We start from the raw sequence: 230686 nt of genomic DNA on the forward strand, positions 1-230686 counted from the left end.
CTCCGAGACGCCGGCGTCCTGCGGATCGTGGCGCTGGTGCATCCGCTCAGCCTGGGTCGGCGGGTGGTGGCGATGCTCGCCATCGACGTCGACGGGCGGAGCCGTGAGGTCGCGCAGCACCTCGGCAGGCTGGCCCCGGTCGAGTACATCGTCATCACCGCGGGCTCGCACGACATCCTCGCCGAGGTGATCGCGGCCGACATGCCGCAACTGCTGATGCTGATCGACGAGCATGTGCGCACCATTCCGGGTGTGCGCGGCGTCGAGGTCTTCGTCTGCTTCAGCATCGAGAAACTCGTCTTCAACTGGGGCAGGCGAGGACCGCAGCCGAGCGCGGCGCCCGACCCGTCCGCACGGGTGGAGCTGGAGCCGAAGAGCGAGTTGGGCGGTGCGGGTTCGCCCGGTGAAGGCGTCGCCAGATGACGGTGAGGTGAGCGAAGCGCGCTGACCCGGGGAGGTGCTGGCGCGTTGGAGGTCGGCGGGCTCAGTGGCGAGGCGTCGATGTCGCCTTCAGACCACCACCTGACCATAAGTGACGAACTAATTACAGTGTGCGCGATAAGAGAGGCGTCCTTTCGGAGTCATATAGGGCAGAGCACCGACACGGAGGGACGATCGTGGACGAACGCGCGCAGACCCAGACCGTCGCCCGCGCCAAGGCGGGCGACGAGAGGGCGTTCGCCGAACTGGTCGAACGCCACCAGCGGGAACTGCACGTTCACTGCTACCGAATGCTGGGCTCCTTCGATGAAGCCCAGGACCTGGTTCAGGAGACGTTCCTCCGCGCATGGCGGAGCCGTGAAGGATTCCGAGGCGGAAGCCAATTCCGTGCCTGGCTCTACAGAATCGCGACCAACGCCTGCCTTGATTTCCTGTCACGGCATCCACGGCCGCGCTTGGCGGCGTCGTCCCAGAACCAGACGTCGAAGAATCAGGAGAGCGCGCCTTTGCCGCCTGCAGCTGTGCCGTGGTTGCAGCCGTATCCGGACCAACTGCTGGAAGAGATCCCGTCAGGCCAGGCCGAGCCGGACGCGGTGTTCCTTGCCAAGGAGACCATCGAGCTGGCGTTCCTCGCAGCCGTCCAGTACCTGACGCCCCGCCAGCGGGCGATGCTGATCCTGCGGGACGTCCTGGGCTGGTCGGCGAAGGAAACCGCAGCACTGCTGGGAGCGAGCGTCGCATCCGTCAACAGCGGGCTCCAGCGCGCCCGCCTGACCATGCGGACGCACCTGCCGCCGCGCCGGCTGGACTGGACACCGTCACCCGACACCGGAGACCAGGAGCGGGCCGTCGCCCGGCGGTACATGGACGCTCTGCAACGGGCCGACGACGCTGCCGTCGCGCTGGTGTTGCGCGAAGACGCCAAGGTCGGCCACCAGGGCGGATCCGGCGGGCACAGGGGCACCGAACCGGTCTGGTACGAGGGGCGCGAGGCGATCGTCCAGGCGTGGGCGCCCATCCTGCACGGTCCCGACGCCCAGGACCTGCGCCTCGTTCCCACCCGAGCGAACCTGCAGCCGGCCGTCGCCACCTACGTCAGCGCGCCTGGTATGTCCGACTTCCGCGCCTTTGCCCTGGCCGTCCTGGACGTCGAGGACGGCCTCGTCGCCGAGGTCACGGTCTTCGACTCCCAAGTCTTCGCGGCCTTCGGGCTGCCCGACGCCCTGTGACCGTTCGCACCAACCCACCCATCAGGAGGATCCAATGCTGCTCAACGGCAAGAACGCCATCGTCTACGGCGGCGGCGGAGCGATCGGCGGAGCCGTCGCCCGCGCGTTCGCCCACCACGGCGCGACGGTCCATCTGGCCGGACGCACCCAGGCCAAACTGGACGCGGTCGCCGCGCAGATCGCCGCCGAGGGCTCGACCGCCCACACCGAGCAGGTCGACGCGCTCGACGAGCAGGCGGTCGAGCGGCACATCGCCCGGGCGGCCGACCGCACCGGCCCCGTCGACATTTGCGTCAACACCGTCGGGATCGACGTCGGCGACCAGGGCATGCCGCTGGTGAGCATGTCGGTGCCGGAGTTCCTCGACCCGGTCACGGCCTACCTGCGGACCAACTTCGTGACCGCCGGGGCCGCGGCTCGCCACATGCTCGACGCGCGGGAGGGGGTGATCCTGTCGGTGTCGCCGCCAATGGCCCGCGTGCCGGTCGCGCTGTCCGGCCCGTTCGGGATGGCGGGCGCGGCGAGCGAGGCCATGTGCAGGCAGTTGGCGATGGAGCTCGGGCCGTCCGGTATCCGCGTCGTGGGCCTGCGGCTCAACGGCATTCCGGAGACCGCAGAGCGCCTCGGCTCCCACACTCGGGGCATGTGGGAACGCGCCGCCGAGCGGCTCGGCGTGCCGTTCCAACAGCTCCTGGACGAAGTCGGAGCGGGCGGCCCACTGCCCGGTCCGCTGACGGTGCGGCAGGTGGCCGACGCCGCCGCCTTCCTGGCGTCCGACCTGGCCAAGGGCCTGACCGGCACCATCGCCAATCTGACCGCGGGCGCCGTCGTCGACTAGGGCCGCCCGTCCGCCCGGGGTATCCGACCGGTCGAATACCAAAAAACGCGCGCGTGCGCGAGGCCGGCGAAGCCCTGTTCCCGGCCGAACCCGGGGCCTTTCCTGGCCGGATTGCGTCACCACACCTCAACCCGCCCGGCAGAGGGGTATGCACGCCAGGATCGGCCCCTTCGCCCGCGCCGCGATGCCCGCCCCGCTGCTGGGATACCTCGGCCACCAAGACGGCAGCACGGTCATCGTCCTCAGCCAGGACCTGACACGCCGCCATCTCACCCGCGCAGCCCGGCTCCTGCGGGCACTGACGTCAGACGCCCCCGGCGAAGACGACCACCTCGTCTGCAGCGGCGACACAGCAACCCCGGACACAGGGATCCGGACACAGGGACATGAGAACCCGCCCCCACCGCCGGTCCGGACCTCCCTCGCCCCGGGCCGGGGTTATCGTCCGGTAGGGGGCGGGCCCAGTAAGCCCCGCAAGGGGCAACGGCAGGTCTGTATGACGGTGGGGGCGTGGGCGGTCTTCGGCGGCCGGGTCGGGCGGCGCCCCGTCATCGGTGACGACAAGCCTGCCGCTCCTGGCACGCCGCCAGCGTGGGGAGTCCATCCGCACCATCGCGGCCGGAGCCAAGGGCGCGGCCGGTGGCGTGCACAGGCCCCTGACCGGAGCCGAGCGCGAACGGGAACAGCGGTGACGGCCCGCGAGACTGGCTGAGGGCGGGAATCAGCGGTAGGAGCCGATCTTCGTTTCGGTTCGGTGACAGGGCGGGTTTGGCCTGGTGACGAGTTGGCGGATACGAGTTGGCGAGTGCGGCGGCATCGGGATATGCGCGCAGTCTTCGGGGCCCGTAATGTTGGAGAAGAATGTCGGGCGACCAGTTCGACTCGCCACTGTGCAGGAGCCTCTATGGGCGCGGATAAACCCGTCATCGACACATCGGTGCCGCATTCGGCGCGCATCTGGAACTACTGGCTGGGAGGCAAGGACAACTACCCCGTTGACCGCCAGGTCGGCGACCAGATGATCGGCGTGTTCCCCGACATCGTCGCCTCTGCCCGCGCTGATCGGGTGTTCCTGGGCCGGGCAGTCCGTCTTCTGGCCGGTGAACGAGGGGTGGACCAGTTCCTGGACATCGGCACGGGCCTGCCGACCGTGGACAACACCCACGAGGTCGCCCAGCGCGCCAACCCCGCGAGCAGGATCGTCTACGTCGACAACGACCCCCTCGTGCTCGCCCACGCCCGCGCTCTACTCACCAGCGCTCCCGAAGGCGAAACCGCCTACCTCGACGGTGATATCCATGACCCGGCCACGATCCTGCGCGAGGCGAGCCGGACGCTGGACTTCTCCCGGCCCGTCGGGCTGACGCTGCTGGCGATCGTGCAGTTCATCCTGGACGACCAGGAGGCCTACGCCGCCGTGCGCACTTTGATGGAGGCGCTGCCGCCGGGCAGTTACCTGGTACTCAGCCACGGCACCAACGAAATCAACACCCAGGCGTCCAATGCCGCCGTGGACTACTGGAATGAGCACGGCACCCCGCCCATGGTCCTGCGCACCGCCGCCCAGATCGCCCCCTTCTTCGACGGCCTGGAAATACTGGACCCCGGCATCGTGGCGTGTTCCCAATGGCGCCCCGAAGCCAACGTCTTCGGGGACCCGGTACCGGTCCCCCACTACTGCTGCGTCGGCCTCAAACCCTGAACACGCCCGACCAGCCAGGTCGGTTCTGCCGGGTCTTGAGCCGCAGCACGCGGTTGGGCCGGGTGCCTGCTTCGGCGAGTGGCCGGTCGGGAGAGAACAAGTGCCAGCCCAACTCCTCCGCCGGCTCCTGGGGTGTGCGACGGCGCCCCAGGAGCCGGCGGCGCGCTGCAGGGTGCTGGGCACCCAGTGGAAGAGTTCGCCGCGACTCTGCCGCCGTGGGCTCAGTCCTGGCCTTCGGCGATGTGCGCGAGAGCCGTCAGCACCTCGGTCCGGGCCTCGCCGATGTGCGCGGCCATCGCCTCGGCGGCGGCGTCCGGGGCCTGCCGTTCGATCGCCTCGATGATGGCCTCGTGGCCGCGGATCGACGAGTCGTGGAAGACCTCGAAGTTCCGGAGGTCGAGCCAGGCGAAGGCCGCCGCCCGGGCCTCCTCCACGGCCCGCCGGAGCATCGAGTTCCGGCTCATCCGGGCGATCGCGAGGTGGAACGCGGAGTCGACCCGGCGGAACTCGTCCACACCGCTGCTGACCCGTAGCGCGTCCTGGCAGGCGAGCAGGTCGGCGATCTCGGCCGGGGTGCCGCGCTCGGCGGCGAGGCGGGCTGCCATGCCCTCGACCGCGAGCCGGAACTCGAAGGCCTCCCGCACCTGTACCTGGTAGTCGCCGTCCGCGCAGATCGCCTCGGGACTCGTGGCGGCCGACGCGACGACGGTTCCGCCGCTGCCGCGCTTGGTGACGAGCAGGCGCTCGCCCTGCATGATCCGCAGCGCCTCGCGAACGGTCACCCGGGACACCCCGAGACTCTCGGCCAGGGTTCGTTCCGACGGCAGTCGTTCCCCGGGCAGCACGACGCCCAGCGCGATGGCGCGGCGCAGCCGGTCCACCACGGCCACGTACGCCGGCGGCGTCTCCAACGGGGCGAGCAGGATGTCGTCGTTCACCGTCATGTCTTGCATTCTAGCCGCCTCTGGTCCTAGGGTCCGCTGGTATGCAAAACAGACCACTGATCCATGTGGTGCCATGAGGCCGGTCATCGGGGTGTGCGGCGTGCCGAGCATCGCGTCCTGGGGTTTCTGGACGCAGCCGGCGGTGCTGGTCGCCGAGACGTACCTGACGGCGGTCCGCGACGCCGGCGGACTCGCGATCATCGTTCCGCCGACGGCGACCGCCGAGGCCGACGCGCGGCGCCTCCTTCCGATGGTCGACGGCGTGCTGCTGGTCGGCGGCTCCGACGTCAGTCCACGGCTCTACGGGCGGCCCGCGAGCGAGCGGACGGAGGAGACCGACCACCGTCGCGACGAGTTCGAACTGCACGTCGCCTCGCTCGCGCTGCGATCGGACCTGCCCGTACTGGGCATCTGCCGGGGGCTGCAGATCCTCAACGTCGCCACCGGCGGCACCCTGCACCAGCACCTGCTCGACGAGAAGTTCGCCGAGCACCGGCCGGTGCCGGGACGCCTCGACGCCTCGACGACCCACGGGATCGAGGTCGAGAGCCGCAGCCTGCTCGGGGACCTGGGGCTGGCCGGGCTGCGCGAGGTCAACTCCCACCATCACCAGGGCGTCGCGGAGCTGGGACGCGGCGGGCGGGTCATCGCCCGCTCGGTCCCGGACGGCGTGGTCGAGGCCGTGGAGTGGACCGGCTCGCGGTTCGCGCTCGGCGTGCAGTGGCACCCCGAGGATCCGGTGACGAGCGAGCTGTTCACAGGCCTGATACGAGCCGCGGCCGGATCCGTGCCCGGCCATTCGAACATCCACCGGAGGAACCGTTGATCCACACCGTTGTCGAACCGGCGACCGGGCAGCCCATGGCCGAGATCGAGCGGTCGAGCCTCTCCGACGTCGACGAGGCGGTCGCGCGGGCCGGCCGGGCTCAGCGCGACTGGTGCGCGGCGCCCCCGGCCGAACGGGCCCGCGTCCTGCTGGCCATCGCCGCCGGGGTCGAGGCCGAGAGCGAGACGCTGGCCCGGCTGGAGGCCCGCAACGTCGGCATGCCGATCGGCGACGCCCGGGGAGCGGTCGCCGGTGTCGCCGCGACCTTCCGCTACTACGCGGCCGCGCCGGAACGCCTGCTGGGATCGACGATCCCGGTCGCCGGCGGGATCGACATGACCTTTCACGAGCCGATCGGCGTCGTCGGGCTGATCACACCGTGGAACTTCCCGCTCTCGATCGCCTCCTGGAAGATCGCCCCCGCACTGGCCGGCGGCAACGGGGTGGTGCTCAAACCGGCCGAGCTCACCCCGCTGACCGCGCTGGAGCTGCGCCGTCTCTGCGTGGCGGCGGGCCTGCCGGACGGGCTGTTCGGCGTCGTGGTCGGCTCCGGCTCGGAACTCGGTGCCCACCTCGTCGAGCACCCGTCCGTGGGGAAGATCGCGTTCACCGGGTCGACCGCCGTGGGACGGGAGATCGGCCGCCGGGCCGCGGATACGATCAAGCGGGTCACACTCGAACTGGGCGGCAAGTCCCCCTCCGTGATCTTCGACGACGCCGATCTGGAGGCCGCGGTGGACGGCCTGGCCGGCGGCGTGTTCGGCAACGCGGGCCAGGACTGCTGCGCGCGGTCGCGCGTCTTCGTCCAGCGCCCGGTGCTCGGCGAGTTCCTGGCCCGGCTGGAGGTCCTGACCCGTGGGATGCGCGTCGGCGACCCGCTCGATGAGACCACGCAGATGGGTCCGTTGATCTCCGAGCGGCACCGACGGCAGGTGGCCGGGCACGTCGAGGGGGCACCGGTCGCGTTCCGGGGCGATGCCCCCGAGGGGCCGGGGTTCTGGTTCCCGCCGACCGTGCTGTGCCCGATCGACGACGCCCACCCGGCGGCCCGTGAAGAGATCTTCGGACCGGTCGTCTCCGTCCTGGTCTTCGACGACGAGGCCGAGGTGATCCGGCGCGTCAACGACTCGCCCTACGGGCTCTCGGGGTCGATCTGGACCCGCGACGTGGGCCGTGCGCTGCGGCTCTCCCGCGCCATCGAGTCGGGTACTTTGGCGGTCAACTCCTACACATCGGTGCGGATCAACACTCCCTTCGGCGGGTTCAAGCAGTCCGGGCTGGGCCGTGAGCTCGGTCCCGACGCGGTCCAGGCCTACACCGAACTCAAGAACGTCTTCGTCGCAACCACCTGAATCAGCGCCGTTCGGCGTGTTCTCGCATCAACGGAGTTCTCACGTGTCGCAGACCATCCCCGCGTTCAACAACCACCTTCCGGTGCGCGTCCACTTCGGTGAGGCCGGCGCACTGCGGCTGGCCGAGATCATCCGCGATCTCGGCGCCACCCGCGTGCTCGTGCTCCTGGACGAGGGCATCGAGGACCACAACCCCGCGGTGGTCGACGCGCTGTCCGCCCTGGAGCGATCCGGACTCGACGTGACCCGCGTCGCCAAGCCGGCCGGAGAGCCGACCATCGCGATGGTCGATGCCGCGACCGACCGGATGCGGGAGGCGCGGGCGGACGTCTTCGTCGCGATCGGCGGCGGGTCCGTCATCGACACGGCGAAGGCGGCGCGGCTGTGCGGTCAGCTCGGCTGCACCTTCGGGGAGTTCCTGGACTCCGAACGGCGGTACCCCGAGGCCGTGGTCCCGCTGATCGCCGTCCCCACCACCGCCGGCACCGGGTCCGAGGTCTCGGGCGGCGCCGTCGTCTCGGACCCCGGTAACGACCGCAAGGCCGGCATCGCCCACCCGCACCTGCGCGCGCAGTACGCGGTGATCGATCCCCGGCTGACCTGGAGCATGCCGGGCACCATGACGGCCAACACCGGGATCGACGCCCTCGCCCAGGCGATCGCCGCGATCGTCGCGAAGGTCCGCACTCCGATCGGCGACGCGATCGCGCTGGAGGCGGTGCGCCTCATGGGCGAGTCGCTCGCCGCGGCCCACCGCGACGGCGACGACCACGTCGCACGGTCGAAGACGGCCTGCGCCAGCATGATGGCCGGCCTGGCCATGAACATCTCGGACTGCACCGCCGAGCACTCCCTCGGGCAGGCGATCGGCGGCCTGACCGGCGCCGCGCACGGCCTGACGATCGGGCTCGTGCTCGCCGAGACGCTCGACCGGGAGCGGCGGTTCGTGCCCGAGCGGCTCGAACGGGTCGCCGACGCGCTGGGGGTCCCCGAGGACGGCACAGGGGACGGCTCGCGCGCCGTCATGGCGATCCGGGACCTCCTCGTGGAGCTGGATTTCCCCGTACTGAGCGATCTCGGCATCACCGAGGACGACCTGGACCGGCTGACCGACCTCGCGCTGGAGGACCACTTCCTCACCATGTCCCCGAGCCCGTGGAGCCGCGAGGAGGTCCGGGGGGTCTTCGAACGAGCACTGGAACTCCGGTCGCGGCAGCCCGTGCCGGCCACCTGAGGAGCACTGACATGAGCGACGCACGACAGCCCGCCCCCGCCCCCGCCCCCGGCCCCGGCCCCGGCCCCGGCCCCGGCTCCGGCTCCGGCTCCGCCGAACGATTCGACGTCGTGGTCGTCGGCGCGGGCTTCGCCGGCCTGTACATGCTGCACCGCCTGCGCGGACTCGGCATGACCGTACGGGTCATCGAACGCGCCGACGACGTCGGCGGGACGTGGTACTGGAACCGGTACCCCGGTGCCCGGTGCGACATCGAGAGCATCGACTACTGCTACTCCTTCGACGACGCCCTGCTGCACGAGTGGCGCTGGAGCGAGCGCTACGCGGCCCAGCCGGAGATCCTCCGCTACCTCGAACACGTCGCCGACCGCTTCGACCTGCGCCGCGACATCGCCTTCGGCACCAGCGTGCTCGGTGCGGAGTGGGACGAGGCCGGCCACGTGTGGCGGCTGCGGTGCGACGACGGCGAGATCGTCACCGCGACGTACTGCGTGATGGCCACCGGCTGCCTGTCCACGGTCAAGACCCCCGACTTCCCCGGGCTCGGCTCCTTCCAGGGACGGTGGTTCCACACCGGGCAGTGGCCGCACGAGCCGGTCGACTTCACCGGCGGGAAGGTGGCCGTCATCGGGACCGGGTCGTCCGGCATCCAGGCGATCCCCCTCATCGCGCGGCACGCGGAACGCCTCTACGTGCTGCAGCGCACCCCCAACTACAGCATGCCGGCGCACAACCGGCCGCTCACCGAGGCGGAGCTGCACGACGCGCTCCGTGACCATGCCGAACGGCGCCGTCGCTGCCGGGAGTCCGAGAGCGGCATCCCGCTGCCGCCCCCGACCGACGCGACGCTCGACGTCACGCCCGAGCAGCGGCGGGCCCGGTACGAGGAGGGCTGGCGGCGCGGCGGGATCAGCGCCCTGTCCGCGGCCTTCACCGACTTCTTCACCGACGAGAAGGCCAACCGGCTCGCCCAGGACTTCGCCCGCGCGAAGATCCGCGAGATCGTGCGTGATCCGGAGGTGGCCGAGCTGCTGTGCCCGACCCACCACATCGGCACCAAGCGGACCTGCACCGACACCGGGTACTTCGAGACCTACAACCGGGACGGCGTCGAACTCGTCGACGTCCGGTCCGACCCCATCGAGGAGATCACGCCCACCGGCGTCCGTACCCGGGACCGGCACATCGACGTCGACGTGATCGTCTTCGCGATCGGGTTCGACGCGATCACCGGGGCGCTGACCGAGATCGACATCCGCGGCACCGGCGGGCGGGCGCTGACCGACACGTGGGCGCACGGCCCGCGGACCCTGCTCGGCCTGCAGACCGCGGGCTTCCCGAACCTGTTCATGGTCACCGGGCCGGGCAGCCCCTCGGTGCTGAGCAACATGGTGGTCTCCATCGAACAGCACGTCGACTGGATCGCGGACTGCCTGGCCCACCTGCGCGAACGAGGCGTGGACCGGATCGAGGCGACGCCTGCCGCACAGGAGCGGTGGATGGCGCACGTCGCCGACCTCGCCGCGCACACCCTCTACCCGAAGGCGAACTCCTGGTACGTCGGGGTGAACATCCCCGGCAAGCCGCGCACCTTCATGCCCTACGTCGCCGGGTGCGGGCAATACCGCCGCGAGTGCGACGAGATCGTCGCCGCGGGCTACGCGGGATTCACGCTGGGGCAGGACGCCAACACGCGGCAGGACCGCGACACGCAGCAGGAAGGCGCACGCACATGACCGACATCCACGCCGACCTCCGCTCCGCCACCGACCTGCCCGCGGCCCTCGAACGGCAGGGGATCGAGACGGTCGTCCTGGGCGGCTCCGACACGCACGGGGTGATGCGCGGGAAGCGGCTGCCCACCCGTCAGCTCGCGCGCGTCCTCGAACACGGGCTCGCCCTGTGCGACGTGTTCTGGGTCATGCACGTCGACGAGTCCGGCCTCGTGGCCAGGCCGGACGGGCACACCGGGTACTTCCCCACCGAACGGCAGGGGTTCCCCGACATCCTGGCCCGGCCCGACGTCGACACCCTCCGCGTCGTGCCGTGGCTGCCGGACACCGCGCTGATCCTGTGCGACTGGCACCTGCCGCACGGCGCGGGACCGGTGCCGATCTCGCCGCGCGCAGTGCTGCGCCGCGCCGTGGACCGCGCCCGCGACCTGGGCTTCGATCCGCTCAGCGCACTGGAGCTGGAGTTCTATCTGCTGCACGAGCCACCGGGGACGCACCACCGCAAGCGCGCCGCCGAACTCGTTCCGCTACAGGAACGGCCGAGCACCTACGGGGTCGTCCTCGGTTCCCTGCAGGAGGACGTCGGCGCGCTGATCCGGAACCGGATGCTGCGGTACGACCTGCCGATCGAGGCGTGCAACCCGGAGACCGGCCCGGGGCAGTTCGAGATCAACCTCCGGTACGCCCCCAGCCTGCGGGCCGCCGACCACGCGTTCCTGTTCAAGTCCGCGGTCAAGGAGGTCGCCGCCCAGCAGGACCTGCTCGCGACCTTCATGGCCAAGCCGAACGGCGACTGGGCCGGCAACAGCTGCCACATCCACGTCAGCCTCCGCGACGAGCGGGACGGCGGCGCGTTCTTCGACGCCGCCGCGCCCGACGGGATCTCGACCACCATGCGGCACTTCGCCGGGGGCGTGCTGGCGACCATGCGCGAGTTCACCGCTCTCATGGCCCCCACGCCGAACTCCTACCGGCGCTTCGTCCCGTACTCATGGGCCGGGACGACCGCCACCTGGGGGATCGACAACCGCTCGGTCGGGCTGCGGGTCATCACCGAGGGCGACCGGGGCACCCGCCTGGAGCACCGCCAGCCGGGCGGCGACGTCAACCCCTACATCGCCACCGCGGCGCTGCTCGCCGGCGGCCTGCACGGCATCACCAACAAGATCGAACCGCCGCCGCTCACCGACGTCGACGTGTACGGCCGGCCGGCGGAGGAGGCCGAGTGGCTGCCGACCGCGCCGGCCGAGGCGGTCGACCTGCTGGCCGGCAGCCGGACCGCCCGCGAGTGGCTGGGCGACGACTTCGTCGACCACTACGTACTGATGAAGCGCGCGGAACTCCACGCCCAGTCGCTGGCGGTCACCGACTGGGAAGTCGCGCGCTACCTCGAGGCCATGTGATGACCGGCCGGCTGCACCCGGAAGCCGTCGCGGCGCTTCGGGCCGCCGCCGCGCGGTCCCGGCCCGGCGTCCACCTCCTGCCGGTGGCCGAGGCCCGCGCGCACTTCGAGGCGGAGTCGGCGGAGACCGCGCCGGGCCCGCGCCTGGCGGCCGTCACGGACCTGCGAATCCGCCCGGACCTGCCCGCCCGGCTGTACCGGCCGACGGTGGCCCGCACCGGGGTGGTGGTCTACTTCCACGGTGGCGGGTGGGTGCTCGGCAGCGTCGACTCCCACGACGCCCTGTGCCGTACGCTCGCCGCCCGCAGCGGCTGCGCGGTACTCGGCGTGGACTACCGGAGGGCGCCGGAACACCCCTACCCGGCGGCCGTCGACGACGCCGCGGCCGCCCTCGGATGGGTGGCCGCGCACGGCGAGGAGCACGGCCTCGACCCGGCCGCGACGGCCGTGGCGGGAGACAGCGCCGGCGGCAACATCGCCACCGCCGTCGCCGTCCGCTGCCGCGCCGCGTGTGGGATCCGGCCGCGCCTGCAGGTGCTGTTCTACCCGGTGACCACGACCGACCTCGACCTCGGCGTCGACCCCGGGCACGACGGCCTCGTGCTGAGCCGGGAGGAGCTGGCCTGGCACCAGGACCTCTACCTGCCGCGTCGGCACGAGCGCCGGCACCCGGAGACCTCTCCGCTGGACCACGCCGACCTCACCGGCCTGCCCGAGGCCGTCATCCTGGCCGCCGAGTGCGACCCGATCGTGCCCCAGAGCCGGCTGTACGCCGACGCCCTGCGGGCGGCGGGAGTCGGCGTCGAGCTGCACGTCCACCCCGGCATGATCCACGGCTTCGCGCAGTATCCGGACAGGTTCGCGGCCGCCCGCGACGCCCTCGACCGGGCCGGCCGAGCCGTCCACCGGGCACTGTCCGAGGCGCCGGACCGCCTGCCGTCTCGTCGCTAGCCGCCGACCGTCATGGGGCCAGGAGCGGGCCAGGGTCCCCGAACAGCAGGAATCCAGGACGTGACGCCCAACCCCCTGGGGCGCCACCAGCGAGAGGGAACACGCATGACAGAGTCACACCCCCGCCGGGTCCACGGTGACCTCGCGGCCTCCCCGCACGGCGAGATCACCCCGGCCCAGGTGGCCGAGGACGCCGGGCTCCGCCAGGCGGCCATCGACTGGAAGCAGGTGGCCATCCTCTCCGTGGCCGGCTGCGGCCCCGCGTCGGTGATCGCGCTGAATCTCCAGTTCATGGGCCAGTTCGCCGGATCGGCGCTGGTCCTCGCCTTCGTGCTGGTCTGGCCGGGCATCCTGCTGCTGGTCAACACCTTCGCGGAGTTCTCCAAACGCCTCCCGACCTCCGGGGGCCTGTACACGTGGAACTCCAAGGCGTGGGGACCGAACGTCGGCTTCGTCTACGGCTGGACGTTCATCGGCGCCTACCTGGTCTTCTCCGCGGCCGGATTCGCGGTGTTCGGCGGCTGGGTGGAGCAGTGGCTGCAATCCCAGTTCGGCCTCCACGTCCCGTGGTGGATCTTCACGTTCCTCGCCCTGGCGTACGTGTGCGTCCTTGCCTACCTGGGCATCGCACAGTCCCTGCACGCGGCGCTGACCCTGCTCGGCTTCGAGATGGTCGTGCTCATCGCGCTCGCCGTCTGGGTGATCATCGACGGGCCGAAGTCGGGCGGCGGCTTCGACCTGACCCCCTTCCACGTCTCCTCCGCCGGCGCGCTCGGCTGGGGCGGCGTCGGCCTGGCGATGACCTACGCGGTGCTCTCCCACGTCGGGATCGAGGAAGGCGCCACCCTCGGTCTCGAGGTGCGGGACCCCAAGCGAGGCATCCCGCGGGGCCTGTGGGTCGCCGCGATCGTCGTGCCGGTCTTCTACGTGCTGATCTCCTACGCGATGGTCTACGGCTACGGGATCGGCAAGATGAAGGCGTTCGGGGAGGACTCCGCGCCGCTGCAGACCATCGCCCAGACGTACTGGGGCAAGTTCGGGCTCTTCATCGTGGTCCTCGCGACCGTCAGCAGCATCCTGGCGTTCAGCCAGACCGCGTTCATCGCCGGTGCCCGCGTGCTCTACACGCTCGGCCGGGAGCACGTCCTGCCGTCCGCCCTGGCCAGGGTGTCGCGCCGCCGGACCCCGGTGGCGGCCATCGCGGTGATGGGCGTGATCTCGATCGCGCTGGGCGTGCCGCTGGCGTTCATCACCGGCCCCTTCAATGTCTGGGGGTACTTCGGCTTCCTGATCTCCATCGCGTTCCTGGTGTCGTACATCTTCACGAACCTCGGGCTGATCCGGTACACCCGCCGGGCCGGGTATTTCCACTGGTTCCGGCACGGCGTGCTGGGCCTGCTCGGGTCGGTCGTCTTCCTGTACCCGCTGTACAAGACGGTCTGGCCGCTGCAGGACGGCATCTACGGCATCCTGCCGTTCGTCTACCTCGGCTGGATCGTCATCGGCGTCGGCCTGATGCTGTACACCCGCAGTAGGCGTCCGGAGGTCATCGCACGCATCGGCACGTCGCTGGCCGAGGGCGACGACTCGATCCCCGAGCCGCACGCTCCGCACGCCGGGCGGGAGGAACGTCCGCGGTCGCCGAAAGAGAGCTGACCGCCGGGCGCGCGGTAAGCGCCGGCGACGGCTCATGCCCGCCGTGGCCGTGGCCGGGCAGGTCCCGGCCACGGCCGCACGGTATGAGCACGCCCCCCGGGCGACGGCGCCGGCCGCTGGAAACTGCAAGCAGACCGGCAGCAAGGGCCGAGCCCTCCCGGCGGGCATGCAGACGCTGATGCCCCCGGCCCACTTGAAGAACGGGAAACCTTCTCGCAGCTCGACGCCGGGTTCGGAGTCGGCACCGCCCCCGCCCGACGCTACGTCAACGAAACGGTGACACTGCTGTCGGCCCGATCACCCGAACTCACCCAAGCGCTGGCCAAGGCCAAGAGAGACGGCCTGCTCTATCTGCTCCTGGACGGCACGCTCATCCCGATCGACCGAGTGAGGGACGACCGGCCCTTCTACTCCGCAAGACACAAGAACACGGCATGAACCTGCAGGTCATCGCTACCCCGGACGGAACCATCGTGTGGGTGTTGGGACCGCTGCCCAGCTCCGCCCACGACCTCGAGGCCGCCTGGGTCTGGGGCCTGGTCCGCGAACTGGCCGCCTCCGCCGCGCTCCTCACCAACCGTCCACCCCAGGCGTCGACATCCGACATCGGAACCCGGAGCCATAAGAGAGCGGCCCCATTAACTCAGCAGATAAATCTCCCAAGGCAGAGGCACCTGAACGACTGCCAGCGGTGAGCACTCAACCAGCCACGAGACCCTGACATGGCGATGAGCCTCGATGAGGGCCGCAGCCAAAGAGTGCCTGTGAACCACAAGGAAGCGGCCTCCCCCGCCAGCCGAGGCCATGATGTGTGCCCTGCTCCCCCAGTACGCGATCCTCGCATTCAACTGCCGCCCGCAACATCGGCCGCCGAGCACGCCGCGGCGGCCTAGCTGGGGCGGCACGTCGTCCCCGGAGACGATGAAGCCGCTGATGAATCGGCTGAGGTGTTGGCCGGCCTGTCCACATACCACGTTCCTAACCTCAAGCGGATGGAGACCACCATCAACCCGACCACCGATCCCGCTGAGCTGCGCGAAGCCATGGTGAGCACGCTCACCGACGCGGACTACCTGCGCACCCCCGCGATCATCGGCGCCTTCCGCCATATTGAGCGCCACCGGTTCATCCCCGGCACTGACCCGCAGGACGCCTACATCGACGATGCGGTGTCGATCAAACACGACGCCGTCGGTGAGATAATCTCCTCCATCTTCGCGCCCTCCATCGTCGCCACCCAACTGGAACAACTCGGCGCGCAGCCCGGCCACAAGATCCTGGAAGCCGGGGCTGCGACCGGCTACGACCCGGCACTGCTCGCGCACCTGGCCCCCCGGTTGGCCAGGTGCATGTCGAACATCACCGGAGCCTCACCGACCCGGACGTCGGCGGGTCAGCCCGCGTGGCCGGTCAGTGCCCGGGCAGTGAGTGCGCCCGGCCGTGACCACGCCGGCCACGGCCGGGGCGAGAGCAGCCCGCACGGCGTTCATCGGTGACCTCCGCGCAGCAGCCGCAGGCTGTTGACGGCGACGAGCACCGAACTGAATGACATAGCCGCGGCAGCAAGCATCGGGCTGAGCCGGCCGAGCACAGCAAGCGGGATGGTGACCAGGTTGCAGGCGAATGCCCGCGCCAGATTCGCGTGGATCGTCCGGGCCGCGCGGCGGCCGCGCGGCGCACCGACCGGATGCTGGGACGCCGCCTCCACGGCCGCCACGCCCGCGCCGGTCGGGCGCAGTGTCGAGGTCCTCCGCCGGAATGGGGCCGTGGTCAGCGGTGGCCGCTTCGAACAGTCGGCGGTGCTGACCGGGTTCCTGCTAATCCTCGGCCCGGCGCTCCCGCTCACGGGCCGGGAACGGACCATGGCCTCGTCAGGCGGCGACCTGGTGGTCCGCAGATACGGCAGCTGTAGATCGTGAATTTGGGGATGTCGCTGCTGGTCAGCGGGGCAGCTTGAGATGATCACGATCGGGTGGAGTCCCGGACATGCGGGACGGCCGCCGTGATCTTTGCTTTGTGTGACGAAAACCAAAACCCCGACGACCGTCGGGGGCACGATAGCGCATGCCGAACAGCAGCGGCGGGCCCGGTTTCTGGACGCGGTGATGACCCGGATCGCGGGGTGTTTCCGCAGGTGTGAGCCGCGACGGCTGGCCCGGGAGTTCGTGCTGGGCCTGCTGATGGAGCTGGAGGACCACAACTGCTGGACCTTGGGCGAGGCGCTCGGGCACACAGGCCCGCACCGGCTGCAGCACCTGCTGTCGAGGGCGAAATGGGACGAGCGGCAGGTCCTGGACGAGGTCGCGGCCTGGGCCGTTGAACACTTGACCGGCGGCGACGGTGGCGCCGACGGTGACCAGGACGCGGTGTTCATCGTGGACGAGACCGGCGACGCCAAATCCTCCACCGATTGTGTCGGGGCGGCGCGCCAGTATTCGGGGAGCCTGGGCGGGGTCGCGTTGTGCCAGGTGACGGTGAATCTCACCTACGCCACCGGCCATGGCCACACCATCATCGACCGCCGCCTGTACCTGCCCAGAGACTGGGCGGCCGATGAGGAACGCCGCGAGCTGGCCGGTGTCCCCGAACAGGTCGAGTTCGCCACCAAACCGCAGTTGGCCGCCGCGATGCTCGCCCGCGCCCGCGGCCGCGGGATAGGCGCCGGGTTCGTGGCCGGGGACGAGGTCTACGGCGGCCGAGACCTGCGCACCTGCGTCCGGAGCCTGGGCATGGGCTATGTGATGGCCGTCAAGCACGACCACACCGTGGCCCTCGGCCCGCACACCACCACCGCCCGCAGGGCCGTCCGGCTGATCAGTGACGGCGGGTGGCAGCGCATGCGCACCGGCACCGGGACCAAAGGCGTCCGCTCCTACGACTGGGCCATGCTCGCCATCACACCCGACGACACCCCCGACAGCCACCAGGCCGGTGACCAGGCCGGATGCACGGTCCTGCTGGTGCGCCGGCACCGCTACACCCGCAAACTGTCCTACTACCGCTGCTACAGCCCGACCCCGGTGCCGCTGGCCCGGCTGGTGGCCATCGCCACCGTCCGCTGGAAGATCGAAGAAGACCACCAGCTCGCCAAACAGGCCTGCGGCCTGGACAAAGGCCAGACCACCCGCTGGGTCTCCTGGCACCGCTGGACCTGCCTGGCCCTGCTCGCCTACACCTACCTCGCCGTCACCACCGCCACCGAACGCCACCCCGGCGACCCCGAATTGATCCCCATCACCGTCCCCGAACTGCTACGGCTCATCCGGGGGACCGTCGTACCCCCGCCCCGCACCGACCCCCAGCACCGACACGCATGGTCACTATGGCGCCGACGCCACCAGCAACGAGCCCGAGCCTGCCACCACGCCTGGCACACCTACGCCGAAACCACCCCATGATCACAGCAGGTCAGAGCCGAAATTACAGCTGCCGTAGCAGACCTGCCCGAAATGGTTCGGAGGACGTTCAATTCATCCTGCATTCGGGAATACTGACCATTGTCACATCTTCTCCTGTTTCAGATAGATAGGAGGCAGGAAACCAACCCCAGCCGCGGTTCTCAAAGATCTCGTCAGCTTGAGTGTAAAGCCAGGTTTCACCAGGAGCCCTATCACCTTTCCGTAAGCAGACGAACCAGTTGGGGCCGGCGCCGAGGCGACCTATGACCTGCGACACCCCCGGCTCAGCGTAGACGTTGCCTGGACGGTTCTTTATCGGGCATTTCCACGCGGTGAACGTCCGGCGCAGGTGATCGGTAACAGTGGGGCCGGGTTCGCAGGTGGTCCTCCTGGGTGATGCCGTGGCGAGCCCGGTCGCGGGCACGGCGGGCTTCGGTGCCGTGCCCCGGGGCGAGGCGGCCGCTACGAGCGGTCCTCCGCGGGCGAAATGAGCGCCAGCCCAAAGCGCGGCTGCGATGACCACGGCAGTAGGTAATGCCACACAACCCACGAATGCCGTCCATCTGCGAATTCCGTAGACGGTTCGGGCCTGTTCGCCTCCGGCGCCTTCCTGTTCTCTCTCGGGGCGGAATCGAAAGTATCCCCAAAAGAGAAAGGAAATAGCACCGAAGACTAGGAAAAGCGCGAACCCGGTGGGCACGTCCTTCCAGTATGCAGCGTTCCGATTCCCCTCCTGAGCACCTTCCTTGTCATGGTTGAAGACGAGGACATAGAAGAACATTGCAACCGACGGCCCGTACACTGCCGCCCAAATTCGCTTGGACCAGGAGTACAACTTGACTCCGTCCATGAACCGCAGGGGCATTAGTCCAAAGACGACGACCTGCACCCCGGTCACGAAGACCGTGGCGAGTATCGAGTCCCACAGCCGGAGCGGCACGGGTGCGCCACTTTCCAGGGCACGCACATGAATCTGACTGAGAAGTACGTAGGCCAGCAGGCTCACCGCCAGGACCGCAACCGCACCTGCCAGGACGGTCCCGCCATCGCGCTCCACCGTAAGTTCGCGTACGCTCGGCTCCTCGTCACGCTCGGATTCGCCCTCGGTATCATATGGAGAACGCCGCCGATCGGCCCCGCCTGGATCTGTTTCGAGTACCGCGAATCCGGCTACCAGCCCGTAGACGTAGCCTGGTTTGAAATGAGCGAAACGCGAGACAAGCATGCATATCAGCGCTACTCCAAGCGCCCAACCGACCGTGAAGATGGTGCCGCGCACTCCAGAGAAGAGCCGGGCATAGATCTCAACGGTTCCGGAGTACGCTAGCGTCGTCAGCGGAATCGCGATCAGGAAGCCAATCCATAGCACGAGAGCATCCGTGCTGGCCCAACCGATGCCAGGGTCAAGGAACACCAACAGCAGGGCCGCCACCGCGCAGAAGACAGCGAAGCGCGGCCAAGTCCACCGGCCCGATGATCCCGACCGGTATCCGCCTCGGCCGGGCCGGGTACGCGCCCAGCGTAATGGGGCCGCCAGTCTGCTCAGGCCACGAGCCAGTTCGTCGCGATGCTCCTCCAGAGTCTTGTTAAAAATGCCCGAGGGGAATCCGATGAGCAGGACCAGCGCAAGGGCGACGGAGGCAGCGATGCCGACTCCAACCGGATCGATCGGCAGTTGAGACAGCGCCGGGATCGATTTTGAGAACGTCGGCCCGGAAGGCTGTTTCGGCGGAGGTGAGGCCGGTGCCATCGGCGCGAATCCGTTGCTGATCGGCACGATGCGAGTCCGGCCTCCCGCGGTCAGTCTGACCAGCCGGATTCCGGGACCAACGCCCGGCGGCATCCGTACCGACATGATGCCCGCCTGGTCACCTGCCACCACCTGGGCCGCACGGCCGTCGACCATGGCCGTCACCTGCTCGGCCGTCACCCGTGGTGTCTGCTGGTAGAGCGTGTTCACATCGGAGAACTCGACCGTGCCGCCGGATGGCGTTCCGGTCTGCATCAGCGGGAGCAGGTTCTCGAAGGAGGGGTACGACACCATCTGTTCGATCACTTTGGACCATGTCCCGAGCGACGGACTCCGGCACTCGACGAGTACCGTGAACGGTTCGCCCTCGGGTGTTTGACCGACCGGCATGAACAGCAACAGTTCCTCCGCGCCCGCCCGCGCGACCTGGACACCGCTCGACTCGGTAAGGTCGGCGGACGGCCACAACACCGTGCCGTTCACCAACACCCGTACCCCGTCGCCGCCGCGTTCCGGAGCCGGTGGTGGGCTGCCCGCGGGCCACCGGCAGGCCGTGGCCCCGGTCACGGACATTTCGATGACGTCCGCGCCGGGGTCGCCGGAGCCAGCTGTGGCGCCGAGCACCGCGTACGCCCGCAGGCGCGGCTCCGCAGCCGTTCCCGCCGTACCGTGCGCGGCGAAAGCACTCCCATGGGCGGACAGCAACAGCATCGCGGCACAGGCTGCGAGCAGCAGAGCCGCCCGGAGCGGCCACCGTGGGCGGCTCCCGGCTTCAATGGGCCGGGTCGGTCGCACCCGGGCCGGCCCGAATCGCTCAGCGGCAGGTCGGACGGTAGGGAACGAGCGGAACCTCGGCATGCCACTCCTTGCGGGTCAGTCCCCGGCCCGCCCCGCCGCAGCCGGACCGTACGGGATCGTCGGCGACCTCCGTGATCCACTTGAGGTCGAGGAACTCGGTTTTGTCATAGGACGTGGAGACCACGCGACCGCCGGGAACGTATACGGCCCAGGGTGGTCCGGATTGGATGGAGTCGGCGACTCCGAAGGGGTTGAGGCCATTGCCCAGGTACCAGATCGTGGTATCCCGATGGTTGCGGGTACTCGCCCACCCGCCGTGCTGGCCGTAGGCCAGCACGTTCGTGCTCTCTTCCGGCAGGGCCAGCGGGTCCAGGGGGTGTGGACGTTCGGGATCATGGATGTCCCAGCGTCTGTGGCCAGTGATCAGGACATCACCGCCGGAAGCGAAGACCGGTACGGCACCGGTCCCGTCCGCAGGGACGTCCGCCACCCGGTGCGGACGGTGGGGGTCAACGACATTCCAAAGAGAGACGTTCGCGCCGATTCCTCCGACGGCCAAGAGCGGCTTGTCGTCGGCGAAGGCGATCACCGGATCGCAGTCTTCCGGGGGGAGCCCCTCTGTCGCGTGGGACCGGCAGGTCTCCGGTCCGATCAGCGCCTGCGGGCCCTCGGCGCTCCATAACTGGGCGGCATCCCACAGGAACACGCCCTGGTTCTGGGCGGCGGCCACGACGGCACGCCCCCCGGGAGCGGTGGCGGCGTCGAGGAGGACGCCGTCGCTAAAGAGATAGCTGCCCTCCTGAGCCACCTTCAGCCGACGTGGACGCGAGACGTCCAAGCGGACGATGGCGCCGCCCGCCTGGGCCGCGAGCAGGGTTCTACCATCCGGGCTGAATGACAGGGGACGGGCATCCGCGGGCAGGCGCGCCAGCCGTTCGTACCGCCCGGGCGCGGAGATGTCGTAGAGCAGCGACGTGCCATTGGACGTCCTCCCTGCGAGAAGCGTGCCACGAGGGTTCACCACGGGCCGGTCGCCGAAGCCGGGCATCCCCTTGGCGGGCGTGAACCCGCCAAGGCCGCCGGTTTCCCAAAGGCTGATCCGCGCGCCCCGCCCGCGTATGGCGATCATCCGGTCGTCCGGGCTGAAGGCCATAATCGTTTCGCCGACGGGCATCGGAGGCGCGCTGGAGGCCGACACACTCGCCTTGCCGTCCGGATAGAGGTAGGTCCCGCCGATGACGATCGAACCGTCATGATCGATGGCGGCGAGAGCTCCGCTCGGTGAGGTCTCGATCTCTCCCTGACCCCGATGGACGCCGAGCAGTATCGGTCGCCCCGGGCCATTGATCGACCATTCGGAGACGAAGTCGTTTCCCATTCCGGCCCCGGCCGCGCTGGGTCGCGTGTTAGCAATGTAAAGGTCGTCGAAGTCCGGACCGAAAGCAACGTCGGTGGCTGGATTGATCTGTTGGGGGGTTATCGTGGCACGGTGGATCGGCCGGGATGCTCGGCTGAGGTCATAGACCGCCGCGCCAACGCCCTCGGTCACCGCGATCCTGTGACCGGCTTCGTCGAAGGCGAGCCCCTGACGCGGGTTCTGCGTCACCTTCGCAAGCCTGTGCGGCCGGGCTGGGACGGTCGTGTCCCACAGCGTAACGCCGGACGGGTGCTCATCGAACTCGCCGCCACAACTGGCCAGCACTCTCCCGTCTGGACGGAACTTCAGGAGCCGAGCGCCGGAGGGGATCGGGATCCATGCGGTCCTCGTCGGACGCGCGGGGGTCGCGATGTTCCAGAGCCCCACTCCGTTGCCACCACTGATCGCGAGCAAGGAGACGCGATCCGCGACCGCGATGACGGCACCGGCATCACCCGTGCCTTCCAGCGCCCCGGGCTCGATGGGAATCCGGGAAAGGCTCACACCTGACCGAACATCCCAGAGTGTGACCTCCTTGCGGTCCGCGCTCACCAGCGTCCGTCCACCACTGGCGAAGGCGAGCGAGGATGGACGGGACTCTGTTTCCGGCAGTGTCCCTCTATAGCGGGTTTGTAGGAGGGTCTCCACAAGGTGCGCCCGTGTGGCGCTGCCGGGCCTGATCTGGTGAGCGGCGAGCCCGAGTCGGAGGGCTCGAGCAGGGTCGTTGTCGCGGACGGTCCGAGAGGTGCGGATCAGCTGCTCGACCTGCTTGTCCTGCCGTTCGAGAGCGGCTTCCCGCATTGAGGAACGGGCTTTCAAACCGGCCGCCAGCGCGGTCACAAGAGCGGGGACCAGCAAGGCGGCGGCCAGCCGGACCACGGCCCTCCGGTTGCGGCGGCGCGCGCATGAGGCGGCCTTTCTCCAGGTGGGTACCGCGATGATCTGCGTGTCGGAACCTTTGGCCGCCATCGCCGTGGCCAGGTCAGCGGCAGGAACGATCACTCGCGCGCCGTCTCCGGCGGACTCCAGTTTGCGGGGATAGCCTCCGACGCTGAGCATCGCGCCGCGCCGGTCGATCCGACCCGTGACCACGTTCGAGGGGACCAGGAGGCGGACGCGCAGCAGCCGGGTAAAGACCGCGGCCCCCGCTGCCAGCGGGTGGCGGCGGGCGGCGGGCCGCTGCTGCCTCCTGACCTCGTCGAGGAGGACCGCGAAAGCGGCCCCCAGGGAGCCGTCGGTGATGTGCCCGAGCGGCCCCAGCGTCCCTTCGACCGACCACAATACGGAGCCTTTAATCCAGTCGGCTCCGGCTTGCGACCAAGCCCGGTCGATCGACTCCTGGAACGCCTCGTCACCGCAGAACAGGGCCATGCTCGCGGGATCCGGCACCAGGGCCGCGGGCAGGTCGCGGACCAGGGTGCCGCGTAGTTCGGCACGTTCCCCCGCTGCACCGCGCTCGAAGAGAACCACGAGCCGCCATGAACCGAACCGGGCTCGTCGCCCCGGGATCATAAACTGCGCGAGTCGGCCGGCAAGCCCACCTCGGGTGTGCCGTCCCGCCCGGGCCTCGTCACCGGCGCGGACCGATCGGGCCGATTCCTCCGCGAGAAAGCGCAGGGTGACCGCCGTCGTGTAGACCGCGCCGGTGTCACGGTCCTCACCTGCGAACGAGGCGAGACGCTCCAGTCGGCCACGTAGACGGCCATCGGGTGACGATACGGCGTCCGCGAGCGCGTTCGGTTCCCACTCCACGAGCCGGGTCACAGGTGATGAGCACGCCTGCCGGAACCAGGACAGCGCGAAACTCAGGTGACCTGCCTCCGGCTCGTCCTCCACCAGGTACAGCCCGAGGCCCGCCAGGACGCGCAGGGCGCGAGTTCCCAGTGTCTCGTCAGCATCGGGGGCGGCGGAAGGTCCCCATTCCCCTCCCGCTACCTCGCCTAGTTCCGCAGGTGTGCGAAAGTCCGCCACGTCGTCGAGCACCTGGTGGATGACGGTCCGTTCGTATCGGAGACGGCACAGTTCGTTGACGGCACGCCGACCCACCAACCCGGCGATCCAACGCGGCAGCGGGTGATTCGGACCGACCAGTTCCTCCTGGATGTCTGCGAAGTCGTCTTCCAAGAGGTCGATCTCGTCGGTATCGAGCGCGTCGGACAACCATGACCACGGGTCGGTCCGCCCGACACGACCGCCGGGCTGGGCGCCGCTCTGTTCATGTGTTCCGTCACCGACCGCCGTCATCGTGTCTCTCCCTCGACGACGATCCGCAGCGGGTGCGTGTCCGGCAGATCCGCCACGAAGGCGCGCCAAGCAGCGCGGCCGCTTCTTGTCCCGACGGCCCGGATGGACGCAACCACCTCGTCCGGCCCCAGGCCGGGAAGGTCGAGCCCGCCGAGAGGCGGGCCGGCGAGGTCGGCCTCGATCGCTGCCCCCGGTCTCACCGGAAGGCTGATCCTGCCGACCAGCCCGCCTGCCCGGCGCAGCAGCAGTACGAGAAAGCGATCGCCTCCCCGTACGCCGAGCAGCCGGACTGGGACCAGCAGCGCATCCGGCGGTTCCGGGGCCAGCGCCGCACCGCCCGACCCGGACTCTGGTACCTGCGCGTGTACGGTCAGCTCGGCCTGTCCGGTAGAGGTGACAGCCAGTTGCAGCGTGAACGGATCGCGGACGATCCGCTGAGCCCGGCGCCTGATCCGCGAACCGGCGTCCGCCGCTGCGGGAAGGCGCGCATCGACCCGAACGCCCGCCGAGGAAGCACCGGTGCCGATGAGATGCGCGGCGGCCTGGTTCGCGACCGGCCGCAGGAACGGGTTACGGCTCTCAAGGGCCCGGACCAGCTCGGCCAGCGCGTGCCGGGTTCGTTCAGGTACGCGGTCCGGATCGAGCAGTGGTAGCCGTGTCATCAGGTCGGTGGCGCCCTTCCACGCGATGGCCCGATTGACGCCACGCACCCCGGAGTCAAGTTGCTCGAGTGCGGCGGTGAAGCGGGATCCGGCCGGGCTGAAGAAGAAGCGCAGCCGGGTGCTCGCGGGCGCGCCTTCGCCGCGCATCACGGTCAGCACACCGGCGACCATCTGGTCGACCCACTCCCAGGGGAGCAGGTGGAAACACTGGGCTGAGGGTGTTCCCTCCGCCGCCCAGCGGCTCAGGAGTAGATGCACGACGGCGGGGTCCTCGGCCTTCAGCGTGTCCCGCTCCGCGGGATCGAGTTCGCCATGGGGCCAGGGCTCACTCTCGATCCGGGCGAGGATCTCCACAGCGCGACTACCGACGGCGACGGGCTCCGCTGTCCCACCAAGTTCCACGACGGTACGACCCGACGCGGCGTGCGTGAGGCCGAGAACGCTGCCGTACGGTTCCATCGCGAGCGGGCGGCGCCACCAGCCATCGGCGAACTCCGGCATGTGCCGGGCGTCGGCACGTTCATCACCATCGTTGACCTGACCGGTGATCCGCCATAGCCCCGTTCCCGCGATCTCCGCCGCCCGCGCGACCCAGTTGCTGAGCGGCCGGTTTCCGGTCATGTGCTCCGCCGCTTCAGCACGTCCATAAGGCCGGCCACCGCCGGACCGAGGAGCGTGCCCTCCTCGAACGCCCGAGATCGATGATCCCGTGGAACGCAGCGCCGCCAGAGTCCGTGGAGTTGTGGCCATGCCTCCTCAGGAATCCTGGCCGCCATGTCTTCGGGCAGTTCCCGCGCCCATCGCTCGAACTCGGAGGCGTCAGATACCTCCAACCGCATGCGGAATTTGAGAAAGCGCATGACGATCGCGGCCTGCCTGGCCGGATCAGCGGTTCGGAATGGCGTGGCCAGGCGGCACGGTCTGGCCCGAGCGTGGTCGATCCCCGACCCGCTGGGATCAATGATGATACGGTGCCGGTGGTCGTAGTAGAGGCTATTGATGGTGAGGTCCCGGCACACGACGTCGTCGAGCAGGTCACCGCCGTAGGCCGGGAAACCGAGGCCGTCCACCTGGACGGTCTTATATTCCAGCAACCGGGGCTTGTCCAAGGCCGGCGCAACGGAGTAGACGAAGTTCTTGCTGGTCATTGTGTAAAGGTCACCGAGACCAATATCGACCAACGTTCTGTCGGCTTCGGCCTTCAGCTCATCGGACATCATCGTGCCCGTCATGTCCAGATCTTTCGGCCTGGCCCGCGCACCGTGCATCACCACGTCGCGCACCCAGCCACCGACCAGCCAGACGTGATGACCGGCCTGCTCGATCCGTTCCATCACGAAACGGGCAAGCGGGGGGTCTTTGGCCAGCTCGTCATCGACGGACCTGGGCAGATCCTCGACGAGATCGGCTGCCGCGTGTACCTGGTGCGGGGCGAGGTGCTCCGTGGGGTGCGGACCTGACCTGACAATCGAGGCGGTCGCACCACATTCCTCCTTCGGCACCGGCTTGCTGGTGTGCCGACCGGCGGAGTCGGCCTCGAGGTACATCACCTTTCCCGGGCCGAGTCCGGCGACGGTGCGCCCCTCGACCTGGTCTCCGCGGACGATGAAAGCATCCGGCGGCCTATGGTAAAGCCTCCGAAAATCATTCGGGTCGGCTGCTTTGTCCCTCGAAACGGACGGCACCGACTCCCGGTCCCCGTGCGGATGCGAACTCGTCTCGGTCATCCCTCGTCCCGTAACTTGATACGTCGGCCGCAAGGACAATGGTCGGCCATGCTCCGACAGGTCTTCTCTCCCACACGCATACCGCTACGGACCACTCCGCAACCACCAGCCGGGTAGCGCCGGCTCCGCATGCGCCTGCGACCGACCTCAGCAGGCGCGTGTCGCGCTCGTGTCGCAAACCGGCCTTGATCACATTGTCCTCTTCCTGTGGGAGACCTGCGCCTTCCCTGCAAAAGGGATATGCTGCGCACACACCGATCACTGACAAGAAAGACCCACTGACCGGTAAGCAACACCGCCAAATACTGCATTCGTACCTGTTCGGGCGGGGGCGTACGATGGTAAACGATCTCAAGCTACAAGATCGGGCAAGAGGGACGGGCGAACTCCTGCGATCATTGCTTCTCAAACGGGCCCGCTACCGCAGCCAATGGGAGCGACATCTTCGTCGCGCGCCCGGCGCCGAGATTGGCCAGTCCGCCGTCGCCAAGGTCATAGCCCTCTACCTGTGGGATACCGGCGAGCGGCCAGATACCCAAACGGCCCTTCCCCGGACATTGAAGGACCGGGTACACCGCGCTCTGGCCGGTGAAATCATCAGTCCCGAGACCCTTAACTGGTTCGTCGACGCCTTCGACATGAGCCCCGCAGACGGCGAACAGCTGCGGGCGCGACTCCTCGCGGGCGAGCAGGCCCCGGCACCCGGCCATGACGGCGGCGAGCGGGCCGGCCACTCCAGGCGGAACGACGCTCAGGCAGTGGCAGGAACGTTACGGCATCCGCCGTTCCTGCCACTGCCCCAGCGTCACCGTACCTTAGCCGTTTTCGAGCACCGGACGATTGGGTCGGACCGCCGTCCGATCGTCCATCGGACTACTCGGGCCATCATGGCGTGTGAAGACGGCGTCGACAGCTTCCCCCTACGTCTGTTCACCGGTGCCTCGGACATCACCGTCCGCCGCGGCGGCAGCCCTTCTCCCCAGCGTGAGTTCAGTGGGAGCACCCCCGTCGTTCAGATCTTCTTGGCAAGCCCCCTGCGTTCAGGACAAGTCGCCTCCCTCGAATACGAGGTGCGGTTCGATCGGGCGATGAACCAGACCTACGAGTATCGGCGAGTCGCGCATGCACGCACGGATAATGTCGACATCTCCCTGGAGTTTCCCCGGAAATGCCCACCAGTCCGAGTCTGGTGGGCGCTCTGGGACGACCACCGGGGCGGAGCAGTACTACACCAGGAACCGGCCAGCGTCGATGAATCAGGGACCGTCCACCGCTTCGTTCCCTACATTGAGAACGCTGCCGCCGGATTTCGTTGGCAATGGTGATGGAAGTGTGAAGAACAGGGATCGAAACCGAGCGGGTCGGGTCTGTATCGCCCCCTTGACGTCCAGGCCGCGGCGGTGCACCGACCACACCGGAAGGCAGGCAGATTCCGTGCCCTCCGGGCGCGGGCGAGGCTGTCGGGCAGGCCCCTGGTGTGGCCAAACTGTGTGGGAGCGCTTTGGATCTTGGTGAGCTCCTATTGAGGGGTCACCGGGGTCGGGTTCCATCCGTCGGAACTCCAGAGGGCCAGCAGGACGTCTTCCGCCGGGCGGCCGGAGAGGGCGGCGACCTCGGGCCACAACCGTTGCGGCAGGCCGTGCTGGACGATCAGGCGGTAGGCGGCCGGGCCGCCGCCCACTTGGAGGAGGTCGCCGAGGAGCATGGCGTCCTTGGGGTGCGGGTCGGCCTGGTCGACGAGGTCCAGCAGTGCACGGCCGTGGCGGCCCAGTTCGGTGAGGCCGTCCTGCCCGGCGGCGCGGAGCCAGGCGCTGACGGCGGGGCTCGGGCAGGGGAACCGTGCCAGCAGCGCGGCGATCGGGGCGCCGGACGGGCCGGCGAGCAGCGGCAGCCATCGGTCGCCCCAGGAGCGCACGGCGGCAGCGGCCCCGGGGCGGGTCTGCTGGAGGATCGCGACGTCGCGAGCCATCGCGGCGCCGTAGCGGGACGCCACGGCGAACAGGTCGTCGTCCGGGGCGAGCGGGCCGAGGGTGCGGAGCAGGGCGCGGCCGGAGTCGTCGAGGTCGCGGTCCAGGGCGACGCGGGCCTGGGCGAAGGTGAGGTCCTCGCCGAGCATCAGGGCCAGGATCCGTTCCGGGGCCGGGTGGTCCAGGAGGCCGGGCAGCGCGTCGCGGACGGTCTGGCGGGCGAGGTTCCAGTCCGGGTGATCCGCCGCCAGGCGCAGGAGGCGCAGGCGCTGGCTCGGGAAGACCAGGTCGCGGACGAGCGGCAGCAGCGCGGGCCGGGCCTCCAGCAGCGCCACCAGCGCGACGCCTTCGGTCCGGCCGACGCCGAGGCTGCGCGGTTGGGCGCCGAGGACGCCCGACAGCACCTCGCGCGGAAGGTTCTCGCCCTCCACCAGCCAGGCGCGCAGCCGCCCCGGGTCCTCGATGAGCGTTGCCAGCACGTCGTCGAGGCCGACGCCCGCCGCCAGTTCCGCGGCCGCCCAAGCGGCGGCCGCCTCGGCGGCGAACACCGGGGCGTCGTCGGCCATGGCACCGACGTTCAGGAAGGCGGCGACGACGTCGCCGGCCGCCACCCCGGCACCGGCGGCGAACCGTTCCAGGGTCTCCAGCAGGTCGGTCCGCAGGCCGGCCGACGCCGCGGCGCGGAGCACCTGCGCGGAGAAGCGCGGCAGGAGGTCGGCGACATCGGGGAAGGCGTCCAGGACGGGCGCGAGGTCGAGCCGGCCGAACGCCCGCAGCCACCCGGCGGACGCCGCCGGGGACGCCAGCAGGCGCGGCCACTGCGCGGTCGGCGTCTCCAGCAGCGCGCGGACGGCGTAGCGGGCCTCCACCCCGGCCTGGCGGGCGATCTCCAGCAGCGCGCGAGCGTCCACCGTGCCGCCCGGGTCGCGCTCCACCACGAGCGCCCAGCCGAGACCGAGCGCCGTCAGGTGCTCGGGCTGCCGCAGCCCTTCGAGCAGCAGCCGCCACGCCGTCGGTGTGTACTGGCCGAGGAGGTCGAGGTCGGGGCCGTCGATGAACGGCCTCAGGACCTCGAACAGCCGGTCCGAGCCGAGCCGGCCCACGAGAAACTGGAGGCTGGGCGCGGGGACGTCCAGCAGCGCGTCCACCAGGGGCTGCTCCAGCGGTTCGACGGCGTCGAGCAGGGACGCGACCGGGTACCCGGGCAGCGCCGTGGCGATCCTGCCCAGCAGACCGAGCCGGCGGACGCCCTCCCGCGTGTAGAGGAGTTCCTGCAAGGGCAAGTCGCCGAGCCGCAGCTCGGGCTCGTAGATCTGGGCGAGGCGGGGCGCCACCGGGAGCAGCCGCAGGGTCACATCGCCGTGCAGGTTGTCGGTGGTGCGGGTGAGCAGCGCGTGCATCAGGTCCTTGCGCAGGGCCCCGGACGGCGGCATTCCGAGCAGGACGGACGCGGCGTCGCGCAGCCGCACCCGCATCTGGTGCCAGTTCTCGCTCCGCAGCCCGGGCCGGGCGCGCATGTCCGCGATCCGCAGCAGGAGTTCGGTGTCGGCGCCGTAGAGCGCGGTGATCTCGTCCAGCTCGGTGCGGAGCTGCCTGCCCTGGTCCTTGCCGGCCCGGCCCTGCCGGTACTTGAACGTGTCCTCGTTCAGGGCGAGGGCCCAGCCGGGGGCGAACGTCCGGCGCCTGAACGCGGCGCCGCCCTGGCCGTTCAGCACCTCGGCCGTGTAGGCGTTCAGGTCCGGGTCGTTCAGGTAGGGGAGCGCGTCGGCGCTGCGGCCCGCGATCCTCGGCCCCCGCGCCCGGCCGGGCAGGATCTCGTCGTAGTCGGACGGGAGCGCGGCGGCGAGCCGGGGCCCGGCCCGGCCCGCGACCACGATCCGGGCGGACGGGGCCAGCCGGCGCACGGTCGCCAGCACGTCCCCGAACCGGTCCGGTTCGAGCATCAGCCAGCCGGCACCGGACAGCAGCGCCGCCATCGCCGACGCCTGCCGGTGGGCGGGCAGCGCCGCCACCGCGAGCACGTCCGGGCCGTGCTCCTCCAGCAGCCCGAGCCGCACCGACTCCGGGTTCACCTGCACCTGCGGCACCGACCGGCGCGCCCGCGCGCGGACACCGGTGCCGGCGACGACCTTCGCCGACATCGGGCGGATCGAAGAGACGACGACCGTGACCGTCGAACCGACGCTGTAGGACGCGGTGAGGTCGACGAACCGGGAGCCCTTACGGTCCCCCTCGGGCGTGTTCTGCCAGTAGACGTTGAACGGCCACCTCTCCGCGCCGCCGGCGGCCACCTCGACCCTGATCTTGTCCTTGGCCACCTCGATGACGGAGGCGGACAGGCGCTCCCCCACCAGGGACTGCTTCCACTCGTCCCGTGTCTCGTGGGACGACTTGCACGCGGCCTCGTCGAACAGCACGACGCAGGACGCGCCGCGGACGCGCCGCTCCGCCTCGGCGGTGCGCTCCACGGCCGCGGCGGACGCCAGCGTCTCCGCCAGCCGCCCCGCCGCCAGGGACGGCACGCTCGCGAAGCCCGACGCGCGCAGGTACTCGTCCTGGCCGGTGCCGTCGATGACGCCCCACGAGCCGGGGGCCAGCCCGCCGCACATCCAGCCGGCGAGCCGCAGCAGCATCCCCACCTGCGCCTCGCGCCAGTCGGCCCGCCCGGAGCCGGGGCCCGGCATGGCGCCGCACAGCATCTGCGTGGTGGGCAGCGACATGCCCGCCGCGTCGGGCAGCCGGCCCTCCATCGGCCGGTACAGGTGCCGGCCGAGCCCGACCAGCCGGATCCCGCCGCCGTTCTCCACCAGATGGTCGGGTGACAGCTCCAGCGGGACGAACCCCCGCTCGGCGAACCGGTCGAGCGCGTCCCCGAGCGGCACCAGCAGCCGCAGCGCCGCGGCGGGCTTCCAGCGCCGTCCCGCATGGAGCTGGGCCAGCAGGTCGTCCGGCTCGATCAGCTGGTCCAGCGGGACCTTCGACCGGCCCGGCGCCCACGCGGTGATGACGGCGGGCGGCGACTCGGCGGCGTCCACCAGATCCAGCAGCGCCGGGACGGCGGGCCCGCCGATGCCGAGCAGCGCCAGCGCGTCCGCCCGCTCCCGGCGGTCGGCGAAGCGGCGCAGCGCGCCGAAGGTGTTGCCGCTCTCGTCGTTCACCAGGTCCACCTGGTGCGGGCGGGTGCCGTCGTGCGGGCGCAGATGCCCCGGCCGCCATTGGCCGGCCCGGATCGTCCACTCCCGGCCGGACCGCCCGATCATCGGGCCCCCAGCAGCACCGAGGACAGCGCGGCTCCGTCGCGCGCCCGCGCCAGGTCCGCCTGGATCGACTGGACGTTGCGAGTCCGGTAGGCGGGCTCCGCCAGGCAGCTCGCGATGAGCGTGGTGAGGATCGGGCTGCCGCCCAGCGCCGCCAGCCGCTGCTTGGCCACCCCGTGCTCGTGTGCTGTGCCGTACAGCTGCCGTTTCATGTCCTCGTCCAGCCGGGACAGGCCGAGCGCCTCGGCGAGCGTGGCGCCCAGCATGTAGATGTCGAACCGTTCCGCCGCCTTGTCCAGCTCCGGGTTGCGGGTCGCGCCGTGCGGCACCGGCGGACTGTAGGCCGGGGTGGTGGTGCTGATCGGCTGACCGTCGACGACCGCCGCGTCGTAGTCGATCAGGATGTACTGCTCAGGCGGCCCCAGCACCAGCACGTTCTCCGGTTTCAGGTCGGCGTGGATCCAGTACTCCTCCCTGTGGCCCGGCGTGCGGCGCTTGGCCGGCCGCCGGGCGTGCAAGGCGCCGAGCGCGCCGCACAGCTGTTCGGCGAGGTCGATCAGCTCGTCCTCGGTGAACGGGCGCTTCTCCCGGCGGCGCGCCTTGATGTCGTCCTCCAGGGTGCGGACGGGGCGGCCGGGGATCCCGACGAACTCGGTGACGACGAAGTACTCGTGCTCGTCGGCGGCGACCCCGGACGCCTCCAGGGTGGGGGACGGCTCGGGCAGGACATCGATCACGGGCGGGGCCTGCTGGGTCACCTGCATCGCCTGGTAGACGGCCTTGAGGCCCTGCTGCTGCTGCGCCTTGTTGCGGTCGAGGCGGGGCCGCCAGCCCTCGTCCCGCAGATGGCCCTGGTCCCACCACAGGCCCTTCAGCACCGTCATGCCACCGCACCAGGTGTCCTCGGTGAGCAGCGCGTAGCCCTGTCCGGCGCCCGCCAGGAGCCGCACCACCCTGAACCGGCCGCCGCCGTAGCTCTCCCGGCGGTAGGCGACCTTCCCGACCTGGTCGGAGTCGATCTCCAGCACGCTCATTCGGCCTCCACGCTCACTCGTCGTCGCGGTTGGAGACGATCAGCCGGACCCGGCCCTCGCCGAGCCACAGCTCGTCGCCCTCGATGAGCGGGTAGCGCTCGCCGTGGGCGAGCCTGTTGTCCAGCGGCAGCCCGTCGGCGCCGGCCCTCGGGTTGAGGAAGGTGTCGCCGCCGGAGCCGCGGTGGACGACGACCGGCCAGCCTTCGTCGTCCGGTTCGATCTGGAGGTGCCGGCGGCTGATCGCGTGCGCGGACCTGCGGTCCAGCCCGGCGGTGAGGTCGGTGACGTCCGGGCGGGACGGGCCGCCGCGGCCCAGTACCAGCCCGTCCGGCGGCAGCGGGAAGCGGCCGTGCTCCCGGCCGTTCACCAGCAGCGTGAGCAGGGGCGCGACCGCCTTCGGGACGGGCGTGTAGACCTGCTCCACGGCCGGGTAGCTGCAGAACTTGCACAGCCGGTCCCCGCCGCGCCGGAGCACCGGGACGGCCTGCCCCGCGTAGTTGCACTTGTCGGGCGGGCCGGTGCACGTCCACACCTCGTCCTCGCCCAGGGTGACGATGCCGGCCTTGCGCGCCTTCTTGCGGCGGGCCTCGGCGACCTGCTCGTCGGTCGCCGGCAGCAGCCGGCGGGGGCGCAGCACGACACTGCGGTCCTTCTGGATGCTGAACGACCAGACCCGCTCCGCCTCCCGCTCCAGCCAGGGATGGTCGCGACGCGCGTCCATGAAGTTGTCGCGGCTGACGACCGCGGCGCCGAGCTGGGCCGCGATGTTCAGCGCCAGGTCGTCGGCGTCGCCCGGGGCGGTCTGCAGCCAGCCCTCCTGGTGAGCGGTGTCGGACCGGCCCCGGTCGGCGAGCCGCTGCTCGGCCGATGCGTCGATCACGGCGCGGACGAGCGCGCCCGGCCAGGTGTCCAGGCAGGCCCGCTTCACCCGCTCCACCCGGGTGAAGCGCCACTCCGGCGGTGCCCCGCCGCGGCGGTTCTTGCAGGCGATGTTGGCCGCGTCCAGCACGACGGCGTTGACGTTCATCACCAGTCCTCGGTTTCGCTGCCGTGCGGGCGCCGTACGGAACCGGAGCGGGCGCCTTCCTCGCGCTGCACGGTGCGGCGATCGGCGTGGCGCTGGCCGAGCACCGTCGGGTCGAGCTTCGGACGAGCGCGGAGCATCTCGTTGGGGCTGGTGCGGCTGGTGCTCGACCTCGACCGCTGCTCGTTGCGGACGTCGTTGGGGTCGAGGCCCTCCTGGAGCCCGCGGAGCGCGATGTCGTAGTCGCCCGCCAGATCACCCAAGCCCTCCTGCAGGGCCCGGTGCTTCGCCTCCGCGTAGATGTCGGCGTGCACGGACGGGTTCGCGTGCCTGATCTTCTGGGCGATCTCGGTCTCCAGGTCGATGGTCTTGACCTGGTCCATGAGCTTCTCCAGGTTGAGCACCGGGACATCGGCGATCCCGCTGATCGCACCGTTCGCCTCGTCCAGGGCGAGCGTCCCGGTGCCGGTGCGCACCGTGCCGGTCGCCTTCACGATCGGCAGATGGCGTTTGATGATCTTGTTGGGGGCGCGCAGCCGGAGCACGTACATCGGCCGGTCGTCTCCGGTGCCGACCGCGCCGAGCGGGATCGTCACCCGCTGCGCGCCGTCGGTCCCGGCCGTGACCGGCGCGTTGAGGCGCATCCGCGCCGGGTTCACCCGGTAGACGCCGGTGATCGGGAACAGCGGATGGACGTCGACGACCAGCTCACCGCCGGCCGCGGCGAGGTTCTGGCCCTGCCGGGCGAGCCGCCCGACGATCTCCTTGATGACGACCTCGGAGCCGTCCCGGGAGGCGACGTGGCCGTTGCCGCCCAGGGCACTGATCGCCTGCAGGAGTTCGAAGTTCGCGTCCTTGCCCATGCCGACGGCGTCGGTGTAGACGTCGCGGTCCGCGGCCTTCGCCGCGATGGCGGCCAGCGCCTGCGGAGCGGTCGCCCCGCGGTTCGGTTCACCGTCGCTGAACAGGATGGCCCGGCGGGAGGCCGCCCGGGACCGGCCCAGCCGGTCGTAGGCCAGCAGCAGCCCGGCCTCGATGTTGGTGACCCCGTACTCGGGCGCGCTCTGGCGCTCCAGCCGGCCGGAGTCGCGCAGCTCGGCCACCGTGGTCGTGTCGGCGATCAGCCAGGTCCGGTCGCTGAACGCCACGACCTGGATTTCGTCCCGGTCGGGGAGGTTGCGCAGCAGTTCCCCGATGGCCTTCAGCGCCAGCGTCCAGCGGCTGGTGTCGCCCGACTTCTCGGCGGGCCAGCCCATCGACTGGCTGGCGTCCAGCACGATCGCGTACGAGGCGCCGGGGCCGCGCTCCGCCCGCCGGACGGGTGCGACCGGCGAGGTGTGGATGGCGACGGCGAACTCCTCACCGGCACCGACCGGATCGCGGTCGATGGAGATCTCGGCGGCGGGCATCGGGCTCCCTCTCAGTCGAGTGCGCGGATCTCGGCGATCACGGCGGTGGCGTTGTCCCGGCCGCCGAGCCGCTCGGCACGGGCGACGAGCGCGGCGGCGAGCGCGGCGGGGCGGGGATGGTCGGTGGCGAGCGCGGCCAGGTCGGCGCCGAACCACGCGGTGCCGTCGGCGACCGCGGCGCCGTCGCTGAGCAGAGCGACCCGGTCGCCCGCGACGGCGCGGACGGTGCCGAGGTAGGGCTGGTCGGCCTCGCCCCCGAGATGCTGGGTGAGGCGCGACCCGTCGGAGTCGGCGCCGGGGTCGGTCAGCAGCTTCTCGGCCAGCGCCGTTTGCGCCGGGGTCAGCCGCATGGCCAGGTGGCCGCCCTTTCTCAGCGGGCGGACGAGCCACGCCGAGCTGTCGCCCAGGGAGGTGAGTTCGAGGCGTCCGTCCGGGAAGGCCCGCACGATCAGCACCGTGGAGGCGCCGGTCGGCGCGTCCCGCAGGACGGCGCGTTCCGCGATGCCGAGCGCTATCTGGGGGTCGGGCTCCTCGGCCAGGCCGTCCTCCAGTGCCTTCTTGGCCGCCCGCGCGGCGCGGGCGCCCGAGCCGTCGCCCGCGCCGGTGACGCCGTCGCAGACCACCATGGCGAGGCCGCCCTTGGGCATGCGGACGACGGTGAAGGCGTCCTCGTTGTCCCAGAGGGGGTCGCCCTTGGCCTTGCGGGAGCCCACCGCGGTCTCCGCCGCCGCGCGCACGGCCACCGGACCGCCCGGCCTCGGCTTCAGCGCCCCGTGCACCCGGGCGGGTTCGCCGCGCCGCAGGATGGCGTGCACGACCGCGTCCAAGCCGTGCGGGAAGATCCCGGCGTGCAGATCCAGCAGGGCTTCGGCGTCCGCCGCGTCACGTGGCGGGCGGCCCGCCGCGACCGTCAGCAGATCGGAGGCGACGGCCCAGGCGTCCCGTTCCCGCGCGCCGGGCGTCTCGGGGACGGGCTGGGTGCTCGCGCCGTACGGCGGGATGCTGAGAATCTGCCAGCCGCACGCCTCGTCCCAGCGCAGCGAGCCCGGCCACAGGCAGCCGTGGCCGGTGCGCCGGACGTGCGGGCCGAGCAGCGGCCACAGCCCGCCCAGCTCGTCCATCAGCCGGTCGGCCGGCAACCCTTCGGGGGAGCCCAGCTCGGGCAGGGTCTCCTCCGGCCAGGTGACCGTTACCTCGGGTTCCACATCGACTCCTGATCGGGAGGGGGCATCGGCCCGCGGGATCGGGACGGGCGCCATCAGCTCGCGAACGCGATGACCAGCAGGATGAGCGCGATGCCCCACCCGGCCGCGGCCGCGGCCAGGCCCAGCCCGCGCTCGCCGCGGATCTTGTCCAGCTCGGCGGTGGCGTCCCGCAGCCGCTGCTCGGCGCCGCGCCGCAGGTCGTGGTTCTGCGCGGCGACCTGCTGGGCGTGTCGCACCTGCTGCTCGGCCTCCTGCCGGAGCCGCCGCACCGCCTCGTGGTAGCGGGCCTCCGCGCGCTGCTCGGCCGCGTGCACCTCGCGGTCGTGCTCCTCGCGTAGTCGCCGTTCGAGCTGGTCGCCGCGGCGGCGGTAGTCCTCGCGGGCGGCCGCGGCGGCGTTGCGGTGGTCCTGCTCGGCGCGCCGCACCCGGGCCTCGAAGGCCGCCGTCAGGTCGCCGCCCTCACCGGCCGGGAAGCCCGGCGGGCGCCGCGGCGGGGACGGCGCCCGCTCGGCCGCGAACAGCACCACCGGCTCGTCGGCGACGCCTGCCGCCGGCTGCTCGACGGGGAAGACGAGCACCTCCGCGCGGAGGGTGGCGGCGTCGAGGATGCGGACCCGGCGCCAGCCGCTGACGCCGTCCGGGACACCGGCCGGGACGTGCAGGGGCTGCCCGGACCCGAGCGTGACCGACTGGCCGTCCGCGCGGGCCCAGAGCACCTCCCCGTCGCTGAGCACGGAGGCGGTGAGCTCCGGGGCGGGCGGGGGCGCGGCCGGTTCCGCCTCGTCATCGTCGAGGGACTGCCAGGTGGAACGGGTGGGCGGCGGTTCGTCGAACTGCTGCGGCTCGTCCTCGTCAAGGGACGCCCAGATGGACGCGGAGGCCTTCTTCGGAGGTTCGGGTACCGGTTCCGGGCCGTCGTCAAGCAGATCCCATGCCGTCACAGAAATCCCCCGCGGATATACGTGCCTTGCCCAGCAGCGTGGACTGTACATTGTGAGCCACGAATGCGGCGCCATACAAGGTTTCGGGATATGTCTGCTTTCTTGACGTCTGACCTAAATGAGGCGGATGCACTGCTGGATTTGTCCAACATCGTCCGCGATGACCGCCTGGGCGGGCGAGGCCCGGCCGACCTGATCCGCGTCGAGCGTGTCGGGGAGGCCCTCGCATCCCTCTACGGCGCCGCGCGGGCCGCCATGCTCGCGGTGGCCGACAACAGCCTGCTCGCGCGAAACGATCTTTTTCTACTGCCCCGGCAGCGGCGGACGGTCCGCAGCTGGGCCGAGAGCGGGCTGATACTCACCGCCGACAAGGCCGACTTTCCATTGTTGCGGATCGCCGAAGAAACGGGCCTGCCCGTCATCACCCGCGACCGTTTCACCGGCCACCGGCGGGAGTTCACCTGGCTCAACGGAAGCGACGACGCCGTCCTGGAGCCGCGGACCGACCGGCACGGCGAGGTGTCCCTTCATCACGTCACCCTGCACACCAAAGATGAATGGCAGATATCGGTCAGCGAGGAGAACGACCTCCTCGTCCAGCAGGGCCTGACGAAAAGGGTCGAGGCACTGGACCGGTTCTGGAGCTGCCCCGAACCGCGCTGCCCCCGGCACGATCCGGCCAAGGGATCCTTCGTCCTGCTGCCGCGCGTCCGGGGCGGCCGCCTGGTATGCGACCAGCACGGGCTGGAGATGGCCGATCTCGGCCCGCGGCCGCGGATCGCCCAACTCAAGATCATGCGGGACGGCCGGGAGGTGCACCGCTTCCCGGTGGCCGAAGGCACCCCCGTCACGGCCGGCCGCTCCCCCGGCCCCGCGGACCTGACCCCCTTCCTGGACGACACCACCCGGCGCGGCGTGAGCCGCGCCCACCTGCGCTTCGACCTCGACGGCCCGCAGTTGACGATCACGGACCTGAGCCGCAACGGCACCACCCTGATCCGCCGCGACGGCACCCGGCACGACCTGCGCGGCGGCACCCGTCCGTTCTCGGTCGGCGACCGCGCCCGCATCCACCCCACCCTGGAGATCATCCGCAGCGGGCGCCGCTACCCCGCGGAACTCGCCATCGAACGCGTCCCGCCCCGCCCCGAGGAGCCACCACCCCCCACAGTCGCCTTCTGACCCGGCATCTCAGAGACCATCCCCGCATGCGCGAGGAGCACCCGCCGCGGATGCGGTCCTCTGCGCGGACGTCGGGACCATCCCCGCGTGCGCGGGGAGCACCCACTGACCCCCGAGAACAGCAGTTCTCGCAAGGGACCATCCCCGCGTGCGCGGGGAGCACTCGCTCGCGGGCATCCGGTGGCCCCTCGCCCGAGGACCATCCCCGCGTGGCGGGGAGCACTCCTACTCGGGCTGGAAGAAGGCCGTGCACAAGGGACCATCCCCGCGTGCGCGGGGAGCACGCCTGCATGACCTTCGCACCGTCAGAGGAATCGGGACCATCCCCGCGTGCGCGGGGAGCACTTAAGGCGTGGGTTTTTCCCATCATGGCTGGGGGGACCATCCCCGCGTGCGCGGGGAGCACCGCCCAGCTCTACACACTGGCAGATGCCGCCCGGGACCATCCCCGCGTGCGCGGGGAGCACACGTCGAGCTGGACAAGGCCCCAGTTCCGGTCGGGACCATCCCCGCGTGCGCGGGGAGCACTACAGCGCAGCGAAACGCTCCATCGTGGTCGGGGGACCATCCCCGCGTGCGCGGGGAGCACGTCGTGCCCGACGACACGAAGTGGCTGCAGGTGGGACCATCCCCGCGTGCGCGGGGAGCACTCTGGCTGACCTGCGGGTTTGTTCGGGGAGAGCCCCGTTTTCGAGCACTTCTGAGAATTCGGACATTTTCGGACTCGGCGATCGGTTGGTTCTGGTCGGAAGATTACCTCTGCGACACGACTCCAGTACTGCATGTTCTGGAATCGCGGGACAAGACTCTTGTGCCGTCTGTAGGTCCTAACGCATTGAGGGGTTCGAGCTGAAGTGATGAAAGGAGGTGGGACTGGTGGACACCCCTCAGTCCTCCCTTGATCTGTACACGCTCCTCATCTTGCTCATCGCGGCGGTCGCCGCCGCAGCTACGGTGGCTCTGACGTACTGGGCGCAGACGAATCCGCCTCAGTCGTTGTTGGCCGGAGGCGCCGCTGGCGGTGCTTCGATGCTCTGAGCCATGTCGGTGTTCGAGCGCCCTTCGCCGGCGAAGGGGGCGGAGAATCAGGAGGATGACTCGGCCGCGAGGTGACGGTGCTTGGTCCCTCGGGGTGGCGATACCCTCCCTCCGGCGGTGGCCGCTGCTCCCCGCGCATGCGGGGATAGGGCGGTCACCGTCGTTCTTAGTGCGGTTGGACGTGCCCGGTAGCGGGTTGTCCGGTTCTGGTCTGATCCGTCGATAAGGCTCGTGATCTTGGGGTGGGCGGATTGGATACCGGTGTGCTGGAAGCTGCGGCGGGGTTGGCGCGGCTCGGGGGTGGGTTGTCTCCGGCTGCGCGTCAGGTATGGGCGAAGCACGATCGCGATAGTGACGATTGGCTTCCGTTATGGCGCCACCTCTCGGATAGCGGCGCGGTCGCGGGACTGCTGTGGGACGAGTGGCTTCCGGCTCGGGTGCGGAATGTGATCGGTGCGGCCCTGCCCGGGGGTGCGGACGACGCGCGGCGGCTGGTGGTGTGGTCGGCGGCCACGCATGACATCGGGAAGGCGACGCCGGCGTTCGCGTGCCAGGTCGAAGGGCTTGCCGCCAGGATGCGGCGTGAGGGCCTGGAAATGCCGTTGCAGCGCCAGATGGATGATCGTCGGCTCGCTCCTCACGGGCTTGCGGGGATGCTTCTGCTTCACGAGTGGCTTGTGGAGCGGTATGGCTGGTCGAAGCGGCCGGCGTGGCAGTGGGCGGTGGTGGCGGGCGGTCATCACGGGGTTCCGCCGACGATGAACGACATTCAGGCGCTGGTTGCGCGCCCGCGGCTGCTGCGTTCTCCGGGGAGTGCGGAGGCGTGGCGCGGCGTGCAGTGGGAGTTATTGGACGCGTGCGCCGAGGTCTGCGACGTGGCGGGCCGGCTGTCGGAGTGGCGCCAGGTGAAGCTTCCCCAGCCCGCGCAGGCGGTGTTGACGGGTGTGGTGATCGTCGCCGACTGGATCGCCAGCAACGCCGACTTGTTCCCCTACTCGCTGGACGCGCGGGAGAGAAGTGATCGCGAACGGGTCGAAGCGGCGTGGCGGGGGCTGGCGCTTCCGCCGCCCTGGCGGGCCGTCGACCCGGGATCCGATGTCGCGAGCCTGTTCGCGTCCCGCTTCGATCTGCCTCCCGGCGCACGGGTCCGGCCGTTGCAGGAGCGTGCGGTGCTGGCCGCCCGTGACATGCCGCCCGGTCTGATGATCATCGAGGGGCCGATGGGCGAGGGGAAGACCGAGGCCGGGCTCGCGGTCGCTGAGATCTACGCGAGCCGGTCGGGGGCCGGCGGGGTGTTCGTCGCGTTGCCGACGATGGCGACGAGCAATGCGATGTTCTCCCGGGTGCTGCGCTGGCTGAAGCGTCTGCCGGACATGCGGTCGGACGCGGGTGCCCGATCGGTTCAGCTTGCTCATTCCAAAGCGGCGTTGAACGAGGATTTCCGGGCGCTCACCTGGGCCGATCCTCGGTCGGTGCGCGGTGTCCAGCCGGACGAGGAGGCCCCGGACGCCGCGGTGGCCGAGCTGGTCGCCCACCAGTGGCTGCGTGGCCGCAAGAAGGGGATGCTGGCGTCGTTCGGTGTCGGCACCATCGACCAGCTGCTGTTCATGGGCCTCAAGAGCCGGCACCTGGCGTTGCGGCATCTGGCGCTGGCAGGGAAGGTCGTGGTCATCGACGAGGCCCATGCCTACGACGCCTACATGAGCTCCTATCTGGATCTGGTGTTGTCCTGGCTCGGTGCGTACGGGGTGCCGGTGGTGGTCTTGTCGGCGACCCTTCCCGCGGGCCGTCGCCGCGAACTGGTGGAGGCGTACACCGCCGCCGAGGGCGCGGAAGCCGTCGAGCGGGCGGCCGGCTATCCGCTGATCACGGTCGCCGGGCGGGACGGGACGAGGGCCGTGCACGAGGTCGCCGCGTCCGGTCGGCGCACCGATGTGGAGGTGGAGCGGCTCGACGATGACCTGGAGGTCCTGGCCGACCGCCTGGCCCAGGAACTGGCCGCGGGCGGATGCGCGCTGGTGGTGCGCAACATGGTGGACCGCGTCCTGGCCACCGCGGACTTCCTGCGCGGTCGGCTCGGGGACGGCAACGTCACCGTCGCGCACGCCCAGTTCCTCGACCTGGACCGGATGCGCAAGGACGCCGAACTGGTGAAGGACTTCGGCCCACCCGGTGAAGGAAACGCCCGTCCCGCCGGCCCCCGCGTGGTGGTGGCCAGTCAGGTGGCCGAGCAGTCCTTGGACATCGACTTCGATCTGCTGGTGTCGGACCTGTGCCCGATCGACCTGCTTTTGCAGCGGATGGGGCGGCTGCACCGCCACGAGCGCGGCGAGGGGCAGAGCGACCGCCCCGAGCGGTTGCGGCGGGCCCGGTGCCTGGTGACCGGCGCGGACTGGAGCGCCACCCCGGTGGAACCGGTGAAGGGCTCCCAGCGGGTGTACCGGCGGCACGCGTTGCTGCGGTCGGCCGCGGTGCTGTGGCCGCATCTCACCGGGACGACGCCGGCGGAGCGGACGGTGCGTCTGCCCGAGGACATCAGTCCGCTGGTCCAGAGCGCCTACGGGACGGCACCGGTAGGCCCCCGGTCGTGGCAGCAGGAGTTGGACGCCGCCCACGGCAAGCACCGGGTGCACATAGAGAAGCAGCGCAAGAAGGCCGAGGGTTTCCAGCTGGCGGCCGTCGGCAGGGACGGGAACGCGCTGATCGGCTGGATCGATGCGGGAGTGGGCGACACCGACGACGCCCCGGCCGGACGCGCGCAGGTCCGCGACGGCGAAGAGTCGCTGGAAGTGCTGGTCGTGCAGCGCCTGGCCGATGGCACGGTCCGCACGGTTCCGTGGCTGGACCGGGGCCAGGGAGGGCTCACCCTGCCCACCGAGGCCGTCCCCGAACCGCGGCTGGGCCGCATCGTGGCGGCCTGCGGATTGCGGCTTCCCTTCCAGTTCTCCCTCCCCCAGACCGCCGAGCAAACCATTACAGAACTGGAAAAAGAGGTCATTTCCGACTGGCAGTCCCGGGACAGTTCCTGGCTCGCCGGAGAATTGATCTTGTTTCTGGACGAGAACTGTCGTACCCGGCTGGCAGGTTACGACCTGAGTTACAGCAAGGACGACGGTCTGGAGGTCACCCGTGTCGAATGAGCCCTCATCTTTCGACCTGACGGACCAACCCTGGCTGCCGGTGCTGCGCACCGACGGGACCAGCGATGTCCTATCGCTGCGTGAAGTCTTCGCCCAGGCCCGCACGCTGCGCCGTATTGTCGGTGACCTGCCCACGCAGGAGTTCGCGCTGATACGGCTGCTGCTGGCGATCCTGCACGACGCGATCGACGGCCCCCAGGACCTGGACGCCTGGGAAGAACTGTGGAACAGCGGCCTTCCCCTCGAACAGATCACCGAATACCTGGACGAATACCGCGAGCGTTTCGACCTGCTCCATCCGCGGACACCGTTCCTGCAAACGCCGTCGCTGCACACGGCGAAGCACGAAGTCTCCCCCCTCGACAAGATCGTCGCCGACGTCCCCAACGGGGCCCCGTACTTCACGATGCGCGCACGCGGCGTGGAGCGGCTCGGCTTCGCCGAGGCCGCGCGGTGGCTGGTGCACGCGCAGACCTTCGACACCTCGGGCATCAAGACGGGGGCCGTCGGAGACCCCCGGGCCAAGGGCGGCAGAGGGTACCCGCAGGGCGTGGCGTGGGCGGGCAATCTCGGCGGCGTGCTCGCCGCCGCCGACGACCTGCACGAAACGCTCCTGCTCAACCTCATCGCCTTCGACACCGAAACATTGCGGGCCGACCCGAAGAACGACCGGCCCGCCTGGACGCGTGAGGTTCCCACGGCCCGGCCGATGGACGAGGTGGAGGCCGCCCGCCGCCCCTACGGGCCGCGGGACCTGTACACCTGGCCGTCCCGGCGGGTCCGACTGCACTTCGACGGCGAGGGCGTGTTCGGCGTCGTCCTGGCCTACGGCGACCCCCTCGCACCGCGCAACCTGCACGCCTACGAGCCCATGACGGCCTGGCGGCGCAGCCCCGCCCAGGAGAAGAAACTGAAGGAGGCGCAGGTCTACCTGCCGCGCGTGCACGATCCGGCCCGCAGCGCCTGGCGCGGGCTGGGCGCGCTGATCGCCGGGAAGGCCGAGGGGGCCGAGCAGCGCCAGGAGGCGGCCGCGATCGTGCGGCCCCGGATCCTGGACTGGCTGGCCCGCCTGACCATCGAAGGCCCACTGCCGCAGAGCCGCCTGCTGCGTGCCCGGCTGATCGGCGCGGTGTACGGGACACAGCAGTCGATCATCGACGAGGTGATCGACGACGAGGTGGCGATGCCGGTCGCGCTCCTGCACGAACAGGACTCCGAACTCGGGGTCGAGGTGATCGACGCCGTCTCCGACGCCGAGAACGCCGTCGGCATCCTCGGCGACCTCGCCGCCGACCTCGCCAGGGCGGCCGGCGACGCGGCCGACCCGCGCAAGGATGCCGCCCGCGACCTCGGATTCGGCACCCTCGACGGCCCCTTCCGCGACTGGCTCGCCGCACTGAAACCGGAAGATGACCCCCGCCTCGCCCGAGCCGCCTGGCAGAGGACCGCCCGCGACAAGATCCGCAACCTCGGGGAGGAACTGGTGAACGCCGCCGGTGAGACCGCCTGGCAAGGCCGGGTGGTGACGACCAAGGGCGGGCGTGAGGTCTGGCTCAGCTCCACACGCGCCGACCAGATCTTCGCCGCGCGGCTCGCCAAGGCCCTGCCCGGCGCACGCCGACCCGACGATCCGACAACGGAGGCCCAGGCATGACCTCGGCGACCCCTGCCCTCAACCGGCCCGCCGACCTTGTGGAGAGCGCGGCCGGCCGCTTCATCACCGAATTGCAGCGGGGCTTCCTCGCCGACCGCCCCGCCGCCGTCGGGGCACTCGCCCAGCTCCGCCGGGGGGCGGGCAAGCTGCCCGAGGACGTCCCCGAACTGTGGGGCTCCACGGGCGTCGAGCGGCTGTTCGCCGAGGAGAACCTGTTCGCCGGCGAGACTCAGGCGACCCGCGCCGAGGCGGCCTATTTCCTGGCCGTCACCCTGTACGCCCTCCACCAGCAGTCACAGGGCGGCCCGATGCACAAGACGGGCGTGGACCTGGGCCAGGCCGTCCGGCAGCTGATGGCCAAGCAGGACAGGGTCGACGAGACGATCCGCCGGCGGTTCGTCCGGGTCGGCACCGCCGCGACCCCCGAAATCCTGGCCTACCGGCTCCGCGAGGTCATCTCGCTGCTGCGCGGAAAGGGCATCCCGCTCGACTACGGCCGCCTCGCCCGCCAGCTCTACAAGGCCCAGACCCCCGACGGACTGAACCAGATCCGCCGTGACTGGGGACGCAGCTTCCACACCTACAAGGCCGACGCCGGCGACGGCGCCCCCACCGACAAGGACACCGCATGACGACTCGGACCATCGTCGAACTGCACATCCTGCAGACCGTCCCGCCGAGCAACCTCAACCGGGACGACACCGGCACCCCCAAGTCCGCCGTCTACGGCGGTGTCCGCCGGGCCCGGGTGTCCAGCCAGGCGTGGAAACGCGCCACGCGCCGGACGTTCCAGAACATCCTGGACCCCAGGGACCTGGGCGTCCGCACCCGCCGTCTGGCCGAACTGCTCGGCAAGCGGATCCGCGAACTGGACGTCTCCATCTCCGAAACCGACGCCTGGGCGCTGGCCGCCGAGACGGTCACGGCGGCGACCGGCGCCAAGATGGAGCCGCCCAAGCGCAACACCAAGGACGAGTGCCCCGAGCCGGCGCCCGAGGGCAAGTACCTGATCTTCCTCAGCACCCGCCAGCTGGACGCCCTGGCCGAACTGGCGGTCCAGGGACGCGACGACATCAAGACGTTCTTCAAGAACAAGGAGAACAAGGCCGCGGCCAAACAGCACGCCAACAGCCGCCACTCGATCGACATCGCCCTGTTCGGCCGGATGGTCGCCGACGCCTCCGACATCAACGTCGACGCCGCCGCGCAGGTCGCCCACGCCATCAGCGTCCACCGCGCCGACGTCGAGTCCGACTACTACACCGCCGTCGACGACCACAAGGAACGCGAGGACGACGACGCGGGCGCGGGCATGATCGGGACCGTGGAGTTCAACTCCGCGACCCTCTACCGCTACGCCGCCCTCGACGTCGACCTGCTCCGCAAGAACCTGGGGAAGGGCCTGCGCGAGGACGAGTCCGCCGACGCGCCCGTCCGCCGGGCGGTGGAGGCGTTCGTGCACGGGTTCGCCGAGTCCCTGCCCACCGGGAAGATCAACACCTTCGGGCACCACACCCTGCCCGACGCGGTGGTGGTGAAGGTGCGCTCGTCGCGCCCGGTCAACTTCGTCGGCGCGTTCGAGCGGCCCTGCAGGGCCGACCAGGACGCCGGCGGATACGTCCGGGAAGCCAGCGAGCGCCTCGCCAAGCAGATCCCCGCGATCGAGACGGCCTTCGGCGCGGACGACGACACGCTCACGTGGGTGACGCGCGCCGGCGACGACACCGAGCCGCTGGCCTCGCTCGGCACCGAACTGCCGCTGCGGGAACTGGTGTCGGCGGTCGGCGCGGAGGTCGAGCGGCGGCAGAAAGGCGCGGCATGAGCGTCCTGCTCCTGCGGCTCGCGGGCCCGCTCCAGTCATGGGGGTCGGCGGCGCGTTTCGCCAGGCGGACCACCGAGGCGGCCCCCACCAAGAGCGGCGTGATCGGACTGCTCGCCGCGGCGCTCGGCCGCCCCCGCACGGCCGACCCGTCCGACCTGGCCGCGCTGCGCTTCGGTGTCCGCGTCGACCAGCGCGGCACGCCTCTGCGGGACTTCCAGACCGCGCACGACATGGACACCGGCGGCGCCCTGCCGGTGTCCGAGCGGTTCTACCTGGCCGACGCCGTCTTCGTGGCGGCCGTCGAGGGACCTCACGACCAGCTGTCCGAACTGCACCAGGCCCTGAAAAGGCCCGGCTTCCTGCCCTACCTGGGACGCCGGTCATGCCCCCCCCTCGCAGCCGATCGACCTGCGACAGCGCGACGGCCTCGACCTCGAAACGGCGTTGACGACCGAACAGTGGCAGGCCTCGGACTGGCACCAGTGGCGCCGCCGCCACGAAAAGCAGGTGGAACTCCAAGTCCTCGTCGAGGCGAACGGCCAGAACATGCGCGTGGACACGCTGCGCGACCAGCCGCTCAGCTTCGACCCCGCACACCGCCGGTACGCGCTCCGCGGCGTCCGCAGCTTCCCCGCCACAGTCCCGAACCCGCGTGCGGCCGCGCACGACCCGACGATCGTCCTGAGGAGCGAGTGACATGTACCTGACGCGCTTCCGCATCAACACAGGACGCGTCGGCGCCCGCAAGTTGCTCGCCTCGCCCCAGACCATGCACGCGGCCGTCATGACCTCGTTCGCCGAGGCCCCCTCCCCCGGCGACGGCCCCCGCGTCCTGTGGCGGCTCGACCGGGACGGCGCCGCCGACACCCATCTGTGCATCGTCAGCCCGATGCGGCCCGACCTCACCCACCTGGTCGAGCAGGCCGGCTGGCCCACCACGGCCCGCTGGGAGACCTTCGACTACGCGCCCTTCCTCAAGCGCCTGACCAAGGGGGACACCTGGGGCTTCAGGCTCACCGCCAACCCCGTCCACAGCATCCGCCGCCGGGACAGTGAGCCCACCAAGGTAACCGCGCACCTCACTCCCTCCCGCCAGCTGAACTGGCTGCTGAAACAAGAGGAAAAGGCGGGATTCAAAGTGGCCGAAAAATCCACCGAGAAGCAACTGGTCCCCGGCCATGACACCCACGACCTGCTGATCCACGGCCGCCGCCAATTCCGTTTCGCCAAGAGAGGCAACGGCGGGCAGGTCACGCTGGTCGCCGTGACGTTCGACGGACGGCTGGAGATCACCGACCCCGACGCGTTCCGCCTCACCCTGACCCAGGGGCTCGGGCGCGCCAAAGCCTACGGCTGCGGCCTGATGACCCTCGCCCCGGCGTGACCCCATGTCCACCGTCAGCAAGCGCGGCGCGTCCTCACCCCACCAGCTCACCCGGATGGGCGACCGGCTCTCGTTCATCTACCTCGAACGCTGCACCCTGCACCGCGAGGACAACGCCATCACCGCCGAAGACGCCGACGGCGTCACCCACATCCCGTCGGCCACCATCGGCACCCTCCTGCTCGGGCCCGGCACCCGCGTCACCCACCAGGCCATGAGCGTTCTGGGCGACAGCGGCGCCGGAGTCGTCTGGGTCGGCGAACAGGGCGTCCGCTTCTACTCCGGGGGCCGGTCCCTCAACCGCTCCTCCGCCCTGGTCGAAGCCCAGGCCACCGCGTGGGCCAACCGCCGCACCCGCCTGGACGTCGCACGCGCCATGTACCGGATGCGGTTCCCTGGCGAAGACCCCTCCGGCCTCACCCGCCACGAACTCCTCGGCCGCGAAGGACGGCGCGTCAAAGAGCGCTACAAGTACGAGGCCGCCCGCGTCGGCCTGACCTGGAACGGCCGCCGGTACGTCCCCGGCGACTTCGACTCCGGCGACACCGCCAACCAGGCCGTCACCGCCGCCGCCCAGTGCATGTACGGCATCGCCCAGACCACCGTCGCCGCACTCGGCTGCTCCCCCGGCCTCGGATTCATCCACTCCGGCCACGAACTGGCCTTCGTCCTGGACATCGCCGACCTGTACAAGACCGAGATCGCCATTCCCGTCGCCTTCGAGGTCGCAGCCGAAAGCCCCGACGACGTCGGCTCCCGCACCCGCCGAGCCATCCGCGACCGCGTCAACCAAGTCGGCCTGCTCCGGCGCTGCGTCCACGACATCAAGCGCCTCCTCCTGCCCGACGACACCCCCGACGACCCCACCGGCGACGACACCGACCACGTCACCCTGCAAAGCGACCACGGCATGAACATCGCATCCGGCCGCAACTACGCCGAAGACGTGTACTGGTGACCATCATCATCCTCACCAACTGCCCCGCCGGCCTGCGAGGCTTCCTCACCCGCTGGCTGATGGAGATCTCCCCCGGCGTCTTCATCGGTGGCCCATCAGCCCGCATCAGGCAGGCCCTGTGGGACGAAGTCCACCAGTACGCCGACACCGGCCGCGCGCTACTCGCGTACAGCACCAACAACGAGCAGGGTTTCACCTTCGAAACCCACGACCACAAATGGCATCCCATCGACCACGAAGGCCTCACACTGATCCGCCGCCCCAAGGCCAGGCCGGCCGTCTCCTCCAAACCCCCACCAACCGGCTGGAGCAAAGCCTCCAAACGCCGCCGCTACGGCAAACGCTAACCTAATGCCCGAAATGTCGGAATCTCACAAAGTACTCAAAAACAGGGACCCCCGCCGATAAACCTGCAGGTCAGTCAGAGTGCTCCCCGCGCACGCGGGGATGGTCCCGCGGTGATCCTCCCGCCCCCCGCCATCGATCTGTGCTCCCCGCGCACGCGGGGATGGTCCCGGTCGACTCCTGGTGACCCGGGACGAAGCGCTGTGCTCCCCGCGCACGCGGGGATGGTCCCGCGTGGAAAATGCTCACCCCGGAGATCTGGCCGTGCTCCCCGCGCACGCGGGGATGGTCCCAGCAGCGGGAACAGCCACGCGACCTCGAAACCGTGCTCCCCGCGCACGCGGGGATGGTCCCCTCGGCTGCCAGCGCCCCTACCCGCAGGGCGGTGCTCCCCGCGCACGCGGGGATGGTCCCGTCCCCTCGGGTGGGATCACGTGGGTATCGCTGTGCTCCCCGCGCACGCGGGGATGGTCCCGGATACGCGACCGGATATGTCGACTGGACCGAGTGCTCCCCGCGCACGCGGGGATGGTCCCTGCGTCACGAACGACGCCGCGGACGGGTCCACGTGCTCCCCGCGCACGCGGGGATGGTCCCTCGGTCGCGCCGCAGAGGCCGAAGCGGTCGCGGTGCTCCCCGCGCACGCGGGGATGGTCCGCGTCCCTGCCCGCCCAGCGGGCGCTCAAGGCGTGCTCCCCGCGCACGCGGGGATGGTCCCAACCTCACGGCGCGCGGTGAACTCGACGTCGGGTGCTCCCCGCGCACGCGGGGATGGTCCCGTCACCAAGCCCTGGCAGTGCGGCGAGGGTGGGTGCTCCCCGCGCACGCGGGGATGGTCCCTGCGTGAGCCGCTCATCGGCCCGTACGTCCTGGTGCTCCCCCGGATCGCGGCGCCGGTCGATCCACGAGGCCGGATCCTCCATCACCGGCCCGATCACCGCGACGTCCGGAATGAACCTCTCCCGCGGAACCTGCGGCAGCAACTCCCGCCAGGCCGTGGCCTGTGATTCTTCGCCGCTCATGGATGCCTCTGCCAATGGAATCGCGCTAAGGGGAATCGTCAGCGTGCCGTCTTGAGGGGCAGCTGTTCGGCAGGGTCACGCAGTGCCGGCGCCGCCCGCGGGACTTGGTCGAGCAGGGCGGCGGCGATGTCGGATAGCCGCCGCAGACCCGCTGGGGCAGGCACTGAGGTCAGCCGTGCCATCAGATCGGCCAGGATCTGGATGGCCCTGGTGTCGTCGGCGATCGCGGACAGGGGCCGGGCCGCATCCAGCCGCTCCAGCAACTGCGTGGCGCTGTTCTCGTCATGGTCGAGCAGGCGCACGATCCCGTTGCCGTTCCACGCCCGCAGGCCGGCCGCGGCGCCGACCGTCTCCTCCCACAACTGCTGAAGCTTCAGCACGGCGGGAGTTCCGTCGGACCGAAGCACGGGCAAGACCAGCGACGCCATGCCATATGCGGGCGGGCCATCAAGCCGCAGCCCCCAGCGGTCCAGGAACTCACCACCCAGCCGGGGCAGCTCGGCGATCCACGCCCGCGCCTCGGCGCCGTGCGCGCCATAAGACGCGGCGAACACATCCGGAACGTCGATATAGATCGACCTGGTCACGGAAAGAATCTCCTTCGTCAGCTCGAAATCAGGTGCGATGAACGAAGGAGATCGCGGAGGCGCCCGAGTACCGGGCAGGCGTCAAAGCATGCCCCGACCCTACCCGGAAACGATCACGACTGGTCCAGGGCTCGGCCGGCGGCGGGGCGATGCGATACCGCTACTTCTGGGATGTCCTGGAGCACGATCGTCCCGCTCCTGGGCTCGGGTTTGGAGGATCGTCGAACACGACCGCTACCTTCCGGCCGCGGCTCTTCTAATACCTGCTGTCAACGGCCCTTACCTTGATCGCGGGTGAGATCTGGCCATCGTAGGGTCGGAGCTTCCCAGGGTGCCGGGTGTGGCTTTCAACGGCCTGCCCCGTAGGTGACTCTTAGTACGACAACGACAGGTTGTAACACTCGTGCCTGATTGATCGTTGGCCTTGGTGTGATGATGGATGTGGCGCTGGGGTGGTCGGCCGGGTTCGAGGCGTTCGTGGGCCGGTTGGCCGGCCGGTTCCCGCGGGTGGAGTCGCGCCGCCGCATGGTCTCCTACGTGCGTGGACTGTTGGGTGAGGTCGGGCGGAAGAATGGGTGGACGCTTGCGGAGGCGGCGGGAGATGCCGGTCCGGAGGGCATGCAGCGGCTGCTGGACTTCTACCCGTGGGACACCGATGGTCTGCGCGACGATGTCCGTGACGTGGTGGTCGAATGCCTGGGTGATGTACGCCAAGGTGTGCTGGTCGTGGACGAGGCCGGTTTCCTGAAGAAGGGGACGAAGTCGGCGGGTGTCGCCCGTCGGTACTCCGGTACCGCAGGACGGATCGAGAATTCCCGGATTGGAGTGTTCCTGGCTTACGCCTCGCCGGTTGGGCGTGCGTTGATCGATCGTGAACTGTATCTGCCCGGGGGGTGGACCGGTGACCGGGAACGTTGCCGGGCGGCCGGGATGGGCGATGAGGTGGTGTTCGCGGCCAAGCCTGCGCTGGCACAGCAGATGATCGAGCGTGCTGTCGGTGCTGGTGTCGTGTGTGGCCAGGTGACTGCCGATGAGGCGTATGCGCAGGACACCAAGTTCCGGCTGTGGCTGGAGGCCCGCGATATCCCGCACGTCGTGGCGGTGCCGAAATCAGCGGCGGTGGTGGCGATGGATCTGACCGGGCCGCGCGTCCACCGGGTTATCGCTGACCTGCCCGCGGCGGCGTGGCGGCGCCTGAGCTGTGGTGATGGGGCGCGGGGGCCTCGCGTGTCGGACTGGGCGGCGACCGAGATCCGGCCGCTGCGGCGCCCGGGGTGGGGGCGTTGGCTGCCGGCCCGGCGCGGCATCGCTGACCCCTCCGATCTGGCCTACTGCATTTGCTTCGGCCCAGCCGACACCCCGGCTGAGGAATTGGTGCGGGTGGCGGGTGGCAGATGGGCGATCGAGGAGTGCTTTCAAGTCACCAAGAACGAGACCGTTCTGGATCGCTGCCAGGTCCGTGGATACCGGGTCTGGTATCGGCACATCACCCTGTCCGTGGCCGCTGCCGCCTTCCTCGTCATCGTCCGTGACACTGCACATAAAAGGGGACAGACGAAGTGGAACAGTCCAATTTGATTCCATTGAGCCTCAACGAGACACGTCGTCTGTTCAACCGCGTCACCGCACCGATCAGCCATGCCGTTGAACACATCCTGCACTGGTCGAGATGGCGGCGCCATGGCCAGATGCGCGCCCAGATCAGCCACTGACGTTTTCCCAACGGGTTTGATTCGGGCGCCAGGGATTAACAGGCCGTAACAGGCGGGATCGGGCAGACTCGCGGACGCAGCGACATGCCCCGAAACAAGCGTGGCGCCCCCGGTGGAAGAGGTCTCACCACAAGTTCTCGCCTGCCACCGAAAGGCGCCACGTTGGTCACCTATCCTGCCATGTTCGACGTCCCACGCGAACTGATCCGCTTCGTCGCCGGCCTGCTGCGCACCGAACGCCGGGCACGCGGGACCAGGAAGGGCACACGGACCCTGACCTGCTGGAAGCAGGCCCTGTTCACGATCGCGTGGTTCCGGGACAAGCCGAACATCACCCGGCACGGCACCGCCTTCGGGCTGTCGCAATCGACCGCCTACCGGTACCTGCACGAGGCCGTCGACGTCCTGGCCGACCGCGCCCCCAACCTGCACCAAGTACTGGAGAAGGCGGTCGCCGACGGGCCGGCGCACCTGGAGATGGACGGCAAGATCTTCGCGACCGACCGATGCCGCCACAAGACTTGTGAGCGTGAAGGGCGAAACGATCGACGCCTGATTCTCTGGAAAGACCGCCGGCTTCGGCGGCCAGGTCCAGATGCCGTCCGAACCCGACGGCTTCCCCATCTGGTTCAGCGGCGTCCTGCCCGGAGGAGCCGTCGACATCGAAGTGGCCCGCGCACTGGTCCTGCCGACCCTGTACCCCTACGCCAAGACGATGCCCGTCCTGGCCGACCCCGGCTACCAAGGCGCAGGTCACGGCATCATCGTCCCCTTCAAGAACCCCACCCGCGGCAACGTCCTGTCCATCGACAACCGCTGCCACAACCGCCTGCAGCGCTTCCTGCGATGCCGCGTCGAACGCGGCTTCGCCCTACTCACCGAACGCTGGACCGCACTCAAACACACCACCCTCAGCCCCAGCAGAATCAGCGACCTCGTCCGCGCCGCGCATGTCCTCACACTCTTCGAGTACCGCCGGATCAACTGAAAGTCACTGGCAAAACCTCACTGAAGAGCCGGAGACAGCGGACCCGCACTTACGGCGAACCCGTCGTTCATCGAATTGGCCAGGCTTACGCCGAACTAGGGTCACCCGAGAACCGACCCGCGAGCGGAGACGCGCGATGACCGCCGAAGACCATACCCCCGCGGCCCTAACGCCCTCTGCCGTCCCCGCAACCGAGTGGCGCTGGGCCGAGCTCCCGCCTGCTGACGTGGTCGAGGCGTGGGAGCGTCTCGCGCCGGGAACCTTCGCACGCATCATGGCCTCGATCGAGCAGCAAGAGCATGACAGGCGGCTCCAGAACCGGCATGAGCGCATCTTGGACTGGATCGACGTCGTGTTCAGGGCTGTTGGGCTTCTCTGCGCCATCAGCGCTGTCGTTGCCTTCGTCTTCCTAGCCCGCTACTTCGTGGACCACGGCGCGGCTACCCAGGCCGTAGGCGTGCTCGGTGGTGCTGCGGGGATCGTCGGCGTGTTCGTTGCCCGATACCACAAGTCGTCCCAGCAATAAGAGTCCTGTAAGAGGGGCAACCACCTTGTGCAGGAGCTGTTCACCACGGCGCGGCACGAGAAGATCTGTCGATCAAGCTCGCAGCCTGTGGCCTTCCCACGGTTTCTTCCGGTCTCCCAGTACGTGTGGCTAAGCCTTCAGCCAGATGAGGAATTCGCGACACATCGATTCGCGATGCCGTCAGTACAGATCGTCATCGGGCATCGGCAGGCCTGCGCCGGTCAGGTCTGGCGAGTGGGGATACGGGCGAGGATCGCGTTCATGCGGGATGCCACGTCCTCCCAGAACGCCAGGGCGTCGTCGAGCGCCGCGTCCCACGATCCAACGAGCGGCGCCGAGTCATAGCCGACGACGGGGTAGGAGTCGGAGGACACCGCGTCCTGAGGGGCCAGCATCCCGCTTCCGGTGACGAAGGTGCGACACCTCACTTGCCTCGAATGCCGTTCGCCGTCGGAACCGGTCAGCGTGACCCGCCACTCGTGCTCGCCGACGAACCAGCCGTATCCATGCCCGGCGGGATGATCGACGTCGACCGTGCGGAAGATGCCCTGGCGCTCCAGGAACCGGTCCAGGAGGTTGTTGCGCCTGCGCATGGCGTGGAAGTACTTCTCGTTCGGGGCGTCGAGCGCGTCCAGGTGGCGGGCGACATCGACGACCCTCTGCCTGGCCCGTGCGATCCGTTCCCGCCGGTCGCAGCGGCTCACCTCGAGGGCCTGCTTCTGGTCTTCCTGGCACTTCGAGCACAGGGCGAACGACGGCCCGTTCCTCTCGACGGCCTGATGCGATCGGCACATCGGACGCTCGCACGCACCGCACAGGCCCACCGCAGGCACGCCGCACGGGGCGCCGATCCGGCAGCCCGCGCCCGCGCCCACCGTGAGGTCGCCGTGCAGGCCGCCCACCTGGATCACATGTTGGGCCTCGCCGTCGAAGCGATTGCCGCCCTGGGGCGCCTCGCCGTCACCGCTCATGAGGCGATCCTACGATCCGGCTGGCCCATGCCCGCGCGGAACGACGATGCGGCGGGCGGCCTGGTGCGGACAGGCGAGCCGGCTCCCGAGCATCGGCGGCTTAGCCTCCCGCTTTCATGGCGGGTTGGTGCCGGTTGGTCGTTGACATGAGAAAAGTGCCCCTGAACTGGGAGGATAGGGCTTGCTGAAGGTCCTGTCCGCGCCGAGTTCTGGAGCACTTTCCAAGTGAAGACTACCGGCCGCAAGGCCAAGATCGTGGTGTCCGGGGACGGTGCGGGGATCGTCTCCCAGGCGGGTGGCCTGCTGCTGCTCGAGACGCTACGGGTGACGGGCCTGGACCAGGACTTGTCGCGGGCGCTGGCGCGGTGGCGGGCGGTGCACGATCCAGGCAAGATCGTGACGGATCTGGCGGTGACGCTGGCGCCGGGCGGAGACTGCCTGGCCGACATGGCCCTCCCGCGGTCCTCGCCGGAGTTGTTCGGGCCGGTGGCCTCAGACCCGACGGTGTCGCGGCTGGTGAAGACCTTGGCCGAGGCCGGGCCGGCCGCGTTGCGGGCGATCCGCACGGCGCGGGCGCAGGCACGCGAGCAGGCCTGGGCGCCGGCCGGACTCGAAGCTCCGGGCGCCGACGGCGGACTAATCCCGGTGGACCTGGACACGACCGTCGTGATCGCCCATTCGGACAAGGATCAGGCCGCCCCGACGTTCCTTCGAGTTGCTCGACAAGGAAAAGTTCGAGCAGATCGGGCAGGCCCGGGAACTCGCGCAGGGAGGACCACGCGACCAGTGGAACAGCGCCCTCGCCGTCCTCATCGATCTCATTGACTGCCTGGAGACGCAGGAGGAGAGCGGAACCCTGTCTCCCGAGCGTCTCGACACCTTCTTCAGCGGGTTCGAGCGGCTGGATCCCGTACATATCGACGAGATCCGGCGCCATCTCGACCTCATCCTCAATGGCGCCATCCAAGACAGGCTCACCGCGCACGACGCCGAGATGGTCCGTACGGGGCGTATGGACAAGGACAGGGAGGGACGGGTCTGGAAGTTCTTCGAGCCGGTTCCAGCCGAACCGCTGAAGGTCCCCGTAAAGTGGCCCGCCCTGAAACCGCCTCAGTGGACGATGGCGTTCTGGGGCGCGATCATGGTCGTCGCCGGGCTGGTCCTTTCGGCCGTGCTGGTGACCTCGGTGAGCTGGAGAACCGCGACCGTCTCGGGCATCCTCATCTTCGGTTTCGGATCCCTCGTCGGCTATGTCGGCCCCGAGATGCTCCCGGTTCGCTACACGCCGTCCCCCACACGCGACTCGAAGGAATCCCGCAGGCGAGGGCCGAGCCCGGAGCGCCGCTGGTTCGCCGAGCACGTCCATCGAACGGTGCAGCGCCAGTATGAAAAGCGCGCGCCGCGCGCAGCCCTTCAGCGGCCCCTTTGGATGGCCGCCACGCGGCGCTCCAGGACGACGCTCGCCAACGAGATCATCGAGGTGTACAGCGACACGGGGATCGCTCCCTCGCGGATCGACTGGCTGATCGCCTGGCATGCCGAGGACGATGAGCGCAAATGGGCGGCCGGCAAGATCAAGGACCCTCGGCGGCTATTGCGAATCGCGAGCCTTCTCACCGGTGTGCTTGGGGTGGTCGTCGGCTGGTACGTCACCTTGCCCAAGATGCTGTGGGCCCCCGTGATCGCCAGCATCGCGCTGGCATGGCTGATAGTGGGCATGGTGCTGCTCGTGGCCGGTCAGGCCGACGTCCATATCGTTCGCCGCTACACCCACCGAGCGTGGCAGGCCGCGTTCGACGAGCGATTCGCCAAGGAGAATGAGGCGTTCGAAAAGCGCTGCGAACTGCTGCGGAACCGCCCCGCCGACGCCGAGATGGCCCGCTGGCTGGACTTCGACAAGTTCTACCTGAAATCGCTGGCCATGAACCAGTACGGCCTGGGCAACCGGGAGGTCATCGCGCACGCGTTCCTGGCCGAAGCCGCCCCGAACTGCCGACGGGCCAGGGTCAGTCACGGTCCGTCCCGCTTCTCCGCGTACACCATCTGGATTTTCCTGCTCACCGGTTCCGGCGTCCGCCAGATGGCCGTCCACCTGGACTTCCCGACCGGAATCGTGAAGGACCCACAGCGCAGGGCCTTCCGCTACGACGCGCTGGCCTCCGCCCAGACCACCGAGCTCGGAATCCGGTTCGACGACGGCCGCCGGGAACGCCTACTGCCCCCAACTCCTGCCGACGGCAACGCTCAACGGCGTGACGAGCGGGAAGCCGAGCGTGGGAACGAGAGCCGATCGGAGAAGTCGTTCGTCTTCTTCCAGCAGTTCCAGCTCTCGCTCGTCAACGGGCAGAACATCCTAATCACGGTGGAGAACCTGGAGGAATGGCTGCTTCGACGGGTGAGCGAGGGCCGCAACGCGTCGCCGCTCAAGATGCCCGACACCTCCGACCTCACTGGCGCGCTCAGCATCCTCGAGGCAGTCGCCGCGGACGGCAGCGCATGGATCACGCGTGCGCGGGCACGGCGGCGCAACGCCGCATCCGCCCCCCTCGGCCGATGGTCCCCGGCCCGCCGCTACCACGGCAGGAGCCTTCCGGCGGCTTGCCCACCGATCCCCGCGCTCCCGGGCCCCCGCCACGGTTCGACGACGGCCGCCAGGGCGGTGCAAGTGGTGATCAGGGTGTGCGCTGACCTGCTGAAAGGAGCCCGATCATGACCTGCCGATGGTGCGGCAACGACAACGTGCTGGACCGTCCGTACTGTCCTCACTGCGGAGAGAGCACCAAAAGACTCGAAGAGGCGTTCGCTCCGGAGGCACAGCGGGACGACCCCGAAAAATCGTCGTCTGAGAACTGGCGCTACAGCGCCGCGATCCAGGTGAGCAAGAGCCTGGCCGTGTCGGCCATCGCCGCGATCCTACTGGTGGGTGGCGCGATGATCACCTATTCGCAGTGGCCGATGACGATGTGGCCGCGCTCGCTGCCGTCCTACCCACCCGAGACCGGGGAGACCGGGGGCGCCGCTGCGCCGCCAACGCGCGCCACCGCGCGCTGTACCAGCAAGGGCGAGCCCGTCACTGATCCGAGCGGCCGGGCCTATAACCGGTGGTACTGCACGATCGAACGCACCGGAAACGTTCACCGCAGCCCGGACGCGTCCATGACGGCCACTGGATACCTGCGCGAAGGCGAGAGCTGGTTCGCCTGCCAGGTCCAAGGGGCGCCTGATCCCGAAGGCGGCGGCACCACCTGGCTCTACACCCGGGGTGACGACCAGTACGCTGACGAGGGCTGGGGCTACTTCCCGGCCGGAGCGGTCAACCCCTCCTGGAACAGCGAGCCCGTCCCCGACCTCCCGCAGTGCTGACCGTGGAGTCCACCGGGTTCGATGAAGTCCTTCAAGCCAGCGTGATCTTGGCTGGCGGGGAGGAGAATCACTGCGATGGCAGCACCACGCAAATACCCCCGGGAACTTCGGGACCGGGCCGTGCGGCTGGCGCTGGAGTCCGATCGGCCGATCGCGCAGATCACAGCCGATCTTGGCCTCCACCGCGAAGCCCTGCGCACCTGGGTCCGCCAAGCCCAGGCCGACGCCGGCAAGCGCCCCGAGCAGCTGACCACCGCCGAGCGTGACGAGCTCAAGCGGCTGCGCCGCGAGAACAACGAGCTCAAGCGGGCCAACGAGATATTGAAGGCCGCCAGCGCGCTTTTCGCCGCCGAGCTCGGCCGGCCCCGGACGAAGTAGTCATGCTGGTCGACCAGCTGCGTGACCGCTTCGGGGCCCGTGCCCGTCTGCCGGGTCCTGGACCTGTGCCCGGGCACCTGCTACGGCCGCAAACGCCGCCCGCCCTCAGCCCGCGCCCAGCGCGATGCGGTGCTGACCGAGCAGATCGAGGCCGTTCATCAGGCCAGTTATGGCACCTACGGCGCCTACCGCGTGCACGGGCAACTGCGTCGCCAAGGCGTGCAGGTGGCGCGCTGCACGCTGGAACGGCTGATGCGCGCCCATGGCCTGCAGGGTGCGCACCGCCGCGACCGGCGGCGCACCACCACCCCCGGCGAGTCGGCGCCGCGACCGCCGGACCTGGTCAACCGGCAGTTCACCGCCGACCGACCCGACCGGTTGTGGCTGGCGGATATCACCTATGTGCGCACCTGGGAGGGGTGGGTGTACGTGGCGTTCGTGCTGGACGCCTTCTCCCGCCGGATCGTGGGCTGGCAACTGGCCGACCATCTACGCACCGACCTGCCATTGGACGCGCTGGAGATGGCGCTGTGGCCACGCGGCCGCGAGCGGCCGGGCACCTTGATTCATCACTCCGACCGGGGCTGCCAATACGTCGGTTTCCGCTACACCACCCGGCTGACCGACCTGGGCGTGACCGCCTCGGTCGGCTCGGTCGCCGATTCGTATGACAACGCGATGCCGAGTCACTGAACGCCACGTTCAAGACCGAACTCGTCCATCGCCGCACCTGGCGCACCCGTGACCAGGTCGAGTACGCCATCGTGAATGGGTCGGCTGGTACAACCACCGCCGGCTGCACACCGCGATCGGCGACATTCCACCGGTCGAATACGAGACCGCCCACTACCGTTCGATCAACACACCAGCGCCGACCGGCGCCAGGTAAAACGGACTTCACCAACCCCGGTGGACTCCAACTCCGCGCCGGTGCGCAGCGGTGCTCCGCTGGCGGGGCTGGGCCGGCCTCCTCGTCCGCACCCACCTGCCAATAGGTAACGCCAACTATTGAAGCTCTCTAGACACCGGCTGACTTCGAATAGTGCCGGACATGCGACGCCTCGTGGAGCCACCGTTCACGTCGGCCTTTGGCCTCAGCCTGGCGGTCGGTAACCCGCACTGGGGGCCGGTACGTCGCGGCGTCGGCTGACGTTTACGCCACCACCTCCAGATTCGGAAATCCGGTCAGGATGCCATTCTGCGGGATCTGCTGAGTGGCTTTAGAGCCGTCAAAGGGCTCCGTTAGGGGTTGTCGTTACGATGCTCCGAAGGAGTCTCTCTGCGCGGATGAGGAAATAATCATGTCGAATGAGGAGAAGTTTCGCGATTATCTGCGGCGCGCTGCCAACGACCTTTACCACGCCCGGGAGAGGGTGCGGGAACTGGAGCTGGAGAAGACCGAGCCCATCGCGATAGTCGGCATGTCCTGCAGGTATCCGGGCGGGGTCGGGTCGCCGGGGGAACTGTGGGAGCTGGTCGCCGCCGAGCGGGACGCGATCTCGGAATTCCCCGATGATCGAGGATGGCACGTCGATCGGCTGTACGACCCCGATCCTGATGTTCCGCATACGACATATTCGCGGCACGGCGGATTCCTGCATGATGCAGGGGATTTCGATGCCGAGTTCTTCGGCGTCAGCCCGCGCGAGGCGCTTTCCATGGACCCGCAGCAGCGGTTGCTGCTGGAGGCGTCGTGGGAGGCGATGGAGAGTGCCTCGATCAATCCGGAGGGGCTGCGCAACAGTTCGACCGGGGTGTTCGTCGGCGTGATGTATCACGACTACGGGTCGCGGATCAGCCGTCCGTCCGAGGAGATCGAAGGTTATCTCGGGCAGGGGAGCGCGGGGAGCGTCGCGTCCGGGCGGGTCGCGCACGCCTTCGGGTTCCAGGGGCCTGCGGTGACGGTGGACACGGCATGCTCGTCGTCGCTGGTCGCGATGCATCTGGCGGCGCAGGCGCTGCGGTCGGGTGAGTGCGAGCTGGCGCTCGCCGGGGGTGTCACCGTGATGGCCACGCCCTCGGTGTTTCTGGAGTTCAGCCGTCAGCGTGGGCTATCGCCGGACGGGCGCTGCAAGTCGTTCGCCGCGGCGGCCGACGGGACTGGGTGGGGCGAAGGCATCGGCTTGCTGCTGATGGAGCGGCTGTCGGACGCCGAACGTCTCGGCCATCGCGTCCTCGCGGTCGTGAAGGGCTCGGCGATCAACCAGGACGGGACCACGAGCCAGTTGTCGGCGCCGAATGGGCCGTCGCAGGAACGTGTGATCGAGCAGGCCCTTGCCAATGCCGGTCTCACCGCCGAGCAGGTGGACGCGGTCGAGGCGCATGGGACGGGGACCACGCTGGGTGATCCGATCGAGGCTCAGGCTCTGCTCAATACGTATGGGCGGCGCCATAGTGCTGAGTTGCCGCTGCATCTGGGGTCGATCAAGTCGAATATCGGGCACACGCAGGCCGCTGCCGGGGTCGCGGGTGTCATCAAGATGGTGCAGGCGATGCGGCATGGCGTCCTGCCGAAATCGCTTCACATCGACCAGCCCTCTTCCCACGTCGACTGGGGCACCGGGCATGTCGTCCTGCTAGATCAGGAACAGCCCTGGCCGGAGACGGGGCGGCCGCGCCGGGCTGCGGTTTCGTCGTTCGGGATCAGCGGCACCAATGCGCATTTGATTTTGGAGGCTGCGCCTGAGACGTCCATTGAGGACGTTGTCGAGGCGTCGGCCGGCCCCGTGGTCGCCGTTCCGTTGTCAGCCAAGAGTCCGCAGGCACTGCGCGATGCCGCCGGACGGCTGAAGGGCCACCTTGCGGAGCATTCCGGCCTTGCACCGGCCGAACTCGTCGAGCCCCTGAACAAGCGTGCCTTGTTCGAACACCGGGCCGTTATCGTCACCGGCCGCGATGACCGCGACGAGACCTCAGCAGCCCTTCAGGCGCTAGCGGACGATCAGCCGCATCCGTCCCTGGTCACCGGCACCGTCCAGGACAACGACGGCGGTGTGGTGTTGATGTTCAGCGGCCAAGGCAGCCAACACCTCGGCATGGGACACGACCTCTACACCACCTCACCCGTCTACGCCGAGACATTCGACACCGTATGCGAGGCGGTCGACCCACACCTGGACCGGCCCCTCAAGAGCGTGGTGTTCGGCGACGACGCCGAATTGCTGAACAACACCCGCTACGCCCAACCCGCCCTGTTCGCGCTGCAAACCGCGCTGTACCGGCTGCTGGAACACCACGGCATCACCCCCGACCACCTCATCGGACACTCCATCGGCGAACTCACCGCCGCCCACCTCGCCGGACTCTGGACACTCGCCGACACCGCAAAACTCATCACCGCACGCGCCCGCCTCATGGCCTCCCTCCCCGCAGGCGGCGCAATGCTCACCGCCCACACCACCAAGGAGACCCTCCGACCCGTAATCGAAAGTCGGCACGAAACGGTCGCGATCGCCGCAACAAACGCACCGAACTCCACCGTGCTATCGGGAGACCGCACCACTCTCGAACACATCACCAGCGACCTGAACGAGCAGGGCATCAAGTACCAGTGGCTGAAGGTCAGCCACGCCTTCCACTCCCCCTTGATGGACCCGATACTGGACCAATTCCAGGAGGTCGCAGCCAGCCTCACCTACCACCCCACCACCATCCCGATCACCTCCAACCGCACCGCGTCCACCACCACACCCGACCAACTCAACGACCCCGGCTACTGGGCCGGCCACATCCGCGACACCGTCCGCTTCCACGACGGACTGACCTACCTCCACCAGACCCACCATCCCGGCCTCTACCTCGAAATCGGACCCCGACCCACCCTCACCACACTCACCCACCAAACACTCCCGACAACGCCCACCATTCAGCCCACGCTCAACCCCAAACAGACCGACACCACCGCCTTCTACAGCACGCTCGCACGCATACACGCCACTACGAACATCCCCATCGCCTGGCACAACACCAATCACCAACCCAGCGACCCGCCGCCCACCTATCCCTTCCAGCGCACCCGCCTCTGGCTCAACGCCGACAACCAAGGCCCTGGAGACATCACTGAGTTGGGGCTGCAAGCAGCCGAACATCCGCTGCTCGCCGCCACCACCACGCTCCCCGACGGCACCTGGCAGGCCACCGCTCGCCTCTCCCTCGAAACCCAGCCCTGGCTCGCTGACCACGCCGTCCACGGAAACCCGCTTCTGCCCGGGACAGCGTTCCTCGACCTAGCGCTTCACGCGGGATTCGCCGCCGGCTGCCCGGCCGTGGAGGAGCTGACGCTGCAGTCTCCGCTGGTGTTCTCCGGTGACGAGTCATGGGATCTGCACGTCACCGTGAGCCCGGCCGACGACGAGGGGCGACGCGACTTCACTGTCCACTCACGGCCGCAGCGCGGACAGTCCGTCTGGACGACTCACGCGACCGGCGTTCTGGGCCCGGACGACGGCACCGTCCCGCCGCCCGTCGACAAGGAAGACCTTTCAGAGAAGGTCGATATCGCGAACTTGTACGAGCAGCTGGCCGAGCAGGGATACGGCTACGGCCCCTCGTTCCAGAATCTCCGCGAGCTGCACCGCGACGACGCCGTCCTGCAGGCGCGTGTCCAGGTCGCCGACGACACTCCCGTCACCGGCTACGGCATCCACCCCGCACTTCTGGACGCCGCACTCCACGCGCTGGCCGCCAACACCGAAAATGGCGACAGTACCTCCCCCAGCTTGCCCTTCTCCTGGAGCGGCGTCCGGCTGCACGCCACCAACGCCGACACCCTCAAGGTCCGCCTCACCCAGACACGACCCGACAGCGTCACCCTCCATGCCACCGACCCCACCGGTCAACCCGTCATCACCATCGAGGAACTCACCCTCCGCGCCCTGACAGGGGACATCGCTCCGCCGGCTCCCGTCGCGCCCACCGCATCCGATCTCTTCCATCTGGAATGGCAGCCGTTCCCATATTCCGAAGCGGATCCAGTCACGGACGCGGTATTCCTGGGCGACGCATTCGCCCATGACGAGACCGCCTACACGAGCCTGGATGAATTGGCCGCTGCAATCGATGAAGGGATGGACGCGCCCAGCGAAGTGATCGTCCTGCCGTCCCTGTTCAACAGCGAATGCTCGCATGGCATCGGCGACTGCCCCTGCCCGCAGGCCGTCACCGCCGCTACCGAAAAAGCCCTCGCCCTCGTCCAGGAATGGCTCGCCTCAGAGCACTTCGAGCAGAGCACCCTAACCCTGGTCACCCGTCAGGCCCACATCGTCGCAGAGGACGATCAGGTTCTTCGTCCTGCACAGGCAGCGGTCTGGGGCTTGGTCCGCACCGCGCAGAACGAGCACCCCGGACGGTTCCGCCTCCTCGACAGCACCGCGACCGATCTCGATGCGATCGGCCGTGCCGTGGCCTCCGCAGGTCTGCACGACGAAACGCAGGCGGCGCAGCGCGGCTCGGACATGTTCCACGCGCGGCTGGTGAACACTCGCGAGAAGTTGCTGGTCCCGCCGAGTGATGTCGGCTGGCAACTGGAGACGACGGCGCGGACGGGGACTCTGGAGGACATCGTCCTCGCCCCGATCGCCCGTCATCTCGAACCGCTTCATCCGGATCACGTGCGCATTCGCACCCATGCCGCCGGGCTGAACTTCCGTGACGTTCTGGTCGCCCTAGGGATGGTGAACACCAACTCCCCAATCGGCGGCGAGGAAGCGGGTGTGGTCATCGAGGTCGGGGAGAACGTCCGGTCGTTCAAGCCAGGCGACCGGGTGACCGGTCTGTTCACCCACGGCGGTATCAGCCCGACCGCGACCACCGATCACCGGCTGGTCATGCGGATCCCCGACCACTGGACCTGGCCGCAGGCCGCGACCATCCCGGTCGCCTTCCTCACCGCGTACCACGGCCTGATCACCCTGGCGAACCTGCAACCCGGACAGAAAGTCCTCATCCACACCGCCACCGGCGGCGTCGGCCTGGCCGCCCTGCAAATCGCCCGCCTGCACGGCGCCGAAATCTACGCCACCGCCAGCCCCCACAAATGGCCCACCCTCCACCAGCAGGGCCTGGACGACGACCACATCGCCAACAGCCGCACCACCGACTACGAGCACCACTTCCGCGCCACCGCGCCCGACGGCATCGACATCGTCCTCAACAGCCTCGCCCACGACCACACCGACGCCTCACTTCGCCTCCTCAACCCCCACGGCCATTTCATAGAAATGGGAAAGACCGACATACGAACCCCCGATCAACTCACCCACCACCCCGACATCCACTACCAAGCCTTCGACCTCCTCGACAACGGAACACCCCACCTCCAACAACTCATCACCACCCTCCAGCAGCACTTCACCAACAACACCCTGCACCCCCTCCCCGCCACCGATCACCCGATCACCCACACGCACCAAGCCATCCGCACCCTCTCCCATGCACGCCACATCGGAAAGATCACCCTCACCCTCCCCACGCCACCTGCCACCACCAAGACCACGACTCTCATCACCGGCGGCACCGGAACCCTCGGCGCGTTGGTCGCCCAACACCTCATCGCCCAACACGACGCCGCACGCCTGCTCCTCACCAGCAGGCAAGGACCCGATGCCCCCGGCGCCCAACAACTCAAGGAACACCTCGAAGGCTTGGGCGCCCAGGTCACCATCGCGGCCTGCGACGCCGCCGCCCCCGACGCGCTGGCCGAACTCCTCGCCGCCATTCCGGACGACCGTCCACTGAAGACCGTCATCCACGCCGCCGGGATCCTGGACGACGCGCCCCTGGAGAACCAGACACCCGAACGCCTCGCGGCAGTGCTCCGGCCCAAGGTCGACGCCGCGTGGAACCTGCACGAACAGACCAAGAACCTCGACCTGGACGCGTTCGTACTCTTCTCCTCCGCAGCCGGCACCCTCGGCAACCCCGGACAAGCCAACTACGCCGCCGCCAACACCTACCTCGACGCCCTGGCCACCCACCGCCACCACACCGGACTGCCCGCAACCTCCATCGCCTGGGGCCTGTGGGAACACACCAGCGCCATGACCAGCACACTCACCGCAACCGACCTCGCCCGCATGAAGCGCTCGGGAGTCCACCCGCTAAGCGACGAACACGGCCTCGCACTCCTCGACACCGCACTCCAGCTCAACGAGCCCCACCTCGTCGCCACGCCGATCACCGCAACCACCACTGCACACCACCCCTCACCCCTCCTCCGCGCCCTCGCCCCACAAACACGCCGCACAGCCGCGACCGGCACATCGGCGTCGAAGGCGCTCACCGGTCTCGCGCAGGAATTGGCCGAGCTGTCTTCCGAGCAGCAGTTGGAGCACCTGCTCGGTGTTGTTCAGACCCAGGCGTCCGTGGTACTCGGCCATTCGGCGACGGACGCGATCGTTCCCGACCGGCCGTTCAAGGAGCTCGGCTTCGACTCACTCACGGCCGTCGAGCTGCGCAATCGGCTGGCCAACACGACCAGTCTCCGCCTGCCGCCCACGCTGATCTTCGACCACCCCAGCCCCACCGCACTGGCCGGCTACCTCCAGTCGAAGATCGTCACGACCTCCGCCCCGACCGCCACGGTCAAGCGCAATACGGCGACGTCGGATGAGCCGATCGCGATCGTGGGCATGGCCTGCCGCTATCCCGGCGACGTCCACAACCCCCAAGACCTGTGGCAACTCGTCCACAACCAGAAAGACGCCATCGCGCCGTTCCCCACCGACCGAGGCTGGCACCCCCGCCTCTACAACCCCGACCCCACGACCCCCCACACCACCTACACCAACCACGGAGGCTTCCTCAACGCCGCCGACTTCGACCCCGCCTTCTTCAACATCAGCCCCCGCGAAGCCCTCGCCATGGACCCCCAACAACGACTCCTGCTCGAAACAACCTGGGAAACCCTCGAAAACGCCCACCTCAACCCCACCCACCTCACCAACCACACCATCGGCGTCTACACAGGGGTTCTGGCCAGCAATTACGGGGCGCATCTGCTTTACGAGGCCCCAGAGGAAGTCTCGGGCTACCTGTCGACGGGCATCAGCAACAGCGTCGCGTCCGGACGCATCTCCTACACCTTCGGGTTCGATGGACCGGCCGTCACGGTCGATACCGCGTGCTCGTCCTCACTCGTCGCCATGCACCTGGCCACCCAGGCACTCCGCTCCGGCGAATGCGACATGGCCTTTGCCGGAGGCGTGACGGTAATGGCGGCTCCGACACCATTTCTCGAATTCAGCCGACAGCGCGGGCTCGCGGCGGACGGACGCTGCAAGCCGTTCGCCGCGGCCGCCGACGGCACCGGCTTCTCCGAAGGCGTCGGACTCGTCCTCCTCGAACGACTCTCCGACGCCCAACGCAACGGCCACCACATCCTCGCCATCGTGAAGGGATCGGCGATCAACCAGGACGGCGCCAGCAACGGACTGTCCGCACCCAACGGGCCGTCCCAGGAGCGCGTCATCCAGCAGGCCCTCGCCAACGCCGGACTCACCGCCGACCAGATCGACGCGGTCGAAGCCCACGGAACCGGCACCACCCTGGGCGACCCCATCGAGGCCCAGGCCATCCTCAACACCTACGGGCAGCACCACACCGCCGAACAGCCCATCTACATCGGCTCCATCAAGTCCAACATCGGGCACACACAGGCGGCGGCCGGAGCCGCGGGCGTCATCAAGATGGTCCAGGCGATGCGACACGGGACGCTCCCAGCATCCCTGCACATCGACGAGCCCTCGCCCCACGTCGACTGGAGCAGGGGGCATGTGGTTCCGCTCGCCGAGAGCATTCCCTGGCCGGAAACCGACCAGGCCCGGCGGGCGGCGGTGTCGTCGTTCGGGATCAGCGGCACCAACGCACACCTCATCCTCGAAGCCGCACCCGAGGACGTCACCGAAGCCACTCCCGCTGAAGAGGACCCGGCACCGGCCGTCGCACTCCCGCTTTCGGCGAAGGACCCGGATGCGCTCCGCGACGCCGCCGAACGCCTCAACGACCACTTCGCCGAGAATCCTGGCCTCACCCCGGCCGACCTCGCCGAACCCCTTACCAAGCGCGCCCTTTTCGACCATCGCGCTGTTATGGTCACCGGACGAGACGACCGCGACGGGACCACGACAGCTCTTCAGGCACTAGCAGACGGGCGACCGCATCCGTCGCTGATCATCGGGCCCGACACCCTCCCGGCCAATGGCGGAATCGTGTTCGTCTTCCCGGGCCAGGGCTCGCAATGGGCCGGAATGGGCGTGCAACTCCTCGCCGAGTCGCCCGCTTTCGCCCGCGCCATTGATGAGTGCGCGCAGGCGTTGGAGCCGCACACCGACTGGAACCTGCTGAACATCTTGCGCGCCGACCGGCCACCGGTTGCGACCGAAGTCATCCAGCCGACCTTGTTCGCACTGATGGTGTCGCTGGCCCGGCTCTGGCAGCACCACGGCATCCACCCCGACGCCGTCATCGGCCACAGCCAGGGCGAAATCGCCGCAGCACACATCGCCGGCGCCCTCACCCTCGACGACGCCGCCAACATCGTCACCACCCGCGCCCAGGCCCTGACCACCCTCGCCGACACCGGCCGCATGATCTCCCTACCGGTAGCCCCCGACCGCGCCCAAGCATCGATCGAACACCTCGGCCTGGACGACCTGCACATCGCCGCACTCAACGGACCCGAACACACCATCATCGCCGGAGCCACCGCCCAAGCCGAAACACTGATCGCACACAGCAAGGACCAAGGAATCGACGCACGCACCATTCCGGTCGATTACGCATCCCACACCCCGCACATGCACGCGATACGCGACCAACTCATCGCCAGCCTGAACGGCATCGCCCCACAACAAGGCAGCATCCCGTACCACTCCACCCTCACCGGCCAACTCATCACCGACACCAGCACACTCGACGCCACCTACTGGCACGACAACCTGGCCAACCCCGTCCAGTTCCACCCCACCCTCACCCAACTGGCCGAAAACCATTCCACCTTCATCGAGACCAGCCCCCACCCAATCCTCACCCCGGCCATCCACACCGTCATCACCCCACCCGCAGCCGCACACCCCACCCTCCGCCGCGACCACGACGGATACCACCAATTCCTCACCTCACTCGCCGCACACCACACCCATACCGCCAAGCCGACCTGGCACGTCGAGCCGAAGCGGCCCGCCGTCCCGCTGCCCGCTTATCCGTTCCAGCGTGAGCGGTACTGGCTGAACCCGGCCCCAGCGGCGAAGGACGCGGCCGGGCTCGGGTTGAGTGCGGCCGAGCACCCGCTGCTCGCCACGACCACGGCGCTGCCCGACGGGAGCTGGCAGGCCACCGGGCTCCTCTCCCTGGACGCGCAGCCGTGGCTCGCCGACCATGCCGTCCACGGAACTCCGATCCTGCCCGGCACCGCGTTCCTCGACCTGGTGCTCCACGCCGCCCACGCCCTCAACACACCCACCCTCGAAGAACTCACCCTCCACACACCCCTCACCACCGACACACCCCGCGACCTGCACATCAACGTCACCGCACCGGACGACCAAGGCGTTCGCGAAATCAGCGTGCATTCGCGCCCGCACGACAGCGAAGGCGACTGGGTCCTGCACGCGAGTGGTGTCCTGTCCCCGGCGGAGCGGGACGTCCCGGACGACGACGCCGCCTGGCCGCCGGAGGGCACGGCACCCGCAGATCTCGCCGGGATTTACGAAGCGCTGTCCGAGCGCGGCTACGACTATGGCCCGGCGTTCCAGAACCTCCGCGAGATGCGGGAGCAGGCCGCGACGCTGCACGCCCGCGTCCAGCTCGACCCCGACACCCCCGTCACCGGCTACGACATCCACCCCGCGCTGCTGGACGCCACGCTCCACGCACTGCTCGCGGCGATCGTTCTGCGTGAGGACGGCCCGGTGAGCCTCCCATTCTCGTGGTCGGGTGTCCGGGTGCACGCCGTAGAGGCAGACACACTGCACGTCCGGCTAACGACAATGAGGCCCGGAACGATCGCGTTGCATGCCGCCGACCCGGCGGGACGGCCCGTCCTCACCGTCGAGGAGCTGACGCTCCGGCCGCTGAGCACCGACCTCGCGGCCGCCGCAGCGCCCACCCGCGCCGCCGGCGACGACCTGTTCCTCCTGGAATGGCAGCCCGCCGAGACGACGACCGCGGAGCCCGGAACGCCGGTCTTCATCGGCGACGCCGAGAACGGCTACGGAACGCTGGCAGAGCTGAGCGCCGCAGTCGCGGAAGGGACGCTCCCGGCCCCGGCCGACGTGGTGGCGCTGCCCAGCCTGTTCGCGACGTCCTGCGGCGACGACCTGGACAAAGACTGCACCTGCCCCGACGCCGTCGAGACGGCCTCGGCCGCGGCGCTCGCCCTCGTCCAGGAATGGCTGGACGCCCCGCACCTGCACACCGGCACCCTCACGGTCTGCACCCGCCACGCGCACGCGATGCCAGATGACGACCACGAGCTGAACCTGGCGCACGGCGCCGTGTGGGGCCTGGTCCGCACCGCGCAGAATGAGCACCCGGACCAGTTCCACCTCCTCGACGCCACGTCGTCCGGCACCACCGGGATCTCCGCCGCCGTCGCCGCCGCGCACGCGCTCAGCGAGGCGCAACTGGCGGTGCGCGGCGACCGCGTGTACCGGCCGAGGCTGGCCCGGGCGGGTTCGCGGGGGCCGCTCCCGGCCGCGCCGTCCGCGTGGCGGCTGGACACCTCCGCCCGGACGGGCAGCCTGGACGATCTCGTCGTCGTCCCGTCCGACGCGCGGGACGTCGCGCTCCTCCCGCACCAGGTGCGGGTCGCGGTGCGCGCAGCCGGGATCAACTTCCGGGACGTGTTCGTCACGCTCGCCATGCGCGAGGGCGAGACCGGCCTCGGCCTGGAAGGCGCGGGCGTCGTATTGGAGGTCGGCTCTGACGTCACCGGCCTCGCGCCCGGCGACCGGGTAACCGGCCTGTTCGAGCACGCCTTCGGGCCCGTCGCGGTCGCCGACCGGAGGCACCTGGCGAAGCTGCCGGACGGATGGACGTTCGAGCAGGGCGCGTCCGTCCCGATCGTGTTCCTCACCGCCTACCACGGCCTGGTGAACATCGCCGGGCTGCGTCCCGGGCAGTCGGTGCTCGTGCACGCGGCGGCCGGAGGCGTCGGGATGGCGGCGGTGCAGCTCGCCCGGCGCCTCGGGGCCGAGGTGTACGGGACGGCGAGCGCCGCGAAACGCGACGCTGTGCGGAAACTCGGCCTGGACGACGCGCACACGTCCGACTCGCGCAGCCTCGTCTTCGAGCAGGAGTTCCAGGAGGCGACAGGCGGCGCCGGGTTCGACATCGTGCTGAACTCGCTCGCCCACGAGTTCGCCGACGCCTCCCTGCGGCTGCTGCCGCGCGGCGGCCACTTCGTGGAGATCGGCAAGACCGACATCAGGGACGCAGGCGCCGTGGCCGCCGAACATCCCGGTGTCGTCTACGAGGCGTTCGATCTCCTGGCGGTGCCGCCGGAGCGCGTCCAGGAAATGCTCGACGAGCTGATGGCGCTGTTCGCCTCGGGCGCTTTGAAGCCGCTGCCAGTGCGGTGCTGGAACCTGCTCGACGCGCGTGCCGCCCTGCGCCATCTGCGCGAGGGCGCCAACATCGGCAAGATCGTGCTGACCCCGCCGCGGACGCTGGACCCGGACGGCACGGTCCTGATCACCGGCGGCACCGGCACGCTCGGCGGGCTCATGGCCCGGCACCTGGTCACCGAGCACGGCGCGCGGCGGCTGCTGCTCACGAGCCGCCGCGGCCCGGACAGCACGGGCGCCGCCGAACTGGCGGCCGAGCTGGAAGAACTCGGCGCGCACGTTACCGTCGCGGCCTGCGACGTCGCCGACCCAGACGCCCTGGACGCCCTTCTGTCGGACGTGCCCGACGCGCATCCCCTGACGGCCGTCGTGCACGCCGCCGGGGTGCTGCGGGACGCGCCCGTGACCGGGCTGACCGGCGAACACCTCACCGAGGTGCTGCGCCCCAAGGTGCACGCCGCTTGGAACCTGCACCAGCAGACCCGCGACCTGGACCTGGACGCGTTCGTGCTGTTCTCCTCCGCCGTCGGCGTCCTCGGTAACCCCGGCCAGGCCAACTACGCCGCCGCCAACAGCTACCTCGACGTCCTCGCCCACCAGCGGCACCGGCACGGGCTGGCCGCCGCGTCGGTGTCGTGGGGACTGTGGGAGCACAGCAGCGCCATGACCGGCGAGCTGACCGGCGCGGACCTCGCCAGGCTCCGGCGCGCCGGGCTCACCCCGATGAGCGACGAGCACGCGCTGGCGCTGCTGGACGCCGCCGTCCAGCTCGGCCGCCCGCACCTGGTCGCGACGCCGCTGCCGACGGCGACCACCGCGCACCACCCGTCGCCGCTGCTGCGCGACCTGGCCCCGGCCACCCGCCGCTGCACCGCCGCCTCCGGCGCCGCGGCGGCCGACGCGACCTGGGCCGAGACGCTCGCCGCGCTGCCCGCCGACGACCGGTACCCGTGGGTGCTGGACGAGGTCCGCGCGCAGGTCGGCGTCGTCCTCGGGCACGCCGACCCGAGCGGGCTCGACGACCGGCGCGCGTTCAAGGAGCTGGGCTTCGACTCGCTCACCGCCGTGGAGCTGCGCAACCGGCTGAACTCGCTCACCGGGATGCGGCTGCCGACGACGCTGGTCTTCGATCGTCCGACGATCCACGCCATCACCGGCTTCCTGATCGAGGAGGCCGCGGGCGGCGCCCCCGCCCCGCTCTCCGTCACCGCCCGCGTCGACGAGACCGATCCCGTCGTGATCGTCGCGATGGGCTGCCGCTACCCCGGCGGCGCGGACACGCCGGACGCGCTGTGGCGGCTCGTCCGCGACCAGGTCGACGCGATCGGCCCCTTCCCGGACGACCGCGGCTGGAGCAGTGGCCTGTACGACCCGGATCCTGATCGTCCGGGGACGTCCTATGTCCGGTCGGGCGGCTTCCTGTACACGGCGGGCGACTTCGACGCCGAGTTCTTCGGCATCAGCCCGCGCGAGGCCCTCGCCATGGACCCGCAGCAGCGGCTCCTGCTGGAGACGTCCTGGGAGACGATGGAGAACGCCGGGATCGACCCGACGACGCTGCGCGGCCGTCCCGTGGGCGTGTTCGTCGGCGCGGTCTCCCAGGACTACGGGCCCCGGATGCACCAGGGCCCGAAGGAGGTCGGCGGCTACCTGCTCACCGGCAACATCAGCAGCGCCATCTCCGGCCGGGTCTCCTACACCTACGGCTTCGAGGGCCCGGCGGTGACGGTGGACACGGCGTGCTCGTCGTCCCTGGTCGCGATCCACCTGGCGGCGCAGGCGCTCCGCTCGGGCGAGTGCGAGCTGGCGCTCGCCGGGGGCGTGGCGGTGATGAGCTCCCCCGGCATGTTCCTGGAGTTCAGCCGCCAGCGCGGTCTTTCGTCGGACGGACGCTGCAAGCCGTTCGCCGCGGCCGCCGACGGAACGGGCTTCGCCGAGGGCGCCGGCGTGCTGCTGCTGGAGCGGCTGTCGGACGCCGAACGTCTCGGTCACCGCGTGCTCGCCGTCGTGAAGGGCTCGGCGATCAACCAGGACGGTGCCAGTAATGGGTTGTCCGCGCCTAACGGGCCGTCGCAGGAGCGTGTGATTGAGCAGGCTCTCGCCAATGCCGGGCTGTCGGCCGGGCAGGTCGATGTGGTCGAAGCGCATGGGACGGGCACCAGCCTGGGTGATCCGATCGAGGCGCAGGCCCTGCTCAATACGTATGGGCAGCACCACACTGCTGAGCTGCCTTTGTATCTGGGGTCGATCAAGTCGAACATCGGGCACACGCAGGCTGCGGCCGGCGTCGCGGGTGTCATCAAGACGGTGCAGGCGATGCGGCACGGGATGCTACCGGCGTCGCTGCATCTGGACGAGCCGTCGCCTCATGTCGACTGGGACACCGGGCACGTGGCGCCGCTCGCTGACAGCACCCCGTGGCCGGAGACGGGGGAGCCGCGTCGGGCTGCGGTGTCGTCGTTCGGGATCAGCGGTACCAACGCGCATTTGATTCTGGAAGCCGCGCCTGAGACGTCGGACGAGGGCGTTGTTGAGGCGTCGGCTGGTCCTGTGGTCACCGTGCCTTTGTCGGCGAAGACGCCCGAGGCTTTGCGGGATGCCGCCGCTCGGCTGGGCGACCACCTTGCGGATCGTCCGGAGGCCACTCCGGCTGAGCTGGCGGGGGCGCTTTCACAACGGACGTTGTTCGACCACCGGGCCGTCATCGTGGCCCGGAATGACGACACGGCGACTCTCGTCCAGGCGCTCACCGCCCTGGCCTCCGATGAGGCGCATGCATCCCTGGTCACTGGCACGCCCCGAGACGGCGGCGGCGTGGTGTTCATGTTTAGTGGTCAGGGCAGCCAGCACCTGGGCATGGGGCAGGAGCTTCACAGCACGTCACCCGTCTACACCGAGGCGTTCGACGCTGTGTGCGAGGCGGTCGACCCACACCTGGACCGGCCGCTCGCCAGCGTGGTGTTCGGGGACGATGCGGAGCTGCTGAACAACACCCGCTACGCCCAACCCGCCCTGTTCGCGCTGCAAACCGCGCTGTACCGGCTGCTGGAACACCACGGCGTCACCCCCGACCACCTCATCGGACACTCCATCGGCGAACTCACCGCCGCCCACCTCGCCGGACTCTGGACACTCGCCGACACCGCAAAACTCATCACCGCCCGTGCCCGCCTCATGGCCTCACTTCCGGCTGGCGGCACAATGCTCACCGTTCACACGAGCGAGGAAGCCCTCCTGCCTCTTGTGGAAGGGCATGAGGACGTTGCGGTTGCCGCGACGAACGCGCCGGGCTCCACCGTGGTGTCGGGCGATCGCGCCGCCCTCGAACAGGTCGCCGGGGTCCTGGACGAGCAGGGAACCAGGTATCAGTGGCTGAAGGTCAGCCATGCCTTCCACTCGCCTCTAATGGATCCGATCCTGGACGAATTCCAAGAGGTGGCAGCCGGGCTCACCTACCACCCCACCACCATCCCGATCATCTCCAACCGCACCGCGTCCGCGGTCACCGACGAACAGCTCAGCAATCCCGGCTACTGGGCCCGGCATATCCGTGACACCGTCCGCTTCCACGATGGCATCTCCCATCTCGACCAGACCCAGCACCCCACCCTTTATCTCGAAATCGGGCCCCGGCCCACCCTCACCACGCTCGCCCACCAAACACTCCCCACCGGCCCGGCCATCCAGCCGACGCTTCACCACCAACAGCCCGACAGCATCGCCTTCCACACGGCGCTGGCCCATGTGGCCACCCGTGTCCAGGCGGTGCGTACGCTTGCCGGGCCGCCGCCGGAGACTCCGCCGCCGACGTATCCGTTCCAGCACCGGCGGTTCTGGCTCTCCAGCACGTCAGGGGAAGCCGCGGACGTCACGAACCTCGGTCTCGAGGAGGCGGAGCACCCGCTGCTGGCCACCACGACCGCGCTCCCCGACGGGGGCTGGCAGGCCACCGCCCGGCTCTCCCTCGAAACACAGCCGTGGCTCGCCGACCACGCCGTCCACGGGACCGCACTCCTGCCAGGCACCGCGTTCGTCGATCTGGCGCTTCACGCGGCACAGGCCGTCCAGTGCGCCTCGCTCGAAGAGCTCACGCTGCACGCGCCGCTGTTCCTCGCTCCCGGCCGTCCGCGCGACCTCCACATCAGCGTCACGTCTCCGGACGGGGCAGGCCGCCGCAGGATCAGCATGCACGCGCGTACGAGCGACGCGGACCAATGGACGGAGCACGCCACCGGTGTCCTCGCCCAGGCCGGGGAGCTTCCGGACGTGCCCGTGACCGAGCCGCCGTCCGGTGCCGAGCCCGTCGATCTCACCGGGATCTACGAGCAGTTGGCCGAGCACGGCTACGACTACGGGCCCGCGTTCCAGAACTTGCACGACCTGCACCGTGACGGTTCCACCTTCTACGGCCGAGTGCGGCTGTCGCCCGACCTGGCCACCTTTGGTTATGGCGTCCACCCCGCCCTCCTGGACGCCGCATTGCACCCGCTCGCGATCCAGGGCACGAGCGACGGAGAGACGCCGCTGCCCTTCTCCTGGCGCGATGTCCGGGTCTCCCCGTCTGAAGCCACGGAGTTGCTGGTCCGCATCGCGGTGAACGAGCCGGGGTCGGTGGAGGTGGACGTCACCGACCTCTTCGGGGAACCGGTGGCGTCCGTCAGCGGACTGGCGATGCGCACTGTTTCCGCGGAGGAATTCCGCCGCGCCTTCACCGAGCGGCACGACAACTCGCTGTTCCGCATCGAGTGGGTCCCGGTCATGGGCGACGCCGCAGATACGGTCACCGACCACGAAGTGCTGGACGTCCCGTCCGGTGAAGCGCCGCTCGCCATTTCCGAACTCGTCCTCGACTCCGTTCAGCGGTGGGTCGCGGAGGACCGTCCTGCAGATGCTCGCCTGGTGGTCGTCACCCACGGCGCGGCGGGGCCCGGAGCCGATGACCTCGCGCAGGCACCCGTTTGGGGGCTCGTCCGCGCGGCCCAGTCCGAGCACCCGGACCGGATCGTTCTGCTGGACGTCGGCGACGAGCAGGCGGCTGACGAGGTCGTCGCCGCCGCCCTCGCGCTCGGACTGCCCCAGCTCGCGCGCCGCGACGACGGTTTCGTAGCCCCGCGCCTGGTGGCGGCCTCGTCCACGCCCCGGGACCGCTCCGTCGAAGGAACCGTCCTGATCACCGGTGGCACCGGAACCCTCGGTGCCCTGGTCGCCGAACACTTCATCACCGAGCACGGCGCTGCTCATCTGCTCCTCACCAGCAGGCGCGGGCTGGACGCCCCAGGCGCAGCCGAACTTCAAGAGCGCCTGGAAGGTCTGGGCGCGCACGTCACGATCGCGGCCTGCGACGCCGCCGATCCCGACGCATTGGCCGAACTGCTGGCCGGTATCCCGGACGATCAGCCCCTCAAGACCGTCGTCCACGCGGCCGGCGTCCTGGGCGACGCGCCCCTGGAAAACCAGACACCCGAACGGCTGGCCACTGTGTTCCGGCCCAAGGTCGACGCCGCGTGGAACCTGCACCATCAGACCCGCGACCTGGACGCATTCATCCTGTTCTCCTCGGCCGTCGGCACCCTCGGCAATCCCGGCCAGGCCAACTACGCCGCCGCCAACACCTACCTCGACGCCCTGGCCACCCACCGGCAGCGCGAAGGCCAGCCCGCAACCTCCATCGCGTGGGGACTGTGGGAACACGCCAGCGCCATGACCAGCGCACTCGCCGCAACCGACCACGCACGGCTACGACGGTCCGGTATCACACCACTCACCGACGAGCAAGGTCTCGCGCTTCTCGACGCCGCGCTCGGCTCCGCTGAGCCCCACCTCGTCGCCGCACCGATCGACCTTGCCGCGCCTCTCGTCTCGCCCCTCACGGACGGGCCGCCACACCGGAAGGGCCGCCGGACGACCGGTCACGGCACGGGGCTCGCGCGCCGCATCGCAGGGCTGCCCGAGGCCGAGCAGAGGCGCCTGCTGGCCGAGCTCCTCCGCACCCATATCGTCGCGGTCCTCGGACTCGACGCGGACGCCGTCCCGGACCTCAACGTCCCCTTCCAGGAACTCGGCTTCGACTCCCTCGCCGCCGTGGAACTACGCAACCTGCTCGGCAAGTCCACGGGCCTGCGGCTCACGACGACGCTCGTCTTCGACTATCCGACCCCGAGCGCACTGATCACCCACCTGCGGGACGAACTGACCGGCACCGAGCGCACCGCCGCCGTCCCGCGCTCGACGCGGACCTCGTCCGACGAGCCGATCGCGATCGTCGGCATGGCCTGCCGCTACCCCGGCGGCGTCCGCTCCCCGCGCGACCTGTGGCGGCTCGTGGCCTCCGGGACGGACGCGGTCGGCGAGTTCCCGGCGGACCGGGGTTGGGGCGACGACCTGTTCGACCCGGACCCGGAGCGAACCGGGAAGTCCTACGTCCGGCACGGTGGCTTCCTGTACGACGCCGGCGACTTCGACCCCGCCTTCTTCGGCATCAGCCCGCGCGAGGCCCTCGCCATGGACCCGCAACACCGGCTGCTCCTGGAGGCCTCCTGGGAGACGATGGAAAGCGCCGCGATCGACCCGGCCGCCCTGCGCGGCCGCCAAATCGGCGTCTTCACAGGCGTCATGTACGACGACTACGGCTCCCGTGTCGCCCGTTCGTCCGGTGGCCTGGAGGGTTATCTGGTCAGCGGAAGCGCGGGGAGCATCGCGTCCGGACGGGTCGCCTACACCTTCGGCTTCCAGGGCCCCGCGGTGACGGTGGACACGGCGTGCTCGTCGTCGCTGGTCGCGATGCATCTGGCGGCACAGGCACTGCGTTCTGGTGAATGCGAGATGGCGCTCGCCGGAGGCGTCACCGTGATGGCCACGCCTTCGGTTTTCCTGGAATTCAGCCGCCAACGTGGCCTGTCCCCGGACGGACGCTGCAAGTCGTTCTCCGCCTCCGCCGACGGAACCGGCTGGGGGGAAGGCATCGGCGTCCTGCTGCTGGAACGGCTCTCCGACGCCCAGCGCAACGGCCACCTCGTCCTCGCCGTCGTCAAGGGATCGGCCATCAACCAGGACGGCGCCAGCAACGGACTCTCCGCCCCGAACGGCCCCTCGCAGGAGCGTGTGATCGAGCAGGCCCTCGCCAATGCGGGTCTCACCGCCGATCAGGTCGACGCGGTCGAAGCGCACGGCACCGGCACGACGCTGGGCGACCCGATCGAAGCCCAAGCCCTGCTCAACACCTACGGGCAGCACCACACCGCCGAGCGGCCTCTGCACCTGGGATCGATCAAGTCGAACATCGGGCACACGCAGGCCGCTGCCGGGGTCGCGGGCGTCATCAAGATGGTGCAGGCCATGCGGCACGGAACGCTTCCGGCGTCTCTGCACATCGACCAGCCTTCGACCCACGTCGACTGGGATTCCGGGCACGTCGCCCTCCTGGACGAGCCGCGGCCGTGGCCGGAGACGGATCGTCCGCGTCGGGCGGCGGTGTCGTCCTTCGGGATCAGCGGGACCAACGCGCATTTGATTCTGGAAGCCGCACCTGGCAGCGCGAGCGAGACGGCTGAACATCCCGAGTCCGTGCTCGCCGTCCCGTTGTCGGCCAAGACTTCCGAGGCACTGCGGGACGCCGCCACGCGACTGGGCGACCACCTCACCGAGCACCCCGACCTCACCCCGGCGGACGTGGCGGCATCACTCGCGGCCCGTGCTCAGTTCGACTATCGCGCGGTAATCATCGGCGGCGGTGCCGACCGGTCCGCTCTCTCCGATGCTCTCAGTGCATTGGCCGCCGAGCAGCCGCATCCGTCCCTGGTCACGAACACCGTCCAGGACAACGACGGCGGCGTGGTGTTGATGTTCAGCGGCCAAGGCAGCCAACACCTCGGCATGGGACACGACCTCTACACCACCTCACCCGTCTACGCCGAGACATTCGACACCGTATGCGAGGCGGTCGACCCACACCTGGACCGGCCCCTCAAGAGCGTGGTGTTCGGCGACGACGCCGAATTGCTGAACAACACCCGCTACGCCCAACCCGCCCTGTTCGCGCTGCAAACCGCGCTGTACCGGCTGCTGGAACACCACGGCATCACCCCCGACCACCTCATCGGACACTCCATCGGCGAACTCACCGCCGCCCACCTCGCCGGACTCTGGACACTCGCCGACACCGCAAAACTCATCACCGCACGCGCCCGCCTCATGGCCTCCCTCCCCGCAGGCGGCGCAATGCTCACCGCCCACACCACCAAGGAGACCCTCCGACCCGTAATCGAAAGTCGGCACGAAACGGTCGCGATCGCCGCAACAAACGCACCGAACTCCACCGTGCTATCGGGAGACCGCACCACTCTCGAACACATCACCAGCGACCTGAACGAGCAGGGCATCAAGTACCAGTGGCTGAAGGTCAGCCACGCCTTCCACTCCCCCTTGATGGACCCGATACTGGACCAATTCCAGGAGGTCGCAGCCAGCCTCACCTACCACCCCACCACCATCCCGATCACCTCCAACCGCACCGCGTCCACCACCACACCCGACCAACTCAACGACCCCGGCTACTGGGCCGGCCACATCCGCGACACCGTCCGCTTCCACGACGGACTGACCTACCTCCACCAGACCCACCATCCCGGCCTCTACCTCGAAATCGGACCCCGACCCACCCTCACCACACTCACCCACCAAACACTCCCGACAACGCCCACCATTCAGCCCACGCTCAACCCCAAACAGACCGACACCACCGCCTTCTACAGCGCACTGGCCCACGTCCCCGGCCCCGTCGACTGGAAGCCGTCCGGTAAGCACCTCGACGAGCCGCTGCCGACCTATCCCTTCCAGCACCGCCGGTTGTGGCTGACCGGTGAGGCGGAGACCGGGACCGCGTCCGGGCTGGGGCTGACGGCCGCCGAACATCCGCTTCTCGGCGCGGCCGTGGAGCTTCCCGATGACAGCGTCGTGTTCACGGCGCGGCTCTCACCCGGCACCCATCCGTGGCTGCTCGACCACGCCGTCCACGGAACGCCGCTCCTCCCCGCCTCGGCCTTGGTCGATCTGGCGCTGCACGCGGGACGTCTCACCGGGCATCCCGGCGTCACGGAGCTGACGTTCGAGGCACCCTTGGCGCTCTCCCCGGACGAGGCCCGCAACCTGCAAGTGACCGTGGACGCGCCCGGCGAGGACGGGGACCGGACGCTCACCGTCCGCTCCCGCCGCCACGGCGACCAGGAGGGATGGAAGCGACACGCGACCGGTGTCCTCACCGCCGCCGAATCCGAGACCGAGCCCGTCCCGCCGCTGCCTTCCGGCGCGACGCCCCTCGACGTCTCGGACGCCTACGCCACCCTGGCGGCCCGCGGCTACGACTACGGACCGGCCTTCCAGAACCTGCGCGAGCTGTGGGAGCACGGTGCCACGCGCTACGCCCGCGTCCGGCTCGACGCCGAGGCCGAGACGGCCGGCGCGGGGTTCGGGCTGCACCCAGCGCTGCTCGACGCCGTCCTCCACCCTCTGGCGCTGGACGACGCGGCAGAGCCGGAAAGCCTGCCTGTCCCGTACAGCATGTCGGGCGTGGAGCTGCACGCCACAGACGCGACCGACGTCCAGGCGGCGATCGAGCGGACAGCCGACGACACCTTCGCCATCACCCTGCGCGCTCTGGACGGTGCGCCTGTGGCGACGATCGCGGCGCTGACCATCCGCCCGCTGCCAGCCGAAGTGCTGGCCACCGCCGCGTCACGCAGCACCCCGAGCATCCTCTACGCGCAGGAATGGGTCGCGGCTCCAGCAGCCACCGCTCCCCACGCGAGAGGCCCCTGGACGATCGTGACGTCCGAGCCCGGAAACGGCATCGCCGCCGAGCTGGAGGAGGCAATCACCACGAAGGACCTGGCAGACGCGCCCCCATCAGGCACGGCCCTGCTGATCGTCCCGGAGACAACCCGCGAGACCCCGGACGCCGTGAGGGCGACGGCGACGCAAGTCCTCCAAGACCTGCGCGCATGGCTCACCGGCGACCACCACCCCGACGCCCGGCTCGTCATCGTGACCTCCGGGGCCGTCGCGACGGAGGCTCCCCGGCTCGGGCATGCGTCCCTGTGGGGGCTGGTCCGTTCCGCGCAGGCCGAGCATCCCGACCGGATCGTCCTGGTGGACATTGACCGCGATCCCGCCTCCGCACGGGCGCTCCGCGCAGCGCTCGCGACCGGGGAGCCGCAGCTCGCGCTTCGCGAGGGACGCGTCCTGATCCCCCGGCTCGCCCCCGTCCCCGCCACGGGCCAGGCGCGCCGCGCGGCGGCGTCCAACGGCACAGTCCTGATCACCGGTGGCACCGGAACCCTCGGCGCCCTGGTCGCCGAACACCTGATCACCAACCACGACGCCACCGACCTCCTGCTCACCAGCAGGCGAGGACTCGACGCCCCGGGCGCGACCGAGCTCAAGCAACACCTCGAAAGCCTGGGCGCACACGTCACCATCGCGGCGTGCGACACCGCCGACCCCGGCGCGCTCGCGGAAGTCCTCGCCGCCATCCCGGACGACCGTCCGCTCAAGACCGTCGTCCACTCCGCGGGCGTCCTGCGGGACGCGCTCCTGGAGAACCAGACGCCCGAGCACCTGGACGCGGTGTTCCGCCCCAAGGTCGACGCCGCCTGGAACCTGCACGAGCAGACCAAGAACCTGGACCTGGACGCGTTCGTCCTGTTCTCATCCGCCAGCGGCGTGCTCGGCACCCCCGGCCAGGCGAACTACGCCGCCGCCAACACCTATCTGGACGCTCTCGCCCGACACCGCCACCACACCGGCCTCCCGGCGACGTCCATCGCCTGGGGCCTCTGGGAGCAAGCAGGAATGGGCGAATCCCTCTCCGAGGCAGACCGGGCACGGCTCGCAAGGTCCGGCATCCACCCACTCACCACAGAACACGGGCTGGTGCTGTTCGACGCAGCGCTGACCATCGAACGGACGGAGCTAGTCGCCATCGCCTTCAACAATGCGGGCCCGGCCAGCGTCCCGGCTGTCCTGCGCGACCTGTTCCCGTCCCGCCGAACCGCCCCACGACGGGACGCGGCAAACGGCACCCGGTGGACCGAACGGCTCAGCGGACGCTCTCCCGAAGACCGGCCGAAGGTGCTCGCCGACCTCATCGCGGGAATGGTGGCCGAAGTCCTGGCACACGACAGCGCATCCGCCGTGGTGCCCGACCGCGGCCTGTTCGACCAGGGCCTGGACTCCCTGATGGCACTGGACCTGCACAAGCGGCTGTCGAAGGCCACCGGCCTGCGCCTCCCGAAGACGCTCCTGTTCGACTACCCGACCCCCCGCGCGCTGGGCGACTTCCTCCACGAGCGCCTGAACAGCCACACGACCGCGACCACGACGAACGGCGCGGGCGATCCGCTGGCAGCCCTCGCCGGGCTGGAGGCCGCGCTAGCAGCCGCCCCCGAGGACGGAGACATCCGGAACACCGCAGTAAGCCGCCTCCGCGACCTACTGGCAAGGATCGACAGCACATCAGCCGACACCCGGACAGACGAGCCCTTCACCGCCGCGAGCGACGAGGAGATGTTCGCCTTCCTCGACAACGACGGGCACTGAAAGAGATGAGCAAGGAAAAGGCCGTGGTCCCGGGGATCTTCCCGGGCCCACGGCCTACTCCCACAGAAAAGCGGTCAGCCCGCGACGCGGACCCTTCCGGCGTCGCGCGCCAGGATCGTCCGCTGGACCTCACGGAGTTTGCGCCCCGGTTCGAGGCCCAGCTCCCGGTCGAGGGTCTCCCAAGCCATGCGGTAGACGCGCAGCGCGTCGGCGCGGCGGTCCGAGCCGTACAGGGCGCGCATGAGCTGCTCGTAGAAGACCTCGTTGAGCGGATAGTCGTTGATCAGCCCGTACAGGGGGCTTACCACCTCGCGGTGGCGGCCGAGCATCAGCCTGGCCTCCACGTCCATCTCCAGGCACTCCACCCGGGTCTCCTCGACCCGGGCGACGAGGCTGCGGCCGATCGGGCCGAGCGTGAGGCCGCTCAGCATGGGCCCGTGCCAGAGGCCGAGGGCGCGCTCGAACACCGCCAGGGCGTCCTCGCAGCGCTCCCGCATCAGCAGCGTCCGGCCCGTCCTGACGTGCTCCTGGAACACCAGGTAGTCGACGTCGGCGGGGTCGACGCGCAGCAGGTAGCCGGGCGCCTGGGTGACGATCGGGCCGGCGGGCGCGCCGAACCGCGACAGCAGCTTGCGGAGCTGCGAGATGTAGACGTGCAGGGCCGGGACGGCCCGCAGCGGCGGCTCCTCGTCCCAGATCTCACTGATCAGCTGCTTGGTCGACACCACCTGGTTCGGGCAGACCAGCAGCGCGGCGAGGGCTGTCTCGATCTTCTGGGCCCGGACGATGTGCGAGGTGCCGCCGTCCACCAGCCGGACCGGCCCCAGAACCTGGTACTTCATGCGTCGTCTCCTCCACCGGATCCGGTCACTCGTGCGCCGGGTCCTGCTTGGCGAGCTCCGACCGCACGCGGGCGGCCAGAGCCAGGGGCGTCGGATGTTCGAAGATCTCGGCAAGCGGCAGTCCCACCGACGTCAGCTCCTCGACCCGCTGGCCGAGCAGCGCGCCCTGAAGCGAGTCGCCGCCGCTGAGGAAGAAGTTGGTGCCGGGCTCCGGGTCGGGCACGCCGAGCAGGTCGTGCCACAGCCGGAGCAGCTCCGTCACCAGCTCGTCGCCGCCCGTGTCTCCCGCGTCCGAACGCGCGGCGGCCGGACGGGCGGCTGCCTCCTCCTCCTGCCCCGCGAGCCGCGTGAGCGCCGGATAGTCGACCTTGTCGTTGGCGGTCGTCGGGAACGCCTCGACCACCGCGAACCGCGCCGGGACCATCGAGCGCGGCATCCGCTCGGCCGCCCACCGCCACAGTTCCTCGGGCTCCGGCGGCGTCCCGGCCGTGGTGACGTAGGCGATCAGCCTTCCGTCCGCGCTCGGGTCGCCGTGCAGGACGACGGCCGCCGCGCGCAAAGCGGGGTGCTCGGCGAGCGTCGCCTCGACCTCGCCCAGCTCGATCCGGTTGCCGCGCAGCTTGATCTGCCGGTCGCCGCGGCCGAGCAGGACGAGGCTGCCGTCCGCGTGCCAGAAGGCGGTGTCCCCCGTGCGGTAGACACGGCCGAGGCCGGGGACGTCCGGGAAGCGCTCGGCGGTCAGCTCGGGACGGCCGTGGTAGCCGTCGGCGAGCCCGGCGCCGGCGATGCACAGCTCGCCCCACACGCCGATCGGCAGCTCCCGGTCCCGGTCGTCCAGTACGTGGACGCGGGTGTCGCGGATGGGCCGGCCCACGTTCACCTGCCGGTCGACGGGGCCGAACAGCACCGCCGAGGTCGACCAGATCGTCGTCTCGGTCGGGCCGTAGACGTGGTGCAGCTCGCAGCCGGTGTCGAGGAGGCGGCGGGCCAGCTCGGGCGGCGGCGGTTCGCCGCCGCACAGCGCCTGCCGTCCGCCGAGGGCCTGGCCCGCGTCGTCCAGCACGGCCCGCCAGGTAGTGGGCGTCGCCTGGACGGCGTCGGCCTGGTGCCGGGTGAGGAGGTCGGCGAGGGCCCGGCCGTTCAGCCGCGCCTCGTCGGGCGCGACCACGACGTGACCTCCCGAGGCGAGCGGCACCAGCAGCTCGAGGCCGGAGATGTCGAAGGCGAACGTGGTCAGCCAGACCATCGCGTAACCGTCGCCCGCGCCGAGCTCGTCCGCGAAGTGCGCGACGAGGTTCGCCAGCGCGCGGCGGCCGACGAGGGTGCCCTTCGGGCGTCCCGTCGAACCCGAGGTGTACATCAGGTAGGCGAGCGCGTCCGGGTCCTCGTCCGGGACAGGGCCGGGCGTGCCCGTCGCTGGGACCGGCGGCACCTCCACCGCGCGCGGGACCTCGACGTCCGGCCGCTTCCCAGACCACAGCAGCGTCCCGGCGCCGGAGTCGTCGACCTGGTAGGCGAGCCGGGAGGCGGGGTGGTCGGGGTCGAGCGGCAGGTAGGCGGCGCCCGTCAGCCACACGCCCAGGACGGCCGCCGCCAGTTCGGGGCCGCGAGGGGCCGCGACCGCGACGATGTCGCCCGGCCCGGCACCGTCCAGCGCGTCGCGGACTGCGAGCGCGGCCGTCCAGAGCCCGCCCCTGGTGACCACACGGTCGCCGTCGACCAGGGCGGTCGCCGCCGGGTCGGCGGCGGCGCGGGCATGCACGGAGGTGAGCACGGCGGGGGCGTCGTCCGCGGCGGTGTCGTTGGCCGCGCCGATGACGGACCGGTCGCGCTCGCCCCACGCCCGCAGGGCGCCGACGGCGGCGTCCGGGTCGCTCTCCAGCGCGAGCAACAGGTGCTCGAAGCGCTCGTACATCAGCTCGACGTCGTCCCGATCGAACAGCTCCGAGCGGTAGACCACGCGGATTCGGATGCCGTCCGGGGCGGACATGACGAAGAACTCCAGGTCGAATTTCGCCGAGCCGTTCTCCAGGTGCAGCGGCTCGGCCTTGGTGCCGGCCAGCGCGAACGCCGGGACGCCGAAGCCCTCCACGTAGTTGAAGGCGTGCTGGAAAAGCATGTTCCGCCAGGTGTCGCCGGTGCGGCGGGTGCGGCGGGTCAGCTCGTCGACCGGGACGTCGGCGTGCGTCAGCGCGTCGAAGTACCCGTCGCGGGTGCGGCGCACGAAGTCCCGGACGCTCTCGCCCGGGTCGAGCCGCATCCGCAGGGGCAGCACGTTGATGTGGTAGCCGATGGCGCGAGGCGCGTCCTGCGGCCGGATGTTGGCCGGGACGCCGACGACGAGGTCGGGCCCGGCACCGTGCGCGTCGAGCATCAGCAGGTAGGCCGCCAGCAGCACGACCGTCTCCGGCGCGCGGACCGTGCGCTGGAGACGGCGGACGGCCGCGACCGCGGACTCCGGCAGCGCCCGGACCAGGTGGTCACCGGCCAGCGTCGGCGCCGGGACGTCGGCGCGCCCGCAGCGCAGCGCGGCGGGCGCGGCGGCGTGCCCGGCCAGCTGTTCCCGCCAGTACTCCTCGCTCTTCGCCCGGACCGGCGGGTCGGGCAGCGCGGGCGCCACGGCGGCCAGCGCCGGCGGGAGCGGCCGCCCGGCGGCCAGGCACTCGTAGGCGGCGGCGAACTCCTCGACGAACACCGGGATGGACGTGGCGTCGAAGACCAGATGGTGGACGACGAAGCACAGGGCGTCGCCGTCCGGCCCGACCAGCAGGCCCGCCCGCAGCAGCGGCGCGCCGGTCATCTCGAAGGGCCGCGCGACGAACGGCGCGAACTCGTCCTCCGGTTCGCCCCCTGCGGACGTCAGCCGAAGCACCTCGGGGGCGTCGGCCTCCTCCACCGGCAGGACCGTGCGGGTCAGCTTCGCGCCCTCGGCGCGGTAGCCGGTGCGCAGCGACTCGTGGCGGCGCAGCAACGCCGTGAGCGCGGCGCGGACGGCGGGCAGCGAAATCCGTCCCTCGGCGCGGAAGGCGAAAGCCAGGTTGTTGGGCACGCCCGGGACCATCCGGTCGAGGAGCCACAGTGCCTCTTCCCGGACGGTGGCGGGCCGTGCGGCGGGCGCGTTCTGGACGGGCGCGGTCACCGGTCCACCTCCCCGAGCAGGTCGCTGACGGCCGCCACGACGTTCGCGTCGCGCAGCAGTTCGGCGTGCGGCAGGTCGAAGACGATCTCCCGCGCGACGGTGCCGTCCCGCTGGCCGGGCGGCAGGGTGTTGAGGCCGTTGTGCTGGGTCGCCGAGGTGATGGCGGTCGCGGTGGCCCAGCCCTCGCGCGGGTCGAGCTCGGCGGCCGACACCAGGTAGGACAGGAAGGCGCGGAAGCCGCCGAGCAGCTCGGCGGTGCGGTCTGCGGCGAGCCCGACACCGGTGAGGGCCGGTTCGCCGTAGGCGACGACCAGATCGCTCAGCGCGACGGCCAGATCCGGCATGTTAGATATCTCATGCAAGGCCCGGTCGCCGTCGGCGCGGGCCGCGTCGGCCCGGCCCGGCCGCAAGAACCCGGCCAGCGCGCCGATCGCGTCGCAGTAGTGCCGGTGCAGCAGCTCCGGGTGCGGGCGCTCCGGGTCGAACACGATCAGCCGCGGAGCGTCCTGCCAGGTGGCGACGCGCGCCGCGAGGCCCGCCGCGAACACGCTGCCGACGCAGTAGCCCAGCACGGCGGTCACCCTGTGCCCCGACGCGCGGACGTCGGCGGTCCAGCGGTCCAGGTGGTCGCGCGCCGTATTGTCGGCGGGGTCGGGAGGCGCGGTCTCCCAGACGGCGCAGCCGGTCTCGACCTTGGGGATCAGGTCGCTGAAGGATCCCACGGTTCGGCCCGTGGTGGCGGAGAAGTCGGATGCGAGAATGAGGTTCCCCGTAGTGGAACCCCGAAGGACGTTGTACGCCGCAGGCTGTCCCATGTCCCCTCTTGATTTAATCCGATTGGCATGCGTGAATCGAGCTCAAGGCTCGCACCCGGTTCCGCGAACCGGAACCCCTATCCACGTCGGCTGCCTGCCGCGATTCCACCTCCTATCGCGCCGGTAGGGGCTGGTAGGGGCTTCTGCCACCTCCCCCGGCACACCTACGCTCCGTCCTGCCGGACTCAATTCAGTCCGCCTCGGACGAGCGTGAATTAAGGGGAGAGAATGGGCCTCGACGGCACCTGGCATCTGACTCTCGACAGCGCCATGGGAAAGCAGGAGTTCGATTTCGATATTAAGGCGGACGGCGACGGGCTGACCGGCACCGGGTCCGCCGAGGGCCGCGAGGTGGTCCCGGAGATCATCGGCGGGACGCTCGACGGCGACACCGCGTCCTGGAAGCTCAAGGTGCGCAAGCCGATGCGGATCACGCTGACGTTCACCGTCCAGGTGGCGGGCGACGAGATGACCGGCAAGACCAAGGCCGGGGTCTTCGGCAGCTTCCCCGTGACCGGCCGGCGGACATGACCGTCGCCGCTTTCGACCACGCCCCCCCGTTCACCGGGGCGACGGCGCTGGTGACCGGCGGCGGCTCGGGCATCGGCCTCGCCACCGCGCGCACGCTGGCCGCGCGCGGCGCCGAGGTCGCCTGCGTGGACCTCGACCCGTCCGCCGCCACCGACCCCCTTATAGGGGTGCGCGGCGACCTCGCCGACGACGGCGTCGCGGCGGCCGTTGGCACCGCGGCCGAGCGGCTCGGCGGCATCGACGTCCTGGTCAACCACGCCGGGACGCTCGCCAGGGGCTCGTTCGAGGACAACGATCTCGACGAGTGGCGGCGGGTCTTCGAGGTGAACGTGCTCGGGCTCGTCCGCGTCAGCCGGGCGGCCATGCCGTGGCTGCGCAAGTCGGCCAAGGCCGGGCGGAGCCCAGCGATCGTCAACACCTGCTCGATCACCGCGCTGGTGGGAATGCCGGGCGGGGCCGTCTACGGCGCGTCCAAGGGTGCGGTGTACTCGCTGACCCTGTCGATGGCCGCCGACCTGCTGGCCGAGGGGATCCGGGTGAACTGCGTGGCGCCCGGCCCGGTCGACACCCCTTGGGTGCGCCGCGAGCTCGCGGCCGCGCCCGACCCTGAGGCGGCCCTGGCGGCGGTGCACGCGCGGCAGCCCAACGGGCGGCTGATCACCGCCGAAGAGGTCGCCGAGGCGATCTGTCACCTGGCCGGGCCACTGTCGGCGGCCACCACCGGGACGGTGCACGTGATCGACGGCGGGCTGCGCGGCCTGCGGATCCCGGCCGCCGCCGGACGGCGATTGACAAAATGACATTCTGACGTCACAGTGTCAGCATGACAAGCAAGAAGCCGGCCGAGGACAGGCGCGTCGAGATCCTCACCGCGGCCATGACGGTCTTCGGCCGCTACGGCTACCGGCGCACGTCCATGGAAATGATCGCCAAGGCGGCGGGCATCTCGCGGCCCGCGCTGTATCAGCACTTCAGCGGGCGCGAGGACGTCTTCCGCGCGATGGGCGCCCACATGCTCGACGAGGTGTTGCGCAGCGCGCGGGAGGCCGCCGCGGCCGAGGGCGCGCTGGCCGACCAGCTGTACGCGGCCCTGGCGGTCAAGCTGCGGACGGTGCTCGGCTCGGTCGGCGCCGGGCACCGGGCCGAGCTGCTCACCGAGGCCGGGGTGATCGCCCCCGACCTGATGCTGTCGTTCAAGAACCGGTTCGCGGCCCTCGTCGCGGACCTGCTCGCCGCCGCGGTCGGCGGCCCGGACCGGCTCGCCCCCGGCATGACCGCCTACGAGTGCGCCGACCTGCTGCTGGACGCGGTCGTCGGGATCAGCCAGGCCGACGGCACGCCCGACCAGCTGCACCGGCGGCTGCGCCAGCTGGTGGAGCTGACCGTCCGCGGGCTCGGCACCCCCGAACCCGTGCCCGCGGGGAAGCCATGAACGACATGCATGACGTGCACGTCCGCACCACCGCGCGGCCGAACGACCCGCACGACCAAACGAATCCCGCACTAACGTCCGTCAGGAGATCCGCCAGTCATGGATGCCGCCACCGTTTACCGACGCCGATGGCTGACCCTGGCCGTCCTCAGCCTCTGCCTCGTGATCAGCGGGCTCGACGCCCTGGTGATCGCCATGGCGGTGCCGAAGATCCAGAGTGATCTCGGCGCCACCGTCGGGGAGATGCAATGGTCGGTCGACGCGTACACGCTGACCTTCGGCGGGCTGCTGCTGCTCGCCGGCACCCTCGGCGACCGTCTCGGGCACAAACCGATGCTGCTCGGCGGGCTGGTACTGATCCTCGGCTTCTCCGTCGCCGCCGCATTCGCCGGGACGCCCGCCACCCTGATCGGCTTCCGCGCCGGGATGGGGCTCGGCTCGGCGATGGTGATGCCCGCCACCCTGGCGATCATCAAGCACATCTTCCCGCCCGAGGAGCAGGCCAAGGCCATCGGCGTCTGGTCGGGCGCCGCCGGGATCGGCATCCCGCTCGGCCCGGTGATCGGCGGGCTGCTGCTGGACCACTTCTGGTGGGGCTCGATCTTCCTGATCAACGTGCCGGTCGTGGCGATCGCGCTGGCCGCCGGGATGCTGCTGATCCCCTACTGGCGCACGGAGCGGCCGAACCGGCTCGACCCGGTGGGCGCGGTGCTCGCCGTCGCGGGGCTCGTCCTGCTGGTCTACGGGCTGATCGAGGTCCCGGTGCACGGCTGGACGGGCGCGCAGACCCTGGTCGGGCTGATCGCCGGCGTGGTGCTGCTCGTCGCGTTCGTGGCCTGGGAGGCGCGTACCGGCACCCCGATGCTGCCGCTGTCGCTGTTCGCCAACCGTCGCTTCAGCGGCTCCGCCGCCGCCCTGACCTGCCAGGCGTTCGCGCTATTCGGCAGCCTGTTCGTGCTCACCCAGTACTTCCAGATCGCCCGGCACCACGACCCGCTGTCGTCCGGGCTGCGCATCCTCGCGATCTGCACGCTGATCATCTCCTCGCCGCTGGCGCCCTACGTGGTCAAGGCCATCGGCGACAAGCTGACCATCATCACCGGCCTGCTGATCATCGCGGCGGGCGCGTTCGCGCTGTCCACCGCCGACGTCACCGCCGAGACGACGGTGCTGGTCAGCCTGGCCGTCATGGGCTTCGGCATCGGCCTTTCCATCCCGCCGTCGGTGGACGGCATCCTCGCCAACGCGCCCTCGCACCAGGCCGGCACGGCGTCCGCCGTCAACGACACCGCCCTGCAGGTCGGCGGCGCCATCGGCGTCGCGGTGCTCGGCACCGCGATGACCTCGGCCTACCAAGGCGCGCTGCCGTCGCTCGCCGGGCTGTCGGCCGCCGACCGGTCGCAGGTGCGCGACTCGCTGGGCAGCGCGCTCGCCACGACCGCGCGGCTCGGCCAGAACGGCCAGCAGCTCGCCGCCCAGGCCACCGACGCGTTCGGCACGGGCATGGGGGCGGCCGCGATCACCAGCGGTTGTGTGGCGCTGCTGGGCGCGGCGATCACCATCCTGCTCATGCCCCGCGGCCAGAAGAGCCCGGCCGCGGCCCACACCAGAGCGGCCGCCGACGACCCCCAGGACGCGCGCCTCGGCACCGGCGTCGCGGACTGACCCCGACGGGTCCGCCGCTCCGGGGATCGGCCGGACCGCCCGCCCAGGCGGTCCGGCCGATTCGCCGCCGCCGGTGACCGAAACGTGAACGAGTGTGAACAGAAATCGGTCGAGCAGCACCACAACAATCGACCGGGCATTAATAGGGGGCGCCGCCGCCCCGGATAGGGGGCGGCATAGGGGTTCGCCGAGTCGATCGACGAGTTATCTTGCAGAGCGGCGAGTGAGAAGCGCTCGATTCGGCAGCCGATGATCACGGTCGGCCGGTCAGAAAATAGCGATCCACCTTTAAGGGGGCCATAGCCGTGGACTTCGGTCTGTTCTATTTCGCCGACACCGGAATCGCCGCAGACAACAGATATCAGCTCCTTGTGGAGGGGGCCAGGTTCGCCGACGCGAACGATTTCACGGCGATCTGGACGCCCGAGCGTCATTTCCATTCCTTCGGCGGGCTCTATCCGAACCCGGCGGTGACCTCGGCGGCCCTCGCCACCATCACCGAGCGCGTCGCGCTCCGCGCGGGCAGCGTCGTCGCGCCCCTGCACCACCCCGTGCGCATCGCCGAGGAATGGTCGGTCGTCGACAACCTGTCCGGGGGCAGAGTCGGCATCTCCTTCGCGTCCGGGTGGAACGCCGTCGACTTCGCGCTTCGGGCGGAGAACTTCCGCGACAGCAAGCAGGTGCTGATCGACACCGTGGACGCCGTGCGGCGGCTGTGGCGGCAGGAGGAGCTGGAGTTCACCGACGGCACCGGCGCCACCTCGGCGGTACGGATCTACCCGCCGCCGGTGCAGCCGGAGCTGCCCGTCTGGCTCACCAGCGCGGGCTCCGAGGAGACCTTCCGCAAGGCCGGTGAGCTGGGTATCGGCATCCTCACCCACCTGCTGGGGCAGGACCTGGACACGCTGGCCGGCAAGATCGGCGTCTACCGTGACGCGCACGCCGCGCACCACGGCGGCGACCGCGGCACCGTCGCGCTGATGCTGCACACCTACATCGGCACCGACCGAGACGAGGTCAGGGAGCTGGTGCGCGCCCCGTTCAGCGCGTACCTGCGCAGCTCCATCGGGCTGTTCGCGCGGGCGATCAGCGCCGACATGCCGGGCGTCGACCTGGACCGGCTGACCCCGGCCGATCTGGACTTCCTCGTCGCCCGCTCGTTCGACCGCTACTTCGACACCGGAGGATTGTTCGGCACCGTCCAGGACGCGGCGAAGATGGTCACCACCCTCGCCGACATCGGCGTGGACGACCTCGCGTGCCTCATCGACTTCGGGCTCGACACCGAAGTGGCGCTCGACGGGCTGGCACGGCTCGACGAGGTGCGGCGGCTGCACCGCTGATTCGCGCGGGCGGCAGATAATACCTGGACGCCCCGCCATCCGCCCGAGGATTCCTCCCGGTCCGAGGGCGGACGTCCTTGCCCGTCCCGCCGAGCCGATGAGAGACTCAGCGTCAATCCCCGCAAAGCGACAAGTCCAGTTGTTCTTTTGGCACCACGGGGGTGACTTGAACGTGGAACGTGAAGCGGAATTGGCCGTACTGTCCTCCCTTCTCTCCGCGAGCTTGAAGGGCAGGGGCCGGGTGGCGGTGATCACCGGACCCACCGGTTACGGCAAGACGACCCTGCTGCGGACGTTCGCCGACCATGCGGAAAAGCAGGGGGCGGTGTTCATCAGCGCCACCGCGGCGCGCACCGAGAACGGCGTTCCGGAACTGTTCGGGCAGTTAGCACGACACCCCCGGCTGCCCGCCGCGTCCGGCCCGCCGGTGCAGCTCCCCGCGGATGGCGACCCGGCCCTGTCCAGCTCCGCGCTGCACCGCATGTGGAAGCCGGTGCACGAACTCGCCGCCGAGGCGCCCGTGGTCATCGGCGTGGACGACGTCCACCACGCCGACGAGGCGGTGCTGCGCTCCCTCCTCCACCTCACCCGCCGGCTAGAGACGTCGCCGATCGTGGTCGTGCTGACCCTGTCGTCCTGCTCGCTGGACGAGCGTGCGTCCTTCACCGCCGAGCTGCGCAGCCAGCCGCACTGCCGGCACATCCGGCTGCGCCCGCTGGCCGCGCCCGCGGTGGCCGGGATCGTGACCCGCGGGCTCGGCTCCGCCGTCCCTGACGACTGCCTGGAGGCGTTCCACCGGCTGAGCGGCGGCAACCCGCTGCTGCTCGACGCCCTGGTCGCCGACACCCGCGCCGCCCGCCCGGCCCGGCCGCACGCGGTGGCGGGCAACGACTACGTCCAGGCCGTCTGGCAGTGCCTGCACCGCGCCCATCCCGCGGTCGTGGACTGCGCGCGGGCCGTCGCCGTGCTCGGCGGGGACGCCTCGCCCGCACCCGCCCTGCTCGGCCGGATACTCGACGCCGACCCGGCCGACATCGCGCTGGCGCTGCAGAGCCTGGAGACGATCGGCCTTTTGGAGGACGGCGGCTTCCGCGACGAGGCCGCCCGCGAGGCCCTGTACGCCAAGGTCCCCGCCCGCGAGCGCGCCGCGATGCACCTGCACGCGGCCTGCGCGCTGCGCGAGGACGGGGAGCCCGCTGCGCGGGTGGCCCGCCCGCTGGCCGAGGCGGGCACGGTCGGCGCCGGCTGGATGATCGACGTGCTCCGCCAGGCCGCCGACCACGAGCAGCACGACGGCGACTTCACCAGCGCCATCCGCTACCTGCGGCTGGCCCGCCAGGCCGCGAGCGCGCACGGCGGGGACGAGGCCCAGCTCACCGCGGAGCTGGCCAGCGCCGAATGGCAGGTCGACCCGCTCCAGGTCGTCCGGCTGCTGCCCGAGCTGCGGGCCGCCGCGGCGGCCGGGCGGCTGACCGACCGCCAGACCGAGGACCTGGTCACCTACCTGCTGTGGCACGGCCGGCGGGAGCAGGCGCGCGCGCTGCTCACCGGCGGCACCGACCGGCTGCCGGCGACCGGCTGGGCGTCCCGGTTCCGCTCCTGGCTGTATCCGACGCTGCTGGCCGACCTCGGCGGCGCGCCGCCCGACGACCGCTCCGTCGAGGTCGCGGTGATCACGGGCGGCGAGATGGACGACGACCTGCTCATCGCGGCCGAGCAGGTGCTGCTCAGCACCCGCCTGGACGACTCCGTCCTGGTGCCCGCCCTCACCGCGCTGGCCGTCCTCGTCTACACCGAGGGGCTGGACCGCGCCGCGGCGTGGATCGACATCCTGCTGAAGGCGGCCGAGCGGCGCGGCTCGCTGACCTGGCAGGCGCTGCTGTCCACCACCAGCTCGATCATCGACGTGCGGCGCGGCGACCTGCGGACCGCCGAGGGGCACGCGCAGCGCTCCCTGACCCTGCTGTCCAACCGGAGCTGGGGGATGGCGCTCGGCCTGCCGCTGTCCAGTTCAATCCAGATCGCCACCGCCTGCGGCCGCTACGACGAGGCGGCCAAGTTCCTGCGGGTCCCGCTGCCCGACGGCATGTTCGAGACGCTGCCGGGCCTCTACTACATGTTCGCGCGCGGCCACTACCACGCCGCGATCGGGCAGCATCTGACCGCGCTCGCCGACTTCGGCTCCTGCGGCGACCTAATGCGCGGCTGGGGCAACGACCAGCCCGCGCTCGTCCCCTGGCGCGGCGAGGCGGCCCGCGCCTGCCTGCGCCTCGGCCGCACCGACCGGGCCCGCGCGCTTGTGGAGGAGCAGATGGCGCGGACCATGTCCTGGGACGCCCGGACCCGCGGCGCCTCGCTGCGAGTGCTGGCCGAGCTCGCCGCCCCGGACGAACGGGCCGTCCTGCTCGCCGAGGCCGTCTCCGCCCTGGAGGGGACGACCGACCGCGTCGGGCTGGCCACCGCCCTCACGGAGCTGAGCCTGGCCCGGACGGCGCTCCGCGACGAGGACGGCGCCCGCGACGCCGCCCGGAGCGCCCGCCCGCTGATCAAGAAGTGCGGGCTGGAGCCGCTCGCCGCGGCGCTGCCCGGCGGCGGCCCGGACCGCGACGGCGGGGACAAGCCGCTGCGGATCGCCGGCCCCACCGCGGAGCTGAGCGACGCCGAGCAGCGCGTCGCCTCGCTGGCGGCGGCGGGCTTCTCCAACCGGCAGATCGCCAGCGAGCTGTTCATCACGGTCAGCACCGTCGAGCAGCACCTCACCCGCGTCTACCGCAAGCTCAACGTGTCCCGCCGCCCGAATCTCGCCAAGGCCCTCGGCACCCCCGCCTGACCCTGACCGTCCGCCCCTCGCCCCTCGCCCAACGGGTCAGCCCGTCCGCCGGACCTGCCAGCACGGGAGCGTCAGCACCCGCTCGACGTCCCCGTGCTGGGCGAGGCCCACCATCTCGTCCAGCAGTGCGCCGTCGAGCCGGTCGACGAGCCGGCCGCCGCCCTCGCTCAGGGTCCAGAACCGGCCACCTTGGAAGACCAGCGGCCGCTCCCACGGGACGGTGCTCGCCGCCCGCACCTCCAGCAGGACGATCACATGGTCGCCCGCGGGCACACCCGCGGCGACGGCGCACTCCAGCCACGCGACCGCGCCGCGCAGGAACACCGCGTCGCCGTCGCCCGCCGTCCAGTCGACGCCGTCGAACCGGCTATCCGCCGGGCTGGCGAGCGCCCTGCAGAGCGCCCCGTCACGCTCCCCGAGAACGCTCAGCCCGACGGTGCGGGCGCCGCGCACCCGCTGCCACGTCCGCGACGAGTCGGCCACGCAGACCGACACGAGCGGCGGGTCCAGCGACACCGAGGTGAACGAGCTGACCGCCATACCTGCGAGGGACCCGTCCGGGTCGAGCGCGCAGAGCCCGACCACCCCGCTGGGAAACTTCCCGAAGACGTCGCGCAGCGCCCGCTGCCCGGTCACCGGACGCAGCCTCGGAGGCCACGTCTCGCTCCCCACCTGCACCGTTCCCCCTCACTCAGTCGGGCCGTTGCGGGAATTCTCACGTGCGCGCCGCCGCCTGCAAACCCCTGTTCTGCGCTCTCCGCCGTACGCCCGCACCCCCTAAGGGGTGCGGCGCCCGTCGACTTGTGTAGGGGCCATGGAACGCGGGCGCCCGCCTGCGCGGTCATGCCGTGATGGCGGCCCGGTGCCAGTAGTGAGCCGCCGACATGCGGGAGGGCCCGTCCTCAGACGCCGGTGAGGTGCCGCTCGTCGAGGGGCTCACGCCGCACGGGCTGCGGCACAGCCACAAGACCTGGATGCTGGAGGACGCCATTCCGGAGGTGCTCCAGGCCGAACAGCTCGGTCACACCGTGCCCGGCGGGGCGTGTACTCCCACGTCTCGGACACCATGCGAGACGACCTGAAGACCAAGCTCCAGAAACGCTGGGAGATCTCGCTGCAGGAACGGCTCCGGCTCAGTGGGAGCTCGCCGGTCCCCGTGCTCAATGGGCTTTTAGCAAGTGCTCAGAGGCGGGTTCAGTCCCGGTCTCGATCTTGAGCGCCTAGCGACCCGTCATGCTGGTGGGGGTGGGATGAGGCCTCGTCCCACCCCTGCTGCATGACTACGCAGCGTGAGCAGAAGCAGGGCGTTCTTGTGGCCTCATTCGGGTGGGAGGGAGATGATCTCCCAAAATCCTCCCAGTTGATCACTCAGGCCCTGCCGCGGATGTGCGGGAGGGCCTGTGGAGTAGGGGTGGGCGATACTGGGTTCGAACCAGTGACCTCTTCGGTGTGAACGAAGCGCTCTCCCACTGAGCTAATCGCCCTGGTGGCCGCCGCTCGGCGGGGCCGACGTCGGAAACTCTAGCGCATCTTGGGGGGTCGCCGCGCATCGAGCGCGGGGGCGTCAGGTCCAGAAGGTGGGGTCGTCGATGTTCCAGGGGAGGGTGACGCCGTAGACGACCAGGTAGGCGGCCACGGCGGCGGCGACGAGGACGGCCGTGAGGGTGCCCAGGACGGTGTTGCGGCGGCGTTTGCGGGGGTCCAGGGCCTTTTCCTTGGCGCGGTCGGCGGCGGTCTTGGCGCGGTGGAGGGCGCGCTGGGCCCAGGCGAATTCCGTGGCGAGGATCGCCAGGCCGATGACGATGCCGAGCAGGCCGGGGCCGGGGGTGACCATCATGACCAGGCCGCCGGTGAGGACGGCCGCGCCGACGGTGAAGACGCCGAGGCGCCAGGCGGTGTTGAGGAGCGGGTTGCGTCGCACCAGCTCGCGGAAGCGGTGGAACGGTCCCGGTCTCTCCGGGGGCGGGGCGACCTTTTCGTGATTGATTGCCACAGATTTACCTTAGGCGAGAAGCCCAGCTCGCGGGACGTCGGAGAGCGCGCGGTTCGTCCTGCATTGGGGGCAGGCAGGGCGTCTCCAGGGTTCCGCAAGATCCGCTTTTGCGCAGGTCAGACGCTGGTTTTGCTACGGTGAGATGGATCACAAAGGCCGGGGACGCCGGAATGTTCCGCCGAGATCAGGCAGTTAGGCGTCATAGATCGCGGGGATGTCGGGAGGGGGAGAACCACCCACCGGAGCACCCGCGAGCCAGCGGGACCGACGTAAGAGGGAATGGCCATGAACAGCAGTACCACCGTCTCAGCGCAGCTGGGCCTTCGTCTCGTCGTCCCCGACCGCACGACCGTCCCTCTGCTCGCCGGGCTGGAGTACGCGGCCGACGACCCGTATGCGATCCGGATGGCCTTCTACGTGGGCGACGACGAGCCGGTGGAGTGGATCTTCGCCCGGGAGCTCCTCACGGTCGGCATCGTGCGCCGGGTCGGGGACGGGGACGTCGAGGTCTGGCCGGCCGACGACGACGGGGCGCTCAACCTCGCACTGTCGTCCCCGTTCGGGGACGCGCTGTTCGAGGTGCCGCTGTCGCCGCTCGCCGACTTCCTGCACCGCACCTACCAGGCCGTGCCCGCGGGGGAAGAGAGCGAGTTCATCGACATCGACGCCGAGCTGGAGAACCTGCTCTGGCCGTCCTAGCCGGACAGGCGGGCGACGTGGCGCATCTTGTTCATCGCGTCCAGGGCGGCGACCTTGTAGGACTCGGCCAGGGTCGGGTAGTTGAACACCGCGTTGACCAGGTAGTCGACGGTGCCGCCGCAGCCCATGACCGTCTGGCCGATGTGGACGAGCTCGGTGGCCCCGGTGCCGAACACGTGGACGCCGAGGAGACGGCGGTCCTCCGGTGAGACGAGGAGCTTCAGCATCCCGTAGGAGTCTCCGATGATCTGGCCGCGGGCGAGCTCGCGGTAGCGGGAGACGCCCACTTCGAAGGGGACCTTGGCCTCGGTGAGGGCGTCCTCGGTGCGGCCGACGAAGCTGATCTCGGGGATCGTGTAGATGCCGATGGGCTGGGTCTCGTGGATCTCCGAGACGGGCTCGCCGCAGGCGTGGTGGGCGGCGAGGCGGCCCTGCTCCATCGAGGTGGCGGCGAGGGCCGGGAAGCCGATCACGTCCCCGACCGCGTAGATGTGCGGGACGTCGGTGCGGTAGTCGTCGTCGACCTTGATGCGGCCGCGGTGGTCGGCGGTGAGCCCGGCGGCGTCCAGATCGAGGCCCCCGGTCATGCCCTGCCGTCCGGCCGAGTACATGACGGTGTCGGCGGGGATGCGCTTGCCGCTCTCCAGGACGGTGATCGTCCCGTCCGGCATCCGCTCGACGGACGCGACCGACTCGCCGAACCGGAACGTGACGGCCAGGTCGCGCAGGTGGTACTTGAGCGCCTCGACGATCTCCAGGTCGCAGAAGTCCAGCATCCGCTCGCGGCGTTCGACGACGGTGACCTTGGTGCCGAGGGCGGCGAACATGGAGGCGTACTCGATGCCGATGACGCCCGCGCCGACGACGACCATGGTCTCCGGGATGCGGTCCATGTGGATGATGCCGTCGGAGTCGATGATCGTCCGGTCGTCGAAGTCGACGGTGTCGGGCCGCGCCGGGCGGGTGCCGGTCGCGATCACGATGCGGTCGGCGGTGACCCTCCGCTCGCGGCCCCCGGCGCCGGTGATCCCGATGACGTTGGGCTCCAGGAAGCGTCCCGTGCCCGGCAGGACGGTGACGTGGTTGCGGGCGAGCTGGTTGCGGACGACGTCGGTCTCCCGGCCGATGACGTGCTGGGTCCGCATCCCGAGGTCGGCGACGGTGATCTCGTTTTTGACCCGGTAGCTCTGCCCGTAGAGCTCGCGCTGGTTGAGGCCGGTCAGGTACATCACGGCCTCGCGCATCGTCTTGGACGGGATCGTCCCCGTGTTGATGCAGACGCCGCCGATCATCTCGTGGCGGTCGACGATGCCGACCTTGCGGCCCAGCTTGGCGGCGGCGATGGCCGCGCGCTGCCCGCCGGGCCCGGACCCGAGCACGAGGAGATCAAAGTCGTTCACGTCCCCAGTGTGACGGTTCGCCCCCTTCCCGATATAGGTTTTGGACTGATTGGTCACGGTCCGTCCGGTTCAGGACGTGAGCAGGCCGTCGGCCAGCGCGTCCAGGCCGGCCTTGATGCGGTCGAGCGGCATCCCGCGGGTGCGCCGCTGATGGACGAACAGGTTGGCGGCGAGGGGCGCCAGGAGCGCGTCGGCGAGGTAGGCGGCATCGGCGCCGGGACGGATCCGGCCGAGCAGCATGGCCACATGCATGTGGTAGAGCTCGTATGAGCCGTCCCGGAAGCGGGCGCCGGGCGGGTCGGCCTCGGCCGTGACCAGCAGGTCGGCCTGCGCCTCGGTGCGGTCGGCGAGGGCGTGCAGGAACGCGCGCAGACGGTCGGGCGGGGACGCGCCGGGGCCGAGGGGCGGCGGGCCGTGCAGGAAGGCGGCCTGGAAGTCGCGCTCGCGGTCGTCGATCATCGCGTAGACGAGCCGGGCGCGGTCGCCGAAGCGCCGGTAGACGGTGCCGACGCCGACGCCGGCGGTCCGCGCGACCTCGTCCATGGACAGCGCGTCGACGCCGTGCTCGGCGATCAGCTCGGCGGCGGCGCGCAGGATCCGGCGGCGGTTGTGGGCGGCGTCGGCGCGTTCGGCGGGCGGGCGGCCCGCGACCGGCAGGTCCCGCATGTCGGCCTCCGTCCCGGGGATGTGCTCGGGCAGGCTACCGGAGCGCACTCCGGTTCACGGTTGTATCCGGAACATTCTCCGGTTAATCTCAAGCGGAGTTTTCTCCGGATAATGGGGGCATGGTATGGCCTGGGTCTTCCTGCTGATCGCATCGCTGATGGAGCTGGTCTGGGCGACGGCCCTGAAGGAGTCCGACGGCCTGACGAAGCTCTGGCCCACCGTCATCGGCCTCACGGTCGCGCTGTTCAGCGTCGTCATGCTGTCGCTGTCGCTGCGCACCCTGCCGGTCGGCACCGCCTACGCGGTCTTCGTCGGGGTGGGCGCGCTCGGCGTCGCGCTGGTCGGCATGATCGCGCTCAACGAGAGCGCATCGCCGATCCGCGTGGCGTTCCTCGCGCTCATCCTGATCGGTGTGGTCGGCCTGCAATTCGTCGAGGGCTCTTAGCGCACCCAAGATCGGGCAGAGTGTCGGCATGGCAAGGGAGATGCTGGGGATCGACATCGGCGGGTCGGGGATCAAGGGGGCGCCGGTCGACCTGTCCGACGGCTCGTTCACGCGGGACCGGTTCCGGATCGCCACGCCGCACCCGGCCAGGCCGAAGCCGGTCGCGAAGGTCCTCGCCCGGATCGTGGAGCATTTCGGGTGGGACGGGCCGGTCGGCGTCACCTATCCCGGCGTGGTGATCGACGGTGTGGCGATGTCGGCGGCGAACGTGTCCAGGCGCTGGCTCGGGGTGGACGCGGCGTCCCTGCTCGCGGACGTCACCGGCCGCGAGATCACGCTGCTCAACGACGCGGACGCGGCCGGGGTGGCGGAGCTGCGGTTCGGCGCGGGACGCGACCGGCGCGGCACGGTCGTCCTGCTCACGCTGGGGACGGGCATCGGCAGCGCGCTGTTCACCGACGGCGTCCTCGTCCCGAACACCGAGTTCGGGCACCTGCAGATCGACGGGAAGGACGCCGAGGTGCGCGCGTCCGCGAAGGCGCGCACGGAGGATAACCTCGGCTGGTCCACGTGGGCGAAGCGGCTGAGCGCGTACCTGGCCCACCTGGAAGCGCTGATCTCCCCCTCGCTGATCATCGTCGGCGGCGGGGTGAGCCGCAAGTCCGAGCATTTCCTGCCGCGGATCACGGGGGTGCGGGCCGAGATCGTCCCGGCGCAACTGGTGAACAACGCGGGCATCGTGGGCGCGGCGATGGCGGCGGCCGCGGCGCATCCGGCGCAGACCGCCGAGCCCGCGCCGTACGCGGTCCGGGCGGCCGGGGCGACCGGCGGGCCGCAGCGCGAGCGCGGCACCGCCGAGGCCGCCCGCCGGAACGCCCGTTAGGACGCCCGGAGCCGGACGGTCGCGATCTCCCAGGGCCGCAGCGCCAGCGTCGCCGTCCCGGCGTGCACGTCGAGCCGGGCGCCGGGGCGTCCGCGCAGGTCGACGCGGACGGCCTCGGTGAAGCCGCCGCGCAGGACGGCCGTGGTGGGCTCGGCGCATTCGGCGACCATCCGGGTCTCGATCCAGCCGTCGCGGGGGCGCAGCGAGGTCATGACCACGCCGTCCCCGGTGATCGCGACGCCCTCCCGGGACGCCGGGGCGGGCACGGAGGCGTGCCCGTATCCGGCGGCGGTGAGAAGGTCGTGGCGGTACGCCTCGGCCGCTCGGAGCACCTCGGTTCCGGGCCGTCCGCCGTCGTAGGGCATGATCGCCATCCCGACCGCCCGCTCGCCGCGGCACTGCGCGGCGGGGGTCGCGAGCTGCGGGCCGGCGGGCTGGTCACGGTAGGTGTTGCGGTCCCGGGACAGGTGGCCGACCGCGCGCAGCAGCGTGAGGGCCATCTCCTGCCCCGACCCGGAGATCTCGTACTCGGTGACGTGCTCCAGCAGGACGGCGAGGCCGCCCGCGGCGACGAACCCGGACGCGGGGTACGCCGGCACGGGACGCTCCCCGAAGCCGCCCTCGGCCCTCAGCCCCCGCTCGACGATCGCGAACTGGCCCTCGGCGAACGACGAGCCCGCCCGGCGCGGCAGCGACAGGTGCAGCCGGACACGGTGGTCGTCGCAGCGGTTGTCGAACGTGACGCGCAGCCGCAGGAACGGCTCACCGGCGCGCAGTTCGGCGCGGGTGGTGACGGTCACGTGCTCCTCGTCGTCCGAGCGCGTCCCGGTCTCCAGGTCACCGGAGGCCGGCCACCGGTACGTCCGGACGATGTCGAGCACGGCGACCAGCGGCCCGGCCCGCACGGGTCGCACGTCCACGGTCAGCGGATCGCCGACGATCCGGTCGTGGGCCGGCGGCGCGTAGTTGTAGGAGTCGCCCAGATCACCGTCGTCCACGATCCGCCCCACGCCCTCGACGACGCGGCCGGACGGGGTGCGCAGCCCGAGCGACCCGTCGGCGTGCACATCGGCGCGCAGCAGGCCGTTGTCGAGGGCGTTCCCGTCCACCGTCACCGGGACCGTCACTGGAGCGTTCCCGGCCCGCGCGGCGGGCACGGGCCGGACGGACGTCAGCCCCAGCGGCGGCACGTCGACGAGCGCGGCGACCGTGCGGCGGGGGTCGGCCAGGATGCGTACCCGCCACTCCCCCTCGGCGTCCCGCAGCGCCTCGCGCACCGCACCGATGTCGAACGGGACGTCGGCGCGGGACGTCACGTGGAAGGTGAGCGCGCGGTCCCGGTGCGACACCGCCCAGTCGCGGATCTCCTGCCCGAACAGCACCCGCCCGTACACGCGCTCCAGCAGGACCGGCAGCTCCGAGGCGGGGTGGACGGCGTCGTCCAGCACGGTCGGCGCGATCTCCAGCGTCTGCACGGGCACCGGCCGCCCGTCCCCCGTCACCAGCCCCGGCTCCCCTTCGCACGGAATGTCCAGGGTGACCAGGCCGGTGCGCGGGGCGGGGGTCGGGTTGAACACCAGGTGCGAGCCGAGCGGCGCGGAGGCGGCCAGTTCGGCGGTGACGAGGTCGCAGACGGCGCGTCCGAGCTGCTCGGCCTCGGCCATGTGCGCCGCGACCTGCTCGGCGGTCTCGTCGCAGCCGCAGCCGGTGACCGAGTCGTGGCAGCTCACCTCGATGAGGCGGCGCCAGGCCAGGTCGAGGAACGTGCGCGCGTCGCCCGCGTACCAGAGCGCGGTCAGCGGCTCGGCGTACCGTTCGACGAGCCGCTCGGCGCGTCCCATCAGCTGCTTGAGCCGGACGCGGGCGGAGATCACCCCGGGCAGGATGTTGGCGCGGGCGTGCGAGCGCAGCTCGCCGCGGACGCGCGGCAGGCCGTCCACGGACGGGTCCTCCCCCGCGAAGTAGCCGGCGAGGGTGTCCAGGCGCATGGCGGACCCGGCGGCGGCGATCCGGTCGGGGAGGTCCGCGGCGGGCGCGGTGTGGTCGGCCCCGTACATGGCCAGCAGCGGGCCGCCGTGCGGATACCAGCGGCCCATCGCGGCCGCGAACCCGGCGACGCGGCCGGGCGCGGGCGCGCCGCCCCCGGGCTCCCCCGGCTCCTCGAACATCGACGCGGCGTTGCCGTAGCCGCCCTCCGGCAGGTAGCGGGTGCGGATCGCCGTCCCGTCCGGTGCCTGCCAGGCGAACGCGCAGGTCCGGATGCGGCCGGGGACGCCGCGCCACACGCAGGCGTGCTCGATCCCGGCGAGCTTCAGGATCTGCGGCATCTGCGCGCAATGCCCGAACTGGTCGGGCAGGTAGCCGACCATCATCACGGCACCGAGTTCCGCCGCGTTCCGCATCCCGAGTTCCAGGTTGCGGATCATGTTCTCGCCCGAGGACAGGAACTCGTCGTGGAGGATCTGCCAGGGCCCGACGGCGAGCCGCCCCTCCCGGACGAGCGCGGCCACCCGGTCCCGCCGTTCGGGACGGACCTCCAGGTAGTCGTCGACCGCCGCCATCTGCCCGTCCAGCGTGAAGCGCCAGCGCGGATCGGCCTCCATCCGGTCGATGACGCCGTCGAGCAGGGACACCAGGCGGAGCCGGAAGCGCTGGAACGGCAGGTACCACTCGCGGTCCCAGTGCGTGTGCGGCACGACGACGATCTCGGAATCCGCTACCCGCACAGTGCGATCACCTCGCTCTCGTGGCTCTCCAGATGGTGCATTCCCGGACGATCAGCCGGTATCCGGTGGAGCCCGAGCCAGACGTGCCATGTGCTCGGTTCAAGCTCCCCTGGCAAGTACCCGGGCGTCGCCCGGACGGCGCTTATCACGTACTGGGAACGCGCCCCGCCGGACCAGCCGCGGAACCCGCCGGGGCCATGGCACCCCAGATCGATGACACCTTCCGCATAGGACAGCTCGACCGTGACCGAGGCCGTACCCGGCGGGACGTCGAAGGGCAGTTCGCGGAGCCCCCGCTCAAGGCGATCTTCCAGGCTCCAGCGCCCCCGGTGAACGGTCATCCCCGTCCCCCGTCCTTTTCGATCAGGGGTCCATGAGCTCGGCGGAGCGGGCGGCGAACACCTCCATGGCCTTCGCGGTGACCGGGCCCGGGGCGGCCGGGAGGACCGTGCCGTCCACCGCCCGGACCGGCTGGACGTCGCGGGTCGTGGAGACCAGGAACGCCTCGTCCGCGCGGTACAGGTCGTCCAGCGCGATGTCCTCCTCCTCGCCGCCGCACCACTCCAGCGTCAGCGCGCGCGTCACCCCGGCCAGGCAGCCCGACGACAGCGGCGGCGTGACGAGCCGCCCGCCGAGGACCACGAAGATGTTGCTGCCCGTCCCCTCGCACAGGTTCCCGGCCGTGTTGCCGAAGATCGCCTCGCCGCCGCCGCGCTCCTTGGCGTGGGCGAGCGCGAGGGCGTTCTCCGCGTAGGACGTCGTCTTGAGGCCGGCCAGCGCGCCGCGCTCGTTGCGCGGCCACGGCACGACCGTCACGTCCGCCGTCGCGGGGAACGGGTCCTGCGGGCCGGCGATGATCGACACCGTCGGGCCCGCGTCACCGCGCGCGGAACCGAGCGGGCCCGGACCGCTCGTGTAGGTGATGCGGATCCGGGCGAGCGGCCACTTCGGCGCGGCGGCCAGCACCTCCAGGGTGCCCTGGGCGAGGACGTCGTGGTCGGGCTCGGGCAGGCCGAGGCCGGCCGCCGAACGCGCCAGCCGGCGCAGATGCCGGGTCAGCGCGAACGGCACCCCGTTCGTCGCCTTCACCGTCTCGAAGACCCCGTCCCCGACGAGCATCCCGTGATCGAAGACCGACACCGTCGCCCGCTCAGGGTCGAGCAGTTCCCCGTTCAGCCAGATCTTGGCCTGCGCCGTCACCGGAAGCCACCTCCAAAAGCCGAGCCGCCTTCAGCTCGGTCTCGCGCCATTCACGATGTGGATCGGATCCCCACGTGATGCCCGCGCCGGTGCCGAACCGGAGCAGGCCCCCCTCCGCCCAGAAACTCCGGATGCCCACCGCGAGGGCACCACGGCGGGAGTCCGCGTCCACCCAGCCGATGGCCCCACAGTACGGGCCCCGGGGGACGGGTTCGAGTTCTTCCAGCAGCCTCAGCGCACTCGACTTCGGGGCACCGGTCACCGAACCGGGAGGAAACGTCGCGGCGAGCAGGCCGGGCCAGCCTCCGGTCACCCGCGCCCGGACGGTCGACACCAGGTGAACGAGCCCCGGATGCTCTTCGAGCACGCACAACTCCGGCACCGTCACCGAACCGACCCGCGCGACCCGTCCCAGGTCGTTCCGGACCAGGTCGACGATCATCACGTTCTCGGCATGGTCCTTGGGCAGCAGGTCACCGGGGGTCTCGCCGGTCCCCTTGATCGGACGGGACTCCACCACATCCCCGTCCCTCGACAGGTACAGCTCAGGCGAAGCGGACGCGACCTCCAGTCCCGGGATGCTGAGCGTCATCGCATACGGCGCAGGGTGGCGTTCGGCCAGCCTCGCGCCGAGCCCCGCGATCTCGGCGCCGGCCGGCAACCCCGCCTCCAGGACGCGGCAGAGGTTGGCCTGGTAGACGATGCCGTCCGCGATCGCCTCCCGGATGCGCTCGACTCCGGCGACGTACGCGGCCTCGTCCAGGGAACTCGTCCACTCCCCCGGCGCGACCCACACACCCCCCGGATGAGGCGCACGCCGGACGGTTTCGAACCGGGCGCACGTGACCTTCCCCTCGTAGGTCACCACGACGGCCCACCAGCCCCCGGAGTCGAGCGCGGCCGGATCGCTCGTCACCTCGGCGAGCCCCGTCGCCAGCAGACCCCCCGCGTACGCGAAGTTCACGGCAGCACACACCCGAACGAATCCGCGAGCCCCCCGTGCCCCGCGTCGGTGACGACCAGCGCCCGCCGTGTCGAGCCCCGCTCGAACCAGCCCAGCTCGATCATCCGGCCCGTCAGCGCCGCGCCCAGCGCCCCGCCCAGATGCGGGCTCCGCTCCGTCCAGTCAAAGCACCCCCAGGCGAACCGCCGCCGCGCCCTCCGCAACACCGCGACATCCAAGCCCAGCGCCCCCAGCCGCTCCTCACCCTTCTCCGTCACCTCGTAGGCGTCCCCGCCGTCCGCCTCGATCAGGCCGCCGCCCACCAGCGCCGCGAACAACGCCACACCCGCCACCCCCGCCAAATGGTCGTAGCACGTCCGCGCCTCGTGCAGCCGCCGCGCATCCCGCGACTGCCGCAGGCTCCGCGCCCGCACCGGCGGGCTGATCCGCGACAACGCCTCGATGACCAGCGCGACCTCACTCCCCCGCAGCCGGTAGTACCGGTGCCGGCCCTGCTTCACCACCGTCACCAGCCCGCCGTCCAGCAGCCGCCCCAGATGCGCGCTCGCCGTCTGCGCGCTGACCCCCGCCGTCCGCGCCAACTCCCCCGCCGCCAGCGGACGCCCATCCAGCAGCGCCGTCAGCATCGCGGCCCGCGCCCGATCCGCCAGCAACGCCGCCACCGGCGCAAAGTCCGCACTTAGGACATGTTCCGAGCCCATGCCCCCGACCCTAAGCGACCCATCCTTCGACACCCGCCGAAGCATCCCCGCACCCCCGCCGCGAAACCCGGTTTGGGGAACGGCCTCCAACGCGCTAAAGTTTTCCCCGTCGCCGCAAGGCGCACGCGGAAGTGGCTCAGGGGTAGAGCATCACCTTGCCAAGGTGAGGGTCGCGGGTTCAAATCCCGTCTTCCGCTCTGAGGGGCCTTTCAGGCTATGACCCAGAAGGTCTCATTCTGGTGGAGTGGCCGAGAGGCGAGGCAACGGCCTGCAAAGCCGTGTACACGGGTTCAAATCCCGTCTCCACCTCAACGCCGTACCTCCCTCGGAGGCCACGGAAACGGGCGATTAGCTCAGTGGGAGAGCGCTACCTTGACACGGTAGAGGCCACTGGTTCAATCCCAGTATCGCCCACTTCGGAGTTGGGAGTGGTGTGGTCGGAGCCTGGGGGCTCCTTCCCCGTCACTCCTTCGCCATGTTTGCCCGGGGGGCGACCCCCGGACCCCCGGTGTGGGGGCTCCGCCCCCACGCCCCCTCCCGGCTCAGGTCATCGGTTACCTGCGGGCTTCCACAGGGATGGGGCTTCGCCCCTACACCTGCTCCCGGCTCGGGTTGTCGGTTAGCTGCGGGCTTCCACGGGGTGGGGCTCCGCCCCCGCACTCCCTGCCGGTTCGGGTTGTCGGTTGGCTGCGGGCTTCCACAGAATTTAGGGGGTCGTCCCTCTCATTTCGGACTCGGCCATCGCTCACACGGCGGTGTGGCCTCAGAGGAAGCGTCGGTGTCCGATCGGTGTCCATTGCGAAATAGGGATTAGGTCGCCGTGGTGTCTGCCGGGATCCATTCATCGAATTCATCCATGCCGGCGTCTCAAGTCCGTCAGGCGGCCGACCGGCCGGAGCCCGTCACCCGATGTGGACAGTCCTCCCACGAGCAGGACCCAGGCGCGAACGCGGCTCCAACCGCTCTCGAGCGCCGCCGAGCAGGCTGCCCGTCACCGGCTTCTTCGTGGGAGAGCGATGACGGATCTGGGACTGGACGGGCGCGTCGCCCTGGTGACCGGCGGCACCCGCGGACTGGGACTGGCGATCGCCCGCAGGCTCTGCGCGGCGGGCTGCCACGTCCACCTGAACTACGCCGCTGACGACGCCGCCGCCGAGGCGGCCGTCAAGAGCCTGGCCGGGCTGCGGGGCACGGCGTCGGCCATGCGCGCGGACATCCGGTCGCCCGCCGCGCCGGCGGAGATGATCGGCCGGGTGGCGGAGCGGCACGGGCGCCTGGACGTGTTCGTGCACAACACCTCGGCCCTGCGCCCGATGACGGCCGCGGACGCCGACTGCCAGGGGCTCCGGGACGTCCAGTCGGTGGTGGTCGAACCGCTGGCGCGGGCGGTGCCCGCCTTGGCGGGCGCCATGCGCGCCGGCGGACGGGTCGTGGCGGTGTCGAGTGTCGGCGCCCGCCGGGTGGTGCCGCGGTACATGAGCCTGGGCATCGCCAAGGCGGCCCTTGAGTCGCTCGTCCGCTACCTGGCCGTGGAACTGGCCGGGGACGGGATCGCCGTCAACGCGGTGTCCACGTCCAAGCTCGACAAGGGCGCCCCCGACGAGGCGGCGCGCGCGCTGGCCCGCCGCACCCCGGCCGGACGGCTGACCCGGCCCGAGGACGTGGCGGACGTCGTCGCCCTGCTCTGCACGGCCGAGGCCGCATGGATCCGCGGGCAGGTCATCACCGCCGACGGCGGCCTGACCCTGCACGCCTGAGCCGGGCCGGAGACGGACATGACCGAGATCAAGACCGACGTCTGCATCGTGGGCGGCGGGCCCGGCGGGCTCGCGCTGGCGCTCGCGCTGGTGCGCTCCGGCGTGCGGGTCACGGTGCTCGAACGGTCCCGCTCGTTCGAGCGGGACTACCGCGGCGAGATCCTGCAGCCGGGCGGGCTCGCGGTGCTCGACGAACTGGGCGTGCTCGCGGGCGCCCGGGACCGCGGCTGCCATGTGCACGGCCGGTTCCAGCTCGTGGAACGCGGCTCGGTGCTCCTCGACATCAACTACGGGCGGCTGCCGGAGCCGTTCGGCTACCTGCTGAGCATTCCGCAGAAGCACGTCCTTGAGGAACTACTCGCGCACTGCCGCGCGTACGAGGGGTTCGAGTACATCGCGGGTGCGAAGGTGACGCGGCTCATCACGCACGAGGACACGGTGGTGGGCGCGTGCGCGGAGGACACGACCGTCCTCGCGCACTGTGTCGTGGGAGCCGACGGGCGGTTCTCGAAGGTGCGGCGGCTCGCGGGCATCGAGGCCGACCGGATCGACGCCTTCGGCTTCGACGTCCTCTGGTTCAAGCTGCCCGACCCGGGCTCCGGCGCGGACGTGCCGAACGTGCAGATCTTCCGGGACTCCGGCAGCCCGGTGATCGTCTACCGCTCGTGGCCGGGCAACCTCCAGATCGGCTGGACGCTCCCCCACCGCGGCTACCGCGACATCGCCGCACGCGGCATCGAGGCGGTCAGGGCCGAGATCGCGCGGGCCGTCCCCGCGTACGCGGCGCAGGTCGAGGCCGGGGTGCGGACGCCGCGCGACCTCACGCTGCTGGACGTGTTCGCGGGCGGGGCCCGCACCTGGGTGAAGAACGGCCTGGTGCTCATCGGGGACGCCGCCCACACGCACGGCCCGCTCGGCGCGCAGGGCATCAACCTGGCGCTGCAGGACGCGGCGCTGCTGCATCCGGTCCTGCTGGCGTCGCTGCGGGCGGGTGATCCGGGCGCGCCCTTCCTGCGCCGCTACGAGGACGAGCGCCGGCCCGACATCGAGACGGTGACGCGCATGCAGGTGATGCAGGCCAAGGGGATGATCTCGCAGGGCGGGCTCGCGGCCCGGCTGCGGCCGAGAATCGCCAAGGTGATCACCCGGACCCCGATCGGCGCGAAGATCACCCGCCGCATCGCCTTCGGCCCCCGTCCCGTGCGCGTCCGGCGGGACCTGTTCACGGCCCGGACGCAAACCACCGAGTGAGGAGCCGCGGAATGCGCCTGATCGATCTGTCGTCGCCGGTCGACGCGCGGGGCTGGGAGCCCGAGCCCGTGTCGCACGAGATCATGTCGCCGGCGCAGGGCGCCAGGCATATGAGCGAGGAGATGCGCGAGCACTTCGGCATCGAGTTCGACCCGTCGGTGCTGCCCGGCGGGGAGCTGCTGTCCATCGACACCCTGACGCTGACCTCGCACACGGGCACGCACGTCGACGCCCCGTCCCACTACGGGAGCAGGGGCGAGAACGGGCGCCCGCGCGACATCGACGAGATGCCGCTGGAGTGGTTCCATGCGCCCGCCGTCGTCCTCGACCTGAAGGGGACCGGACCGGGGGCCGTGGACGCCGCCCGCATCAAGGAGGAACTGGCCCGGGTCGCCTACGAGCCCGAGCCGCTCGACATCGTGCTGCTCAACACCGGCGCCGCCGCCTGGGCCGGGACGCCGCGCTTCTTCACCGACTTCACCGGGCTGGACGCCTCCGCCGTCGGGCTGCTGCTCGACTACGGCGTCCGGGTGATCGGCACCGACGCGTTCAGCCTGGACGCCCCGTTCACCGACATGATCGAGCGGTACCGGCGGACCGGGGACCGGTCGGTGCTGTGGCCCGCGCACTTCACCGGGCGCGACCGCGAGTTCTGCCAGATCGAACGGCTGGCGAACCTCGACGCGCTGCCCGCCGCGCACGGCTTCAGCGTGTCCTGCTTCCCCATCAAGATCACCGGCGCGGGCGCCGGCTGGACCCGCGCCGTCGCCATGGTCGACGACCCGGCCGAGCCCGGCGATCCCACGTGAGCCCCCAACGAGAAGGGAACGTCATGACCCGGCAGACCGAGGTCTCCCCCACCGTCCTGTACGCCGAGATCCAGCACTTCTACGCCCGGCACATGCAATTGCTGGACGACGGCAAGGCCGACGAGTGGGCCGCGACCTTCACCGCCGACGGGAGCTTCCTCGCCCCGAACCTGAACGAGCCCGTGCGCGGCCGGGACGCGCTCGCCGCCGCCGTCCGCAAGACGGCCGCACAGCTCGCCGAGATCGGCGAGATCCACCGGCACTGGCACGGCATGACGGCCGTCACGCCGCGCGAGGACGGCTCGGTGCTCGCCCGCTGCTACGCCCTGGTGTTCGCCACCCCGAAGGGCGGCGAGCCGCGGCTGCACCGGACGTGCGTCTGCGAGGACGTCCTGGTGCCCGACGGCACCGGCTGGCTGGTGCGGGACCGCAGGGTGACCCGGGACGACATGCCCTGACCTCCGTCCGTCCCGGGCCGCCGAGGCCCGCGGCCCGCTCCGGCGGGGCCGCGGGCCTTTCCGCGTCACGGGATCAGATCGCGCAGCTCACGGCGCACGATCTTGCCGGTGGCCGAGCGCGGCACGGCCTCCACCGCCGTGATCCGGTCGATCCGCTCGTAGTAGGGCACCTGCTCGTTGACGAACTCGGCGACCGCCTCGGCCGGCACGTCCGGGTCGTCCAGGACGACCACGGCGTTCGCCACCGCGCCGCTGAGCGGGTGCGGGCGGTCGAAGACGACGCATTCGCGCACCGCCGGGTGCCGCAGCGCGACCCGCTCGATCCCGGCCGGCGCGACCAGCCAGTTGTCGCACTTGAAGACGTCCTTGAGCCGGTCGATGAGGTGCAGCCGGCCCGCCTCGTCCACCCGGCCGAGATCGCCGGTGGAGAACCAGCCGCCCGCGTCGCGCCCGGACCCGCCGCCGAGGTAGCCCGCCATGAGCTGCGGCCCGCGCACCTGCACCTCGCCCTTCTCACCCGGCGGCAGGACGGCGCGGGACTCGACGTCCACGATCCGGCACTCGGTGAGCGGGACGGGCCGGCCGACCGACCCAGGCGCCGGGTCGGCGGGATCGTCTCCGTGGGTGAGCGGCGAGGTCTCCGCGAGCCCGTACCCCTGGACGACCGGCACGCCGAAGTGGCGGGACAGCCGTTCGGCGGCCGGGACGGGCAGCGCCGAGCCGCCGGAGAACACCCCGCGGACCGTGGCCAGCCTCAGCTCCGCGAGCCGCGTGTCCCGCGCCAGCCGCGCCAGCCGAACCGGCAGTCCGTAGAAATGGGTCGCGCCGTGCGCGTTGGCCGCCTCGACCGCCGCGCTGCCCTCCGGCTCGGCGCACAGCACCTGCGTCGCCGCCGCGTGCAGCGCCGAGTTCAAGTGCATCGGGTGGTAGTTGGGCAGATGGTTGAGCGTGACCGACTCCTCGTCCAGGCCGTGCGCCCAGGCGATCTGGGCGGCGTTGACGGTCAGGTTCCGGTGGGTGAGCCGGACGCCCTTGGCGGCGCCGGTCGTCCCGCTGGTGAACTGGAGGCAGACCACGTCGTCGAGGTCCGCGTCCTCCGGGACGGGGTCGATCCGTCCCGCCGCGGACAGGCGCCCGGCCCCGGCCGGTATCACCGTCTCCAGATCCGGCAGGTCGCCGCGCAGGCCGGCGATCCGCGCACCGGTCTCGGGCGTCGCGACCACGGCGCGGGCCCGCGAGAGCGCCAGGACATGCCGGAGCCCCTCCTCGCGGAGCAGCGGGTTGATGATCGCGACGATGTGGCCGGCCCGCGCGATGCCGTGGTAGGCGACGGCGAACGAGGGGTGCAGGGTGGACACCAGCCCGACCACGGCCCCCGGCGGACCCGCCAGGCCGCGCAGCGCCGCCGCGCACCGGGTGACGGCGGCGTCGAGCTCGCCGAAGGTCATCGCCTCGCCGCCGATCCGGATCGCGGTCCGTCCGGGACGGCGCCGTGCCGCCCGCGCGACGAGGGCGTCGAGCCGTGCCGCCTCCGCCTTGAACTCCATGTGATCGCTCCCTGGTAGGGGCCGTACGGGTCGGCGCCCTTTGTACGGCCCGCCCCACGAGAACGGCTCGCGCCCCGCTCAGGAGGCGCGCTTCGACCGGCGCTTGATCTGACCTTGAACACCCGGCCGAACACTGGGCGACGACCGGCCGCGAGCGCCCACCGGGAGTTCTCATGACACATCGACCGCGTCCCGCAGCCTCCGTCCTGATCGTGGGCGCGGGACCCGTCGGGCTCACCCTGGCCCACGAACTGGCCCGCCGGGGGGTGGCGGTCCGGCTGGTGGACAAGGCCGGCGGCCCGTCCGCCACGAGCCGCGCCGTCGCGACGCACGCCCGGACCCTGGAGATCTACGACCAGATGGGCGTCGTCGGGGAGATGCTGGCACGGGGCCGCCACATGCAGGCGTTCAGCATGCATCGCAAGGGGCGGCGGCTGGCCCGGATGGGCCCCGAGTACAGCGAGCTGCCCACCCGCTACCCGCACACCCTCCTGCTGGAGCAGGCGACGACCGAGGAGGTCCTGCGCGCCGCCTTGCGCGAACACGGGGTCGAGGTCGAGTGGGGCGTCGAACTGGAGTCGTTCGAGCAGGACGGCGCGCGCGTCACCGGCGTCCTGCGCACCGCAGACGGGGACGAGGCGTTCGAGGCGCCGTGGCTGGTGGGCTGCGACGGCGGGCACAGCACGGTCCGCAAGCGGCTCGGCCTGCGCCTGCTCGGCGACTCCACCGAGACCTGGCTGATCGCCGACGCGATGATCGACATGGACGTCCCGCAGGACAGCATCCACTGGCTGCACACCGAGGGCGGCACCGTGATGGCGGTCCCGTTCCCCAGGCCGGGCAAGTGGCGGCTCCTCGACACCGTCGACGTCGACTACCGGGGGAACGACGACGAGGTCGCCGAGCGGTTCACCCGCAAGCTCGCCAAGGGCTTCGGCGTCCCGGTGCGGGACCTGCGGCCGCTGTGGGTCTCGGTCTTCACCATCCAGCAGCGCATGATCGAGCGGATGCGGGTGGGCCGGTGCCTCGTCGCCGGGGACGCCGCGCACGTGCACAGCCCCGCGTCGGGGCAGGGCATGAACACCGGCATCCAGGACGCCGTCAACCTGGCGTGGAAGCTCGCCATGGTCGTCCAGGGCGACGCCGTCGACGCCCTCCTGGACACCTACGGGCTGGAGCGGGTGCCGGTCGGCGAGGTGCTGCTCGGCGCGACCCGGAAGGCGACCGCGCTGGTCGCGCTGAAGAGCGCGGTGTCCGCCGCGATGCTGCCGGTGGTGTTCGCCGTCGTCCGCAACGTCCCGGCGCTGCGGCACCGCATCGAACGCAAGATCATCGCCGGGATGTCCGCGCTCGCGCTGGCCTATCCGGACAGCCCGCTCACCCGCGGCGCCGGCCCGGACGCTCCCGCGCCGCGGCCCGGCGAGCGCGTCGCCCGCACGACCCGCGAGGCGGCCGGCGCCTCTCCCGGCTGGTCCGCGCTGGTGGAGGAGCTGCGCGACCCGCGCTGGACGCTGCTGATCTTCCCCGGCGCGGACGGCGGGGTGGACGCCGGGGCGCTGAAGGAGCACGGCTGGCTCTCCGTCCGGATCGCCGGCGCCGACCTGCCCGATCCGGACCGGCGGCTGCGCCGCGACCTCAACGTCGGCGCCGCCGGCTGGCTGCTGATCCGGCCGGACGGCTACCTGAGCGCCCAGAGCGCCGACGTGGCACCGGACGCCCTGGCCCGCGCGGTGTCGTTCACCTGGCTGCGCGCGCAGCCCGTCACCGAGACGGCCTGACCGTCCCCGCACACTCCCGAACACCCCGTTCGACCGACCGACAAGGAGAAGGAGAAGGAGTCCATGGCACTCCAGTTCACCGCCAAGGTCGCCGCGCCCGCCGAGGCCGTCTTCGACCTCATCGCGGACGCGCCCGCCTGGCCGCAGTTCTTCCGCCCCGAGGTCCACGCGGAGTACCTGTCCCGCGGCGACGGCTCGGACCTGCTCCGCCGCTGGTTCCTCACGCCGGAGCAGGACGCGGTCCGGGTCCGGACGTACCGGCGCGTCCTCGACCGCGGCGCGCTGCGCATCGCATTCGAAAACGACGAGGAGCGCACCACCGGCGCCTGGACGTTCACCCCGCTCTCCCCGGACGAGACCGGCGTCGAGCTGCGTTACGAGCCCGGCTCCGCCGGCGGTTCGGTCCCCGCCGAACTGGCGAGCGAGGCGGCCGCCTGGATCGACGGGATCACCCGGGCGGCGGAGCCGCCCGGCGGCGACCTCGGCGACCTGGTGCTGTCGTTCGAGGACACCCTGTTCATCGGCGGCGCGGCGGCCGACGCGTACGCGGTGCTCTACGAGGCCGACAAGTGGCCCGAGCGGATCGAGCATGTCGCCCGGCTCGACATGAGCGAGGACGTGCCCGGGATCCAGTTCTTCGACATGGACACGCGCACGCCCGACGGCGCCGAGCACACCACCCGCTCGGTGCGGGTCTGCCTACCGGAACGGCTGATCGTCTACAAGCAGATCAACCTGCCGAAGCTGCTGGCCGCGCACACCGGGCACTGGCGCTTCACCCCGACCCGGGAGGGCCTGATCGCGGGCGCCCGGCACACCGTCACCGTCAAGCCGTCCGCGCTGGGGATCCTGGGTCCGGACGCCACGGTCGAGGACGCGCGCCGCTACCTGCGCCGGGTGCTCGGCGCGAACAGCACCAAGAACCTGCAGCTCGCCAAGCGGTGGGCCGAGGACGGGGCAGCGCAGCGGGCGTCGGGCTGACCGGCGCCGGGCCGAGAGGAGGTCACGTGGAAACCACCGACCCCGGGGATCTCCTGGAGGTCCTGTGCGGGAGCGCGGCGGAGCTGATGGCCGCGGCCACCGGCCCGCTGCGCCGCCTGTCGCTGCGGATCGGCGAGGTCGCCGTCGAACTGGAATGGCCCGACGGCCCGGCCCCGGCCGGGCTCCCCGCCGACGCCCCGCCCGCCGCAAGCCCGTCCGCCGAGAGCCCGTCCGCCGAGGGCCGGGTCGACGACGGGCTGCACTACATCGAGGCCGAGATGGTCGGCACGTTCTACCACTCGCCGGAGCCCGGGGCGCCGCCGTTCGTATCCCCGGGAGACGAGATCAGGGAGGGGCAGCAGGTGGCGATCCTGGAGGCGATGAAGCTGATGACGCCCGTGGTCGCCGGCCGGTCCGGGCGGGTGGCGAAGGTGCTCGTGGCCGACGGCGAGTCCGTCGAGTACGGCACCCCGCTCATCGCCGTCGAGCCGTGACCGGGGAGGGGCACCGGTGTTCGACAAGATCCTGATCGCCAACCGCGGCGAGATCGCGCTGCGCGTGGTGCGCGCCTGCCGCGAGATGGGCGTGCGCAGCGTCGCGGTGTACTCCACCGAGGACGCGGACTCCGCGCCGGTCAGGCTCGCGGACGAGGCCGTGCGCATCGGCCCGGCCGCGGCCAAGCGGAGCTACCTGAACATCCCGGCGATCATCGAGGCGGCCGCCATGACCGGGGCGGACGCCGTCCACCCCGGCTACGGCTTCCTGTCCGAGGACCCCGACTTCGCGGAGATCTGCGAGCAGGAGGGGCTCACCTTCATCGGGCCGCCGGCCGGCGTGCTGGCGCGGCTGGGCGACAAGTCCACCGCGCGGTCGCTGATGTCGCGGGCGGGCCTGCCGCTGCTGCCGGGGACGGTGGAGCCGCTCGGGGACCTCGACGCGGCGCGGCGGGCGGCGGGCGCGGTCGGCTTCCCGGTCATCGTGAAGGCGGTCGCGGGCGGCGGCGGGCGCGGCATGCACGTCGCGGACGACGAGGCCGGGCTCGCCGCGGCCTACGCGCGGGCGCGCTCGGACGCCCAGGCGTTCTTCGGCGACGGCCGGGTCTACGCGGAGCGGTACCTGCGGACGGCCCGGCACGTCGAGGTGCAGGTGCTCGCCGACGCGCACGGCAACATGATCTGCCTGGGAGAGCGCGACTGCAGCGTGCAGCGGCGCAACCAGAAGCTCATCGAGGAGACCCCCGCCCCCGCGCTCGCGGCGGAGATGCTGGCGGAGATGAAGCGGGCCGCGCTGCGCGGCGCCGCCGAGGTCGGGTACCGGGGCGCCGGCACGTTCGAGTTCCTCGTGTCGCCGGACGGCGAGTTCTACTTCATGGAGGTCAACGGCCGCATCCAGGTGGAGCACCCGGTGACCGAGCTCGCGACCGGCATCGACCTCGTCCAGGAGCAGATCCGGGTGGCGGCCGGGCTGCCGCTCCGGTACGCGCAGGACGACGTCGTGCCGCGCGGGGCCGTGATCGAATGCCGGATCAACGCCGAGGATCCCGAGCGCGGTTTCGCGCCGGCCCCCGGCGTGCTGGCGGAGTTCACCGCGCCCGCCGGGCCGTTCGTCCGGGTGGACACCCACGGGTTCACCGGGGCGCGGATCTCCCCGTCCTACGATTCTCTGCTGGCCAAGGTCGTCGTGTGGGCCCCGGACCGCGGCACGGCCATCGCCCGCATGCGCCGGGCCCTGGCGGAGTTCGCCGTCTCCGGCCGCGGCGTGCGGACGACGCGGGAGTTCCTGCTGCGCGTCCTCGGCGATCGGCGCTTCGCCGAGGCCGCGCACGGAACCTCCCTCGTCGCCGACCTCCTCGCCGAGGAGGCGGCCGAGGCCGGAGGCGGCTAGCGGCGGGCGGCTAGGACGCCTTCGGCGGCCGGCCGGCCAGCGATGCGCCGGCGGCCGCCGGGGCGGCGGAGATGTTCCCGGTGAGCACGTCGCGGTGCGCCTGCCGCGCCTCCGGGGAGGGGTCGAGGCCCAGTTCGTCCGAGAGCAGCCGCCGCAGGTTCTCGTACGCGCGCAGCGCCTCCCCGCGGCGCCCGGCGCGGCCGAGGGCCGTGATGAGCCGGACGTGGAACCACTCGTTGAACGGATGGGCCGCGACCAGCCCGCGCAGGTCGGGGATGATCTCCCGGCCCCGGCCGAGCTCCATGTCGAGCTGGACGAGCAGCTCCAGCGCGCCGATCCGGCGCTCCTCCAGATGGACGGTGTAGCCCCGCAGCACGGGACCGGAATCGACGTTCGACAGCACCGGCCCCCGCCAGAGCCCCAGCGCCCGCCTGACCAGCTGGGCGGCGCGCGGCGACTCCCCCGCGGCGTGCAGCGCGCGGCCCTGCGCCACCTGGCGGGCGAACACCTGCGAGTCGAGCGCGTCCTCGTCGACCCGCAGGACGTAACCGGGCGCCACGGTCCCGATCAGCCGCTCGGCCGGCTCCTCGCCCAGCTCCTGCGCGAACGTCCGGCGCAGTTGGTAGATGTAGGTCTGCGTCGTGGTCACCGCGCTTCTCGGCGGCCGTTCGTCCCACAGGTCCTTGATGATCGACTCCAGCTCGACGATCTGCCCCGGCCGGGACAGCAGCAGCGCGAGCACCTGCCTGACCTTGGGAGCGGTGGGCGTACAGGTCCGGCCGTCGTGGACGACTTCGAGAGTGCCCAGCATTGTGAATTTCACGGATTCTCCTTCGAGGAATGCGACACCCCGTACTCGAGGAACTCCGTTTGCGATGCTAGGGATCCGCGACCGCGACACTCAAGGACGATGTCGACAAATTGGCCATAGGGTGCAGGGGGTCGCCCCTTTTCTGCAACCTTCGACACATTTTCAGTGAGGATCGGCGATACCGGACGGCCCCTCGCCACGGAAACGCCGGAAACGCGCGCGCCGCGCCGCGACGATGGCCGCGGCGTCCAGCGGGAGCAGCTCGCGCAGGGTCGCGGCGAGCGCCGCCCGCAGCCGCGCCGCCGTCTGCGCCGGGGCGCCCCGCGCGCCGCCGTCCGGCTCCTCGACGACCGCGTCGAGCACCCCGCAGCCGAGCAGCCGGCGGGCGTCCAGCCGCAGCGCGGCGGCGGCGCGCGGCGCGGCGGCCGCGTCCCGCCACAGGATCGACGCGCACCCCTCCGGGCTGATGACCGAGTAGACGGCGCCGGACAGCGCGAGCACGCGGTCCGCCACCGCGAGCGCCAGCGCGCCGCCGCTGCCGCCCTCCCCCGTCACCACCGCGACAACGGGGACCGGCAGCGCGGCCATGAGCCGCAGGTTCTCCGCGATCGCCACCGACTGGCCCTGCTCCTCCGCCACCGCGCCCGGATGCGCGCCCGGGGTGTCGACGAACGTGACGACGGGCAGCCCGAGCTTGGCGGCCAGCCGCATCAGCCGGGCGGCCTTGCGGTAGCCCGCCGGCATCGGCATGCCGAAGTCGCGGCGGGTCAGCTCGGCGACGTCGTGGCCCTTCTGGTGCCCGATCGCGACGACGCCGAGGCCGCCGAGCCGGGCGAGGCCCCCGACGATCGCCGGGCAGTCCGCGGCGAGCCGGTCACCGTGCAGCTCCAGGAACTCCTCGAAGACCTGCCCGGCGTAGTCCAGCGTCGTCGGCCGGCCGATGTCGCGCGCCGACCGCACCGTCTCCCACGCGTCCCGGTCCGGCAGCGCGGCCGGGTCGGTGACCAGGTGCGCGGCGTCCGGGCCGGGCTCCGGCGGGAGGCCGGCGGGCGGGCGGCGGGCCGCCGTCGCCAGCAGCCGGCCGAGCGTCCCGCGCAGCACCGAACGCGGCCGGACGAGGTCGATCACGCCGTGCTCCAGCAGGAACTCGGCGGTCTGGAAGTCGTCCGGCAGCGTCTGCCGGATGGTCTGCTCGATCACCCGGCGGCCGGCGAACCCGAGCCGCGCGCCGGGCTCGGCGATTATCACGTCGCAGAGGGTGGCGAATGAGGCGGCCACGCCGCCGAAGGTCGGGTCGGTGATCAGCGAGACCGTCAGGACGCCCGCCTCGTCCAGCTCGCCGAGCGCCTGGCTGGTCTTCGCCATCTGCATGAGCGCGATGGCGCCCTCCTGCATGCGCGCCCCGCCGGACGCGGTGACGATGAGCAGCGGGGTGCGCTCGGACAGCGCGACCCCGGCCGCCCCCGCGATCAGCTCGCCCGCGGCGGCCCCGAGGCTCCCGCCCAGGAAGCGGAAGTCCATCGCGGCCACGATGACGGCGTTCCCCTCGATGGCGCCCCGCGCGCAGACGACCGCCTCCTCCAGCCCGGTGCTCGCCCGCGCCTCGCGGAGCCGTTCCGGGTACGGCCTGGAATCGGTGAAGCCGAGCGGATCGCCGGTGGCGACCGGGATGTCCAGCGCCCGCCGGGAGCCCGCGTCCAGGAGCTGGTCCAGCCGCCCGGGCGCGGTGAGCCGCCCGTGCCACCCGCACTCGGGGCAGACGCCGAGGTTGCGGGCGAGCTTGCGCTCGTACAGGAACAGCCGGCAGCCGGGGCAGCGCGACCATTGCGCCCGGCCGGCCGGCGGACGGCTCAGGACCTCGCTCACCGGGCCGTCCCGGCCTCCGCGAGCCGGTCGTTGACCAGCGTCAGGAACGCCGCCGGGGTGGCGGCGTCGGCGACCTCCTCCTCGGGCAGCTCGACGCCCAGGTCGCGCTGGAGCCGGCTCGCCGCCTCCATCAGCGCGAGCGAGTCGTAGCCGAGCGCGGCGAAGTCCACGCCGAGGATGTCACCGTCCAGGTTGAGCGACTCGTCCTCGCCGGCGGCCGACCGCATCACGGCCTTGAGGTCTTCCAGGGTGAACGCACTCATGTTCTCCTCCTCCATTCGCGGCGCGGTTCAGGCGGCCGAGCGCACGACCAGCGCCGAGTTGAATCCGTGGTGTCCCCGGGCGATGACGAGCGCGGCGGACAGCGGCACCGGGCGGGCCTCCCTGACCAGGTCGAGCTCGCAGCCCGGGGCGAGGTCGCCGACGTTGACCGTCGGCGGGACGACGCCGTCGCGCAGGGCCAGCAGCGCGGCGGCCACGTCGACCGGCCCGCCGCCGGAGCTGAGCCGGCCGAACATCGTCTTGGGCGCGGTGACCGGGACCGGCGTGGACCGCTTCCCGAACACCCGCCGGATGGCCTCGGCCTCCACGAGGTCGAGGGACGGGACGCCGGACGCGTCCGCGAACACCGCGCCGATGCCGGACGGGTCCACGCCCGCGTCGTCCAGCGCACCGGTGATCGCCTCGGCGAGCCGGGTGCCGCCGGGCGGGTCGAAGGTGGCGCAGTACCCGGCGATCTCCCCGTAAACGTGCGGTGCGCCGCGTTCACGTGCCCTGCCGGCGTCCTCGACGATCAGCATGGCACCGCCCTCGCCGATGACGTGCCCGCCCGCGCCGGCGTCGAAGGGCAGGAAGGCGCGGTCCCTGTCGCGGCTGCGGCTGAGCCCGCCGTTGCGGACGTGCGCGGCCACGCCCCACGGGCACAGCGGCGCCTCCATCCCGCCGGAGACCACGAGTCCGGTGCCGGCGCGCACCCGCCGCCGCGCCTGCGCGAGCGCGTCCAGGCCGCCGGCCTGCTCGGTGACCAGCACCCCGGTCGGCCCGCGCATCCCGTGCCGGATCGAGATCTGCCCGGTGTTGACCGCGTAGAACCAGGCGAACGACTGGTACACGCTGACGTGCTCCGGCCCGTCCCGCCACAGCGCCTGCAGCTCGCGCTGGCCGAACTCGAACCCGCCGATCGACCCGGCCGTCACCACGCCCATGTCGAACTCGCCGAACCGCGCCGGGTCGACGTCCGCGTCGGCGAGCCCCCAGCCGGTGGCGGCGAGCGCCAGCTGCGTGACCCGGTCGGTCTGGGGCAGCAGCCGGCCGGGGATCTGCGCGGCGGCGTCGAACCCGGAGATCTCCCCGGCCAGCCCGACCGGGTACCCGGACGCGTCGAAACGGGTGATCGGGCCGATCGCGGACGCGCCCTTCAGCGTCCCGGCCCAGAACTCCTCGACGCCGAGCCCGGTGGGCGCGGCGACGCCGATGCCCGTCACCACGGCGGTCATCGCGCCCCCCGCCGGGTCAGGACCATCGCGCTCTGGAAGCCGCCGAAGCCGCTGCCGACGGTCAGCACCGCGTCGAGCCGCTTCTCCCGCGCGGTCAGCGGGACGTAGTCGAGGTCGAGTTCGGGGTCGGGGTCGTCGAGGTTCGCGGTCGGCGGCACGACGCCGTGCGTGAGCGCGAGCGCGCAGGCGGCGATCTCGATGGAGCCGATGCCGCCGAGCGAGTGCCCGGTGACCGCCTTGATGGAGCTCACCGGCACCCGGTGGGCGTGCTCGCCCAGCGCCCGCTTGAACGCCCTGGTCTCGTGCCGGTCGTTCTGCTTGGTCCCGGTGCCGTGGGCGTTGACGTAGTCGACCGCGTCCGGCGCCAGCCCGGCCCTGCCGAGCGCCGCCGTGATCGCGGCGGCCATCTCGCGCCCGTCCGGCCGCAGCGCGGTCATGTGGTAGGCGTTGCTGCGGCAGGCGAAGCCGTCGATGTGCGCGTAGATCTGCGCGCCGCGGCGGCGCGCGTGCCCGTACTCCTCCAGGATCATCACCGCGGCGCCCTCGCCCAGCACGAACCCGTTGCGGGTGCGGTGGAACGGCCGCAGCGCGCTCTCCGGGGTGTCGTTGCGGTTGGACGTGGCCTTGATCGCGTCGAAGCAGGCGAAGGTGATCGGCGACAGCGGGGCGTCGCCCGCGCCCGCGACCATGACGTCCGCGGAGCCCTCCTCGATGAGGTCGCACGCGTACCCGACCGCGTCGATGCCGGACGTGCAGCCGGCCGAGACGACGGTCGCCGGCCCCTCGGCGCCGGCCGCCCAGGCGACCTCGGCGGCCAGCGAGCTGGGCACGACGTAGTCGTACAGGTGCGGGACCGCGTACTCCGGGTCCACCACCCAGGTGCGGCCGCCGTCGCTGAGGACGTTGTACTCCTCGTCCAGCTTCATCGTGCAGCCGACGGCACTGCCGACGCTGACGCCGACGCGGCCGGGGTCGTGCGCGGCGTCGGGCAGCCCGCTGTCGGCGAGCGCCTCCCGCGCGCTCACGACGAGGAGCTGCGCGGCCCGGTCCATGCGCCGGGCCTCCTGCGGGGAGAGCCCCTCGCGGACCGGGTCGAAGTCGCACTCGGCCGCCACCCGCGAGCGGTACGGCGCCGGGTCGAAGGTGCTCACCGTCCGGGTGGCCGTCCGGCCCTCGACGATCCGCTGCCAGAACGCCTTCGTCCCGGGATCGCCGGGCGCCACCACCCCGATCCCGGTGATCACGACACGCCGGTCCATAGCCTCGTCTCCCTCGCTCACCACGTTCACATCGCTCGGCACCGACTATCGGGCGGGCTCTTCAAGCGCACCTAGAGGTGGGATCGGGGCCGGGACGGGCGGCGGCGCGGTGGAGCCGGGAGCGAGCCGGGCGGCGTGCCGCGAGGTGACGAGCGTGCCGCCGGTCACCGGCCGCACGGTGAGGTTCCCCCACGACATGCGGCATCCCCCGGGGAGGGGCCCGAGGTCCTTCCACACCAGCCCGGTGCCGGGGATCCACACGTGTGCGCGCCGCAGCGTCCCGGCGTCCTCGGTCCGGACCTCCACGACCTGCCGGCCGGGATCGCCGGAGACGGCGCGGACGCCGGCGCGTCCCGCGACGTTCCCCGGCCAGGCGCGGGCATCGGACAGGAACGCCTCGACATCGCGCGCGTCGCGGTGGAGCAGCACGGATTCCTCGTGGACGAGATCCCACCCGTCCTCCTCCGCCAGCCGCTTGACGGCCTCCAGCTGCATGCCGGTGCCGCGCCTCAGCCGGGCCTCGACCGGGGCGCCGTCGCCGGTGACGCGCCACTCGTGCCGCAGCTCGACCCGCGTCTCCTCCGCCGCCAGTGCGGTCATCCGCCATCGTCCGCCCAGTTCCAGGACCGGCGGCTGCGGCGGCCGCTGCTCGAACCGGACGGTCCCCGCCGCGGGGTCGAGCCACCGGGCCGCCCGCCAGCTGCGGATCGCGCCGTCCTCGACGGTCCACCGCTCGATGAGGTCGCCGCCGTCACCGTGCTCGACATACCGGACGTGCACCACCGGCGGGGCCGACCGGACGGCCTGCGCGGCGTCGGCCACCAACGGGTACACGGCGCCGAGCGGCCGGGCTACGACGATGTTCTGGACGACGCTTCCGCTGCTGATCACTTTTCGCTCCCCGGGAAGGGCGGACACGGTCGGCGCCCAGCGTGGGGGCGTCCGCTCGAAATGGCCTCGAAGCCCGCCCGAATCGTCCGTCCCACCGTGGGGGCTCACCGACCACAGCGAGCGCATTGGGGAGGCGGGCGCATGTCCGGCGACAAGGCGCTGCTCTTGGAGCAGGCCCGCAAATACCATCACACCGTTTCACCGCCGCGGGAGTTCGTCCCGGGCGTGACGCCGCTGCCGCCCTCAGGCGCGGTGCTCGACGAGGACGACCGCGCGGCGCTCGTCGAGGCCGCGCTGGACATGCGGATCGCGGCCGGGGCGCGGGCCCTGCGGTTCGAGCGGGGCTTCGCCCGCGCGATGGGCCTGCGCAAGGCGCATCTGACGAACTCGGGGTCCTCGGCCAACCTGCTCGCGCTGACCGCGCTGACCGCGCGGGACCTGGAGGAGCACCGGCTGGTGCCGGGCGACGAGGTCGTCACCGTCGCCGCGGGCTTCCCGACGACCGTCAACCCGATCGTCCAGACCGGCCTGGTGCCGGTGTTCGTGGACGTCGAACTCGGCACCTACAACACCACGCCCGACCGCGTCGCGGCGGCCGTCGGACCGCGCACGAAGGCGATCATGATCGCGCACGCGCTGGGCAACCCGTTCGCGGTGCGGGAGATCACCGAGCTGGCCGAGGAGCGCGGGCTGTTCCTCATCGAGGACAACTGCGACGCGGTCGGCTCCCGCTACGAGGGCAGGGCCACCGGCACCTTCGGGGACATGAGCACGGTGAGCTTCTACCCGGCCCACCACATCACCATGGGCGAGGGCGGCTGCGTTCTCACCGACAACCTGGCGCTGGCCCGGATCGTGGAGTCACTGCGCGACTGGGGCCGCGACTGCTGGTGCGAGCCCGGCGAGGACAACAGGTGCCGCAAGCGCTTCGACTACCAGCTCGGCACGCTGCCCCCCGGATACGACCACAAGTACGTGTTCTCCCGTGTGGGCTACAACATGAAGAGCACCGACATCCAGGCGGCCCTGGGCCTGACGCAGCTCGCCAAGCTGCCCGCGTTCGGCGAGGCGCGGCGGCGCAACTGGCGGCGGCTCCGCGACGGCCTGGACGGCGTCCCCGGCCTGCTGCTCCCCGAGCCGACGCCGGGCGGCGACCCGAGCTGGTTCGGCTTCGCGATGACCGTCCTGCCCGGCGCCGCGTTCACCCGCCGGGAGATCGTGGACTTCCTGGAGTCCCGCCGGATCGGCACGCGGCTGCTGTTCGCCGGCAACCTGACCCGCCAGCCCGCCTACGCCGACGTCCCCTGCCGGGTTTCCGGGGATCTCGCCAACAGCGACATCGTGGCCGAGGGCACGTTCTGGATCGGGGTCTACCCGGGCCTCACCGACGAGATGATCGACTACATGATCGCGTCCATCCGCGCGTTCGCGTCCGGCGGCGCCGAAGGAGGGCGTCCGTGAAGGCCCTGGTCCTGGCGGGCGGCAAGGGCACCCGCCTGCGCCCGTTCACCCATTCGATGCCGAAGCAGCTGATCCCGGTCGGGAACAAGCCCGTCCTGGTGCACTGCCTGGAGAACATCCGCGACATCGGCGTCACCGAGGCCGGCGTCATCGTCGGCGACGGGCACGAGCAGATCCGGGCGCTGGTCGGCGACGGGGCGGCCCTCGGCCTGTCCGTCACCTACCTCGTCCAGGAGGCCCCGCTCGGGCTCGCCCACGCGGTGCTCACCGCCCGCGAGTACCTCGGCGGCGACGACTTCGTCATGTACCTCGGCGACAACGTCCTGGCCGGCGGGATCGCCGAGGCCGCCGCCGAGTTCCGCGCCCGGCGCCCGGACGCGCGGCTGCTGCTCGCAAAAGTGGCCGATCCCCGGCAGTACGGGGTCGCCGAGCTCGGCCCGGACGGGCGGGTCCTGTCGCTCGCCGAGAAGCCGGAGCGGCCGCGCAGCGACCTCGCCATCACCGGCGTCTACTTCTTCACCCCGGCCGTCCACGCGGCCGTGGACCGGATCCGGCCGAGCGCGCGCGGCGAACTGGAGATCACCGACGCCGTCCGGGACCTGCTCGACCGCGGGCACCCGGTGACGGCCGGCGAGTACCGCGGCTACTGGCGCGACACCGGAAGCGTCGACGAGCTGCTCGACTGCAACCGCGCCGTCCTGGACGGCGTGCGGCCCGGCCTGCACGGGCAGGTCGACGCGCACAGCCGGATCGTCGGCCCGGTCGTGGTCGAGCCGGACGCCCGGATCGTCCGGTCGCACATCACCGGCCCGGCCGTGATCGGCGCCGCGGCCCTCGTCACCGACAGCCGCGTCGGCGCCTACTCCGCGATCGGCCGCGGCTGCACCCTCACCATGGCGGGCATCGCCGACTCGATCGTGCTCGACGGCGCGTCGATCAGCGAGATGTCCGGGCTGACCCGGTCGCTGATCGGGCGCGGCGCCACGGTCGCGGGCGGCGCCGGCGGCCACTCCAGCCGGCTGCTGGTGGGCGATGACGCGGGCGTCGAGGTGACGGCCTCATGAGGGTGCTCGTCACCGGCGGCGCCGGCTTCATCGGCTCGCACTTCGTCCGCACCATGCTGGCCGGGGGCTACCCCGGTCACGAGGACGCCGAGGTGACGGTCCTCGATCTGCTCACCTACGCGGGCAACACCGCGAACCTGCCGCCGGCCCACCCGCGGCTCACCTTCGTCCGCGGCGACGTCTGCGACACCGAACTGCTGGCCGGGCTCGTGCCCGGCCACTCCTGCGTCGTGCACTTCGCCGCCGAATCCCACGTCGACCGCTCGATCTCGGGCGGCGCGCAGGACTTCGTCCGGACGAACGTCCTCGGCACCCAGGCCCTGCTGGAGGCGTCGCTGCGCGCGGGCGTCGAGCGGTTCGTGCAGATCTCCACGGACGAGGTGTACGGCTCCATCGCGCAGGGATCCTGGACCGAGGACTGGCCGCTGCGTCCGAACTCCCCGTACGCGGCGTCCAAGGCGTCCGCCGAGCTGATCGCGCGGTCCTACCACCGCACCTACGGGATGGACATCCGCATCACGCGGTGCTCCAACAACTACGGGCCCTACCAGTACGTCGAGAAGCTGATCCCCCTGTTCATCACCAACCTGCTCAGCGGCACGCCGGTGCCGCTCTACGGCGACGGGTCGAACGTGCGGGAATGGCTGCACGTGGACGACCACTGCCGGGCCGTCCACCTGGTGCTCGCGCGAGGGCGCGCCGGGGAGATCTACAACATCGGCGGCGGCCGGGAGCTGACCAACGTCGCGATGACGAAGCTGCTGCTGGAGCTGTGCGGCGCGGACGCCGCCATGGTCCGGCACGTGGCCGACCGCAAGGGCCACGACTTCCGCTACTCGGTGGACGGGTCCAAGATCCGGGACGAGCTGGGCTACCGGCCGCGGATCGGGTTCGAGGAGGGCCTCGCCGACGTCGTCGCCTGGTACCGCGACAATCCGGGCTGGTGGAAGCCGGCCGCCGTCAGCGACCGCCCGACACCGTGACGACCTGGCCGGTGATGTTGCCGTTGGCGGCCGAGCCGAGGAACAGCACGGCGGCGGCGACGTCCTCGGGCGCGCTGAGCCGCCCGCTGGGCGTCGCCGCCGCCTCCCGCTCGGCCGTCCCGGCGGGCAGCCGCGCCGCGACCCGCTCGGTGAGCGTCAGGCCGGGCGCCACCACGTTCACGAGGACGCCGTCCGGGCCGGCGTCCCACATGAGGCTGCGGGCGAACCCGTGCAGGCCCGCCTTGGCCGCCCCGTAGAACTCCATTCCGGGACGGCCGCCGGCCACCAGGTGAGAGGAGATCAGCACGATCCGGCCCCAGCCGCGGCGCCGCATCCCGGCCGCCGCGAGCTGGACGGTGCGGATCGTGCCGGCGAGGTTGTCGGTGAGGAGGCCGCCCCATTCGCTCATCGGGGCCTCGGCGAAGTACCCGGCGTCCGGGCGGCGTCCGCCGAGGCGCGCCGCCGCGGCCACCAGGACGTCGGGTCCCCCGCATTCGGCCTCCACGGCGGCGACGGCCGCGGCGACGGAGTCCGGGTCGGACAGCGAGTAGCCGACGCAGAACGCTCCCCCGCCGAGCCGTTCCGCCAGCTTCCCGGCGGCCTCGGCGTCGTGGTGCCACGTCACCGCGACGCGCGCCCCCGCGTCCGCGTAGGCGCGGGCGACGGCCCGCCCGATGCCGCCGGTGGCACCGGTGACCAGTACGGAACGTCCTTCGAGTCCAAGCCGCATGGCGCCCTCCCCGTGATACCGCCGAGCACGGCCATGGTGCGGAACCGGGGTCGAGGCTCCCTCAAGCCGCCGCCGAGGCGTGCAGCCGCGGGGCGCCGCCGGGCACCGGTGCCCGGACCACGAGCCGGTACCCCCCGCCGTGGACGGCCGCGGCCTGCAGCCCGCCCCCGGCCGCGGCGACGCGCTCGGCGAGCCCCTTCAGCCCGTTGCCGGGCAGGCCGGACGGGCCGCCCCCGGTCCCGTCGTCGGTGATCCGCAGCGTGACGCCGGCGGCGTCGCGCCGCACGAGGATCTCGCACCGGCCGGCCCGGCTGTGCCGGATCACATTGGTCACGCCCTCCCGGACGGCCCAGCCGAGCAGCGTGTCGGTCTCGGCGGGCAGCGGCAGCCGGTCGTGCTCGACGACCACCGCGATGCCCGCCTCCGCGAGCAGCGCCCGCGCCTCGGCCAGTTCGGCGCCGAGGCACCTCTCCCGGTAGCCGGTCACCGCCTGGCGCAGCTCGGTCAGCGCCCGCCGCCCGGCGGCGTCGATGTCCTGGGCGAGGCCCCGGACGGCGCCGGGATCGCCGCCGGCGGACCGGCGCACCGACTCGGCCTTGATGAGGATGAGCGCCATCGTGTGCCCGAACAGGTCGTGCAGGTCGCGGGCGAACCGCAGCCGTTCCCGCGCGACGGCGATCTCGGCCCGTTCCCGGCCGCCCTCGCGGAGCCTGACCACCTCGGCCAGCAGCCAGCTCAGCAGCCCGGCCACCATCGCGCAGACGAGGGCGGTCACCACCACCTCGGAGGCGTCGAGGACGCTCCCCGAGCGCCACCAGTCGATGCCGCCGCCCGCCCCGGCCACCGCCCCGGCGCCGAGGAGGAGGACCGGCGTGCACCGCCACACGGCGATGGCCGCGAGCAGCGACAGCACCGGGTCGAAGAGATCGAACATGTGCCCGCCGAACGCCGCGCTGAGGGCCACCGTCAGCAGCACGGTCGCGGCGGGGAGGGACAACGCCTTCAGGTGCCCGGTGGAGTGGCGGCGGGCCAGCAGGACCGCGCCCAGATAACAGGCCAGGTAGGCGGCGAGGCCGAGGCCGGCGAGCCAGGCGGGCCGGTCCCGCCCGCCGAGCACGTCGGCCAGCGCGCCGGGAGCGGGCAGCAGCAGCGGCCAGGGGACGAGCACCACCGGGAACAGGCGCCGGCCGATCGGCTCATGGGAACACGCCCCAGCGTGGCGCATCGAAACACCTCCGAGAACGCCCGAGAGGGCTCAAAGAGTGATCATTATGCTCCGCAGGCTAAAGTTTTCCGGCTTTCATATCAAGTACAGTATTTTGTTCAATATAATTTTTGCCCCGGTCTCCGTTGACGACCTGCTCCCCCGCGAATTCTCCGGCCGGTTCAGGACAGCCCGGAACCGCCTCGACCGTGCGTCGAGCCCCGCCCGCGAGCCTGTCGGCGACGCCGACAGGAGGAGGCACGGTGCCCCACGTTTCGGACGCGGCCCCGCTCACCCGCGCGGAGCTGCTCGATCTCATGCAGGGATTCAAGAAGACCGCGGTGCTGCGCGCCGCCGTCCGGCTGGGCGTGTTCGACGCCCTGGCCGGCGGCCCGGCGGACGCCGCGGAGCTGGCCACACGGCTCGCCGTGCAGGCCCGCGGGCTGCGGCTGCTGCTGAACGCGCTGACCGCGCTGCGGCTGCTGGAATGCGACGGCCACCGGTACCGGCTCGGCCCCGGAACCGGCCCGCTGCTCGTCAGCTCGGAACCCGCCTATTGCGGCGGCAACGTGTACGTCGCGTCGAGCGACCGCGAATGGGCCGCCCTCGGCGACCTCGCCGGCACCGTCAGAAACGGAGGACCGATACCCGGTACCGACGCGACGGCACCGGGCTTCGACTACTGGGTGGATTTCGCCGAGCACACCACGATGGCCACGCACGGCGGGGCGCACATGGTCGCCGACGCGCTGGAGCCGTGGGCCGCGCACCGCACCGGCCTGCGCGTCCTCGACGTCGCCTGCGGGCCGGGCGTCTTCGGCTTCGCGCTGGCCCGGCGGCATCCGGACGCCCGGGTCGTCGCGCTGGACCGGCCGGACGTGCTGGAGAAGGCCGAGGAGCACGCCCGCGCCATGGGCGTCCTCGACCGGGTCGAGTTCCTGCCCGGGGACATGTTCGACATTCCGCTCGGCGGCCCGTACGACGTCGTCCTGGTCGCGAACGTGCTGCTGCACTTCTCCGCGGCCGCGAACGTGCGGCTGCTGCGGCGGCTGAGGGGCGTCCTGAAGCCGGGCGGACGGCTCGTCGTCGCCGGGTTCACCGCCGAGATGCCGCCCGATCAGCTCCATCCCCACCTGCTCAGCCTGCTGATGCTGTCATGGACCGCCGAGGGCGAGGTCCCGTCCGCCGCGGACTGCGAGCGGATGCTCGCCGACGCCGGGCTGCCCGGCGCCGAGTCGCACGGCCGGCCGGGGCTGCCGATCCGCGCCTTCGTCGCCGCCGCGCCCGGCTGAGCCCGCCCCGCCGCGCGGCGCGGGCGGTGTCCACGGCCGTGGACACCGCCCGCCCGTCATCCGGCGTCCACCAGTTCGGCCAGGTGGCCGGCGACCGCGAGCACGGTCGGGCGCTGCCACAGCAGGGTGGGCGGCAGCTTCACGCCGAACCGCCGCTCCAGCCGGCGCCGCACCGCCACCGTCATCACCGAGTCGAGCCCCTGGTCGGCGAGCGGGCGCCGCGGGTCAAGGCTCTCCGGCGGCAGCCGCATCTCCGCCGAAATCTGCGCGCCGACGTCCGCGCGGAGCCGCTCGGCCAGCAGTTCGGGGGACAGCCCGGAGAACCCGGCGAGGCCGGACCCGTCCCCGTCCGCCGCGACGTCCTCGGGCTCGGCCGCGCCGACCTCGCTCAGCAGGGGCGCCGCGGCTCCGCCGGCCGGCGGCCGGACGACCGCGTAGCAGCCCGCGCCGTACCGGTGGGCGTGGCCCCACGCCTCCAGCACCTCGTCGGCCGAGACCTCCGACCAGGCGAGGCTCAGCGCGTCCCGGCGCCCGCGGCTCCGGCGGTGCAGGACGAGCGCGTCGTGGGACGCGGCCGTGACCGCGGCCCGCATCCGGCCGGGCGTCCCCGTGAGGTGGTCACCGGGCGCCATCAGGACGAAGAAGTCGACGTCGCCGGGGAACGCCTCGTGCAGCCGCCACGCGGTCGCCGCGCCGGACCCCGCCGGCTCCGGGGCGATGTGGACGATGCCGCGGACGGGCGGCAGGCCCAGCTCGTCCGTATCCGGCGGCTCGCCCCCGGTGGCGGGATCCAGCGTGACGACCCGCACGGTGACGCCGGCGGCCTCCAGCGCCTGTACAGCCGCTACCCGCCTCCGCGTCTCCCCGTCGGTGACGTCCTCCCACTGCGGCCTCTCCGGGAACGGGGCGTCGTCGGCCAGCACCAGCCTCCGGGCGCCCAGCCCGGCCAGATGGCGGGCGGCGCGCAGGCCGATCTCGCCGAAGGCTCCCGACACCAGGTAGGTGCCCGCGGCCGCGCATTCCAGCGGGGCGCCGCCCGGCGCCCCCTCCAGCCGGGCGAGCCGGGCGCGGGACGCGGTGCCGCCGCGCAGGGCGATCACGTCCTCGTGCGCGGCCCCGTCGGCCGGGGCCGCCGCCGCCCGGGCGAGCACGTCCGGGATCAGCGCGGCGGTTCCGTCCAGGTCGTCCGGGTCGAGGTCGAGCAGTCCGCCCCACACCGCGGGCGACTCGTTCGCGAGCACCCGGCCCGCGCCCCAGAACGCGAGGTCGGGCACCCGGTCCGGCGCCGCCGCCGCGGCGCCGGCCGTGATTCCCCACAGGCGCGCCTCGCCCGCGGCGAGCCGGCGGGCGATCCCGGTCAGCAGCGCGGCCTCCTCGCCGGGCGCGGCGACGGCCAGCACGTCGGCGGGCCCCGCCGGCACCACCAGGTCGTCGGGGCCGTCGAAGACCGGGCAGGCGAGCCGGCCGCCGACGCGGTCGCGCGGTTCGCCGGGCGGGCCGACCAGCACGACGGGCCGGCCGGGTCCGGCGGCCCGCTCCAGCTCCATCGGACGCCACACCGTCTCATGCACCAGCCGCCGCGGACCGGAACCGGCCGCCGGGTCGCCCACCTCCGCGTACTTCAGGCCGGAGAGGCGGGCCACCACGCGGCCATCGGCGTCGGTGACGACCGCGTCCGCCAGGCCGCCCGCCGCGTCGTCCACCACCACCTCGATGGTCGCCTCCGCCACCGGGTCGCCCCGCGTCCACACCTCGGCGGCCTGAACGACCATCCGCAGCACGGGCGGCCCCGGATAGGCGGCGGGCGCGACCGTCATCACGGCGTCGAAGACCGGCGCCCACGCCGGGGCGCCGTCCGGGCCGGGCCGGAACCGGACGCAGGCGCGCAGGATCCTGGTGTCCCCGCGCAGCTCCTGGATGTCCCAGAAGAAGCCCGTGGTGGGGACGCCGACCTCGCTGAGCCTCCGCATCACGAAGTCCGGCTCCATGAGCGGCAGCTCCCGGTCGCCCGGCGGCGGGGGCGCGATGGCACGGCGCTCGGACACCCGCGCGCTCGCGTGCTCGGTCCAGGCGGCCTCGCCGGAGTCGTCCCGTCCGGCCTCCTCCGGGCGCGAGGAGATGCGGACGCCCGCCTCGTCCAGGACGACCTGGACCTCGCGCAGGCCGCCGGTGAAGAGCGGACGGCGCATGGCGACGTCCGTGAGCACCGGCCGGTCGCCCGGACGGCCCCGCGAGGCCGCCGCCACGAACGTCTCCAGCAGGACGGCCGCCGGGACGATCTCGACCTCGTTGATCGTGTGGCTTCCGGGATAGGGGCGGTTGGAGTCGTCCAGGAACGTCCGCCACAGCCCGAGCGCACCGCCCGCGACCGGCACGCGGTCGCCGAGCAGCACGTGCTCGTCCACGTCGTGCCCGCCGCCGGTGCCCGCGCCCCGGATCTCGGGATCGCGCCAGAACGGCCGGTGCCGCCACGGCGTGGTGGGCAGCGCGGCGAGCCCGCCGGACGGCCGCAGCCGGTCCCACGCCACGGCCACGCCGTGGCAGTGCGCCGCGCCCAGCGCGGTGAGGAAGGCGGCGCGCTCGGGCCGGTTGCGGCGCAGCGTCGCGCCGACGAACGGCTCGTCGACGCCCTCTTCGAGCAGGGTCTCGGTGACCGAGTGCGTCACCACCGGATGCGGCGAGATCTCCAGGAACGCGCGGTGCCCGTCGGCCGCCGCGGCCGCGACGGCCCCGGCCAGCCGCACCGGGTTGCGCAGGTTCGCCGCCCAGTAGGCGCCGTCCAGCGCGACCCTCGGCACCGGGCCGGTGAGCGCGGACGGGTCGGCCAGCGCGGTCGAGTACATGGGCAGGAACGGCTCGGCGGGCTCCAGGTCGCCCGCCGCCACCGCCAGCTCGGCGGCGATCGCGTCCATCTGCGGGCTGTGGAAGGCGACGTCCGAGGCGACCCGCCGGACGGTGATCCCCTCGCCGGCCCACCGCTCGGACACCTCGGCGACGGCCGCCGGATCGCCTGCCACGACCGACGACGCGGGCGAGGAGCAGATGGCCGCGACGACGTCGCTCCGGCCGGCCAGCCGCTCGGCGGCCTCCTCGAAGGGCAGCCCCGCCATCGCCATGGCGCCGCCGCCCGCCACCCGGCGCAGCAACCGCGACCGGCGGCAGCTCAGCCGGGCGCCGTCGGCCAGGCCGAGTCCGCCCGCGGTGACCGCCGCGGCGATCTCGCCGACCGAGTGGCCGATCACCGCATCCGGGGTCACCCCGCGCGAGCGCCACAGCTCCGCCAGCGCCACCTGCATCACGAAGATCATCGTCTGGACGCGGTCGACGCCGGTGAGGTCGCCGCCGGTGAGCACCTCGCGCGGCGAGAAGCCGATCTCCGCCCGGAAGATCGGTTCCAGCCGGTCGACGACCGCGGCGAACGCCGGCTCGGCCGCGAGCAGCTCGCGGCCCATCCCGCTCCACTGCGAGCCGTGACCGGAGAACACCCAGACCAGGCCGCCGCCCTCCCCGGCCGGCACCGGCGCGCCCGTCGCGATCCCATCGGACGGCTCGGCGGCGGCCAGCCGGCGCAGCCGCCCGCTCAGCTCACCGGCGTCCTGCGCGACGACCACCGCGCGCCGGGAGAGATGGGAGCGCCGGACGGCCAGCGTGCGGCCCACCGCGTCCAGGGGCGCGGACGCTCCCGCACCGTCCAGCCAGTCGGCGAGCCGCTCCGCCTGCTTCCGCAGCGCGGGCTCGGACCCCGCCGACAGCGGGAAGACCGGGTCTCCGCTCCCCGGGGCGCCCGCCGGTTCCGCCGCCTCTGCGGGCGGCTCCTCCAGGATGACGTGGCCGACCGTCCCGCCGTACCCGAACCCGGACACGCCGGCGCGGCGCGGACGGTCGCGCCGGGGCCAGGGCATCGCCTTCGTGACGAGGCTCAGCCCCGACTCCTCCCAGGAGATGTCGGAGGCGCGCTCGGTGGCGACCAGGCTCGCGGGGATGACGCCCTCCCGCAGCGCCAGGACCGCCTTGATCAGCCCGGCCACGCCCGCGGCGCCCTCCAGGTGCCCGATGTTGGACTTGACCGACCCGACCAGGCACGGGTCCGCGGCGTCGCGTCCCTTGCCGTAGGCGGTGGCGAGGGCCGCCGCCTCCATCCGGTCGCCGAGCCGGGTACCGGTGCCGTGCGCCTCGACGTAGTCGACCGTCCCGGCGGGGATCCCGGCGTGCCGGCAGGCCCGCTCGATGACGTGCTCCTGGGCGGCGCCGCACGGCGCCATGATCCCGTTGGTGCGCCCGTCCTGGTTCACCGCGCTGCCCCGGACGACGGCGAGCACCGTGTCCCCGTCGCGCCGCGCGTCCCGCAGCCGCTTCAGCACCAGCACGCCGCAGCCCTCACCACGCCCGTAGCCGTCGGCGGCGGCGTCGAACGGCTTGGAGCGCCCGTCGGGGGCGAGCGCGCCCGCCTGCCCGAGGGTCAGCGTCATCCCCGGCGAGATGATCAGGTTGACGCCGGCCGCGAGCGCGACCGGGCACTCCGCGAGGCGCAGGCTCTGGCAGGCCAGGTGCACCGCCACCAGCGAGGCCGAGCAGGCGGTGTCGACCGCGAGGCTCGGGCCGCGCAGGTCGAGCGCGTGCGAGATCCGGTTCGCCGACGCGCACACCGCGCCGCCGATGCCCGTCCACGCCTCGATGCCGGGCAGCGCCTCCAACTGGCGCCGGCCGTAGTCGTCGGTGCAGATCCCGACGAAGACGCCGGCGTCACCGCCCGCCAGGCCCGCGGGCGGCAGCCCGGCGTTCTCCAGCGCCTCCCACGCCACCTCCAGCAGGATTCGCTGCTGCGGGTCCATCAGCTCCGCCTCGCGCGGCGAGATGCCGAAGAACTCGGCGTCGAACCCCTCGATGTCGCGCAGATGGCTCCCGCTCCGGACGGCGGACCTCAGCGCGGCCGTGTAGCCGTGCCCGAGACCGCGGTAGAAGTCCCACCGCTCCCCGGGCAGTTCTCCCACGGCGTCGCCGCCGTCGAGCAGGAGGTTCCAGAACTCGCCCGGCGAGTCCGCGCCGCCGGGAAACCGGCAGCCGAGCCCGATCACCGCGATCGGTTCGGCGCCGGCGCCCGGGTCCTCGTTGTGATCGTCGGCCCTGCGATCGGCCCTGTGCTCGGACATCGTCCGTCCCCTCGTTCCAGCGCCCCGGTGCCGTCCGGGCCTCAGCCGTTCTCCGCGACGCGCAGGACGGTGTACGCCTCGCGTTCGAACTCGGCGTGCGCGCGCAGCGCCTTGGCCCTCTCCAGGAACTCGGGGTTCCGCACGGCCTTCAGGTGCAGTTCACGGCTCTCCCACTCGGCGACCTCGACGAACTCGTCCGGGCGGTCCGGGGACTGCAGGAGCTGGAAGCGGCGCGCGCCCGGCTGGGCGTGCATGAACTCCTCGATCTCCTTCTGGGCGCGCTCGAAGGCGTCGCGGTCGCCGACGACGGTGACCTTGTTGATCAGCGTGATCATGGTGGTGTCCTCTCTGGCCGCGGGCGACGCGGGGCGGGCCGTCCGGCGGGCCCCGCGGCGCCGGTCTGCATGGCCGCGACCGTAGGAGCACCGGCTCAAGGCTCGCTGGAGCCCCGGGCGCGCAGCAGGCCCGCCGCGCCGGCCTTGTTGACGGCGTCGATGCGCGAGAACGCCTTCAGCTTGCCGAAGACGTTGCTGAGGTGCCTTTTGACGGTGCCCTCCGCGATGAAGAGGCGGTCGGCTATCTGCGCGTTGCTGAGCCCTTGGGCGACCAGGTCGAGGACGTCGAGTTCGCGTTCCGACAGCTCGGTCCGGGGCTCCCGGACGGGCTGCACCAGGCTTTCCCGGGAGACCGAGAGGATGATCCGCCGATCGTGCGCGCGGACGCTGCGGATCGCGGAGACGAGTTCCACCCTGGAGATGCTCTTGAGCAGGTAGCCGCGGATACCGCGTTCGAGGAGCCCGCGGACCAGCAGCGGGTCGTCGTGCATGGTGAGGATGATGACCCGGGACGCGGGGGAGACGGCGGCGATGCCGCGCAGCCGGTGCACGACGTCCTGGCCGGGCATCTCGATGTCCATCAGGACGATGTCGGGTTTGGTACGTTCCGCCAGGGCGAGCGCCGCCTCGCCCGTGCCCGCCTCCCCGACGACGGACAGGTCGTCCTCCCCCTCAAGGCTCTCCCGCAGCGCCTCGCGGAGCAGCGTGTGATCGTCCACCAGCAGAATCGTTATCGCGGCGTCGTACGCCCCCACGTGCAACCCCCGGACCTCCGTGGCTCACAGAATGGCCATCACGGCGGAACTCCCGGTCCCCGGCGCCGCGCTCGGTGCGTGCCCGACCGACTGGACGCGGCGGCGTTTCACCTTTCCCCGATCCCGCCGTCTCACAATTTTATACGGAGATCAAGTACCGGAAGCCGATGACCGCATCCGGTCAGTTGTTTAATCCGATACTATATGTGAATCCCATTGTTTCCAGAATGCGCATCGGCCGCATTATCAGAATTCGATTCCAGAACCGGCCCGGCGGCCGCGAGCCGGCGCAACCGGGGCACGATCCGCGCGGGCGCCGGCCGGGCCGCGATCTCGGCGGCCAGCGCCGCGGCACCACGGCGATAACGCGGCTCGGCGAGCAGTTCCGCGCACGCGGCGAGGACCGCGTCCATGCCGCCGTCCCCGCCGGTCACCTCCGGCGGCAGCGCCCGGCCCGCCCCCGCCGCGGCCACCCGCTCGGCGTTGTCGATCATGTCGACGGCCGGCCGCGGCAGCACCAGCTGGGGCACCGACGCGGCGAGCGAGGTCAGCGTCGACCCGCCGCCGCCGTGGTGGATCACCAGGTCGCAGTGCGGCAGCACCCGGGAGATCGGCAGCCAGCCCGCCAGCCGGACCGCGGGCGAGGCGGCCGGCAGCAGCTTCGCGCGGTCGGGCGCCATCGCCACGACCAGCTCGATGCCGAGCGCCGGGAGGGCGCGAACCAGCCGTGACAGCAGGTCCGCGACCGGCTCGCCGCCGAAGCGGGGCAGCAGGCTGCCCATGGTGAGGCACACCCGCGGGACGGCCGGCCTGTCCCACAGCCAGCCGGGCAGCGGCGCCGACCCGTTGTAGGGCGTGTACCGCATGGCGAGCCCGGCCGCCGCCCCCGGACGCTGCATGCTCGGCGGGCACACGTCGATGACGGCGGACGGGTCCGGAAGCGCGGGCAGGCCCAGCTCGTCCAGCTCGGGCGCGAGTTCCTCCCCGCCCGCCCGCCGCAGGATCGGGTGCAGCGCCATCCCCCAGCCGTGCTCCACCCAGGGGACGCCGTGCCGGGCGGCGGCGACGGGACCGGCGTGCTCGCAGGGTTCGCTGATCACCAGGTCCGGGCGCCAGCCGCGCACGGCGTCGAGCATTCCGGGCAGCACCCGCGCGGCCAGCCGCCCCCACGCCCGGCCGCTGACCGCGAGCCGGCCGTCCATCTCGGCGGGCCGCTCCACGGGCCGGCCGGCGCGATCGCGGAACATGAAGTCGCCGAAGTCGGCCTCGTCCACCGTCGCGTGCGCGCAGAGGCCCGTGCCGGTGACGGCGGCGGAGAAGTCGCCGGGCGCGGCGACGAGCACCTCGTGCCCGGCCGACTGCAGCGCCCAGGCCAGCGGCACGAGCGGGAAGAAATGGCCGTGCATGGGAGCGGTGGTCATGAGCACGCGCAAGGGAGCCTCCTCCTGAGGGCCGGGCAGTGCCCCCGCAGGGTGGCAGCGGGGGCTGGCCCGGCGGTCGGGCCACGCTCGACGCGGATTCGAGCGCGGCCCGGACGGGAGGGTCAGCGGGACGGGCGGGCCGCCGCGTCCTGCCGGGCCTCGCGGGCGGCGCCGGCGGCGGGCGCGTCCTCGTCCAGGTCCTCCAGGGGGACCTCCCGGATGAAGAAGGCCAGCACGAACGCCACCGTGAGGATCACCGTCGCCACCACGAACACGGCGCTGGTGCCCGAGACGAACGCCTTCAGCACGTGGTCGCGGACGTCGGCGGGCAGCGCGTGCAGCATGGCGGCGGTCGGCCTGCCGTGCACGGACGCGGCGCGGTCCAGCCCGGCGTCGAACCGCCGGGTCAGCAGCGCGCCGAGGACGGCGGTGCCGACGGCGGCGCCGATGGTGCGGCTGAACGTGGTGGAGGAGGTCGCCACCCCCATGCTCCGCACGGGCACCGCGTTCTGCACGGCGAGGATGGTGATCTGCATCGTCGGGCCGAGGCCGGCGCCGAGCAGCAGCAGGCCCCCGTTCAGCGCCCACCAGGACGCGTCGACGTCCAGGGCGGCCAGCAGGGCGGTGCCGAGCGCGGCGGCGCCGAAGCCGACGACCAGGAACCACCGGTAGCGGCCCAGCCGCGCGATGAGCCGGCCCGTCACGATGGAGGTGACCATCAGGCCGAGGGCCATGGGCAGCAGGTGCAGGCCGGCGGCGGTCGGCTTCACCCCCTGCACGATCTGCATGTAGAGGACGACGTAGACGACCGATCCCATCATCGCGAAGCCGCTGACGAAGATGAGCGGGCTGGCGATCCGGAACACCGCGTTGCGCAGCAGGGCGAGCGGGAACAGCGGCTCGGGGGTGGCCGCCTGCCGCCAGACGAACGCGGACAGCAGGACGGCGCTCGCCGCCGTCAGAGCGAGCATCCGCGCGTCCGACCAGGCGTACTCGCCGTTGCCGCCCAGTTCGGTCACCAGCAGGATCGCGGACGCTCCGGCGGCGGCCAGCACCGCTCCGAGGTAGTCGATCCGGTGCGGCACGACCTCACTGGGCAGGCGGAGCGAGGTCGCGACGGCGATGAAGGCCGCGGCGCCGAGCGGGACGTTGACGTAGAACACCCAGTGCCAGGACAGGTGCTCGGTGATGTAGCCGCCGACCAGCGGCCCGAGCAGGGTTCCGAGGGCGATCAGGATGCCGCCCATCCCGGCCTTCTTCGCGCGCTCGTCCGGCGGCGCCAGCCGGGCGGCGATCACCAGCGTGATGCTCATGAGGCCGCCGCCGCCGAGGCCCTGGACGAAGCGCAGGGCGATGAGCTCCACCATGTTCTGCGCCAGGCCGCAGAGCATCGAGCCCGTCAGGAAGAGCCCGACCGCGAAGAGGAACACCTTGCGCGGGCCGTGGACGTCGGTCAGCTTCCCGTACAGCGGCTGCGTGGCGGTGGAGGCCACCAGGTAGGCGGTGACCAGCCAGGGAAGCCGGTCCAGGCCGTGCGCGGCATCGAGGTCCCGGGTGATGGCCCAGGCGGCGGTGGTGACGATGTTCTGGTCCAGGATCGCCAGGATCATCGTCAGCAGCGACCCGATGAGCACGATCCGCGCTCTGACCTGGGTCATTCCGGGTGGCAGGAACGTCCCCGGGGCACCGGAGGCGGCCGGCGGCGGGCCGTCTTCGTCCAAGGTCATGACACCCTCCATTTCATTGACTTGCTCCAACCTTAGACAGCAAAAATATTTGTAGCAAGTCAATCTTTGAATCAGGTACATGCCGAGCTAGACTGCGGGCCATGACCAAGGAACTCGGGTTGCGGGAGCGCAAGAAGATCAAGACCAGGCGGACGATCTCCGCGGCCGCCATGCGCCTCTTCGTGGAACGCGGCTTCGAAAACGTGTCGATCGCGGAGGTCGCCGAGGCCGCCGAAGTCTCGAAGATGACGGTCTTCAACTACTTCGGCACCAAGGAGGACCTGGTCTTCGACCGGCAGGACGAGGTCGTCCACGGGCCGAGCCGCACGGTGCGCACCCGCCCGCCGGGCATGTCGGCGGTCACCGCCCTGCGCGACGCCTACCTGGACGACCTGCGCAGCCGCGATCCGCTGGTCGCCTTCAGCGAGGGCATCGAGACGTTCGCGCGGCTGCTGGACAGCAGCCCCGCCCTGCAGGCCCGCACCCGGGAGATCTTCGAGCGCCGCGAGGCCGAGCTCGCCGCCACGTTCGCCGAGGAGGACCGCGTCGGCGACGGCGGCCTCACCGCCCGGCTCGTCGCGGGACAGGTCACCGCCGTCCACCGGGTGCTGTTCCACGAGAGCTGCCGGCGGCTGCTGGACGGCCAGGACCCGGACGAGATCGCCGGGCGGCTCGCACAGGCCGCGCAGAACGCCTTCGACCTCCTGGAGGCGGGAATCGGCAAGGACTACTGCGTCCGGCGCGAAGGCGAGTGACCCGGGCGGGGAGCGCCCCCGAGCGAGGGTCGAACCCGCCTTGAGCACGGGCCGCCAGCGTGGCGACCGTGGAAGCCGACAACATCGACTCGCCCGCCGTCCACGTCAGCGGGATCGGGGTGGTGATCCCCGAACCGGTGAGCGTCGAGGACGCCGTGCGGCGGGGCCTTTACCCCGCCGAGGAGGCCGGGCTGCACCAGCTCGGCGGGGCCGCCGTCGCCGGCGAGGTGCCCGCCCCGGAAATGGCGCTGCACGCCGCCCGGCAGGCGTTCGAGCGCTGCGGCCGCCGGCCGCGGGACATCGACCTGCTGCTGTACGCCGACACCTGGCACCAGGGACCCGACGGCTGGCTTCCGCACTCCCACCTGCAACGCCACCTCGTGGGCGGGGACGCGCTGGCCGTCGGGGTCCGGCAGGGCTGCAGCGGGATGTTCTCCGCGCTGGAGCTCGCCGCCGCCTACCTGAGGGCGTCGCCCGGCCGGAGTGCCGCGCTGCTGGTCACCGCCGACAACTACGGCACCCCGCTCATGGACCGGTGGCTCGTCAGCCCGGGGGCCGTGCTCGGGGACGCGGCCACCGCCGTCGTCCTGACGAAGGAGCCCGGCTTCGCCCGGCTGCTCGCCGTGTCCTCCGGGACGGTCCCCGAGGCCGAGGGCCTGCACCGGGGGAACGAGCCGCTGTTCCCGCCGGGCATCACGGTCGGGCGTCCCATGGACTTCCGGACCCGCGCCGACCAGTTCCGCCGCGCCGCCCTGTCCCGTCCCGGCGGCACGGCGGCGTTCGAGGCCATCAACCGGCGGATCCAGGAGGTGGCCCGCGGCACCGCCGAGGCCGCCGGGATCAAGCCCGCCGAGATCACCCGGGTGGCCTTCACCCACACCTCCCGCGAGATCTTCGAGCAGAAGGCGGTGCGGGGCCTCGGCCTGCGTCCCGAGCAGGCGACCTGGGACTTCGCGCGGGAGGTCGGCCATCTCGGGGCCAGCGACCAGTTCGCGGCGTTCGACCGGCTGCTGAGTGCCGGGGAGCTGCGTCCCGGCGACCACATGCTCATGATCGGCATCAGCCCCGGCTTCACGGTCTCGGCCGCGGTGCTGCGGGTGTCGTCCCCGCCCCCGTGGCTCGACGGAAGGACCTGACGATGCGCGTGCTGTTCACCTCCTCCCATTTCGCGGCGCACTTCCAGCCGCTGGTGCCGCTCGGCTGGGCGCTGCGCGCGGCCGGGCACGAGGTGGCGGTCACGGCCGGCCCCGGCATCGCCGCCGCCGTCACCGGGGCCGGGCTGACCGCCGTGCCGCTCGCCGAGGACGTCGACATGATCACCCTCGGCCGTTTCAAGCTGTACCGCGACGCCCTGCGCCGGGCGGGACGCGGGCCGCTCGCCGGCCTCCCGGTCATGCATCCGCTGGAGGACCGGGTGCTCGCCTCGCTCGACGAGTTCGACCCCGGCGCCTTCATGCGCGAGTACGGCCCGGGGCTGGCCAAGCTGGTCGACGCGCGGATCGACGCGACCGTGCGGTTCGCCCGCCGCTGGCGCCCCGACCTGGTGGTGACCGAGCTGATGTGCTTCGACGGCGTCCTCGCCGGGGCGGTGCTCGGCGTGCCCGTCGTCCGCCATCTGTGGGGGCCGCTCGGCACCGCGGAACCGGACCCGGACGTGGCCGACATCGTCGGGGACGACATGACCGGCGCGGCGGCGCGGTACGGGCTGGAGCCCGTCGAGGACGGCGCCGGCTGGGTGCTGGACGTGTGCCCGCCGTCGGTCCGCCCGCCCGTCCGGGAGGAGCGGATCCCGATGCGGTACGTGCCGTACGGCGGGCCCGCGTCCCACCCCCTCGACCCGGCGGACGGCACCGGCCGCCCCCGGCTGTGCGTGACCTGGAGCAGATCGGCGCCGCGGCTGTTCGGCCCGCGGTCGCTGCTGGTCAACGAGATCTTGCAGGCGGCCGCCGGCATGGACGTCGACGTGCGGGTGGCGGTCGGCGACGAGCAGCGGAGCGCGATCCGGATTCCGGAGGGACGGCGGGCGCGCGTAACGGTGGGGCGCGTGCCGCTGGAGCACGTCCTGCCGTCCGCGGACGCCGTCGTGCACGCGGGCGGGGCCGGGGTGACGATGACCGCGCTCCGCCACGGGGTCCCGCAGCTCGGCCTCCCGCTCAGCAACGAGTTCGCCGTGAACGTCGAGCGCGTCGCCGCGGCAGGCGCGGCCGTGCTGCTGCCTCCGGCGGACGCGGGGGTCCCGCAGATCCGGCGGTGCCTGCGGGAACTGCTGGAGGACCCGGCCTGGCGGGAGAGCGCCGGCCGGCTGCGCCGCGAGTCGCTGGAACTGCCCGCCCCGGCCGCCGTGGTCCCCGTCCTGGAGGAGATCGCGGCCTCGCCCCGCTGACGCGGGTCACGCCATGACGGCGCGCCGGTACAGTGCCGCGCACTCCTCGTACGTCGCCAGCAGCCCGGCCGCGGCGGCCTGCGCGACGGTCGGCGCCCCGGCGTCCTTGGCCGAGACGACCGGCTCCCCGTCCAGGTCCCAGGGCAGGGCGAGGTCCGGGTCGAAGGGGTCGATGTCGAGCTGCGTGCCGGGGACGTGGGCCGTCGAGCACAGGTAGCTCACGCACGTGTCGTCGGTGAGCGCGACGAACGCGTGGCCGAGCCCCTCGGCCACGTAGGCGCAGCGGCCGGACTCGGCGTCCAGGAGCGTGCTGTCGTACTTCCCGAACGTGGGCGAGCCGACCCGCAGGTCCACCACGAAGTCGCGGATCGCGCCGCGCGGGCAGCCGACGAGCTTGGCCTGGCCCGGCGGCAGCAGCACCCCGTGGACGCCGCGCACCACGCCGCGCCGCGACACCGAGTGGTTGACCTGGACGGGCCGGAACCGGTGGCCGTGCGTGAGCAGTTCCTCCTGCTTGAACGACTCGTAGAAGCAGCCGCGCCCGTCACGGATCGGCTCGGGGGTGAGGAGGAAACCGTCCGGGACGGCGAGCGGATCGATCTTCATGGCGGCCGAGCCTACGGAGCGGTGTTCGAGGCGCGGTCGGGGTCGATCGGAGCTGGACGCGGCCTCGAACGCGCCGCGTCACGATCGCGGGCACCGGCAGGCGAAGGACGGGAGGGCCATGCGCGCAGTCGTGCTCGGCGGCGGAGGTTTCGTCGGGTCTCATTTCTGCTCCGCGCTGGCGGCGGCGGGCCACGAGGTGGTGGCCGCGGTGCGGCGCCCGCCCGCGGCGATGCCCTGCGCGGACGTCGCGGTCCTGGACGCGGCCGACCCCGGCGCCCTGCGCGGCCTGCTGCGCCGCACGGCCCCCGACGCGGTCGTCAACGCGGCCGGCGCGGTGTGGCGCGCCGACGGGGCGGCGATGGAGGCGTCCAACGTCGTCCTCGTCGAACGCCTCCTCGCGGTGCTGCCCGAGCTCGGCCGGACGCCCCGGCTGATCCAGCTCGGCACGATCCATGAGTACGGGTCCGCGCCCGGGGGCGGCGTCCTCAGGGAGGACACGGTCCCGGCGCCGCTGACCCCCTACGGCCGGACCAAGCTGCGCGCCACCGAGGCCGTCCTCGCCGCGGTCCGCGCGGGACGCGCCGACGCCGTCGTACTGCGGGTCGCCAACGTCATCGGGCCGGGCGCCCCGGCCGGCAGCCTGCTCGGCATGGTCACGGAGCTGCTCGCCGGCGCGCGGGCCGCCGGGCGGACCGCGACGATCCGGCTGGCGTCCCTGGGCGGGCACCGGGACTTCGCGGACGTCCGGGACGTGGCCGGCGCGGTGCTGCTCACGGCCGTCCCCGGCACGCCGGCGCCGCGGCTGGTCAACATCGGCGGCGGGCGGGCGGTGAGCGTCCGTTCCCTGGTCGAACGGCTCATCGAGATCAGCGGGGTGCCGGCCGAACTGGTCACCGGTACGGCCCCGCCGTCCTCCCCCGGCGCGGCGGCGGGATCCCAGCGCCTCGGCATCGATCGCGCGCGGACCGCCCTCGGCTGGCGGCCCCGCCGCTCCCCCGAGGAATCCCTCCGGGCGCTGTGGGCGGCCGCCATGGAGCAGAAGGAGGCGGTCGGATGAACCGGCGGGACGGGAGGCTCCGCTTCGGCGTGCTCGGGTGCGCCGACATCGCGTGGCGGCGCGCGATCCCGGCGCTGTGCGGCGACCCGCGGGCCGAACTGGTCGCGGTCGCGTCCCGCGACATCGCGAAGGCCCGCCGGTTCGCGGATCGCTTCGGCTGCGCGGCCGTCGAGGGCTACGGCCCGCTGCTCGCCCGCCCGGACATCGACGCCGTGTACGTCCCGCTGCCCCCCGGCCTGCACGCCGAGTGGGCCGGCGCGGCGCTCGACGCGGGCAAGCACGTCCTGTCGGAGAAGCCCCTCACCACGGGCGCGGCGGAGACGGCCGGGCTCGTGAGAGCGGCCGAGGCGCGCGGGCTGCTGCTGATGGAGAACTTCATGTTCGTCCACCATCCGCAGCACGCCGAGGCGCGCCGCCTGCTGGCGGAGGGGGCGATCGGCGCCGTCCGCGCGTTCCACGCCTCGTTCACCATCCCGCGCAGGCCCGACGGCGACATCCGGTACCGGGCCGGGCTGGGCGGCGGCGCCCTGCTGGACGTGGCCGGATACCCCGTCCGCGCGGCCCGGCTGCTGCTCGGCGGGCCGCTGGCCGTGGCGGGCGCGGTGCTCGGGCATGACCCCGCGCTCGGCGTCGACACCGGCGGCGCCGCACTGCTCCGCACCGCGGACGGGATACCGGCGCAGCTCGCCTTCGGGCTGGACGACGCCTACCGGTGCGAGTACGAGGTGCGCGGAAGCGAAGGCGTCCTGCGCGTGGACCGGGCGTTCACCCCGCCGGACGATTTCCGGCCCGCCCTGCGGGTCGAGCGGGCGGGCGAGGTCACCGAGCCCGCGCTGCCGCCCGCCGACCAGTTCGGGCGCGCGGTCGGCCACTTCGTCACCACCGCGCTCTCCGGGGAGGGCTATGGGGCGTCCGCCGCGGACGCGCTGGAGCAGGCGACCCTGGTGGACGGCATCCGCCGTGCCGCCTCGTGACCGTCACCCGCGCACGCCCGGCACAAGGTTCATGCAGGCGATCAGGCTGCGCGCCTGCACGTTCACATAGTGGCCGTGCTGGAGCATGGGCGTGAATTGGTGCAGGGCGATCCAGCGGAAGTCCCCGGGCACGTCCTCGGGGAAGTCGCCGGGCACCTCGACCACCCGGTAGCGGGCGTCGCCGTGGTAGAAGCGCCCGCCCTCCTCGGACAGGACGGCGTCGTACAGCACACGTGCGGGATCGGCGTCGAGCACGTCCGCGAGGAACGGCGGCGGGTCATCGGCCCGGTTGGCCGGCACGCACTGCACGGTGGGACCGAGTTCGATCACGTCCCGGAAACCGATCTCGGCCCGCGCGCACGCCAGCACGTGCGGAACGCCGCGGATACGTTTCAGCAGGAAGGCGACGATCCCGCCGGCGCGCGGCGCGAAGATCGGCTGCGTCCACCCGGTCACCTCCCGGTTCCCGGCCTCGACCGCGACCGCGATGACCGTGAAGAACCGGCCGTCCGGGCGCCCGATCCGGCCGGGGCCGACCGTCCAGTCCGCGAGGGCGACCAGCGGGACCCGCGACCGGCGCAGGGTCGCCCGCGCGCGCAGGTCGCAGAGCCAGCTCCGGATCTCCAGGCCGGAGTGCCGGGCCGGGCCCGCCCCGGCGAACGGCAGGCAGGACAGGACGGTCCGCGCGTCCATGTTGACGAACCGCCCGAGCCGCAGCAGCTCGCCGATGCGGCCGAGCGTGAGCCAGCGGAAGTCGGGATGGTCCGGGACGTCCCCGACGGCCTCGACGACCATGTTCCTGTTCCGCTTGCCGAGGAACCACGAGCCGTGCTCGGACTGCAGGACGTCCACGAGGACCCGGCCGCGCCCCGGCCCGGTGAAGTGCTCCAGGTAGCGCACGTCCGCGCCCCGGTGGACGCGGGTGTAGTTGCTGCGCGTCGCCTGGACGGTCGGGGACAGCTGCAGCAGGTTGGAGTTGCCCGGCTCCATCTTCGCCTGCATGAGGCAGTGCAGGACACCGCCGAACTCCTTGACCAGGATGCCGAGGATGCCGACCTCGGGCTGGTCGATGATCGGCTGGCTCCAGGACCGGCCGTCCTCGTCGTCCGCGCGCACGCCCTCGACGGTGAAGAACCGGCCGGTCTCGTGCCGGAGGGCGCCCGTGTCCCCGTCGAACGACCAGCCCTTGAGCCCGTTGAACGGGATCGGCTCGACGCGGAACGGATGGGCGCGCCGGCGCTCCTCCCACCAGCCGAGGAGCGCGTCCGTGGACCGGCCGCCGGCCTCCAGGGAACGCGCGACCCGGGCCTCGTCGCGCTCCGCCGGTTCTCTCGTCACGCGTCCAAGGGTCGCCGCCCCGCTTCGAGGCGGCCTCGACGGAGGCTTGAGAACCCGCGCCGGAGCCGCGTGCCCGCGGGAGCGCGGGCGTCAACTGCGGTCGCCTTGTTTTTGGGTAATGCGATAGCGGTTTTTACTTGAAATGCAAATTTCAAGGATGATTTTCGGCAACTTGGGCCAACGTTATTTGGATTCGTTTCGCCGCATGCAAGTATCGGCGGTGACGAATTGGAAATGCTGACCGAATGAAATGATCGGCAGGGGGGCGGATGTACGAGACCAGGCGGCAAGAGCGCACTGTCGGCAGGGCTCTGTCGGTGGCCGGGTACGAGCGCTATGTGGGCGGCAGCCCCGAGGCCGAGCGGGTGCACTTCGAGAAGCTCGCCCGCGACATCATGCGCGTCCAACTGAAGATCAGGAAGCGCGGCGGCGCGGCGGGGATCGAGCGGGCCTTCCACGCGAAGGCGATCCTCGGCATCGAGAACGCCCGCCTGACGTTCCGTCCGGATCTTCCCGACGACCTGCGCGCCGGCTTCGCGCAGCCCGGTGCCGACTACCCGGTCATCGTCCGGCTGTCCAACGCCGCCGGCGCGCGGCAACCGGACTTCACGCCCGACCTGCGCGGGGCGGCGCTGCGGATCCAGGTGGGTCCCGACGAGGCCCATGACCTCCTCATGACGAACTATCCGGTCTCCCATGCGCGGAACGCGCGCGAGTTCGTCTCGTTCGCCCAGGCGATGGCGGGCGCGGACACGAACCTGCGCAAGGCGGTGGGGCTGTTCGTGAAGCTGCCCGCGGCCGTGGGCTGGTCCACCGCCACCCGCATGCGGCGGAACGTGACCGCGGGTACCAGGCACAAGGTGCGGAGCCTCGCACTGGAGACGTACTGGAGCCGCGGCGCGATCCTGTGGGGCGAGGCCGGGCCGGTGCGTTTCCGGCTCCGCCCCGCCGCGGGGGCGCCGGCGGCGCCTCCCCCATCGCAGACCGATCCCGACTACCTCACGCATGAGATCTCCGCGCGGCTGGCCGGCTCCGACATCGTCTTCGAACTGGCCGTGCAGCGCTACGTGGATCCCGCCCGGACGCCCATCGAGGACGGCGCGGCCGACTGGGCGGACGAGGACGCACCGGCCGTCCCGGTGGCGACGCTGACGATCCCGCGGCAGGACCTCGACACCGCGGAAGCGCGCACCATCGCGGCCGGGGTCGACGGGATCGCGTTCGACCCCTGGAACACCACGGACGAGTTCCGGCCCCTCGGCAACATGAACCGCGCCCGCAAGGCGGCGTACGAGGCGTCCAGCGCCCATCGCCGGGGGTTCCGGTTCATCACCCCGACCCCGAAACGCAACGTCGCCGCCTCGGGGCTCCTGCGGGCCGGGTTCCGCGCGCTCAACAGGCGCGTTCCCTGGCACAGGCTGCCGACCGCGGTCGGCCTCCTCAACGTCGAAGCCCTCCGGCAGGAGCTGCGCGAGCGCAACCTCATCGATACCGAGGTCCGCGAGGCCCCACCGGCCGCCCGGCCCGTGCCCCCGCCCATCGATGAGGAACTGCGGGTCAGGCGCAGCTATGACGGCACCTACAACGATCTGTCCGCGCCGGCGATGGGCTCCCTCGGCTCGGCGTTCGGCCGCAACCTCGCCCCCGTCCATCAGCCCCGGCTCTTCAACGAGCCCAACCCGGTGATCGTGAGCAGGGAACTGCTTCACCGCAGGACCTTCATCCCGGCACGGTCGCTGAACATCATCGCCGCCGCATGGATCCAGTTCCAGGTGCACGACTGGGTCGCGCACAAGCGGTACTCCCCCGGGACGAAGGACGTCGAGGTGCCCTTGCCGCCCGGCATGACGTGGCGCAACACCCCGGGCGGGGAGGCCGAGAGGGTGATGCGCTTCGCCGGCGACGAGGGCGTTCACCCCGACGAGGCGGGCGGCCCGCCGGTCCTGTTCTCCAACACCGCCTCCCACTGGTGGGACGGCTCAGAGGTCTACGGCGGCGACGAGACCATGGCGCGGTCCCTGCGGGAGCCGGACGGGGGCGCCGCGCTGCGCCTGGAGAGCGGCCACCTGCCGGTCGACGCGACCGGCATCCCGGTCACCGGTTTCAGGGAGAACTGGTGGTTCGGCCTCAGCGTCATGCACACCCTCTTCGCCCGTGAGCACAACGCCGTGTGCGACGCCCTGCGGAGCGAATACCCCCGCATGGACGAGGACAGCGTCTACCACACGGCGAGGCTCATCGTCTCCGCCCTCATCGCCAAGATCCACACCGTCGAGTGGACCCCGGCGATCCTCGCGACCGACCTGATCAAGATCGGGCTGACGGCCAACTGGTCGGGGCCACCGCGGAACTGGCTGACGCGGCTGGGGCTGTGGCTGGTCGATGAGCACGCGCTCACCGGCATTCCCGGGACGCTGCCGGACCACCACACCGCGCCCTACTCGCTCACCGAGGACTTCGTCACCGTCTACCGGATGCACCCGCTGGTCCCGGACGACTTCGAGATGGCCGATCACGCGTCCGGCCGGACGCTCCGCACCCTGGGCTTCAACGACGTGCAGGGCAGCGCGACCGAGGGGGTCGTCCGCGACCTCGGCCTGACGAACTCGCTCTACTCCCTCGGCACCGCCAACCCGGGTGCGATCACCCTGTACAACTACCCGCGCGCGCTCCAGGCGTTCGAACGGGACGGCGAGGTGATCGACCTGTCCGTCGTCGACCTCGTGCGGACCCGCCGCCGCGGCGTCCCGCGCTACAACGACTTCCGCGCCGGCCTGCACAAGCCCCGGATACGGCGTTTCGAGGAGCTGAGCGCCGACCCGGAGACGGTGGCGCGGCTCAAGGACCTCTACCGGACGGTCGACGACATCGACACCATGGTCGGGCTCTTCGCGGAGAATCCGCCCGAGGGCTTCGGCTTCAGCGATACGGCCTTCCGCATCTTCATCCTCATGGCCAGCCGGCGGCTGCAGAGCGACCGCTTCCTCACCGTCGACTTCCGGCCCGAGATCTACACGCCGCTCGGCCTGGACTGGATCGAACGCAACGGCATGACGAGCGTCATCCTGCGCCACTGCCCCGAACTGGCCGCCGTTCTGCCGAGGACCACCAGTGCGTTCGCGCCATGGCGCCCCGCCGCGGCGGACGGGCACGCACCCGACATCCGACGCGGCTGAGGAGGGCGGCATGTCCCTGGATCACATGGTCGGCCACGAGGGCCTGGAGGCCCTGCTCTCCCAGTCGGTGCTGGAGACCATCTGGAGGCGCCGGACCCACCGGGTCAGCCGCGGCGCGTCGGTCCCCGCCGGTTCGATGAGCTACCGCTCCCCGCACCGGCCGATGCCGCTGGAGGAACTGGAAGAGGCGGTGCTCATCGCGCTCACCGGCTGCTCCGGCCTGACCATGCCGGACCGCCTGTTCGAGGACCCGCGCGACGGGGCGCCGATCATGGCCAAGCCGAACCTCGCCATGGCCGGGCGGACGGCGGGCAGCCCCGACAACGCGCAGGGCACCCACTTCTTCATGATCAACGACACCGGCACCTACTACCTGCGGAAACTGCCGCCCGCCCCGGACCGGCCGTTCGACGCCGCCACACTGATCGACCGGGCGCGCCAGGCCAGGGTGAGGGTTCTGGACCATCGGCTCGACGTCGCGGAGGGCAAACGCGACTTCCCGGCCTACCTGGACTCCAACCGCTTCCTGTCCAACATTCCGGGAACCACGGTCTTCCTGCCGGTCGTCGACCTCTCCCACCAGTACATCAACGCGCTGATGTATCTGCTCACCCAGCCGGACGGGGCCAGGCCCGTCATCCTCGACGACCGCAATTTCTACCGTCCGGCGGGCGTACGGAAATGGGTGCGGAACGGTTTCCTGAACGCCGACATCAAACTTCCTCTCGGTGCGCTGGGGCCGATGCGCACCCAGATCGAGGCCGACCTGCTCCTGCAGAACATGATGCTGGTCGCCGACGCCATGGGCCTGGGCGCCTGGATCCACGCCACGATCAACCCGCTCATCGCGCTGGGCGACCCGAAGTTCTCCCGCGCCTACGGCCGGATGCTGGGATTCGACTTCGTCACGCCGCGTTTCCGTCCCGCCGACATCCTGCGCTGGCAGATACCGCTGCCGAAGTACGCCTCGGCGCGTTCCCATCCGGTGGGGCTGCGCGCCGGCGGAGAGCACCTCATCAAAGCCGCCTGCCCGCCCAACTACCCGTCCATGCAGAAGGCGGTCGACGCGGTCGTCGCGGGAAAGTTCGGGCCGAACGGCATCTACACCGACAGGGACCTCTTCGCCCGCATCTACAAGGGCGACTACGGGCAGCGGTACCTGACCGAGGCGAGCGCGTACGACCAGCGGGTGATCGACTGCGCACGGGACATCTGCACGTACATCCACGACACGCACGGGCGGTTCCCGGCCCATGCCGACGCCATTCACGTGCCCGGCATATGGCTGCAGACGCACCATATCGAGCCGGAGTACTACGAGCGCTTCTTCGTGAACGGCACGACCGACGCGCACGCCCGGCATTCGGCGCGGTGGCATGGCGCGGGTGACGGCGGCCGCCGCTCGTCCCGGGAGGAACGATGAGGGTTTATGAGGCCATCGTCGAAGGTCTGGAGGACATCGGCGTCGAGGCCGCCTTCGGCGGTGCCGGGGAGAACGCCGCCGGGCTGATGCTGGCGCTGAAGCACTCGGGGCGGATCAGGCCGATCATCACGCGGCACGAGCAGGCCGCCTCCTTCATGGCGTGCGGCTACGCGATGTACACCGGCAAGCTGGGCTTCTGCTTCGCCACGGCCGGACCCGGGGCCTTCAACCTGTTCTCCGGCCTGGCCGTGGCGATGTCCGACTCCTACCCGGTCCTCGCCGTCTCGGGATACTCCTCCCGGAAGTGGCAGGGATGGGGGGCGCTCAACGAGACCTCCGGCCTGAACCGGACGCCCGACTCCCAGGCCATGTTCGCGGCCACGACCAAGAAGTCGTTCCTGCTCACCGACGCCGCCGACACGTGCGAGGTGTTCGAGGAGGCGGTCAACATCGCGTTCACCGGACGGCCCGGTCCGGTGCACATCCACGTGCCCGAGGATCTGACCGAACGCGGGGTCGAGGTCGAGAAGGCAAGGCCCGTACGGCTCGACGTCGCGCCCGTCCTGCCCGATCCGGACCGCGTGGAGGAGATCGCCTCCGTCCTGGCGGACGCCATCGCGAACCGCAGGCGCATCGTGGCGCTCGTGGGCTTCGGCGCCGTGCTCAGCGGGGCGGGAACGGAGATCAGGCGGCTCATCGAGCGGTTCCAGATTCCGCTGCTGACCACGCTCGACGGCAAGGGCATCGTGTCGGAGGGGCATCCGCTCTCGGTGGGCGTCTTCGCCGACAGCGGCCACGCGAGCGCCTGGAAGGCCTTCCGGGAAGCCGACGTCGTGCTGTGCATCGGGAACTCCCTCAACCAGCACGCCACGTTCAATTACCGCGAGGGCCTGTTCGACGGAAAACTGCTCATCCACGTGAACATCAGCGATACCGAATTCCGCAAGGCGTTCAAGCCCGACCATGAGCTGCTGTCCGACGCCCGGCCGGCGGTGGCGGCCCTGGCCGGCGCCCTGGAGCAGAAGGTGGGCGAGGTACCGGCCGCCGAGGTCCACGGCAGGGACTGGGAGGCCCGGCACATCGTCCACCTGCCCGGGAAGATCCACCCCGGAGAGCTCGCGCAGGCGATCGGCCGGATGCTGCCCGAGCGCGCGATCCTGCTCGCCGACGCCGGCGCGCACCTGGCCTGGCTGGGCTACTACGTGGAACTCCAGGACGGGCAGAACTTCCGCAAGGCCGGGTCGTTCGGGCCGATGGCCGGGCACGTCAACGGCGCCATCGGGCTGAAGGTCGCCCACCCCGACCGCACGGTCGTCGTCGGCTGCGGCGACGGCTGCTACTCGCTGTCCGGCTTCGAGCTGATGACCGCGGTCGAACACGACATCCCGGTGATCTGGATCATCTTCGACGACCGGGAATTCAAGCTGATCAAGATCTTCCAGGTCGCGACCTATGGCGAATCCGGGCTGGTCGAGTTCGAGAACCCGGACTTCGCCGCGTACGCCCGGGCATGCGGCGCGGACGGCCACCGCGTGGAGACGCTCGAGGAATTCGAGGACGCGTTCCGGCAGGCGCTGGCCTCCGGCCGCCCCACGGTCATCGACGCCGTCATCACCCGATGGGCCATACCGCACTACAGCCCCTCTCCCGAGGGCGTGATCGACGGCCTGGTCGAAACCTTCGAGCAGCGCTTCCGTGACCGATGACGTCATTCACGGGGGAAGGCATGCGTCATCTCATCATGTGCTGCGACGGCACATGGAACACGCCGGAAATGGAGTCCGTCACCAACGTGCGGCGGCTGTACAACGCCCTCGACCGCACGGACCAGGACGGCCGCCCGCAGTCGTCCTGCTATCAGCCGGGTGTGGGCACCCTGCGGAACAGGCTGCTGGGAGGCGCGTTCGGGCTGGGACTGTCGGACAATGTGATGGACGCCTACCGCTGGCTGGCCGGCGCATACCGGCCGGGCGACCGCGTCTGGCTGTTCGGCTTCAGCCGCGGCGCCTACACCGCGCGCAGCCTCGCCGGAATGATCTCGGCCTGCGGGCTGATCGACACCGCCGCGATGGACGAGGCGGCGGTCCGCGGGAAGATCGAGCACATCTACGATCAGGGCTACCGGAAGCGCGGTGCCGGCCGGGAGTGGCGGCAGGGCTTGGACTTCCGGTACGACCCGGACGACCGGGAGCAGATCCCGGTGCACTTCGTCGGTGTGTGGGACACCGTCGGCTCGCTCGGCGTCCCCGACTACATGGGCTGGCTCAACCTGCTGGACCCGTCCCGCGGCCACGACTTCCACGACCTGAGACTCAACCCCTACATCAAGCACGCGCGGCACGCGGTGGCCATGGACGAACGCCGCAGCCCCTTCACCCCCACCCTGTGGACCGGGCCGTTCCCCGAGGGACAGGACGTCAAGCAGGTGTGGTTCCCCGGCAGCCACCAGGACGTGGGCGGCGGCCACCTCCGCACGGGCCTGAGCGATGGGGCGCTGCGGTGGATGGTCGACGAGGTGCGCGGGGTGGAACCCCCGCTCGGCTTCCGCAGGACGACGCTGGACCAGATCCGGCCCGACCCTCTCGACGTCCTGCACGACGACGACCGCGGCGTGATCGGGGTGGCCGAGCCCCTGGCCGACCTCGAAATGAGGCCGTTGCTCGAGATCGCCTTTCAGCCGCGACCGCGTGCGGTGCCCAGGATCGACCCGAGCACACGCGCGCCGGACGTCCACCAGTCGGTGTACGACCGGCAGCGGACCCCGCCCATCACCGCGGGACCGTACCGGCCCACCAAGGTCCTCACGCCGGGGCAGGCGGAGACGGTCGAGGTGTTCGCCGGCGAGCCGTGGAACGAGACGGGGCTCTACCTGGAGGCCGGCGAGTACGACTTCACCGCCGAGGGCGAGTGGCTGGACGGCCGCATCGTGTCGGGCCCCGCGGGCACCGGCGGGCTGCGCCGATTCAACCCGCTGACCGAGCGGCTCCGCCTCGTGCGGACACTGTTCGGCGAGGCCGAGCGGCTCTTCTGGGCGGCGACCGGGAACCGGGCGGCCCGCTCGCTCGCCGCATGCCGCGAGGTGAACCTGCCGTGGATGTCGCTCGTGGGCGTCGTCGCCAACGACGCGATCCCCGTCAAGGGCGAGGTCACCGACCACGAGCGCATCGCCATCGGCGCGGGAACCCGCGGGCCGGTACGCAAGAGCGGCTATCTCTACACGTTCGCCAACGACGCCTGGGGCTCCAGCGGAAACAACCGGGGCAGCGTGCGTCTCACCGTGACCATGCTCTCCGCGAGCCGTGGCGAACGCCCCAGCACGCCCCTTGTCGGCCTCGCCTCGGAGCGTGCGCCGTCCGCCCATGAGCCGGTCAGGTGACGTCGCCGTCGAAGCCCGCGGTCACCTCGCCAGCGTGGCGGACCGCTCCAGCAGCCGCGTCACCTCGGCGTCGGGGACGGGTGAGTCGTCCAGGTAGTAGTCGCCGATCGCGCCGAAGAAGGTCGGGGTCAGGGGGCGCTCCACCTCGTCCGCGACCTCCTGGAGGGCGTCGACGGCCTCGGGCGCCCCGACCGGGACCCCCAGCACGAGCCGGCGCGGCCCGCGTGCGCGCGCGGCCTCGCACGCCGTGCGCGCCGTCCGGCCGGTCGCCACGCCCTCGACGACGACGATCGCGGTCCGGCCGGCGAGCGGTCCGGCCGGGGTCCGGCCGAGGAGTTCCAGCGGCGCCTCCAGCGCCGCCGCCACCTCGTAGGCCACGGGCACGGCGCCGGGCCGGGCCGCGATCACCACGGCGTCCTGGGAGCGGTACCGGCGCAGCCGCCGCCCGAGCCACCGTCCCGCCTCGCTTCTGTCGGAGTACATGCCCGCCCTCTTCCAGATGGGTCGCTCCGGTCCTCCCGGCTCTTCCAGTCTGGGGCCGGTCTCCTCCGCTTCCCACGGGCGACGGGCCCCGACCGGTGAGGACTTAGGTCCTCACCGGACGATCCGGTAGGTCAGGTGCATGACCAGATCGGTACGGGAGACCTCGGCCGGTTTCAGGCGGAGATCCCCGGTGCCCTCGAACAGCCGCTCGCCCGCCCCGAGGACGACCGGAGCGACGTGCAGCCGCAACTCGTCGATCAGGCCCGCCGCGAGGTACTGGTTCACGGTCCGCACGCCGCCGGCGATCGCGACGTCCTCGTCCCCCGCGGCCTTCCGCGCCTGCGCCAGGGCCCGCTCGATGCCGCCGGTGACGAACGTGAACGTCGTCCCGCCCTTCATCACCACCGTCTCGCGGGGGTGATGGGTCAGCACGAACACCGGCGCGTGATAGGGCGGCTCCTCCCCCCACCAGCCGTTCCAGTCCAGATCCCAGGCGCCGCGACCGGGGCCGAACATGTTGCGTCCCATGATGTACGCGCCGGCCGAGGTGATCTTCTCGATGGCCTCGGCGTTGGCCTCGGGCTGCTCGAACACCCATCGGTGCAGCCGGTCGCCGCCCTCCCCGAGCGGCGCTTCCAGCCGCTGGCCGGGCCCTGCCCCGTATCCGTCCGCGGAGATCGAGATGTCACAGGTGACCTTGCTCATGCCGGTGCCTCCTTCCGGGCGCCCCTCCGGCGCCTCTCACCAGGAGATCGGAGCCGCCCCCGCGTCCTCGACATTCCGGCGGCGGGACGCGGGCCCGGTCGCCGCCCGGCGCCGCTGAGACCGCGGGACCGGGCAGGCTTGAACCGGCGGGCGCCGGACGGACGTGCTGTGGGTGTCGCGTTCGCGGCGGGGACCGAGCCTGGAGGACGAACTGACCACCGAAAGCCGCGCGGAGCGGGTCACAGATGAGAATGCGCCGGGCGGCGGGCGGCGCCGGCGGGTCGCGGCGCGGGCGGTGAGCGCCGCGGCGTTCCTGTTCGTGCTGGGCGCGCTGATCACGCCGGACGAGTTCGCGCTGCTGACGCCGGGGGCGTTCGTGCGCATCCCGATCGAGGGCGTGCTGGGCGTCGCCCTGATCCTCGTGCTGCCGGCGAGGGGGCGGCGGTACGCGGCGGGGACGGCGGGGGCCGTCCTGGGCGTCCTGCTCGTGTTGAAGGTGCTGGACATCGGGTTCGACGCCGTGCTGGTCCGGCCGTTCGACCTGGTGCTCGACTGGCCGCTGCTGCGCCCGGCCGTGGAGTTCGTGGACGAGTCGGCGGGACGGGCCGCGGCGATCATCGCCGTGGTCCTCACGATCGTGCTGGCCGCCGGTGTCGTCGCGCTGACGGCGCTGTCGGCGCTGCGGCTGAGCCGGGTGGTCGCCGGGCACCGGGGGGCGGCGGCCCGCGCCGCGGGGGTGCTCGGGACGATCTGGGTCGTGTGCGCGGTACTCGGCGCGCAGCTCGTCGATGGCGTGCCCGTCGCGTCGCGGAGCGCGGCGGGGCTCGCCTACGACCACGCGCGGCAGGTGCGGGCGAGCCTGAACGACCGGGAGGAGTTCGCCAAGGCCGCCGCCGTCGACAAGTTCCGCGACACGCCCGGCGACAAGCTGCTGGCCGGGCTGCACGGCAAGGACGTCGTCCTCGCGTTCGTGGAGAGCTACGGACGGTCGGCGGTGGAGAGCCCCCAGTACGCGCCGCAGGTCGGCGCCGTCCTGGACCGGGGGTCGGAGCGGCTGCGCGAGGCCGGGTTCTCCGCGCGCAGCGGCTGGCTCACCTCGTCCACGGCGGGCGGCGGCAGCTGGCTCGCGCACGCCACCCTGCTGTCCGGATTGTGGGTCGACAACCAGCAGCGGTACCGGACGCTCGTGAACAGCGCCCGGCTGACGCTGAACCGGGCGTTCCGCGGGGCGGACGCGCGGACGGTGGCGCTGATGCCGGCGATCACGCGGGCGTGGCCGGAGGCGAGATTCTACGGCTACGACAAGGTGTACGACAACCGGAACCTCGGGTATCGCGGGCCCCGGTTCAGCTTCGCGACGATGCCGGACCAGTACACGCTGTCGACGCTCCAGCGCACCGAGCTGGCGAAGAAGGACCGTCCCCCGGTGATGGCGGAGACGGCGCTGGTGTCGAGCCACGCGCCGTGGGCGTCCATCCCCAGGCCGGTCCCGTGGGACGAGGTGGGGGACGGCTCGGTCTTCGACGGGATGGGCAAGGGCTACGACGCGCCCTGGCCTGCGGGCGGGCAGATCCGCACGGAGTACCGCAAGTCGATCGAGTACACGCTGAGCACGCTCGTCTCGTACGTGGAGAGGTACGGCGATGACCGGACGGTGCTGGTCTTCCTCGGCGACCACCAGCCGGCACCGCTCATCACCGGGCCGGGGGCGAGCCGGGACGTGCCGATAACGATCATCGCCAAGGACAGGGCCGTTCTCGACAAAATTTCCGCCTGGGGGTGGCAGGACGGCCTGCGTCCCGGCAAGAACACTCCGGTGTGGCCGATGAGCGCCTTCCGGGACCGTTTCTTCACGGCTTTCGGAGGCTGACCGCGTTTCCGGAGGTGGACCATGATCGGTACCGAACCGTCGACCGCGACTCCCGGCGAGGCGCCGGGCGACCGGTTCGGGAGGCTGCGCCGGCACCGGCGGGCACTGGTCGTGGTCATCGTGGTGGCGCTGCTCGGCGAGATGGCGTTCGCGATGGTCTCCACGGCCGTGCGGCAGTCCCCCACCACCGACGAACCCGTCTACGTCGTCACGGGCGTGGTCTACCTGCGCGAACACGACCTGCGCCACAACCCGGAGCATCCGCCGTTCAGCAAGCTGCTCATCGGGGCGGGGGCGGCGCTGACCCGCCCGCACCTGGACGCCGGGTTCACCGGGTCCGACCAGAGGGCGGGGCAGCGTTTCCTGTACGGGTCGCACAACGACGCGCAGCGGATCATGCTGGCCGCGCGGCTGCCCGTCATCGTCCTGACGCTGCTGTTCGGGCTGGTGGTGTTCGCGTTCGCCCGCGACCTCGCCGGGAACCGCGGCGGGCTGGCCGCCCTCACCCTCTACGCGTTCTCCCCGGACGTCATCGCGCACGGGTCGCTGGCCACGCTGGACGTGCCGACGGCCGGATTCCTGCTGACCTCGGTGTGGCTGCTGTGGCGGGCGCGGGAGCGGCCCCGGCGCCACCTGCCGCTCGCCGGCCTGGCGCTCGGCGCCGCCCTGGCGAGCAAGATGAGCGCGCTGCCCGCCGTGCCGGTACTGGCGGCCCTGGCGGCGCTGTCGGTCTGGGCGGCGCGGTCGTTCCGCCGGGACCGGCGCACCGTCGCGGCCGGGGTGCTGGCGGCGGCCGGTGTCGCCGTCACGGCCGGCGCGGTCGTGTGGGCGGCCTACCTGGCGGTGGACCCGCGGCTGCGCTGGACGGCCCCCGCCGGCGTCCCGGCGGCGAAGGGGCTGCACGGGCTCGCCGCCGACCTGATGCCGTTCCCGCGGCCCTTCCGGGACGGGATGCTCATCCAGTTCCGCTTCGAGCACATGCGGTGGGGCGGCTTCCTGTTCGGGGAGTCCTACCGCGGCCACCTCTGGTACTACCTGCCGGCCGCGCTGCTGGTGAAGACGCCGCTCGGGATGCTGGCCCTGTGGGCGGCGGGCATCGTCGCGATGGTGGCGCTGCCCCGGCCGCGGGCCGCCGCGCCGTACGTCCTCCTCCCCGCGGCCGTGCTGTTCGCGGCGGCGATGACCGGCTCCCGCGACCTCGGCGTCCGGTACGCCATCTTCGTCCCGATGTTCCTGGCGGTGGCGGCCGGCGGGGTGCTGCTCGTCCGGTGGCGGTGGGCGAAGATCGCCACGGGCGCGCTGCTGCTGTTCGTCGCGGTCAGCTCGGTCCGGACCTACCCGTACTACCTGCCGTACTCCAACGAGGCGTTCGGAGGCCCGTCCAGGACGCATCTGCGGCTGCACGACTCCAACGTGGACTGGGGCCAGGACCTGGCGCGGCTCGCCGACCGGCTCCGCGACCGCTACCCCGGCGAGAAGGTGTGGCTCGTCGTCAAGGGCGGCGGCGTCCCGTCCTACTACGGCATCCACGCGTCCGACCCGCGCGAGGTGCCCCCGGACCGGGTGCGCGGGCTGCTCGTGGTCTCCGACAGCTGGATCGCCAGAAACGATCGGCGGCTGGTGCCGCTGATCGCCTCCAGCGAGCGGATCGGCGAGGTCGGCCACTCCATCACGATCTTCCGCCGGCCCGCCCGGCGTCCGTAGCTCCCCGCCGCCGGCCCCCGCCGCCGCCCGTCCGGTCCGGCGGGTTTCAGCGGGGGCCGGCGGCGGCGCCGTAGCCGTGGGCGACGAGCCGCTCGGCCATCCGCGCGTACGCGGCCGGATTCTCCGGGGCGCTGGTGCCGAGGCCGTCCACGTACCGGTTGTACATGCAGAACGCGGCGGCGATGAGGACGGCGTCGTGGATCTCCACGTCCGTGGCGCCGGTGTCGCGCGCGGCGGCGATGTGCTCGCCGCCGACCTCGTGGCCGCCGTGCTGCACGGCGGCGGCGATGCGCAGAAGGGACCTGAGCTTGGCGGACACCGGCGCGGCGGCGGGATCGGCGTGCACCTGCCGGACGAGCGTCATGCCGCCGGGCAGTTGCGCGGCGGCGCACGCGCCGTGGGAGGAGGCGCAGAAGCGGCAGCCGTTCAGCTCGGACACATAGGCGGCGATCAGCTCCCGCTCACCGCGTTCCAGCGGGCTCGGGCCGCGCAGCAGGGCCTCCGCGAGCGCGCTCAGCGGGCCCGCCGTCTCCGGCCGGAACCGGAGCAGTGACGGCAATCCGGGAACATCGTCGTCCAGTTCGATATGCGCCAAGGATTTCCTCCGGAAGAACGGTGTCGGTCAATGCGCACCCGATCCTCTAACGAATATCCTCACGCGGGTAGTTTTCTCGCCACTCCACAAAAGGTCATGGTCTCCAGCGGCTCGCCCCACGGATTGGGGTCGGGACGCCACTGCGAACACGACACGACTCCCGGCTTGAGCAATTCCAGTCCGTCGAACAGCGCCTCGATCTGCGCGGTGGTCCGGGCCTTGAGCGGATGCGGGGTGCCGCTTTCATTCCACGTGCTGACGGCGGTGCGCGTCACGTCCACGTCCAGGCAGGCGTGCGACAACGCCACGAAACTGCCCGGGGCGAGCGCGCCGACGAGCCGGTCCAGAATGCTGCGCACCTCGTCGTCGTCGGTGACGAGATGCAGCAGGGCGAGCATCATCAGCGCGACGGGCTCGCCGAAGTCGAGTGTCCTGGCGGCCTCGTCGAGAATGCGCTCGGGATCGCGGGCATCGGCGTCGATGTAGCTGGTCACGCCCTCCGGGGAACTGGTGAGCAGCGCACGCGCGTGGACGAGCACCAGCGGATCGTTGTCGACATAGACGACGCGCGACTCCGGCGCGACGCGCTGCGCGATCTCGTGCGTGTTGTCGGCGGTCGGCAGCCCGGTGCCGATGTCGAGGAACTGCCGGACGCCCTCCCCGCCCGCCAGGTGGCGCACGCACCGGCCGAGGAACAGCCGGTCGGTGCGCGCGGCGGCGACGATGCCGGGCACCTCCCGCGCGACCTTCTCGCCCGCGATCCGGTCCGCCTCGTAGTGGTCCTTGCCGCCGAGCCAGTAGTTCCAGACCCGCGCCGACACCGGCCGGTCCGCGCGGATGCCGTCCTCCACGTTCCCACCGCCGACGGTGCTCATGCGCTCTCCCCCCATGGAGATCAGGACGCGTCCGCCCTGGAGGATCTTGAACGCTACACGGCGGATCTCGGGCGCGGCGGGTGAGGTCCGTCACGTGCCGCCGCGGGCGCCGCCGGTCAGGCGGTCGGGCTCGCCGTGGTCCGGGCCCGTTCGACGGCCTCGGTGATCGTCCGGTCGGCGACCTCACGGTTCTGCCAGCCGCGCACGTCGGCGGACTTGCCCGGTTCGAGGCTCTTGTAGATGTCGAAGAAGTGCGAGATCTCGTCGAGGACGTGCGCCTGCACGTCGGGCAGGTCGTTGATCCCCGCGTAGCGGACGTCCCGCGACGGGACGGTGAGGATCTTCGCGTCCGGGCCCTTCTCGTCGAGCATCCAGAACACGCCGACGCTGCGGACGGTGATCTGGCAGCCGGGGAACGTGGGCTCCTCCAGCAGCACCATCACGTCCAGCGGGTCGCCGTCCTCCGCGCAGGTGTCCGGGATGTAGCCGTAGTCGTGCGGGTAGCGGGTCGAGGTGAACAGCATCCGGTCGAGCCGGATGCGGCCGAGCCGGTGGTCCATCTCGTACTTGTTGCGCGATCCTCCGGGGATCTCGACGACCATTTCGATCTCCATGAGTACCTCCCCGCCGAAGCCCTACCCACCAGGGGGAGCACGTGACCGCGGAGCCGGTGCCGGCCCGGACGGGCGGCTCGCCGCACGCTCGTGGAACGGGGTGAGGGACGCGCCCGGGGCCGGGCGCGTCCCTCACGGAACGGACTCACCGGGTGGCGTAGCCGCCGATCCCGGCCGGCGTCATGCTCTTCCCGGGCTGCGTCTGCCGCCTGGCCAGCTCGTTGCCGTTGACGGTCAGCGTGCTGTGCGCGAACAGTTCGGTGACCGCGGCCGTGGCGTCGATCATCTGGTCGAAGCCCGTGAGGTCCACGTTGTCGTAGCGGTCGCACGCCTGGTGGTAGCACGGGTCGTACGCCGTCCCGGCGGTGCCGCCGTACACCTTCGCCTGCTCGGGGGTCTTGACGCCCTCGGCGCCGGTGAACACGCCGCCGGCGGGGATCCCCACACTGATGAAGGCGTCGTAGTCCGACCGCCCGTTGAAGGGCGTCGGGTCGGTGGCCAGCTTCCGGTTCGCGAAGTAGTCGTTGAACGCCTTCTCGATCGCGCCGGATCCGGCGGGCGCCGCGACGTTGTTCTGTCCCGCGCTGTTGTCGCCGTCATAGACGAACCGGACGTAGTTCGGGGAGGCGAGCATGTCGAAGTCGAGCATCAGCGCGACCTTGTCGCGCTCGGCCTGCGGGAGGTTGTCCACGTAGTACTGCGAGCCGAGCAGTCCCTCCTCCTCGGCGCCCCAGAACGCGAACCGCACCTTGTTGCGGACCTTGGAGCCGAGCTTGTGGATCTGCTTCGCCATCTCCAGCAGCGTCGCGGTGCCCGAGCCGTCGTCGTTGATGCCGGGGCCCGCGGCGACACTGTCGTTGTGGGCGCCGACGACCACGACGTTGTCGGCCCGGCCGCGTCCGGTGTCGGCGATGACGTTGGCCGCCTCGCGCTTCTGGTTGAGCGTGTCGGTCTTCACCCGCAGCGTCACGCCGCCGTTCTGCGCCTGCTCGACCAGGGCCTTGCCGATCGCGTTCGTCGGCCCGATCACCGGGATGTCGTACGGCTTGGTCAGCGTGCCCGAGACCGGGCCGGTCTGGCCGGGGAGCTGGTAGATGACCACGGCGGACGCGCCGGCGGCGATGGCGTTGCCGGCCTTGAGGGAGAAGAAGCAGCCGCCGCGCTGGATCAGCGCGATGTGGCCCTTCGGGAAGCCGGCGAAGTCGCCGGCCTCGCATCCGCTGCCGGTCCCGGTGGCGCCCGGGTCGACGGGCGTCGCGGCCGCGGTGACGTCGCCGGAGCCGGAGTACTGGAGCGTCGCGAAGTCGGTGTCCGGCGCGAACGTCTTCTGCTCGGGCGCCGTCTCGGCGAAGACCGGCGCGGACTTCTCCTGCCAGAAGTCGAACGAGAAGGTCTGGATCGTGGGGCTGTAGCCGGCCCGCTTGAGCTGGTCCGCGAGGTACTTGATGGTGATCTTGTTGCCGGGGAGCCCGGCGGCCCGGTTGCCGCCGTTGGCGTCCGCGATCTTCTGCAGGTTCAGCTGGTGGTGGCGGACGTTCTTCAGCGTGACCAGGCCGGCCAGCTTGGCGTGCGCCGGTGCGGCGGCCTGGGCGGGGACCGCGGCCAGGGGGGCGGCGGCGAGTGACAGCCCGGTCAGGGTTGCTAGCGCGGCTCTGCGCATGACTCGGTCTCCGTTTGTGGGGGACGAAGTAACCGGAAGCCTGACACGCGTCAATTCCCGCAACAAGACACGACTTAGCATCAAAACGGCCAATATTGGCCTCCTATCGCACCCCCATCCCCAAGATCGTCAACTTTTCCGCGATTACCGTCCGTCCCGGATACCTGCACCACAGGTGGCGATCATGACGGGCCGGCGGTAACGCCGGCTCCCCGTCCAGCACCGCAATGGCCGCCCGCGCACCTGTGGTGACCTGCGGAAACGACGGAGAGGCAAAGGCGGGCCCGCGGCGCCCGCGGGAGCCCCCCGGGGCGGGCGCCATCCGTACCCGAGCGTAGTTCTAGCAGGTGAGACCCCTGGCTTCGGACAAATCGGCGTGAGTATGCTTCGTGACCCTTGAAGGTGGCCGGCGACGATCAGGAGTGGGGCCTTGTCCAGTCCCGAACAGGTGCATAGATCCCACGGGCGTCCGCGTACACGTCCGATCGGGCGGCGGATCGTGCTGCTGCTGACGATTCCACTGGCATCGCTCGTGGTCCTGTGGGCGTTCTCGGCCGTCCCGGCGGTGAACGACGCGCTCCGGCGGATGCAGTACGCCGACAACCACGACCGGGTCAGCCAACCGGCCAATCGCGCCATGCAGGCGGTGCAGGAGGAACGCGCGGCGGGGATCGCCGCGCTGATATCGCCGTCCTCCGCCAGCGTGCAGAAGTTCGAGGAGGCGGTCGGCAGGACCAGCCGCGAGGTGGCCGCCTTCCGCAAGTCGGCGCTCTCCCCCGAGGCCACGAAGCACATGGACGAGGACGCGGTGCAGCGCACCCGGAACGTCGCCAACCAGTTCGACCTGCTGGCCAGCATGCGGTCGCAGGTCACCACGCAGAACGTCACGGTGCTGGAGGCCATCAACGCCTACAGCGACGCGTTCGACGAGACGGTCCGGCTGCTCAGCACGCTGGTGGACATCGACGACCTCGACGTCTACCAGCAGACCAACGGCCTGCTGTACATGTACTGGGCGCGCGACTTCATGCTGCGCGAGGACCTGCTGCTGGCCGGCCTGCGCCGCGGCCGGCTGACGCCCGGCGCCCGCGCCGCGTTCGCCGAGTGGGCGGGCGCCCGCACCGAGCTGCTCGACCTCGGCCGGATCGGGCTCAGCGGCAACATCGCGCAGACCATGGGCGGCCTGGTGAACTCCCCCATCTACGGCGAGTTCGTCGAACTGGAGAACGCCACCATCCGGCGCGGCCGGGCACCCGCCCCGCAGCGGTGGCAGGCCGCCACCAAGGCGGCCGGGCAGCTGTGGCTCGACACCACCTACAAGGCCGGCGAGCAACTCCAGCGCGAGCAGGTCGAGCCCGCCGGCCACCGGATCATGATGCGGGTCTACCTGGCGGGCGGCGTCGGGCTGCTGGCCGTCATCGTCTCCATCGCGCTGTCCCTGCTGTTCGCCCGCCGGCACGCCGACGAGCTGCGGAACCTCCAGCGGTCGGCGCAGGAGCTGGCGAACGAGCGGCTGCCCCGCGTCGTCACGCGGCTGCGGCGCGGCGAGCGGGTGGACCTGGATGCCGAGACGCCCCGTCCCGAGGCCGGCAGGACCCGCGAGGTCGCCCTGGTCAGCGAGGCGTTCGAGACCGTCCAGCGGCAGGCGATCAGCACCGCGATCGACGAGGCGGACCTGCGCGCGAGCATCAACCGCGTCTTCGTCAACCTGTCGTGGCGCAGCCAGTCGCTGCTGCACCGGCAGCTGCGGCTGCTGGACCAGATGGAGCGGCGCGCCTCCAGCCCCGAGGAGCTGGACGACCTGTTCCGCCTCGACCACCTGACCACCCGCATGCGGCGGCACGCCGAGGGCCTGGTCATCCTGTCCGGCTCGCCGACCGTCCGCGCCTGGGACCACCCGGTCGCCGCCGAGGACGTGGTGCGCGCCGCGATCGCCGAGGTCGAGGACTACACCCGGATCGAGGTGGCCGGCGTGTCGTCGACCGCGGTCACCGGGGAGGTGGTCGCCGACGTCATCCACCTGCTCGCCGAGCTGATCGAGAACGCCACCGCCTACTCCCCGCCGACCACCGAGGTCACCGTCAAGGTCGAGACCGTCGCCAACGGGCTCGCGGTGGAGGTCGTGGACCGCGGCATCGGCCTGCATCCCGACGAACTGGAGTCGCTGAACCAGCGCCTCGACAACGCCGTCGAGTTCGACCTCGTCGACACCGAGCGGCTCGGCCTGTTCGTCGTCGCGCGGCTCGCGGCCCGGCACGACATCAAGGTCTCGCTCCAGCCGTCGGCGTACGGGGGCACGACCGCGGTCGTCCTCATCCCGCATGCCCTGGTGGTCGTGGACGACCAGTGGCAGGCGCACACCGAAGGGGCGCCGCAGGCGGTCACGTCGGGGGCGCCCGGCGCGGGCGCGGCCCGGCTCGGCCGCCCGATCCGTCCCGCGCTGCCCGGCCCCGCCAAGCACGCGCGGCCGGCTCCCCCGCCGGACACTCCGGCACCGCCCGTATCCTTCAATCCGCCGGTCGCCTTCGACCAGCCCGAGCCCACCAATGGCCAGACCCGGCCGCAAAAGGAGGATCCGGAACCGGCGATGGAGGACAGCGAGGCCACCGGCCGGCTTCCGCGCCGGGTCCGGCAGCGTAACCTCGCTCCCGAGCTGCGTAAGCACTCGGTGACCAGGCATGCTGAGCCGGACACCGACGACGAAGACGACTTCGAGGAGCCTAGTCCAGAACTCAGCCGGAACCTGATGGCCTCGCTACAGTCGGGATGGTTGCGCGGCAGGGTCGAAGACGACGAACCGGGTGATCTCGATCCACGTGATGAATGGGGAGACGCATGACGCGGCAGGGGCATGCCACCGGCGAGCTCGACTGGCTGCTCGATGATCTGGTGCAGCGGGTAGGCGAGGTCCGCCAAGCCGTTCTGTTGTCCAGGGACGGGCTGGTCATGGGCGCCTCGGGTGACGTCACCCGCAGGGACGCCGAGTTCCTCGCTGCGCTGTCGTCGGGCTTCCACAGCCTGGCCAACGGCGCCCGCGAGCACTTCTCCGCCAGGCAGGTGCGGCAGACCGTGGTGGAACTGGACGACAAGCTGTTCTTCGTCATGCCGGCCGGCAACGGAAGCTGCCTGGCGGTGCTCAGCGACGCCGGCGGCAACGCCGGGCTCGTCGCCTACGAGACCACCATGCTGATCAAGCGGGTGCGGCGGGCGCTGTCGACCTCGCCGCGCGCCGCCGAGTCCGAGGACGCGTCCCTGCGGCCGGGTGCCCCGGGCTGAGGCGACCGTGGAGAATCCGAGAGAACGCTGGATCGGGCGGGAGGCCGGCCCGGTCGTGCGCCCGTACGCGGTCACCCGCGGGCGCACCCGCCCCCGCGGTCTCGTCGTCGACCTGGTCACGATCCTCGTCGCGACCGGCCGCACCCCGGGCGACCGGGTGTGGCTGTCCCGCGAGCAGCGGCGGCTGCTGGAACTGTGCCGGCGGCCGTCGACGCCCGCCGACCTGGCCTCGGAGACCGACCTTCCGTTCCGGGTCGTGCAGATCCTGCTGGAGGACCTGCACCAGTACGGCCTGATCGAAGAGGTCCCGCAGGCGGCGGAACCGTCCGAACGTCCCGACCCCCGCATCCTGATGAGAGTGCTCGATGAACTTCGCCGCCTCTGAGTCCTCGGTGTCTCAACGGCAAGACGACGACGTCCCCCTGCACACGCTCAAGGTGCTGGTGGCCGGTGGCTTCGGCGTCGGCAAGACGACGCTGGTCGGCGCGGTGAGCGAGGTCCGCCCGCTGCGCACCGAGGAGACCCTCACCGACGCCTCGGTGGGGGTGGACGACCTCGGCGGCATCGAGAGCAAGACCACCACGACCGTCGCGATGGACTTCGGCCGCCTGACGTTCTCCGGCGGTGTCCGGCTGTACCTGTTCGGGACGCCGGGCCAGGAGCGGTTCTGGTTCATGTGGGACCAGATCGCCTACGGCGCGGTCGGCGCGATCGTGCTGGTCGACACCCGCCGGCTCAGCACGAGCTTCGCGTCCATCGACTTCTTCGAGGAGCGGGGGATCCCGTTCGTCATCGCCGCGAACCAGTTCGAGGGCGCCCGCCGCTACAGCGCGGATGAGATCCGCGACGCGCTCGACCTCGACTCGGACGTCCCGGTGCTGATGTGCGACGTGCGGAGCCGCGAGGTGGCACGGGGCGTGCTGGTCGCCCTGGTCGAGCACGCGCTCCAGCTGGCGCAGCGTTAGCCGGCGGTCATGCGGGCGACGATGAGGGACGCCAGCGCGGCGTAGGCGGCGGAGTCGTCCAGGCCGGTCTGCGCCTTGATCTCGCCGCGGTGGATGGACTCCATCACCTGCCCGGCGACGGCGCCGACGAACGCGGCGTCCGTGCCGGGCGCCGCCTCCCGGACGAGCCCCCGCACGCGGCGCACCGCGAACGCGGTGTTGCGCTTGTAGATCTCGCGGGCGGGGGCGAAGGCGTCCAGGTCGGCGAAGAAGGCGGGGGTCGCGGGGGCGAGTTCCGCCGAGATCGCGTGCAGGTAGGCGCCGACGCGTTCGCGCGGGTCCGCCTGCGCGTCGAGGACGGCCTCCACCCGCTCGGTCGCCCGGCGGAAGAACGCGCGGACCACCGCCGCGATGATCTGCTCCCGGCTCGGCGCCACCGTGTACAGGGTGCTCTTCGAGCAGCGCAGCAGGGCGGCGAGGTCGGCGACGCTCAGCTCGGCGAACCCGCGGTCGAGGAACACCTCCATGAGCCGCCCGATCAGCGCCTCGCGCCGCCGCGCCGCCCGCGTCCCGCGTTCGTCCGGCGAGGTCATGCCGGGAACAGTACCAAAATGGGTTCGTCAGTACTGGTTTTGGTACTGTCGGCGTACCGAAAGGAGCCCGCCATGCCCGCCACCCGGCACCTGCCGACCCCCGAGTCCGCAGACCTGATCGCGCTCACCCGCGAGATCGCGGCCAAGGAACTGGCGCCGCGCGTCGCCGACGCCGAGCGCACCGGGACGTTCCCGCGCGAGGTGTTCACGACCCTGGGCCGGGCGGGCCTGCTGACGCTGCCGTACCCGGAGGAGTTCGGCGGCGGCGCCCAGCCCTACGAGATCTACCTGCAGGTCCTGGAGGAGATCGGGGCGGCGTGGGCGAGCGTCGGCGTCGGCGTCAGCGTGCACGCGCTGTCCTGCTTCCCCCTGTTCGCCTACGGCACCGACGAGCAGCGCGCGCGGTGGCTGCCCGACATGCTCTCCGGCGAGCGGCTCGGCGCGTACTGCCTGTCCGAGGCGCACGCCGGCTCCGACCCCGCCGCGATGCGCGCCAAGGCCGTCCGGGACGGCGACTCCTACGTCCTCAACGGCGCCAAGGCGTGGACGACTCACGGCGGCAAGGCCGACTTCTACACCGTCATGGCCCGCACCTCCGACGACGGCGCCCGCGGCGTCTCCTGCTTCCTTGTCCCCGCCGACACCCCCGGCCTGGAGTTCGACGAGCCCGAGGACAAGATGGGCCTGATGGGCTCCACCACCGCGACCGTCCGCCTGGTGGAGGCGCGCATCCCCGCGGCCAACCTGATCGGCCGCGAGGGCCAGGGTCTCTCCATCGCCCTCGCGGGCCTGGACGCCGGCCGCCTCGGCATCGCCGCCGTCGCCACCGGCCTCGCCCAGGGCGCCCTTGACACGGCCGTCGCGTACGCCAAGGAGCGTGAGGCGTTCGGCAAGGCGATCATCGACCATCAGGGCCTCGCCTTCGTCCTCGCCGACATGGCCGCCGCCGTCGAGTCGGCCCGTGCCACCTACCTGTCCGCCGCCCGGCTGAAGGACGCGGGCCGCCCCTACGGCCGCGAGGCGTCCATCGCCAAGCTGGTCGCCACCGACAACGCCATGAAGGTCACCACCGACGCCGTCCAGGTCCTCGGCGGCGCCGGCTACACCCGCGACTTCCCGGTGGAGCGCTTCATGCGCGAAGCGAAGGTGATGCAGATCTTCGAGGGCACCAACCAGATCCAGCGCCTGGTCATCTCCCGCCACCTCGCCCGCTGACCCGGCGGCGAGCCGGGTCTAGAGCCGGACGTACTCGTAGTCGAACGGCTTGCCGTTGACGCCGCTGCGCGGCGGCGCGATCCAGCCGGCGATCTTGCCGCGCTGGTGGACCGGCCGCATCAGCGACCGGACGTGGGTCTTGTCGACCTCCGTCGGCAGCCAGGCGCCCTTGCGCCCCTCCCATTCGGCGGCGCTCAGGATCTCGCCGTCCGGGGTGGTCTCGATGCCGGCGAACGCGCCGACCTTCCGGTTGAAGGCGATGCTCGGCAGGGAGAGGCGCTGCGGCAGGCCCGCCTCGGACAGGATGCGGTTCCACCGGTTGACGCCGCTCTGGCAGTCGGAGACGTACTCGCGGCGCAGGTCGGTGTTCAGGCCGGTGAGCGCGGCGACCTCGGTCCGCCCGATGGCGCCGTCGACCAGGGCGTCCACCATGATCGAGTCGTCGGTGAGACGGTGGTCGTCCCGGCGGCGGCCCTCCATCCAGCGTCCCTTGAGGCCGGCCGTGTAGTAGTTCGCGACGTTGCCGGACGTCTCGGAGCCGAACAGGTCGAGCGACACCGAGTAGTGGAAGTTCAGGTACTTCTGGATGACGTCGAGCGAAATCGCGCCGTGCGGGGTGACGTCGTCGGTGTCGTGCTCCTTCATGAGCTGGACGGTCCGCTCCACCACCCGGTCGACGCCCGTGGTGCCGACCATCATGTGGTGGGCCTCTTCCTTGAGCATGAACTCGCACGTCCGTGACAGCGGGTCGAACCCGGACTCCTTCAGCGTGCCGAGCTGGTACTTGCCGTCCCGGTCGGTGAAGTAGGTGAACATGTAGAAGGACAGCCAGTCGGGCGTCTCCTCGTTGAACGCGCCGAGGATGCGGGGCGACTCCTCGCTGCCGGAGTTGCGGTGGAGCAGTTCCTCGGCCTCCTCGCGGCCCTCACGTCCGAAGTAGGCGTGCAGGAGGTAGACCATCGCCCACAGGTGACGGCCCTCCTCGACGTTCACCTGGAACAGGTTGCGCAGGTCGTAGAGGCTGGGCGCGGTGGCACCGAGGTTGCGCTGCTGCTCGACGGACGCGGGCTCGGTGTCGCCCTGGATGACGATGAGGCGTTGCAGGTCGGCGCGGTACTCGCCGGGAACCTTCTGCCAGGCGGGCTCGCCCTTGTGCGCGCCGAACCCGATGCGCCGGTCGCCGTCGCGTTCGGCGAGGAAGATGCCCCACCGGTAGTCCTTCATGGCGACGTGCCCGAAATGCGCCCAGCCCTCGCGGCCGACGTTCACGGCGGTCCGCAGGTAGACGTCCTGCGTGGGCAGGGACGGGCCCATCGACTCCCACCAGGACAGGAAGTTCGGCTGCCACGACTCCAGGGCGCGCTGGAGGCGCCGGTCCTCGCGCAGGTCGACGTTGTTCGGGATCTTCTCGGTGTAGTCGGCGGTGATCGCCATGGGTCAGGCTCGCTTTCGGTCGAAGTCGGCGCGCCGCCCGGTGCCGTAGCGGCGCAGCGCGCCGTCGGGGCCGGACGCGTTCGGGCGGGTGAAGATCCAGTTCTGCCAGGCGCTGAGCCGGCCGAAGATCTTGGTCTCCAGGGTCTCCGGGCCGGGGAAGCGGCAGTTGGCCTCCAGCCCGGTGAGCGCGTCGGGGCTGAAGCCGGCCCGCTCCTCCAGCGCGATGCGGATCTCCTCGTCCCAGTCGATGTCGTCGGGCGCGAAGGTGACCAGGCCGAGGCGCTCGGCGTCGGCGGCTTCGAGCGGCTTGCCGGCCGCGTCGCGGACGGCGGCGAGCGCCTCGTCGTCGCCGAGGAAGCGGGTCTCCAGACGGGTGAGGCCGTTGCTCATCGGGAGCGGGCCGAGGTTCATCGCGTCCACGGTGATCGCGGCGGGGTCGGCGCCGGGGTCGATGTCCTCGAAGACGCCGTCGAGCTGGTAGGCGCGGTCGGCGGCGAGCACGATCTCCAGGAGCGAGCCGGCGAAGCAGCCACCCGGCTCGATCAGCGCGATGAGGCTGCGGCTGGTGACGTCCAGGCGCTTCAGCGTCCGCTTGAGGTAGTGGACGATCTCGTTGGCGAGCCAGTCCCCGGCGTTGTCGAGCAGCAGCCGGTCATGGGCGAGGACGTGCCCGGCCGACCCGGTCGTCCGGAACGTCCACGTGCCGAGCCCGAGTTCGTTGGTGCGCAGGTCGAGGATCAGGTCGTCCAGCTCACGGGCCATGGCGAGCGTCCAGAAGTCCGCGCCCTGCCCGTGGACGTCGCCGGGCTCGGCGTCCGGTCCGGCGACGGTGATCTCGACGACGCCGGCGGCACGGTCCAGCTTCGCCGACACGTGCCGGTAGGTGATGGACGTGCCGGTGCGCTCCTTGGTGAGCGGCGTCAGCGCGATGCCCTCGGCGCCCTGCGGCCGGGACGAGCGGGCCGCCAGTTCCCTGGCGCGCTCCGCGACCGTCGCGTCCCAGGCCGTGCGGGGCACCGCCTCGTCGACCAGCCGCCACGCGACGGCCTTCTTGCCGCCCAGCCCCTCGACCTTGGTGCAGAAGTAGTCGGCGCGGTCGCGGCGGACGCGCCGCTTGTCCGACACGCGGGTCAGTCCGCCGGTGCCGGGCAGGACGCCGAGCAGCGCCACCTCCGGCAGCGACACCGCCGAGGACCGGTCGTCCACGAGCATGATGTGCTCGCAGGCGAGCGCCAGCTCGTATCCGCCGCCGGACGCGGTGCCGTTGACCGCCGCCAGGTAGGTCTGGCCGGAGTTGGCCGTCGCGTCCTCGATGCCGTTGCGGGTTTCGTTGGTGAACTTGCAGAAGTTGACCTTCCACGGGTGCGGGGACGCGGCCAGCATCCGGATGTTGGCGCCCGCGCAGAAGACCTTCTCCCTGCCGCTGGTGATCACGACCGTCCGTACCCCGGGGTGCTCGAACCGGAGCCGCTGGACGGCGTCGTACAGCTCGATGTCCACGCCGAGGTCGTAGGAGTTGAGCTTGAGCTCGTAGCCGGGGACCAGGCCGCCCCGCTCGTCCACCGCCATCGTGAGGGTGGCGACGGGTTCCTCGACGTCCAGGCTCCAGTGCCGGTAGCGGGACGGGTCCACACGGAACTCCACGTGCGGTGTGGTCATGAGCTGTCCTTCCCCCCGGTGCCGTCTCCACCATGCTCTACAGATATTGTTTTATGCGTCAAGGATTTGTAGTACATCAACCGGCCGGGCCGTCCCGGGCGGCCATGGCCCGGCGCCCGCTCAGGGCATGTTCAGCAAGGTCGCGGCCAGTTCCCGGACGGCGAAGCGGCGCAGCTTGCCGGTCGGCGTCGTCGGGAGCCCGTCCACGATCAGCACCTCGCGGGGACGCTTGTAGGACGCGAGCCCGGCCCGGCAGAAGTCGATCAGCTCCCCCGGCTCGGCGGCCGTCCCCTCCTTGAGGACGACGGCCGCGACGGGCCTGTCCAGGCCGTCGGCGTCCGGCAGCCCGACGACCGCGGCCATCGACACCGCCGGGTGCTCCAGCAGCCGTCCCTCCACCTCGGACGGCGACACCCAGATCCCGCCGGCCTTGAGCATGTCGCCCGTCCGGCCGAGGCAGGTGTAGTAGCCGTCGTCGTCCACCACATAGGTGTCGCCGGTGCGCAGCCACTCCCCCTGGAACACCTTCCGGGTGGTGTCCGTGCGGCACCAGTAGCCGGTCGCGATCGACTCGCCCTTCACCATCAGCGTGCCCGGCGTGCCCGGCGCGACCTCGGCGCCCTCGGCGTCCACGATCCGCAGCTCGTAGCCGGGCACGGCGGTGCCGGTCGTGCCGGGACGGACCCGCCCCGGCCGGTTCGACAGGAAGATGTGCAGGCACTCCGTCGAGCCGATCCCGTCGAGGACCTCCACGCCGTACCTCGCGGTGAAGCGGCGGCACAGCTCGGCGGGCAGCGGCTCGCCCGCCGACACCGCCAGCCGGACGGACGCGAACGCCTCCACCGGCACGTCCGCGTTCAGGAGCGCGGCGTAGAAGGTGGGCACCGCGAAGAACAGCGTCGGACGGTACTCGATCAGCCGTGCCGCGACGGACGCGGGCGTCGGCCGGTCCGGATCCAGGATCGCGGTCGCGCCGGCGGCGAGCGGGAAGAACAGCGAGTTTCCGATCCCGTAGGCGAAGAACAGCTTGGCGACCGAGTAGCAGCGGTCCTCGGGGGTGATGCCGAGGACCTGGCGGCCATAGGTCTCCACCACGTGCCGGATGCCGGCGTGCCGGTGCATCGCGCCCTTCGGCCTGCCCGTCGTGCCGGACGTGTAGAGCCACAGCGCGCTGGAGTCGTCCGAGGTCAGGTAGGGCTCGCGGGGTTCGCCGCCCCGGGCCCGCCCCGCGGCGATCAGGTCCGCGAAGGGGCTCACCCGCACGCCGGGCGGCGCCTGCAGGCCGCCGTCCCCCTCCACCGCCACCTGCCGGACGCCCGGCGCGTGCGCGAGCGCCGCCTCCGCCGCCGCCGCGAACCGGTCGCTGACCAGCAGCACTCTGGCCCGCGCGTCGTTGAGCAGCGCGGCCAGCTCGGCCCCGGTCAGCATCGTCGACACCGGCACCGGCACGGCGCCGAGCCGCATCGCGCCCAGGATCGCGGCGGCCATGAACGGGCCGTCCGCCATGAACAGGACCACCCGCTCCTCGCCGCGCAGGCCCCAGCCCTCCAGCCCGGCGGCGACATGCCCGGCCAGTTCGGCCAGCTCGCCGTAGCCGAGATCGCCGCCGGGACCGGTGAGGGCCGTCCGTCCGGCGGTCTCGTCCTCGGACGCCGCCCGGAGCAGGTATTCGGAAGCGTTGAACGTGGCGGGCACAGCCGGTGCGGCCGCCGTTTCAGCGGTCATCGGGATCTCCAGTCTCCGGGAACCGTGACACTAATGCTCTACATATATGAAACGTTAGTCAATGGACTTGTCGAATGATGGCCGAGCGGGTGAGAGTCGCGCAATACTGGACAGCGTTCCACGGACGGCCGCGCCCCAGAAGGGCTCAGGAGGAGAACACATGGCCCGAAACGGCGAGGACGCGGCGCACCCCAGGCCCCAGTTTCGGCGCCGGCGCGAGCTCGGCGCGGCGAGCGCCCGCTCGCTGCTGCTGACCCTGCTGGGCGAGTTCGTCCTGCCCGCCGGCGAACCGGTCTGGACGGCGACGTTCCTGCGCGCGCTCGGGCTGCTCGGCGTGGAGGAGAAGGCGGTCCGGCAGGCACTCGCGCGCAGCGCCGCCGAGGGCTGGCTCGCCGGGGAACGGCACGGCCGCCGCACCGCCTGGCGGCTCACCGCGTCCGGCGAGCGGCTGCTCACCGACGGCACCGAGCGGATCTACGGCTTCGGCTGCCCGGTCGGCGAATGGGACGGGCGGTGGCTGCTCGTCCTCGCGACCGTCCCGGAGACCAACCGCAGGCTCCGCCACCTGCTGCGGACGCGGCTCGCGTGGAACGGGCTCGGCAACCTCTCCCCCGGCGTGTGGGTGAGCCCGCGTCCCGAGCGCGAGCCGGAGGTGCGCGGGGTCCTCGGCGAGATCGGTGTCGCGGACACCTCCACGCTGTTCACCGGGCGGCTCGGCGACCTGGCCGAGGCGCGGCGCGTGGCCCGGCAGGCGTGGGACCTGGACGAGATCGAACTCGCCTACGAGGACTTCCTGGACGCCGTCCGCACGCTGCGTCCCGGCGACGACCCGGGGACGTTCGCCGCGCACACGAGGCTCGTCCAGGAATGGCGCCGGTTCCCGTTCCTCGACCCGGGCCTCCCGGCGGAGCTGCTCCCGGACGGCTGGTGCGGCTCACAGGCGTTCACGCTCTTCCACGAGCGCCACGACACCTGGCGTCCCGTCGCCGACCGGCAGTGGAAGGCGATGACCGCGGACTGAGCGGCCGGCGACTGAGCGGCCGGCGACTGAGCGGCCGGCGACTGAGCGGCCGGCGACTGAGCGGCCGGCGACTGAGCGGTCGACGGCCGGGCGGCCGGCGATCGGGCGGCGGCCGGTCGAGCACGGGCCGCGATCAGTGTCGACCGGGCAGGGCACGTGTAGGAAACGCCCCGCTGGGAAATCGGAAAAGGATCGGCGCCGCGACGGGAGGTCCTGTGGGATGAGCAGCTTGATCGGACGAAATCTGCTCGCGGGGGCCGAATCCGACGTCGCCGCCGGCTCCGGCTCCGGCTACACCGACCATCCGCCGAGGATGGGCTTCTTCACCGACACGTCGGTGTGCATCGGCTGCAAGGCGTGCGAGGTGGCCTGCAAGGAGTGGAACGCCGTTCCCGAGGACGGCCTGGAGTTCACCGGCATGTCCTACGACAACACGCAGGGCCTCAGCGCCGACACGTGGCGGCACGTCGCGTTCATCGAGCAGAACAAGCCCATGGGGCACGCCGAGACGGGCGCCGGCCACGGCGACGGCACCGATCTGCGCTGGCTGATGGCGTCCGACGTGTGCAAGCACTGCACGCACGCCGCCTGCCTGGACGTGTGCCCCACCGGCTCGCTGTTCCGCACCGAGTTCGGGACGGTCGTCGTCCAGGAGGACATCTGCAACGGGTGCGGCTACTGCATCCCGGCCTGCCCGTACGGGGTCATCGACCAGCGCAAGGGCGACGGCCGCGCATGGAAGTGCACGATGTGCTACGACCGGCTCGGGGCCGGCCAGGAACCGGCGTGCGCGAAGGCGTGCCCCACCGACTCCATCCAGTACGGGCCGCTGGAGGAGCTGCGCGAGCGGGCCGCGTTGCGCGTCGAGCAGCTCCACGACATCGGCGTCGCGGACGCCCGCCTCTACGGCCACGACCCGCAGGACGGCGTCGGCGGCGACGGCGCGTTCTTCCTGCTGCTGGACGAGCCGGAGGTGTACGGGCTGCCCCCGGATCCGGTCGTCACCACGCGCGACCTGCCGGCCATGTGGAAGCACGCGGGTCTCGCCGCCGCCACGCTGCTCGGCGGCCTCGCCGCCGTCTTCGCCGTCCACGGCCCCCGGGGAGGTGCCCGATGAGCGGTTCGGACGTGGGCGGGGAGGGCGTGCGCGGCGCGCGGCCGGGCCGGGAGGCGCAGGTCGGCAAGGGGCTGCGCCGCGGGGACGGCGGACGGCGCGGCAGGCGGCGCGGCGGACGCGGCGAGAAGGCGATGGTGCCCGAGGCCGAGTTCACCTCCTACTACGGCAAGCCCATCCTGAACCCGCCGGTCTGGAAGGCTCTCGACATCGCCGGGTACTTCTTCCTCGGCGGGCTGGCCGGCGCCGGGTCGGTGCTGGCGGCGGGCGCGCAGCTCACCGGGCGTCCCGCCACCGCGCGGGCGCTGAAGATCTCCTCGCTGGCCGCGATCGGCGGGTCGGCGGCCATGCTGATCCACGACCTCGGACGGCCCGGCCGGTTCTTCAACATGCTGCGGGTCATGAAGCCGACGTCCCCGATGAGCGTGGGCTCCTGGCTGCTGGCCGCGTACGGGCCGGCCGCGGGCGCCGCCGCCGTCCTGGACGTGGCGGGACGCTTCCCGCGTCTGGGCGGGGCGGCGACCGCCGGGGCCGCCGTGCTCGGCCCCGCGGTGGCCGCCTACACCGCCGTCCTGGCCGCCGACACCGCGGTGCCCGCCTGGCATGAGGCGCACCGCGAACTGCCGTTCGTCTTCGTCGGCTCGGCCGCCGCCGCGGCGGCGGGGATGGCGATGGTCGTGGCACCCGTCCGCGAGACCGGCCCGATGCGCACCGCCGCCGTGTTCGGCTCCGCCCTGGAGCTGGCCGCGGCCAAGGTGCTGGAGCGCCGGGCCGGGCTCGCCGCCGAACCGTACAAGCGGGGCGGGGCCGGCCGGCTCATGCGCGCGGGCGAGGTCCTGGCGGCCGCGGGCACCGCCGGGGGCGTCCTGCTCGGCGGACGCAGCCGCGCGGCGGCCGTGGTCAGCGGGGCGGCGCTGCTGGCGGGTTCGGCATGCACGCGTTTCGGCGTCTTCCAGGCCGGGATGCAGTCGGCGCGGGACCCCAAGTACACCGTGGTTCCGCAGCGGGAACGCCTCAACGCGCGCGCCGCGGAGGCGGGCGTCTGAGGCGGGCGTCCAGAGCCGCCCTCCCCCGCCCCTGCCGCCGCATACATCATCCTTCGTGGGGGAGGTCACAGAAGTCGGGCCCGGATCGCGTCACACTCCGGGGTGTCCGGCGCATCTACCTCTGTGGTGGCACCTGCGCGAAGGCTTGGGAGACGGCATGGAGAGCGTGGCCAGACGGTACGACCTGACGATGCTGTACGCCGCGTACGACGCGTTCCGCCGCGACACGGCCCGGCTGGAGGCGGCGGCCGGACCGGACGGCCCCGCGGTGGCCAACGGCTGGGCACTGTTCAGCCTCCACTGGCATCTCCAGGACGCCGCGGAGAAACAGACCCTGTGGACGGTGATGTACGCCAAGGACGCCGACGCCCCCGGACGGGTGGGCGCCGTCCTCGACTCCCTGGCGCTGCGGACCGTGCGGGTCGTCCCGCTGGTCGACGGCGTGGACGCGGCACTGGAACACCGTGACCGTTTCATGTTCGCCCGGTACACCCGGGATCTCCGCGCGGCCGTGGACGCGCTGCTGGACTTCAAGGAGTCGGCCGTCCTGCCGCTGATCCAGGAGACCCTCACGCCGTTCGAGTGGGGCACGTTCGACGTGGAGTTCCGGCGCGGGCTCGGCGTCCGCGGGCTCGGCGTGTTCCTGCCCTGGCTGCTGGACGGCGCCCCGGAGGCCACCCGCCGCGCGGTGCTGCGGCTGCTGCCGCCGCCGATCCGGCTGTGCTACCGGGTCGGCTGGCGGCCGCGCTACCAGCGCCGCAGCCACCTGGCGCGCCCCGCCCGCTGACCGTCTCCGCGAATCCGCGCGGTGTGACGCGGTGCACGTCACCCGATGTCACACTCCTCCGTTCTCGCCGGTCTTATCCCTGAGAGCACGACAGGCGCGAGCGGCGCGACGGAGGGATGCGGACGATGGCGGGATTGACGGGCGCCACGGCACAGGCGCTGGACGAGCGGCTCGGCACCACCGGGTTCGCCCGCAAGGCGCTGCGCAAGGCGTTCCCGGACCAGTGGAGCTTCCTGGTCGGCGAGATCGCGATGTACTCGTTCGTGATCATCCTGCTGACCGGGGTGTACCTGACGCTGTTCTTCAAGCCGAGCATGCACGAGGTCGTCTACCAGGGCTCCTACGCGAAGCTGCGGGGCGTGGAGATGAGCGAGGCGTACGCCTCCGCGCTCAAGATCAGCTTCGATGTGCGGGGCGGGCTGCTCGTCCGGCAGATCCACCACTGGTCGACGCTCATCTTCATGGGCGCGATCCTCGTCCACCTGCTGCGCAACTTCTTCAGCGGCGCGTTCCGCAAGCCCCGCGAGCTGAACTGGCTGATCGGCATCCTCATGTTCATCCTGGTCATGTTCAACGGCCTGTTCGGGTACTCGCTGCCGGACGACCTGCTGTCGGGCACCGGCCTGCGGATCGTGGAGGGCGTCACCGCGTCGATCCCGGTGGTCGGCACCTACCTGGTGATGTTCCTGTTCGGCGGGGAGTATCCGGGCACCGACGTCATCCCGCGCCTGTACATCATCCACGTGCTGCTGATCCCGGGCGTCCTCGCGGCGCTGATCCCGCTGCACGCGATCGTGCTGACCTGGCGGCAGACGCACACCCAGTTCCCCGGCAAGGGCAGCTCGAACAGCACCGTCCGCGGGTACCCGTTCTTCCCGGTGTTCATCGCCAAGACCACCTCGCTGTTCCTGTGGGTGCTGGGCGTCACGACGCTGCTGGCGGCCTTCTTCCAGATCAACCCGGTCTGGCTGTTCGGCCCGTACGACCCGGGCGCGATCAGCTCCGGCTCGCAGCCCGACTGGTACATGGGCTGGCTGGAGGGCGCGCTGCGGATCATGCCCGCCTGGGAGATCACCGCCTGGGGTCACACGGTCACGCTGAGCGTGGCCGTCCCGGCGCTGGTGGTCCCCGGACTGCTGTTCACCGGCCTCGCCCTCTACCCGTTCCTGGAACGCTGGGTGACCGGCGACCACCAGATCCACCATCTGCTGGACCGGCCCCGCGACGTCCCCGCCCGGACGGGCATCGGCGTCGGCGGCATGGTCTTCTACGGGACGCTGTGGCTCGCGGGCGGCAACGACGTCCTCGCCGACCGGTTCCACGTCCCGCTGTTCTGGACGACCTGGTTCTTCCGCTTCCTGATCGTCCTCGGGCCGGTGCTGGCCTACATCGTCACCTACCGCATCTGCGTCGGCCTGCAGCGCCGCGACCTCGCCCTGGCCCGGCACGGTCTGGAGACCGGCGTCATCCGCCGGTCGCCGGACGGCGGCTTCAGCGAGGTCGAGCGGCCCCTGCCGGACGAGGCGATCGCCGCCATCACCGACCCGCGTCCGGCGCCCGCCGTGGACCTGGACGTGCCGCCGCCCATCGACGACGTCGCGAGCCCGCGCGGCCGGACCGCCTCCGGCCGCGTCCGCGCCGCCCTCAACCGCCGCTTCCGGGCCGACCTCGCCGTCGTCCCCGCACGCGCCCCGGTGGACTCCCCCGATGACCGCCCGGCGATCGACGAGCCGGCGCGGGCCGCCGGGGCCGGAGCGGTCAGTCGGCCTCCTTGGCGAACTCGCGGAGCCGGGGCAGGTCCACCACGGTGATCCGGCGCCAGCCGGTGCGGATCAGGCCGGCGCGGCGCAACCCGTTGAGTGCACGCGCGACGGTCTCCCGGGAGGCGTCCATCCAGCTGCCCAGCTCCTCCTGGGACAGCGGCGGCCCGATCTCGATCGATCCGTCCGGCGCGGGCGGGACGTGGTGGGCCGACAGTTCCGCGAGGTGCGTCAGCAGTGACGCCAGGCGCTGCGGGCCGCGGCTCGCGACATGCGCGGTGAGCCGCCGGTCGGAGTCGTCCATGCGCTGGACGAACGTTCCGGTGACGAGCATCCACACGTCCGGGTGCTGGTCCAGGAACCCGGTGAAGCGGGCGGCGGGCACGACCAGTGCGCGGACCGGCGACAGCGCGGTCACGGTCGCGGCGCGCGGCCGGCCGCCCAGCACCGCGCTCTCGGCCAGCAGGTCGCCGGGGCCGCGGACGGCCAGGACCACGTCGTGGCCGTCCGCGGTGGCCGAGGTGACCTTCGCCCAGCCGCGCTCGATGATGATCACATGGTCGGACTCGTCGCCCTGGTACACGAGCGGCGCCTTCACCGGGTACTGCCGGGGCCGCGCGGCGCCCCGCAGCGCGGCCTGCTGCCCGGGGTCGAGCGCGGCCCAGAATCCCGGCCGCGGGGAGGACGCCGCGTACACTGCCAAGAGCCGTCTCCTTTGCCCGCCGTCACCGCTCCCGGTCAATCAGAACTGTAAACCGGGAGCCGCCCGCCTGTGCACCGCGAGAACCCGGATAAGCCTCCCGGCCGGCACGGGTCACGGCCCGCGGCCGGTTCCGGACGGCGTGCGGGCCCGCTACGCCCGCGGCGGCGCGGGTTCGATCGTCAGGGCCCCGTGGTCGAAGCTCAGGTAGCCGGCGATCTTGGCGGCGTCCGCCAAGGGATCCTCGTAGGACCAGGCGGCGTTCTCGGCGCCGTCCAGGGACCAGTACGTCGCCTCGCCCTTGTACGGGCAGACGGTCCGCTTGTCGCCGCGGGTCAGCAGGTCGCGGCGGACGTCGTCGGCCGGGATGTAGAAGCGGTTGGGCAGCCCCGTCTCCGACAGCAGAAGCGGACGCCGGGTCTCCGCGATCACCTCCCCGTCCCGCAGCACCCGGACGTGCCGGGAGGTGCGGCGCGCGTCGACGCGGTGGAACGGGTCCCGCAGGTGCCCGTGGACCTGCTCGTCCTCGTCGAACCAGGCGTCCATCGGGTGCCAGTAGAACGCCATGTACCCGCGCAGCCACGACGACTCGGGCTTCGGCTCGGGATAGGCCCAGACCGCGTTCTCCGCGGCCCGGTCGCCGACCCGGACCGTCCAGTAGGCGGCGTCGCCCTTGAACGGGCAGTACGTGGAGTGGGTGGTCTTCTCCAGCAGGCCGGTCCGGACGTCCTCCTCCGGGACGTACAGGACGGGCAGCAGCCCCGTCTCGTGCAGGAGCTTCCCGCGCTCGGTGTCCAGGACGGTCTCGCCCGCGAACCTGGCCCGGACGCGGCGCGGGAAGTCCTGCATGAACAGCCGGTGCTCCGGCCCCTTGATGGTGAAGTTGACCTCGTCGCCGGGCGAGCCCGCGAGCGGTCCCGGGCCCATGGTCAAGGACATGGCGGCTCCTCATACTCCCGTCGGCATCGTCTCCAGTTCACCACGGCGCGCCGCCTCCAGGTGCAGCGGCTGGAGCGCGGAGGTGATCCGGAACCAGCACAGCGCGTCATAGCGGTCGGCGAGCCTGGTCGGGACGTACTGGCGCCGGTCGCGGTCCATGTCGTACACGACGCCGATCGCGCGGTGCCCGAGCGTCCGGGTGAGGAAGGACGGCTTGTCCGCTTCGGGCGGCACGATGAACAGCCCGCGGTGCAGTTCCGACTCCGCCAGCACCTCCTCCAGCGAGCCGCGGACCGGCGGCGGAACGTGCATGACCTCCATCGGGGCTCCCCAGCCCGGCGCCGCGACGACCTCGCCCGGCCCGCCGGCGAACCCGATCGCCACGACCCGGTCCCGGCCGTGCCGCTCCCGCGCGAGCTGGCCGAGGCTGATCATCCCCGCGTCGGCCATGTTGGTGGCCCGCGCATCGCCGACATGGGTGTTGTGCGCCCACACGACCGCCTTGCCGCCGTCACGCTCCGACTCGTGGAACTCCATGAGCCGGTCGAGGGTGTCGGCCATGTGGACGTCCCGGACGTTCCACGCCTCCGGGCCGCCGCCGATCATGGCGCGGTAGTACCGCTCGGCGCCCACCGCCACCTCGGCGTTCTGCCGGGCGTCGAGCTCCTCCGCCGGGTCCCCGGCGTCCGCCGGCCGGCGCAGCCCGGTCAGCAGCGCCAGGACCTCCTCGGCGCACCCGCCCGGGACCAGCGCGGCCGACCGCCCGTAGGCCCGCGGGTCCTCGGCGTGCGGCTCGAAGCAGCGGTACGCCTCCAGCGCCGTCTCCAGATACTCCGGCCGGTTGTCCGCCAGATGGCCGACGACCGCGCGCAGCGACTCCCACAGGCTGTAGACGTCCAGGCCGTAGAAACCGGCGCGCTCGCCGGACGGCAGGTCGGCGTTGTGGCCGCGCAGCCATCGGCAGAACTTGACGGTCTCCTCGTTGGCCCACATCCACGTCGGCCAGCGCTCGTAGGCGTCCAGGACGTCCCGCGGGTCCTCCGGCGAGCCCTCCGCCAGCGTCACGCAGCGGCCGACGCGCCGGCAGTCCGGCCAGTCTCCCTCCACCGCGACGAACGAGAACCCGCGCTCGGCGATCAGCCGCCGGGTCAGCGCCGACCGCCACGCGTAGTACTCGTGCGTGCCGTGGCTGGCCTCGCCGATCAGCACGCACCGGGCGTCCCCGATCCGGTCCAGCATCGGATCGAGGTCCTCCTCGTACTCCAGCGGCAGCGCCGCCCCGAGCACGTCATCGGCATCGCTCACGGCGATCCCCCTTCTGTAGTAATTCGGGGGGTTTGTCGGTATTCGTCCCGTACCCGCGGAACGGAACCGCACCCGTGGGAATCAGCGGGGACACCCGATGCCGCGGCCCCGGTGCGGCCCCGGCGCGACCGCCGCGGGCCGTCATCTCGGCGAATGCGATCGAGACGTAATGCGAATCGGCCACAGAACGCCAAGAGAATGGATAGTCTCCCAGCGATCACTATTGGTCGAGTAAAGAACTCTTGGGAGCACACGCCGCATGAGCGCTGCCAACCGGGCTCAGGTCATCACACGGTGGGGGGCCATCGCCTTCATGGCGGCCGCGGTCCTGACCGCCACCGCCGGTGGCTTCGCCCAGTCCTACGCCGGCCTTTACCACTGGGCCCTCGAACACGGCCTGCGGGGCTGGAAGGCCGAATCGTTCCCCCTGCTGGTCGACCTTTTCATCATCGTGGGAGAGCTCGGCCTCTTCCTGCTCGCCATCGACGCCTTCGTGCTGCGCCGCCGGACCCTGCTGAGCTGGCTGGACTTCTGCCTGCCGCTGACCATCGCCCTCGCCGGGTGGACGGCCAGCCTCATCTTCAACGTCGGCCACGTCGGCCACAAGACGTTCTCCTACCAGGCGACGGCCGCCGTCCCGCCGATCGTGTCGATGCTCGGCCTGTTCGTCCTGCTGCGGACGCTGCACCGGTACGTGTCGCAGGAGTTCGAGAAGGAGGAGAAGGCCAAGCAGCCGGAGCCGCCGCAGCCGCGCGCGATCGCCGGTCCGGTCACGCTGAACCAGATCACGCTGATGCCGCTGCGGACCACCGGGCCGTTCCCGCAGATCCAGGTCCCCGGCTACTCCGGCAAGGCGCTCGAATCCGGCACATCGGCCGCCGCGGAGCCCGCGGCCAAGACGGAGGCCGCCGAGCCGGCGCCCGAGCCCGCGGCGAACGCGTCCGCCCAGGCCACCGCCGCCGCACCGGAGCCGCCCGCCCCCACGCCCGCCCCGGCGCCCGCGCCGGAGCCGGAGCCGAAGCTGGCCGTGGTGAGCGCCGCCGCGGCCGCGAGCCCCGCAAGCCTCAACGGACGCAGCTCCTACGGCACCGCCACCGAGCAGCCCGCGACCGGGCCGTCCCCGGAGAACCTGCGCTCGCTCGTCATCGACATCCTCGAACGGCGGCATGGGGACGTGGCCGGGACGCTCGCCGAGGTCAGGGCCCAGGGCTACAGCTGCGACGAGGCCGAGATCCAGCGAATCAGCGACAACCACTGGTTCCCGTACGCGGTGTACCGGCTGCTGGCCAAGCACCACGGCGACGGCGAACTCGTCGCCCAGGAACTGACTTCGCAGGGGATCGTCTACGACCAGGCCACGCTGGACGCCCTCGTCCAGTCTTGGCGGGTCTGACCCTCGCCGTACTTCCGGACCGGCCGCCCGCCGCATCGCGGGCGGCCGGTCCTCGCCGTATCGGCGGGATCACGCTCCGCCCGTGCGACACCGATGAAGACGCATCTCACCGCGGTCGGCCACGACCTGCCCGATCTCCAGGCCGTCATGAAACGCCGCAACACACGGCGAACCGGCCCGGGAACACCCACACACACGCTCTCCGGGAAACCACCCGCACCGGAACCGTGCCCGAACCTGGAAGCCGCAGTGAGCTGAAGCGGCGGGCTCCGGCTAGGAGGCGCCCCGTCCGGCCCGCTGCAACGCGGGCTCCTCCCGGGCGTCGTCGTGCACGTACCGGCGTCCACGCAGCAGCGACACCAGTGCCGCGACCAGCGACATCGCGATCGCCATGCCGAACACGATGACGAGCCCGTGGTGGAACGGCTCGGAGATCAGGTGCGGGAAGTAGGACCGGCCGGTGAGGGTCGCCACGTCGTCCGGCGCGAGCCCGCCGAGCACATGGAACGGCGCGAGCAGGTTCTGGATCGGGTTGTAGCCGAGGAACGCGGCGAACAGCGTGCCGACCGGCGGCAGCTCGCCGACCCGCGCCGCCGGACCGGCCGGGACCCCGTGCTGCGTCAGTCCCTGCGTGAGCGTCTTCGGCAGCGTGCCGGACAGGCCCGCGATCATCAGGGAGAAGAACACGCCGATCGACAGCACCATGCCGGCGTTCATGAACGTGGCGCGCATCCCGGACGCGACGCCGCGCCGGTCCGCCGGGACGGAGTTCATGATCGCGGTGGTGTTGGGCGCGGCGAACAGCCCGGAGCCGATCCCGTTGAGGAAGATCAGCAGGGCGAACGCCGGGTACCCGAAGTCGGTCGGGATCATCAGCAGCCCGGCGAACGCCAGCGCGGACAGCACGAGCCCGCCGGACGCGAACGCGCGGGCGCCGTGCCGGTCGGACAGATGCCCCGAGAGCGGGCCCGCCACCAGGAAACCGGCGGTCAGCGGCAGCAGGTAGATGCCCGCCCAGAGCGGCGTGTCCGCGTAGTCGTAGCCGTGCAGCGGCAGCCAGATGCCCTGCAGCCAGATGATCAGCATGAACTGCATCCCGCCGCGCGAGATCGCTGCGAGCAGCCCGGCCGCGTTCCCCGCCGTGAACGCCCGGATGCGGAACAGCCCGAGATGGAACATCGGCTGCTCCACCTTGGTCTCGATCCAGCCGAAGAGCACGAGCACCGCGATGCCGCCGGTGATCCCGGTCAGCACCCAGGGGTTCGTCCAGCCCATGTCATGGCCGCCGTAGGGCTGGATGCCGTAGGTGATCGCGGCGAGCAGCGCGGTCAGCCCGACCGCGAACGTCGCGTTGCCGAGCCAGTCGATCTTCGCGGTGACGGCCCTCTTCGCGGTCTCGACCAGGCTGCGGTACGCCCAGATCGTCCCGATGATTCCGATCGGCGCGGACGCGAAGAACACCAGCCGCCAGTTGATCTCGCTGAGCAGGCCGCCGGCGACCAGGCCGATGAACGTCCCGGCGATGCCCGCGACCTGGTTGACGCCCATCGCCATACCGCGCCGGTGCGCCGGGAACGCGTCGGTGAGGATCGCGGCCGAGTTCGCCATGAGCATGGCGCCGCCGATCCCCTGGAACACCCGCCAGCCGATGAGCCAGACCGCCCCGGCGCCCTCGTGCAGCGGATCGAGCGCCAGCACGAGCGTCCCGACCGTGAACACCGCGAATCCGGCGTTGTACATCCGGACGCGCCCGAACATGTCGCCGAGCCGCCCAAGGGTCACCACCAGCACCGCCGAGACGAGCATGTAGCCCATCAGGATCCACAGCAGGTAGCCGATATTGCCCGGCTCCAGCGGATTCAACCGGATCCCGCGGAAGATCGCCGGCAGCGAGATGATCACAATCGAGGAGTTGACCGTCGCCAGCAGCATGCCGAGCGTCGTGTTGCTCAGCGCGACCCACGGATAGCGCTCGGACGACACGCCGCGTCACCCCCGCCAGATAGTTTCCTGCACTAACTGATCATGGGCGCGCTCTTCCACGCCACCCCGGCAAAGGAGCCTCAACCCTCACCCCCAGGGCACGTAAGATGCTCCAGATGGGCGGGAAACACCGGCTGGACCTGGACGACGAACGCCTCGCCGCGTTCTTCGGCGAACGCCACATATGCACACTCGTCACCGTCCGCCCGGACGGCACCCCCCACGCCGTCCCCGTGGGCGCCACCCTGGACGCCGGGACCGTCCGCGTGATCACCTCGGCCACCTCCGCGAAGGTCCGCCACGTCCGCCACGCCGGCGAGGCCGGCCTGCCGGTCGCCGTGACCCAGGTGGACGGCCGCCGCTGGGCCACCATCGAAGGCCGCGCGGTCGTGAAAACAGACCCGGACTCCGTAGCCGACGCCGAACGCCGCTACACGGCCCGCTACAAGCCCCCGCGCCCCAACCCGAACCGAGTGGTCATAGAGATCACCGCAACCCGAGCACTGGGCAACCTCTGACCCTCCCTGCCTCTGCACCCTTCCTACCTCTGCCCCTCCAGGGCCGCGTCAACGACCGAGGTCATCGAGGCCGGCGCTCCGGAAAGGGGACAGCGCGAGCACGACCGCGACGAGCAGGAATCCGCCCGAAGCGCCCCAGAGCACCGACCGGTCCCCGACCGCGTCACCCAGAATCCCGCCCGCGGGTGCACCGACCACGATGACGGCACGGTTGATCGAACGCATGACGGCGTTCATCCGCCCCTGCAGGGCGTCCGGCGTCACCGCCTGCCGATACCCCATCTCATTCGCGTTCTCCGCGCCCATCGACAGGCCGAGCAAAGCCTGCCCGGCGGCGAACAGGACCCACCCGGCCCACTGCGCGGTGCTCGATGCCATCAGCGCCCAGGAGACCCCGGTGAGCGCGCGACAGACGATGACCACCCGCCCCGCGCCGAAGCGCGCACCGAGCCGCGTGGCCGCGATGCTGCCCAGGAGCCCACCGCCCCCACCCGCCGCGACCGTCAGCCCCAGGCCGAACGGGCTCAGGCCGAGGGTCCGCAGCGCGAAGGTCGGCAGGACGGCGCCCACGATGGCCGAGCAGAAGAACCAACCGTGGGTGGTCACCGCGAGGGGCCGCAGGGTGACGTGCCCATAGACCCACCGCAGACCTTGCACCGCCTCGCTCGTCACGCCATGAGCCGAAACAGGCCGGGACGCGGGCTCGGGCACCCGGACCCGGACGAGCAGCAGCCCCGACACGAGGTAACTCACGGCGTCGACGAGTACGGCCCACGGCGCCGTCAAGAGCGAGACCAGCCCACCTGCGAGAGCCGGGCCAGAGGTCTGCGCGACCGCCGAACTCTGGTCGAGCCGGGCGTTGGCCGCGGTGAGCAGATGGGCGGGGACCAGCCGCGGAAGAAATGCCTGAGACGCGGCGTCATTGAGAAGGGACATCAACCCGAACAAGGCCATGAACAGCATCAGCAGAAGCAGCGACAAGTGATGCGTCACGGCGAGCACCGGCACGGCGATGAGAAGAAGACCACGGCTGAGATCAGTGGTGACCAGCAGCGGACGCCGCCGGGAACGATCTACCAGAACCCCGGCGACCAGCCCGAACAGCAGGTACGGCGCCCAGCGCGCCGAACTGACCAGCCCTACGCCCGTGGCGCCTTCGTGCAGCGTGAGCACGATGAGCACCTGGATGGCGAGCGTTGTGACATAGCTGCCGAAGTCCGAGATGGTCGACGCCGCCCATGCCGACACGAAACCGGGGCAATCACGCAGACGTTGCTGCGGCCGCCCCACGCTCTCGATCGCCACACAAGATTCTTATGACAAGGCATCTCGGTAAGCCAGCCCGATAAAACCGGACCGACGGGCCATGGATTTCCGGCCGTCCGGTGAATGAGATCCACCGTTATTTGGGCTCTGTCGCATATTCGGTGGTGACGTCCTGGCTTCGCGGTATCACGATCGGTCATGCAGGAGAACGACGATCTTGTGAAGCTGGTGTCCTCCGGGCTGTCTCCGCTGGCCATCGAGGACGTGGTGGACCAGGGCGAGCTGATCTGGGTGCGGGCGCGGACACCCGACGGCCCGGCGGCATGCCCGGGCTGCGGCACCGGGTCGATGCACGGTTATTGGTGACGGGCGGTTGCCGACGTTCCGATCGATGCCCGCAGGGTCGTGGTCGGAGTGCGGATGCGCCGGCTGGTGTGCCCGATCCGCGGCTGCGTCCAGACCTTCCGTGAACAACTGCCCGGCGTCCTGGAGCGCCACCAGCACCGCACGCCCCGCCTGACCTCGCAGATCGCAGTGGTGGTGCGGGAGCTGGCCGGCCGCGCCGGCACGCGCCTGTCATCCGCGCTGGGCGTGTCGCCATCCCGGCACACGGCACTGCGCGCACTGCTGAGGCTTCCGCTGCCGGAGCGGCCGGGGCCACGGGTGCTCGGCGTGGACGACTTCGCCCCGCGCAAGCGCCGCAGTCACGCCACCGCGCTGATCGACGCCCAGACCCGGCAGCGCATCGACGTGCCGCCCGACCGCAGGGCCGACACCCCGGAGGCGTGGCTGCGGGAGCACCCGGGCATCCAGGTCGTCTGCCGGGACGGTTCCGGCGCCTACGCCGAGGCGGTCCGCCGCACCCTCCCCGGCGTGCAGCAGGTCGGCGACCGGCGGCACATCTGGCACAACCTCGCCGAAGCGGTGTTGAAGGAGGTCGCCGCGCACAGCGCATGCCGGGCCAAAGCCGGGCCGCCGCCGCGCGAACAGGTGCCCGATCCTGCCGGGTGCCATCCGTAGCCACCGGCGCTCGGAATCACACCCCGGCAACACCTGCGCCACCGCCACACAGACCAGCTCGGCGTCGTTGAGCACCCGGCCGGGACCGCGTCTGCGAGGCCGACCCGCCGCAGGCAGGACATGGTCGTCCAGATGGACATAGAGTGCGGTCAGAAGGGCGTCCAGGTTTGTCTTCACACACTGATCATGGGCGCCCTTCGCCATGCCCTCAGCCGGTTCAGCCGACCACATCAGCGGCGGGCATGGTCCGCACCCACACGACAGCATGACCCACGCTCTTTGAGTGGCGAGTATGTCGCTGGTCAGAAGGCGGGAACCGCTGCGGGCGGACTGGTGCCGGTGCTGGGCGGGAGTGGGCGCGGCTCTCGTCAGGGGCCGGTTGTTTGACGGCGGCCCCGCGGTGGGGCACCGGTCCGTGGACGGCACCGTTGCCCTTGATAGGGGCCCGGAGGGGACGGCCGGATGACGGGAGTAGGCGGAGCCGTATTCCAGGGCATGTGGGTGCCGGATGGTGGGCGGTGTCGCTCCCGGGCGTCTTCGGGGGGCAGCAGACGGTAGCCGTAGCGACCGTCGGCGCCTCGGGTGATGTGGATCTGGCGCGGGTTGGCCGCCTTCCACCGGTTGTGCCACCCGCAGGTGAGGGCAAGCCGGTCGATGTCGGTGGGGCTGTCGCCCAGTGCCCAGCCGTGAACGTGGTCGACCTCGCACAACGTCCCGGGGACTTCGCAGCCGTGGACGGCGCAGGTCGGATAAAGGGCTTCGAGGACCTGGCGTTGGGCGGGGCTGGCGAAACGCACCCGGTGGCCGAGGTAGAGGGGTGTGTGGCCGCGTCCCAGGAGGAGCGACGACACTCCGGCGCTCAGGGCGATGCGGCGGGCCTGCTCGGCGGGGATGGGGGTGCCGTCGGTCAGCCTGGCCGGCGCCTTTCCACCGGTCAGGGTGTCCAGGTCGCAGATGACCGTGACCTTGGTGGCCTTGTGCCCACCCGACAGCACCGAGGTGAGCGCGGCCGCCGTGCGTTCGGACAGGTCGCGGTGGTCGTCGGTCCCGGCCGGCTTGGCCAGCGGCCCGAGCGTCCCGTCCCAGACGGCGGCGTCTTCGGCGTTCAGCCACCCCTTGATGTAGCGGCCGCCGTCCAGCGAGCGGGTGGAGTCGATCCAGGAACGCTCATAGCCGCGCCGGGTGTCGGCATCGGGAACGGCTTCGGTGCCGTCACGTTCGGCGATGACGTCGCGGATGCGGCGGCCGAACGAGGCGACCTTCCCGGCCGAGAAACCCTGCTCGACCATGCCCAGCAGGACGTCTTCGGCCTTGGCGCAGTCGGTGTCGTCCAGGTGAAGGACCGCATCGGTGATCGTGGTGGCGTACCCGTAGGACAGTTCTCCGCAGGAGAGTCGCTTGGCGACGCCGGTGAGGCGATGCCGCTGGCGAGCGAGGTTGACGCGTTCTCTGGCGCGGGCCTCGCGCATGCCCAGATGGTTACGCAGCCACGCCCGGGTGGACGGCAGCCCCCACCGGCGCATCTCCCCGGAAGCGTCCACCCGGCCGATCAGTCCGGCGAGGGCGCTCTCGTGCAGGTCGGTGGCCCGAGCAAGCCTTTCGGCGGCCTCCATGCACTCAGCCGAACTGCCGGGCGGATCCCGATGAGCGAGTTCGGCCGCGATCAATGCCGCCACGTCCACCAGCTCACCGGTGGACATCGACGCCACATCGATCTCTGTCGAACACATATCCCCATAATATCGAACACCTCAACACCACACCAACAATTCTAGGTGAGAATAATAAGACCCTCCAGACACCCAACACGGGCAAGATCCAGAAAAATATACAGACCACCGCAACCGAATTGCAGGGTCCACCGAAGAACGATCCCCCGCTATTCGCCAACGTCGCAGCAGCAGGAACCGGCGCATCCCGAAGGGACGCGCCTAGAGGAGCCTGCACAAACCCGCACGTTGAACACCTACAGCGCCCGACCAAGCCCAACCGAAGTGACCTCAGCCCACAGCGACCGCACTGTCCGCACCGGCCCGCAGGGGCCACCGCAACGGGGCACCTACCGAAACCACACTAATCCGGTAAAAGACCGCCGCAACTAGAAAATAGCAGCAGAGTTCGCATGGCTTCAGCAGCAGGCGCGATTCATCCTGGCGGCGACATGCCTCTCGATCTCTTCGTCCGTGTCACGGCTCGTCCCATCCGCAGCAGAGCGCGGCGTAGTCCTCGGTTCGCAGGAGGCCCGGTACCGCCTGTGCCTCATATTCGATCATCGAGTCGGCGTCGGCTTCGATCTCCACGAACGGACGGAACCACTCCAGGTAGGAGCTTTCGATCAGACGCTTCCCTAGGCGGGCGAGGGCGCCGCCCATGTTGAGTGCCCGGTCGCAGTCCTTGATGAAGGACGGCTTGGGGGGTGCGCTTGCCGGTCTCGATCATGGCGATCGGGGAGGACGAGATATAGATCATCCGAGCGAACTGCCCCTGGGTGAGATCCGCTTCTCGCGGTGGCAGCGCAGCGCACCGCCCCAGTAGGCGAGTGCCGCAGCACCGGCCACCGGGGTCAGGGTCTTCTTCGATGCCATCCATGCCTCCTCACCTGGTCGCCATGGCCCCGCCTTGCCACCGTGTCCTCACTTGGTCGGCCTGCCGGTCACGACCGGTCCACGCGAGGACCATTTCCCCGCTCAAGGTGGTCAGAAGGATTCACCCTGTGTGGCACGAACGGTACTTCCGCACTTGAACCTCTGCCCGTCGAGGTCACCGAGCCGGCCACCGAGCACGCGCCGCGTCTCTTCGCGCTCTGCTGGATCGACGCCGGGGATGACGACGGCGGCGTCCTCGGATGGTGGCTCGATTTCGGCGAAGGCAAGGCCGTCGTCTGCGGCAACTCGGGGATCCGACTTCTCGGACGCTTCTCGGACGCTTCTCGGACGCCGAGCAGGCCCGTCGGCCGTTCGGCCGGTCGCGGAACGTGGTGGTCATCCGGCTGGACGGTGCCAGGCCCGCTCGTCCGGACGTCCCCGCCGTTACCGGCGCGCCGCAGGTCAAGAGGACTGACTGACGGCATGAGGGCGGACAGATCACCCGGTCCAGGGGCACCTACCGGTTTCAGCGGACTCCTGAGAGGGGGTCATGAGTCCGTCTTCTCTCCAGCCCCACGCCCCGGCGCACGGATGAGCACACTCGGCACCGCGGACGTAGCCCGCGCCCTCGCCTCCGGCGGGTTCATGGGCCGGACAGATGGTGATGTAGCGCCGATCAGAAGGCGTAGGCCGTTCTGCAACTGGAGGTGGCGCCTCGAAGAGGCTGGAAGGTGCCGTCCGACACTCTGTCGAAGGAATCGATGCCATTCAGGCATGCGTAGTTCGGGGTCTCGTCGCCCACGAGGCCGATGACGATGCCCACGTGCGGGTCGCGCCGGATGGTGTGGATCACGTGCGGCGGCCTGCCTTCGGAGAAGGAGAAGAACACCGTGCTCGGCGGTTCGTCTTTCTCCAGCATGCCGTAGCCGGTGCGGCCGTCCTGGTTCATCACGGCGCTGGTGACCGTCCTGGCGTCGGCCGGTTGGCGGAACAGGATGCGGCCTCCGCGCAGCTCGGTGCCGGGGGCGTTCGTGTCGAGGGCGTGGACGGTGACGTTCTTGATGCCGCGTCCGCTCGGTGGGACGTTTCCGGGTGGGGTGGCGGGTTGGGGAACGTCGCTGATCGTGTAGCCGAGCGTGCGGCTGTCTCCCGCCCAGATGATCTCGCCGATGACGGCGGGGGTCTGCGTCGTCCAGGTGCGGCGGTCGCCCGAGCCGGTGTCGAGGACGGTCACGGTGGCGCGTGGTTCCGTGGTCGTGCAGGGGGTCGTGGTGTACGCGAGGTGGCGGCCGTCCGGGCTCATCGCGAGCCCGGCTAACAGGGCGGGGGCGGCGCTCCTGCCCAGCGGTTCGATCTTCCGCACCCGGCCGCCGCCGGTCAGCGTGAACGTGTAGAGCCGTGTCTCGCAGGGCCGTTGCCGGGAGGCGGACACCACGAAGGTTCCGTTCGGGCCCGCGATGATCTCCCGTGCCTTGCCGGCGGACGGTGATGGCGCGCGTACCGAATCCACCGGCCGGACGGAGCCGTCCTGCTGGTACGAGGCCACTCGAAGCCATGGCGCCGGTTTGGTGCCGGACGAGCCGGCGGCCGGTTCCGTCGTGAGTTCGAAGCGCGGCTTGCGAGGGGTCTGATAGGACGTTTTCTGCTGAGCCGGGTAGGGCGTGGCCGATGCGCGTTCGTGCGGTGTCAGATGCACCGCGCCAATGGACGCCGCTACGGACAGGGTCAACGTGGCGGGGGCCGCCCAGCGACGTATCCGCCACGAGAGACGGTCGGATTCTGGGAGCATTCGCCGATCATGCCGTCTTCCTGCCTGCCGCGTGATTGCTTCCGTTTCTGCGATCGACAGGTGGCGGGCTTGCATCGGTATTCGGCGAGGATTGCGACGGCGTCACGGGTCCGATAGGCGCGGATCGGCCGATGGAGTTGCGAGATTCGATGATTTCGCCGTAGCAGAGAAAACAGGGAGAAATTTTTCGCTCCGGGCCGGCATTCGCGCGTGGTCAACTCCGGGCGGTCGCCACGGCGGCTTGGCCGAGGCTGATGCCGCCGTCATTGGGCGGGACGCGGTGGTGGGTCAGTACGTCGAATCCGGCGTCGGTCAGGCCGGATACCGCGCGTTCCAGCAGGAGCATGTTCTGGAACACGCCGCCGGAGAGAGCGACCACGGCGAGCCCGGTCTCCTCGCGGATACGGGACGCCGCGTTCACGATCAGGGCGGCGACGCCGTTGTGGAAGCGGGCCGCGATCACTGGGACGGGGGCACCGGCGCGCAGGTCGGCCACCACCGCGTCCAGCAGGTCGGCGCCGGCGATGGTGAAGGGGGCCGTTCCGTTGAGGGCGGCCGGATACGCGGCGGATTCGGACGGGTCGGCGCGCTGCTCCAGTTCTATGGCGGCCTGGCCCTCGTAGTTGATCCGGTCGCGGATGCCGAGGACCGCGGCGACCGCGTCGAACAGGCGGCCCATGCTGGAGGTGAGGGGCGCGTTGACCCGGCGTTCGGCCAGGGCGGCGACCTTGGGCCAGTCCGGACGGCGGGCCACCCGGAGGTCTTCTGGGACACCGTAGGCGGCCGCCATTCGCCAGGGTTCACGGATCGCGGCGGCGCCGCCGGGCATCGGGACCGGTTCCAGATGGGCGGCTCTTTCGAAGCCGCGCAGGTCGGCTATGAGGAATTCGCCGCCCCAGAGCGTGCCGTCCGTTCCGTATCCGGTGCCGTCGAACGCCACGCCGATCACCGGGTCGGCCACGCCGTTGTCGGCCAGGCAGGAGGCGATGTGCGCATGGTGGTGCTGGACGGCGATGGACGGCAACTCCCGGTCGAGCGCGTATTTGGTCGACAGGTATTCGGGGTGCGGATCGTAGGCGATCACCTCGGGGGTGATATCGAAAAGCCGCTGGAAATGCTCGATGCCCTCTTCGAAGGCGCGGAGGGTTTCGTAGTTCTCCAGGTCGCCGATGTGCTGGGAGACGAATGCGCGGCCGTCGCGGGTCAGGCAGAACGTGTTCTTCGACTCGGCGCCGCATGCCAGGACGGGGCGTCCCTTCGCGATCGGCACGGGTTCCGGTGTGTAGCCGCGTGATCGGCGTACGGGAAGGGTCCGGCCCCGGAAGACCCGCACCACCGAGTCGTCCGTCCGGGTGTGGATCGGGCGGTCGTGCAGCAGGAACGCGTCGGCGATGCCGGCGAGGCGCTCAAGGGCGTCGCCGTCTCGGTGGGCGATCGGCTCGTCCGACGCGTTTCCACTGGTCAGGACCACGGGTTCGGTCACGAGGAGGTGATGGAGGGGGGTGTAGGGCAGCATGAGCCCAAGGTGCCGGTTGCCGGGTGCGACGGCGTCGGCGAGCGCCGCGTCCGGGCGGCGGCGGGCCAGGACGATCGGACGCCGCGGGCCGGTGAGCAGTGCCTCCTCGGCGTCGGAGAGCACGCACAGCGTCCGGGCGGCGGCCAGGTCGGGGACCATGACGGCGAACGGCTTGTCCTCGCGGTGCTTGCGCGAGCGGAGCGCCGCCACCGCGTCCTCGGCGGCGGCCCTCGCCGCCAGGTGGTAGCCGCCGAGGCCCTTCACCGCGACGACGGCGCCGCCCGCGAGCATGTCGCGGGCGGCGGTCAGCGGGTCGCCCGCGTGCGGGCGCAGCGTGAGGGACGGCCCGCAGGACGGGCAGCACACCGGCTGGGCGTGGAACCGGCGGTCGGCCGGGTCCTCGTACTCGGCGGCGCACTGCCCGCACATGGGGAAGCCCGCCATGGTCGTGGAGGGACGGTCGTACGGGACGTCCTTCACGATCGTGAAGCGCGGCCCGCAGTTGGTGCAGTTGACGAACGGGTACCGGTAGCGCCGGTCGGCGGGGTCGGTGAGTTCGCGCAGGCAGTCGTCGCAGGTCGCGGAGTCCCAGGAGACGAGCGCGCGGCGCTCTCCGGACGTGTCGCTGCCCACGATCGCGAAGCCGTCGCGGCCCCGCGCGTCCAGATCCCGGGTGGTGACGCGTTCGACGACGGCGAGCCGGGGCGGACGCGTGCGCAGCCCGTCCAGGAATCGTCCGACCGCGTCGGGAGCGCCCTCGATCTCGATGAACACGCCGCCCGCGTCGTTGCCGACCACCCCGGACAGCCCGAGGCCGGTCGCGAGCCCGTGCACGAACGGCCTGAACCCGACGCCCTGCACGGCCCCCTCGACGCGAACGCCGACTCTGACATCCACCCCGTCATTCTGGCACGGAAGGTAATCGTTCAGATGCAATGAGCATCCGCCCGGGGGTCGTCCAGTCGATCTCACCCGACCCCGAGCAGCGTCACCGCCTGAAGGTCATCCCGTCTCCCCGGTGTAGGCGGCGATCGTGCGGTCCGCGCAGGCGCGGGCGGCGGCTTCGTCGGCGCCCGCCGCGATGTGCGCCGCGTACCAGGCGTCGCCGCTCTGCCGGATGAACTCCTTGCCCTCGTCCGTCAGGGACCACTCCGGTCCCATTTCCGAAGGGATGTCCCTCCCGGACGCCAGGTGCAGGGCCAGGCCGAGAAGCCCCTGGTCCCAGCCGATGCCGACGGCACCGGGCCCGAACCGGTCCCACATATCGTCGTCGACGTGGGCGATGTGCTCCAGTTCGAGGCGGGCCCGGCCGTCCGGTTCGGGGGTCAGCCGGACCTCGATCCAGCTGACCTGGCCGCCGAACTCCCAGGTCGCGGAGAAGCTCTTGGGCGGGTCGCAGCTCTCGACCGTCCCGGACGCGTTGCCCTCCAGCCGGTAGCGGCCCCCGAGCCGGAGCTCGCCGGAGATCGGCAGGAACCAGCGGGGAATCCGCTCGGTGCTGGTGACGGCTTCCCACAGGTCCTCGACATCGGTGTCGTAGACCTGGCTGACCGTCGACGTCCGCGCGGTGCCGGCCTCCAGCACCCGTTCGCCGACCTTGCGGCGCACCGCGTTGATCTGCCCCGTCACTTCGGTCATGTCTCGCTCCCTGGGTTGTGGCGGCGTGCGCGCTTGCCCCGGGCGATCTCGGTCGCCAGGGCGTCCAGGTGCGGGGTCCAGAACCGGCGGAAGCGGTCGAGCCAGGCGTCGACCTCCTGCAGGGGCGCGGTGTCGACGGCGTAGAGCCGGCGCGTCCCCTCCGCCCGCACGACCGCGAACCCGCTGTCGCGCAGCACCTTCAGATGCTGCGACACGGCGGGCTGCGAAATCCCGAACTCCTCCCGGACAACGGCCGTCACCTCTCCGGAGGATCGCTCACCCTCGGCGAGCAGCTCCAGAATCCGGCGCCGTACCGGGTCACCCAGAACATCGAACGCGTGCACGACCCCAAGCTACAGCCCAGGCTTATATAAGCCAAGACTTAATTTCAATGTCCGCCGGCGAGCAGCTCCTCGAACGGGACGGGGTGGGCGTACGGGTCGTCCTTCGGCGGGGCCGGGCGGGCGGACATCAGGGCCGCCAGCTCGGCGCCGGCGCGGGTGATGCGGTCGGGCAGCGCGGTCTCGCCGCTCCCCCAGTCCTCGGACGCCGCGTAGACCGCGGTGGGGACGACCGCGGCGCGCAGGTAGGCGAACAGGGGACGCAGGGCGTAGTCGATCGCCAGGGAATGCCGGGCCGTGCCGCCGGTCGCGCCGAGCAGCACCGGCTTGCCCTCCAGGGAATCCCGGTCGAGGACGTCGAAGAACGTCTTGAACAGTCCGCTGTAGGAGGCGTTGAAGACGGGTGTCACGGCGATGAGGCCGTCCGCGTCCGTCACCGTCTCGACGGCGGTGCGGAACGTCCCGGACGGGAAGCCGGTGAGGGTCGCGTCCACCATCGCGTGGGCGTGGTCGCGCAGCTCGATCGTCTCGACGGCGGTGTCCGGCCCGAGGGCTTCGGCCGCCGCCGCGGCGAGGCGGTCGGCGAGCAGCCGGGTCGAGGACGGCTGCCCGAGCCCGGCGGAGATGACGGCGATCATCGGACCTCCTCGGCGAGCCGGGAGGTGTGGGTCGGCGCGGTCGCCGGGACGTGCGCCGGGCGCAGCGCCTCGAACTCCTTGCGCAGCACCGGGACGACCTCCTCCCCCAGCATGTCGAGCTGCTCCAGGACGGTCTTCAGCGGCAGCCCGGCGTGGTCCATCAGGAACAGCTGGCGCTGGTAGTCGCCGAAGTGGTCGCGGAACGTCAGGGTCCGGTCGATGACCTGCTGGGGGCTGCCGACCGTGAGCGGCGTCTCGGCGGTGAACTCCTCCAGGGACGGCCCGTGCCCGTAGACGGGGGCGTTGTCGAAGTACGGGCGGAACTCGCGGACGGCGTCCTGGGAGTTCTTCCGCATGAAGACCTGCCCGCCGAGGCCGACGATCGCCTGGTCGGCGGAGCCGTGCCCGTAGTGCTCGAAACGCTGCCGGTACAGGCCGACGAGGCGCTGGAAGTGCTCCTTGGGCCAGAAGATGTGGTTGGCGAAGAATCCGTCGCCGTAGTAGGCGGCCTGCTCGGCGATCTCGGGGCTGCGGATCGAGCCGTGCCAGACGAACGGCGGCACGCCGTCCAGCGGGCGCGGGGTCGAGGTGAACGACTGCAGCGGCGTGCGGAACCGGCCCTCCCAGTCGACGACGTCCTCGCGCCAGAGCCGGTGCAGGAGGTGGTAGTTCTCGATCGCGAGCGGGATGCCGTCGCGGATGTCCTTGCCGAACCACGGGTAGACGGGGCCGGTGTTGCCGCGTCCCATCATGAGGTCGACCCGGCCGTCGGCGAGGTGCTGCAGCATCGCGAAGTCCTCGGCGATCTTCACCGGGTCGTTGGTGGTGATCAGCGTGGTCGCGGTGGACAGGATGAGCCGCTCGGTGCGGGCCGCGATGTAGCCGAGCATCGTCGTCGGGGAGGACGGCACGAACGGCGGGTTGTGGTGCTCGCCGGTCGCGAAGACGTCGAGCCCGACCTCCTCGGCCTTGAGCGCGATCGCGACCATGGCCTTGATCCGCTCGGCCTCGGACGGGACGCGGCCGTCGGTCGGGTCCGGGGTGACGTCGCCGACCGTGAAGATCCCGAACTGCATGCCGGCCTCCGAAATAGTAGAACTTTCAATAATCCTACCGAACCGGGCGGGGCGAGAGCGTATTCCGGCCCGTCAGGCGAGATCCGAGACGTCCCGTTCGAGCGCGTCGATCAGCCAGGAGCTGATCGTCCCCGCGGTGGCGGGCTCCCCGGTGACCTCGCCGAACAGCGTCCAGTACCGGCGGACGCGGGGGTCCTGCTCGGTGGCGACGGCGGGCAGCAGCGCGCGCCGGAACTCCGGCGTATCGCGTTCCCGCCGGCCCGCCGCATGGGCCGCGACGAAGAGGTCCAGGGCCGGGCCGGGGGCCGGTTCGCGGCCCGCGAGCACCAGCGGCGCGGCCAGCGCCAGTGCCTCGCCGTGCCCCGCGATCAGCGTCGGCTCGTCCCGCACCCGCTCGGCGTTCGCCCGGCCCCGGGCGCGCAGCTCGCGCAGCAGCGCCCGGTCGCTCGCCACCGCGACCATCCCGGCGTAGGCGACGACCTGCCCGGGCGTCGGATCGGCGGGCGGCTCCGGGACGCTCATCTCCAGGAACATCCGCATCGCCTCGTCCGGCAGCGAGACGAGGACGCGGCGGCGCCAGAAGTCCAGCAGGACGTCCCGCGCGGCCGGGCCGTCCCGCACGGCGGCGAGCAGGTCGAGGCGAGCGGCGCGGTCGGCCGGGCTCGCGTCCTCGACCGCGCGCAGCGACGCGCGGCGCCAGGCGAGCGCGGCCAGCGCGGCGTCGGCGGCGCGCCGCTCGGCGGTGACGGCCTCCTCCAGCGACAGGTCCCCGGTGAGGACGGCGACGATGCCGGGCAGGCCGAGCCCGAGACCGCGCAGCCGCCGCACGAGCCGCAGCCGGTCCACCGCCGAGGCGTCGAACCGGCGGTGCCCGCCCGCGCTGCGCCCGGCCTCGATGACGCCCTCGTCGCAGTAGAAGCGGATCGTGCGCACCGGGACGCCGGTCAGCGCCGCCAGATCGCCGATCCCCAATGTCCTGTCCTCGGTCACAGGGGCTTGAACCTCCACCTGACTGGAGTTCCTACTCTACGGGCGCAACGAGAACCCAGGAGAAAGGGGAAGGACGTGCTCGACCCGGAACGCATGAAGGAGGGGCTGCGCGAGCAGACCCGCGGATTCGCCGAGGCCGCCGCCGGGCCGGACCCGTCCACGCGCGTGCCGACCTGCCCGGAGTGGACGCTGCGGGACCTGGCCGGCCATGTCGGCCAGGCGCACCGGTGGGCGGCCCATCTGATCCGGACGGGCGGCACCGAGGTCGTGGACGAACTGCCCCGCACGATCCCGGACTCCCCCGCCGGCTGGCCCGGATGGCTGCGGGACGGCGCGGCGGACCTGATCGCGGCGTACGAGGCGAACCCGGACGGCACGGTCGAGCACGCGATCATCGGGACGCAGCCGACCGTCATGTGGCTGCGCCGGATGCTGCACGAAACGGCCGTCCACCGCGCCGACGCGGCGTTCACCGCGGGCGTCCCGTTCACGCCGGCGCCCGACCTCGCCGCCGACGCGATCACCGAGTTCCTGGGGCTGCTGACGCGGGCGTCGGCGACGGCGTACAAGCCGGAGCTGGCCGAGCTGCGCGGGACGGGCCAGACGCTGTGCCTGCGTCCGGCGGAGCCGACCCTGCCGGGGTGGCTGATCACCCGCACACCCGCCGGGCCGTCCTGGCGGGACGAGGCCGGGGACGCGGACGTGACCGTCACCGGGCCCGTCCGGGACCTGCTGCTCGTGTTCGCCCGCCGGCTCACCCCGGACGAGGCCGACGTGAAGACGACCGGCGACGCGTCGCTCGTGCGGCACTGGCTCGCGCACACCGCGGTCTAGGCGCCGCCCTGCCGGGGCGGCGCGGGAGCGGCGCCCACGGATCGCCTCTGGTCTGATGGGGCTCCTTGGGGGAATGCTCGGGGACATGATCGGTGAACACGTCCTCGCCGGATACGTCCCCGACGCCGGCGGCAGGGAGGCGCTGGAGCTCGCGCACGGCATCGTCGCGCTGACCGGCGGCCGGCTGAGCGTGGCGACCGTCCATCCGCCGGGCCTCCCGGCCGCCGCCGGCGAGGCCCGGGCCGTGCTGGAGCAGCTGGCCGGCCGGCTGGAGGACCGGCCGGCGGACCTGCTCGTCCAGGAGGGACGCAGCGTCGGGCGCGGGCTCACCGTGCTCGCCAGCCGGATCGGCGCCGACCTGATCGTCGTCGGCTCCCCCGAAGGCGGCGCCCACGGCCGCATCGGCGTCGGCGCCGCCGCCGACCACCTGCTGCACTCGGCGACCGAGGCCGTGATGCTCGCCCCGTCCGGCTACACCCCGCCGGACGACCTCGGCCGGATCACGGTCATGTACGTCCGGCGGCCCCAGTGCGACGAGGCCGTCATCCGCGCCGCCCAGGCCGCCGAGCGCCTGGAGGTACCGCTCCGGCTGGTCACACTGGCCATCGGCGAAGTGTCCGCCGAGCCGCTGCGCGACGACCTGGCGCTCGCCATCCGGCTCGCCCTGGACTCCGCCGACCTGCTCCCCGAGGACGTGTCCGCCGAGGTCGGCGAAGGCGACGACGTCGCGGACGCCCTGGACGACGTCGACTGGCCCGAGGGCGAGCTTCTCGTCTGCGCGTCCAGCGAGGACGCCGCCGCCCACCGCGTCTTCCTGGGCGAGGTCGCGCTCAAGGTGCTGCGCGCGGCCTCGTGTCCGGTCACCGTCCTCCCTCGTGGCTACTACTGAGTGGTCCCTTTTAACCTGTTCAGCGGAACGGCTTGCCGCCCGCCATTTACCTCGGCTACATTCCGTCGAGATCGGAACGTGACATTGGAACGCGGCACGTCCGGTCCCCGGTCGGGCGTCACCCTGCCCGAACGAGCCAGGCGCAGGGAGCGAGATGGACCCGATCGGCAAGAAGCTGCTCGACATCGCCAAGAAGGAACTCGGCTACACCGAGAAGGGCGACGGCTACACCAAGTTCGGCGACTGGTACGCCAAGAACATCGACGGCGACCACGACGAGTACTTCAAGACCGCCCCCTGGTGCGACATGTTCCTCGCCTGGGCCGCCGACAAGGCCGACGTCACCGACCAGGCCGGGCAGTTCGCCTCCACCATCGACCACGCCAAGTGGTTCAAGAAGAACGACGCCTGGGGCCACGACCCCGAACCCGGCGCCATCGTCTTCTACGACTGGAACGGCTCCGGCGACATCGACCAGATCGACCACGTCGGCATCGTCGAGAAGGTCGACGGCCACACCCTCCACACCATCGAGGGCAACGCCGACGGCTACAAGCTCATGCGCAAGACGCGCGACACCGGCTCGGTCGTGGGCTACGGGTACCCATCGAAGATCAAAGTCGAGGCCAAGTACACCCCCAAGCACGCCGCCCCCGCCACCACCGTCGACAAAGTCGGCGCCCCCCTCACGTCCACGAAAACCCACGAGGCCGAGCACAGCGCCCCCACCGCCGAGCAGCTCCCCACCCAGGAGGTCGTCCTCGGCGGCATCCTCGCCTTCGTCCTCTGCGGCACCGTCGCCCTCGCCGCCGGACGCGCCGCCGCCGCGAAAGCCCCCACCACGCCGCCGATCCGCGTCCGCAAACGCGGCAAGCACCACCGCCCGGCCGCCCCCGTCACCCTCCCCGCCGACGTCACCCCGGCCGACCTCGACGCCGCCGACGCCGGCACCACCATCATGCCCGCCCTCTCCCTCGCCGCCGCCCACGAGGCCGAAGACCGCGAGTTCTGGGGCCGCATCGCCCACCTCGAAGAGGACACCGAACTCGCCTTCTGGAACTCCCTCCACTCCGATGTCACCGAAGACACCCCGGCCCTGTACGCAAGCACTCCAGGATTCCGCTAGAGTTGTCCATGCAAGCCCGGGGGGCGACCCCCGGACCAGCACGCGGACGTGGCTCAGTTGGTAGAGCATCACCTTGCCAAGGTGAGGGTCGCGGGTTCGAATCCCGTCGTCCGCTCTGAGAGGCCCCATCAGGCCTCGCTCTGGTGGAGTGGCCGAGAGGCGAGGCAACGGCCTGCAAAGCCGTGTACACGGGTTCAAATCCCGTCTCCACCTCGCAGCACACGCAAGGGCGATTAGCTCAGTGGGAGAGCGCTACCTTGACACGGTAGAGGCCACTGGTTCAATCCCAGTATCGCCCACTTCGGAGTTGGGAGTGGTGTGGTCGGAGCCTGGGGGCTCCTTCCCCGCCGCTCCTTCGCCATGTTTGCCCGGGGGGCGACCCCCGGACCCCCGGTGTGGGGGCTCCGCCCCCACGCCCCCTCCCGGCTCAGGTCATCGGTTAGCTGCGGGCTTCCACGGGGGGTGGGACTTCGCCCCAGCTCTCCCTTTCGGTTTGGGTTGTCGGTTAACTGCGGGCTCCCCCTGGGGTGGGGCTTCGCCCCTACACCCCCTTCCGGGTCAGGTTGTCGCTTAGTTGCGGGCTCCCTCTGGGGTGGGGCTTCGCCCCTGCACCCCCTCCCGGGTCAGATCGTCGTTTAACTGCGGGCTTCCACGGGGGTGGGGCTTTGCCCCTACAGGCCCTTCTGGGGCAGGTTGTCGATTACCTGTAGGTCGGCGGGGGTGTGGCTTCGTCCCTATGCCTCGGGCGTTGTTCGCCTGCTGGTCTCACTGCGCTCGCCGGGCGGGGTGGGCCGTGGGGGGTAGGCGTCAGTCGTGGGAGGCGATCGTGTGGGCGTGTAGGGAGAGAACGTGGGTGAACAGGGCGGGGGCCTGTGAGCCGTCGGCGGCGTCGGGGAGGACGTCCGGGGTGAGGGTCCAGTCCATGCCCACCCAGGAGTCGCCGATGGTGTCCGGGCTGGAGGGAAGGGTGTGGCAGGACTGCCGGAGCCGCATGGCGCGGACGGAGTCGGCCGCGGGGGTGTCGGTCTCCACCAGGAGCACCGGGACGCCCACCGGCGGGCCGTCCTCCACCAGGCGCAGGAGCTGGTGCGCGTCCTCGCCGTCGAGCGCGGCGCCCGCGTCGAGGATCACCACCAGGCGGATGGGCGGGCCACCGGCGGCCGGGTCCCCCTCGCCGCCGATGCGGCGCAGGTCCACCAGGTCGAGCAGGCGCCGGATCCGCTCGGCCGCCGCGGAACCGGTGGCCGCGCCGCCGCCCAGCAGCCGGGCGCTCGTGGCCGGGTCGAAACCGTGCAGCCAGCCCGCGCCCGACAGGCCCGCCGCGTCGATCACCTCCAGCCCGGCCAGCCCCGGCGGGACCGCGGCCAGGAACCGGGTCGCCAGCGACCAGGCGTAGGCGGCCGAATCACCGGGCATCGTGCCGCGCGAAAGCCACATGCCGCGCCGCCACGGCAGCCGCAGGGCGAGCGGCACCCGCAGATCGGGCAGTTCGGTCAGGGACAGCCGGCCCAGCAGCATCCCGTCGGCCAGGTCGGTGCGGGGCCGCCAGGTCAGCCAGGACGGCGCGTCGAACGGCGCCAGTTCCGGGGTGACATGGGGCTCGACCCGGGCCAGCTCGTCGCGGAGCTGGGCGGCGTCGGCCCGCAGGCGCCGGTCCGCCGTCGCCATGAGCTCCTCGAAACGTCCGCGCGGCCGCCGGCCGGCGATCTCCTCGTTGCGGACGGTCAGCGCGTGCTCGGTGGACGCGCGGAAAGCGGCCAGCGAACGGCTCGCGTCCTCCCAGACCAGCCAGCACCGTTCGAGGTAGTCGACCTCCGTGCCGGGCGGCGGCTGCGGGGCCGCAGGCTCCGGCCGGGGCCGCGGGGCGATCGCGGCGGGCTCCGGTTCCCCCGGATCGTCCACCTCGACACCGTGCGCCTCCGCCAGTTCCGCCAGGCCGCCGGGGTAGCCCTGGCCCACGGCGCGCACCTTCCAGGCGCCGGCGCGGCGGTAGACCTCCAGGCCGATGATCGCCTTCTCCGGGCCCAGCCCGGTGACGGTGAACTCGGCCAGGCACGCGCCGCCGTCCGCGGTGAGCCGGACCTGCGGCGGCGGCATCGTCCCGAACGACGCCGTACCGGTCAGGCTCACCGCGATCAGCACCGCCGCGGCGTCACCGGGGACCGCGTCGAGGTCGAGGACGACGCGCTGGCGGCCGCCGCCGTCGGCCCAGCGGACGCCGGGCGCCTGCGGGGCGTTGAAGAACACCAGGTCGGCATCGGAGCGGACGCGCAGGTCCGGGCCGACGAGCAGCGCGCTGACGTCCACGGGCAGGGCGCAGGACACGGTCGCGGTCACCCGCCGGGCGGGCAGCGGAGCATTGGCGCCACGGGTGAGTTCGGTCATCGGTCAGGCGTGGGCGGCGATCGCCGGCAGCATGTCCTGGAACGTGCGGCCGTGACAGGGTTCGCCGATCGCGTTCATCTTCCAGCCGCCGCCGTGCCGGTAGATCCGCGCCATCACCATGGCGGTGTGGGCGCCGCCGCCGGTCAGCGTGTACCGGGCGAGCTCACCGCCGTCCATCTCGTTGACCAGCCGGCAGAAGGCGTTCTCCACCTCGTTGAAGGTCTGGCCGTTGAACGAGCTGACGGTGAACACCAGCGAGGTGACGTGCACGGGGAGGCGGTTCAGGTCGACGATGACCGACTCGTCGTCGCCGTCGCCCGCCCCGGTCAGGTTGTCGCCGGTGTGCCGGACGGATCCGTCGTCGCTGACGAGCTTGCCGAAGTACACCACGTCCGCGAGGTTGGCGTCGGCGAAGAGGACACAGGACGCGTCGAGGTCGATGTCGCGCTCGCGGGAACCGAAGAAGCCCTTCTTCTTCACCGCGTCCCAGCCCAGGCCCATCCGGACCATGCTGAGCGCGCTACCGGGCTTCTCCAGCGAGATCCGCTGGCCCTTCACCATCGAGACCGTCACAGCCGTCTCCTCCTCGTCATCCCCTGTGCCGCGCTGACCCGAACACCCCCGGCCGGCCCGCGGACGCGGCCGGGTGCGAGCAAGCCTGGCAGCCCGTCCGCCCGTTGTCATCTCGTTCCCGCGGGAGTCACAGCCCGAGGCGCCCGGCGTGGCGGGCGAGGAAGGCGATCACCTCGTCCTCGGATTTGTCCGGGAGCCCCCACAGGATCTCGGTCACGCCGGCCTCGTCCCAGGCGGCCATGTCCTCGGGGGACGGGCGCCTGGCGGCCAGGACGGAGATTTCCGGGCGTCCGGCGCGTCCCGCGTCCGCCCAGGCCGTCTGGAGGGCGGCGACCTTGGGCAGGATGTCCCGCTCGGTGGGGGTGGTGATCCAGCCGTCGGCGTGGGCGGCGATCCATGCGAGCGTCTTCGGGCCGCCGCCTGCGCCGATCAGCAGGGGGATGTGCGGCTGGACGGGCTTCGGCCACGCCCAGGACGGCCCGAAGGAGACGAACTCCCCGGAGTAGGACGCCTGATCCTCGGTCCACAGCGCACGCATCGCCTCCACGTACTCGCGCAGCACCGTCCGGCGCTTGCCCGCCGGGACGTTGTGGTCGGCGAGCTCGTCGGTGTTCCAGCCGAAGCCGGCGCCGAGCGTGACACGGCCGCCCGACAGGTGGTCGAGCGTCGCGATCGTCTTGGCGAGGGTGATCGGGTCGGACTCGGCGGGCAGCGCCACGGCCGTCGCGAGCCGGATGGTGGAGGTGACGGGGACCGCGGACGCGAGCGAGACCCACGGGTCCAGCGTGCGCATGTAGCGGTCGTCCGGGAGGGACGCGTCGCCGGTGCCGGGATGCGCGGCCTGCCGCTTGACGGGGATGTGCGTGTGCTCGGGGACGTAGCAGGAATGGAACCCGTTCTCCTCAGCGGCTTTCGCCGCGGCCGCGGGCGTGATGCCTCGGTCACTGGTGAAGAGCACGATGCCATGGCGCATGCGAGCCATGGTAGAACGTGTTCTATGAGCGCCCCCGGCGGAGGGCGCGGGGCAGCGCGGTGACCGCCCGGCCGACCCGGTAACTGACCGAGCCCTTGACGGAGTCGAGTTCGTGGCGGGTGCGCTCCAGGCCCTTCTCCGTGCGGACCAGCCGGTCCTCGGCCTGGGCGAGGCGCTTCTTCAGCACGTCGATCTTCTTCGGACCCGTCGTCCTGCTCTTGATGCGGATGATGCGGTGCCCGCCGACCTGCTGGACCTCGTGCCAGACGTCGTCCTGGCCCGCCAGCCACTCCAGAAGCTCGTCCTGGACGGGCCCGGGGTCGCCCCAGGTGCCGTAGAGCTTCTGGGACGTGACGCAGATCGGGCGCAGCCCATCGGCGGCGACCGATTCCCAGACCGCCGCCGCCACTCCCGGCGTGTGCTCGGCGCGGTAGTCGTCGCACACGATGACGCCCCCGGTACGGAGCATGACGTGCGCGGCCTGGATGTCGCCGTGCACGTGCTCGTACAGGTGAGACGCGTCCACGTGCACGAAACGGCAGGTCTCCGGCCCGACATGGTCGAGGATCATCGATGTCGGGCCCTGGACGATCTCCGGCAGCCGGTCGTGGAAGGCACGGTAGTTCTCCTCGAACGCCGTGCGGGTCAGCGTCGCGTAGGACTGGTGCATCTCCGCCTGGTTGGAGTCGTCCGGCGCATCGGAGTCGAAGAGGTCGCAGACGGTGAAGCGCTCGTTCTCGCGCGGATGGCGTCCCATGAGGATCGCGCTTTTACCAAGGTAGGAGCCGAGTTCGACGAGGTCCCCGGTGTGTCCGAGGCGTTCCTGGCGCTCCAGGAACCAGGTGAAGAGAAGCTGGTCGACCCGGGGGAACCACCCCTTGACGTCGTCCAGTGTGGCGGGCAAGCCGGTTCCGTGGCTTGTCATGTTCGCAGCTCCAACGTCGTCGTGCCCGCGAATGGGAGCGGCGGACACTGCGTGTTGTGACGGTGCCCTTCAGGGCCGTTTCTCTACCGATGGAGGATGTTGACAGCGTGGATGGTAGATCATACGGTTCGTCTGATTCACGGTTACCCGAGGGAAATCCGGTGAAATGCCGGTGCGGACGCGCCACTGTATCCGGGACGACGATCCCGGGAGCCAGGTCGCTCGGGTGACCGCGACCTCACTGTCCGGGACGCGCTAGATCACCCGTGGAGGCTCCGTGAGCACCATGTCGGCTCGCACCGCATCGACCCGTACCATTCCCCTTTCCCGTCTCGTTCCCTGGCTGCTCGCGGTGCCCGTGCTGCTGCTCCTCGGCTACCTCGTCCTGATGGACAACGGCGCCGTGTCGCAGGCCGGCGGCTACCTCCACGAGCTGATGCACGACGGGCGGCACCTGCTCGGCGTGCCCTGTCACTAGGCCGCCGCATGGTTCGCACCCTGCTGGTCAGGGGCCTTGTCCTGGGCCTGCTGGCCGGCCTCGTCGCGGGCGTCTTCGCCTTCGCGGCCGGTGAGCCGCGCCTTGACGAGGCGATCGCGCTGGAGAACGCCGCCGCCGCGCAGCAGCACGGCGAACACGCGCATGGCGAACACGCGCACGGTGAGCATGAGCACGGCGAACACGCGCACGGTGAGCATGAGCACGGCGAAGAGGTGAGCCGCGGCACGCAGAAGGCCGGGCTCTTCCTCGCCACCGGGCTCTACGGGCTCGCCGTCGGCGGCGTGTTCGCGCTCGTCTACGCGGGACTGCGCGGCCGGGTCGGTCCGCGGTCGGACGGCGCGCTCGCGCTCGCCGCCGCCGGGATCGGCTTCGCCGCGGTCATCGTCGTCCCGTTCCTGAAGTATCCGGCGAACCCGCCGGCGGTGGGCGATCCCGAGACGGTCGGCAGCCGGACGCTGCTGTACCTGGGGATGATCATCGTCGGGCTGCTCTCGGTCGCGGTCGCGGTGACCACGGCGCGGAGCGTGCCCGGCGGGCCGTGGGCGCGCTGGCCCGCGGCCGTCCTCGCGTTCGTCGTCCCGGTGGTGGTGGCGTCGCTGCTGCTGCCCCCGGTGGACGAGGTGCCGGACGGGTTCCCCGCCACGCTGCTGTGGCAGTTCCGCCTGACCTCGCTCGGGACGCAGCTGGTGTTCTGGGCGTCGTTCGGCACGCTGTTCGGGTGGGCGTGCGACCGCGCGGCCCGGCCGGAGCGTCCCACGGTGGCGGCATGAGCGGGCCGGCATGAGCGGGCCGGCCTGAACGGGGTGCTGTTCGTCCGGCACGCGACGTCGCCGGCGATGCGGGAGGCCCGCTTCCCCGCCGATGACGACGCCGACGCGGCCGGGCTGGCCAGGGCGCGGACGCTGGCCGGGACGCTGCCGGACGGTGCGGCGTGGACGTCACCGGCCCGCGCCGCCCGGCAGACCTGCGCCGCGCTGGGGCTCACCGCCCGGCCGGTCGCGGCGCTCGCCGAGGCCGATCACGGCCGGTGGGAGGGCGTCCGGTACGCGGAGATCGAACCGGGCGAGCTGGCCGGGTGGCTGTCGGATCCGGACGCGGCGCCCCACGGCGGCGAGTCGCGGCATGCCCTCGCGGCGCGGGTCGCCGCCTGGCTGGGCGGACGGCCGTCCGGGGTCGCCGTCTGCGACGCCGGAGTCATCCGCGCCGCGCTCTGCCACGCCCTCGGCCTGGACATCACCGCCGCGGACCGCGTCGATCTCGCGCCGCTGTCCACCACCGGACTCGCCGCCGCCCGGGACGGCTGGCGGGTCGCCCACGTCAACCGGAAGGTAGTTCTTTGAACGCCCCCTATCCGTTCAGCGCCGTCGTCGGCCTGGACGATCTGAAGCTGGCGCTGCTGCTCAACGCCGTCTCGCCGCGGGTCGGCGGGGTGCTGGTGCGGGGCGAGAAGGGCACCGCGAAGTCGACGATCGTGCGGGCGCTGGCGGCCCAGTTGCCCGCCATCGACGTCGTGCCGGGCTGCCGGTTCGCATGCGACCCGGCGGCGCCGGATCCGTCCTGCCCGGACGGCCCGCACGAGCCGGGCGGACCGGCGACGACGCGGTCGTCCGCGCTGGTGGAACTGCCGGTCGGCGCGTCCGAGGACCGGCTCACCGGGTCGCTGGACGTGGAGCGGGCGCTGACCGAGGGGGTGAAGGCGTTCGAGCCGGGGCTGCTGGCGGCGGCGCACCGGGGCGTGCTGTACGTGGACGAGGTGAACCTGCTGCACGACCACCTGGTGGACCTGCTGCTGGACGCCGCCGCGCTCGGCACCTGCCATGTCGAGCGCGAGTCGCTGTCGGTCCGGCACGCGGCCCGGTTCCTGCTGGTCGGGACGATGAACCCGGAGGAGGGCGAGCTGCGTCCGCAGCTTCTCGACCGGTTCGGGCTGACGGTGGAGGTGGCGGCGTCGCGGGAGCCGGGGGAACGGGCGGAGGTCGTCCGGCGGCGGCTCGCGTTCGAGGCGGACCCGGCCGCGTTCGCCGCGCGCTGGGCCGGCGCCGAGGCCGAGCTCGCCGGCCGGATCGCGGCGGCCCGCGACCGGCTGGGCCGGGTGCGGCTGCCGGACGAGCGGCTGCCGGACGAGCGGCTGGAGCAGATCGCGGCGGTGTGCGCCGGGTTCGAGGTCGACGGCCTGCGCGCCGACCTCGTCACGGCGAACGCCGCGCTGGCGCACGCGGCCTGGCAGGGGCGGGACGAGGTGACGGCGGACGACGTCCGCGCGGCGGCCCGGCTGGCGCTTCCGCATCGGCGCCGCCGCGACCCGTTCGACGCGCCCGGCCTGGACGAGTCGCTCCTCGACGAGCTGCTGGACGGCTCGTCCCCCGACGACGACCCGCCCCCGGACGGCGGCGGAGACCAAGGAGGGGGCGGCGGAGGCGAAGGACCGCCGCCTCCGCCGCGCGACGGCGGTCAGGGACCGGCCGAGGCGCCCGAGACGGGCCCGGCGGACGGCGAACGGCACGGGGGCGGCGAGCGGGTCGCGGGTGCCGCGGCGCCGCACGCCGTGCCGCGGCTGGAGGTGCCGGGCGTCGGGGACGGCGCCGCGGGACGGCGGTCGCGCGCCCGGACGGCGCGGGGACGGGTGACCGGGGCGCGCCGCCCCGCCGACCGGGTCCGTGATCCGCACGTGGTGGCGACGCTGCTGGCCGCCGCTCCCCGGCAGCGGGCGCGCGGACGGTCCGGGGCGGGGCTCGTGCTGCGGCCGGACGACCTGCGGGAGGCCGTCCGGGAGGGACGCGAAGGCAACCTGGTGCTGTTCGTGGTGGACGCCAGCGGCTCGATGGCGGCGCGCCGCCGCATGACGACGGTGAAGACGGCCGTGCTGAGCCTGCTGCTGGACGCCTACCAGCGCCGCGACAAGGTCGGCCTGATCACCTTCCGGGGGCGGACCGCCGACCTGGTGCTGCCGCCGACGTCGTCGGTGGAGGCGGGCGCGGCGCGGCTGCGGGCGCTGCCGACCGGGGGCCGCACGCCGCTGGCCGCCGGGCTCGTCCGGGCCGCCGAGGTGCTGCGCGCGGAACGGCTGCGCGATCCGGCGCGGCGCCCGCTGCTCGTGGTCGTCACCGACGGGCGCGCCACGGCGGACGGCGACGTGGACCGTGCCGCCGGGCTGCTGGCGGGCACGGCGGGGATCGTCGTGGACTGCGAGGACGGCCCGGTCCGGCTCGGCCTGGCGGGACGGCTCGCGGTCCGGATGGACGCGCGGCTCGTGCCGCTCGGAGATCTCGATGGAATCGTGCGCGCGCACAGGAAGGCGGCCTGACATGCCCCAGGGCAAGCCCCTCACCGTCCCCGACGACGGCCTCACCACCCGGCAGCGCCGCAACCGGCCGCTGCTGATCGTCCACACCGGCCCCGGGAAGGGCAAGTCGACGGCCGCGTTCGGGATGGCGCTGCGGGCGTGGAACCAGGGCTGGCCGGTCGGGGTGTTCCAGTTCGTGAAGTCGGCGAAGTGGCGGATCGGCGAGGAGCGGGCGCTGCGGGTGCTCGGCGCCACCGGCGAGGGCGGGACGGTCGCCTGGCACAAGATGGGCGAGGGCTGGTCGTGGATCCAGCGGCCCGGCGCCGAGGAGGACCACGCGGCGGACGCGCGGGAGGGCTGGGCGCAGATCAAGCGGGACCTGGCCGCCGAGACGTACCGTTTCTATGTGCTGGACGAGTTCACCTATCCGATCAAGTGGGGCTGGCTGGATCTGGACGACGTGGTCGAGACGCTGACCGCCCGCCCGGGGACGCAGCACGTCGTGGTCACCGGGCGGGACGCACCGGACCGGCTGGTCGAGGCCGCCGACCTGGTGACGGAGATGGGCAAGGTCCGGCATCCGATGGACGCCGGGCAGAAGGGGCAGCGGGGCATCGAGTGGTGATCCCGCGGCTGGTGATCGCGGCCCCGGCGTCCGGGAGCGGCAAGACGACGGTCGCGACGGGGCTGATCGCGGCACTGCGGGCGCGGGGCGGGAAGGTCTCCCCGCACAAGGTCGGCCCCGACTACATCGATCCCGGATACCACGCGCTCGCGGCGGGCCGGCCGGGACGCAACCTCGATCCGTGGCTGACCGGCGAGGAGCGGGTCGTCCCGCTGTTCCGGCACGGCGCGGCCGGATGCGATGTCGCCGTGGTCGAGGGTGTGATGGGCCTGTTCGACGGGCGGGACGACACGGGGTTCGCGTCCACGGCGCATGTCGCGCGGCTGCTCGCCGCGCCGGTCGTGCTGGTCGTGGACGCGGCCCGGCAGAGCCGGTCGGTGGCGGCGCTCGTGCACGGGTTCGCGACGTTCGAGCCGGGTGTGCGGATCGGCGGCGTCATCTTGAACCGGATCGGGTCGGACCGGCACGAGGAGCTGTGCCGGGGCGCGCTGGAGTCGGCGGGCGTGCCGGTGCTGGGGGCCGTCCGGCGGGACGACGCCGTGCTGACCCCGTCCCGGCATCTCGGGCTGATCCCGGCGGCGGAGCGCGGGGCGCGGGCCGTGCGGGCGGTGGAGCGGCTCGGCGAGCTGATCGCGCGCTCGTGCGATCTCGATGCGCTGCTGCGCCTGGCCGGTACCGCTCCCCCGCCGGCCGGGACGGTGTGGGAGCCGTCCGATCAGGTCGTGCCGGTGGCCGGGCGCCCGGTCGTCGCGGTGGCGGGCGGGGCGGCCTTCACCTTTTCCTACGCCGAACACGGGGAGCTGCTGCGTGCGGCGGGCGCCGATGTGGCGGTGTTCGATCCGCTGCGGGACGAGGCGCTACCGGACGGGACGGCCGCGCTCGTCATCGGCGGCGGCTTCCCGCAGGTGCACGCCGCCGAGCTGGCCGCGAACGCGCGGCTGCTCGACACGGTGACGGCGTTTCGCGGGCCGGTCGCCGCCGAATGCGCGGGGCTCCTCTATCTCTGCGAGGAACTCGACGGGCGGAAGATGTGCGGGCTGGTGCCGGGGCGGGCGCGGATGACGCCGCGGCTGACGCTCGGATACCGGGAGGCGGTCGCCGTGGCGGAGTCCCCGCTGACCCGGGCGGGTGAGCGGTTCCGGGGCCACGAGTTCCACCGGACGGTCCTGGAGGGCGGCGCGGAGCCGCTGTTCCGGTGGCGGGGCGGCGGCGACGGGTTCGGGAACGAACGGATCACCGCGTCCTACCTGCATCTGCACTGGGCCGGCCATCCGGAGGCGGCTCAGCGGCTCGTGTCGTCCTCCAGGTCGCCTTCGGTCTTGAGGTAGACCTCCTGGAGGGCCTGGAGGATCTCCGGGTCCGGGTGCTCCCACATGCCGCGCCCGGCCGCCTCCAGGAGCCGCTCGGCGATGCCGTGCAGCGCCCACGGGTTCGACTCGGCCATGAAGCGGCGGTTCTCCTCGTCCAGGACGTAGGCGGCGGTGAGCCGGTCGTACATCCAGTCGGCCATGACGCCGGTGGTGGCGTCGTAGCCGAACAGGTAGTCCACGGTCGCGGCCAGCTCGAACGCCCCCTTGTAGCCGTGGCGGCGCATCGCGGCCAGCCACTGGGGGTTGACGACGCGGGCGCGGAAGATCCGCGCGGTCTCCTCCGCGAGGGTGCGGGTGCGGACGGCGTCCGGGCGGGTGCTGTCCCCGACGTAGGCCGCCGGGGCCCTGCCGGTCAGCGCCCGGACCGTCGCGATCATGCCGCCGTGGTACTGGAAGTAGTCGTCGGAGTCGGCGATGTCGTGCTCGCGGGTGTCGACGTTCTTCGCGGCGACGGCGATGCGGCGGTAGGCGTTCTCCATGTCGTCGCGGGCGGGGACGCCGTCGAGGTCGCGTCCGTAGGCGTGGCCGCCCCACACCGCGTACACCTCGGCGAGGTCGGCGTCGTCGCGCCAGTTGCGGCTGTCGATCAGCGGGAGCAGACCCGCCCCGTACGCGCCGGGCGGGGACCCGAAGATCCGCCTGGTGGCGCGCCGCTCGTCGCCGTGGCGCCCGGTGTCGGCCCGCACGTGGGCGCGGACGTGGTTGTCGGCGTCCGGCTCGTCCAGGCCCGCGACGAGCCGGACGGCGTCGTCCAGCATCGCGACGACGTGCGGGAACGCGTCGCGGAAGAAGCCGCTGATGCGGACCGTCACATCGATGCGCGGCCGGCCCAGCTCGGCGAGCGGGATCGGTTCGAGTTCGGTGACGCGGCGGGACGCCTCGTCCCATGCCGGGCGGACGCCGAGCAGCGCCAGCACCTCGGCGACGTCGTCTCCGGCGGTGCGCATGGCGCTCGTCCCCCACACCGACAGGCCGACCGAGCGCGGCCATTCGCCGTGGTCGGCGCGGTAGCGCTCCAGCAGCGAGCCGGCCATCGCCTGCCCGGTCTCCCAGGCGAGGCGGCTGGGGACGGCGCGCGGGTCCACCGAGTAGAAGTTGCGGCCGGTCGGCAGGACGTTGACCAGGCCGCGCAGCGGCGACCCGCTCGGGCCCGCCGGGATGTAGCCGCCGTCCAGGGCGTGCAGGACGTGGTCGAGTTCGTCGGACGTGCGGGCCAGGCGCGGGACCATCTCGGTGGCGGCGAACTCCAGGACGCGCCGCACGGGCTCGCGGCGCTCGGCCGGGACCCGCCGGGCGGCCTCTTCGGCCGCGTCCGCGGACCAGGCGGCGTCCTCCATGGCCTGGACGAGTTCGCGGGCGGTGGTCTCGGCGGCGTCGACGTCGGCGAGGGCCGCGCCGCCGTCCTCGCTGAGCCCCAGTGCCTCGCGCAGGCCGGGGAGGGTCTCGCGGCCCGACCACATCTGCCGGGCGCGGAGCATGGCCAGCACCAGGTCGACGCGGGTGTCCCCCTCCGGGGCCAGGCCGAGGACGTGGAGGCCGTCGCGGATCTGCGCGTCCTTCACCTCGCACAGCCAGCCGTCCACGTGCAGCAGGAAGTCGTCGAACTCGGTGTCGTGCGGGCGGTCGTCCAGGCCGAGGTCGTAGTCGAGCTTCGCGGCCTGGATCAGCGTCCAGATCTGCGCGCGGATCGCCGGGAGCTTCGCCGGGTCCATCGCGGCGATCGTGGCGTGCTCGTCGAGGAGCTGTTCGAGGCGGGCGATGTCGCCGTAGGTCTCGGCGCGGGCCATCGGCGGGACCATGTGGTCCACGAGGACGGCGTGCGCGCGGCGCTTGGCCTGCGTCCCCTCCCCCGGGTCGTTGACGAGGAACGGGTAGATCAGCGGGACGTCGCCGAGGGCCGCGTCGGTGCCGCACGACGCCGACATGCCGGCCGCCTTGCCGGGCAGCCACTCCAGGTTGCCGTGCTTGCCGACGTGCACGATGGCGTGCGCGCCGAACTCCTCCGACAGCCAGCGGTAGGCGGCCAGGTAGTGGTGGCTGGGCGGCAGGTCGGGGTCGTGGTAGATCGCGATGGGGTTCTGCCCGAAGCCGCGTGGCGGCTGCACCATCACGACGACGTTCCCGGCGCGCAGGGCGGCGAGGACGATGTCGCCGTCCTGGACGAACAGCTCGCCGGGGGGCGGGCCCCAGTGCCGTTCCATCCCCTCCCGCAGGCCGCCCGGGAGGGTGCGGTACCAGCGTTCGTAGGACGCGGCCGAGATGCGCACGGGGTTGCCCGCGAGCTGCTCCTCGGTGAGCCAGTCCTCGTCCTGGCCGCCGGCCGCGATGAGCGCGTGGATGAGCGCGTCGCCGTCCCGGTCGCGGACGCCGGGGAAGCCTTCGCCGAGGTCGTAGCCGGCGTCGCCGAGGCGGGCCAGCAGCCGGACGGTGCTCGCCGGGGTGTCGAGGCCGACGGCGTTGCCGACGCGCGAGTGCTTCGTCGGATACGCCGACAGCATCACGACGATGCGGCGCCCGGCGGGCGGGGTGTGGCGGAGGCGGCCGTGCCGGACGGCGATCCCGGCGACGCGGGCGGCCCGCTCGGGGTCGGCGCGGTAGACGGTGAGGCCGTCCTCGTCGATCTCCTTGAAGGAGAACGGGACGGTGATGATGCGCCCGTCGAACTCGGGGATGGCGACCTGCGACGCGGCGTCCAGCGGGGACAGGCCGTCGTCGCTCGCGTCCCAGTCGGCACGGCTCGTGGTGAGGCAGAGGCCCTGCAGGATCGGGACGTCCAGCGCGGCGAGGGCGCCCACGTCCCACGCCTCGTCGTCGCCGCCCGCCCCGGCCGTCGCGGGGCGCGAACCGCCCGCCGCGAGCACGGTCACGACCAGCGCGTCCGCCGCGCGGAGCGTGTCCAGCAGCGCGGGCTCGGCGGTGCGCAGCGACGAGCAGAACACCGGCATCGCCCGCCCGCCCGCGTCCTCGATGGCGGTGCACAGCGTCTCCACGAACGCGGTGTTCCCGGCCATGTGGTGGGCGCGGTAGTACAGGACGCCGATGACCGGGCCCTCGGTGGTGCGGGCCGCGCGGTCGAGCCGTCCCCACGTCGGCGTGGGGGCGGGGGGCGCGAAGCCGTATCCGGTCAGCAGCACGGTGTCGGACAGGAACGCGTGCAGCTCGGCCAGGTTGGCGGGCCCGCCGTGCGCGAGGTAGGCGTGCGCGTCGGCGCAGACACCGCCGCTCACGCCGCCCCTGAGACGGGACAGTTCCATCAGTTCGGCGTCGGGGGCCTGCTCGCCGCCGAGGACGACCACCGGGCGGGGCCCCGCGAGCAGCGCGTCGAGGCCGTCCTGCCAGGCGCGCCGGCCGCCGAGCAGCCGCACCACGACGAGGTCGGTGCCCTCCACCAGGGCGGGAAGGTCGTCCACGCGGAGGCGCGCGGGGTTGCCGAGCCGGTAGGCGGCGCCGGACGCGCGGGCGCTCAGCAGATCGGTGTCGGACGTCGACAGCAACAGGACGGTGCCAGCGGACACGGCCGTTCCTCCCCCTGGGGTCCTCGCCCCGGTCGCGGGTGTCGCGACGGCAGGAGTCTCCTGGCTCCCGGATCGACGCTCGCCCCGGCCTTCCCGTCCGCGTGGACAGTGGCCTCAAGCGGGGTTCGCTCCCCGGTCACAGTGGCGGGACCGCGCCGGATTCGCACCGGCTTCCTCCCTTTGCCATCGTCTGGGAGAAGAGTACGGCAGCGCGGCGCGCCCGCAAAGTGTGGTTAACATCCTCCCCGTGCCGAATGCCCGCGTGCCGGATGCCCCCCTGCCGAATATCCCCGCGCCCAATGCCAGAGCCCGCCCCGACGCGTGCCCGGGGATGCTGCGGACCCACGACGCCGCCGACGGGCCGCTGGCGCGCGTCCGCGTCCCGGGCGGCGCGGTGTCCGCCGCGCAGCTCCGCACGCTCGGCGGCGCCGCCCGCGAACTGGGACTCGACGTGATCGAGCTCACGTCCCGCGGCAACCTGCAACTGCGCGGCGTCCGCGACCCGGCCGCGCTCGCCGGACGGCTGGAGGCGGCGGGCCTGCTGCCGTCGCCGTCCCACGAACGGGTGCGCAACATCGTCGCCTCCCCGCTGGGCGGGCGCGGCACGCGCGGCGTCCTGGCGACCGATCCGCTGGTCACGGCCCTGGACCGGGCGCTGTGCGCGCACCCCCGGCTGGCCGCCCTGTCCGGCCGCTTCCTGTTCGCGCTGGACGACGGCACCGGCGACATGACCGCGCTGGACGCCGACCTGACCTGCACCCCGGCCGGTCTCCTCCTCGCCGGGACGCTCCTGGTGCCCGGTGACGGCGTGCCCGGTGACGGCGTGCCCGCGGTCGCCCTGCTGCTCGCGGCGGCCGACGCCTTCCTCGCGGTCCGCGGGGACGCGTGGCGGCTGGCGGAGGTACCGGGCGGCGCGCGGCTCGTCGCCGAACGGCTGGGCGGGACGCTCACCGGCGCGCCGGGCACCCACGCCCCTCCCGTCCCGCACGCCGGGATCGTCGGGCAGCGGGACGGGCTGGTCGCGCTGGAGGTCGTGCCGCCGCTCGGACGGCTGGCGGGGACGGGGGCCGAAGCGCTCGCGGAGGTCGCGGACGAGGTGCGCGTGACGCCCTGGCGGAGTGTCGTGCTGCGCGACCTGCGCCGGGACGAGGCGGAGCGGATCGCCGCCCGGCTCGAAGCGGCGGGGTTCGCGGCGGGCGCCGCCTCGCCGTGGGTCGGGGTGACGGCCTGCACGGGCGGCCCCGGGTGCGCGAAGTCGCGGGGGGACGTGCAGGGCGAGGCGCGGCGCTGGGTGGCCGGCCTGGAGCGCGCCCCCGCGGTCCCCGTCCACTGGGTGGGCTGCGAGCGGCGCTGCGGGACGCCCCGCGGCCCGGTCGTGCTGAAGATGCCAGGGGAAGGACAGGAATGATCGACTACGTCCGCGACGGCGCGGAGATCTACCGGCGGTCGTTCGCGACCATCCGCGCGGAGGCCGACCTGGCCGGCCTGCCGGACGACGTGGCGCGGGTGGCGGTGCGGATGATCCACGCCTGCGGCATGACCGACCTCGTCCAGGACCTGGTGTGGTCGCCGGGCGTGGTGGAGCGGGCGCGGGCGGCGCTGCTCGCCGGCGCGCCGGTCCTGTGCGACGCGCGGATGGTCGCGTCCGGCATCACCCGGGCCCGGCTGCCCGCCGGCAACGAGATCGTGTGCACGCTCGGCGAGCCGGAGGTGCCCGGGCTGGCGGCGCGGCTCGGCACCACGCGGAGCGCCGCCGCGCTGGAGCTGTGGCGCGGCCGGCTGGACGGCGCGGTCGTCGCGGTCGGCAACGCGCCGACGGCGCTGTTCCGGCTGCTGGAGCTGGTGGAGGCGGGCGCGGGACGCCCGGCCGCGGTCCTCGGGATCCCGGTCGGGTTCATCGGCGCGGCCGAGTCCAAGGAGGCGCTCGCCGCGAGCGGCCTGGACCATCTGGTGGTGCGCGGGCGGCGCGGCGGCAGCGCGATGACGGCGGCGGCGGTCAACGCCATCGCGAGCGAGGCGGAGTGATGACGGGACGGCTGTTCGGCGTGGGCGTCGGGCCCGGCGACCCGGAACTGGTCACGGTGAAGGCGGCGCGGCTGATCGAGACGGCCGACGTGGTCGCCTTCCACTGCGCGCGGCACGGGCGCAGCATCGCCCGGTCGGTGGCCGAGCCGTACCTGCGGGACGGCCGGATCGAGGAGCAGCTCGTCTACCCGGTGACGACCGAGACGACCGGCCATCCGGGCGGGTACCAGGGGGCGCTGGAGGAGTTCTACGCCGACTGCGCCGCCCGCCTCGCCGCGCATCTGGACGCCGGGCGGACGGTCGTGGTGCTGAGCGAGGGCGATCCGCTGTTCTACGGGTCCTACATGCACCTGCACAAGCGGCTCTCGCCGCACTACCCGACCGAGGTGGTGCCCGGTGTCACGTCGGTGAGCGCGGCATCGGCGGCGGCCGGGCGTCCGCTGGTGGAGCGGGAGGAGACGCTGACCGTCCTGCCCGGGACGCTGCCGGGCGAGGAGCTGGCGGGGCGGCTCCGCGCCGCGGACTCGGCGGCCGTCCTCAAGCTGGGCCGGACGTTCCCCAAGGTCAGGGCGGCGTTCGAGGCCGCGGGACGGCTCGGTGACGCCTGGTATGTGGAGCGGGCCGCGACCGACCGGGAGCGTGTCGTGCCGCTCGCCGACGTCGATCCGGCGGACGTCCCGTACATGTCGCTCGCGCTGCTGACGAGCCCGGCGGAGCGGTCGTTCGAGGCTCCCGCCCCGGCGCGGCCGGCCGGTTCCGGCGGGGTGTGGGTGGTCGGGCTCGGGCCGGCGGGGCGGCCGTGGCTCACCCCGGAGGCGCAGGACGCGCTCGCGTCCGCGACCGATCTCGTCGGCTACGGCCCCTACCTGGACCGGGTGCCGCCGAATCCGAGGCAGCGGCGGCACGCGTCCGGCAACCGGGTGGAGGCCGACCGGGCCCGCGACGCGCTGGCGCTCGCGCGGGACGGGGCGCGGGTCGCAGTCGTATCGTCCGGCGATCCGGGGGTGTTCGCGATGGCGGCGGCCGTGCTGGAGGTGGCGGCGGCGGAGGAGGAGTTCGCGGACGTGCCCGTGCGGGTCGTGCCGGGGCTGACCGCCGCGCAGGCCGTCGCGGCGCGGGCGGGCGCGCCGCTCGGGCACGACTTCTGCGTCCTGTCGCTGTCGGACATCCTGAAGCCGTGGGAGGTGATCGCGCGGCGGCTCACCGCCGCGGCCGAGGCCGATCTCGTGATCGCCCTCTACAACCCGTCGTCGAGCCGGCGCAGGCACCAGCTCCCGGCGGCGCGCGACCTGCTGCTGGAGCACCGCTCCCCCGAGACGCCGGTCGTCATCGGGCGCGACGTCGGCGGGCCGGAGGAGAGCGTGACGGTGACGACGCTCGGGAAGCTGGACCCCGAGCGGGTCGACATGCGCTGCCTGCTCATCGTCGGATCGTCCACCACGCGCGTCACCGACCGGGGCGTGGTCTACACGCCGCGCCGCTACCCCTGAGCCCAGGCGGCGGCGGCCGCGACATCGTCCGTCGCCCTGACCCCGCCGGGGAGAGGGGGGCGGTCCACCATGATGACCGGGAGGCCCGCGTCGCGGGCGGCGGTGAGCTTCGCGCGGGTCATGGCGCCGCCGCTGTCCTTGGTGACCAGCACGGTCAGGCGGTGCTCCCGGATCAGCGCGCGTTCACCGTCCACGGTGTAGGGGCCGCGTGCGAGCAGCACCTCCACGTTGGCCGGGACGGGCGGCTCCGGCGGGTCGACCGAGCGGGCGAGGAACCAGGCGTCGGCGCGGGCGGCGAACACCGGGATGCTGCGGCGGCCGGTGGTGAGGAACACGCGGGCACCGGCGGGCGGCGCGGCGGCGGCCGCGGGCAGGGACGGGACGCGCCGCCAGTCGTCGCCGTCCTCCGCGTCCCAGCCGGGGCGGCGCAGCGCGAGCAGCGGCACGCCGGTCAGCTCCGACGCCCGCGCGGCCGAGGCGCTCATCCGTTCGGCGAACGGGTGCGTGGCGTCCACGAGACGGTCGATGCGGTGCTCGCGGAGCCAGGCCGCGAGCCCTTCCGGGCCGCCGAAGCCGCCGATGCGCACCGCTCCGGCGGGCAGCCGCGGGTCGGTGACGCGTCCGGCGAGGGACGAGACGACGTGCACGCCCGTCAGCCGGGCGGCGAGGGCGCGGGCCTCGGCGGTGCCGCCGAGGATCAGGACGCGCCGCACGCCCGGTCCCGCTCGGCGCTGTAGAGGTGGCTGTCGGGGAACGCCGACGCCGTCAGGACGCGGCCGACGACGATCACCGCCGTGCGCCTGACGCCGGCGTCGCGCACGAGGCCGGCGATGTCGGCGAGGGTGCCGCGCAGGATGAGCTCGTCCGGGCGGCTGGCGCGGGCGACGACCGCGACCGGGCAGTCGGCGCCGTAGCGGGGCAGCAGCCCGGCCACCACCTCGCCGATGCGCTGGACGGCCAGGTGCAGCACCATCGTGGCGCCGCTCGCGCCGAGGGTGGCGAGGTCCTCGCCGTCCGGCATCGGGGTCGCGCGCACGGCCGTGCGGGTCAGGATCACGGTCTGGCCGACGCCGGGGACGGTCAGCTCCCGGCCGAGCGAGGCCGCCGCCGCCGCGAACGCCGGAACACCGGGGACCACCTCGTACGGCACCCCGGCCGCGTCGAGGCGGCGCATCTGCTCGGCGACCGCGCTGAACACCGACGGGTCGCCGGAATGGAGGCGGGCCACGTCCAGCCCGTCCCGGTGGGCGGCGACGAGCTCGGCGACGATCTCGTCCAGGGTCATGTCCGCGGTGTCGGCGAGCCGGGCGCCGGGCGGGCACGCGTCGAGCAGCTCGCGCGGCACCAGCGACCCCGCGTACAGGCACACGGGCGCCGACTCCAGCACCCGCAGGCCGCGCACGGTGATGAGGTCGGCGGCGCCGGGACCCGCCCCGACGAAGTACACCGTCATGGGGTGTCCTTCCGTGTCGTCCAGAGGGTGACGGGCATCGCGGGACGCCAGCCGGTGAACCCGCCCAGCGGCGCGGCGCGTTCGACATGGACGCGGACCAGCTCACCGCCGTGGGTCCGGCGGAACCGCGTCACCGCCGCCTCCGATTCGAGGGTGACGGCGTTGGCGACGAGCCGCCCGCCCGGCTTGAGGGCGTCCCAGCAGCGCTCCAGCAGGCCGGGGACGGTGAGGCCGCCGCCGACGAAGACGGCGTCGGGGGCCGGGAGGCCGTCCAGCGCGCCGGGCGCGCGGCCTTCCACCACCCGGACGCCCGGCACACCGAGCGCCCCCGCGTTGCGGCCGATCCGGCCGGCCCGGTCGGGCCGGCTCTCGACCGCGATCGCCGCGCAGGACCGATGCGCCCGCGCCCACTCGATCGCGATGCTGCCGGACCCGGCGCCGACGTCCCACAGCAGTTCCCCCGGCAGCGGCCCGAGCCGCGACAGCGTCACCGCCCGGATCTCGCTCTTGGTGAGCTGCCCGTCGTGCTCGTACATCCCGTCGGGCAGGCCGGCGGCGCGGGGCAGGGGCGCCGCGTCCGGGCCGGGCACGCATTCGACGGCGACGACGGCGAGCGGCGAGGCGGCCGGGTCCGTCCAGTGGGACGCGACGCCGTGCGCCGCCGTCTCGCCCGCCGCGCCGAGGTCGCACAGGACGGTCATCCGGCTGGGGCCGAATCCGCGTCCGGTGAGCAGCGCCGCGACGACCGCCGGGGCCTCGCGTCCCGCGCCGAGGACGAGCACGCGCCGGCCCGGCGCGACGGCGGCGTTCAGCGTCTGCGCCGGGCGGCCGACGAGGCTGACGACGTCCACCCGCTCCAGTGGCCAGCCGAGCCGGGCGCACGCCAGCGACACCGACGACGGATGCGGCAGCACCCGCAGGCGCCGCGCGCCGACCAGGTCCGCGAGCGTGGAGCCGATCCCGTAGAACATGGGGTCGCCGCTGGCCAGGACGGCGAGCCCGCGCCCCCCGTGGCGCTCGATCAGCCCGGGAAGCGCCGGGAGGAGCGGCGACGGCCAGGCGACCCGCTCGGCCGTCCCGCCGGGCACCAGGTCGAGTTGGCGGCGGCCGCCGAGCAGCACGCCGGCCTCGCGCAGCGCCGCCCGGGACGCCTCGGCGAGCCCGTCCCATCCGTCGGCGCCGATGCCCACGACGGTGATGACGCGCGCGTCCACTGGCCTCCTTCGGCCCGTTCCGGGGGAAATGCGGCGGTAAGTCTATAGCTGGCACACTTGGCCGGGTGAAGCGGCTTTCGATCATCGGCATCGGCGCGGGCGACCCCGACCACCTGACGTTCCAGGCGGCCAAGGCCATCGCCGCCGCCGACGTGTTCCTCCTGGTCGACAAGGGTGAGGCCAAACAGGATCTCGCCCGGCTGCGGCACGACCTCATCACCGCGCACGGCCGCCCCCCGTACCGGATCGTCGAGGCCACCGACCCCGAACGCGACCGCACCGCCGCCGCCTACACCGCCGCCGTCGAGGACTGGCGGTCCCGGCGCGCGCACATCTACGAGTCGTTCGTCACCGGCGAGCTGGACGACGGGCAGACCGGCGCGCTCCTCGTCTGGGGCGACCCCGGGATCTACGACAGCACCCTCGCCGCGCTGGACGAGGTCGACGCCGAGTTCGAGTACGAGGTCATCCCCGGCATCAGCAGCGTCTCCGCGCTGACCGCCCGGCACCGCGTCGGGCTGACCCGGGTGGGGCGTCCCGTCCACCTGACGACGGGACGCCGCCTCGCCGCCGAGGGCGCCACCGCCGACGACGTCCTCGTCATGCTGGACGCGCACTGCTCCTTCGCCGGCGCGGGCGACGACTTCCACATCTACTGGGGCGCCTACCTCGGCACACCCGACGAGATCCTCATCTCCGGGCCGGTGCGGGAGGTCGCGGACGAGATCCGCGCCGTCCGCGCCGAGGCCCGCGCCCGCAAGGGGTGGATCATGGACACCTACCTCCTGCGGCGCGAGCCCCCGGCGTCCTGACCCACCCCCTTCCTCGTTCACACATTCGATGGAACGGGGTGGATCAGGGGTTGCGAGCGGGGGACGAAGAGCTGACCGTGTGGAAAGGAAGATGCGACCGGCGAGTGCTGCGGCGAGCCGCATCCGCCGTCGTCCCCCCACCCGGAAGAGGAGCAGCCGATGACACGGCGCCCGCGCATTGACGATCTGACCTCCCGCGCCGTCCCGGACCGGCCCCGCCGCCCGCCCGCCGACGCGGGCCACTGGCGGCGCCGGCTCGCCGTGCTGGCCGCCCGCCGCCGCGTGCCCGGCGCCGCGCTCGGCATCCTGCGGCTGCGTCCCGGCGGTGCGGACGAGCTGGTCGAGGCCGCGTACGGGGTCCTGAACAAGGACACCGGCGTCGAGACGACGACCGACTCGGTGTTCCAGCTCGGATCGATCACCAAGGTGTGGACGGCGACCCTCGTGATGCAGTTCGTGGACGCGGGCGTCCTCAGCCTCGACGCGCCCGTCGTCGAGGTGCTGCCCGAGCTGCGGCTGGCCGATCCGGAGACCACCAAGCATGTGACGATGCGGCATCTGCTGACGCACACCAGCGGCATCGACGGCGACGTGTTCACCGACACCGGGCGCGGCGACGACTGCCTGGAGAAGTACCTGACCGTCCTCGCCGAGGTCGCGCAGAACCACCCGATGGGCGCCACCTGGTCGTACTGCAACGCCGGGTTCTCGCTGGCCGGACGGGTCATCGAGCGGCTGACCGGCGGCACCTGGGACGCGGCGCTGCGCGAGCGGCTCGTCGCCCCGCTCGGGCTGCGGCACACGATCACGCTGCCCGAGGAGGCGCTGCTGCACCGCGCCGCCGTCGGGCACGTGACCCCGGCGGGCGAAGAGCCGTCCAGGGCATCGGTGTGGCAGCTGCCGCGCTCGGCCGGGCCCGCCGGGCTGATCGGCTCGACCGTCGCGGACGTGCTCGGCTTCACGCGCATGCACCTGACCGGCGGTCTCGCGCCCGACGGGACGCGGCTGCTGAGCGAGGCGTCCGCCGCCGCGATGACCGCCAGGGAGGCCGAGCTGCCCGACACCCGCACGCTCGGCGACTCGTGGGGCCTCGGCTGGTTCCGGCTGACCTGGGACGGACGCCGCCTCATCGGCCACGACGGCTCGACGATCGGGCAGCACGCCTACCTGCGGGTGCTGCCGGACGAGGGCCTCGCGGTCGCGCTGCTCACCAACGGCGGCGACACCGACGAGCTGTACCAGGACCTCTTCCGGGAGATCTTCGCCGAACTCGCCGGGCTCACGATGCCGCCGCCGCTGGCGCCGCCCGCCGAACCCGTCCGCGTGGACGCCGACCGGCACCTGGGCACCTACGAGCGGGCCAGTACCCGGCTGGAGGTGCTCCGCGGCGAGGACGGTCCCGTCCTGCGGATGACGGTGACCGGCCCGCTGGCCGGCATGGTGCCCGACACGGTCCGGGAGTACCCGCTGGTGCCGGTCGAGGAGGACCTGTTCGCCGTCCAGGACCCCGACACCGGCTCCTGGATGGCCGTGACCTTCTACGGGCTCCCGACCGGCGAGCGGTACCTGCATTTCGGGGTGCGCGCCACCCCGATGGTCGGCGGCCCCGGCTCACCGGCCGGACGCTGACCTTTCGGTTAATGATGGGTGAAGTCGCCGCCTTCTCATGGGCCGCGCCGGCCGGCGGCAGTAGTCTCACGATGGACTCGCGCACACCGGGTCCGGGCGGTGGAGAGGAATCGGGTCGGTGAGCGTGATCAATGTCGGGCAGGCCGTCGTGCTCGGGATCGTGGAGGGCCTGACCGAGTTCCTCCCGGTGTCCTCGACCGGGCATCTGAAGATCACCGAGGGCCTGATGGGCATCCCGGTGGACGACGAGTCCGTCGTCGGGTTCACCGCCGTGATCCAGGTCGGCGCGATCGCGGCCGTGCTGGTGTACTTCTACCGGGACATCATCCGGATCGTCACCGCGTGGGGGCGCGGGATCACCGACCCTGCCGAGCGGTACCACCACGACTACAAGTTCGGCTGGTGGGTCATCTTCGCCACCGTCCCCGTCGTGGTCGTCGGGGTCGCGGCCAAGGACCTCATCGAGGGCCCACTGGCCTCGCTGTGGGTGGTCGCCGGGTCGCTGATCGGCGGGAGCGTCGTGATGTGGCTCGCCGACCGGCTCGGCCGGCACAAGCGCGGCGAGGACGACACGTCCCTCACCGACGCGATGCTGATCGGGTCGTCGCAGATCCTCGCGATGCTGTTCCCCGGCTTCTCCCGGTCCGGGGCGACGATGTCGGTCGGGCTGATGCTCGGCCTCGACCGCGTCGCCGCGACCCGGCTGGCGTTCTTCCTCGGCATCCCCGCGCTGACCGGCGCCGGCGTCTACGAGCTGCCCACCGCGCTCGGGTCGGGGGCCGGCGCGGTCCCGCTGGCCGTCGGCACCGCCGTGTCGTTCGCCGTCGCCTACGCCTCCATCGCCTGGCTGCTGCGGTTCGTCGCGCGGCACAGCTTCACGTCCTTCGTGGTGTACCGCCTCCTCGTCGGGCTGCTCCTGTTCGGGCTGCTCGGCACCGGCACGTTGAGCGCCTGACATCCGCCGGGACGCGGAAGACCGGCCCGGGGGCGGCACGGCCGGCCGCCGAGCCGCCCCGCGCCGGTCACTTCCCCGCGTGGGCCCGGCGCAGCTCGGCGATGTCGAGCTTGCGCATGGACAGCATCGCCTTGGTGGCGCGCGCCGCCTTCTGCGGGTCGGGGTCGCCGATCAGCTCGAACAGCACGGTCGGGACGACCTGCCAGGACACGCCGAACTTGTCCTTGAGCCAGCCGCACTCGGACTCCTGGCCGCCGTCCTCGGTGAGCCGGGTCCAGTAGTAGTCGACCTCGTCCTGGTCCGCGCAGGGGATCTGGAACGAGATGGCCTCGTTGAAGGTGAACTCCGGGCCGCCGTTCAGCCCGACGAACCTCTGGCCGTTGAGCTCGAACTCGACGGTCATGACCGTGCCGGGCTTGCCGGGACCGGCGTCGTTCACGCGGTGGACGCCGCTGATCCCGGCGTCCTTGAAGATGGAGACGTAGTGGTTCGCGGCCTCCTCGGCCTGGCCGTCGAACCACAGACAGGTGATGAAACCCTCGCCGGCCATTGGTACCTCCCGTTGTTGGTCGCTTCCCCCATGCAGACCACGCGCGTCCCGGAAACTCATCGGCGTGGCACCCGGCCGATTCCGCGTCCGGTCGAGCCGTTCATCTCCAACGGGCGTCAGCCGGTTTCGCGGCGGGCCCGGGCCCGGCGTCTGCCCTCGTGCATGGCCTGGACCCGCGCGACCGGAATCGTGTGGCCCTGCTCGATCAGGCCGGCGGGCAGGGCCTGCGGTTCCGGCATGAGCTCCGCCCACGGGTCACGGCCGCCGAGGAGGCCGAGGGCGGTCCTGATCGTGAAGTCGGCCGGGGCGACGGCGTCGAGATCGTTCCACGGGACGGGGAACGAGACGGGCGTGCCGGGGCGGATCCGCGGGCTGTAGGCGGCGGCGACGGTCGCGCCGCCCGCGCGGGTCGAGTCGAGGAACACCCTGCCTCCCCGGTCCTCCCGGATGAACGCCGTCGTCGCGAGGGCGGGGTCGAGCCGCTCGGCGCGCGCGCCCAGGGCGCGGGTGGCGGCGGCGACGTCCTCGGCGGGCGTCCGGCCGTCCAGCGGCACGAACACGTGCACGCCCTTGGCGCCGCTGGTCTTGACCGCGCCCCGCAGGCCCGAGTCGTGCAGCGCCTGCCGGACGAGATGGGCGGCACGGACGGCGGCCCCGAACGCGTCCGGGCCCGGCGGGTCGATGTCGATGACCAGGTGGGTGGGCCGGTCGGGCGCGTCCGCGCGAAAGAGCGGGGGGTGGTACTCGACGGCGCGCTGGTTGGCGAACCACAGCAGCGTGCGGCGGTCGTCGCACAGCGCGTACGCCACCTCGCGCCGGGACGTCTCCGCCCACACCTTCACCGTCCGCACCCACGACGGGGCGTACTTCGGCAGATTCTTCTGCATGAACGGTTTCTGGCCGCGCAGCACGCGGACGACCGACAGCGGGCGCCCGGCGAGTTGCGGGACGAGGCGCCCGGCGACGGCGTCCAGGTAGTCGGCCAGGTCCCGCTTCGTCGCGTCCGCCCCCTCGAACAGGGGCTGGTCCAGGTTCGTCAGCCGGACTCCGTCCCGCTCCTCCTCGGTGCTCACCCGTCCAGCTTCGCACGGGGGTCCGACAACCCCCTCGGGTAACGTCACGGGACATGTACGTACCGGCGCATTTCTCAGCAAGCGACACCGAGGTCGGAGAGGTGCTGGCCGGCTGCGACGCGGCCGACCTGGTGACCAGCACGCCGCGCGGGCTCGTCGCGACGTTCCTGCCCGTCCTGTACGACCCGGCGGCGGGCGAGCACGGCGCACTACTGGCCCATGTCGCCCGCAACAACGACCAGTGGCGCGAGCCCGCCGCCGGGGAGTCGCTGTTCATCGTGCACGGGCCCGACGCGTACGTGTCGCCGTCGTGGTATCCGTCCAAGCGTGAGCATGGCCGTGCGGTGCCGACGTGGAACTACCTCACCGCGCATGTCTACGGCCGCCTCGTCGTGCACGACGATCCGGCGTGGGTCGAATCGCTGGTGCGCCGCCTGACCGGCCGGCACGAGGAGGGCCGCGCCGACCCGTGGTCGGTGGACGACGCGCCGCCCGGGTTCATCGCCGGGCAGGTGCGCGCGATCGTGGGCGTCGAACTGCTCATCACCCGGATCGAGGCGAAGGCGAAGATGAGCCAGAACCGCCCGGAGGCCGACCGCGCCGGCGTGGTCGAGGGCTACCGGGCCGAGGGCGACACGGCGATGGCCGATGCCGTCCGCGACGCCTCGGCGTGAGTCAGCCGGGCCGCCAGGGGGACTCGGGAGCGGTGAGGCGGGGATCGGCGGTCACCTGGAGGGCATAGGTGGAGGTCGGAGCCCCCTCGACGGGGCCGAGGTAGGTGTGGCCGGTCAGATGGCACCAGGCGGGAAGGTCGATGGGGGCCGCCGGGTCGGTGGCCATCAGGTGGACGACGGTGCCGGGGGCCAGGCCGGCGAGGTGGCCGCGCAACTCCAGCAGGAGACGCACGCAGGAACGATCGCCGCCGTCGATGACCACTGGGTCAGCACTCACTCCCACATCCCCGGTTCTAGCAGACCGCTGGGGGAAATATAGAGGTTTGTCCCAACGAGGCCGTCAGGCGAGGGCGGGGCGGGCGATCGAGAAACGCCCAGAGAGGGACGTCCCAGACTTGACCCTTTCTTTCAGGTTCCGTCCAGCTTCGGGGCTTACAGTCGCAGTGAAGCACCCCCCGTTGTCATCCAGATGAGGAAACCGGCCTTGGGGCGAGCGATGGATCTCGGAGCAGCACGGGTGGAGAGCACGGAGACCTGCGGGACGCTCACGTTCCCGGCCGAGGTCGATCTGGCCAACGGCGAGGCGATCCTCGCCCAGGCCATGGAACTCCTCGACTCCGGGGCACCGGCCCTGATCCTCGATCTGTCCGGCTGCACGTTCTGCGACTCCAACGGGCTCAGCGTGATCACGCGGTCGCAGCTGCGGGCGAGCGAACTGGGCGTGCCGATGTGGGTGGTGCTGCCGCCGCGCGGCTTCGTCCGCCGGGTGTCGGAGGTGGCGGGTCTGCAGCGGCGCGTCGCGATCGCGCCGGACGTGGCGACCGCGCGCGAGGCCCTGGCCGCGCACCGCTAGCCGCACCCGGCCGAACGGTCAGGCGGCGAGCAGGATCCCGGCGGGCGGGTCCCGCCGGGATCCTGCTCGTTCCCGTCGGCCGACGCGCTTGCCGCGGGCCGGGATCAGGCCGGCTCGGCGCTGCTGAGCAGGCGGTCCTCGAGGGAGCGGCAGCCGGTGAACACCGAGCCGAGGCCCTCCCGGTCGATGATCTCGCGAAGCCGGGTCGGCAGCGCGGGCAGCGCCAGGCAGCCGCCCTCGGCGGCGACGCGCCAGCGGATGCCGAGCAGGATCGGCAGCGGGTCGCAGCGGATGCCGAGCCGCTCGTGCATCCGCACCATGAGGTGCCGCAGGTCGCCTTCGACCAGGGAGGTCAGCGTCTCCCCGAGCCGCGGCACCGTGACCTCGTCCAGCACGCCGGACAGATGGACGACCGTATGGTCGCCGTCGCCGGCCTCCGTCGTGGTGATCTTCAGTTCGGACGGGGCGGGCGGTGTCGGCGTGAGCCCGGCGTCCCCCGGATGCAGGGCACGGATGGCGTCGAGCACGTGGGTCGTGTCGACGTTCCCGGCCGCGCCGGCCGGAACGGGCGCCGGGACGGGCGCGTCCGTCGCCGACGCGATGTCCGGGAACACCGGGACGAGCCGCGCCAGCCCGGTGAGGTGCAGGGCCCGCCGCACGTGGGCGGACAGTGCCGGCACCACGGCCCGCAGCGGGCAGCCGAGCAACTGCGCCCGGGTCTCCGCGCGGGCCAGCAGGACCAGCCCGGCCGCGTCCAGCAGCACCGTGTCACCGAAGTCGACGACGACCCCGGTGCGCCGCCTCTCCGGGGACGGGCCGCCGGTGGCCAGCGACAGCGCCTTGTTCACCCCCTCCCGGATCCCCGCATAGTTCTGCCAGCTGATCTGCGCGGGCAGGCTCAGCACGATGAACCCTCGCCGGGTCTCGACGCTCAGACCCGGAACGGTCGTGTCCTTCATAGTCACATCCCGATCGGGGTCTTCACGGCCGCGCGGGCGGGCCGGGACGAGGCGGTCAGGTCGGCGGGCTCGGCGGGCACGCGGCCGGTACGGCGCGGCGGACGCGGCGGCGCGGCCGGGCGCGTGCCCGCGGGACGCCGGCCGGGGACGGTGGAGCCGGGCGGGGCGGACGCCGTCCGCCCGTCCGGATAGGGCGGACGGGCACCCCGCAGGACGCCCGTCAGCCGGGACGCCGCGAGGCGCTCGATGGTCCTTTCCTCGGGCCGTACTCCGAGATGGGCGCAGCAGCACCACAGGTCGTCCACGCAGCGGCGCACGTTCTCAGCCGGGATCTCGGCGAAGCGAACGCGCAGCCGCGCTACGAGGTCATCGCGCGCCGGTACGACCGATGGCGACTTCTCCCAGCGCTCCACTGTCCCTCCGATCGGTGTGGACGGACACTTTCCGTCCGAATGAGGCAGAACCCGCCGATATGGCGGGTTCTGAGGTTGGAAATGACCTACCCGAGGCTTGCGACAGAAAAAGCGGCGAACCTAAAAAGACGGACATGACACAACCGCCGCGCGGCAAGGCTTCGCGAACCGCGG

The 230686-nt window shown here is 71.7% G+C and carries 171 protein-coding genes, 7 tRNA genes, 5 pseudogenes, 2 CRISPR repeat arrays and 1 riboswitch (1 of these 186 running past the window's edge); of the genes and pseudogenes, 102 read left to right on the forward strand and 81 right to left on the reverse strand.

Annotated elements, in window-relative coordinates:
- The 4 genes from ACQP1N_RS20295 to ACQP1N_RS20310 all read left to right on the forward strand — a co-directional run.
- A protein-coding gene (locus ACQP1N_RS20295) for an Lrp/AsnC family transcriptional regulator (RefSeq protein ID WP_433225957.1) crosses the window boundary here: on the forward strand, positions 1-423 show its 3' portion. Its footprint begins 150 nt before the window's first position; only the last 423 of its 573 coding nucleotides appear in the window; its start codon lies beyond the left edge, outside the window; the stop codon is at positions 421-423.
- A gap of 194 nt (positions 424-617) precedes the next feature.
- Positions 618-1670, forward strand: a complete 1053-nt coding sequence (locus ACQP1N_RS20300) for an RNA polymerase subunit sigma-70 (protein ID WP_067793879.1) — start codon at positions 618-620, stop codon at positions 1668-1670.
- 34 nt (positions 1671-1704) lie between these two features.
- Positions 1705-2508, forward strand: a complete 804-nt coding sequence (locus ACQP1N_RS20305; protein ID WP_067793880.1) for an SDR family NAD(P)-dependent oxidoreductase — start codon at positions 1705-1707, stop codon at positions 2506-2508.
- Between the two features lie 904 nt (positions 2509-3412).
- Entirely contained in the window at positions 3413-4210 is a 798-nt protein-coding gene (locus tag ACQP1N_RS20310; protein ID WP_067793881.1) for an SAM-dependent methyltransferase, read from the forward strand.
- A gap of 221 nt (positions 4211-4431) precedes the next feature.
- Here ACQP1N_RS20310 and ACQP1N_RS20315 read toward each other — a convergent pair whose 3' ends face one another.
- Positions 4432-5154, reverse strand: a complete 723-nt coding sequence (locus tag ACQP1N_RS20315) for a FadR/GntR family transcriptional regulator (protein ID WP_433225959.1) — start codon at positions 5152-5154, stop codon at positions 4432-4434.
- A gap of 73 nt (positions 5155-5227) precedes the next feature.
- Between ACQP1N_RS20315 and ACQP1N_RS20320 the strand changes: the two genes are divergently transcribed.
- The 9 genes from ACQP1N_RS20320 to ACQP1N_RS20360 all read left to right on the forward strand — a co-directional run bounded on the left by ACQP1N_RS20320 (position 5228) and on the right by ACQP1N_RS20360 (position 15804).
- Positions 5228-5980 carry a gamma-glutamyl-gamma-aminobutyrate hydrolase family protein gene (locus ACQP1N_RS20320; RefSeq protein WP_067793882.1) on the forward strand — a complete coding sequence of 251 codons (753 nt, stop codon included), beginning with the start codon at positions 5228-5230 and terminating at the stop codon, positions 5978-5980.
- Positions 5977-7332: an aldehyde dehydrogenase family protein gene (locus ACQP1N_RS20325; RefSeq protein WP_084262469.1), complete on the forward strand. Its 1356-nt coding sequence runs from the start codon at positions 5977-5979 to the stop codon at positions 7330-7332. The genes ACQP1N_RS20320 and ACQP1N_RS20325 overlap by 4 nt, the downstream gene beginning before the upstream one ends.
- Before the next feature lie 43 nt (positions 7333-7375).
- Entirely contained in the window at positions 7376-8566 is a 1191-nt protein-coding gene (locus ACQP1N_RS20330; protein WP_433225962.1) for an iron-containing alcohol dehydrogenase family protein, read from the forward strand.
- 11 nt (positions 8567-8577) lie between these two features.
- Positions 8578-10302 (forward strand): flavin-containing monooxygenase, encoded by a 1725-nt coding sequence (locus tag ACQP1N_RS20335; protein WP_433225964.1) that lies wholly within the window; start codon positions 8578-8580, stop codon positions 10300-10302.
- Positions 10299-11702, forward strand: coding sequence for a glutamine synthetase family protein (locus tag ACQP1N_RS20340; protein ID WP_433225966.1), 1404 nt, complete (start codon positions 10299-10301; stop codon positions 11700-11702). The genes ACQP1N_RS20335 and ACQP1N_RS20340 overlap by 4 nt, the downstream gene beginning before the upstream one ends.
- Positions 11702-12652, forward strand: coding sequence for an alpha/beta hydrolase (locus ACQP1N_RS20345; protein ID WP_067793886.1), 951 nt, complete (start codon positions 11702-11704; stop codon positions 12650-12652). The genes ACQP1N_RS20340 and ACQP1N_RS20345 overlap by 1 nt, the downstream gene beginning before the upstream one ends.
- A gap of 105 nt (positions 12653-12757) precedes the next feature.
- Positions 12758-14308: an APC family permease gene (locus ACQP1N_RS20350; protein WP_084262471.1), complete on the forward strand. Its 1551-nt coding sequence runs from the start codon at positions 12758-12760 to the stop codon at positions 14306-14308.
- A gap of 276 nt (positions 14309-14584) precedes the next feature.
- Positions 14585-14746: a hypothetical protein gene (locus ACQP1N_RS20355; protein ID WP_433225968.1), complete on the forward strand. Its 162-nt coding sequence runs from the start codon at positions 14585-14587 to the stop codon at positions 14744-14746.
- 554 nt (positions 14747-15300) lie between these two features.
- Positions 15301-15804 carry a hypothetical protein gene (locus ACQP1N_RS20360; RefSeq protein ID WP_433225970.1) on the forward strand — a complete coding sequence of 168 codons (504 nt, stop codon included), beginning with the start codon at positions 15301-15303 and terminating at the stop codon, positions 15802-15804.
- Here the strand turns inward: ACQP1N_RS20360 and ACQP1N_RS20365 are convergent.
- Positions 15795-16025, reverse strand: a complete 231-nt coding sequence (locus tag ACQP1N_RS20365) for a hypothetical protein (protein WP_433225972.1) — start codon at positions 16023-16025, stop codon at positions 15795-15797. The two genes, ACQP1N_RS20360 and ACQP1N_RS20365, sit on opposite strands and share 10 nt — an antisense overlap.
- 301 nt (positions 16026-16326) lie before the next feature.
- Between ACQP1N_RS20365 and ACQP1N_RS20370 the strand changes: the two genes are divergently transcribed.
- On the forward strand, positions 16327-17706 hold the full coding sequence (locus tag ACQP1N_RS20370) for an IS701 family transposase (RefSeq protein ID WP_433225973.1): 1380 nt from the start codon (positions 16327-16329) through the stop codon (positions 17704-17706).
- 67 nt (positions 17707-17773) lie between these two features.
- Here the strand turns inward: ACQP1N_RS20370 and ACQP1N_RS20375 are convergent, their stop codons facing one another.
- The 4 genes from ACQP1N_RS20375 to ACQP1N_RS20390 form a co-directional block, all read right to left on the reverse strand.
- Positions 17774-20167: an FGLLP motif-containing membrane protein gene (locus ACQP1N_RS20375; RefSeq protein ID WP_433225975.1), complete on the reverse strand. Its 2394-nt coding sequence runs from the start codon at positions 20165-20167 to the stop codon at positions 17774-17776.
- Between the two features lie 103 nt (positions 20168-20270).
- Positions 20271-23915, reverse strand: coding sequence for a WD40 repeat domain-containing protein (locus ACQP1N_RS20380; RefSeq protein ID WP_433225977.1), 3645 nt, complete (start codon positions 23913-23915; stop codon positions 20271-20273).
- Positions 23912-25198: a hypothetical protein gene (locus ACQP1N_RS20385; RefSeq protein ID WP_433225979.1), complete on the reverse strand. Its 1287-nt coding sequence runs from the start codon at positions 25196-25198 to the stop codon at positions 23912-23914. Before ACQP1N_RS20385 ends, ACQP1N_RS20380 begins: the two co-directional genes overlap by 4 nt.
- A complete protein-coding gene (locus tag ACQP1N_RS20390; RefSeq protein WP_433225981.1) occupies positions 25195-26304 on the reverse strand; it encodes a hypothetical protein in 1110 nt (369 codons plus the stop codon). Before ACQP1N_RS20390 ends, ACQP1N_RS20385 begins: the two co-directional genes overlap by 4 nt.
- 338 nt (positions 26305-26642) lie before the next feature.
- Here ACQP1N_RS20390 and ACQP1N_RS20395 point away from each other — a divergent pair, with 338 nt between their 5' ends.
- Positions 26643-27629: a hypothetical protein gene (locus tag ACQP1N_RS20395; protein WP_433225983.1), complete on the forward strand. Its 987-nt coding sequence runs from the start codon at positions 26643-26645 to the stop codon at positions 27627-27629.
- 194 nt (positions 27630-27823) lie between these two features.
- On the opposite strand, the gene ACQP1N_RS20400 is transcribed toward ACQP1N_RS20395, so the two are convergent.
- From ACQP1N_RS20400 to ACQP1N_RS20425, 6 genes are read right to left on the reverse strand one after another with little or no spacing between them, the layout of a single operon-like run.
- Positions 27824-31531, reverse strand: coding sequence for a hypothetical protein (locus ACQP1N_RS20400; protein WP_433225984.1), 3708 nt, complete (start codon positions 31529-31531; stop codon positions 27824-27826).
- The gene (locus ACQP1N_RS20405; protein ID WP_433225986.1) at positions 31528-32562 is read right to left on the reverse strand and encodes a phosphotransferase; all 1035 of its coding nucleotides are present in this window, start codon (positions 32560-32562) and stop codon (positions 31528-31530) included. The genes ACQP1N_RS20400 and ACQP1N_RS20405 overlap by 4 nt, the downstream gene beginning before the upstream one ends.
- A gap of 13 nt (positions 32563-32575) precedes the next feature.
- On the reverse strand, positions 32576-33589 hold the full coding sequence (locus ACQP1N_RS20410; protein WP_433225988.1) for a hypothetical protein: 1014 nt from the start codon (positions 33587-33589) through the stop codon (positions 32576-32578).
- Positions 33589-34995 (reverse strand): VWA domain-containing protein, encoded by a 1407-nt coding sequence (locus ACQP1N_RS20415; protein ID WP_433225990.1) that lies wholly within the window; start codon positions 34993-34995, stop codon positions 33589-33591. Before ACQP1N_RS20415 ends, ACQP1N_RS20410 begins: the two co-directional genes overlap by 1 nt.
- An 11-nt stretch (positions 34996-35006) precedes the next feature.
- Positions 35007-36200, reverse strand: a complete 1194-nt coding sequence (locus ACQP1N_RS20420) for a SpoIIE family protein phosphatase (RefSeq protein ID WP_067793891.1) — start codon at positions 36198-36200, stop codon at positions 35007-35009.
- A 53-nt stretch (positions 36201-36253) separates the two neighbouring features.
- Entirely contained in the window at positions 36254-37141 is an 888-nt protein-coding gene (locus ACQP1N_RS20425) for a hypothetical protein (protein ID WP_433225992.1), read from the reverse strand.
- A 141-nt stretch (positions 37142-37282) separates the two neighbouring features.
- Here ACQP1N_RS20425 and ACQP1N_RS20430 point away from each other — a divergent pair, with 141 nt between their 5' ends.
- The 9 genes and pseudogenes from ACQP1N_RS20430 to cas2e all read left to right on the forward strand — a co-directional run bounded on the left by ACQP1N_RS20430 (position 37283) and on the right by cas2e (position 48666).
- Positions 37283-38323, forward strand: coding sequence for an FHA domain-containing protein (locus tag ACQP1N_RS20430; protein WP_433225994.1), 1041 nt, complete (start codon positions 37283-37285; stop codon positions 38321-38323).
- Positions 38324-38578: 255 nt separating this feature from the next.
- A CRISPR array of direct repeats spans positions 38579-38973; the repeat unit is 29 nt; unit sequence GGGACCATCCCCGCGTGCGCGGGGAGCAC.
- A gap of 639 nt (positions 38974-39612) precedes the next feature.
- Positions 39613-42501, forward strand: coding sequence for a CRISPR-associated helicase Cas3' (gene cas3, locus ACQP1N_RS20435; protein WP_433225996.1), 2889 nt, complete (start codon positions 39613-39615; stop codon positions 42499-42501).
- Complete coding sequence (casA, locus tag ACQP1N_RS20440; protein WP_433225998.1) at positions 42491-44155, forward strand: type I-E CRISPR-associated protein Cse1/CasA; 1665 nt, start codon at positions 42491-42493, stop codon at positions 44153-44155. The genes cas3 and casA overlap by 11 nt, the downstream gene beginning before the upstream one ends.
- The gene (casB, locus tag ACQP1N_RS20445; protein WP_067793895.1) at positions 44152-44787 is read left to right on the forward strand and encodes a type I-E CRISPR-associated protein Cse2/CasB; all 636 of its coding nucleotides are present in this window, start codon (positions 44152-44154) and stop codon (positions 44785-44787) included. Before casA ends, casB begins: the two co-directional genes overlap by 4 nt.
- Positions 44784-45977 (forward strand): type I-E CRISPR-associated protein Cas7/Cse4/CasC, encoded by a 1194-nt coding sequence (gene cas7e, locus ACQP1N_RS20450; protein ID WP_433226000.1) that lies wholly within the window; start codon positions 44784-44786, stop codon positions 45975-45977. Before casB ends, cas7e begins: the two co-directional genes overlap by 4 nt.
- Positions 45974-46673 (forward strand): annotated as a pseudogene (gene cas5e, locus ACQP1N_RS20455) (type I-E CRISPR-associated protein Cas5/CasD). Before cas7e ends, cas5e begins: the two are co-directional and overlap by 4 nt.
- 1 nt (position 46674) lies before the next feature.
- Entirely contained in the window at positions 46675-47361 is a 687-nt protein-coding gene (cas6e, locus tag ACQP1N_RS20460; protein WP_433226002.1) for a type I-E CRISPR-associated protein Cas6/Cse3/CasE, read from the forward strand.
- A gap of 4 nt (positions 47362-47365) precedes the next feature.
- The gene (gene cas1e, locus ACQP1N_RS20465) at positions 47366-48319 is read left to right on the forward strand and encodes a type I-E CRISPR-associated endonuclease Cas1e (protein WP_433226004.1); all 954 of its coding nucleotides are present in this window, start codon (positions 47366-47368) and stop codon (positions 48317-48319) included.
- Positions 48316-48666 (forward strand): type I-E CRISPR-associated endoribonuclease Cas2e, encoded by a 351-nt coding sequence (gene cas2e, locus ACQP1N_RS20470; protein WP_067793900.1) that lies wholly within the window; start codon positions 48316-48318, stop codon positions 48664-48666. The genes cas1e and cas2e overlap by 4 nt, the downstream gene beginning before the upstream one ends.
- A gap of 79 nt (positions 48667-48745) precedes the next feature.
- Positions 48746-49504: a CRISPR direct-repeat array (repeat unit 29 nt; unit sequence GTGCTCCCCGCGCACGCGGGGATGGTCCC).
- A gap of 244 nt (positions 49505-49748) precedes the next feature.
- On the opposite strand, the pseudogene ACQP1N_RS20475 reads toward cas2e, so the two are convergent.
- Positions 49749-50273, reverse strand: a pseudogene (locus ACQP1N_RS20475) (aminoglycoside phosphotransferase family protein); the annotation flags it as partial.
- A gap of 432 nt (positions 50274-50705) precedes the next feature.
- Here ACQP1N_RS20475 and ACQP1N_RS20480 point away from each other — a divergent pair.
- The 4 genes from ACQP1N_RS20480 to ACQP1N_RS20495 all read left to right on the forward strand — a co-directional run bounded on the left by ACQP1N_RS20480 (position 50706) and on the right by ACQP1N_RS20495 (position 53499).
- On the forward strand, positions 50706-51851 hold the full coding sequence (locus ACQP1N_RS20480; RefSeq protein ID WP_433226006.1) for an IS701 family transposase: 1146 nt from the start codon (positions 50706-50708) through the stop codon (positions 51849-51851).
- Positions 51833-51985 carry a hypothetical protein gene (locus ACQP1N_RS20485; protein WP_433226008.1) on the forward strand — a complete coding sequence of 51 codons (153 nt, stop codon included), beginning with the start codon at positions 51833-51835 and terminating at the stop codon, positions 51983-51985. Before ACQP1N_RS20480 ends, ACQP1N_RS20485 begins: the two co-directional genes overlap by 19 nt.
- A gap of 595 nt (positions 51986-52580) precedes the next feature.
- Positions 52581-52973 (forward strand): transposase family protein, encoded by a 393-nt coding sequence (locus ACQP1N_RS20490; protein ID WP_067793902.1) that lies wholly within the window; start codon positions 52581-52583, stop codon positions 52971-52973.
- A 136-nt stretch (positions 52974-53109) separates the two neighbouring features.
- Positions 53110-53499: a hypothetical protein gene (locus tag ACQP1N_RS20495; protein WP_067793903.1), complete on the forward strand. Its 390-nt coding sequence runs from the start codon at positions 53110-53112 to the stop codon at positions 53497-53499.
- A 221-nt stretch (positions 53500-53720) separates the two neighbouring features.
- Here ACQP1N_RS20495 and ACQP1N_RS20500 read toward each other — a convergent pair whose 3' ends face one another.
- Positions 53721-54470, reverse strand: a complete 750-nt coding sequence (locus tag ACQP1N_RS20500; RefSeq protein WP_433226010.1) for a hypothetical protein — start codon at positions 54468-54470, stop codon at positions 53721-53723.
- Between the two features lie 225 nt (positions 54471-54695).
- On the opposite strand from ACQP1N_RS20500, the gene ACQP1N_RS20505 reads away from it, so the two are divergent.
- From ACQP1N_RS20505 to ACQP1N_RS20525, 5 genes and pseudogenes are all read left to right on the forward strand, one after another.
- On the forward strand, positions 54696-55295 hold the full coding sequence (locus tag ACQP1N_RS20505) for a transposase (protein WP_433226012.1): 600 nt from the start codon (positions 54696-54698) through the stop codon (positions 55293-55295).
- Positions 55186-57183 carry a hypothetical protein gene (locus tag ACQP1N_RS20510; protein WP_433226014.1) on the forward strand — a complete coding sequence of 666 codons (1998 nt, stop codon included), beginning with the start codon at positions 55186-55188 and terminating at the stop codon, positions 57181-57183. Before ACQP1N_RS20505 ends, ACQP1N_RS20510 begins: the two co-directional genes overlap by 110 nt.
- Complete coding sequence (locus ACQP1N_RS20515) at positions 57180-57833, forward strand: hypothetical protein (protein ID WP_067793907.1); 654 nt, start codon at positions 57180-57182, stop codon at positions 57831-57833. Before ACQP1N_RS20510 ends, ACQP1N_RS20515 begins: the two co-directional genes overlap by 4 nt.
- 75 nt (positions 57834-57908) lie before the next feature.
- Positions 57909-59100, forward strand: a pseudogene (locus ACQP1N_RS20520) (IS3 family transposase).
- Between the two features lie 412 nt (positions 59101-59512).
- Positions 59513-82366 carry an SDR family NAD(P)-dependent oxidoreductase gene (locus ACQP1N_RS20525; RefSeq protein WP_433226017.1) on the forward strand — a complete coding sequence of 7618 codons (22854 nt, stop codon included), beginning with the start codon at positions 59513-59515 and terminating at the stop codon, positions 82364-82366.
- A gap of 74 nt (positions 82367-82440) precedes the next feature.
- Here ACQP1N_RS20525 and ACQP1N_RS20530 read toward each other — a convergent pair whose 3' ends face one another.
- From ACQP1N_RS20530 to ACQP1N_RS20540, 3 genes are read right to left on the reverse strand one after another with little or no spacing between them, the layout of a single operon-like run.
- Positions 82441-83208 carry an AfsR/SARP family transcriptional regulator gene (locus ACQP1N_RS20530; protein WP_067807996.1) on the reverse strand — a complete coding sequence of 256 codons (768 nt, stop codon included), beginning with the start codon at positions 83206-83208 and terminating at the stop codon, positions 82441-82443.
- Between the two features lie 25 nt (positions 83209-83233).
- The gene (locus ACQP1N_RS20535) at positions 83234-86347 is read right to left on the reverse strand and encodes a non-ribosomal peptide synthetase (RefSeq protein ID WP_433226019.1); all 3114 of its coding nucleotides are present in this window, start codon (positions 86345-86347) and stop codon (positions 83234-83236) included.
- The gene (locus ACQP1N_RS20540; RefSeq protein ID WP_433226021.1) at positions 86344-87069 is read right to left on the reverse strand and encodes a hypothetical protein; all 726 of its coding nucleotides are present in this window, start codon (positions 87067-87069) and stop codon (positions 86344-86346) included. Before ACQP1N_RS20540 ends, ACQP1N_RS20535 begins: the two co-directional genes overlap by 4 nt.
- A gap of 321 nt (positions 87070-87390) precedes the next feature.
- On the opposite strand from ACQP1N_RS20540, the gene ACQP1N_RS20545 reads away from it, so the two are divergent.
- From ACQP1N_RS20545 to ACQP1N_RS20570, 6 genes are all read left to right on the forward strand, one after another.
- Positions 87391-87693 carry a hypothetical protein gene (locus ACQP1N_RS20545; RefSeq protein ID WP_067798265.1) on the forward strand — a complete coding sequence of 101 codons (303 nt, stop codon included), beginning with the start codon at positions 87391-87393 and terminating at the stop codon, positions 87691-87693.
- A complete protein-coding gene (locus tag ACQP1N_RS20550) occupies positions 87690-88493 on the forward strand; it encodes an SDR family NAD(P)-dependent oxidoreductase (protein ID WP_433226024.1) in 804 nt (267 codons plus the stop codon). Before ACQP1N_RS20545 ends, ACQP1N_RS20550 begins: the two co-directional genes overlap by 4 nt.
- 23 nt (positions 88494-88516) lie before the next feature.
- Complete coding sequence (locus ACQP1N_RS20555) at positions 88517-89125, forward strand: TetR/AcrR family transcriptional regulator (RefSeq protein ID WP_067798259.1); 609 nt, start codon at positions 88517-88519, stop codon at positions 89123-89125.
- Positions 89126-89224: 99 nt separating this feature from the next.
- Positions 89225-90790, forward strand: a complete 1566-nt coding sequence (locus ACQP1N_RS20560; protein WP_067798256.1) for an MFS transporter — start codon at positions 89225-89227, stop codon at positions 90788-90790.
- A 305-nt stretch (positions 90791-91095) separates the two neighbouring features.
- Positions 91096-92133, forward strand: a complete 1038-nt coding sequence (locus ACQP1N_RS20565) for a MupA/Atu3671 family FMN-dependent luciferase-like monooxygenase (protein ID WP_067798253.1) — start codon at positions 91096-91098, stop codon at positions 92131-92133.
- A gap of 172 nt (positions 92134-92305) precedes the next feature.
- Positions 92306-94963 (forward strand): AAA family ATPase, encoded by a 2658-nt coding sequence (locus tag ACQP1N_RS20570; RefSeq protein WP_165488403.1) that lies wholly within the window; start codon positions 92306-92308, stop codon positions 94961-94963.
- A 36-nt stretch (positions 94964-94999) separates the two neighbouring features.
- Here the strand turns inward: ACQP1N_RS20570 and ACQP1N_RS20575 are convergent, their stop codons facing one another.
- Complete coding sequence (locus ACQP1N_RS20575; protein WP_207394097.1) at positions 95000-95641, reverse strand: flavin reductase family protein; 642 nt, start codon at positions 95639-95641, stop codon at positions 95000-95002.
- A gap of 206 nt (positions 95642-95847) precedes the next feature.
- On the opposite strand from ACQP1N_RS20575, the gene ACQP1N_RS20580 reads away from it, so the two are divergent.
- Complete coding sequence (locus ACQP1N_RS20580; protein WP_067798247.1) at positions 95848-96045, forward strand: hypothetical protein; 198 nt, start codon at positions 95848-95850, stop codon at positions 96043-96045.
- Positions 96046-96375: 330 nt separating this feature from the next.
- Here ACQP1N_RS20580 and ACQP1N_RS20585 read toward each other — a convergent pair.
- Positions 96376-96447 (reverse strand) — tRNA-Val (locus ACQP1N_RS20585).
- Positions 96448-96527: 80 nt separating this feature from the next.
- Positions 96528-96956 (reverse strand): TIGR02611 family protein, encoded by a 429-nt coding sequence (locus ACQP1N_RS20590; RefSeq protein ID WP_433226028.1) that lies wholly within the window; start codon positions 96954-96956, stop codon positions 96528-96530.
- Positions 96957-97241: 285 nt separating this feature from the next.
- Between ACQP1N_RS20590 and ACQP1N_RS20595 the strand changes: the two genes are divergently transcribed.
- Positions 97242-97655: an SsgA family sporulation/cell division regulator gene (locus tag ACQP1N_RS20595; RefSeq protein ID WP_067803963.1), complete on the forward strand. Its 414-nt coding sequence runs from the start codon at positions 97242-97244 to the stop codon at positions 97653-97655.
- Here ACQP1N_RS20595 and sthA read toward each other — a convergent pair.
- Both sthA and ACQP1N_RS20605 read right to left on the reverse strand, forming a co-directional pair.
- Positions 97652-99055: a Si-specific NAD(P)(+) transhydrogenase gene (gene sthA / locus ACQP1N_RS20600; protein WP_067803965.1), complete on the reverse strand. Its 1404-nt coding sequence runs from the start codon at positions 99053-99055 to the stop codon at positions 97652-97654. The two genes, ACQP1N_RS20595 and sthA, sit on opposite strands and share 4 nt — an antisense overlap.
- A gap of 69 nt (positions 99056-99124) precedes the next feature.
- Entirely contained in the window at positions 99125-99769 is a 645-nt protein-coding gene (locus ACQP1N_RS20605; protein ID WP_433226031.1) for a TetR/AcrR family transcriptional regulator, read from the reverse strand.
- A 76-nt stretch (positions 99770-99845) separates the two neighbouring features.
- Between ACQP1N_RS20605 and ACQP1N_RS20610 the strand changes: the two genes are divergently transcribed.
- Entirely contained in the window at positions 99846-100166 is a 321-nt protein-coding gene (locus ACQP1N_RS20610) for a DMT family transporter (RefSeq protein WP_067803967.1), read from the forward strand.
- Positions 100167-100194: 28 nt separating this feature from the next.
- The gene (gene ppgK, locus ACQP1N_RS20615; protein WP_084263302.1) at positions 100195-101049 is read left to right on the forward strand and encodes a polyphosphate--glucose phosphotransferase; all 855 of its coding nucleotides are present in this window, start codon (positions 100195-100197) and stop codon (positions 101047-101049) included.
- Here ppgK and ACQP1N_RS20620 read toward each other — a convergent pair.
- Genes ACQP1N_RS20620 through ACQP1N_RS20640 form a run of 5 tightly spaced genes read right to left on the reverse strand, consistent with a single transcriptional unit; the run spans position 101046 to position 106601 of the window.
- Positions 101046-103775 (reverse strand): alpha-mannosidase, encoded by a 2730-nt coding sequence (locus tag ACQP1N_RS20620; protein ID WP_433226034.1) that lies wholly within the window; start codon positions 103773-103775, stop codon positions 101046-101048. The genes ppgK and ACQP1N_RS20620 overlap by 4 nt on opposite strands.
- Positions 103766-104116 (reverse strand): hypothetical protein, encoded by a 351-nt coding sequence (locus ACQP1N_RS20625; RefSeq protein ID WP_433226035.1) that lies wholly within the window; start codon positions 104114-104116, stop codon positions 103766-103768. Before ACQP1N_RS20625 ends, ACQP1N_RS20620 begins: the two co-directional genes overlap by 10 nt.
- A 22-nt stretch (positions 104117-104138) precedes the next feature.
- Positions 104139-104975, reverse strand: coding sequence for an aminotransferase class IV (locus tag ACQP1N_RS20630; protein ID WP_433226037.1), 837 nt, complete (start codon positions 104973-104975; stop codon positions 104139-104141).
- Complete coding sequence (locus ACQP1N_RS20635; RefSeq protein ID WP_242608991.1) at positions 104926-105939, reverse strand: chorismate-binding protein; 1014 nt, start codon at positions 105937-105939, stop codon at positions 104926-104928. Before ACQP1N_RS20635 ends, ACQP1N_RS20630 begins: the two co-directional genes overlap by 50 nt.
- A complete protein-coding gene (locus ACQP1N_RS20640) occupies positions 105936-106601 on the reverse strand; it encodes an ArsR/SmtB family transcription factor (protein WP_433226040.1) in 666 nt (221 codons plus the stop codon). Before ACQP1N_RS20640 ends, ACQP1N_RS20635 begins: the two co-directional genes overlap by 4 nt.
- 164 nt (positions 106602-106765) lie before the next feature.
- Here ACQP1N_RS20640 and ACQP1N_RS20645 point away from each other — a divergent pair.
- From ACQP1N_RS20645 to ACQP1N_RS20675, 7 genes are all read left to right on the forward strand, one after another.
- Positions 106766-106837, forward strand: a tRNA-Gly gene (locus tag ACQP1N_RS20645).
- 41 nt (positions 106838-106878) lie between these two features.
- A tRNA-Cys gene (locus tag ACQP1N_RS20650) sits at positions 106879-106949 on the forward strand.
- Between the two features lie 33 nt (positions 106950-106982).
- Positions 106983-107054, forward strand: a tRNA-Val gene (locus tag ACQP1N_RS20655).
- Between the two features lie 602 nt (positions 107055-107656).
- Entirely contained in the window at positions 107657-108397 is a 741-nt protein-coding gene (locus ACQP1N_RS20660; RefSeq protein ID WP_433226042.1) for an SDR family oxidoreductase, read from the forward strand.
- An 18-nt stretch (positions 108398-108415) separates the two neighbouring features.
- Positions 108416-109648, forward strand: a complete 1233-nt coding sequence (locus ACQP1N_RS20665; protein WP_433226044.1) for an FAD-dependent monooxygenase — start codon at positions 108416-108418, stop codon at positions 109646-109648.
- A gap of 11 nt (positions 109649-109659) precedes the next feature.
- Complete coding sequence (locus ACQP1N_RS20670; RefSeq protein ID WP_433226046.1) at positions 109660-110457, forward strand: cyclase family protein; 798 nt, start codon at positions 109660-109662, stop codon at positions 110455-110457.
- A 23-nt stretch (positions 110458-110480) separates the two neighbouring features.
- A complete protein-coding gene (locus ACQP1N_RS20675; protein ID WP_067794020.1) occupies positions 110481-110915 on the forward strand; it encodes a nuclear transport factor 2 family protein in 435 nt (144 codons plus the stop codon).
- 65 nt (positions 110916-110980) lie between these two features.
- Here the strand turns inward: ACQP1N_RS20675 and ACQP1N_RS20680 are convergent, their stop codons facing one another.
- On the reverse strand, positions 110981-112462 hold the full coding sequence (locus ACQP1N_RS20680) for a class I adenylate-forming enzyme family protein (protein ID WP_067794019.1): 1482 nt from the start codon (positions 112460-112462) through the stop codon (positions 110981-110983).
- 173 nt (positions 112463-112635) lie between these two features.
- Here ACQP1N_RS20680 and ACQP1N_RS20685 point away from each other — a divergent pair, with 173 nt between their 5' ends.
- From ACQP1N_RS20685 to ACQP1N_RS20700, 4 genes are all read left to right on the forward strand, one after another.
- On the forward strand, positions 112636-114240 hold the full coding sequence (locus tag ACQP1N_RS20685; RefSeq protein ID WP_433226049.1) for an FAD-dependent oxidoreductase: 1605 nt from the start codon (positions 112636-112638) through the stop codon (positions 114238-114240).
- 63 nt (positions 114241-114303) lie between these two features.
- Positions 114304-115221, forward strand: coding sequence for an SRPBCC family protein (locus ACQP1N_RS20690; RefSeq protein WP_067794017.1), 918 nt, complete (start codon positions 114304-114306; stop codon positions 115219-115221).
- Between the two features lie 26 nt (positions 115222-115247).
- The gene (locus ACQP1N_RS20695) at positions 115248-115715 is read left to right on the forward strand and encodes an acetyl-CoA carboxylase biotin carboxyl carrier protein (protein ID WP_433226051.1); all 468 of its coding nucleotides are present in this window, start codon (positions 115248-115250) and stop codon (positions 115713-115715) included.
- A 16-nt stretch (positions 115716-115731) separates the two neighbouring features.
- Positions 115732-117105 carry an acetyl-CoA carboxylase biotin carboxylase subunit gene (locus ACQP1N_RS20700; protein ID WP_433226053.1) on the forward strand — a complete coding sequence of 458 codons (1374 nt, stop codon included), beginning with the start codon at positions 115732-115734 and terminating at the stop codon, positions 117103-117105.
- Between the two features lie 10 nt (positions 117106-117115).
- Here ACQP1N_RS20700 and ACQP1N_RS20705 read toward each other — a convergent pair whose 3' ends face one another.
- From ACQP1N_RS20705 to ACQP1N_RS20730, 6 genes are all read right to left on the reverse strand, one after another.
- Positions 117116-117928 carry an AfsR/SARP family transcriptional regulator gene (locus tag ACQP1N_RS20705; RefSeq protein ID WP_067794015.1) on the reverse strand — a complete coding sequence of 271 codons (813 nt, stop codon included), beginning with the start codon at positions 117926-117928 and terminating at the stop codon, positions 117116-117118.
- A 150-nt stretch (positions 117929-118078) separates the two neighbouring features.
- A complete protein-coding gene (gene accD, locus ACQP1N_RS20710; protein WP_433226056.1) occupies positions 118079-119782 on the reverse strand; it encodes an acetyl-CoA carboxylase, carboxyltransferase subunit beta in 1704 nt (567 codons plus the stop codon).
- The gene (locus tag ACQP1N_RS20715; protein ID WP_067794032.1) at positions 119779-120045 is read right to left on the reverse strand and encodes an acyl carrier protein; all 267 of its coding nucleotides are present in this window, start codon (positions 120043-120045) and stop codon (positions 119779-119781) included. Before ACQP1N_RS20715 ends, accD begins: the two co-directional genes overlap by 4 nt.
- Positions 120046-120072: 27 nt before the next feature.
- On the reverse strand, positions 120073-121278 hold the full coding sequence (locus ACQP1N_RS20720; RefSeq protein ID WP_433226058.1) for a ketosynthase chain-length factor: 1206 nt from the start codon (positions 121276-121278) through the stop codon (positions 120073-120075).
- Positions 121275-122537 carry a beta-ketoacyl-[acyl-carrier-protein] synthase family protein gene (locus tag ACQP1N_RS20725; RefSeq protein ID WP_067794013.1) on the reverse strand — a complete coding sequence of 421 codons (1263 nt, stop codon included), beginning with the start codon at positions 122535-122537 and terminating at the stop codon, positions 121275-121277. The genes ACQP1N_RS20720 and ACQP1N_RS20725 overlap by 4 nt, the downstream gene beginning before the upstream one ends.
- Positions 122538-122582: 45 nt before the next feature.
- Complete coding sequence (locus tag ACQP1N_RS20730) at positions 122583-123428, reverse strand: aromatase/cyclase (protein ID WP_433226060.1); 846 nt, start codon at positions 123426-123428, stop codon at positions 122583-122585.
- A 141-nt stretch (positions 123429-123569) separates the two neighbouring features.
- On the opposite strand from ACQP1N_RS20730, the gene rfbH reads away from it, so the two are divergent.
- Genes rfbH through rfbB form a run of 3 tightly spaced genes read left to right on the forward strand, consistent with a single transcriptional unit; the run spans position 123570 to position 126936 of the window.
- Positions 123570-124889 (forward strand): lipopolysaccharide biosynthesis protein RfbH, encoded by a 1320-nt coding sequence (gene rfbH, locus ACQP1N_RS20735; RefSeq protein ID WP_433226062.1) that lies wholly within the window; start codon positions 123570-123572, stop codon positions 124887-124889.
- Positions 124886-125953, forward strand: a complete 1068-nt coding sequence (locus ACQP1N_RS20740) for a glucose-1-phosphate thymidylyltransferase (RefSeq protein ID WP_433226064.1) — start codon at positions 124886-124888, stop codon at positions 125951-125953. Before rfbH ends, ACQP1N_RS20740 begins: the two co-directional genes overlap by 4 nt.
- On the forward strand, positions 125950-126936 hold the full coding sequence (gene rfbB, locus ACQP1N_RS20745; RefSeq protein WP_067794009.1) for a dTDP-glucose 4,6-dehydratase: 987 nt from the start codon (positions 125950-125952) through the stop codon (positions 126934-126936). The genes ACQP1N_RS20740 and rfbB overlap by 4 nt, the downstream gene beginning before the upstream one ends.
- On the opposite strand, the gene ACQP1N_RS20750 is transcribed toward rfbB, so the two are convergent.
- A complete protein-coding gene (locus ACQP1N_RS20750; RefSeq protein ID WP_067794008.1) occupies positions 126914-127666 on the reverse strand; it encodes an SDR family NAD(P)-dependent oxidoreductase in 753 nt (250 codons plus the stop codon). The two genes, rfbB and ACQP1N_RS20750, sit on opposite strands and share 23 nt — an antisense overlap.
- Before the next feature lie 61 nt (positions 127667-127727).
- Positions 127728-128891 (reverse strand): sensor histidine kinase, encoded by a 1164-nt coding sequence (locus ACQP1N_RS20755; protein ID WP_433226067.1) that lies wholly within the window; start codon positions 128889-128891, stop codon positions 127728-127730.
- A 242-nt stretch (positions 128892-129133) separates the two neighbouring features.
- Here ACQP1N_RS20755 and ACQP1N_RS20760 point away from each other — a divergent pair, with 242 nt between their 5' ends.
- On the forward strand, positions 129134-130162 hold the full coding sequence (locus tag ACQP1N_RS20760; RefSeq protein ID WP_433226069.1) for a methyltransferase family protein: 1029 nt from the start codon (positions 129134-129136) through the stop codon (positions 130160-130162).
- A gap of 56 nt (positions 130163-130218) precedes the next feature.
- Here ACQP1N_RS20760 and ACQP1N_RS20765 read toward each other — a convergent pair whose 3' ends face one another.
- The 5 genes from ACQP1N_RS20765 to ACQP1N_RS20785 form a co-directional block, all read right to left on the reverse strand.
- The gene (locus ACQP1N_RS20765) at positions 130219-135312 is read right to left on the reverse strand and encodes a type I polyketide synthase (RefSeq protein ID WP_433226071.1); all 5094 of its coding nucleotides are present in this window, start codon (positions 135310-135312) and stop codon (positions 130219-130221) included.
- A gap of 41 nt (positions 135313-135353) precedes the next feature.
- Positions 135354-135647 carry an antibiotic biosynthesis monooxygenase family protein gene (locus tag ACQP1N_RS20770; RefSeq protein WP_067794005.1) on the reverse strand — a complete coding sequence of 98 codons (294 nt, stop codon included), beginning with the start codon at positions 135645-135647 and terminating at the stop codon, positions 135354-135356.
- A gap of 95 nt (positions 135648-135742) precedes the next feature.
- Positions 135743-136402, reverse strand: coding sequence for a response regulator transcription factor (locus ACQP1N_RS20775; RefSeq protein ID WP_067794004.1), 660 nt, complete (start codon positions 136400-136402; stop codon positions 135743-135745).
- 200 nt (positions 136403-136602) lie between these two features.
- Positions 136603-137829 (reverse strand): nucleotide disphospho-sugar-binding domain-containing protein, encoded by a 1227-nt coding sequence (locus ACQP1N_RS20780; RefSeq protein WP_242608770.1) that lies wholly within the window; start codon positions 137827-137829, stop codon positions 136603-136605.
- Between the two features lie 116 nt (positions 137830-137945).
- Positions 137946-139550, reverse strand: a complete 1605-nt coding sequence (locus ACQP1N_RS20785) for an MDR family MFS transporter (RefSeq protein WP_433226074.1) — start codon at positions 139548-139550, stop codon at positions 137946-137948.
- Positions 139551-139651: 101 nt separating this feature from the next.
- On the opposite strand from ACQP1N_RS20785, the gene ACQP1N_RS20790 reads away from it, so the two are divergent.
- The 3 genes from ACQP1N_RS20790 to ACQP1N_RS20800 all read left to right on the forward strand — a co-directional run bounded on the left by ACQP1N_RS20790 (position 139652) and on the right by ACQP1N_RS20800 (position 142688).
- A complete protein-coding gene (locus ACQP1N_RS20790) occupies positions 139652-140305 on the forward strand; it encodes a TetR/AcrR family transcriptional regulator (protein ID WP_067794001.1) in 654 nt (217 codons plus the stop codon).
- Between the two features lie 68 nt (positions 140306-140373).
- Positions 140374-141441: a ketoacyl-ACP synthase III family protein gene (locus tag ACQP1N_RS20795; RefSeq protein WP_433226076.1), complete on the forward strand. Its 1068-nt coding sequence runs from the start codon at positions 140374-140376 to the stop codon at positions 141439-141441.
- Positions 141442-141443: 2 nt separating this feature from the next.
- Positions 141444-142688 (forward strand): nucleotide disphospho-sugar-binding domain-containing protein, encoded by a 1245-nt coding sequence (locus tag ACQP1N_RS20800; RefSeq protein WP_433226078.1) that lies wholly within the window; start codon positions 141444-141446, stop codon positions 142686-142688.
- A gap of 6 nt (positions 142689-142694) precedes the next feature.
- On the opposite strand, the gene ACQP1N_RS20805 is transcribed toward ACQP1N_RS20800, so the two are convergent.
- Positions 142695-143294, reverse strand: coding sequence for a dTDP-4-dehydrorhamnose 3,5-epimerase family protein (locus ACQP1N_RS20805; protein WP_067793999.1), 600 nt, complete (start codon positions 143292-143294; stop codon positions 142695-142697).
- Positions 143295-143412: 118 nt separating this feature from the next.
- On the opposite strand from ACQP1N_RS20805, the gene ACQP1N_RS20810 reads away from it, so the two are divergent.
- Together ACQP1N_RS20810 and ACQP1N_RS20815 are read left to right on the forward strand one after the other, a co-directional pair.
- Complete coding sequence (locus ACQP1N_RS20810; RefSeq protein WP_433226081.1) at positions 143413-144351, forward strand: NAD-dependent epimerase/dehydratase family protein; 939 nt, start codon at positions 143413-143415, stop codon at positions 144349-144351.
- Positions 144348-145325: a Gfo/Idh/MocA family protein gene (locus ACQP1N_RS20815; RefSeq protein ID WP_067793997.1), complete on the forward strand. Its 978-nt coding sequence runs from the start codon at positions 144348-144350 to the stop codon at positions 145323-145325. The genes ACQP1N_RS20810 and ACQP1N_RS20815 overlap by 4 nt, the downstream gene beginning before the upstream one ends.
- A 3-nt stretch (positions 145326-145328) precedes the next feature.
- On the opposite strand, the gene ACQP1N_RS20820 is transcribed toward ACQP1N_RS20815, so the two are convergent.
- Positions 145329-146663, reverse strand: coding sequence for an NDP-hexose 2,3-dehydratase family protein (locus ACQP1N_RS20820; RefSeq protein ID WP_433226083.1), 1335 nt, complete (start codon positions 146661-146663; stop codon positions 145329-145331).
- A 269-nt stretch (positions 146664-146932) separates the two neighbouring features.
- On the opposite strand from ACQP1N_RS20820, the gene ACQP1N_RS20825 reads away from it, so the two are divergent.
- Genes ACQP1N_RS20825 through ACQP1N_RS20840 form a run of 4 tightly spaced genes read left to right on the forward strand, consistent with a single transcriptional unit; the run spans position 146933 to position 154638 of the window.
- Positions 146933-149839 (forward strand): peroxidase family protein, encoded by a 2907-nt coding sequence (locus ACQP1N_RS20825; RefSeq protein WP_433226085.1) that lies wholly within the window; start codon positions 146933-146935, stop codon positions 149837-149839.
- Positions 149840-149849: 10 nt separating this feature from the next.
- On the forward strand, positions 149850-151262 hold the full coding sequence (locus ACQP1N_RS20830; RefSeq protein WP_067794028.1) for a hypothetical protein: 1413 nt from the start codon (positions 149850-149852) through the stop codon (positions 151260-151262).
- Positions 151259-152968, forward strand: coding sequence for a thiamine pyrophosphate-binding protein (locus ACQP1N_RS20835; RefSeq protein ID WP_433226087.1), 1710 nt, complete (start codon positions 151259-151261; stop codon positions 152966-152968). Before ACQP1N_RS20830 ends, ACQP1N_RS20835 begins: the two co-directional genes overlap by 4 nt.
- A 20-nt stretch (positions 152969-152988) precedes the next feature.
- A complete protein-coding gene (locus ACQP1N_RS20840) occupies positions 152989-154638 on the forward strand; it encodes a DUF2235 domain-containing protein (protein ID WP_433226089.1) in 1650 nt (549 codons plus the stop codon).
- A 21-nt stretch (positions 154639-154659) separates the two neighbouring features.
- Here ACQP1N_RS20840 and ACQP1N_RS20845 read toward each other — a convergent pair whose 3' ends face one another.
- Positions 154660-155121 (reverse strand): hypothetical protein, encoded by a 462-nt coding sequence (locus ACQP1N_RS20845; protein WP_067793994.1) that lies wholly within the window; start codon positions 155119-155121, stop codon positions 154660-154662.
- A gap of 111 nt (positions 155122-155232) precedes the next feature.
- Entirely contained in the window at positions 155233-155826 is a 594-nt protein-coding gene (locus ACQP1N_RS20850; RefSeq protein ID WP_433226092.1) for a dihydrofolate reductase family protein, read from the reverse strand.
- A gap of 172 nt (positions 155827-155998) precedes the next feature.
- Between ACQP1N_RS20850 and ACQP1N_RS20855 the strand changes: the two genes are divergently transcribed.
- Together ACQP1N_RS20855 and ACQP1N_RS20860 are read left to right on the forward strand one after the other, a co-directional pair.
- A complete protein-coding gene (locus tag ACQP1N_RS20855) occupies positions 155999-157696 on the forward strand; it encodes a sulfatase (RefSeq protein ID WP_433226094.1) in 1698 nt (565 codons plus the stop codon).
- A gap of 21 nt (positions 157697-157717) precedes the next feature.
- Positions 157718-159400: an ArnT family glycosyltransferase gene (locus ACQP1N_RS20860; RefSeq protein ID WP_084262491.1), complete on the forward strand. Its 1683-nt coding sequence runs from the start codon at positions 157718-157720 to the stop codon at positions 159398-159400.
- A gap of 46 nt (positions 159401-159446) precedes the next feature.
- On the opposite strand, the gene ACQP1N_RS20865 is transcribed toward ACQP1N_RS20860, so the two are convergent.
- The 4 genes from ACQP1N_RS20865 to ACQP1N_RS20880 form a co-directional block, all read right to left on the reverse strand.
- Positions 159447-159995 carry a carboxymuconolactone decarboxylase family protein gene (locus tag ACQP1N_RS20865; RefSeq protein ID WP_433226096.1) on the reverse strand — a complete coding sequence of 183 codons (549 nt, stop codon included), beginning with the start codon at positions 159993-159995 and terminating at the stop codon, positions 159447-159449.
- 59 nt (positions 159996-160054) lie between these two features.
- On the reverse strand, positions 160055-160870 hold the full coding sequence (locus ACQP1N_RS20870; protein ID WP_067793991.1) for an SAM-dependent methyltransferase: 816 nt from the start codon (positions 160868-160870) through the stop codon (positions 160055-160057).
- 116 nt (positions 160871-160986) lie between these two features.
- Positions 160987-161484, reverse strand: a complete 498-nt coding sequence (locus ACQP1N_RS20875; RefSeq protein WP_067793990.1) for an inorganic diphosphatase — start codon at positions 161482-161484, stop codon at positions 160987-160989.
- A 145-nt stretch (positions 161485-161629) separates the two neighbouring features.
- On the reverse strand, positions 161630-163144 hold the full coding sequence (locus ACQP1N_RS20880; RefSeq protein ID WP_433226099.1) for a M20/M25/M40 family metallo-hydrolase: 1515 nt from the start codon (positions 163142-163144) through the stop codon (positions 161630-161632).
- Between the two features lie 499 nt (positions 163145-163643).
- On the opposite strand from ACQP1N_RS20880, the gene ACQP1N_RS20885 reads away from it, so the two are divergent.
- Genes ACQP1N_RS20885 through ACQP1N_RS20900 form a run of 4 tightly spaced genes read left to right on the forward strand, consistent with a single transcriptional unit; the run spans position 163644 to position 167385 of the window.
- Positions 163644-165983: a sensor histidine kinase gene (locus tag ACQP1N_RS20885; protein WP_433226101.1), complete on the forward strand. Its 2340-nt coding sequence runs from the start codon at positions 163644-163646 to the stop codon at positions 165981-165983.
- Positions 165980-166420 (forward strand): roadblock/LC7 domain-containing protein, encoded by a 441-nt coding sequence (locus ACQP1N_RS20890; RefSeq protein ID WP_067793988.1) that lies wholly within the window; start codon positions 165980-165982, stop codon positions 166418-166420. The genes ACQP1N_RS20885 and ACQP1N_RS20890 overlap by 4 nt, the downstream gene beginning before the upstream one ends.
- 7 nt (positions 166421-166427) lie before the next feature.
- Positions 166428-166805 (forward strand): DUF742 domain-containing protein, encoded by a 378-nt coding sequence (locus ACQP1N_RS20895; RefSeq protein ID WP_067794025.1) that lies wholly within the window; start codon positions 166428-166430, stop codon positions 166803-166805.
- Positions 166786-167385 (forward strand): GTP-binding protein, encoded by a 600-nt coding sequence (locus ACQP1N_RS20900; RefSeq protein WP_067793987.1) that lies wholly within the window; start codon positions 166786-166788, stop codon positions 167383-167385. The genes ACQP1N_RS20895 and ACQP1N_RS20900 overlap by 20 nt, the downstream gene beginning before the upstream one ends.
- Here ACQP1N_RS20900 and ACQP1N_RS20905 read toward each other — a convergent pair.
- Positions 167382-167957 carry a TetR/AcrR family transcriptional regulator gene (locus tag ACQP1N_RS20905; RefSeq protein ID WP_433226104.1) on the reverse strand — a complete coding sequence of 192 codons (576 nt, stop codon included), beginning with the start codon at positions 167955-167957 and terminating at the stop codon, positions 167382-167384. The genes ACQP1N_RS20900 and ACQP1N_RS20905 overlap by 4 nt on opposite strands.
- Before the next feature lie 72 nt (positions 167958-168029).
- Between ACQP1N_RS20905 and ACQP1N_RS20910 the strand changes: the two genes are divergently transcribed.
- Positions 168030-169172 (forward strand): acyl-CoA dehydrogenase family protein, encoded by a 1143-nt coding sequence (locus tag ACQP1N_RS20910; protein WP_433226106.1) that lies wholly within the window; start codon positions 168030-168032, stop codon positions 169170-169172.
- A gap of 18 nt (positions 169173-169190) precedes the next feature.
- Here ACQP1N_RS20910 and boxB read toward each other — a convergent pair whose 3' ends face one another.
- The 3 genes from boxB to ACQP1N_RS20925 all read right to left on the reverse strand — a co-directional run bounded on the left by boxB (position 169191) and on the right by ACQP1N_RS20925 (position 173990).
- On the reverse strand, positions 169191-170606 hold the full coding sequence (gene boxB, locus ACQP1N_RS20915) for a benzoyl-CoA 2,3-epoxidase subunit BoxB (RefSeq protein WP_067793984.1): 1416 nt from the start codon (positions 170604-170606) through the stop codon (positions 169191-169193).
- Positions 170607-170609: 3 nt separating this feature from the next.
- Positions 170610-172265: a 2,3-epoxybenzoyl-CoA dihydrolase gene (boxC, locus tag ACQP1N_RS20920; RefSeq protein WP_067793983.1), complete on the reverse strand. Its 1656-nt coding sequence runs from the start codon at positions 172263-172265 to the stop codon at positions 170610-170612.
- Between the two features lie 120 nt (positions 172266-172385).
- Positions 172386-173990, reverse strand: a complete 1605-nt coding sequence (locus tag ACQP1N_RS20925) for a benzoate-CoA ligase family protein (RefSeq protein ID WP_433226109.1) — start codon at positions 173988-173990, stop codon at positions 172386-172388.
- Positions 173991-174150: 160 nt separating this feature from the next.
- Between ACQP1N_RS20925 and ACQP1N_RS20930 the strand changes: the two genes are divergently transcribed.
- The 5 genes from ACQP1N_RS20930 to qcrB all read left to right on the forward strand — a co-directional run bounded on the left by ACQP1N_RS20930 (position 174151) and on the right by qcrB (position 179769).
- Positions 174151-175011, forward strand: a complete 861-nt coding sequence (locus ACQP1N_RS20930) for a PaaX family transcriptional regulator (protein WP_067793981.1) — start codon at positions 174151-174153, stop codon at positions 175009-175011.
- 313 nt (positions 175012-175324) lie between these two features.
- Complete coding sequence (locus ACQP1N_RS20935; RefSeq protein ID WP_242608771.1) at positions 175325-176128, forward strand: 4Fe-4S dicluster domain-containing protein; 804 nt, start codon at positions 175325-175327, stop codon at positions 176126-176128.
- Positions 176125-177171, forward strand: a complete 1047-nt coding sequence (nrfD, locus tag ACQP1N_RS20940) for an NrfD/PsrC family molybdoenzyme membrane anchor subunit (RefSeq protein WP_067793979.1) — start codon at positions 176125-176127, stop codon at positions 177169-177171. Before ACQP1N_RS20935 ends, nrfD begins: the two co-directional genes overlap by 4 nt.
- A gap of 157 nt (positions 177172-177328) precedes the next feature.
- A complete protein-coding gene (locus tag ACQP1N_RS20945) occupies positions 177329-177958 on the forward strand; it encodes a hypothetical protein (RefSeq protein ID WP_067793978.1) in 630 nt (209 codons plus the stop codon).
- Positions 177959-178083: 125 nt separating this feature from the next.
- Entirely contained in the window at positions 178084-179769 is a 1686-nt protein-coding gene (qcrB, locus tag ACQP1N_RS20950) for a cytochrome bc1 complex cytochrome b subunit (protein ID WP_067793977.1), read from the forward strand.
- On the opposite strand, the gene ACQP1N_RS20955 is transcribed toward qcrB, so the two are convergent.
- From ACQP1N_RS20955 to ACQP1N_RS20965, 3 genes are all read right to left on the reverse strand, one after another.
- A complete protein-coding gene (locus ACQP1N_RS20955; protein WP_242608772.1) occupies positions 179717-180415 on the reverse strand; it encodes a Crp/Fnr family transcriptional regulator in 699 nt (232 codons plus the stop codon). The two genes, qcrB and ACQP1N_RS20955, sit on opposite strands and share 53 nt — an antisense overlap.
- 156 nt (positions 180416-180571) lie before the next feature.
- Entirely contained in the window at positions 180572-181357 is a 786-nt protein-coding gene (locus ACQP1N_RS20960; protein ID WP_067793975.1) for a DUF427 domain-containing protein, read from the reverse strand.
- A gap of 9 nt (positions 181358-181366) precedes the next feature.
- Positions 181367-182662 carry an erythromycin esterase family protein gene (locus tag ACQP1N_RS20965; RefSeq protein WP_433226113.1) on the reverse strand — a complete coding sequence of 432 codons (1296 nt, stop codon included), beginning with the start codon at positions 182660-182662 and terminating at the stop codon, positions 181367-181369.
- A 259-nt stretch (positions 182663-182921) separates the two neighbouring features.
- On the opposite strand from ACQP1N_RS20965, the gene ACQP1N_RS20970 reads away from it, so the two are divergent.
- Entirely contained in the window at positions 182922-184055 is a 1134-nt protein-coding gene (locus tag ACQP1N_RS20970; RefSeq protein ID WP_131732573.1) for a DUF2637 domain-containing protein, read from the forward strand.
- A 273-nt stretch (positions 184056-184328) separates the two neighbouring features.
- Here ACQP1N_RS20970 and ACQP1N_RS20975 read toward each other — a convergent pair whose 3' ends face one another.
- Entirely contained in the window at positions 184329-186038 is a 1710-nt protein-coding gene (locus tag ACQP1N_RS20975) for an MFS transporter (protein ID WP_433226115.1), read from the reverse strand.
- A 116-nt stretch (positions 186039-186154) separates the two neighbouring features.
- On the opposite strand from ACQP1N_RS20975, the gene ACQP1N_RS20980 reads away from it, so the two are divergent.
- On the forward strand, positions 186155-186556 hold the full coding sequence (locus ACQP1N_RS20980; protein WP_433226117.1) for a pyridoxamine 5'-phosphate oxidase family protein: 402 nt from the start codon (positions 186155-186157) through the stop codon (positions 186554-186556).
- A 48-nt stretch (positions 186557-186604) separates the two neighbouring features.
- Here the strand turns inward: ACQP1N_RS20980 and ACQP1N_RS20985 are convergent, their stop codons facing one another.
- The gene (locus ACQP1N_RS20985) at positions 186605-187861 is read right to left on the reverse strand and encodes an MFS transporter (protein WP_433226119.1); all 1257 of its coding nucleotides are present in this window, start codon (positions 187859-187861) and stop codon (positions 186605-186607) included.
- A 159-nt stretch (positions 187862-188020) separates the two neighbouring features.
- Between ACQP1N_RS20985 and ACQP1N_RS20990 the strand changes: the two are divergent.
- A pseudogene (locus ACQP1N_RS20990) lies at positions 188021-188818 on the forward strand (ISL3 family transposase); the annotation flags it as partial.
- On the opposite strand, the pseudogene ACQP1N_RS20995 reads toward ACQP1N_RS20990, so the two are convergent.
- The 10 genes and pseudogenes from ACQP1N_RS20995 to ACQP1N_RS21040 form a co-directional block, all read right to left on the reverse strand.
- Positions 188801-189019, reverse strand: a pseudogene (locus ACQP1N_RS20995) (IS982 family transposase); the annotation flags it as partial. The pseudogenes ACQP1N_RS20990 and ACQP1N_RS20995 overlap by 18 nt on opposite strands.
- Before the next feature lie 191 nt (positions 189020-189210).
- Positions 189211-190572: a DUF222 domain-containing protein gene (locus ACQP1N_RS21000; RefSeq protein ID WP_433226121.1), complete on the reverse strand. Its 1362-nt coding sequence runs from the start codon at positions 190570-190572 to the stop codon at positions 189211-189213.
- 456 nt (positions 190573-191028) lie between these two features.
- Entirely contained in the window at positions 191029-191214 is a 186-nt protein-coding gene (locus ACQP1N_RS21005; RefSeq protein WP_067806660.1) for a Scr1 family TA system antitoxin-like transcriptional regulator, read from the reverse strand.
- 889 nt (positions 191215-192103) lie between these two features.
- Complete coding sequence (locus ACQP1N_RS21010; RefSeq protein WP_067806657.1) at positions 192104-192973, reverse strand: hypothetical protein; 870 nt, start codon at positions 192971-192973, stop codon at positions 192104-192106.
- A 457-nt stretch (positions 192974-193430) separates the two neighbouring features.
- Positions 193431-195629, reverse strand: a complete 2199-nt coding sequence (gene hypF, locus ACQP1N_RS21015) for a carbamoyltransferase HypF (RefSeq protein WP_433226123.1) — start codon at positions 195627-195629, stop codon at positions 193431-193433.
- A 105-nt stretch (positions 195630-195734) separates the two neighbouring features.
- A complete protein-coding gene (locus ACQP1N_RS21020; RefSeq protein ID WP_433226125.1) occupies positions 195735-196370 on the reverse strand; it encodes an SRPBCC family protein in 636 nt (211 codons plus the stop codon).
- Complete coding sequence (locus ACQP1N_RS21025; protein ID WP_067806646.1) at positions 196367-196714, reverse strand: ArsR/SmtB family transcription factor; 348 nt, start codon at positions 196712-196714, stop codon at positions 196367-196369. Before ACQP1N_RS21025 ends, ACQP1N_RS21020 begins: the two co-directional genes overlap by 4 nt.
- Before the next feature lie 44 nt (positions 196715-196758).
- Positions 196759-197349 (reverse strand): FMN reductase, encoded by a 591-nt coding sequence (locus tag ACQP1N_RS21030; protein ID WP_433226128.1) that lies wholly within the window; start codon positions 197347-197349, stop codon positions 196759-196761.
- The gene (locus tag ACQP1N_RS21035; protein ID WP_067806640.1) at positions 197346-198425 is read right to left on the reverse strand and encodes an LLM class flavin-dependent oxidoreductase; all 1080 of its coding nucleotides are present in this window, start codon (positions 198423-198425) and stop codon (positions 197346-197348) included. The genes ACQP1N_RS21030 and ACQP1N_RS21035 overlap by 4 nt, the downstream gene beginning before the upstream one ends.
- A gap of 72 nt (positions 198426-198497) precedes the next feature.
- The gene (locus tag ACQP1N_RS21040) at positions 198498-199415 is read right to left on the reverse strand and encodes a MerR family transcriptional regulator (RefSeq protein ID WP_067806638.1); all 918 of its coding nucleotides are present in this window, start codon (positions 199413-199415) and stop codon (positions 198498-198500) included.
- Positions 199416-199490: 75 nt separating this feature from the next.
- Here ACQP1N_RS21040 and ACQP1N_RS21045 point away from each other — a divergent pair, with 75 nt between their 5' ends.
- The 6 genes from ACQP1N_RS21045 to ACQP1N_RS21070 all read left to right on the forward strand — a co-directional run bounded on the left by ACQP1N_RS21045 (position 199491) and on the right by ACQP1N_RS21070 (position 202563).
- Entirely contained in the window at positions 199491-200249 is a 759-nt protein-coding gene (locus tag ACQP1N_RS21045) for a maleylpyruvate isomerase family mycothiol-dependent enzyme (protein WP_207394016.1), read from the forward strand.
- Between the two features lie 85 nt (positions 200250-200334).
- Positions 200335-201138 carry a universal stress protein gene (locus ACQP1N_RS21050; protein ID WP_067806663.1) on the forward strand — a complete coding sequence of 268 codons (804 nt, stop codon included), beginning with the start codon at positions 200335-200337 and terminating at the stop codon, positions 201136-201138.
- 154 nt (positions 201139-201292) lie between these two features.
- Positions 201293-202264, forward strand: coding sequence for a CHAP domain-containing protein (locus ACQP1N_RS21055; protein WP_067806635.1), 972 nt, complete (start codon positions 201293-201295; stop codon positions 202262-202264).
- A gap of 42 nt (positions 202265-202306) precedes the next feature.
- Positions 202307-202379: transfer RNA gene (locus ACQP1N_RS21060), tRNA-Gly, on the forward strand.
- Positions 202380-202406: 27 nt separating this feature from the next.
- Positions 202407-202477: transfer RNA gene (locus ACQP1N_RS21065), tRNA-Cys, on the forward strand.
- A 14-nt stretch (positions 202478-202491) separates the two neighbouring features.
- A tRNA-Val gene (locus tag ACQP1N_RS21070) sits at positions 202492-202563 on the forward strand.
- A 508-nt stretch (positions 202564-203071) separates the two neighbouring features.
- Here ACQP1N_RS21070 and ACQP1N_RS21075 read toward each other — a convergent pair.
- From ACQP1N_RS21075 to ACQP1N_RS21090, 4 genes are all read right to left on the reverse strand, one after another.
- Positions 203072-204649: a TerD family protein gene (locus tag ACQP1N_RS21075; RefSeq protein ID WP_433226132.1), complete on the reverse strand. Its 1578-nt coding sequence runs from the start codon at positions 204647-204649 to the stop codon at positions 203072-203074.
- Positions 204650-204652: 3 nt separating this feature from the next.
- Complete coding sequence (locus tag ACQP1N_RS21080; protein WP_067807483.1) at positions 204653-205222, reverse strand: TerD family protein; 570 nt, start codon at positions 205220-205222, stop codon at positions 204653-204655.
- 127 nt (positions 205223-205349) lie between these two features.
- A complete protein-coding gene (locus tag ACQP1N_RS21085) occupies positions 205350-206195 on the reverse strand; it encodes an LLM class F420-dependent oxidoreductase (RefSeq protein ID WP_067807480.1) in 846 nt (281 codons plus the stop codon).
- Between the two features lie 22 nt (positions 206196-206217).
- The gene (locus tag ACQP1N_RS21090; protein ID WP_084263495.1) at positions 206218-207120 is read right to left on the reverse strand and encodes a class I SAM-dependent methyltransferase; all 903 of its coding nucleotides are present in this window, start codon (positions 207118-207120) and stop codon (positions 206218-206220) included.
- A gap of 286 nt (positions 207121-207406) precedes the next feature.
- On the opposite strand from ACQP1N_RS21090, the gene ACQP1N_RS21095 reads away from it, so the two are divergent.
- From ACQP1N_RS21095 to ACQP1N_RS21120, 6 genes are read left to right on the forward strand one after another with little or no spacing between them, the layout of a single operon-like run.
- Positions 207407-207598, forward strand: a complete 192-nt coding sequence (locus ACQP1N_RS21095; RefSeq protein WP_067807488.1) for a CbtB domain-containing protein — start codon at positions 207407-207409, stop codon at positions 207596-207598.
- An 8-nt stretch (positions 207599-207606) separates the two neighbouring features.
- On the forward strand, positions 207607-208389 hold the full coding sequence (locus ACQP1N_RS21100) for a CbtA family protein (protein ID WP_433226135.1): 783 nt from the start codon (positions 207607-207609) through the stop codon (positions 208387-208389).
- A 33-nt stretch (positions 208390-208422) separates the two neighbouring features.
- Entirely contained in the window at positions 208423-208959 is a 537-nt protein-coding gene (locus ACQP1N_RS21105; RefSeq protein ID WP_433226137.1) for a histidine phosphatase family protein, read from the forward strand.
- Entirely contained in the window at positions 208956-210923 is a 1968-nt protein-coding gene (locus ACQP1N_RS21110) for a VWA domain-containing protein (RefSeq protein WP_433226139.1), read from the forward strand. The genes ACQP1N_RS21105 and ACQP1N_RS21110 overlap by 4 nt, the downstream gene beginning before the upstream one ends.
- 1 nt (position 210924) lies before the next feature.
- Positions 210925-211527: a cob(I)yrinic acid a,c-diamide adenosyltransferase gene (gene cobO, locus ACQP1N_RS21115; protein WP_067806310.1), complete on the forward strand. Its 603-nt coding sequence runs from the start codon at positions 210925-210927 to the stop codon at positions 211525-211527.
- On the forward strand, positions 211524-212855 hold the full coding sequence (locus tag ACQP1N_RS21120) for a cobyrinate a,c-diamide synthase (protein ID WP_433232773.1): 1332 nt from the start codon (positions 211524-211526) through the stop codon (positions 212853-212855). Before cobO ends, ACQP1N_RS21120 begins: the two co-directional genes overlap by 4 nt.
- Here ACQP1N_RS21120 and cobN read toward each other — a convergent pair.
- Positions 212810-216412: a cobaltochelatase subunit CobN gene (cobN, locus tag ACQP1N_RS21125; RefSeq protein ID WP_433226141.1), complete on the reverse strand. Its 3603-nt coding sequence runs from the start codon at positions 216410-216412 to the stop codon at positions 212810-212812. The genes ACQP1N_RS21120 and cobN overlap by 46 nt on opposite strands.
- Positions 216413-216465: 53 nt before the next feature.
- Positions 216466-216613, reverse strand: a riboswitch (cobalamin riboswitch).
- A gap of 46 nt (positions 216614-216659) precedes the next feature.
- Between cobN and ACQP1N_RS21130 the strand changes: the two genes are divergently transcribed.
- Genes ACQP1N_RS21130 through cobJ form a run of 3 tightly spaced genes read left to right on the forward strand, consistent with a single transcriptional unit; the run spans position 216660 to position 219927 of the window.
- Positions 216660-217820: a precorrin-3B synthase gene (locus ACQP1N_RS21130; protein WP_433226143.1), complete on the forward strand. Its 1161-nt coding sequence runs from the start codon at positions 216660-216662 to the stop codon at positions 217818-217820.
- Complete coding sequence (locus tag ACQP1N_RS21135) at positions 217817-218437, forward strand: precorrin-8X methylmutase (protein WP_433226145.1); 621 nt, start codon at positions 217817-217819, stop codon at positions 218435-218437. The genes ACQP1N_RS21130 and ACQP1N_RS21135 overlap by 4 nt, the downstream gene beginning before the upstream one ends.
- Positions 218437-219927, forward strand: a complete 1491-nt coding sequence (gene cobJ, locus ACQP1N_RS21140; protein ID WP_433226147.1) for a precorrin-3B C(17)-methyltransferase — start codon at positions 218437-218439, stop codon at positions 219925-219927. The genes ACQP1N_RS21135 and cobJ overlap by 1 nt, the downstream gene beginning before the upstream one ends.
- Here the strand turns inward: cobJ and ACQP1N_RS21145 are convergent.
- From ACQP1N_RS21145 to ACQP1N_RS21155, 3 genes are read right to left on the reverse strand one after another with little or no spacing between them, the layout of a single operon-like run.
- On the reverse strand, positions 219918-220640 hold the full coding sequence (locus ACQP1N_RS21145) for a cobalt-precorrin-6A reductase (protein ID WP_067806325.1): 723 nt from the start codon (positions 220638-220640) through the stop codon (positions 219918-219920). The two genes, cobJ and ACQP1N_RS21145, sit on opposite strands and share 10 nt — an antisense overlap.
- On the reverse strand, positions 220625-221380 hold the full coding sequence (gene cobM / locus ACQP1N_RS21150) for a precorrin-4 C(11)-methyltransferase (protein WP_433226150.1): 756 nt from the start codon (positions 221378-221380) through the stop codon (positions 220625-220627). Before cobM ends, ACQP1N_RS21145 begins: the two co-directional genes overlap by 16 nt.
- Entirely contained in the window at positions 221377-222594 is a 1218-nt protein-coding gene (locus ACQP1N_RS21155; RefSeq protein ID WP_067806331.1) for a bifunctional cobalt-precorrin-7 (C(5))-methyltransferase/cobalt-precorrin-6B (C(15))-methyltransferase, read from the reverse strand. The genes cobM and ACQP1N_RS21155 overlap by 4 nt, the downstream gene beginning before the upstream one ends.
- A 65-nt stretch (positions 222595-222659) precedes the next feature.
- On the opposite strand from ACQP1N_RS21155, the gene cobF reads away from it, so the two are divergent.
- From cobF to ACQP1N_RS21170, 3 genes are all read left to right on the forward strand, one after another.
- Positions 222660-223406, forward strand: a complete 747-nt coding sequence (gene cobF, locus ACQP1N_RS21160; RefSeq protein WP_174548905.1) for a precorrin-6A synthase (deacetylating) — start codon at positions 222660-222662, stop codon at positions 223404-223406.
- A 159-nt stretch (positions 223407-223565) separates the two neighbouring features.
- Complete coding sequence (locus tag ACQP1N_RS21165) at positions 223566-225035, forward strand: serine hydrolase domain-containing protein (protein ID WP_433226152.1); 1470 nt, start codon at positions 223566-223568, stop codon at positions 225033-225035.
- A gap of 118 nt (positions 225036-225153) precedes the next feature.
- On the forward strand, positions 225154-225990 hold the full coding sequence (locus ACQP1N_RS21170) for an undecaprenyl-diphosphate phosphatase (protein WP_433226154.1): 837 nt from the start codon (positions 225154-225156) through the stop codon (positions 225988-225990).
- Between the two features lie 67 nt (positions 225991-226057).
- Here ACQP1N_RS21170 and ACQP1N_RS21175 read toward each other — a convergent pair whose 3' ends face one another.
- Together ACQP1N_RS21175 and ACQP1N_RS21180 are read right to left on the reverse strand one after the other, a co-directional pair.
- Complete coding sequence (locus tag ACQP1N_RS21175) at positions 226058-226540, reverse strand: VOC family protein (protein ID WP_433226156.1); 483 nt, start codon at positions 226538-226540, stop codon at positions 226058-226060.
- Between the two features lie 116 nt (positions 226541-226656).
- Positions 226657-227613 carry a DNA polymerase domain-containing protein gene (locus tag ACQP1N_RS21180; RefSeq protein WP_433226158.1) on the reverse strand — a complete coding sequence of 319 codons (957 nt, stop codon included), beginning with the start codon at positions 227611-227613 and terminating at the stop codon, positions 226657-226659.
- A gap of 53 nt (positions 227614-227666) precedes the next feature.
- On the opposite strand from ACQP1N_RS21180, the gene ACQP1N_RS21185 reads away from it, so the two are divergent.
- Positions 227667-228287 carry an FMN-binding negative transcriptional regulator gene (locus ACQP1N_RS21185; RefSeq protein WP_433226160.1) on the forward strand — a complete coding sequence of 207 codons (621 nt, stop codon included), beginning with the start codon at positions 227667-227669 and terminating at the stop codon, positions 228285-228287.
- 1 nt (position 228288) lies between these two features.
- On the opposite strand, the gene ACQP1N_RS21190 is transcribed toward ACQP1N_RS21185, so the two are convergent.
- Positions 228289-228564: a sulfurtransferase TusA family protein gene (locus tag ACQP1N_RS21190; RefSeq protein WP_067807537.1), complete on the reverse strand. Its 276-nt coding sequence runs from the start codon at positions 228562-228564 to the stop codon at positions 228289-228291.
- 240 nt (positions 228565-228804) lie between these two features.
- Between ACQP1N_RS21190 and ACQP1N_RS21195 the strand changes: the two genes are divergently transcribed.
- Positions 228805-229140 carry an STAS domain-containing protein gene (locus tag ACQP1N_RS21195; protein ID WP_067807541.1) on the forward strand — a complete coding sequence of 112 codons (336 nt, stop codon included), beginning with the start codon at positions 228805-228807 and terminating at the stop codon, positions 229138-229140.
- A 104-nt stretch (positions 229141-229244) separates the two neighbouring features.
- Here the strand turns inward: ACQP1N_RS21195 and ACQP1N_RS21200 are convergent, their stop codons facing one another.
- Positions 229245-230099, reverse strand: a complete 855-nt coding sequence (locus ACQP1N_RS21200; RefSeq protein ID WP_433226163.1) for an STAS domain-containing protein — start codon at positions 230097-230099, stop codon at positions 229245-229247.
- A gap of 2 nt (positions 230100-230101) precedes the next feature.
- Positions 230102-230512 carry a hypothetical protein gene (locus tag ACQP1N_RS21205; protein ID WP_067807549.1) on the reverse strand — a complete coding sequence of 137 codons (411 nt, stop codon included), beginning with the start codon at positions 230510-230512 and terminating at the stop codon, positions 230102-230104.
- Positions 230513-230686: the final 174 nt, after the last annotated feature.

Origin of the sequence: Actinomadura formosensis, assembly GCF_050948385.1 — a bacterium.
In the GTDB taxonomy this organism is placed as follows: Bacteria; Actinomycetota; Actinomycetes; order Streptosporangiales; family Streptosporangiaceae; genus Spirillospora; species Spirillospora formosensis.

Bases quoted from the DNA above. Each gene is read 5' to 3' on its own strand.
- ACQP1N_RS20750 (WP_067794008.1), bottom strand. From the start codon at position 127,666: ATGCGGCTTGGACTCGAAGGACGTTCCGTACTGGTCACCGGTGCCACC.
- ACQP1N_RS20670 (WP_433226046.1), top strand. From the start codon at position 109,660: ATGCGCCTGATCGATCTGTCGTCGCCGGTCGACGCGCGGGGCTGGGAG.
- ACQP1N_RS20525 (WP_433226017.1), top strand. From the start codon at position 59,513: ATGTCGAATGAGGAGAAGTTTCGCGATTATCTGCGGCGCGCTGCCAAC.
- ACQP1N_RS20825 (WP_433226085.1), top strand. From the start codon at position 146,933: ATGTACGAGACCAGGCGGCAAGAGCGCACTGTCGGCAGGGCTCTGTCG.
- ACQP1N_RS20870 (WP_067793991.1), bottom strand. From the start codon at position 160,870: ATGAGCACCGTCGGCGGTGGGAACGTGGAGGACGGCATCCGCGCGGAC.
- cobJ (WP_433226147.1), top strand. From the start codon at position 218,437: ATGACGGGACGGCTGTTCGGCGTGGGCGTCGGGCCCGGCGACCCGGAA.
- ACQP1N_RS20380 (WP_433225977.1), bottom strand. From the start codon at position 23,915: ATGACGGCGGTCGGTGACGGAACACATGAACAGAGCGGCGCCCAGCCC.
- ACQP1N_RS20980 (WP_433226117.1), top strand. From the start codon at position 186,155: ATGGGCGGGAAACACCGGCTGGACCTGGACGACGAACGCCTCGCCGCG.
- ACQP1N_RS20415 (WP_433225990.1), bottom strand. From the start codon at position 34,995: ATGCCCGCCGCCGAGATCTCCATCGACCGCGATCCGGTCGGTGCCGGT.
- ACQP1N_RS20790 (WP_067794001.1), top strand. From the start codon at position 139,652: ATGACCAAGGAACTCGGGTTGCGGGAGCGCAAGAAGATCAAGACCAGG.
- ACQP1N_RS20665 (WP_433226044.1), top strand. From the start codon at position 108,416: ATGACCGAGATCAAGACCGACGTCTGCATCGTGGGCGGCGGGCCCGGC.
- ACQP1N_RS20685 (WP_433226049.1), top strand. From the start codon at position 112,636: ATGACACATCGACCGCGTCCCGCAGCCTCCGTCCTGATCGTGGGCGCG.
- ACQP1N_RS21200 (WP_433226163.1), bottom strand. From the start codon at position 230,099: ATGAAGGACACGACCGTTCCGGGTCTGAGCGTCGAGACCCGGCGAGGG.
- ACQP1N_RS20970 (WP_131732573.1), top strand. From the start codon at position 182,922: ATGAGCGCTGCCAACCGGGCTCAGGTCATCACACGGTGGGGGGCCATC.
- ACQP1N_RS20400 (WP_433225984.1), bottom strand. From the start codon at position 31,531: ATGATCGGGCGGTCCGGCCGGGAGTGGACGATCCGGGCCGGCCAATGG.
- ACQP1N_RS20530 (WP_067807996.1), bottom strand. From the start codon at position 83,208: ATGAAGTACCAGGTTCTGGGGCCGGTCCGGCTGGTGGACGGCGGCACC.
- ACQP1N_RS20495 (WP_067793903.1), top strand. From the start codon at position 53,110: ATGACCGCCGAAGACCATACCCCCGCGGCCCTAACGCCCTCTGCCGTC.
- cas1e (WP_433226004.1), top strand. From the start codon at position 47,366: ATGTCCACCGTCAGCAAGCGCGGCGCGTCCTCACCCCACCAGCTCACC.
- ACQP1N_RS20800 (WP_433226078.1), top strand. From the start codon at position 141,444: ATGCGCGTGCTGTTCACCTCCTCCCATTTCGCGGCGCACTTCCAGCCG.
- boxC (WP_067793983.1), bottom strand. From the start codon at position 172,265: ATGACCACACCGCACGTGGAGTTCCGTGTGGACCCGTCCCGCTACCGG.
- ACQP1N_RS20905 (WP_433226104.1), bottom strand. From the start codon at position 167,957: ATGACCTCGCCGGACGAACGCGGGACGCGGGCGGCGCGGCGGCGCGAG.
- ACQP1N_RS21055 (WP_067806635.1), top strand. From the start codon at position 201,293: ATGGACCCGATCGGCAAGAAGCTGCTCGACATCGCCAAGAAGGAACTC.
- ACQP1N_RS20310 (WP_067793881.1), top strand. From the start codon at position 3,413: ATGGGCGCGGATAAACCCGTCATCGACACATCGGTGCCGCATTCGGCG.
- ACQP1N_RS20805 (WP_067793999.1), bottom strand. From the start codon at position 143,294: ATGAAGATCGATCCGCTCGCCGTCCCGGACGGTTTCCTCCTCACCCCC.
- ACQP1N_RS21020 (WP_433226125.1), bottom strand. From the start codon at position 196,370: ATGACCGAAGTGACGGGGCAGATCAACGCGGTGCGCCGCAAGGTCGGC.
- ACQP1N_RS20660 (WP_433226042.1), top strand. From the start codon at position 107,657: ATGACGGATCTGGGACTGGACGGGCGCGTCGCCCTGGTGACCGGCGGC.
- ACQP1N_RS20315 (WP_433225959.1), bottom strand. From the start codon at position 5,154: ATGACGGTGAACGACGACATCCTGCTCGCCCCGTTGGAGACGCCGCCG.
- ACQP1N_RS21050 (WP_067806663.1), top strand. From the start codon at position 200,335: ATGATCGGTGAACACGTCCTCGCCGGATACGTCCCCGACGCCGGCGGC.
- ACQP1N_RS21135 (WP_433226145.1), top strand. From the start codon at position 217,817: ATGATCGACTACGTCCGCGACGGCGCGGAGATCTACCGGCGGTCGTTC.
- ACQP1N_RS20900 (WP_067793987.1), top strand. From the start codon at position 166,786: ATGAACTTCGCCGCCTCTGAGTCCTCGGTGTCTCAACGGCAAGACGAC.
- ACQP1N_RS20755 (WP_433226067.1), bottom strand. From the start codon at position 128,891: ATGCGCCACGCTGGGGCGTGTTCCCATGAGCCGATCGGCCGGCGCCTG.
- ACQP1N_RS20395 (WP_433225983.1), top strand. From the start codon at position 26,643: ATGGTAAACGATCTCAAGCTACAAGATCGGGCAAGAGGGACGGGCGAA.
- cas7e (WP_433226000.1), top strand. From the start codon at position 44,784: ATGACGACTCGGACCATCGTCGAACTGCACATCCTGCAGACCGTCCCG.
- ACQP1N_RS20350 (WP_084262471.1), top strand. From the start codon at position 12,758: ATGACAGAGTCACACCCCCGCCGGGTCCACGGTGACCTCGCGGCCTCC.
- ACQP1N_RS21030 (WP_433226128.1), bottom strand. From the start codon at position 197,349: ATGATCGCCGTCATCTCCGCCGGGCTCGGGCAGCCGTCCTCGACCCGG.
- ACQP1N_RS20580 (WP_067798247.1), top strand. From the start codon at position 95,848: ATGCGGGAGGGCCCGTCCTCAGACGCCGGTGAGGTGCCGCTCGTCGAG.
- cas6e (WP_433226002.1), top strand. From the start codon at position 46,675: ATGTACCTGACGCGCTTCCGCATCAACACAGGACGCGTCGGCGCCCGC.
- ACQP1N_RS20480 (WP_433226006.1), top strand. From the start codon at position 50,706: ATGATGGATGTGGCGCTGGGGTGGTCGGCCGGGTTCGAGGCGTTCGTG.
- ACQP1N_RS20550 (WP_433226024.1), top strand. From the start codon at position 87,690: ATGACCGTCGCCGCTTTCGACCACGCCCCCCCGTTCACCGGGGCGACG.
- ACQP1N_RS20375 (WP_433225975.1), bottom strand. From the start codon at position 20,167: ATGCTGTTGCTGTCCGCCCATGGGAGTGCTTTCGCCGCGCACGGTACG.
- ACQP1N_RS21085 (WP_067807480.1), bottom strand. From the start codon at position 206,195: ATGCGCCATGGCATCGTGCTCTTCACCAGTGACCGAGGCATCACGCCC.
- ACQP1N_RS21005 (WP_067806660.1), bottom strand. From the start codon at position 191,214: ATGGGCGGCGCCCTCGCCCGCCTAGGGAAGCGTCTGATCGAAAGCTCC.
- ACQP1N_RS20490 (WP_067793902.1), top strand. From the start codon at position 52,581: ATGCCGTCCGAACCCGACGGCTTCCCCATCTGGTTCAGCGGCGTCCTG.
- ACQP1N_RS20595 (WP_067803963.1), top strand. From the start codon at position 97,242: ATGAACAGCAGTACCACCGTCTCAGCGCAGCTGGGCCTTCGTCTCGTC.
- ACQP1N_RS20910 (WP_433226106.1), top strand. From the start codon at position 168,030: ATGCCCGCCACCCGGCACCTGCCGACCCCCGAGTCCGCAGACCTGATC.
- ACQP1N_RS20945 (WP_067793978.1), top strand. From the start codon at position 177,329: ATGGAGAGCGTGGCCAGACGGTACGACCTGACGATGCTGTACGCCGCG.
- ACQP1N_RS20720 (WP_433226058.1), bottom strand. From the start codon at position 121,278: ATGACCGCCGTGGTGACGGGCATCGGCGTCGCCGCGCCCACCGGGCTC.
- ACQP1N_RS20625 (WP_433226035.1), bottom strand. From the start codon at position 104,116: ATGACCGTTCACCGGGGGCGCTGGAGCCTGGAAGATCGCCTTGAGCGG.
- ACQP1N_RS20405 (WP_433225986.1), bottom strand. From the start codon at position 32,562: ATGAGCGTGCTGGAGATCGACTCCGACCAGGTCGGGAAGGTCGCCTAC.
- ACQP1N_RS21000 (WP_433226121.1), bottom strand. From the start codon at position 190,572: ATGTGTTCGACAGAGATCGATGTGGCGTCGATGTCCACCGGTGAGCTG.
- ACQP1N_RS20930 (WP_067793981.1), top strand. From the start codon at position 174,151: ATGGCCCGAAACGGCGAGGACGCGGCGCACCCCAGGCCCCAGTTTCGG.
- ACQP1N_RS21075 (WP_433226132.1), bottom strand. From the start codon at position 204,649: ATGACCGAACTCACCCGTGGCGCCAATGCTCCGCTGCCCGCCCGGCGG.
- ACQP1N_RS20830 (WP_067794028.1), top strand. From the start codon at position 149,850: ATGTCCCTGGATCACATGGTCGGCCACGAGGGCCTGGAGGCCCTGCTC.
- ACQP1N_RS21185 (WP_433226160.1), top strand. From the start codon at position 227,667: ATGTACGTACCGGCGCATTTCTCAGCAAGCGACACCGAGGTCGGAGAG.
- ACQP1N_RS20385 (WP_433225979.1), bottom strand. From the start codon at position 25,198: ATGACCGGAAACCGGCCGCTCAGCAACTGGGTCGCGCGGGCGGCGGAG.
- ACQP1N_RS20560 (WP_067798256.1), top strand. From the start codon at position 89,225: ATGGATGCCGCCACCGTTTACCGACGCCGATGGCTGACCCTGGCCGTC.
- boxB (WP_067793984.1), bottom strand. From the start codon at position 170,606: ATGGCGATCACCGCCGACTACACCGAGAAGATCCCGAACAACGTCGAC.
- ACQP1N_RS20360 (WP_433225970.1), top strand. From the start codon at position 15,301: ATGGAGACCACCATCAACCCGACCACCGATCCCGCTGAGCTGCGCGAA.
- ACQP1N_RS20875 (WP_067793990.1), bottom strand. From the start codon at position 161,484: ATGGAGATCGAAATGGTCGTCGAGATCCCCGGAGGATCGCGCAACAAG.
- ACQP1N_RS20675 (WP_067794020.1), top strand. From the start codon at position 110,481: ATGACCCGGCAGACCGAGGTCTCCCCCACCGTCCTGTACGCCGAGATC.
- ACQP1N_RS20725 (WP_067794013.1), bottom strand. From the start codon at position 122,537: ATGGACCGGCGTGTCGTGATCACCGGGATCGGGGTGGTGGCGCCCGGC.
- ACQP1N_RS20880 (WP_433226099.1), bottom strand. From the start codon at position 163,144: ATGCGCAGAGCCGCGCTAGCAACCCTGACCGGGCTGTCACTCGCCGCC.
- ACQP1N_RS21100 (WP_433226135.1), top strand. From the start codon at position 207,607: ATGGTTCGCACCCTGCTGGTCAGGGGCCTTGTCCTGGGCCTGCTGGCC.
- ACQP1N_RS20840 (WP_433226089.1), top strand. From the start codon at position 152,989: ATGCGTCATCTCATCATGTGCTGCGACGGCACATGGAACACGCCGGAA.
- ACQP1N_RS20345 (WP_067793886.1), top strand. From the start codon at position 11,702: ATGACCGGCCGGCTGCACCCGGAAGCCGTCGCGGCGCTTCGGGCCGCC.
- ACQP1N_RS20935 (WP_242608771.1), top strand. From the start codon at position 175,325: ATGGGCTTCTTCACCGACACGTCGGTGTGCATCGGCTGCAAGGCGTGC.
- casB (WP_067793895.1), top strand. From the start codon at position 44,152: ATGACCTCGGCGACCCCTGCCCTCAACCGGCCCGCCGACCTTGTGGAG.
- ACQP1N_RS20690 (WP_067794017.1), top strand. From the start codon at position 114,304: ATGGCACTCCAGTTCACCGCCAAGGTCGCCGCGCCCGCCGAGGCCGTC.
- ACQP1N_RS20555 (WP_067798259.1), top strand. From the start codon at position 88,517: ATGACAAGCAAGAAGCCGGCCGAGGACAGGCGCGTCGAGATCCTCACC.
- ACQP1N_RS20320 (WP_067793882.1), top strand. From the start codon at position 5,228: ATGAGGCCGGTCATCGGGGTGTGCGGCGTGCCGAGCATCGCGTCCTGG.
- ACQP1N_RS20410 (WP_433225988.1), bottom strand. From the start codon at position 33,589: ATGAACGTCAACGCCGTCGTGCTGGACGCGGCCAACATCGCCTGCAAG.
- qcrB (WP_067793977.1), top strand. From the start codon at position 178,084: ATGGCGGGATTGACGGGCGCCACGGCACAGGCGCTGGACGAGCGGCTC.
- ACQP1N_RS20845 (WP_067793994.1), bottom strand. From the start codon at position 155,121: ATGTACTCCGACAGAAGCGAGGCGGGACGGTGGCTCGGGCGGCGGCTG.
- ACQP1N_RS20680 (WP_067794019.1), bottom strand. From the start codon at position 112,462: ATGGAGTTCAAGGCGGAGGCGGCACGGCTCGACGCCCTCGTCGCGCGG.
- ACQP1N_RS20515 (WP_067793907.1), top strand. From the start codon at position 57,180: ATGACCTGCCGATGGTGCGGCAACGACAACGTGCTGGACCGTCCGTAC.
- cobO (WP_067806310.1), top strand. From the start codon at position 210,925: ATGCCCCAGGGCAAGCCCCTCACCGTCCCCGACGACGGCCTCACCACC.
- ACQP1N_RS20340 (WP_433225966.1), top strand. From the start codon at position 10,299: ATGACCGACATCCACGCCGACCTCCGCTCCGCCACCGACCTGCCCGCG.
- ACQP1N_RS20610 (WP_067803967.1), top strand. From the start codon at position 99,846: ATGGCCTGGGTCTTCCTGCTGATCGCATCGCTGATGGAGCTGGTCTGG.
- ACQP1N_RS21165 (WP_433226152.1), top strand. From the start codon at position 223,566: ATGACACGGCGCCCGCGCATTGACGATCTGACCTCCCGCGCCGTCCCG.
- ACQP1N_RS20925 (WP_433226109.1), bottom strand. From the start codon at position 173,990: ATGACCGCTGAAACGGCGGCCGCACCGGCTGTGCCCGCCACGTTCAAC.
- ACQP1N_RS20545 (WP_067798265.1), top strand. From the start codon at position 87,391: ATGGGCCTCGACGGCACCTGGCATCTGACTCTCGACAGCGCCATGGGA.
- rfbB (WP_067794009.1), top strand. From the start codon at position 125,950: ATGAGGGTGCTCGTCACCGGCGGCGCCGGCTTCATCGGCTCGCACTTC.
- ACQP1N_RS20715 (WP_067794032.1), bottom strand. From the start codon at position 120,045: ATGAGTGCGTTCACCCTGGAAGACCTCAAGGCCGTGATGCGGTCGGCC.
- ACQP1N_RS20890 (WP_067793988.1), top strand. From the start codon at position 165,980: ATGACGCGGCAGGGGCATGCCACCGGCGAGCTCGACTGGCTGCTCGAT.
- ACQP1N_RS20815 (WP_067793997.1), top strand. From the start codon at position 144,348: ATGAACCGGCGGGACGGGAGGCTCCGCTTCGGCGTGCTCGGGTGCGCC.
- ACQP1N_RS20390 (WP_433225981.1), bottom strand. From the start codon at position 26,304: ATGACCGAGACGAGTTCGCATCCGCACGGGGACCGGGAGTCGGTGCCG.
- ACQP1N_RS20960 (WP_067793975.1), bottom strand. From the start codon at position 181,357: ATGTCCTTGACCATGGGCCCGGGACCGCTCGCGGGCTCGCCCGGCGAC.
- ACQP1N_RS21175 (WP_433226156.1), bottom strand. From the start codon at position 226,540: ATGGCCGGCGAGGGTTTCATCACCTGTCTGTGGTTCGACGGCCAGGCC.
- ACQP1N_RS20500 (WP_433226010.1), bottom strand. From the start codon at position 54,470: ATGAGCGGTGACGGCGAGGCGCCCCAGGGCGGCAATCGCTTCGACGGC.
- ACQP1N_RS21090 (WP_084263495.1), bottom strand. From the start codon at position 207,120: ATGACAAGCCACGGAACCGGCTTGCCCGCCACACTGGACGACGTCAAG.
- ACQP1N_RS20305 (WP_067793880.1), top strand. From the start codon at position 1,705: ATGCTGCTCAACGGCAAGAACGCCATCGTCTACGGCGGCGGCGGAGCG.
- ppgK (WP_084263302.1), top strand. From the start codon at position 100,195: ATGGCAAGGGAGATGCTGGGGATCGACATCGGCGGGTCGGGGATCAAG.
- cobM (WP_433226150.1), bottom strand. From the start codon at position 221,380: ATGACGGTGTACTTCGTCGGGGCGGGTCCCGGCGCCGCCGACCTCATC.
- rfbH (WP_433226062.1), top strand. From the start codon at position 123,570: ATGTCCGGCGACAAGGCGCTGCTCTTGGAGCAGGCCCGCAAATACCAT.
- ACQP1N_RS20335 (WP_433225964.1), top strand. From the start codon at position 8,578: ATGAGCGACGCACGACAGCCCGCCCCCGCCCCCGCCCCCGGCCCCGGC.
- ACQP1N_RS20770 (WP_067794005.1), bottom strand. From the start codon at position 135,647: ATGATCACGCTGATCAACAAGGTCACCGTCGTCGGCGACCGCGACGCC.
- ACQP1N_RS20765 (WP_433226071.1), bottom strand. From the start codon at position 135,312: ATGTCCGAGCACAGGGCCGATCGCAGGGCCGACGATCACAACGAGGAC.
- ACQP1N_RS20835 (WP_433226087.1), top strand. From the start codon at position 151,259: ATGAGGGTTTATGAGGCCATCGTCGAAGGTCTGGAGGACATCGGCGTC.
- ACQP1N_RS20810 (WP_433226081.1), top strand. From the start codon at position 143,413: ATGCGCGCAGTCGTGCTCGGCGGCGGAGGTTTCGTCGGGTCTCATTTC.
- ACQP1N_RS21035 (WP_067806640.1), bottom strand. From the start codon at position 198,425: ATGCAGTTCGGGATCTTCACGGTCGGCGACGTCACCCCGGACCCGACC.
- ACQP1N_RS20785 (WP_433226074.1), bottom strand. From the start codon at position 139,550: ATGACCTTGGACGAAGACGGCCCGCCGCCGGCCGCCTCCGGTGCCCCG.
- ACQP1N_RS21095 (WP_067807488.1), top strand. From the start codon at position 207,407: ATGTCGGCTCGCACCGCATCGACCCGTACCATTCCCCTTTCCCGTCTC.
- ACQP1N_RS20860 (WP_084262491.1), top strand. From the start codon at position 157,718: ATGATCGGTACCGAACCGTCGACCGCGACTCCCGGCGAGGCGCCGGGC.
- nrfD (WP_067793979.1), top strand. From the start codon at position 176,125: ATGAGCGGTTCGGACGTGGGCGGGGAGGGCGTGCGCGGCGCGCGGCCG.
- ACQP1N_RS20850 (WP_433226092.1), bottom strand. From the start codon at position 155,826: ATGAGCAAGGTCACCTGTGACATCTCGATCTCCGCGGACGGATACGGG.